This is a genomic window from Streptomyces sp. NPDC047000, assembly GCF_040644295.1.
Classification (GTDB): Bacteria; Actinomycetota; Actinomycetes; order Streptomycetales; family Streptomycetaceae; genus Streptomyces.
Genome location: NZ_JBEYWE010000006.1, coordinates 113,487 through 327,664 on the forward strand (window position 1 = coordinate 113,487; position 214,178 = coordinate 327,664).

Annotated in this window: 189 protein-coding genes, 1 tRNA gene, 1 other RNA gene, 6 pseudogenes and 4 riboswitches (1 of these 201 only partly in view); of the genes and pseudogenes, 100 read left to right on the forward strand and 97 right to left on the reverse strand. The window is 71.7% G+C overall.

What is annotated here, in order from left to right:
* Together ABZ862_RS12680 and ABZ862_RS12685 are read left to right on the forward strand one after the other, a co-directional pair.
* Nucleotides 1-1,358: the 3' portion of an MFS transporter gene (locus ABZ862_RS12680; RefSeq protein WP_360956307.1), read on the forward strand. 262 nt of this gene lie to the left of the window's left edge; 1,358 of the gene's 1,620 nt are visible here — the last part of the coding sequence; the start codon falls outside the window, past its left edge; it ends in the stop codon at nucleotides 1,356-1,358.
* A gap of 291 nt (nucleotides 1,359-1,649) precedes the next feature.
* A complete protein-coding gene (locus tag ABZ862_RS12685) occupies nucleotides 1,650-1,994 on the forward strand; it encodes a small hydrophobic protein (RefSeq protein ID WP_360956309.1) in 345 nt (114 codons plus the stop codon).
* A gap of 131 nt (nucleotides 1,995-2,125) precedes the next feature.
* On the opposite strand, the gene ABZ862_RS12690 is transcribed toward ABZ862_RS12685, so the two are convergent.
* The gene (locus ABZ862_RS12690; RefSeq protein ID WP_360956311.1) at nucleotides 2,126-2,887 is read right to left on the reverse strand and encodes a potassium channel family protein; all 762 of its coding nucleotides are present in this window, start codon (nucleotides 2,885-2,887) and stop codon (nucleotides 2,126-2,128) included.
* A 110-nt stretch (nucleotides 2,888-2,997) separates the two neighbouring features.
* A complete protein-coding gene (gene aceE, locus ABZ862_RS12695; RefSeq protein WP_360956313.1) occupies nucleotides 2,998-5,745 on the reverse strand; it encodes a pyruvate dehydrogenase (acetyl-transferring), homodimeric type in 2,748 nt (915 codons plus the stop codon).
* Between the two features lie 483 nt (nucleotides 5,746-6,228).
* Here aceE and ABZ862_RS12700 point away from each other — a divergent pair, with 483 nt between their 5' ends.
* The 6 genes from ABZ862_RS12700 to ABZ862_RS12725 all read left to right on the forward strand — a co-directional run bounded on the left by ABZ862_RS12700 (nucleotide 6,229) and on the right by ABZ862_RS12725 (nucleotide 10,790).
* Complete coding sequence (locus tag ABZ862_RS12700) at nucleotides 6,229-6,666, forward strand: DUF3052 domain-containing protein (RefSeq protein WP_360956315.1); 438 nt, start codon at nucleotides 6,229-6,231, stop codon at nucleotides 6,664-6,666.
* 153 nt (nucleotides 6,667-6,819) lie between these two features.
* On the forward strand, nucleotides 6,820-7,287 hold the full coding sequence (locus ABZ862_RS12705; RefSeq protein ID WP_360956317.1) for a peroxiredoxin: 468 nt from the start codon (nucleotides 6,820-6,822) through the stop codon (nucleotides 7,285-7,287).
* Between the two features lie 113 nt (nucleotides 7,288-7,400).
* Nucleotides 7,401-7,976, forward strand: a complete 576-nt coding sequence (locus tag ABZ862_RS12710) for a TerD family protein (protein WP_360956319.1) — start codon at nucleotides 7,401-7,403, stop codon at nucleotides 7,974-7,976.
* Between the two features lie 146 nt (nucleotides 7,977-8,122).
* Complete coding sequence (locus tag ABZ862_RS12715; RefSeq protein ID WP_360956321.1) at nucleotides 8,123-8,698, forward strand: TerD family protein; 576 nt, start codon at nucleotides 8,123-8,125, stop codon at nucleotides 8,696-8,698.
* Nucleotides 8,699-8,785: 87 nt separating this feature from the next.
* Nucleotides 8,786-9,934 carry a DUF475 domain-containing protein gene (locus ABZ862_RS12720; RefSeq protein ID WP_360956323.1) on the forward strand — a complete coding sequence of 383 codons (1,149 nt, stop codon included), beginning with the start codon at nucleotides 8,786-8,788 and terminating at the stop codon, nucleotides 9,932-9,934.
* 112 nt (nucleotides 9,935-10,046) lie between these two features.
* Nucleotides 10,047-10,790: a Tellurium resistance gene (locus tag ABZ862_RS12725; RefSeq protein ID WP_360956325.1), complete on the forward strand. Its 744-nt coding sequence runs from the start codon at nucleotides 10,047-10,049 to the stop codon at nucleotides 10,788-10,790.
* A gap of 94 nt (nucleotides 10,791-10,884) precedes the next feature.
* Here the strand turns inward: ABZ862_RS12725 and ABZ862_RS12730 are convergent, their stop codons facing one another.
* The gene (locus ABZ862_RS12730; protein ID WP_360956327.1) at nucleotides 10,885-11,748 is read right to left on the reverse strand and encodes a TerD family protein; all 864 of its coding nucleotides are present in this window, start codon (nucleotides 11,746-11,748) and stop codon (nucleotides 10,885-10,887) included.
* Nucleotides 11,749-11,948: 200 nt separating this feature from the next.
* On the opposite strand from ABZ862_RS12730, the gene ABZ862_RS12735 reads away from it, so the two are divergent.
* The 3 genes from ABZ862_RS12735 to ABZ862_RS12745 are packed head-to-tail and all read left to right on the forward strand — an operon-like array spanning nucleotide 11,949 to nucleotide 16,562.
* Entirely contained in the window at nucleotides 11,949-13,115 is a 1,167-nt protein-coding gene (locus ABZ862_RS12735; protein WP_360956329.1) for an HpcH/HpaI aldolase/citrate lyase family protein, read from the forward strand.
* 13 nt (nucleotides 13,116-13,128) lie between these two features.
* Complete coding sequence (locus ABZ862_RS12740; RefSeq protein ID WP_360956331.1) at nucleotides 13,129-15,747, forward strand: phosphoribosyltransferase; 2,619 nt, start codon at nucleotides 13,129-13,131, stop codon at nucleotides 15,745-15,747.
* Nucleotides 15,747-16,562 carry an HAD family hydrolase gene (locus ABZ862_RS12745; protein WP_360956333.1) on the forward strand — a complete coding sequence of 272 codons (816 nt, stop codon included), beginning with the start codon at nucleotides 15,747-15,749 and terminating at the stop codon, nucleotides 16,560-16,562. Before ABZ862_RS12740 ends, ABZ862_RS12745 begins: the two co-directional genes overlap by 1 nt.
* A 74-nt stretch (nucleotides 16,563-16,636) precedes the next feature.
* Here ABZ862_RS12745 and ABZ862_RS12750 read toward each other — a convergent pair whose 3' ends face one another.
* On the reverse strand, nucleotides 16,637-16,864 hold the full coding sequence (locus ABZ862_RS12750) for a zinc ribbon domain-containing protein (RefSeq protein ID WP_360956335.1): 228 nt from the start codon (nucleotides 16,862-16,864) through the stop codon (nucleotides 16,637-16,639).
* Between the two features lie 719 nt (nucleotides 16,865-17,583).
* Here ABZ862_RS12750 and ABZ862_RS12755 point away from each other — a divergent pair.
* Nucleotides 17,584-19,893, forward strand: a complete 2,310-nt coding sequence (locus tag ABZ862_RS12755; protein WP_360956666.1) for a transglycosylase domain-containing protein — start codon at nucleotides 17,584-17,586, stop codon at nucleotides 19,891-19,893.
* Nucleotides 19,894-19,953: 60 nt separating this feature from the next.
* Entirely contained in the window at nucleotides 19,954-21,228 is a 1,275-nt protein-coding gene (locus ABZ862_RS12760) for a hypothetical protein (RefSeq protein ID WP_360956337.1), read from the forward strand.
* On the opposite strand, the gene ABZ862_RS12765 is transcribed toward ABZ862_RS12760, so the two are convergent.
* Nucleotides 21,221-21,802, reverse strand: coding sequence for a DUF4383 domain-containing protein (locus ABZ862_RS12765; protein WP_360956339.1), 582 nt, complete (start codon nucleotides 21,800-21,802; stop codon nucleotides 21,221-21,223). The two genes, ABZ862_RS12760 and ABZ862_RS12765, sit on opposite strands and share 8 nt — an antisense overlap.
* A 139-nt stretch (nucleotides 21,803-21,941) precedes the next feature.
* Entirely contained in the window at nucleotides 21,942-23,312 is a 1,371-nt protein-coding gene (locus ABZ862_RS12770; RefSeq protein ID WP_360956341.1) for a hypothetical protein, read from the reverse strand.
* A gap of 188 nt (nucleotides 23,313-23,500) precedes the next feature.
* Here ABZ862_RS12770 and ABZ862_RS12775 point away from each other — a divergent pair.
* Nucleotides 23,501-23,572 (forward strand) — tRNA-Val (locus ABZ862_RS12775).
* A 73-nt stretch (nucleotides 23,573-23,645) separates the two neighbouring features.
* Here the strand turns inward: ABZ862_RS12775 and ABZ862_RS12780 are convergent.
* Nucleotides 23,646-23,996, reverse strand: coding sequence for a hypothetical protein (locus ABZ862_RS12780; RefSeq protein WP_360956343.1), 351 nt, complete (start codon nucleotides 23,994-23,996; stop codon nucleotides 23,646-23,648).
* A gap of 115 nt (nucleotides 23,997-24,111) precedes the next feature.
* On the opposite strand from ABZ862_RS12780, the gene ABZ862_RS12785 reads away from it, so the two are divergent.
* Nucleotides 24,112-24,342, forward strand: coding sequence for a DUF2277 domain-containing protein (locus tag ABZ862_RS12785; protein WP_360956345.1), 231 nt, complete (start codon nucleotides 24,112-24,114; stop codon nucleotides 24,340-24,342).
* 18 nt (nucleotides 24,343-24,360) lie between these two features.
* Here the strand turns inward: ABZ862_RS12785 and ABZ862_RS12790 are convergent, their stop codons facing one another.
* Nucleotides 24,361-24,957 carry a VTT domain-containing protein gene (locus ABZ862_RS12790; protein WP_360956347.1) on the reverse strand — a complete coding sequence of 199 codons (597 nt, stop codon included), beginning with the start codon at nucleotides 24,955-24,957 and terminating at the stop codon, nucleotides 24,361-24,363.
* Nucleotides 24,958-25,183: 226 nt separating this feature from the next.
* Nucleotides 25,184-25,828: an HNH endonuclease family protein gene (locus ABZ862_RS12795; protein ID WP_360956349.1), complete on the reverse strand. Its 645-nt coding sequence runs from the start codon at nucleotides 25,826-25,828 to the stop codon at nucleotides 25,184-25,186.
* Between the two features lie 483 nt (nucleotides 25,829-26,311).
* On the opposite strand from ABZ862_RS12795, the gene ABZ862_RS12800 reads away from it, so the two are divergent.
* Together ABZ862_RS12800 and ABZ862_RS12805 are read left to right on the forward strand one after the other, a co-directional pair.
* Nucleotides 26,312-26,893, forward strand: coding sequence for a TMEM165/GDT1 family protein (locus ABZ862_RS12800; protein ID WP_360956351.1), 582 nt, complete (start codon nucleotides 26,312-26,314; stop codon nucleotides 26,891-26,893).
* A 232-nt stretch (nucleotides 26,894-27,125) separates the two neighbouring features.
* Nucleotides 27,126-27,797, forward strand: a complete 672-nt coding sequence (locus ABZ862_RS12805; protein ID WP_360956353.1) for an HAD-IA family hydrolase — start codon at nucleotides 27,126-27,128, stop codon at nucleotides 27,795-27,797.
* A gap of 410 nt (nucleotides 27,798-28,207) precedes the next feature.
* Here ABZ862_RS12805 and ABZ862_RS12810 read toward each other — a convergent pair whose 3' ends face one another.
* A complete protein-coding gene (locus ABZ862_RS12810) occupies nucleotides 28,208-29,260 on the reverse strand; it encodes a peptidoglycan-binding domain-containing protein (RefSeq protein WP_360956355.1) in 1,053 nt (350 codons plus the stop codon).
* A 225-nt stretch (nucleotides 29,261-29,485) separates the two neighbouring features.
* On the opposite strand from ABZ862_RS12810, the gene ABZ862_RS12815 reads away from it, so the two are divergent.
* On the forward strand, nucleotides 29,486-31,588 hold the full coding sequence (locus ABZ862_RS12815; protein ID WP_360956357.1) for an MFS transporter: 2,103 nt from the start codon (nucleotides 29,486-29,488) through the stop codon (nucleotides 31,586-31,588).
* 11 nt (nucleotides 31,589-31,599) lie between these two features.
* Here the strand turns inward: ABZ862_RS12815 and ABZ862_RS12820 are convergent, their stop codons facing one another.
* Entirely contained in the window at nucleotides 31,600-32,103 is a 504-nt protein-coding gene (locus tag ABZ862_RS12820) for a GNAT family N-acetyltransferase (RefSeq protein ID WP_360956359.1), read from the reverse strand.
* Between the two features lie 110 nt (nucleotides 32,104-32,213).
* Here ABZ862_RS12820 and ABZ862_RS12825 point away from each other — a divergent pair, with 110 nt between their 5' ends.
* Both ABZ862_RS12825 and ABZ862_RS12830 read left to right on the forward strand, forming a co-directional pair.
* Nucleotides 32,214-32,930, forward strand: coding sequence for a hypothetical protein (locus ABZ862_RS12825; RefSeq protein WP_360956361.1), 717 nt, complete (start codon nucleotides 32,214-32,216; stop codon nucleotides 32,928-32,930).
* Entirely contained in the window at nucleotides 32,927-33,625 is a 699-nt protein-coding gene (locus tag ABZ862_RS12830; RefSeq protein ID WP_360956363.1) for a hypothetical protein, read from the forward strand. The genes ABZ862_RS12825 and ABZ862_RS12830 overlap by 4 nt, the downstream gene beginning before the upstream one ends.
* 115 nt (nucleotides 33,626-33,740) lie before the next feature.
* Here the strand turns inward: ABZ862_RS12830 and ABZ862_RS12835 are convergent, their stop codons facing one another.
* Nucleotides 33,741-34,157, reverse strand: a complete 417-nt coding sequence (locus ABZ862_RS12835) for a DUF1992 domain-containing protein (protein ID WP_360956365.1) — start codon at nucleotides 34,155-34,157, stop codon at nucleotides 33,741-33,743.
* 99 nt (nucleotides 34,158-34,256) lie between these two features.
* On the opposite strand from ABZ862_RS12835, the gene ABZ862_RS12840 reads away from it, so the two are divergent.
* On the forward strand, nucleotides 34,257-34,649 hold the full coding sequence (locus ABZ862_RS12840) for a hypothetical protein (protein ID WP_360956367.1): 393 nt from the start codon (nucleotides 34,257-34,259) through the stop codon (nucleotides 34,647-34,649).
* 72 nt (nucleotides 34,650-34,721) lie between these two features.
* Here the strand turns inward: ABZ862_RS12840 and ABZ862_RS12845 are convergent, their stop codons facing one another.
* Nucleotides 34,722-35,393, reverse strand: coding sequence for an O-methyltransferase (locus tag ABZ862_RS12845; protein WP_360956369.1), 672 nt, complete (start codon nucleotides 35,391-35,393; stop codon nucleotides 34,722-34,724).
* A gap of 275 nt (nucleotides 35,394-35,668) precedes the next feature.
* Between ABZ862_RS12845 and ABZ862_RS12850 the strand changes: the two genes are divergently transcribed.
* The gene (locus ABZ862_RS12850; RefSeq protein WP_360956371.1) at nucleotides 35,669-37,750 is read left to right on the forward strand and encodes a bifunctional glycosyltransferase 87/phosphatase PAP2 family protein; all 2,082 of its coding nucleotides are present in this window, start codon (nucleotides 35,669-35,671) and stop codon (nucleotides 37,748-37,750) included.
* Between the two features lie 180 nt (nucleotides 37,751-37,930).
* Here the strand turns inward: ABZ862_RS12850 and ABZ862_RS12855 are convergent, their stop codons facing one another.
* The gene (locus ABZ862_RS12855) at nucleotides 37,931-38,425 is read right to left on the reverse strand and encodes a MarR family transcriptional regulator (RefSeq protein ID WP_360956373.1); all 495 of its coding nucleotides are present in this window, start codon (nucleotides 38,423-38,425) and stop codon (nucleotides 37,931-37,933) included.
* 68 nt (nucleotides 38,426-38,493) lie between these two features.
* On the opposite strand from ABZ862_RS12855, the gene ABZ862_RS12860 reads away from it, so the two are divergent.
* Both ABZ862_RS12860 and ABZ862_RS12865 read left to right on the forward strand, forming a co-directional pair.
* The gene (locus ABZ862_RS12860; RefSeq protein WP_360956375.1) at nucleotides 38,494-39,843 is read left to right on the forward strand and encodes a multidrug effflux MFS transporter; all 1,350 of its coding nucleotides are present in this window, start codon (nucleotides 38,494-38,496) and stop codon (nucleotides 39,841-39,843) included.
* A gap of 24 nt (nucleotides 39,844-39,867) precedes the next feature.
* Nucleotides 39,868-40,014, forward strand: a complete 147-nt coding sequence (locus ABZ862_RS12865) for a DUF397 domain-containing protein (RefSeq protein ID WP_360956668.1) — start codon at nucleotides 39,868-39,870, stop codon at nucleotides 40,012-40,014.
* Here ABZ862_RS12865 and ABZ862_RS12870 read toward each other — a convergent pair.
* Nucleotides 39,998-41,167 carry a steroid 3-ketoacyl-CoA thiolase gene (locus ABZ862_RS12870; protein WP_360956377.1) on the reverse strand — a complete coding sequence of 390 codons (1,170 nt, stop codon included), beginning with the start codon at nucleotides 41,165-41,167 and terminating at the stop codon, nucleotides 39,998-40,000. The two genes, ABZ862_RS12865 and ABZ862_RS12870, sit on opposite strands and share 17 nt — an antisense overlap.
* Nucleotides 41,168-41,459: 292 nt before the next feature.
* Here ABZ862_RS12870 and ABZ862_RS12875 point away from each other — a divergent pair, with 292 nt between their 5' ends.
* Nucleotides 41,460-42,698, forward strand: coding sequence for a cytochrome P450 (locus ABZ862_RS12875; protein WP_360956670.1), 1,239 nt, complete (start codon nucleotides 41,460-41,462; stop codon nucleotides 42,696-42,698).
* A 269-nt stretch (nucleotides 42,699-42,967) separates the two neighbouring features.
* Here the strand turns inward: ABZ862_RS12875 and ABZ862_RS12880 are convergent, their stop codons facing one another.
* The 7 genes from ABZ862_RS12880 to ABZ862_RS12910 all read right to left on the reverse strand — a co-directional run bounded on the left by ABZ862_RS12880 (nucleotide 42,968) and on the right by ABZ862_RS12910 (nucleotide 50,767).
* The gene (locus tag ABZ862_RS12880; protein ID WP_360956379.1) at nucleotides 42,968-43,384 is read right to left on the reverse strand and encodes a transglycosylase SLT domain-containing protein; all 417 of its coding nucleotides are present in this window, start codon (nucleotides 43,382-43,384) and stop codon (nucleotides 42,968-42,970) included.
* Between the two features lie 338 nt (nucleotides 43,385-43,722).
* Nucleotides 43,723-44,565, reverse strand: a complete 843-nt coding sequence (locus ABZ862_RS12885; protein ID WP_360956672.1) for an ECF transporter S component — start codon at nucleotides 44,563-44,565, stop codon at nucleotides 43,723-43,725.
* A 62-nt stretch (nucleotides 44,566-44,627) separates the two neighbouring features.
* On the reverse strand, nucleotides 44,628-46,331 hold the full coding sequence (locus ABZ862_RS12890) for an ATP-binding cassette domain-containing protein (RefSeq protein WP_360956381.1): 1,704 nt from the start codon (nucleotides 46,329-46,331) through the stop codon (nucleotides 44,628-44,630).
* Entirely contained in the window at nucleotides 46,328-47,440 is a 1,113-nt protein-coding gene (locus ABZ862_RS12895; protein ID WP_360956383.1) for a CbiQ family ECF transporter T component, read from the reverse strand. Before ABZ862_RS12895 ends, ABZ862_RS12890 begins: the two co-directional genes overlap by 4 nt.
* Nucleotides 47,433-48,134, reverse strand: coding sequence for an SCO2322 family protein (locus tag ABZ862_RS12900; protein ID WP_360956385.1), 702 nt, complete (start codon nucleotides 48,132-48,134; stop codon nucleotides 47,433-47,435). The genes ABZ862_RS12895 and ABZ862_RS12900 overlap by 8 nt, the downstream gene beginning before the upstream one ends.
* A complete protein-coding gene (locus tag ABZ862_RS12905) occupies nucleotides 48,131-49,399 on the reverse strand; it encodes a prenyltransferase/squalene oxidase repeat-containing protein (protein WP_360956387.1) in 1,269 nt (422 codons plus the stop codon). Before ABZ862_RS12905 ends, ABZ862_RS12900 begins: the two co-directional genes overlap by 4 nt.
* A 125-nt stretch (nucleotides 49,400-49,524) precedes the next feature.
* A riboswitch (cobalamin riboswitch) is annotated at nucleotides 49,525-49,654 on the reverse strand.
* An 81-nt stretch (nucleotides 49,655-49,735) separates the two neighbouring features.
* Entirely contained in the window at nucleotides 49,736-50,767 is a 1,032-nt protein-coding gene (locus ABZ862_RS12910) for an MBL fold metallo-hydrolase (RefSeq protein WP_360956389.1), read from the reverse strand.
* Nucleotides 50,768-50,948: 181 nt separating this feature from the next.
* Here ABZ862_RS12910 and ABZ862_RS12915 point away from each other — a divergent pair, with 181 nt between their 5' ends.
* Together ABZ862_RS12915 and ABZ862_RS12920 are read left to right on the forward strand one after the other, a co-directional pair.
* Nucleotides 50,949-52,406, forward strand: a complete 1,458-nt coding sequence (locus tag ABZ862_RS12915) for an aldehyde dehydrogenase (RefSeq protein ID WP_360956391.1) — start codon at nucleotides 50,949-50,951, stop codon at nucleotides 52,404-52,406.
* Nucleotides 52,407-52,412: 6 nt separating this feature from the next.
* Nucleotides 52,413-52,646: a ferredoxin gene (locus ABZ862_RS12920; RefSeq protein WP_360956393.1), complete on the forward strand. Its 234-nt coding sequence runs from the start codon at nucleotides 52,413-52,415 to the stop codon at nucleotides 52,644-52,646.
* A gap of 60 nt (nucleotides 52,647-52,706) precedes the next feature.
* Nucleotides 52,707-52,887, forward strand: a riboswitch (TPP riboswitch).
* A 145-nt stretch (nucleotides 52,888-53,032) separates the two neighbouring features.
* On the opposite strand, the gene ABZ862_RS12925 is transcribed toward ABZ862_RS12920, so the two are convergent.
* Nucleotides 53,033-53,740, reverse strand: a complete 708-nt coding sequence (locus ABZ862_RS12925; RefSeq protein WP_360956395.1) for a TetR family transcriptional regulator — start codon at nucleotides 53,738-53,740, stop codon at nucleotides 53,033-53,035.
* 208 nt (nucleotides 53,741-53,948) lie between these two features.
* Here ABZ862_RS12925 and ABZ862_RS12930 point away from each other — a divergent pair, with 208 nt between their 5' ends.
* The 3 genes from ABZ862_RS12930 to ABZ862_RS12940 are packed head-to-tail and all read left to right on the forward strand — an operon-like array spanning nucleotide 53,949 to nucleotide 57,240.
* Nucleotides 53,949-55,421 (forward strand): glycosyltransferase family 4 protein, encoded by a 1,473-nt coding sequence (locus ABZ862_RS12930; RefSeq protein WP_360956397.1) that lies wholly within the window; start codon nucleotides 53,949-53,951, stop codon nucleotides 55,419-55,421.
* The gene (locus ABZ862_RS12935) at nucleotides 55,415-56,173 is read left to right on the forward strand and encodes a class I SAM-dependent methyltransferase (protein ID WP_360956399.1); all 759 of its coding nucleotides are present in this window, start codon (nucleotides 55,415-55,417) and stop codon (nucleotides 56,171-56,173) included. The genes ABZ862_RS12930 and ABZ862_RS12935 overlap by 7 nt, the downstream gene beginning before the upstream one ends.
* Complete coding sequence (locus ABZ862_RS12940; RefSeq protein WP_360956401.1) at nucleotides 56,170-57,240, forward strand: prenyltransferase; 1,071 nt, start codon at nucleotides 56,170-56,172, stop codon at nucleotides 57,238-57,240. Before ABZ862_RS12935 ends, ABZ862_RS12940 begins: the two co-directional genes overlap by 4 nt.
* A 77-nt stretch (nucleotides 57,241-57,317) precedes the next feature.
* Here the strand turns inward: ABZ862_RS12940 and ABZ862_RS12945 are convergent, their stop codons facing one another.
* The 7 genes from ABZ862_RS12945 to ABZ862_RS12975 all read right to left on the reverse strand — a co-directional run bounded on the left by ABZ862_RS12945 (nucleotide 57,318) and on the right by ABZ862_RS12975 (nucleotide 64,091).
* Nucleotides 57,318-57,611: a hypothetical protein gene (locus ABZ862_RS12945; RefSeq protein ID WP_360956403.1), complete on the reverse strand. Its 294-nt coding sequence runs from the start codon at nucleotides 57,609-57,611 to the stop codon at nucleotides 57,318-57,320.
* 51 nt (nucleotides 57,612-57,662) lie between these two features.
* Nucleotides 57,663-58,682, reverse strand: a complete 1,020-nt coding sequence (locus ABZ862_RS12950) for an LLM class F420-dependent oxidoreductase (protein ID WP_360956405.1) — start codon at nucleotides 58,680-58,682, stop codon at nucleotides 57,663-57,665.
* 121 nt (nucleotides 58,683-58,803) lie between these two features.
* Entirely contained in the window at nucleotides 58,804-59,565 is a 762-nt protein-coding gene (locus tag ABZ862_RS12955; protein WP_360956407.1) for a hypothetical protein, read from the reverse strand.
* A gap of 214 nt (nucleotides 59,566-59,779) precedes the next feature.
* Nucleotides 59,780-60,796, reverse strand: a complete 1,017-nt coding sequence (locus tag ABZ862_RS12960; RefSeq protein ID WP_360956409.1) for an N-acetylmuramoyl-L-alanine amidase — start codon at nucleotides 60,794-60,796, stop codon at nucleotides 59,780-59,782.
* Between the two features lie 10 nt (nucleotides 60,797-60,806).
* Nucleotides 60,807-61,472: a class I SAM-dependent methyltransferase gene (locus ABZ862_RS12965; protein WP_360956674.1), complete on the reverse strand. Its 666-nt coding sequence runs from the start codon at nucleotides 61,470-61,472 to the stop codon at nucleotides 60,807-60,809.
* 230 nt (nucleotides 61,473-61,702) lie between these two features.
* A complete protein-coding gene (locus ABZ862_RS12970) occupies nucleotides 61,703-63,220 on the reverse strand; it encodes an MFS transporter (protein ID WP_360956411.1) in 1,518 nt (505 codons plus the stop codon).
* Between the two features lie 238 nt (nucleotides 63,221-63,458).
* On the reverse strand, nucleotides 63,459-64,091 hold the full coding sequence (locus ABZ862_RS12975; RefSeq protein ID WP_360956676.1) for a response regulator transcription factor: 633 nt from the start codon (nucleotides 64,089-64,091) through the stop codon (nucleotides 63,459-63,461).
* Between the two features lie 384 nt (nucleotides 64,092-64,475).
* Here ABZ862_RS12975 and ABZ862_RS12980 point away from each other — a divergent pair, with 384 nt between their 5' ends.
* Entirely contained in the window at nucleotides 64,476-66,002 is a 1,527-nt protein-coding gene (locus tag ABZ862_RS12980) for an alpha-L-arabinofuranosidase B (RefSeq protein ID WP_360956678.1), read from the forward strand.
* On the opposite strand, the gene ABZ862_RS12985 is transcribed toward ABZ862_RS12980, so the two are convergent.
* Nucleotides 65,980-67,314 carry a sensor histidine kinase gene (locus tag ABZ862_RS12985; protein WP_360956413.1) on the reverse strand — a complete coding sequence of 445 codons (1,335 nt, stop codon included), beginning with the start codon at nucleotides 67,312-67,314 and terminating at the stop codon, nucleotides 65,980-65,982. The two genes, ABZ862_RS12980 and ABZ862_RS12985, sit on opposite strands and share 23 nt — an antisense overlap.
* Before the next feature lie 356 nt (nucleotides 67,315-67,670).
* On the opposite strand from ABZ862_RS12985, the gene ABZ862_RS12990 reads away from it, so the two are divergent.
* From ABZ862_RS12990 to ABZ862_RS13000, 3 genes are all read left to right on the forward strand, one after another.
* Complete coding sequence (locus ABZ862_RS12990) at nucleotides 67,671-68,567, forward strand: MaoC/PaaZ C-terminal domain-containing protein (protein WP_360956415.1); 897 nt, start codon at nucleotides 67,671-67,673, stop codon at nucleotides 68,565-68,567.
* A 92-nt stretch (nucleotides 68,568-68,659) separates the two neighbouring features.
* Nucleotides 68,660-69,742 (forward strand): Zn-dependent alcohol dehydrogenase, encoded by a 1,083-nt coding sequence (locus tag ABZ862_RS12995; RefSeq protein ID WP_360956417.1) that lies wholly within the window; start codon nucleotides 68,660-68,662, stop codon nucleotides 69,740-69,742.
* Nucleotides 69,743-69,755: 13 nt separating this feature from the next.
* On the forward strand, nucleotides 69,756-70,727 hold the full coding sequence (locus ABZ862_RS13000) for a 3-oxoacyl-ACP reductase (protein WP_360956419.1): 972 nt from the start codon (nucleotides 69,756-69,758) through the stop codon (nucleotides 70,725-70,727).
* 115 nt (nucleotides 70,728-70,842) lie between these two features.
* Here the strand turns inward: ABZ862_RS13000 and ABZ862_RS13005 are convergent, their stop codons facing one another.
* Both ABZ862_RS13005 and ABZ862_RS13010 read right to left on the reverse strand, forming a co-directional pair.
* Complete coding sequence (locus tag ABZ862_RS13005; protein WP_360956421.1) at nucleotides 70,843-71,001, reverse strand: hypothetical protein; 159 nt, start codon at nucleotides 70,999-71,001, stop codon at nucleotides 70,843-70,845.
* Between the two features lie 106 nt (nucleotides 71,002-71,107).
* A complete protein-coding gene (locus ABZ862_RS13010; protein ID WP_360956680.1) occupies nucleotides 71,108-72,328 on the reverse strand; it encodes a hypothetical protein in 1,221 nt (406 codons plus the stop codon).
* Between the two features lie 515 nt (nucleotides 72,329-72,843).
* Between ABZ862_RS13010 and ABZ862_RS13015 the strand changes: the two genes are divergently transcribed.
* The 3 genes from ABZ862_RS13015 to ABZ862_RS13025 are packed head-to-tail and all read left to right on the forward strand — an operon-like array spanning nucleotide 72,844 to nucleotide 75,707.
* Nucleotides 72,844-73,764: a Nif3-like dinuclear metal center hexameric protein gene (locus ABZ862_RS13015; protein ID WP_360956423.1), complete on the forward strand. Its 921-nt coding sequence runs from the start codon at nucleotides 72,844-72,846 to the stop codon at nucleotides 73,762-73,764.
* Nucleotides 73,761-74,504 carry a C4-type zinc ribbon domain-containing protein gene (locus ABZ862_RS13020; RefSeq protein WP_360956682.1) on the forward strand — a complete coding sequence of 248 codons (744 nt, stop codon included), beginning with the start codon at nucleotides 73,761-73,763 and terminating at the stop codon, nucleotides 74,502-74,504. The genes ABZ862_RS13015 and ABZ862_RS13020 overlap by 4 nt, the downstream gene beginning before the upstream one ends.
* Nucleotides 74,505-74,519: 15 nt before the next feature.
* Nucleotides 74,520-75,707: a bifunctional RNase H/acid phosphatase gene (locus ABZ862_RS13025; protein WP_360956425.1), complete on the forward strand. Its 1,188-nt coding sequence runs from the start codon at nucleotides 74,520-74,522 to the stop codon at nucleotides 75,705-75,707.
* A gap of 16 nt (nucleotides 75,708-75,723) precedes the next feature.
* On the opposite strand, the gene yaaA is transcribed toward ABZ862_RS13025, so the two are convergent.
* Nucleotides 75,724-76,506: a peroxide stress protein YaaA gene (yaaA, locus tag ABZ862_RS13030; protein ID WP_360956427.1), complete on the reverse strand. Its 783-nt coding sequence runs from the start codon at nucleotides 76,504-76,506 to the stop codon at nucleotides 75,724-75,726.
* A gap of 110 nt (nucleotides 76,507-76,616) precedes the next feature.
* On the opposite strand from yaaA, the gene rnpB reads away from it, so the two are divergent.
* Together rnpB and ABZ862_RS13040 are read left to right on the forward strand one after the other, a co-directional pair.
* An RNA gene (rnpB, locus tag ABZ862_RS13035) (RNase P RNA component class A) lies at nucleotides 76,617-77,021 on the forward strand.
* A 582-nt stretch (nucleotides 77,022-77,603) separates the two neighbouring features.
* Nucleotides 77,604-77,759, forward strand: coding sequence for a hypothetical protein (locus tag ABZ862_RS13040; protein ID WP_360956429.1), 156 nt, complete (start codon nucleotides 77,604-77,606; stop codon nucleotides 77,757-77,759).
* 269 nt (nucleotides 77,760-78,028) lie between these two features.
* Here ABZ862_RS13040 and ABZ862_RS13045 read toward each other — a convergent pair whose 3' ends face one another.
* Nucleotides 78,029-78,370: a three-helix bundle dimerization domain-containing protein gene (locus ABZ862_RS13045; protein WP_360956431.1), complete on the reverse strand. Its 342-nt coding sequence runs from the start codon at nucleotides 78,368-78,370 to the stop codon at nucleotides 78,029-78,031.
* Nucleotides 78,316-78,654 (reverse strand): luciferase family protein, encoded by a 339-nt coding sequence (locus ABZ862_RS13050; RefSeq protein WP_360956433.1) that lies wholly within the window; start codon nucleotides 78,652-78,654, stop codon nucleotides 78,316-78,318. Before ABZ862_RS13050 ends, ABZ862_RS13045 begins: the two co-directional genes overlap by 55 nt.
* A gap of 459 nt (nucleotides 78,655-79,113) precedes the next feature.
* Between ABZ862_RS13050 and ABZ862_RS13055 the strand changes: the two are divergent.
* A pseudogene (locus ABZ862_RS13055) lies at nucleotides 79,114-79,229 on the forward strand (IS5/IS1182 family transposase); the annotation flags it as partial.
* Between the two features lie 22 nt (nucleotides 79,230-79,251).
* Here the strand turns inward: ABZ862_RS13055 and ABZ862_RS13060 are convergent.
* The 6 genes from ABZ862_RS13060 to ABZ862_RS13085 are packed head-to-tail and all read right to left on the reverse strand — an operon-like array spanning nucleotide 79,252 to nucleotide 85,996.
* A complete protein-coding gene (locus tag ABZ862_RS13060; protein WP_360956435.1) occupies nucleotides 79,252-79,947 on the reverse strand; it encodes a 4Fe-4S single cluster domain-containing protein in 696 nt (231 codons plus the stop codon).
* Nucleotides 79,902-80,603: a hypothetical protein gene (locus ABZ862_RS13065; protein WP_360956437.1), complete on the reverse strand. Its 702-nt coding sequence runs from the start codon at nucleotides 80,601-80,603 to the stop codon at nucleotides 79,902-79,904. The genes ABZ862_RS13060 and ABZ862_RS13065 overlap by 46 nt, the downstream gene beginning before the upstream one ends.
* Nucleotides 80,604-80,632: 29 nt before the next feature.
* Nucleotides 80,633-82,279 (reverse strand): AAA family ATPase, encoded by a 1,647-nt coding sequence (locus ABZ862_RS13070; RefSeq protein WP_360956439.1) that lies wholly within the window; start codon nucleotides 82,277-82,279, stop codon nucleotides 80,633-80,635.
* Nucleotides 82,276-82,917, reverse strand: a complete 642-nt coding sequence (locus tag ABZ862_RS13075; protein ID WP_360956441.1) for a hypothetical protein — start codon at nucleotides 82,915-82,917, stop codon at nucleotides 82,276-82,278. Before ABZ862_RS13075 ends, ABZ862_RS13070 begins: the two co-directional genes overlap by 4 nt.
* Nucleotides 82,918-82,965: 48 nt before the next feature.
* Nucleotides 82,966-83,313, reverse strand: a complete 348-nt coding sequence (locus ABZ862_RS13080; RefSeq protein ID WP_360956443.1) for a hypothetical protein — start codon at nucleotides 83,311-83,313, stop codon at nucleotides 82,966-82,968.
* Nucleotides 83,306-85,996: a CHAT domain-containing protein gene (locus ABZ862_RS13085; protein WP_360956445.1), complete on the reverse strand. Its 2,691-nt coding sequence runs from the start codon at nucleotides 85,994-85,996 to the stop codon at nucleotides 83,306-83,308. The genes ABZ862_RS13080 and ABZ862_RS13085 overlap by 8 nt, the downstream gene beginning before the upstream one ends.
* 281 nt (nucleotides 85,997-86,277) lie before the next feature.
* Between ABZ862_RS13085 and ABZ862_RS13090 the strand changes: the two are divergent.
* Nucleotides 86,278-86,888: pseudogene (locus tag ABZ862_RS13090) on the forward strand (transposase); the annotation flags it as partial.
* A gap of 113 nt (nucleotides 86,889-87,001) precedes the next feature.
* Here ABZ862_RS13090 and ABZ862_RS13095 read toward each other — a convergent pair.
* Nucleotides 87,002-87,262, reverse strand: a pseudogene (locus ABZ862_RS13095) (IS110 family transposase); the annotation flags it as partial.
* A 132-nt stretch (nucleotides 87,263-87,394) separates the two neighbouring features.
* On the opposite strand from ABZ862_RS13095, the gene ABZ862_RS13100 reads away from it, so the two are divergent.
* Nucleotides 87,395-88,579: an ISAs1 family transposase gene (locus ABZ862_RS13100; protein ID WP_360956447.1), complete on the forward strand. Its 1,185-nt coding sequence runs from the start codon at nucleotides 87,395-87,397 to the stop codon at nucleotides 88,577-88,579.
* Between the two features lie 22 nt (nucleotides 88,580-88,601).
* Here the strand turns inward: ABZ862_RS13100 and ABZ862_RS13105 are convergent, their stop codons facing one another.
* The 6 genes and pseudogenes from ABZ862_RS13105 to ABZ862_RS13130 all read right to left on the reverse strand — a co-directional run bounded on the left by ABZ862_RS13105 (nucleotide 88,602) and on the right by ABZ862_RS13130 (nucleotide 93,465).
* Nucleotides 88,602-88,838, reverse strand: coding sequence for a hypothetical protein (locus tag ABZ862_RS13105; protein WP_360956449.1), 237 nt, complete (start codon nucleotides 88,836-88,838; stop codon nucleotides 88,602-88,604).
* A pseudogene (locus ABZ862_RS13110) lies at nucleotides 88,730-89,092 on the reverse strand (RHS repeat-associated core domain-containing protein); the annotation flags it as partial. The gene ABZ862_RS13105 and the pseudogene ABZ862_RS13110, both read right to left, overlap by 109 nt.
* A 24-nt stretch (nucleotides 89,093-89,116) precedes the next feature.
* Complete coding sequence (locus tag ABZ862_RS13115; protein WP_360956451.1) at nucleotides 89,117-89,269, reverse strand: hypothetical protein; 153 nt, start codon at nucleotides 89,267-89,269, stop codon at nucleotides 89,117-89,119.
* Nucleotides 89,270-89,781: 512 nt separating this feature from the next.
* Nucleotides 89,782-92,319, reverse strand: coding sequence for an NACHT domain-containing protein (locus ABZ862_RS13120; protein ID WP_360956453.1), 2,538 nt, complete (start codon nucleotides 92,317-92,319; stop codon nucleotides 89,782-89,784).
* A 229-nt stretch (nucleotides 92,320-92,548) separates the two neighbouring features.
* On the reverse strand, nucleotides 92,549-93,118 hold the full coding sequence (locus ABZ862_RS13125) for a Fic family protein (protein ID WP_360956455.1): 570 nt from the start codon (nucleotides 93,116-93,118) through the stop codon (nucleotides 92,549-92,551).
* A complete protein-coding gene (locus tag ABZ862_RS13130; RefSeq protein ID WP_360956457.1) occupies nucleotides 93,115-93,465 on the reverse strand; it encodes a type II toxin-antitoxin system Phd/YefM family antitoxin in 351 nt (116 codons plus the stop codon). The genes ABZ862_RS13125 and ABZ862_RS13130 overlap by 4 nt, the downstream gene beginning before the upstream one ends.
* Nucleotides 93,466-94,068: 603 nt before the next feature.
* Here ABZ862_RS13130 and ABZ862_RS13135 point away from each other — a divergent pair.
* The 12 genes from ABZ862_RS13135 to ABZ862_RS13190 all read left to right on the forward strand — a co-directional run bounded on the left by ABZ862_RS13135 (nucleotide 94,069) and on the right by ABZ862_RS13190 (nucleotide 105,315).
* The gene (locus ABZ862_RS13135) at nucleotides 94,069-94,179 is read left to right on the forward strand and encodes a putative leader peptide (RefSeq protein WP_360956459.1); all 111 of its coding nucleotides are present in this window, start codon (nucleotides 94,069-94,071) and stop codon (nucleotides 94,177-94,179) included.
* A 112-nt stretch (nucleotides 94,180-94,291) separates the two neighbouring features.
* A riboswitch (SAM riboswitch) is annotated at nucleotides 94,292-94,401 on the forward strand.
* 339 nt (nucleotides 94,402-94,740) lie between these two features.
* A complete protein-coding gene (locus tag ABZ862_RS13140; protein ID WP_360956460.1) occupies nucleotides 94,741-95,721 on the forward strand; it encodes an amino acid ABC transporter permease in 981 nt (326 codons plus the stop codon).
* Nucleotides 95,718-96,512, forward strand: coding sequence for an amino acid ABC transporter ATP-binding protein (locus ABZ862_RS13145; RefSeq protein WP_360956462.1), 795 nt, complete (start codon nucleotides 95,718-95,720; stop codon nucleotides 96,510-96,512). The genes ABZ862_RS13140 and ABZ862_RS13145 overlap by 4 nt, the downstream gene beginning before the upstream one ends.
* Nucleotides 96,513-96,608: 96 nt before the next feature.
* On the forward strand, nucleotides 96,609-97,640 hold the full coding sequence (locus tag ABZ862_RS13150) for an ABC transporter substrate-binding protein (RefSeq protein ID WP_360956464.1): 1,032 nt from the start codon (nucleotides 96,609-96,611) through the stop codon (nucleotides 97,638-97,640).
* An 80-nt stretch (nucleotides 97,641-97,720) separates the two neighbouring features.
* On the forward strand, nucleotides 97,721-98,446 hold the full coding sequence (locus ABZ862_RS13155; RefSeq protein WP_360956466.1) for a GNAT family N-acetyltransferase: 726 nt from the start codon (nucleotides 97,721-97,723) through the stop codon (nucleotides 98,444-98,446).
* Between the two features lie 272 nt (nucleotides 98,447-98,718).
* Complete coding sequence (locus tag ABZ862_RS13160; RefSeq protein WP_360956468.1) at nucleotides 98,719-99,918, forward strand: LLM class flavin-dependent oxidoreductase; 1,200 nt, start codon at nucleotides 98,719-98,721, stop codon at nucleotides 99,916-99,918.
* Between the two features lie 20 nt (nucleotides 99,919-99,938).
* Complete coding sequence (locus ABZ862_RS13165) at nucleotides 99,939-101,318, forward strand: NtaA/DmoA family FMN-dependent monooxygenase (protein WP_360956470.1); 1,380 nt, start codon at nucleotides 99,939-99,941, stop codon at nucleotides 101,316-101,318.
* Entirely contained in the window at nucleotides 101,315-101,506 is a 192-nt protein-coding gene (locus tag ABZ862_RS13170) for a hypothetical protein (protein WP_360956696.1), read from the forward strand. Before ABZ862_RS13165 ends, ABZ862_RS13170 begins: the two co-directional genes overlap by 4 nt.
* On the forward strand, nucleotides 101,499-102,647 hold the full coding sequence (locus ABZ862_RS13175) for an LLM class flavin-dependent oxidoreductase (protein ID WP_360956472.1): 1,149 nt from the start codon (nucleotides 101,499-101,501) through the stop codon (nucleotides 102,645-102,647). Before ABZ862_RS13170 ends, ABZ862_RS13175 begins: the two co-directional genes overlap by 8 nt.
* Nucleotides 102,648-102,947: 300 nt before the next feature.
* Entirely contained in the window at nucleotides 102,948-104,171 is a 1,224-nt protein-coding gene (locus tag ABZ862_RS13180; protein ID WP_360956474.1) for an acyl-CoA dehydrogenase family protein, read from the forward strand.
* A gap of 48 nt (nucleotides 104,172-104,219) precedes the next feature.
* Nucleotides 104,220-104,678 carry an Rrf2 family transcriptional regulator gene (locus tag ABZ862_RS13185; protein ID WP_360956476.1) on the forward strand — a complete coding sequence of 153 codons (459 nt, stop codon included), beginning with the start codon at nucleotides 104,220-104,222 and terminating at the stop codon, nucleotides 104,676-104,678.
* Between the two features lie 415 nt (nucleotides 104,679-105,093).
* Nucleotides 105,094-105,315, forward strand: coding sequence for a hypothetical protein (locus tag ABZ862_RS13190; protein ID WP_360956478.1), 222 nt, complete (start codon nucleotides 105,094-105,096; stop codon nucleotides 105,313-105,315).
* Here the strand turns inward: ABZ862_RS13190 and ABZ862_RS13195 are convergent.
* From ABZ862_RS13195 to ABZ862_RS13205, 3 genes are all read right to left on the reverse strand, one after another.
* Nucleotides 105,297-108,401, reverse strand: a complete 3,105-nt coding sequence (locus ABZ862_RS13195; protein WP_360956480.1) for a BTAD domain-containing putative transcriptional regulator — start codon at nucleotides 108,399-108,401, stop codon at nucleotides 105,297-105,299. The genes ABZ862_RS13190 and ABZ862_RS13195 overlap by 19 nt on opposite strands.
* Before the next feature lie 94 nt (nucleotides 108,402-108,495).
* A complete protein-coding gene (locus tag ABZ862_RS13200; protein ID WP_360956482.1) occupies nucleotides 108,496-108,699 on the reverse strand; it encodes a hypothetical protein in 204 nt (67 codons plus the stop codon).
* A gap of 30 nt (nucleotides 108,700-108,729) precedes the next feature.
* Nucleotides 108,730-109,188, reverse strand: a complete 459-nt coding sequence (locus ABZ862_RS13205) for a DUF4913 domain-containing protein (RefSeq protein WP_360956484.1) — start codon at nucleotides 109,186-109,188, stop codon at nucleotides 108,730-108,732.
* Between the two features lie 249 nt (nucleotides 109,189-109,437).
* Between ABZ862_RS13205 and ABZ862_RS13210 the strand changes: the two genes are divergently transcribed.
* Nucleotides 109,438-110,991: a hypothetical protein gene (locus tag ABZ862_RS13210; RefSeq protein WP_360956486.1), complete on the forward strand. Its 1,554-nt coding sequence runs from the start codon at nucleotides 109,438-109,440 to the stop codon at nucleotides 110,989-110,991.
* An 86-nt stretch (nucleotides 110,992-111,077) separates the two neighbouring features.
* Here the strand turns inward: ABZ862_RS13210 and ABZ862_RS13215 are convergent, their stop codons facing one another.
* A complete protein-coding gene (locus tag ABZ862_RS13215) occupies nucleotides 111,078-112,127 on the reverse strand; it encodes an NlpC/P60 family protein (RefSeq protein ID WP_360956488.1) in 1,050 nt (349 codons plus the stop codon).
* 193 nt (nucleotides 112,128-112,320) lie between these two features.
* Here ABZ862_RS13215 and ABZ862_RS13220 point away from each other — a divergent pair, with 193 nt between their 5' ends.
* A complete protein-coding gene (locus tag ABZ862_RS13220) occupies nucleotides 112,321-112,713 on the forward strand; it encodes a hypothetical protein (protein ID WP_360956490.1) in 393 nt (130 codons plus the stop codon).
* Nucleotides 112,714-112,773: 60 nt separating this feature from the next.
* On the opposite strand, the gene ABZ862_RS13225 is transcribed toward ABZ862_RS13220, so the two are convergent.
* The 8 genes from ABZ862_RS13225 to ABZ862_RS13260 all read right to left on the reverse strand — a co-directional run bounded on the left by ABZ862_RS13225 (nucleotide 112,774) and on the right by ABZ862_RS13260 (nucleotide 121,316).
* Nucleotides 112,774-114,594, reverse strand: coding sequence for a TraM recognition domain-containing protein (locus ABZ862_RS13225; protein WP_360956492.1), 1,821 nt, complete (start codon nucleotides 114,592-114,594; stop codon nucleotides 112,774-112,776).
* Entirely contained in the window at nucleotides 114,591-116,318 is a 1,728-nt protein-coding gene (locus ABZ862_RS13230) for an ATP/GTP-binding protein (RefSeq protein ID WP_360956494.1), read from the reverse strand. Before ABZ862_RS13230 ends, ABZ862_RS13225 begins: the two co-directional genes overlap by 4 nt.
* On the reverse strand, nucleotides 116,315-117,808 hold the full coding sequence (locus tag ABZ862_RS13235) for an SCO6880 family protein (protein ID WP_360956496.1): 1,494 nt from the start codon (nucleotides 117,806-117,808) through the stop codon (nucleotides 116,315-116,317). The genes ABZ862_RS13230 and ABZ862_RS13235 overlap by 4 nt, the downstream gene beginning before the upstream one ends.
* Nucleotides 117,809-117,998: 190 nt before the next feature.
* Complete coding sequence (locus tag ABZ862_RS13240) at nucleotides 117,999-119,264, reverse strand: hypothetical protein (protein ID WP_360956498.1); 1,266 nt, start codon at nucleotides 119,262-119,264, stop codon at nucleotides 117,999-118,001.
* A 1-nt stretch (nucleotide 119,265) separates the two neighbouring features.
* Complete coding sequence (locus ABZ862_RS13245; protein ID WP_360956500.1) at nucleotides 119,266-120,027, reverse strand: hypothetical protein; 762 nt, start codon at nucleotides 120,025-120,027, stop codon at nucleotides 119,266-119,268.
* A gap of 17 nt (nucleotides 120,028-120,044) precedes the next feature.
* The gene (locus ABZ862_RS13250; protein WP_360956502.1) at nucleotides 120,045-120,329 is read right to left on the reverse strand and encodes a hypothetical protein; all 285 of its coding nucleotides are present in this window, start codon (nucleotides 120,327-120,329) and stop codon (nucleotides 120,045-120,047) included.
* An 82-nt stretch (nucleotides 120,330-120,411) separates the two neighbouring features.
* A complete protein-coding gene (locus tag ABZ862_RS13255; protein WP_360956504.1) occupies nucleotides 120,412-120,696 on the reverse strand; it encodes a hypothetical protein in 285 nt (94 codons plus the stop codon).
* Nucleotides 120,693-121,316, reverse strand: a complete 624-nt coding sequence (locus ABZ862_RS13260; RefSeq protein WP_360956506.1) for a DUF6668 family protein — start codon at nucleotides 121,314-121,316, stop codon at nucleotides 120,693-120,695. The genes ABZ862_RS13255 and ABZ862_RS13260 overlap by 4 nt, the downstream gene beginning before the upstream one ends.
* 354 nt (nucleotides 121,317-121,670) lie before the next feature.
* Here ABZ862_RS13260 and ABZ862_RS13265 point away from each other — a divergent pair, with 354 nt between their 5' ends.
* The 3 genes from ABZ862_RS13265 to ABZ862_RS13275 all read left to right on the forward strand — a co-directional run bounded on the left by ABZ862_RS13265 (nucleotide 121,671) and on the right by ABZ862_RS13275 (nucleotide 124,059).
* A complete protein-coding gene (locus tag ABZ862_RS13265) occupies nucleotides 121,671-122,549 on the forward strand; it encodes a lytic transglycosylase domain-containing protein (protein ID WP_360956508.1) in 879 nt (292 codons plus the stop codon).
* Nucleotides 122,550-122,560: 11 nt separating this feature from the next.
* Complete coding sequence (locus tag ABZ862_RS13270; protein WP_360956510.1) at nucleotides 122,561-123,325, forward strand: hypothetical protein; 765 nt, start codon at nucleotides 122,561-122,563, stop codon at nucleotides 123,323-123,325.
* Nucleotides 123,326-123,513: 188 nt separating this feature from the next.
* Nucleotides 123,514-124,059, forward strand: coding sequence for a sigma-70 family RNA polymerase sigma factor (locus ABZ862_RS13275; RefSeq protein WP_360956511.1), 546 nt, complete (start codon nucleotides 123,514-123,516; stop codon nucleotides 124,057-124,059).
* A 26-nt stretch (nucleotides 124,060-124,085) separates the two neighbouring features.
* On the opposite strand, the gene ABZ862_RS13280 is transcribed toward ABZ862_RS13275, so the two are convergent.
* Together ABZ862_RS13280 and ABZ862_RS13285 are read right to left on the reverse strand one after the other, a co-directional pair.
* Nucleotides 124,086-127,049, reverse strand: a complete 2,964-nt coding sequence (locus ABZ862_RS13280; RefSeq protein ID WP_360956513.1) for a BTAD domain-containing putative transcriptional regulator — start codon at nucleotides 127,047-127,049, stop codon at nucleotides 124,086-124,088.
* 145 nt (nucleotides 127,050-127,194) lie between these two features.
* Nucleotides 127,195-127,554, reverse strand: a complete 360-nt coding sequence (locus ABZ862_RS13285) for a metalloregulator ArsR/SmtB family transcription factor (RefSeq protein ID WP_360956515.1) — start codon at nucleotides 127,552-127,554, stop codon at nucleotides 127,195-127,197.
* Between the two features lie 78 nt (nucleotides 127,555-127,632).
* Nucleotides 127,633-128,036: riboswitch (cobalamin riboswitch) on the forward strand.
* A gap of 27 nt (nucleotides 128,037-128,063) precedes the next feature.
* Here ABZ862_RS13285 and ABZ862_RS13290 point away from each other — a divergent pair.
* The 6 genes from ABZ862_RS13290 (at nucleotide 128,064) to ABZ862_RS13315 (ending at nucleotide 135,688) form a co-directional block, all read left to right on the forward strand.
* Complete coding sequence (locus ABZ862_RS13290) at nucleotides 128,064-129,155, forward strand: HoxN/HupN/NixA family nickel/cobalt transporter (RefSeq protein ID WP_360956517.1); 1,092 nt, start codon at nucleotides 128,064-128,066, stop codon at nucleotides 129,153-129,155.
* Between the two features lie 216 nt (nucleotides 129,156-129,371).
* Nucleotides 129,372-130,331, forward strand: a complete 960-nt coding sequence (locus ABZ862_RS13295) for a LysR family transcriptional regulator (RefSeq protein WP_360956519.1) — start codon at nucleotides 129,372-129,374, stop codon at nucleotides 130,329-130,331.
* 100 nt (nucleotides 130,332-130,431) lie between these two features.
* On the forward strand, nucleotides 130,432-131,784 hold the full coding sequence (locus tag ABZ862_RS13300; RefSeq protein ID WP_360956521.1) for an MFS transporter: 1,353 nt from the start codon (nucleotides 130,432-130,434) through the stop codon (nucleotides 131,782-131,784).
* Complete coding sequence (locus tag ABZ862_RS13305) at nucleotides 131,781-133,076, forward strand: amidohydrolase family protein (RefSeq protein WP_360956523.1); 1,296 nt, start codon at nucleotides 131,781-131,783, stop codon at nucleotides 133,074-133,076. The genes ABZ862_RS13300 and ABZ862_RS13305 overlap by 4 nt, the downstream gene beginning before the upstream one ends.
* Nucleotides 133,073-134,002, forward strand: coding sequence for an alpha/beta hydrolase (locus ABZ862_RS13310; protein WP_360956524.1), 930 nt, complete (start codon nucleotides 133,073-133,075; stop codon nucleotides 134,000-134,002). The genes ABZ862_RS13305 and ABZ862_RS13310 overlap by 4 nt, the downstream gene beginning before the upstream one ends.
* 183 nt (nucleotides 134,003-134,185) lie before the next feature.
* The gene (locus ABZ862_RS13315) at nucleotides 134,186-135,688 is read left to right on the forward strand and encodes a hypothetical protein (protein WP_360956526.1); all 1,503 of its coding nucleotides are present in this window, start codon (nucleotides 134,186-134,188) and stop codon (nucleotides 135,686-135,688) included.
* Between the two features lie 104 nt (nucleotides 135,689-135,792).
* Here ABZ862_RS13315 and ABZ862_RS13320 read toward each other — a convergent pair whose 3' ends face one another.
* The 4 genes from ABZ862_RS13320 to ABZ862_RS13335 all read right to left on the reverse strand — a co-directional run bounded on the left by ABZ862_RS13320 (nucleotide 135,793) and on the right by ABZ862_RS13335 (nucleotide 139,123).
* Nucleotides 135,793-136,584 carry an SDR family oxidoreductase gene (locus tag ABZ862_RS13320; RefSeq protein WP_360956528.1) on the reverse strand — a complete coding sequence of 264 codons (792 nt, stop codon included), beginning with the start codon at nucleotides 136,582-136,584 and terminating at the stop codon, nucleotides 135,793-135,795.
* A 113-nt stretch (nucleotides 136,585-136,697) separates the two neighbouring features.
* A complete protein-coding gene (locus tag ABZ862_RS13325) occupies nucleotides 136,698-137,600 on the reverse strand; it encodes a fumarylacetoacetate hydrolase family protein (protein ID WP_360956530.1) in 903 nt (300 codons plus the stop codon).
* Nucleotides 137,597-138,469, reverse strand: a complete 873-nt coding sequence (locus ABZ862_RS13330; RefSeq protein ID WP_360956532.1) for a fumarylacetoacetate hydrolase family protein — start codon at nucleotides 138,467-138,469, stop codon at nucleotides 137,597-137,599. Before ABZ862_RS13330 ends, ABZ862_RS13325 begins: the two co-directional genes overlap by 4 nt.
* Nucleotides 138,470-138,550: 81 nt before the next feature.
* On the reverse strand, nucleotides 138,551-139,123 hold the full coding sequence (locus tag ABZ862_RS13335) for a carboxymuconolactone decarboxylase family protein (protein ID WP_360956534.1): 573 nt from the start codon (nucleotides 139,121-139,123) through the stop codon (nucleotides 138,551-138,553).
* Nucleotides 139,124-139,363: 240 nt separating this feature from the next.
* On the opposite strand from ABZ862_RS13335, the gene ABZ862_RS13340 reads away from it, so the two are divergent.
* Nucleotides 139,364-140,179 (forward strand): IclR family transcriptional regulator, encoded by an 816-nt coding sequence (locus tag ABZ862_RS13340; RefSeq protein WP_360956536.1) that lies wholly within the window; start codon nucleotides 139,364-139,366, stop codon nucleotides 140,177-140,179.
* 11 nt (nucleotides 140,180-140,190) lie between these two features.
* Here ABZ862_RS13340 and ABZ862_RS13345 read toward each other — a convergent pair whose 3' ends face one another.
* Complete coding sequence (locus ABZ862_RS13345; protein ID WP_360956538.1) at nucleotides 140,191-140,946, reverse strand: SDR family oxidoreductase; 756 nt, start codon at nucleotides 140,944-140,946, stop codon at nucleotides 140,191-140,193.
* 299 nt (nucleotides 140,947-141,245) lie between these two features.
* Between ABZ862_RS13345 and ABZ862_RS13350 the strand changes: the two genes are divergently transcribed.
* Nucleotides 141,246-142,679 carry an MFS transporter gene (locus tag ABZ862_RS13350; protein WP_360956540.1) on the forward strand — a complete coding sequence of 478 codons (1,434 nt, stop codon included), beginning with the start codon at nucleotides 141,246-141,248 and terminating at the stop codon, nucleotides 142,677-142,679.
* A gap of 44 nt (nucleotides 142,680-142,723) precedes the next feature.
* On the opposite strand, the pseudogene ABZ862_RS13355 reads toward ABZ862_RS13350, so the two are convergent.
* The 7 genes and pseudogenes from ABZ862_RS13355 to ABZ862_RS13385 form a co-directional block, all read right to left on the reverse strand.
* A pseudogene (locus ABZ862_RS13355) lies at nucleotides 142,724-143,152 on the reverse strand (cytochrome P450); the annotation flags it as partial.
* 110 nt (nucleotides 143,153-143,262) lie between these two features.
* Nucleotides 143,263-144,129, reverse strand: a complete 867-nt coding sequence (locus ABZ862_RS13360; RefSeq protein ID WP_360956684.1) for a UvrD-helicase domain-containing protein — start codon at nucleotides 144,127-144,129, stop codon at nucleotides 143,263-143,265.
* Entirely contained in the window at nucleotides 144,014-144,631 is a 618-nt protein-coding gene (locus tag ABZ862_RS13365) for a hypothetical protein (RefSeq protein WP_360956542.1), read from the reverse strand. Before ABZ862_RS13365 ends, ABZ862_RS13360 begins: the two co-directional genes overlap by 116 nt.
* On the reverse strand, nucleotides 144,628-147,573 hold the full coding sequence (locus ABZ862_RS13370) for a Zn-binding domain-containing protein (RefSeq protein ID WP_360956544.1): 2,946 nt from the start codon (nucleotides 147,571-147,573) through the stop codon (nucleotides 144,628-144,630). Before ABZ862_RS13370 ends, ABZ862_RS13365 begins: the two co-directional genes overlap by 4 nt.
* Before the next feature lie 346 nt (nucleotides 147,574-147,919).
* On the reverse strand, nucleotides 147,920-150,670 hold the full coding sequence (locus tag ABZ862_RS13375) for a helicase-related protein (RefSeq protein WP_360956546.1): 2,751 nt from the start codon (nucleotides 150,668-150,670) through the stop codon (nucleotides 147,920-147,922).
* Nucleotides 150,671-150,751: 81 nt separating this feature from the next.
* Nucleotides 150,752-151,672, reverse strand: a complete 921-nt coding sequence (locus tag ABZ862_RS13380; protein ID WP_360956548.1) for a DEAD/DEAH box helicase — start codon at nucleotides 151,670-151,672, stop codon at nucleotides 150,752-150,754.
* Nucleotides 151,673-151,890: 218 nt separating this feature from the next.
* On the reverse strand, nucleotides 151,891-152,364 hold the full coding sequence (locus ABZ862_RS13385) for an ATP-binding protein (RefSeq protein WP_360956550.1): 474 nt from the start codon (nucleotides 152,362-152,364) through the stop codon (nucleotides 151,891-151,893).
* A gap of 463 nt (nucleotides 152,365-152,827) precedes the next feature.
* Between ABZ862_RS13385 and ABZ862_RS13390 the strand changes: the two genes are divergently transcribed.
* A complete protein-coding gene (locus ABZ862_RS13390) occupies nucleotides 152,828-153,448 on the forward strand; it encodes an SMI1/KNR4 family protein (RefSeq protein ID WP_360956552.1) in 621 nt (206 codons plus the stop codon).
* A 111-nt stretch (nucleotides 153,449-153,559) separates the two neighbouring features.
* On the opposite strand, the gene ABZ862_RS13395 is transcribed toward ABZ862_RS13390, so the two are convergent.
* The 4 genes from ABZ862_RS13395 to ABZ862_RS13410 form a co-directional block, all read right to left on the reverse strand.
* A complete protein-coding gene (locus tag ABZ862_RS13395; protein ID WP_360956554.1) occupies nucleotides 153,560-157,900 on the reverse strand; it encodes a Tat pathway signal protein in 4,341 nt (1,446 codons plus the stop codon).
* A 415-nt stretch (nucleotides 157,901-158,315) separates the two neighbouring features.
* Nucleotides 158,316-158,834 (reverse strand): hypothetical protein, encoded by a 519-nt coding sequence (locus tag ABZ862_RS13400; protein WP_360956556.1) that lies wholly within the window; start codon nucleotides 158,832-158,834, stop codon nucleotides 158,316-158,318.
* Nucleotides 158,825-159,391, reverse strand: coding sequence for a hypothetical protein (locus ABZ862_RS13405; RefSeq protein ID WP_360956558.1), 567 nt, complete (start codon nucleotides 159,389-159,391; stop codon nucleotides 158,825-158,827). Before ABZ862_RS13405 ends, ABZ862_RS13400 begins: the two co-directional genes overlap by 10 nt.
* A gap of 255 nt (nucleotides 159,392-159,646) precedes the next feature.
* Nucleotides 159,647-160,438 (reverse strand): hypothetical protein, encoded by a 792-nt coding sequence (locus tag ABZ862_RS13410; protein WP_360956560.1) that lies wholly within the window; start codon nucleotides 160,436-160,438, stop codon nucleotides 159,647-159,649.
* 136 nt (nucleotides 160,439-160,574) lie between these two features.
* Here ABZ862_RS13410 and ABZ862_RS13415 point away from each other — a divergent pair, with 136 nt between their 5' ends.
* Entirely contained in the window at nucleotides 160,575-161,048 is a 474-nt protein-coding gene (locus ABZ862_RS13415) for a GNAT family N-acetyltransferase (protein WP_360956562.1), read from the forward strand.
* Nucleotides 161,049-161,163: 115 nt separating this feature from the next.
* Here ABZ862_RS13415 and ABZ862_RS13420 read toward each other — a convergent pair.
* Together ABZ862_RS13420 and ABZ862_RS13425 are read right to left on the reverse strand one after the other, a co-directional pair.
* Nucleotides 161,164-161,430: pseudogene (locus ABZ862_RS13420) on the reverse strand (helix-turn-helix domain-containing protein); the annotation flags it as partial.
* A gap of 249 nt (nucleotides 161,431-161,679) precedes the next feature.
* Entirely contained in the window at nucleotides 161,680-162,135 is a 456-nt protein-coding gene (locus tag ABZ862_RS13425; protein ID WP_360956564.1) for a hypothetical protein, read from the reverse strand.
* Between the two features lie 407 nt (nucleotides 162,136-162,542).
* On the opposite strand from ABZ862_RS13425, the gene ABZ862_RS13430 reads away from it, so the two are divergent.
* Nucleotides 162,543-163,241, forward strand: coding sequence for a hypothetical protein (locus tag ABZ862_RS13430; RefSeq protein WP_360956566.1), 699 nt, complete (start codon nucleotides 162,543-162,545; stop codon nucleotides 163,239-163,241).
* Between the two features lie 82 nt (nucleotides 163,242-163,323).
* On the opposite strand, the gene ABZ862_RS13435 is transcribed toward ABZ862_RS13430, so the two are convergent.
* The 3 genes from ABZ862_RS13435 to ABZ862_RS13445 form a co-directional block, all read right to left on the reverse strand.
* On the reverse strand, nucleotides 163,324-164,418 hold the full coding sequence (locus tag ABZ862_RS13435) for a hypothetical protein (RefSeq protein WP_360956568.1): 1,095 nt from the start codon (nucleotides 164,416-164,418) through the stop codon (nucleotides 163,324-163,326).
* A gap of 72 nt (nucleotides 164,419-164,490) precedes the next feature.
* Complete coding sequence (locus ABZ862_RS13440) at nucleotides 164,491-165,018, reverse strand: TIGR03086 family metal-binding protein (RefSeq protein WP_360956570.1); 528 nt, start codon at nucleotides 165,016-165,018, stop codon at nucleotides 164,491-164,493.
* A gap of 81 nt (nucleotides 165,019-165,099) precedes the next feature.
* On the reverse strand, nucleotides 165,100-165,978 hold the full coding sequence (locus ABZ862_RS13445; protein ID WP_360956572.1) for a helix-turn-helix domain-containing protein: 879 nt from the start codon (nucleotides 165,976-165,978) through the stop codon (nucleotides 165,100-165,102).
* A gap of 658 nt (nucleotides 165,979-166,636) precedes the next feature.
* Between ABZ862_RS13445 and ABZ862_RS13450 the strand changes: the two genes are divergently transcribed.
* The 4 genes from ABZ862_RS13450 to ABZ862_RS13465 all read left to right on the forward strand — a co-directional run bounded on the left by ABZ862_RS13450 (nucleotide 166,637) and on the right by ABZ862_RS13465 (nucleotide 170,367).
* On the forward strand, nucleotides 166,637-167,086 hold the full coding sequence (locus tag ABZ862_RS13450; protein ID WP_360956574.1) for an amino acid ABC transporter permease: 450 nt from the start codon (nucleotides 166,637-166,639) through the stop codon (nucleotides 167,084-167,086).
* Nucleotides 167,087-167,093: 7 nt separating this feature from the next.
* Complete coding sequence (locus tag ABZ862_RS13455; RefSeq protein ID WP_360956576.1) at nucleotides 167,094-168,884, forward strand: alpha/beta hydrolase; 1,791 nt, start codon at nucleotides 167,094-167,096, stop codon at nucleotides 168,882-168,884.
* 106 nt (nucleotides 168,885-168,990) lie between these two features.
* A complete protein-coding gene (locus ABZ862_RS13460; protein WP_360956578.1) occupies nucleotides 168,991-169,506 on the forward strand; it encodes a hypothetical protein in 516 nt (171 codons plus the stop codon).
* 135 nt (nucleotides 169,507-169,641) lie between these two features.
* Nucleotides 169,642-170,367, forward strand: coding sequence for a hypothetical protein (locus ABZ862_RS13465; RefSeq protein WP_360956580.1), 726 nt, complete (start codon nucleotides 169,642-169,644; stop codon nucleotides 170,365-170,367).
* Between the two features lie 10 nt (nucleotides 170,368-170,377).
* On the opposite strand, the gene ABZ862_RS13470 is transcribed toward ABZ862_RS13465, so the two are convergent.
* Nucleotides 170,378-171,799, reverse strand: coding sequence for a hypothetical protein (locus tag ABZ862_RS13470; protein WP_360956582.1), 1,422 nt, complete (start codon nucleotides 171,797-171,799; stop codon nucleotides 170,378-170,380).
* A 364-nt stretch (nucleotides 171,800-172,163) separates the two neighbouring features.
* On the opposite strand from ABZ862_RS13470, the gene ABZ862_RS13475 reads away from it, so the two are divergent.
* Together ABZ862_RS13475 and ABZ862_RS13480 are read left to right on the forward strand one after the other, a co-directional pair.
* A complete protein-coding gene (locus ABZ862_RS13475; RefSeq protein ID WP_360956686.1) occupies nucleotides 172,164-173,624 on the forward strand; it encodes a PepSY-associated TM helix domain-containing protein in 1,461 nt (486 codons plus the stop codon).
* A 148-nt stretch (nucleotides 173,625-173,772) separates the two neighbouring features.
* A complete protein-coding gene (locus ABZ862_RS13480; RefSeq protein WP_360956584.1) occupies nucleotides 173,773-173,988 on the forward strand; it encodes a heavy-metal-associated domain-containing protein in 216 nt (71 codons plus the stop codon).
* Nucleotides 173,989-174,207: 219 nt separating this feature from the next.
* On the opposite strand, the gene ABZ862_RS13485 is transcribed toward ABZ862_RS13480, so the two are convergent.
* The 3 genes from ABZ862_RS13485 to ABZ862_RS13495 all read right to left on the reverse strand — a co-directional run bounded on the left by ABZ862_RS13485 (nucleotide 174,208) and on the right by ABZ862_RS13495 (nucleotide 176,215).
* Complete coding sequence (locus ABZ862_RS13485; RefSeq protein ID WP_360956586.1) at nucleotides 174,208-174,888, reverse strand: DUF5134 domain-containing protein; 681 nt, start codon at nucleotides 174,886-174,888, stop codon at nucleotides 174,208-174,210.
* Between the two features lie 152 nt (nucleotides 174,889-175,040).
* Complete coding sequence (locus tag ABZ862_RS13490) at nucleotides 175,041-175,469, reverse strand: ATP-binding protein (RefSeq protein WP_360956688.1); 429 nt, start codon at nucleotides 175,467-175,469, stop codon at nucleotides 175,041-175,043.
* 125 nt (nucleotides 175,470-175,594) lie between these two features.
* Nucleotides 175,595-176,215 carry a hypothetical protein gene (locus ABZ862_RS13495; protein WP_360956588.1) on the reverse strand — a complete coding sequence of 207 codons (621 nt, stop codon included), beginning with the start codon at nucleotides 176,213-176,215 and terminating at the stop codon, nucleotides 175,595-175,597.
* Nucleotides 176,216-176,895: 680 nt separating this feature from the next.
* On the opposite strand from ABZ862_RS13495, the gene ABZ862_RS13500 reads away from it, so the two are divergent.
* Nucleotides 176,896-178,182, forward strand: coding sequence for a hypothetical protein (locus tag ABZ862_RS13500; RefSeq protein ID WP_360956590.1), 1,287 nt, complete (start codon nucleotides 176,896-176,898; stop codon nucleotides 178,180-178,182).
* Between the two features lie 236 nt (nucleotides 178,183-178,418).
* Here ABZ862_RS13500 and ABZ862_RS13505 read toward each other — a convergent pair whose 3' ends face one another.
* A complete protein-coding gene (locus ABZ862_RS13505; protein ID WP_360956592.1) occupies nucleotides 178,419-178,850 on the reverse strand; it encodes a hypothetical protein in 432 nt (143 codons plus the stop codon).
* A gap of 624 nt (nucleotides 178,851-179,474) precedes the next feature.
* Here ABZ862_RS13505 and ABZ862_RS13510 point away from each other — a divergent pair.
* Both ABZ862_RS13510 and ABZ862_RS13515 read left to right on the forward strand, forming a co-directional pair.
* Nucleotides 179,475-180,392, forward strand: a complete 918-nt coding sequence (locus ABZ862_RS13510) for a helix-turn-helix transcriptional regulator (RefSeq protein WP_360956594.1) — start codon at nucleotides 179,475-179,477, stop codon at nucleotides 180,390-180,392.
* Nucleotides 180,389-180,583 (forward strand): DUF397 domain-containing protein, encoded by a 195-nt coding sequence (locus ABZ862_RS13515; protein WP_360956596.1) that lies wholly within the window; start codon nucleotides 180,389-180,391, stop codon nucleotides 180,581-180,583. The genes ABZ862_RS13510 and ABZ862_RS13515 overlap by 4 nt, the downstream gene beginning before the upstream one ends.
* 97 nt (nucleotides 180,584-180,680) lie before the next feature.
* Here ABZ862_RS13515 and ABZ862_RS13520 read toward each other — a convergent pair whose 3' ends face one another.
* From ABZ862_RS13520 to ABZ862_RS13535, 4 genes are all read right to left on the reverse strand, one after another.
* Nucleotides 180,681-182,045, reverse strand: a complete 1,365-nt coding sequence (locus ABZ862_RS13520) for a hypothetical protein (protein WP_360956598.1) — start codon at nucleotides 182,043-182,045, stop codon at nucleotides 180,681-180,683.
* Nucleotides 182,046-182,258: 213 nt separating this feature from the next.
* Nucleotides 182,259-183,401: an acetamidase/formamidase family protein gene (locus tag ABZ862_RS13525; protein WP_360956600.1), complete on the reverse strand. Its 1,143-nt coding sequence runs from the start codon at nucleotides 183,399-183,401 to the stop codon at nucleotides 182,259-182,261.
* A gap of 217 nt (nucleotides 183,402-183,618) precedes the next feature.
* On the reverse strand, nucleotides 183,619-185,880 hold the full coding sequence (locus tag ABZ862_RS13530) for a cytochrome P450 (RefSeq protein WP_360956602.1): 2,262 nt from the start codon (nucleotides 185,878-185,880) through the stop codon (nucleotides 183,619-183,621).
* 175 nt (nucleotides 185,881-186,055) lie between these two features.
* The gene (locus ABZ862_RS13535; protein ID WP_360956604.1) at nucleotides 186,056-187,138 is read right to left on the reverse strand and encodes an NAD(P)-dependent alcohol dehydrogenase; all 1,083 of its coding nucleotides are present in this window, start codon (nucleotides 187,136-187,138) and stop codon (nucleotides 186,056-186,058) included.
* 185 nt (nucleotides 187,139-187,323) lie between these two features.
* On the opposite strand from ABZ862_RS13535, the gene ABZ862_RS13540 reads away from it, so the two are divergent.
* The 8 genes from ABZ862_RS13540 (at nucleotide 187,324) to ABZ862_RS13575 (ending at nucleotide 198,814) form a co-directional block, all read left to right on the forward strand.
* Nucleotides 187,324-188,772, forward strand: coding sequence for an aldehyde dehydrogenase family protein (locus tag ABZ862_RS13540; protein WP_360956606.1), 1,449 nt, complete (start codon nucleotides 187,324-187,326; stop codon nucleotides 188,770-188,772).
* 10 nt (nucleotides 188,773-188,782) lie between these two features.
* Entirely contained in the window at nucleotides 188,783-190,054 is a 1,272-nt protein-coding gene (locus tag ABZ862_RS13545; RefSeq protein ID WP_360956608.1) for a helix-turn-helix domain-containing protein, read from the forward strand.
* A 694-nt stretch (nucleotides 190,055-190,748) separates the two neighbouring features.
* Nucleotides 190,749-191,771, forward strand: a complete 1,023-nt coding sequence (locus tag ABZ862_RS13550; RefSeq protein WP_360956610.1) for a zinc-binding dehydrogenase — start codon at nucleotides 190,749-190,751, stop codon at nucleotides 191,769-191,771.
* The gene (locus ABZ862_RS13555) at nucleotides 191,768-193,144 is read left to right on the forward strand and encodes an amidohydrolase family protein (protein WP_360956612.1); all 1,377 of its coding nucleotides are present in this window, start codon (nucleotides 191,768-191,770) and stop codon (nucleotides 193,142-193,144) included. Before ABZ862_RS13550 ends, ABZ862_RS13555 begins: the two co-directional genes overlap by 4 nt.
* Nucleotides 193,145-194,028: 884 nt before the next feature.
* Nucleotides 194,029-195,123 carry a BMP family ABC transporter substrate-binding protein gene (locus ABZ862_RS13560; RefSeq protein ID WP_360956614.1) on the forward strand — a complete coding sequence of 365 codons (1,095 nt, stop codon included), beginning with the start codon at nucleotides 194,029-194,031 and terminating at the stop codon, nucleotides 195,121-195,123.
* Between the two features lie 30 nt (nucleotides 195,124-195,153).
* A complete protein-coding gene (locus ABZ862_RS13565) occupies nucleotides 195,154-196,710 on the forward strand; it encodes an ABC transporter ATP-binding protein (RefSeq protein ID WP_360956616.1) in 1,557 nt (518 codons plus the stop codon).
* Nucleotides 196,707-197,903, forward strand: a complete 1,197-nt coding sequence (locus ABZ862_RS13570; RefSeq protein ID WP_360956618.1) for an ABC transporter permease — start codon at nucleotides 196,707-196,709, stop codon at nucleotides 197,901-197,903. The genes ABZ862_RS13565 and ABZ862_RS13570 overlap by 4 nt, the downstream gene beginning before the upstream one ends.
* On the forward strand, nucleotides 197,900-198,814 hold the full coding sequence (locus ABZ862_RS13575) for an ABC transporter permease (protein WP_360956620.1): 915 nt from the start codon (nucleotides 197,900-197,902) through the stop codon (nucleotides 198,812-198,814). Before ABZ862_RS13570 ends, ABZ862_RS13575 begins: the two co-directional genes overlap by 4 nt.
* 96 nt (nucleotides 198,815-198,910) lie before the next feature.
* Here ABZ862_RS13575 and ABZ862_RS13580 read toward each other — a convergent pair whose 3' ends face one another.
* Nucleotides 198,911-199,945 (reverse strand): aldo/keto reductase, encoded by a 1,035-nt coding sequence (locus tag ABZ862_RS13580; protein ID WP_360956622.1) that lies wholly within the window; start codon nucleotides 199,943-199,945, stop codon nucleotides 198,911-198,913.
* Nucleotides 199,946-200,145: 200 nt separating this feature from the next.
* Here ABZ862_RS13580 and ABZ862_RS13585 point away from each other — a divergent pair, with 200 nt between their 5' ends.
* The 6 genes from ABZ862_RS13585 (at nucleotide 200,146) to ABZ862_RS13610 (ending at nucleotide 204,546) form a co-directional block, all read left to right on the forward strand.
* Complete coding sequence (locus ABZ862_RS13585; protein WP_360956624.1) at nucleotides 200,146-200,598, forward strand: VOC family protein; 453 nt, start codon at nucleotides 200,146-200,148, stop codon at nucleotides 200,596-200,598.
* Nucleotides 200,583-201,038 carry a nuclear transport factor 2 family protein gene (locus ABZ862_RS13590; RefSeq protein WP_360956626.1) on the forward strand — a complete coding sequence of 152 codons (456 nt, stop codon included), beginning with the start codon at nucleotides 200,583-200,585 and terminating at the stop codon, nucleotides 201,036-201,038. The genes ABZ862_RS13585 and ABZ862_RS13590 overlap by 16 nt, the downstream gene beginning before the upstream one ends.
* 272 nt (nucleotides 201,039-201,310) lie before the next feature.
* Nucleotides 201,311-202,171 carry a fumarylacetoacetate hydrolase family protein gene (locus ABZ862_RS13595; protein WP_360956628.1) on the forward strand — a complete coding sequence of 287 codons (861 nt, stop codon included), beginning with the start codon at nucleotides 201,311-201,313 and terminating at the stop codon, nucleotides 202,169-202,171.
* A 26-nt stretch (nucleotides 202,172-202,197) separates the two neighbouring features.
* Nucleotides 202,198-203,361, forward strand: coding sequence for an amidohydrolase family protein (locus ABZ862_RS13600; RefSeq protein ID WP_360956630.1), 1,164 nt, complete (start codon nucleotides 202,198-202,200; stop codon nucleotides 203,359-203,361).
* A 58-nt stretch (nucleotides 203,362-203,419) separates the two neighbouring features.
* Complete coding sequence (locus ABZ862_RS13605) at nucleotides 203,420-204,193, forward strand: aldolase/citrate lyase family protein (protein ID WP_360956632.1); 774 nt, start codon at nucleotides 203,420-203,422, stop codon at nucleotides 204,191-204,193.
* On the forward strand, nucleotides 204,190-204,546 hold the full coding sequence (locus ABZ862_RS13610; protein ID WP_360956634.1) for a cupin domain-containing protein: 357 nt from the start codon (nucleotides 204,190-204,192) through the stop codon (nucleotides 204,544-204,546). The genes ABZ862_RS13605 and ABZ862_RS13610 overlap by 4 nt, the downstream gene beginning before the upstream one ends.
* A gap of 108 nt (nucleotides 204,547-204,654) precedes the next feature.
* Here the strand turns inward: ABZ862_RS13610 and ABZ862_RS13615 are convergent, their stop codons facing one another.
* From ABZ862_RS13615 to fdxA, 3 genes are all read right to left on the reverse strand, one after another.
* Nucleotides 204,655-205,452, reverse strand: coding sequence for an IclR family transcriptional regulator (locus ABZ862_RS13615; protein ID WP_360956636.1), 798 nt, complete (start codon nucleotides 205,450-205,452; stop codon nucleotides 204,655-204,657).
* A gap of 191 nt (nucleotides 205,453-205,643) precedes the next feature.
* Nucleotides 205,644-206,711: an NAD(P)/FAD-dependent oxidoreductase gene (locus ABZ862_RS13620; protein WP_360956638.1), complete on the reverse strand. Its 1,068-nt coding sequence runs from the start codon at nucleotides 206,709-206,711 to the stop codon at nucleotides 205,644-205,646.
* Complete coding sequence (gene fdxA / locus ABZ862_RS13625) at nucleotides 206,708-207,028, reverse strand: ferredoxin (RefSeq protein ID WP_360956690.1); 321 nt, start codon at nucleotides 207,026-207,028, stop codon at nucleotides 206,708-206,710. The genes ABZ862_RS13620 and fdxA overlap by 4 nt, the downstream gene beginning before the upstream one ends.
* A gap of 206 nt (nucleotides 207,029-207,234) precedes the next feature.
* On the opposite strand from fdxA, the gene ABZ862_RS13630 reads away from it, so the two are divergent.
* From ABZ862_RS13630 to rbsK, 7 genes are all read left to right on the forward strand, one after another.
* Entirely contained in the window at nucleotides 207,235-208,587 is a 1,353-nt protein-coding gene (locus ABZ862_RS13630) for an aromatic ring-hydroxylating dioxygenase subunit alpha (RefSeq protein ID WP_360956640.1), read from the forward strand.
* Nucleotides 208,584-209,153 carry an aromatic-ring-hydroxylating dioxygenase subunit beta gene (locus ABZ862_RS13635; protein ID WP_360956642.1) on the forward strand — a complete coding sequence of 190 codons (570 nt, stop codon included), beginning with the start codon at nucleotides 208,584-208,586 and terminating at the stop codon, nucleotides 209,151-209,153. The genes ABZ862_RS13630 and ABZ862_RS13635 overlap by 4 nt, the downstream gene beginning before the upstream one ends.
* A 21-nt stretch (nucleotides 209,154-209,174) precedes the next feature.
* Nucleotides 209,175-210,386, forward strand: coding sequence for a VOC family protein (locus tag ABZ862_RS13640; RefSeq protein ID WP_360956644.1), 1,212 nt, complete (start codon nucleotides 209,175-209,177; stop codon nucleotides 210,384-210,386).
* The gene (locus ABZ862_RS13645; protein ID WP_360956646.1) at nucleotides 210,383-211,627 is read left to right on the forward strand and encodes a hypothetical protein; all 1,245 of its coding nucleotides are present in this window, start codon (nucleotides 210,383-210,385) and stop codon (nucleotides 211,625-211,627) included. The genes ABZ862_RS13640 and ABZ862_RS13645 overlap by 4 nt, the downstream gene beginning before the upstream one ends.
* Before the next feature lie 141 nt (nucleotides 211,628-211,768).
* A complete protein-coding gene (locus ABZ862_RS13650) occupies nucleotides 211,769-212,551 on the forward strand; it encodes a CoA transferase subunit A (RefSeq protein WP_360956648.1) in 783 nt (260 codons plus the stop codon).
* Nucleotides 212,551-213,207: a CoA transferase subunit B gene (locus ABZ862_RS13655; RefSeq protein WP_360956650.1), complete on the forward strand. Its 657-nt coding sequence runs from the start codon at nucleotides 212,551-212,553 to the stop codon at nucleotides 213,205-213,207. The genes ABZ862_RS13650 and ABZ862_RS13655 overlap by 1 nt, the downstream gene beginning before the upstream one ends.
* Nucleotides 213,204-214,103, forward strand: a complete 900-nt coding sequence (gene rbsK / locus ABZ862_RS13660) for a ribokinase (protein WP_360956652.1) — start codon at nucleotides 213,204-213,206, stop codon at nucleotides 214,101-214,103. Before ABZ862_RS13655 ends, rbsK begins: the two co-directional genes overlap by 4 nt.
* Nucleotides 214,104-214,178: the final 75 nt, after the last annotated feature.

Sequence of the window (214,178 nt, forward strand, 5' to 3'; positions counted from 1 at the left end):
TCACCGCGGGCAAGCTCGGTGACCGCTTCGGGCACCGCCAGACCTTCCTCATCGGCGTCACCGGCTTCGCCGCCGCCTCCGGGGCCATCGGGCTGTCGCACAGCATCGCCTTCGTGGTCACCTTCCGGGTGTTCCAGGGCCTGTTCGGCGCGCTGCTGATGCCGGCCGCGCTCGGCCTGCTGCGGGCCACCTTCCCCGCCGAGCGGCTCAACATGGCCATCGGCATCTGGGGCATGGTCATCGGCGCGTCCACCGCGGGCGGCCCGATCCTCGGCGGGCTGCTCGTCCAGCACGTCAGCTGGCAGTCGGTGTTCTTCATCAACGTGCCGGTCGGCGCGCTGGCGCTGCTGCTGGGCCTGCTGATCCTGCTCGACCACCGCGCTCAGAACGCGCCGCGCTCCTTCGACCTGCTGGGCATCGGGCTGCTCTCCGGTGCGATGTTCTGCCTGGTGTGGGCGCTGATCAAGGCCCCGAGCTGGGGCTGGGGCGACGGCAAGACGTGGCTGTTCATCGGCGCGTCCGCCCTCGGGTTCGCCCTCTTCTCCTTCTGGGAGACCCGGGTCAAGGAGCCGCTGATCCCGCTCGCGCTGTTCCGCTCGGTGCCGCTGTCCGCCGGTGTCGTGCTGATGGTGCTGATGGCGATCGCCTTCATGGGCGGGCTGTTCTTCGTCACCTTCTACCTCCAGAACGTGCACGGCATGAGCCCCGTCGACGCGGGCACGCACCTGCTGCCGCTCACCGGCATGATGATCGTCGGCTCGCCGATCGCCGGCGTGGCGATCACCAAGCTCGGTCCGCGCATCCCGCTCGCGGGCGGCATGGCCGCCACGGCGATCGCCATGTACGGCATGTCCACGCTCAAGGCGGACACGGGCAGCGCGGTGATGTCCCTGTGGTTCGCCCTGCTGGGCTTCGGGCTCGCGCCGGTGATGGTCGGCGCGACGGAGGTCATCGTGGGCAACGCGCCCATGGAGCTGTCCGGCGTCGCCGGCGGCCTCCAGCAGGCGGCCATGCAGATCGGCGGCAGCCTGGGCACCGCCGTGCTGGGTGCGGTGATGGCGTCCAAGGTCGACCACGCCCTGGCCGGCAACTGGGCGAAGGCGGGGCTGCCCCCGCTGACGCCCGTGCAGGAGGCCGCCGCGTCGCAGGCGGTGCAGACGGGGGCCGCTCCGGTCGCCCCGGGCACGCCCGCGGAGATCGCCGCGAAGATCTCCTCCGTCGCGCACGACACGTTCATCTCCGGGATGAGCCTCGCCTCGCTGGTCGCCGCGGGGGTCGCGGCGGTGGCGGTGTTCGTGGCGCTGCTGACCAAGCGGGGCGCCAACGCGGAGGCGGGCGCGGGGGTGGGGCACATCTAGGTCCCCTCGGCGGGGCCGGCGGTGGATGGTGGGGACCCACCGGCCCCTTTCTCGCACCTGTGCGGTGTCCCTGCGGGGCTCGGGGTGGTTCTTCGTCCGCGGGGCGTGGGGGCCGGTCGCGCAGTTCCCCGCGCCCCTGGGGGAGTTGGCCGTGGCCGGAGCTCGGAAGTGCGGCCCGGCCAGGCCCGCCCCACCCGGACGGCCTCGCCCGCCCGGAGCCGGGTGTCTGTTCGTGGGGAACCGGGGTACCCGGTGTTCGAACCCGAACAGTCCATGTGAGGCAGGGAGTTGATGATGGCGGGATTCGGGCAGGGAACGCGAGGGTACCCCCGTTCACGTGGCCGGACCAGGTCCTGGTGGGGGTCCCCCCGGGCGAGCCTGGTCGAGGCTGGGGGAGGGCCGGATCGTGCGACGCTCGGAATCATCGGGACCATCTGCGCCATCGCCGGTTTCTTCGTGCTGGGGATCGTCCTCGGGCCGGTGGCCGTGGTCTGCGGCCGGCTGGCGATGGGGCGGACCTGGTCCGGCGACCGCCAACTCTCCGCGCTGGTCGCGGTGGTGCTGGGTGCCATGGACACCCTGCTGGCCGTCGTGTGGCTCGCGGGGACGGCGACTCCCGGCAGCGGGTTGTTCTGAGGTTCCGTCAAGAAGGCAGGCAGGCGCGAGAGCCTGCGGGCGGCCCCGGTGGCTTCGGCCCCGGGGCTTCGCCGTGCCCCGCCGCGTGCCGCCCGCCGTGCCCCGGCGCCCACCGGCGGCCCCGCCGCCGTCTAACGAGGCTCCCCGTCGCCGACCCGCTCCCGGGCCGCGAGGGCCGACACCTCCGTGCGCAGGGCGCGCACCTCCTCCGTCAGGGTCTCCAGGGCGCGTGTCTGCCGGCGTTCCTCCGCGTCGTCGCGTTCGAAACGGGCGATGAACCAGGCGGCGATGTTCGCCGTGACGACGCCGAGCAGGGCGATGCCGGACAGCATCAGGCCCACCGCGATCATCCGGCCCAGGCCGGTGGTGGGGGCGTGGTCGCCGTAGCCGACCGTCGTCATCGTCGTGAAGGACCACCACACCGCGTCCCCCAGCGTGCGGATGTTTCCCTCCGGTGAGTCCCGTTCCACGGACAGCACCGCCAGCGAGCCGAACATCAGCAGGCCGACCACGGAGCCGACCACGTACGTCGTCAGACGGATCCGGGGTGCCATCCGGGCCCGCCGCCCCACCAGCAGCAGGGTCGCCACCATCCGCAGCAGCCGTAACGGCTGGATGATCGGCAGGACCACGGCGCACAGGTCGAGCCAGTGGGTGCGCACGAACGCGCGGGGGCGCGCGGCGAGGGCCAGGCGCACCAGGTAGTCCGCGGCGAAGGCGCCCCACACCACCCACTCGGTGACCGTGCACAGGTGTATCAGGCGCCCGCTCGCCGAACTGTCCACGATCGGTACGGCGTAGGCGAGGGCGAAGGCCAGGGCGAGGGCCAGCAGGGGCCGTTCGGTGTGTCGTTCCCAACGTGTCTGTGCCGATGGCGCCGATCCGTCCCTCATGACCGCATCGTAGGGACGCCGTGCCGTACGACGGCTGAAGGGCGGCTGAGCCGTGGCCCAGCCGCCCTTCAGTCACCCTTCGGACCTCAGTCCAGAACCCGTCGTACGCCTTACGCGTCGCCGCCCGCGGCCCCCGGGTCCGCCGCCGTCACGTCGAGCAGCCGGTAGCGGTCGATCGCCTGCTTCAGCACCGACCGGTCCACCTTCCCCTCGCGCGCCAGCTCCGTGAGGACGGCCACCACGATCGACTCGGCGTCGATGTGGAAGAACCGCCGCGCCGCGCCCCGGGTGTCGGCGAAGCCGAAACCGTCCGCGCCGAGGGACTGGTACGTGCCCGGCACCCACCGCGCGATCTGGTCCGGCACCGACCGCATCCAGTCGGACACCGCCACGAACGGCCCCTCGGCCCCGCTGAGCTTGCGGGTCACCCACGGCACCCGCTGCTCCTCCTCGGGGTGCAGCAGGTTGTGCTGCTCGCACGCCACGGCCTCGCGGCGCAGCTCGTTCCAGGAGGTCGCCGACCACACGTCGGCCCGTACGCCCCAGTCCTCGGCGAGGACGCGCTGCGCCTCGAGGGCCCACGGCACCGCGACACCGGACGCCATGATCTGCGCCGGGACGGACCCGGCCGTGCCCGCGCTGATGCGGTGGACGCCCTTGAGGATGCCCTCGACGTCCACGTCGGCCGGTTCGGCGGGGTGCCGGATCGGCTCGTTGTAGACGGTGAGGTAGTAGAAGACGTCCTCGCCGTGCGGGTGCTCGGGCGAGGCGCCGTACATACGGCGCAGGCCGTCCTGGACGATGTGCGCGATCTCGTAGCCGTACGCCGGGTCGTAGGCCACGCACGCCGGGTTGGTGGACGCCAGCAGCTGCGAGTGGCCGTCCGCGTGCTGGAGGCCCTCACCGGTCAGCGTGGTACGGCCGGCGGTCGCGCCCAGGACGAAACCGCGTGCCATCTGGTCGGCCATCTGCCAGAACTGGTCACCCGTGCGCTGGAAACCGAACATCGAGTAGAAGACGTACACCGGGATCATCGGCTCGCCGTGCGTGGCGTAGGCCGAGCCCGCCGCGATCAGCGACGCCGTGCAGCCCGCCTCCGAGATGCCGTCGTGCAGCATCTGGCCGGTCGGGGACTCCTTGTACGCGAGCAGCAGCTCACGGTCCACCGACTCGTACTGCTGGCCCAGCGGGTTGTAGATCTTCGCGCTCGGGAAGAACGAGTCCATGCCGAAGGTGCGGTACTCGTCCGGCGCGATCAGCACGAACCGCTTGCCCAGCTCCTTGTCCCGCATCAGGTCCTTGAGGATGCGGACGAAGGCCATGGTGGTCGCGATGGACTGCTGACCCGTGCCCTTCTTCACCGTCGCGTACGTCTTGTCGCCCGGCAGCTGGAGCGGCTTGTGCCGTACGACACGCGTCGGGACGTAGCCGCCGAGGCTCCTGCGGCGGTCGTGCATGTACTGGATCTCGTCCGAGTCCCGGCCCGGGTGGTAGTACGGCGGCAGGCCGGACTCCAGCTGCTGGTCGGAGATCGGCAGGTGCAGCCGGTCGCGGAAGCCCTTGAGGTCGGCGACGGTCAGCTTCTTCATCTGGTGCGTCGCGTTGCGGCCCTCGAAGTTGGGGCCGAGGGTCCAGCCCTTGATCGTCTTGGCGAGGATCACCGTCGGCTGGCCGGTGTGCGCCTTGGCCGCCGAGAACGCCGCGAAGATCTTCTTGTGGTCGTGGCCGCCGCGCCCCAGGTGCAGGATCTGGTCGTCGGTCATGTTCTCGACCATCGCGCGCAGCCGGTGGTCGTCGCCGAAGAAGTGGTCACGGATGTACGCGCCCGACTCGGTGGCGTACGTCTGGTACTGGCCGTCCGGCGTGGTGTTCATCCTGTTGACGAGGGTGCCGTCACGGTCCTGGGCGAGCAGCGGGTCCCAGCTGCGGTCCCAGATGAGCTTGATCACGTTCCACCCGGCGCCGCGGAAGACCGACTCCAGCTCCTGGATGATCTTGCCGTTGCCGCGCACCGGGCCGTCGAGGCGCTGGAGGTTGCAGTTGACGACGAACGTCAGGTTGTCCAGGTTCTCGCGGGCCGCGATGGTCAGCTGGCCGAGCGACTCGACCTCGTCCATCTCACCGTCGCCGAGGAACGCCCACACGTGCGACTTCGACGTGTCGGCGATGCCGCGCGCCTCCATGTAGCGGTTCATCCGCGCCTGGTAGATCGCGCCCAGCGGACCGAGGCCCATGGAGACCGTCGGGAACTCCCAGAAGTCCGGCATGGAACGCGGGTGCGGGTAGCTGGACAGCGCGTTCGGCGCCTTGGACTTCTCCTGGCGGAAGCCGTCGAGCTGCGCCTCGGAGAGCCGGTCGAGCAGGTACGCGCGCGCGTAGATGCCGGGGGAGGCGTGGCCCTGGAAGAAGACCTGGTCGCCGCCGTCGCCCTCGTCCTTGCCGCGGAAGAAGTGGTTGAAGCCGACGTCGTAGAGGGAGGCGGAGGACGCGAAGGTGGCGATGTGACCGCCGACGCCGATGCCGGGGCGCTGGGCCCGGGAGACCATCACGGCCGCGTTCCACCGGGTGGCGTTGAGGATCCTGCGCTCGATCTCCTCGTTGCCCGGGAAGAACGGCTCGTCCTTGGTGGCGATGGTGTTGACGTAGTCGGAGCTGCGCATCTCCGGGACGGCGACGCGCCGGGCACGCGCCCGTTCGATCAGCCGCAGCATGAGGTAGCGGGCCCGCTCCCGGCCGCGTTCGTCGACCGCGGCGTCGAGGGAGTCCAGCCACTCCTGGGTCTCCTCGGGGTCGAAGTCAGGAACCTGACTCGGGAGGCCGCCAATGATGATCGGGTTGCGATCGGATGCGGAAGCCACGCTGTTCCTTACCTGTCAGAGGGCTGCTATGTCACTGTCTCCGCTGCTCGCAGCAGGGCCTGCGCAGCAGGTGTCTGCACCGTTCCCCATCGTGTACCTCACGGCGCGCCGCGTCATCTCTACCGCGGGGTAACCGAGGTGGCGGCGCGGCTGTCCGGCGGGTCGCGCCGAGGGCACTTCCGGGGCGCGGCGGATCAAAACGCAACGATACGCGCGGCCGCCGACATGATCGGAAAAGGGTTCGACTTCCGGACCCGGAGATGATTCCCTAAGGTACAAACCGGGCAGAAGGGTGTGGTGTGCATCACCCGGGACCGCGATACGGTGCCGTAAGTTGCGGCGACACGGCCAGGATCGTCACCGTTTCGACGGTCCGGACGGCCGGGTACTTGCGCGATCCGTCCCGCCCGTGTGGACTACGGCCAATGCTTCGCGCACGCGCGTGGCTGAGCCATTCACCAAGACATGATCAGGAGGCAACCCGTGAGCGCGACCGCGGACCACGCGGAGGAGCGGACCAACCCTGCCGCCAGGCTGGGTTTCCAGCCCGGGCAGGTGGTCCAGGAGATCGGCTACGACGACGACGCCGACCAGGAGCTCCGTGAGGCCATTGAGGAGACCATCGGCAGCGATCTGGTGGACGAGGACTACGACGACGTGGCCGACGCCGTGGTGCTGTGGTTCCGCGATGAGGACGGCGACCTGACGGATGTGCTGGTGGACGCCACCACGTACATCGAGGAGGGCGGCGCGATCCTGCTGCTCACGCCCAAGACCGGGCGTTCGGGCTACGTGGAGCCGAGCGACATCTCGGAAGCCTCGACGACGGCGGGCCTGTCGGCGAGCAAGAGCGTCAGCGTGGGCAAGGACTGGAGCGGCAGCCGCCTGGTCACGCCCAAGGCGGCGAAGTCCAGGAAGTAGCCTCCGCACGCCCCCGGCGGGCCGGGCCCCGGGCCCGGCCCGCCCGGTGTCGTGCGCCCGGGCGGGGCGGACCGCGCCCCGCCCGGGTCGCGCCCGGTGATCGCTCGTAGGGTGGGGTCACCCGAACAGCCCCCACCGAAGGGATGCATCACGATGGCGATCCAGGCCGGCGACAAGGCGCCCGATTTCGAGCTCAAGGACAACCACGGCAGGACCGTCCGGCTGTCCGACTTCCACGGCCGGCAGAACGTGGTGCTGCTCTTCTACCCCTTCGCCTTCACCGGCGTGTGCACCGGTGAGCTGTGCGAGGTGCGCGACAACCTGCCGCAGTTCTCCGACCGCGACACCCAGGTGCTCGCCGTCTCCAACGACTCCGTCCACACCCTGCGGGTCTTCGCCGAGCAGGAGGGCCTGGAGTACCCGCTGCTGAGCGACTTCTGGCCGCACGGCGAGGTCTCGCGCGCGTACGGCGTCTTCGCCGAGGACAAGGGCTGCGCGGTGCGCGGCACCTTCGTCATCGACAAGCAGGGCGTGGTGCGCTGGACCGTCGTCAACGCGCTGCCCGACGCCCGTGACCTGAACGCGTACGTGACGGCGCTCGACGCGCTCGACACCCCGTGATTCGTCCCGTTCAGGGTCTGCGAGGGGCGGGAACCCGTCACTAGGATCGAATCGTTGATCCGGTATCCGACGCACGACGGGGCATCCCGCCCCTGGACACACATGGAGGACTCGTGGGAGTCAGCCTCAGCAAGGGCGGCAACGTTTCTCTGACCAAGGAGGCGCCCGGCATGACCGCCGTCCTCGTCGGTCTGGGCTGGGACGTCCGCACCACGACCGGGACCGACTTCGACCTCGACGCCAGCGCTCTGCTGCTGAACGCGACGGGCAAGGTCGGCAGCGACAGCAACTTCGTCTTCTTCAACAACCTCAAGTCCCCCGACGGCTCCGTGGAGCACACCGGTGACAACCTCACAGGCGAGGGCGAGGGCGACGACGAGGCCATCAAGGTCAACCTCGCGGGCGTCCCCGCGGACGTGGAGAAGATCGTCTTCCCGGTCTCCATCTACGACGCCGAGAACCGCCAGCAGTCCTTCGGTCAGGTGCGCAACGCGTTCATCCGCGTCGTCAACCAGGCCAACAACCAGGAGATCGCCCGCTACGACCTGAGCGAGGACGCCTCCACCGAGACCGCCATGGTCTTCGGCGAGCTGTACCGGCACGGTGCCGAGTGGAAGTTCCGCGCCATCGGCCAGGGCTACGCCTCGGGACTGCGCGGCATCGCGCAGGACTTCGGTGTCAACGTGTGACGTACGGCCCTGGCGGGCGCGGCGGGGCGTCGGTTTGAATCTCCGTCGGCCCTTGTCGCCGTCTTCTCCGGCGCCGCACGGTTTGTGTGCGGCGCCGGAGGCGCAGGACAACCGAAGAAGCACCACCTAGGGGAGGACCAGCAATCATGGGCGTCACGCTCGCCAAGGGAGGGAACGTCTCCCTTTCCAAGGCCGCACCCAATCTGACGAACATCCTGATCGGGCTCGGCTGGGACGCGCGCTCCACCACCGGCGCCGACTTCGACCTCGACGCCAGCGCGCTGCTGTGCAGCGGCGGACGAGTGCTGGGCGACGAGTGGTTCGTGTTCTACAACCAGCTCACCAGCCCGGACGGCTCGGTCGAGCACACCGGTGACAACCTCACCGGTGAGGGCGAGGGCGACGACGAATCGATCCTGGTGGACCTCGCCAAGGTGCCGCCCCAGTGCGACAAGATCGTCTTTCCGGTGTCGATCCATCTCGCCGACGAACGCGGCCAGACCTTCGGACAGGTCAGCAACGCGTTCATCCGCGTCGTCAACCAGGCCGACGGCCAGGAACTCGCGCGCTACGACCTCAGCGAGGACGCCTCCACCGAAACGGCGATGATCTTCGGAGAGGTCTACCGCTACCAGACCGAGTGGAAGTTCCGCGCCGTGGGACAGGGGTACGCGTCGGGACTTCGGGGAATCGCTCTAGACTTCGGAGTCAACGTTTCGTAAAGCCGGGTACGGCGCGGGGGAAAGCCCTCCGGAACCTGTCGGGAGGACAGAGTCCGGGCGGTCCCCTCACACACTTTGGGGTAGCCAGTGCTTCTGAAAACCTTCGGCTGGTCGTTCGCGATTACCGTGATCGGCCTGGCGGCGGCGGTCCTCTACGGGGGGTGGGAGGCATTCGGCATCGTGGCGATCCTCTCCGTCCTAGAGATCTCGCTGTCGTTCGACAACGCGGTGGTCAACGCCGGAATCCTGAAGAAGATGAATGCCTTCTGGCAGAAGATCTTCCTCACCGTCGGTGTGCTCATCGCCGTCTTCGGCATGCGGCTGATCTTCCCGGTGGTGATCGTCGCGATCAGCGCCAAGATGGGGCCCGTCCAGGCCGTCGACCTCGCGCTGAACAACAAGGACCGTTACCAGCAGCTGGTCACGGACGCCCACCCGGCGATCGCGGCCTTCGGCGGCATGTTCCTTCTGATGATCTTCCTCGACTTCATCTTCGAGGACCGGGACATCCAGTGGCTGCGCTGGATAGAGCGTCCGCTGGCCAAGCTCGGCAAGGTCGACATGCTGTCGGTCTGCATCTCGCTGATCGTCCTGCTGGTCACCTCCTTCACCTTCGCCACCCACGCCCACCAGCACGGCGGCGCGCACGTCGACAAGGCGCAGACCGTACTGATCGCCGGGATCGCCGGCCTGATCACCTACATGGTCGTCGGCGGGCTGTCCGGATACTTCGAGGACCGTCTCGAGGAGGACGAGGAACGCGAGCACGAGGAAGAGGAGGAGGCCGCCCGCAGCGGGAAACAGCGCTCGGCGGTCGTCCTGGCCGGACAGGCCGCGTTCTTCATGTTCCTCTACCTGGAGGTCCTCGACGCGTCGTTCTCCTTCGACGGCGTGATCGGCGCGTTCGCCATCACCAACGACATCGTCCTGATGGCCCTCGGCCTCGGCATCGGCGCCATGTACGTCCGGTCGCTCACCGTGTACCTGGTCCGCCAGGGCACCCTCGACGACTACGTCTACCTGGAGCACGGCGCCCACTACGCGATCGGCGCGCTCGCCGTCATCCTCATGGTCACCATCCAGTACCAGATCAACGAGGTCATCACCGGACTCGTCGGCGTCGTCCTGATCGGCTGGTCCTTCTGGTCCTCCGTGCAGCGCAACAAGGCACTGGCGGCCGAGGAGGGAAAAGCCGAGGGGACGGACGCCAAGACTGAGGTGCCGTCCGGAGTGTGACGGCCCTGGGGACAAGGGAACGCTCTGTGCGGGGCGGCCACCGAGGACGCGTCCTCCTCCGGCCGCCCCGCCGGGTTTTTCACAGGGTTTTCACGGGGACGTGGGGGCGGGAATGGGATTCTTCGACGGGCTCCTGGGCAGCAGGGCCGCCGACTTCGACTCGGGCAGCGCGGCCAGCAACGCCATCGAGCTGACCAAACGGCACGCGCAGGTCTCGCTGACCAAGCAGGGCGCGGCCACCGGGCATCTGCGCATCAACCTGACCTGGCAGATGCGGACCTCCGACTTCGGCGGCCCGTACCGGGAGAGCGTGCTGCGCCACCCCTTGAGGGCGCTCAAGCCGCCGGAGGTCATCGGGCACAGCCAGAGCATGGTCAACGTCGACCTCGACCTCGGCTGCCTCTACGAGCTCGCCGACGGCTCCAAGGGCGTCGTCCAGCCGCTCGGCGGCTATCTCGGCGACGTCAACGCGGCGCCGTACGTCAAGCTCGACGGCGACGACCGGTTCGGCTCGGCGTCCGGCGAGACGATGTACATCAACCTCGACCACCGCGACGAGATCAAGCGGCTGCTGGTGTTCGTCTACATCTACGACCAGACGCCGGCCTTCGACCGCACCCAGGCCATGGTCACCCTCTACCCGAGCAACGGCCCCCGCGTACAGATCGCCCTGGACGAACGCCACCCCCAGGCCCGTTCCTGCGCGGTGGTCCTCATAGAGAACGTCAAGGGCGAACTCGTCGTCCGCCGGGAGGTCAAGTTCGTCTACGGCTTCCAGGCGGAACTCGACCGTCTCTACGGGTGGGGACTTCAGTGGGGGCGGGGCTACAAGACGAAGCAGGAACAGCTGCCGTGAGGCGGTCCGCCGGGTCCGCGCCGTGGCCGGTCGCGCGGTTCCCCGCGCCCCCGGGGAAGCCGGCCCACCGTTCCTGACGGGTGGGAGCGCGGCACTACCGTCCTATGAACTGCGGCCCCTGCGGCGGCAGCCGGAAGTCGGGGTCGAGGGCGGCGGCCGCCGGCACCGGCGCCGGCGGCGGGTAGCCGTACCCCGAGGGAGCCGCCGCGGCCGGCGGATAGCCGTAGCCCGACGGACTCCCCGCCTGCGGATACCCGTACGCCGCCGTGGTGGGAGGCGCGGCCTGCGGATACCCGTACGTCGGCGGCTGCTCCGGAGGCAACGGCTGCGCGGGCACCGTGGGCCCGGTCACCGCGGGCACCGGCTCCGCGGGCGCGGCCACCGCCGGTACCGGCTCGGCCAGGGCGTCCGCGTCCGTCTCGTCCACCGAGATCCCGAAGTCCGTGGCCAGCCCCCGCAGCCCGTCGGAGTACCCCTCCCCGAGCGCCCGGAACTTCCACCCGTCCCCCCGCCGGTACAGCTCTCCGCAGATCAGAGCCGTCTCCCGGCCCGTCTCCGGGGTGATGTCGAAGTACGCCAGCGGCTCCCCGTCGGCGACCGCGGCATCGTGGAGCAGGATGCGCAGCGCCCGCACCTGCTCGAAGGGGTAGCCGTCCGCGGAGGCGATCAGCAGGACCCGGCCGACCGCGTCCTCCACCCCCGCCAGGTCCGTCTGGATCGTGTCGGTCAGCGCCTCGGCGACCCGCTTCTTGCCGAGCCGCCAGACCTTCCCGGAGGGGTGCCGGGGCTGGTTGTAGAAGACGAAGTCCTCGTCGGACCGCACACGGCCCTCGGGGCCGAGCAGCAGCGCCGAGGCGTCGACATCCGGAACCCCCTGGCCCGGCGTCCAGCGCAGCACGGCGCGCACCGTCGTGGCCTCCAGCGGGATGTTCGACCCCTTCAGCATCGCGTGCGTCATACGGACATCCTGCCCTCTCGGTCCTGGTCACGACAAAACGGAGCCCCAGGGGCCGGTCGCCGTCGAATCGTTGCCGACATGGCCGGGTTACCAGAAGTTCATGCCTGGCGGGAACCCCATACTTAGGTTTCTACGTACTATTACCGGCCACCCTTACAAAATCCACAGGTCCAGCCCACCATGTACCACCGGGGAGTCCTATGCGTCACTTCGGGCACATCGCCCCAGAACAGCGACGGCGCCTCTTCCACCAGGAACCGTGCGAGTTCACCGCCGACTCCCCTGCCCGGCTGCTCTCCGCGGCCCTGGGCGCCACGCTCTACAGTCCGGCCACCCGGCCGCAGCTGGCCGACGACATCGTCAAGCAGGCGGCGCTCGGCGTGGTGTCCATGGTGCTGTGCCTGGAGGACTCCATCGGCGACGAGGACGTGCAGGCCGGTGAGGAGAACCTGGTGCGCCAGTTCGCCGACCTCGCCGCCCGCCCCGCCGCGGACCTGCCGCTGCTGTTCATCCGCGTCCGTACCCCCGGCCAGATCCCCGACCTGGCCGCACGGCTCGGCGCGTCGGTGCGGCTGCTGTCCGGGTTCGTGATGCCGAAGTTCACGGAGGAGCGCGGCATGCTCTTCCTGGAGGCCCTCACCGAGGCCGAGGCGGCCAGCGGGCGCCGGCTGTTCGCGATGCCGGTGCTGGAGTCGCCCGAGCTGCTGTACCGCGAGACACGGGTGGAGGCGCTCGAGGGTGTCTTCCGCGCCGTCGACAAGTACCGCGACCGCGTCCTCGCACTGCGCCTCGGCGTCACCGACTTCTGCTCCTCCTACGGACTGCGCCGGGCGCCCGACATGACGGCGTACGACGTCCAGATCGTCGCCTCCGTGATCTCCGACGTGGTCAACATGCTCGGCCGGGCCGACGGCACCGGATTCACCGTCACCGGCCCGGTGTGGGAGTACTTCCGCGTCCCGGAGCGGGTGTTCAAGCCGATGCTGCGCTCCAGCCCCTTCCTGGAGGGACAGGCCGTCGAACTGCGCGAACGGCTGATCGCGCACGCGATGGACGGACTGCTGCGGGAGATCTCCCTCGACCAGGCCAACGGCCTCACCGGCAAGACCTGCATCCACCCCGCCCATGTGCTGCCCGTGCACGCCCTGTCCGTCGTCAGCCACGAGGAGTTCAGCGACGCGGCGGACATCCTGCGGCCCGAGCGGGGCGGCGGGGGAGTGCTGCGCTCGCAGTACACGAACAAGATGAACGAAGTGAAGCCGCACCGCGCCTGGGCCGAGCGGACCATGCTGCGCGCGGAGGTCTTCGGCGTGGCCAACGAGGACGTCGGCTTCGTCGACCTGCTCGCCGCCGGGATACCCGGCTGATCCGATGGGACTCATGAACAACGCCGGGAACCACGCGGTCTGGTCCGGGAGCTGGGTCGCCGAGCGGCTCGGCATCGGACTCCGGGGCGACGCCGAACTGACCGACCTGCTCGGACTCGCCCTGCGCCGCAATCCCAAGCGGGCCCACCTGCTGGTGTCGAACGTGCTGGGCAAGCACGTGCCCCAGTCGCCGTCCGTCGTCTACGGCTACGGGGTCGCCCTCGGCCGCCGGGTGCGCGAGCTGCTCGGCCCGGAGCACGAGCGGGCCGTGGTCCTCGGCTACGCGGAGACCGCCACCGGCCTCGGCCACTCGGTCGCCGACGGACTGGGCGGCGCCCCGTACCTGCACTCCACCCGGCGCCCGGTCGAGGGGGTGGCGCGGGCGGGCGGCTTCGAGGAGTCCCACTCGCACGCGACCTCGCATCTGCTGCTGCCGCAGGACCCGGCCCTGCTGGCCGGTGACGGTCCGCTGGTGCTCGTCGACGACGAGTTCTCCACCGGCAACACCGTCCTCAACACCATCCGCGACCTCCACGACCGCTACCCGAGGAAGCGGTACGTGGTCGTCGCCCTGGTCGACATGCGCTCCCCGGCCGACCTGGGCCGTCTGACCGCCTTCGCCGGGGAGATCGGCGCCCGCGTCGACCTGGTGGCCGCCGCCTCCGGCACGGTCACCCTCCCGGAGGGGGTCCTGGAGAAGGGCCGCCGCCTGGTGGCGCAACACGAGAAGCCGATCCCCCCGGCCCCTGCCACAGCCCCGGCCACCGTCCGGAGCAGCCCCGGGACCGCGGTCCCGGACCGGACGGCCGGGCAGGACCGGAACGCCGCGAGCGGCCCGCAGGCCGGTTCCTGGTCCGACTCGCAGGCCGCGAGCGGCCCGCGGCCCGGTTCCGGGCCCGGCCGGCCGGACGCCGCCCCCGGCCGGATCCGGCGGGTCGCGCTCGGCTGGCCGCGCGGGCTGCCGGACGGCGGACGCCACGGGTTCACGCCCCGGCACCGGATCCGGCTGGAGAACGCGCTGCCCGCCATGGCCGCCCGGCTCGCCGAGGAACTCCCGGCGGACGCCCGGCGGGTCCTGGTGCTCGGCTTCGAGGAGCTGATGTACGCGCCGCTGCGGCTGGCCCGCGAGCTGGAACACGTGGTGGGCGCCGAGGTGCGGTACTCCACCACCACCCGCTCGCCCGTCCTCGCCGTCGACGACCCCGGCTACGCGATACGCAGCCGCATCGTCTTCCCCGCCCACGACGACCCCGCCGACGGCCCCGGCGAGCGCTACGCCTACAACGTCGCCGGAGCCGGTTTCGACGCCGTCGTCGCCGTCGTCGACTCGGTCGCCGACACACCCGCCCTGCACGCGCCCGGCGGCCTGCTGGCCGGGCTCGCCGAACACATCCCGCACGTCGTCCTCACGGTCGTACCGTCGTACGTCCCCGAGCCGCCGCGACCCGCCGCCCCCACCGCAGAAAGAACCCCCATGCTGCCCGAGCCCCTCCGCGGACCGGCCTTCTCCTCGTACCCGCCCGAAGAGGTCGGCTGGCTGCTCCAGGACCTCTCGGACGTCACGCTCGAGGCGCCCACCGAGGAGCGCGAGGAGGCGATCCAGAGCGGCGGCGCGCACTACGCGGAGTCGCTGCCGGTGGAGTACCAGCCCAGCGAGCAGTACCAGGCGCTGTTCCACACCGCCCTGGAGGAGTCCGCCGACCGGCTCGCCCACGCCGTCGGCGTCGTCACCGAGACCGTCCTCGCCGAACGGTCGCCCCGCCCGGTGCTGGTCTCGCTGGCCCGCGCCGGAACGCCCGTCGGGGTGCTGATGCGGCGCTGGGCGCAGTACCGGCACGGCCTCGACCTGCCGCACTACGCCGTGTCCATCGTGCGCGGCCGCGGCATCGACGCCAACGCGCTGCGCTGGCTCGCCGCCCACCACGACCCCCGGGACGTGGTGTTCGTCGACGGCTGGACCGGCAAGGGCGCCATCACCCGCGAACTCGCCCAGGCGATAGAGGAGTTCGAGGCGGCGGAAGGCATCAGCGGGTTCGACCCGGAGATCGCCGTGCTCGCCGACCCCGGCTCCTGCGTACGGACCTACGGAACCCGGGAGGACTACCTCATCCCCTCCGCCTGCCTCAACTCCACCGTCTCCGGCCTGATCTCCCGCACCGTGCTGCGCGCCGACCTCGTCGGTCCCGACGACTTCCACGGCGCGAAGTTCTACCGCGAACTCGCCGGGGCGGACGTCTCCACCGCCTTCCTCGACGCCGTCGCCGCCCGCTTCCCCGAGGCCGACGCCACCGTCGACGCGGCGGTCAAGGACCTCCTCGCCGCCGACCGCACCCCCACCTGGGAGGGCTGGGCGGCGGTCGAGCGCATCAGCGAGGAGTACGGCATCCACGACGTCAACCTGGTCAAGCCGGGCGTCGGCGAGACCACCCGGGTGCTGCTGCGCCGGGTGCCGTGGAAGATCCTCGCGCGGGCCGGGGCGGGCGCCGACCTGGCCCATGTCCGGCTGCTCGCCGAGCAGCGCGGCGTGCCCGTCGAGGAGGTCGGCGACCTGCCGTACACCTGCGTCGGACTGATCCACCCCAAGTACACGCGCGGCGCGACCGGCGCCGACGGCCGGGCGGTGAACCTCTGATGCCGGTGCTGGTGGCCAGCGACCTCGACCGCACGCTGATCTACTCCGCGGCGGCCCTCGCCCTGACCATGCCCGACCCGCGGGCGCCCCGGCTGCTGTGCGTGGAGGTCCACGAGAGCCGGCCGCTGTCCTTCATGACGGAGACCGCGGCCCAGCTGCTCACCGACCTCGGCGACGCCGCGGTGTTCGTGCCGACGACCACCCGCACCCGCAAGCAGTACCAGCGCATCAACCTGCCGGGCCCGGCACCGGCGTACGCGATCTGCGCGAACGGCGGTCATCTGCTCGTCGACGGGGTCACCGACGCGGACTGGCACCGGCAGGTCACCGGGCGGCTGGCGGACGAGTGCGCGCCGCTGGAGGAGGTACGGGCCCACCTGGAGACGTCCGCCGACCCGCTGTGGGTGCGCAAGCACCGCGTCGCCGAGGACCTGTTCGCCTACCTCGTGGTGGAGCGGGAGCTGCTGCCCGAGGAGTGGGTGAAGGAACTGGCCGGGTGGGCGGAACGGCGCGGCTGGACCGTCTCCCTCCAGGGCCGCAAGATCTACGCCGTCCCCAAGCCGCTCACCAAGAGCGCGGCCGTCCGTGAGGTCGCCCGCCGCACCGGCGCCGGACTCACCCTCGCCGCGGGCGACTCCCTCCTCGACGCCGACCTGCTGCTCGCCGCCGACCGAGGCTGGCGGCCGGGGCACGGGGAGCTGGCCGACGACGAGTGGACGGCACCGGCGATCACCGCCCTGCCGGAGCGGGGCGTGCTCGCGGGCGAGCGGATCCTGCGCGAGTTCCTCAAGGCCGCCCGGGCACCGAGGGCGTAGGACGGTGACGGCCGCGGAACCTGTCGGAGTCCTGTGGCCCCGGTCCGCCGGGGTCCTACGGCCCGGATCGTGCGTCAGCCGCCGCAGCACCCGCCGCCGCAGCAGCCGCCTCCGCCACCCGAAGGACGTACGGAAGCACCCGCGGTTGACGCGCCCCCGACGGATACCGATACCGTCGACAGAAGTCTCACCGTGTTCTCATGTCCGGCCGGGCAGTCGGCCGGAGCGGCGGACTCGGCCATGGGACGGCTCAGTTCGAACGTGTTGTCGCAGGTCCGGCAGCGATACTCATAGCGAGGCATGCGCTCAGGTTAACGGGCGTGACGATACTCACGGCCCCCTGCGTTTCTCATGTGTTCGTTTCTGTCCAGTTCCCATGAGGAGGAATTGAAAAGATCGCTGATAATTTTGTAACGCCGCGAGGGCCGCGAGGCGGCTGAGAAACGAGGGGGCTCGCAGCCGTTGACCACGGCAGCTGCGTCTACCCGCGCGAGCAACAGGAGTGCGGAGGGAGAACGCAGTCGTGAGCGAGACAGGACAGGGGGCGGGCGAGGACCGCCGCCGGTCCCGCGGTCGCCGTGCGGCGCCGAAGAGGTCCTGGTCCTGGTTCGACCGCCAGGAGACGGGCGCCGAGGGGAACGCGCCCGGAGCCGAGGCGGCTGCGGACGGCGAGACACCGGACACCCCCGGGGCGTCGGACACCCCCGGGACGGCCGACATACCGGGGACACCGGGCATACCCGAGGCGTCCGAGCCGCCCCAGCCGCCGGACGCCACCATGCAGTTGAAGGTGGACGACCTCCGCCGCTCGGTGGCCGCCACCGGCGGCGTGTCCGGCGACGGCGTGTCCGGCGACGGCGTGTCCGGCGGTACGGAAAACCCGGACATCACCTCCCAGGGGCCCGGAAAGGCCGCAGGAAAGAAAAAAGCCGGAAATCCGAAAACGCCGCAGACATCGCAGAAGCCGAAAACGCCGCAGACGCCCCGAGAGCCGGAATCGTCCGGTGCTCCCGACGCCACGATGCAGCTGAAGGTGGACGACCTCCGCCGCGCCGTGGACGCGCTGCGGCAGTCGAACGCCGGTGCGCGCCCCGACGAGACCATGCAGCTGCGCGCTCTCCCCCCGGAGGCGGCCGGCGGCAGGAACCGGAAGACGCCGCCCGGCGACGCGGACCCGAAGACACCCGGCGACCCGAACCGGCAGACGTCCGGAGCAACGGACGAAGAGGCCAAAACTCCCGCCGCCCCCGGCCGTCTCACCACCGCCGTCCGCGCCCGCCTCGCCCCCCTCACCGCGGCCCTCGCCCCGCTGGGCGCCCGCCTCGCGCCCCTCGGCGCCCGCCTCGCCCCGCTGACCGCGCGCCTGGCGCCGTACACGGCACGGGTCACCCCGTACCTGCGGCGCATGAAGCCGCAGTACCCGCGTCCCGGCCGTACCGGCTGGCAGCGCTGGATACCGTCCTGGCGGCAGTGGCTGGGCGGCGCGTTCTCCGGGTTCGGCCTGATCTTCCTGTTCCTGTTCGCCGCCTACGCCGCCACCGACATCCCGCAGAACCTCAACTCGTACGCCACACAGCAGGACAACGTCTTCTTCTGGTCCGACGGCACGCCCATGGCCCGCACCGGCTGGGTGCAGCGGCAGGCGATGCCGCTGAAGGACATCCCCGAGGACGTCCGCTGGGCGGTGCTCGCCGCCGAGAACGAGAGCTTCTACTCCGACCCCGGCATCTCCGTGAAGGGCCTCACCCGCGCCGTCTACCGCACGATCGGCCAGGGCGACACCGAGGGCGGCTCCACCATCACCCAGCAGTACGTCAAGAACGTCTACCTCACCCAGAACCAGACCGTCAGCCGCAAGTTCACCGAGGCGATGATCGCCCTCAAGCTCGACAACCGGATGAGCAAGGACCAGATCCTCGAGGGCTACCTGAACACCAGCTGGTTCGGCCGGGGCACCTACGGCATCCAGCGCGCCTCCCAGGCGTACTACGGCAAGGACGTCAGCAAGCTCAACGCCAGCCAGGCCGCGATGCTCGCCTCCCTGCTCAAGGGCGCCGGCCTGTACGACCCCACCCTCGGCAAGGCCAACCACGCCCGCGCCGTGGCCCGCTGGAGCTGGATCCTCGACCGCATGGTCAAGATCGGCAAGCTCTCCCCGGCCGAGCGGGCCAAGTTCAAGACGTTCCCCGAGCCGTTGAGGACCAACCCGCTCTACGAGACCGGCCAGCAGAGCGACTACCTGGTCGAACTGGCCATGCAGTACGCCAAGAAGTCCGCGCACATCTCCGACCGCGACTTCGACCTCGGCGGCTACCAGATCTACACGACGTTCGACCGCAAACGGGAGTCCGCGCTCACCGCCGCCGTCACCAAGGCCCGCAAGCAGGCCAGGAAGGACGACGCGGCCGCCGCCGAGACCGCGCACTACGGCGCCGCCTCGGTCACCGCCGACGGCAAGATCCTCGCCGTCTACGGCGGTCCCGACCACCGCACCCAGGGCTACAACGAGTCCAACGCCACCACGGTGCCCGCCGGTTCGGCCTTCCAGCCGTTCGTGTACGCGGCCGGACTCCAGTACGGCGTCACCAAGCAGCGCGACGAGAGCCGTCAGCAGATCACGCCCGAGACCGTCTACAACGGGGACGACGGCGTACCCGTCACCACACCCGAGGGCCCCTACTGGGACCGCAGCGGCAAAAAGGTCGCCGCCCACAACGACGACGGCAGGAACTGGGGCCAGATCAGCCTGCGCAACGCCCTCGCCCAGTCCGTGAACACGCCCTTCATGCAGCTAGGCATGGACACCGGCCTGGACAAGGTGAAGAAGACCGCCATCGACTCCGGGCTGCTGTCCTCCAGCATGGGCCCGCAGGTGCCCGCCCTGACCCTCGGCACCGCCACGCCCAGCGCCATCCGCATGGCCAACGGCTACGGCACCTTCGCCGCCGAGGGCCTGCACACGGAGCCGTACTCGGTGAGCCGCATCACCCGCAACGGCGCCGGGGTGCCGCTGGACACGCCGAAACCGGAACGGGCGGTCAGCGCGAAGGTCGCCGAGGACGTGGAGGCGGCCCTCGCCGACTCCTTCCAGCTCGCCCACCCCACCGGTGCCCCCGCCTCGGGCACCGTGGCCGGCAAGGCGGGCACCACCGAGGACGACAAGGCCTCCTGGTACGTCGGCACCGCCGAGTCCGTGTCCACGGCCGTCGTGGTCTACCGCATCGACCTCGCCAAGAGCCTCGAACCGCTGGAACTCAAGGGGATCGCCGGTACCCCGCCGGACAGCGTGCCCTACGGCATCTGGTCCCAGGCGCTGAGCCCGCCCGGCTGACCGGAGGCCGAGGCATCCGCTCCCGACCCGCACCCCGCACCCTCTCGAAGTGAGCCGCGTATGAAGCCGACCTCCAGTCGCCGCCGCAGGGCCAAGCCGCGCAACCGCGCCGCGCGGCCGGGCTTCCTGACCCTGGCGCTCCTCCTCGTCCTCGCGTCGACGGCGACGGGCTACCTGGTGCTGACCCGCCAGGACAGCACCGCGCCGACCGCGTCCGCCGGCAAGGACAAGGCGGTGACCAAGTCGAGCGCGGAGCCCGCGTGGGACGGCAGGACGAAGGTGCTGGGGGACGGTTCCACCTCGTACACCGGACCCCAGAAGGGGGAGCTGAAGGCCGAGCCGCTCAAGCCGGGCGAGAAGCCGCCCCAGTTCGTGGTGTTCTCCTGGGACGGCGCCCTGGAGGGCAGCGACCATCTCTTCTCGCACTACCGGGAGCTGGCCAAGGAGTACAACGCCCACATGACCTTCTTCCTCACGGGCATCTATCTGCTGCCCAAGGACAAGAAGGACCTCTACACGGGCCCCCAGCACTCGCCGGGCGACGCCGCGATCGACTACGCCACCGACGAGCACATCCGCACCACCCTGGAGCAGCTGCGCGAGGCGTACGACCAGGGCAACGAGATCGGCACCCACTTCAACGGCCACTTCTGCGGCGCCAAGGGCGGCGGCGACTGGAGCGTCGACGAGTGGAAGAGCGAGATCGACCAGTTCTTCGACTTCGTGGAGAACTGGAAGACCAACACCGGTTTCACGGACATCCCGGCGCTGCCCTTCGACTTCAAGAAGGAGGTCACCGGCGGCCGGGCACCCTGCCTGGAGGGCCAGGCGAACCTGCTGAAGGCCATCAAGAGCTACGGCTGGCGCTACGACGCCAGCTCCGCCGGCGACTTCCAGATATGGCCCACGAAGAAGAACGGCATCTGGGACTTCCCGCTCGAGATGCTCCCGTACGAGGGCGGCAAGTACCAGGGCCTCTCGATGGACTTCAACTTCCTCTACAACCAGTCCGACGGCGAGACCGACGGCGACCCGGCCAAGTACACGGAGTGGGAGCAGCAGACCGTCGCCACGTACATGAACGGCTTCAACCGGGTCTACTACGGCAGCCGCGCCCCGCTGTTCATCGGCAACCACTTCGAGAACTGGAACGGCGGCATCTACATGAAGTCGATCGACCAGGTCATCAAGAACGTGTGCACCAAGAAGGGCGTCAAGTGCGTGTCCTTCAAGGAGCTGGCCGACTGGATGGACGTGCAGAAGCCGGAGACGCTCCAGCGGCTGCGGGGCCTGGACCCGGCGCAGTCGCCGGACTGGTCGACGGTCGTCAAGTGATCTCGCGGCGGTGGACGGCGTCCTCTGAACCGCCGGCACCGTCCGCGTCCGGATGGCGGTGCCGCCAGTAGGGGTTGTCGTGCGGCAGGGTCCCGCTGACCCTGCCGTACATCCCGAAGAACATCAGCAGGATGCCCACCACGAAGCTGAACAGCACGTTCTGGATCTTGAACGCCAGGACGTTGTTGTCGGTGTTCAGCAGCGCCAGGTTGAGGAAGCCGCTGGCGACGAACAGCACGCCGAGGCCCATGTTCAGCGTGGACGCGAAGTTCCCGCCCATCACCATGCCGACCAGGAGCAGCAGCCCCACGCCGATCGACAGCCAGCTCAGCGCGCCGTTGGTGTTCAGACCGGCGACGGTGTCCCCTCCGGTGTCGAAGAAGCCGACGTGGTCGATGACGCCGAGGATCCCGAAGACGATCAGCACCACGCCCATCAGACCGGCGCCGAACCGGTAGAACGTGCTGAGCCGGTGATCGACGGGGAGGTGCTCGTCGAGCCGGAGCCCGGAGGACGTGCCGTGCGGCGACCGGTCCGACCGGTGTGTCCGCCGCGGAGCCGCGTGCGAGGCCATGTCCGCCTCCCTGTGCCTGGTGTGTGGCGGAGGGTCTGCGTATGTCCCCAATATCCGCCTGCCGCACCCGCCGGGCAACACCGGCGGGCATGTCCGGACGGCCGGGAGGCACGGTGGCGGGTGCGGTGGGCCCGACGGCTCAGCGGCGGACCGCGGTGGTGCCGCCGCCGCGCTCCTCGCGGATCCGCGCGACCACTCCGGCCACCGTCCGCCGTACGTCCTCGGTCTCCGTGAGGAAGTGCCAGTAGTCGGGGTGGTGGCCGTGCAGCGCGGCGACGGCGCGGTCCAGCCGGGCCACCGACTCGTCCAGCGGGCGGGCGTGGCGCGGGTCGGGGGTGCTGCGGCCGGTCATCGCCAGCCGCTGGGCGTCCCGGATGGCGAAGCGGGTGCGGTCGATCTCCTGCTGCGGGTCCTTCTGGACTGCGTTCAGCCGCCGCAGCCGGTCACCGGCGGCCGACACGGCCTCGTCGGTGGTGTTGAGCAGCGCCCGCACGGTGGACAGCAGGGCGGTGGCGTCCGCCCAGCGCTGGGCGTCCCGGGCCGCCTGCGCCTCGGTGAGCTTCCGCTCGGCCTGCCGTACGTTCTCGGCGGCCAGCTCCGGGACCCGCTGGAGGTCCTGCCAACAGGCCGCCGTGAAGCGCCGCCGCAGCTCGCTGAGGACCGGGTCCACCTGCCCGGCGCGGGTCGTCAGCGCCTGGGCGCGGGTACGCAGCGACACCAGCCGGTGGTCGGTCTCGGCGGCCTTCTCCGGCAGCCGCTCCGCCTCGGCCCGGATCGCCTCGGCCTCCCGCGCCACCCGCTCGGCGCGCTCCAGGGTGGCCTGCACACCGTGCTGTCCCGCGCCCTGGTTCAGCCGGGTCAGCTCGGGGGCGAGGGCGGCCAGCCGGGCGGCGAGGCCGTCGGCCGTCAGCCCCGTCTGCCGTACGGCGTCCAGGGCGGTCGTGGCGCCCAGCAGGGACTGACGGGCCCGCTCGACGGCGGGCGCGACCCTGGCGAGCTGGGTCTCGGCCTTGCCGAGCAGCGGCCCCAGACCGCTGCCGAAACGGTCCAGCTCCGCCTTGACGCGGACCAGTTCCTCCTTGGCGGCGGTCAGCTCCGCCCTCGCACGGGAGGCGGCGGAGGCCTCCAGGTCGTCCCGGTCGAGGTCATGGGCGTCGATGGCCTCGATGTAGCGGTTGCTGACCTCGTCGATCCGGCGGCCCAGCGCGGCGAAGTCGGAGACGGCACGGCGGGCCGCCGGGGTGTCGTCGACGGCGGTGATCGTCTCTATCGAGATCCGCAGATCGCGCTGGGCGGTGTCGAGTTCGTAGAACGCGGCGGCCGCGGCGTCCTTCGCGGCCTGCGCCTCGGCCCGCTGGCTCTCCGCCCGGCCGCCGAACCAGCGCCGGGTGCCGCCGCCGGTGTACGCGGCGGGCGTGACGACGACGGCCAGGACGGCCACCGCGGGCAGGGTGAGCAGCGTGAGGAGGTCACGGACCGGGCCGGAGGTCCCTCGGGGCGTCGCCGTCACATCCCTCTCCCGTGCGTTGTCCGCTGTCCACTGGGTGTCATTCTCCCACCCGGGAAGGACGAACACATGGGCCGGTCGGTTCGCACGGAACGCATCCGGGGACATCCCGGGTCCGCCGGGTCACGGCGGCTCCGGACACGCGTTTGCCGAGCAGTGCCTTCGGCCATGTAGGCTGTCGATTCGTTCTGGGGTGCGTAGCTCAGGGGTAGAGCGCCTGCCTTACAAGCAGGATGTCGGCGGTTCGAAACCGTCCGCGCCCACTCGGACACCCAGGGACCCCGGCCGCTCAGCGGGCCGGGGTTCCGGCGTCCCCGCACCGTTTCCCCTCTTCTCCTACTCCTCCTCCGGCGCCGTCGGCGCCTCGTGGCGGACGTGCTTGAGGCCCGCGCGGGCGCTCACACGGTCGGCGCCGGTGAACTGCTCCCAGTGGCGGTGGGTGGTGACGAACACCGCCAACTCGTGTTCCCGCCGGCGCAGTTTCTCCACCTCGGCCTGCTCGTCCGGTGTCCAGCCCGGCGAGGCGGGGCGCTCCACCTTGCGCCAGCCGTGGTCGTCGCTGAAGCCGTCCAGCGGTTCCACCGACCAGGGCAGCCGCTTCAGCAGGACCGACAGCTCGGCCCTCACCTGATGCAACTCCTCCTGGGCGGTGAGCAGATCACTCGGGAAGTCATGGCTCGCACCCACAGTGCAATAGTACTCCTGTTCGATTTTGTGGGGCGAGCGACTTCGGGGAGCTTCACTCGAACGAGCGTACGAGAAACCCTGGCGGCCGGAGGCGGGGCGGGCGAGACTGGGGGGCATGTGCCGGAGCATCAAGACACTGCGCCCCCCTGTCATCGAGGACGAGGCCACGGAGGACGAGATCCGCGCGGCGGCCTTGCAGTACGTCCGCAAGATCTCGGGCTTCCGCGCCCCCGCCGCCCACAACCGTGAGGTGTTCGACGCGGCGGTGGACGCGGTGGCGGCGGCCACGGCGGCCCTGCTCGGCGGCCTGGAGATACGCGGCGGCGCGGCGCGCGGCGCCGGGTAGGGAACGGGGAGGGGCGGTCTACGCCGCCGGGTCCTTGCGCATGAGGTACGCCGCCCCGGCGCCCGCGCCGAACAGCGCCAGCAGGGACACGCCCGAGGCGAGCCACGAAGCGCCGAGCCACTGGGCGCCGAAGTAGCCGAGCGCCACGCTGTAGGCGGCCCAGGCGATCCCGGCGAGGGCGGACCAGGGCAGGAACTCCCGGACCCGCCGGTGGGCGGCGCCCGCGCCGAGGGACACGATCGAACGGCCGGCCGGGGCGAACCTGGCTATGACCACCAGGACACCGCCGCCGCCCGCCAGCGCGTGGCCGAGCCGCTCCTGCGCGGAACTCAGCCGCCGGGAGCGGGCTATCGCCCGGTCCAGTCGCTCGCCGCCCCGCCAGGCCACCCGGTAGGCGGCGAAGTCGCCCAGTACCGAGGCGGTGGCGGCGGAGAGGATCAGCACCAGGATGTCGGGCGCGTGGCCCGCCGCCGTGCCCGCGGCCGCCGCGGTGGCCGCCGCGATGACGAGCACACCGCTCGGCAGGACGGGAAGGAACACGTCGAGGAGCACGGACAGGGCCACCGTGGCATAGATCCAGGGACTGTCGGCCAATGCCCCGACACTTTCGAACAACACAACTCCCGTTTCCCCCGTGGACCGGCCGTGCCGCCGTGAAGGGGCGGCTGGTCGGGCCGGTAACAGCGACACAGCCTACGCCGTGGGTGTGACAGAAGGGTCACAAGAGGCTTGTGTGTTCGGCACTTTATCGACTTGTACACCAAAAGACTGCCCGGAGGGCGCCCCGGGCCGCCCTGCGGGCAGTCCGGAGCGCCCTCCGGGCGCGGTTCACGCGGCTGCGTCAGCAGCCGGCGAGGTAACCCTGCAACGCGGTCTTCTCGGCCGAGTCGACGGAGAGGTCGTAGTAGTACTTCACCTGCACCCAGGCGCGTACGTAGGTGCACCGGTACGAGGTGAGCGACGGCATCCACTCGGCCGGGTCCTTGTCGCCCTTGGACTGGTTCACGTTGTCCGTGACGGCGAGCAGTTGGGGCCGGGTGACGTCGTTGGCGAACGCCTGGCGCTGGGCGGTGGTCCAGCCGCTGGCGCCGGAGTCCCAGGCCTCGGCGAGCGGGACGAGGTGGTCGATGTCGACGTCGGAGGCGGCGGTCCAGGTGGCGCCGTCGTAGGGGGAGTACCAGCTGCCGCTGGTGGCGGCGCAGGCGGAGTCGGTGACGACGTTCGTGCCGTCCCGCTTGAGGATGTACTCACGGGTGTTGCAGGTGCCGCTGATGGTGATCCAGGTCGGGAACAGGTCGCGGCTGTACCCGGTGCGGTCCTCGGTCGCCACGGTGAGCGAGGCGAGGTAGGTGCGTGCGGTGGCGGCGCTGACCGGCGTGGGAAGGGCCGCGGAGGCGCTCGGGGAGTTGAAGAGTGCGGCGGAGGCAATGATTCCGGTGAGGGTCGCGACTATGCCGAGGCGTCGACGCGCGTAGAACTTGGCCATGCGGACTCCCTTGTGAAGTGGGGGTGTCGGAGTGCGGGCAGGGGAATGCTCGCGACTCCGTGTTGCCGGGAGGTGTGCGTTCGGTAAGACCGTAGTGACGCGTGCATGACACGACAAGGCGCACGGCGGTATACGTGGTGGGCTCCGGGCGGATCAGGGGCGACCGGTGCGCTTATGCGGCCTTTCGGGGGCATTCACGCACCCCGGGGTATTTTCGGACCGGAATTCTGCCTCGTGCGCCCGTCCCGTAGCATGGGGCGCGCAGAAGGGGAGTAGCCCTGTGCCGGACCGTCGACATACTGCTCAGCTCGCTGAGCCGGCGCCCGGAGGCGGACCACCGCGCGTGGTCGGCCGGCGAGACCTTCGGCAAGCAGTGCACGCCTGTGCCGTACGGCGCGGGCGACCCAGTGCGCTGCCGTGCCGAGGTGTCGCCTCACCGCGTACAGCACTCTCGGCGGGGCGGCCCCGACCGATTGAGGAATCTTGATCAGCATCACCATCGCGGCGGTCACCTTCGGCGTGATCTTCCTCGCCGAACTGCCGGACAAGACCGCGCTGGCCGGCCTCGTACTCGGCACGCGTTACCGGGCGTCGTACGTCTTCGCCGGCGTCGCCGCCGCGTTCGTTCTGCATGTCACGCTCGCCGTCGCGGCGGGCAGTGTGCTGACGCTGCTGCCCGGGCGGCTGGTGAGCGCCCTGACCGGGGTGCTCTTCCTGGGCGGCGCGGCGATGCTCCTGCTGAGCAAGGGCGACGACGACGAGGAGATCCGCAAGCCGGCGGACCAGTCGTTCTGGAAGGTCGCCGGGACGGGATTCATGCTCATCCTCGTCGCGGAGTTCGGTGACCTGACGCAGATCATGACGGCCAACCTGGCCGCGCACTACCACAACCCGCTCTCTGTGGGCCTCGGCGCGGTGCTGGCGCTGTGGGCGGTGGCGGCGCTCGGGATCGTCGGCGGCAGCGCGCTGATGCGGCGGGTGCCGCTGAAGCTGGTCACCCGGATCGCGGCGGTGGTCATGCTGGCCCTGGGCGTCTGGAGCCTCTGGGAGGCGGTGGCCGGCTGAGCCGGCGGGGCCGGCCGCGTCGGCCGCGTGCGGCTGGGCGTCCCGGGTGTCGAGCCGAACATCCGGTGAACGGGCGCCGGTCGCGGTGGCGATATCCCCGGCGATTTTGTATCGTAGAGAAACAAAGTGGCTCCCGCCCGCTTCCCCTGACCGGCGGGCGGGGCACTTTGCCCCTCCGGGGCACCACCGGCGCCCCGCGTCCGCCCGCTCCGCCTGCTCCCGGGAACTGCCGATGACGCCGCCGCACGCCACCCCTCTCGTCCTCACCGCCCGTGCCCTCCTGCTCGACATGGACGGCACGCTGGTGAACTCCGACGCCGTGGTGGAGCGCATCTGGCGGCAGTGGGCCGACCGGCACGGCCTGGACGGCGACGAGGTCATGAAGGTCGTGCACGGACGCCAGGGCCATGCCTCGATGGCACTCCTGCTGCCCGGCCGCCCCGTGGAGCAGAACCACGCCGACAACGCCCGGATGCTCGCGGCCGAGACCGCCGACACCGACGGCGTCGTCGCGATCAAGGGCGCACCGGAGTTCATGGCCGCCCTGCGGGATTTGCCGCACGCGCTGGTGACCTCGGCCGACGTCGCCCTCTCCGGCGCGCGGATGGCCGCCGCCGGGCTGCCCATGCCCGCGGTGCGCATCACCGCCGAATCCGTCGGCGCGAGCAAGCCCGACCCGGAGGGCTTCCTCAAGGGCGCCGCCGAACTGGGTGTCGCGCCGGGGGACTGCGTGGTCTTCGAGGACTCCGGCGCGGGCATCGCGGCGGGCCGCGCCGCCGGGATGCGCGTGATCGGCGTCGGCCCCAGGGCCGGCTTCCACCACCCGGACGCGGTGGTCCGCGACCTGCGCGAGGTCCGCGTGGAACCACTGACGGACGGGACGCTGCGCCTGCACATCGGCTGACGGGACGCCCCCGCCGGCCCGCTTGCCGCGCCCCCCGGGTCCGCCGCTGCCGGTCCCCCGCCGGGTCCCCTGTCGCCGGTCCCCCGCGGGGGCTGCTGCCACCGGTCCGTGGCCGCCGAACCTGTCCCTGCCGGACCCGTCGTCGCCGGGCCCGCACCCGCCGGGCCTGTCCCCGCCAAGCCTGTCCCTGCCGGGCCTGTCGTCGCCAAGCCTGTCTCTGCCGGGACCCGTCCTCGCCGGGTCCGCACCCGCCAAGCCTGTCTCTGCCGGACCCGCCCCGCCGAGCCCGTCCCCGCCAAGCCTGTCTCTGCCGGACCCGCCCCGCCGAGCCCGTCCCCGCCAAGCCCGTCCCCGCCGGGCCCGCCCGGAAGGGGCAGGGCCCAACGGCGGCCGAGCCCCCCCCGCAGGGGTTACGGCTGGGACGTCTCGCGTTCCAGGGCCGCTCGGGTCTCCGCGCCGTAGACGCCCTTCGGGTCCTTGCCGAGGCCGCGTGTCCACTGGTAGGCGCTGACCGAGTCCTCCAGCCGCCTGTCGAAGTCGCCGTCCGCGGTGCCCGCGAAGAGGTACAACTGCTTGAGGCGGAGCTGGAGTTCCACGACCTCGGAGCCGCTGTCGCCGCGCCGCAGCACCGGCCCGGTGGCGTCACCCGACGACGGCTGAGCGGACGCCGGGGCAGCCGTGGCCGAAGCCGACGGGCTCGGCGTGCCCGATGCCGGTGCCGAAGCCGACGCGGAGGCCGATTCCGACGCCGAGGCCGACGGCGACGCCGACTCCGACGCGCTCGGCGACGCACCGGCGCTCCGGCTCGCCGAGGCCGACGCGGACGCGTCCGGCGACACCGAGACCGGCCCCGACACGGACGCCGACGCCACCGGCACGCCCGCCCGTACGTCTCCGGCGTCCGATCCGTCCCGCGACGGCGAGTCGTAGGAGAACACCCCGCTCGCGAACGCCGCCCCGGCGATCACCACGACCACGGCCGCCGCCGAGCCCACCAGCAGCGCGGTACGGCGCGAGCGGCGCGGCGGCACACCGGTGTCGTCACCGGCGTCGGTGCCGGCTTCGGCCCGGGCCGGCAGGTCCTCGGGGGCGGGGCCGGTGGCGGGCCCGGCGGGGGCCTCCGCGTCGAACAGGCCCACGCTGTCCGCGTCCGGCGCGTCCGGCGCGTCCGGCGCGTCCGGCACGGGCGGCGCCACCCTGCGCAGCGTCATCGTCGCGTCCGGCGCGGGCGGTGCGGGCGGCGCCAGGGGTGCGGTCACCTCCGTGGCGGCCTCCGCCGTGCCCTCCAGCTCCACGTAGGGGCGGATCCGCAGCGGGTCGAAGTCCTCCGCCGCGGCGGCCTCAGCCGTACGCGTGTCCCGCAGGGTCTCGGCCGCCCGTTCGGCGCAGGAGCAGGAGGGGGAGTTGCCCGCTCCCCGGGGCGCACCGCATTCCGGGCACGGATGGCCCGTCGTTTCCGGCATGTGTTCGTCCATGTGTTCGTCGATCGCCTCGCGAACTCCAGAGATTATGCAGATCTCCTCCACATACGCTCGTCAGCCCCCGGAATCTCGCATTCCGCGGGGAGTCCGAGCCGTCACCAAGGGGACTCGGGAGGCCATAACCGCCTATAGCGATCACGATGGATTCGACGGATTCGACGCAGGCGACGGACGCGCCGGGTCGTCACGACATCGAGGGAGATCCTCATGGCCGACCACGCGCCACCCGCCGGTGCGGACAGTGCGGGCAGCGCCGGGAGCGGTGCCGGGAACAGCGGTGCGGTCATCCACCGCGCGTCCGCCCCCGAGCACGTCCCCGGGAACGTCCTCGTCCCGATCGGCGCCCTGCTGCTCGGGCTCCTGCTGGCGGCGCTGGACCAGACCATCGTGTCGACGGCCCTGCCCACCATCGTCAGCGACCTCGGCGGCCTGGAGCATCTGTCCTGGGTGGTGACGGCCTATCTGCTGGCCTCGACCGCCGCCACGCCCCTGTGGGGCAAACTGGGCGACCAGTACGGCCGCAAACGGCTGTTCCAGACCGCGATCGTGATCTTCCTCGCCGGTTCCGCGCTGTGCGGCGCCGCCCAGAACATGCCGCAGCTCATCGGCTTCCGCGCGCTGCAAGGGCTCGGCGGCGGCGGGCTGATGGTGCTGTCGATGGCGATCGTCGGCGACGTCGTACCGCCCCGCGAACGCGGCCGCTACCAGGGCCTGTTCGGCGCGGTCTTCGGCACGACCAGTGTGCTCGGACCGCTGCTGGGCGGTCTGTTCACCCAGCATCTGAGCTGGCGCTGGGTGTTCTACGTCAATCTGCCCGTCGGGGCCGTCGCGCTCGCCGTCATCGCCGCCGCCCTGCACATCCCGCGCCGGACGGCCGGACACGTCATCGACTACCTCGGCACCCTCCTCATCGCCTCCGTCGCCACCAGCCTCGTCCTGGTCGCCTCCCTCGGCGGCACCACCTGGGGCTGGGGCTCCGCGCAGATCGTCGGTCTGACCGCGCTCGCCGTCGTCCTCGGCGTCGCCTTCGTCCTCGTCGAGCGCCGCGCCGCCGAACCCGTCCTGCCGCTCAAGCTGTTCCGTATCCGCACCTTCGCGCTCTCCGCCGTCATCAGCTTCATCATCGGCTTCGCGATGTTCGGCGCGATGACCTATCTGCCGACCTTCCTCCAGGTCGTCCACGGCGTCACCCCGACCATGTCCGGCGTCCACATGCTGCCGATGGTGTTCGGCCTGCTGCTCTCCTCGACCGTCTCCGGGCAGATCGTCAGCCGCACCGGCCGCTGGAAGGTCTTCCCGGTCACCGGCACCGCCGTCACCACGATCGGCCTGCTCCTGCTGCACCGGCTCGACGAGACGAGCTCCACCGCCGAGATGAGCGGCTACTTCCTCGTGTTCGGCCTCGGCCTGGGCCTGGTCATGCAGGTCCTCGTACTGATCGTGCAGAACGCGGTGTCGTACGAGGATCTCGGCGTCGCCACCTCCGGCGCCACCTTCTTCCGCTCCATCGGCGCCTCCTTCGGCGTCGCGATCTTCGGCACGATCTTCGCGAGCCGTCTCGGTGACAAGCTCACCAGCGCGCTGAGCGGCGTGTCCCTGCCCGGGGGACTCTCGGCGGACACCCTAGAGGCCGATCCGCGCGGCATCGCCGCCCTGCCGCCCGCCGTCCGCCCGGCGGCCCTGCACGCCTACGCCTCCGCCATCACCGACGTCTTCCTCTACGCCGTCCCCGTCGCCCTGTTCGGTTTCCTGCTGGCCTGGTTCCTCAAGGAGGACAGGCTGCGCGGCTCGGTCACCGCGCCCGACGTCACCGAGACCCTCGCCAGCAACCCCGTCGAGCGCTCCTCCTACGACGAGGTGGCCCGCGCGCTGTCCCTGCTCGGCACCCGGGAGGGCCGCCGCGCGGTCTACGAGAAGATCACCGAACGGGCGGACCTCGACCTGCTTCCCGCGGCCAGCTGGCTGCTGCTGCGCATCAAGCGGTACGGCTGGGCCGAGCCCGGGGTGCTCGCCGAGCGCAGCATGGTCCCGCTGCGCGTCATCCTGGAGGCCGGCCGTCAGCTGGAGGAACGCCGGCTGGCCGACCGGGTGGGGCTCGACCTGGTGCCGACCGAACGGGGGCAGGCGGTCGCCGAGGAACTGGCGCGGGCCCGCGAGGAGTCGCTGGCCGAACTCCTCGGGGACTGGTGGGGGCCGGACCGGCCGACGGATCTCATCCAACTGGTGAAGGAACTGACCGACGAACTCTGCGGCTCGGACGCGGAACGCCCCCACGGCCCCGGCACGGCACCCGCGCCGCAGCCGGGGTGACTCCCGGGCCTCTAGTGCCGCGGCAGCGCCAGCTCCTTGCGGAACCAGTGCTCCGCGTACCGGTCGTCGTTGTGCGGCGCGGTCTCCTCGTACCCCAGCCGGGTGTACAGGGCGCGGGCCTCGACCAGGTCGTCGCGCGTGTCCAGCACCAGCGTCGTCGCGCCGAGATCCCGGGCCGTGTCCTCGGCCGCCGCGACCAGCAGCGCGGCGCCGCCCCGGCCGCGCATCCCGGCGTGCAGGAAGACCCGGGTCAGCTCGGCGGTCGACGCGTCGAGCAGCCGTACGCCCGCGCTCCCGGCGGGCCGGCCGCCGTACCGGGCGACCAGTAACCGGCCCCGGGGCGGCGCGAGTTCGGCCCCGGTGCGGGCGGTGATCTCCCGCTCCAGCTCCGCGGGAGCGGTACGGCGGCCCTCGTGCAGCAGGTACCAGCGGTCGCTGACCTCGGTGTAGTACGCCCGCCAGAGCGCGGCGGCGACGGGGGACCCGGGGGCTTCGGGGGTGATCGTCCAGACCATGGACGGCATTGTCCCCGCCGTGGCCGCCGCCGGGGGTTTGTTTATGGCGCCGGGGCGCGGCAACCCGGTTCGTGAACCGGCCCACCGGGCCGAGACACCGGAAGGCATCCATGTCCACAGTCATGATCATTGTGTTGATCGTGTGCGTGGTGGCCGTGCTCGCAGTCGCGGCCATCATGATGTCGAAGGCCCGCCGACCCCGCGGCGGACGCAGCCTCAAACGACGTTTCGGGCCGGAGTACGAGCGTACGGTCGCCCGGCACGACGGGAACACCCAGGCCGCCGAGCGGGAGCTCGCCGCGCGGGTCGAACGCCATGGCGACCTGCGGGAACGGCCGCTGGACCCGCAGCGGCGCGAGCGGTACGAGGCCCGCTGGACGGCCGCGCAGGAGCGGTTCGTCGACTCGCCGCGCGAGGCCGTGGCCGAGGCGGACCGCATCATCGCGGACGTCGCCGACGAGCGGGGCTTCCCGGGTGACGGCCGCTACGAGGAGCAGGTCGACGCGCTGTCCGTGCACCACGCGGAGCATGTGCACGGCTACCGGAGGGTGCACCGCGTCGCGAACCCGGACGGCACGGCCACCGGCACCGGCAGCACGACCGGCGGCGGCACCGCCACCGAGGAGATGCGCGAGTCCCTGCTGGAGGCCCGCGCCCTGTTCGACGAACTGGTCGGCACGAGCGCGGACACCCGCCGCGGCCCCGCCCACCGCCGCCAAGGCGGTCACGGGCACGGCGACACGACGTTCGGAGACGGCCGGGAGGGCCAGGACGCCCACGGTCCCGCCCGGCACAGGAAGTGGCACAAGGAGGAGCGAACGGCATGACCGACCCGACCCCCAGGACCACACCCGCCGGCACACCTGCCGACAGGGACGGACGCCCCGCCGGCGCCCGCACGGAGAGGTCCACCGGCACCCCCGGAGGCACGGTCTCCGGCACCCCGCCGACGAACCCCGCACGGAGCACGCGTACGGACACCGCGCCGGGCACCCGAGCGAGGCCGCTCGCGGAGAAGGCGGCCACCGGCGCACCGGACCAGGACCGGTTCGCGACCCCCCGCACCACCGAAAACCCCACCGCTCCAGCGACCACCCATGCGCCCACCACCGGCAGCGGCAGCCGCACGCCGGCCGACGACCGTCCCGGCACCGACCGCCACGGCATCGAAGGCACCGGCACCGACCGCTCCGGCACCGACCGGCGGGACGCCGACCGGCTCCTGCCCCGCGACGAGTCCGACCGTCTCGCCGAGCAGATGCGGCACGCGGTCGCCGGATTCGTGGACGGTCCCGGTACCGCCGTCGAGGAGGCCGACCGTGTCCTCGAGGAGGCCGCCGCCCGCTTCACCGACGCCGTCGCCCAGCGCCGCCGCTCGCTCCGCCGTGCCTGGCAGCCCCTCGGTGAGGGCGACGGCGACGGCCGCAACGGCAGGTCCGGCACCCCGAACGCCGACACCGAGGTGCTCCGCCTGGCGCTGCGCGACTACCGGGAGCTGACCGACCGGCTGCTGAGCCGCTGACCGGCCCACCGCCCGGCCCCCGACCGGCCGCCGATCCGTCGTGATCAGCGACCGGTCGGCCGCCGACCCGGCCTCCGCCGTCGCCGCCCCCCCGCGACGACGGAGGCCGCTCCCGCTATCCCTGCCCCCGCCGCTCGTGCCGTTCCCTCCACTGCCGTGCGACGTCCTCGACGTCGTACGGCTTCTTGCCGAGCGGAGGGCCCGGCGGGGGCCTGAACATGACCTCCCGGATCTTGGCGTTGACCGCCTCGACGATCTTCCGCGCACGGAGTTCCGACGGCGCGTCGAGGGCGGCCTCCAAGGCGTCCTCGGCCTCTTTCCGCAGCGCCAGCGTGGGCGGCAGGACTGCCAGCCCCTCGCGCGCCATCTTGCGCCGGACCCACCACAGTTCGTCGTACGACGACTCCAGCTCACGCGGCAGCGGACGCCCCGCACCGGCCAGCTGCTCGAACTCGCCGCGCGCCACCGCGTCACGGATCTGCTTGTCGACCCAGGACTCGAACGGGACAGCGGGTGGCTTTCGCTCGGTCATGCATTCAGTGTGCCGGACGAGACGGCTCCGGGCGTTTTATCATTCGGCGGCGGTGGCCGTTCCGGCTGTCGTACAGAACGTTTTTGGGGGAGAACGCACGTGCTCGAACTCACCATGGCCACCGTCTCGGCGGCGGAAGAGGGTGCCACTGCCGGCATGCTCATGGCCGAGGCGCCCAGTCAGCCGGGCGCCGTGCTGCGGGTCGGCCGGGACGGTTCCGTGTGCCGTCTGGCGACACCCGACGACTGGCTGTTCGTCTCCCGGGTCCATCTGGAGTTCGTGTGCGCTCCCGACGGGACCTGGCAGGTGACCTGGCTGCGCGGCTCGCAGTCGGACCCCTCCTCCGAGGTGCAGATGCTCGTCCAGGGCTACCCGAGACCCGTGGCCTACGGCGGGACCGTGCCGCTGCCGCCCGGCGGGAACGGCGAACTGGTCATCCAGGACCGCACCGGCCCGCGCAGCGTCAACGTCGGGTTCTTCCACGAGAGGTGACGCGGCGCCGGGCCGGCGACGGTTCGGGGCCGGCGGCGCCGCGGGTCTCCGCGGTCGCCGGAGCCGTCCCCGTCAGGGCAGCACGCGCGCCAGGGCGAACCCGTCGTAGCCCTTGCCGCCCACCGTCTGGATCGCCGTGCCGGACAGGCGGGGATGCGCGCCGATCAGCTCGATCGCGGCCCGGGTGCCCCGCACGTCCGGCGCGGTGCTGTCCGCGTCGGCCACCCGGCCGTCCCGCACCACGTTGTCGACGACGACGAGACCGCCCGGGCGCGTGAGTTTCAGGGCCCACTCCAGATAGTGCGGGTTGTTGCCCTTGTCGGCGTCGATGAAGACCAGGTCGAACGGTTCCGGGTCCTCCTCGGCCAGCTCGGGCAGCGACTCCAGCGCCGGTCCCACCCGCACCTCCACCCGCTCCGCCAGCCCCGCGCGCGTGATGTTGCGCACGGCGACCTCGGCGTGCCGCCCGCTGCACTCGAGGGAGACCAGCCGCCCGTCGTCCGGGAGGGCGCGGGCCAGCCATATGGTGCTGTAGCCGCCCAGGGTGCCGATCTCCAGGATGTTCCGCGCGCCCTGGATCTGCGCGAGCAGTTGCAGCAGCTTGCCCTGCGGCGCCGTCACCGCGGCCTGCGGGAGCCCGGCGGCGTCACTGTCCCGCACGGCGGCCGCGAGGGCCTCGTCGTCGGGGGAGAGATGAGCGGTGAAGTAGTCGTCGACGGTGTTCCAGAGGTCGGACCCGGCCATGTCGCTGCCCCTTCGTCTGCCTGTGCGGAGTCACGGCACTTGTGCTTAGAACGGCTAACTAGAATCCCTAACGAACGGGTTCTCCGTCCGGTTCCCGCCCCCACCGACGACCTCCGGACAAAAGAAGCGCGGCCGTCAGGTGAAGGCGCGGTAACCTGCGTCTCTTTCCCAGGGCGGGCGGACCCTCATAGGGTTCGCAGAGTGAATCCCACGCGCGGAGCTCAAGGAGATCCCTGGGACGGCGTGGACGCGACGGGGCGGGAGGCCTGCGAGGCGTGGCGAATGTGGAACACAGCGGGCGACGGCCGGAAGCCTTCGGCGCGACGGCGACGGCGACGGCCGGAGCCGGGCCCCGGCAGCGTGCGGCCCGGCTCGGCCTGTGGATGCTGGCCGCCGTCCTCGCCGTACGGCAGGTCGCCGTCGTCCTCGGCACCCCCCGCGGCAGCCGCCTGACAGCCCTGGAGACCTGGGTCGGCCAGGACGGCGTCCTGCATGTGAAGGGCTCGCTGTACGACTCGACGCAGTTCACCGGCACCCCGTTCGGCGGCCTGGTCCTCAAACCCCTCACCCGGGCGGCCGAACAGGCCCTCGGCTGGGGCTGGACCTTCGGCACCCTGCTGCTCGTCGTCGCCCTCGGCACGGTCGCCGCCCGCGCCCTGCCGCCGCCGGTCAGCCGCCGCACCGCACACGTCGCCGCGCCCGTCGCGATCAGCCTGCTGATGCTGTCCCTGCCGGTGCGCAACACCCTGTGGCTCGGCCAGACCAGCATCATCCCGGTCCTCCTCGTGCTCCTCGGCTGCTTCACCGTCCGCGGCGAGCGCGCCGGAGGCGTCCTGATCGGCCTCGCCGCCGCCCTCCAGCCGACCGTGCTGCTGTTCGCGCCGCTGCTCTGGTTCACCGGCCGCCGCCGCGCCGCCCTCACCACGGGGGCCACGTTCGCCGCGTCCACGGTGCTCGCCTGGGCCGCGATGCCGAACGACTCGTACACCTACTGGGTCCACCACATGGCCGGCGCCGGCCTCGGCGGCCGGGCCGACGGCCTCGGCAACCAGTCCCTGCACGGCGCCCTGCTGCGCCTGGGCCTCTCCGGCCCCCTGGAGATCGCCCTGTTCCTCGCCCTCGGCGCGGCCGTGGCCACTCTCGGCATCCGCCGCGCCGTGCGCTACGCGCGCGACGGCCAGCTGCTCCTCGCGGTCGCCGTCACCGGCTGCGCCGCGATCGCCGTGTCGCCGACCACCTGGCAGCACCAGCTCCTGTGGGTGCTCCTCGCGGTGGTCGGCCGGGTCGGCAGACGGGCCTCGGACCGCTACCTCTGGCCGGTCGCCGTGATCCTCCTGGTCACCCTCCCGGCCAAGATGCTGCTGCCGAACATGGCGGCCCTCTACCCGCTGCGCGACAACGTCGTCCTGCTGGCCGCTGCCGCCGCCGCGACGGTCGTACCGTTCCTGCCGCGCAGCTCGCCGTACTACGCCACACCGGTCCCCACGGACTACGCCGCCCCCGTCCCGGCACGCTTCCGGCACATCCCGCTGCTGCCGTTCCTGCGCCGCGTCCTCACCCGGCCCAACCTGCTCCTCGAACTGCTCCTCATCCGGGTCACCTACGCCGCGTACGCGAAGGTGCGGCTCGCCGCGACCGGTGGCTCCAACGCGGCCGGACGCGAGCGCGCCGAGGCGCACGGCCATCAGATCCTCGGCCTCGAACGCGCCCTCCACATCGACATCGAGCACTGGGCCAACCACGCCGTCGTGCACGTCACGTGGCTGCGGGACTTCTTCGACTTCTACTACGAGTCGTTCCACTTCGTGGTCCCGCTGACCATCCTGGGCGTTCTCTACTGGCGCCGCCCGGTCGACTACCGCTGGGCCCGCTCCTCCCTGGGCCTCGCCACGTTCCTGGCCCTGGTCGGTTTCTGGCTCTACCCGCTGGCCCCGCCCCGCCTGATGCCGACGCTGAACATGATCGACACGGTGCACGGCGTCCAGGACTTCTCCAAGCCGGACTACGGCACCCTGACCGCGCTCACCAACCAGTACGCGGCGATGCCGTCGCTGCACTTCGGCTGGGCCCTGTGGTGCGGCCTGGTCATCGCGATCATCGCGCCGAAGTGGTGGATGAAGGCCCTGGGCCTCCTGCACCCCCTGTTCACCGTGTCGGCCATCGTGGCGACGGGCAACCACTGGGTACTGGACGCGGTGGGCGGGGCGGTGGTCGTCACCGCCGGGTTCGCCCTGTCGTACGCGCTCCAGGGCCCGAGGGCCCGCTCCCTGACACCGGCCGTGATCGTCGTCCACGACGAGGAGCCGGTGAAGGCGAAGGACCCGGCGGCGGCCACCGGCGCCGCCGCGACCGGGTAGTGCTGTGACCGGAAAGGTTTGCCGAGAAGCTCGCGGCGTCCGGCGCGGTGCATCGCAAGGCGGAGCATTACCCGCGTACTGGATGTACTCGGGTGATGCGACAACGCGGCGAGGTGCCGTGCCGGACGCCGCGAACCGGTGAACCTTTCCGGTCACAGCACTAGGAGGACGGGCAGGCGGTCAGTCCCGCCGTACGGCGCTCTCCTCCATGGCCGCCACCAGCCGGGCGAGAGCCTTGAGCACCCACTCCCGGTCGTCGCCGAGGCCCGCGAACAGTTCGAGCTCGGTGGCGAGCTGGCGGGGGAAGAAGCCGTCGACCGCCTCGGCACCGGCCGGGGTGATCGTGACGAGCGCCGCGCGCCGGTCGGCGGGGTTGGGACAGCGGGAGACGAAGCCGCGCCGCTCCAGCTTGCCGAGGGTCTTGCTGACCCCGGCCCGGGACAGCCCCATCCGGTCGGCGAGACCGCTGGCGATCACGGGCTCGGTGGCATAGCGGAGCGGGATGAGCATGTCCACCTCGGGCGAGGTGAGCGGGGCGCCTTCGTAGAGGGGCTCCACGGCCTTGCCGAGCAGCCCGGTGGCGCGCTTGAGGAGCGACACCAGCTCCATGGGGGAGGTGTCGAGCCCGGGGTGGTCCGCGGCCCACTGGCCGCGGGCGGTGGTGGGGGAGGTCATACGGGACGCCTTCTCACTCCGTGGGCCATATTTGTTAACCGGTGAATCATAGGCTTACTGTTGATCCCATGATATCCCCGTCGCGCTCCCGTACCACCGATGGAGGAACCACCTCCGGCACCACCGGCCCTTCCGACGCCACCGGGCCCTCCGGCGCCGCCCGGCCCTCCTCCGCACCCGGTGCGGGCTCGGTCCTCGGCGCCCGCTCCGCGACGGCCCTGGTCGCCGTCCTGGCGGCCCTCACGGCGGTGGCACCCCTCGCGACCGACATGTACGTCCCGGGCTTCCCCGCGATGGGGGACACCCTGGGCGCGAGCAGCTCCGCGATCCAGCTGACGATGACCGGCTTCCTCGCCGGCCTGGTCGTGGGCCAGCTGCTGATCGGCCCGATCAGCGACGGCCTGGGCCGCCGGAGGCTGCTGCTCGGCGGCGCGGCGGGATTCGTGCTCTTCTCCCTCCTGTGCGCGCTCGCCCCCAACGCGCCCCTGCTGACCGGCGCGCGCTTCCTCCAGGGCGTCGCGGGCGCGGCGGGCATGGTCCTGGCCCGCGCGGTCCTGACCGACCTCTTCCACGGCCCCGACCTGCCCCGCCGTTTCGCCCTGCTCTCCCAGATCATGGGCGTGGCGCCGATCGCCGCCCCGGTCCTCGGCGGAGCCGTCCTGTCGGTCTCCACCTGGCGAGCGGTCTTCGCGGTCCTGACCGCGATGGGCGTCCTGCTCCTCCTGGCGGTACTGAGGACGGTCCCGGAGTCCCTCCCCCCGGAGCGCCGTCACCCCGGCGGAGTGACGAGCACGTTCCGTGCGATGGCGGCCCTGCTCGGCCGCCGGACCTTCATGGGCTACGTCCTTGTCGTGGCCTTCGCCGCGGCCGTGCTGTTCGCCTACATCAGCGGCTCCAGCTTCGTCTTCGAGAAGCTGCACGGGGTCAGCCCGACGGTGTACTCGCTCATCTTCGCGACGAACGCGGTCGGTTCGCTGCTCGGCGGCGCGGCCTTCGCGAGGCTGGCCGGACGCGTGGCGCTGAACACGCTGCTGACGACCGGCGTGGGCTTCCTGCTGCTGGGCGCGCTGGCACAGGTGCTGCTGGTGCTGACGGCGGGGGAGACCCTGGCGGGCACCTGGGCCACGCTGTTCACGGGCACGGTGGGCATCGGCATCGTGTTCCCGGCGGCGATCACCCTGAGCCAGAGCCTGGGCCGCGCGACCCCCGGCGCGGCCTCGGCCCTCCTGGGCGGCCTCCAGTTCCTCTTCGGCGCCCTGGCCGCACCGCTGGTGGGCCTGTTCGGCGACGACAGCTCCCTCCCGATGGCCCTGATCATGCTGACGGCGGCGCTCGGCGCCACCCTGGCGCTGGCTCTCCTGGCCCGCCCGTGGCAGCGACACGGCGAGCCGAACCCGACGGCCGCGGGCCGCCGTTGAGCGGGACCGGTTTCACCGAGGCCGATCGACGAAGCTGCCTCACCGGCCGCCACTCCCTGCGCCACCGTGGCCGTCCGAGGCTCCAAGACCCCGGCGGGGCCGCACCTCGCCCTTGGCCCCGCCGTGTTCGCGGACTTCGTCGGCCGGGCGGCGGCTACAGCCGCTGGATGATGGTCCCGGTGGCCAGTCCGCCGCCCGCGCACATCGTGATGAGGGCGAACTCCTTGTCCGTGCGCTCCAGTTCGTGAAGTGCCGTCGTGATGAGCCGGGCACCCGTCGCGCCGACCGGGTGTCCGAGCGCGATCGCGCCGCCGTTGACGTTGACCTTGGCCAGGTCCTGCTCGAAGACCTGCGCCCAGCTCAGCACCACCGACGCGAAAGCCTCGTTGATCTCGACGAGGTCGATGTCCTTCAACGTCATCCCCGCCTTGCCGAGGACGGTCTTCGTCGCGTCGATCGGCCCGTCGAGGTGGAAGTGCGGGTCGGAGCCGACGAGGGCCTGCGCGACGATGCGGGCCCGCGGCCGGAGCTTCAGCGCCCGCGCCATCCGCTTCGAGGCCCACATCAGGGCCGCCGAACCGTCGCTGATCTGCGACGAGTTGCCCGCCGTGTGGATCGCGGTCGGCATCACGGACTTCAGCCGCGCCAGCGCCTCCGCCGACGTGTCCCGCAGACCCTCGTCGCGGTCGACCAGGCGCCACATGCCCTGACCGGCCGCCTGTTCCTCCTCGGTCGTCGGGACCTGGACGGCGAACGTCTCCCGTTTGAAGCGTTCCTCCGACCAGGCGACGGCCGCGCGCTCCTGCGAGAGCAGACCGAGCCCGTCGACGTCCTCCCGTGTGAGGCCCCGGAGTTGCGCGATGCGCTCGGCGGCGTGGAACTGGTCGGGGAGGTCGACGTTCCACTCGTCGGGGAACGGCTTGCCCGGCCCGTGCTTGGACCCCGACCCGAGCGGTACCCGCGACATCGCCTCGACGCCGCACGAGATGCCGACGTCGATGACGCCCGCCGCGATCATGTTGGCGACCATGTGTGAGGCCTGCTGCGAGGAGCCGCACTGGCAGTCGACGGTCGTCGCGGCGGTCTCGTAGGGCAGGCCCATGGCCAGCCAGGCGGTGCGGGCGGGGTTCATGGACTGCTCGCCGGCATGGGTCACGGTGCCGCCGACGATCTGTTCCACGCAGTCGGCGGGGATGCCGGTGCGGCCCAGCAGTTCGCGGTAGGTCTCGCCCAGCAGATAGGCGGGATGGAGGTTGGCGAGCGCGCCGCCGCGCCTGCCGATGGGGGTGCGTACGGCTTCGACGATCACGGGTTCCGCGGCCATGGAAGATGCCGTCCTCTCCTCGGTTACCCGCGCGGCGCGAGCGTCCCAGCCCGCCCGCCACGCAGAACTAGTACGCGTTCTAGTTCTGTACGGCAGTCTGCTGACTCCGCGTATAGAACCGCAAGGGTCGTGCAGGCGTCGGGGTGGTGCGGACCGCCGCCCGGCCTTCGGGGCTCCGCCCGGTCAACTCGCCACGCCGTATGTCTTGCGACTTGCAGAACGCGTGATTACGGTCACCCCACCGCAGTATCTGATGGACCGTCAGAACGGTTCGGAAGGGTGGGAGGCGCTCATGCACTGCCCCGCGCTGCCCGACGGGTTCGACTTCACCGATCCCGATGTGCTGCTCCACCGCGTGCCCCTGCCCGAGTTCGCGGAGCTGCGCCGGGCCGAGCCGGTGCGCTGGATCCCGCAGGCGCGGGGGGTGGCCGGGTTCGCCGACGACGGGTACTGGGCCGTTACCCGGCACGCCGACGTCAAGTACGTGTCCACGCACCCGGAGATCTTCTCCTCCTGGGTCAACACCGCCATCATCCGCTTCGGCGAGCACATGGAGCGCGACGCCATCGACGCGCAGCGGATGATCATGCTCAACATGGATCCGCCCGAGCACACCCGGGTCCGGCAGATCGTGCAGCGCGGGTTCACGCCCCGGGCCATCCGGGCGCTGGAGAAGCGGCTGCGGGAGCGGGCCACCGCCATCGTCGCCGGGGCGGGCGGGAACAGCGGGGCGTTCGACTTCGTCACCGAGGTCGCCTGCGAGCTGCCGCTCCAGGCCATCGCCGAGCTCATCGGTGTGCCGCAGGACGACCGGGTCAAGATCTTCGACTGGTCCAACAAGATGGTCGGCTACGACGACCCCGAGTACGCCGTCACCGAGGAGACCGCCGCCGAGTCGGCCGTCGAGATCATCGCCTACGCCATGAACATGGCCGTCGAGCGCAAGCAGTGCCCGGCCAAGGACATCGTCTCCGCGCTCGTCGCCGCCGAGGACGAGGGCAACCTCAGCTACGACGAGTTCGGCTTCTTCGTGCTCATGCTCTCCGTCGCCGGCAACGAGACCACCCGCAACGCCATCACCCACGGCATGCACGCCTTCCTCACCCACCCCGACCAGTGGGGCCTCTACCGGCGTGAGCGCCCGGCGACCACCGCCGAGGAGATCGTCCGCTGGGCCACCCCCGTCAACGCCTTCCAGCGCACCGCCGCCCGGGACACCGAACTCGGCGGGCAGCGGATCAGGAAGGGCGACCGGGTGGGGCTGTTCTACTCCTCCGCCAATCATGATCCGGAGGTCTTCGAGGACCCCGGCGTGTTCGACATCACCCGTGATCCCAACCCTCACCTCGGGTTCGGCGGCGGCGGTCCGCACTACTGCCTCGGCAAGTCGCTCGCCGTCCTGGAGATCGACCTCATCTTCGGCGCCCTCGCCGACGCCATGCCGGGGCTGCGGCTCGTCGAGGATCCGCGGCGGCTGCGGTCCTCCTGGATCAACGGGATCAAGGAGTTGAGGGTCACCGCGGCCGGTTGAGCGTCTCCGCCGCGGGTCACCCCGCTGTGCCCGGGCCGACGGCATCCCGGCGCCGTCGGCCCGTCCCGGCCCTCGGGCGGCCTCTGAGGGAGCCTCCGAGCGGGCTTCCGGGGGCCTCCGGGGCGGTCCGCCGGGACGCGGACGGGCGGCAGCCCCCGGATGATGTCCGGGGGCTGCCGCCCGTGCTGCTGTACCGAATGTGCCGCAGGTCACCGGTGGTCTACTCGCGTAGCCACGGTCGCGCGGGTCTCCCGCGCGGTTCGGCCGGCTCAGTACCAGTGGTGGGTCTGCCAGAACTGCCAGGCGCCGACGGGGCTGCCGTAGCGGGAGTTCATGTAGTTGAGGCCCCACTTGATCTGGGTGGCGGCGCTGGTCTTCCAGTTGCCGCCGGCCGAGGCCATCTTGGAGCCCGGCAGGGCCTGGACCAGGCCGTAGGCGCCGGAGGAGGAGTTCACCGCGCCGACGTTCCAGTTGCTCTCGCGCTGCACGATGTGGCTGAACGCGTTGAACTGGGCCGAGTTGGGGATCATCCTGTGCGCGATCGCCTTCGCCTGTGCGGCCGAGTCCACGCTCGAGGCGTGGGCGGGCGCGGCGCTCAGCACCATGCCGGTCGTGGCGGCTGCCATGGCGGCGGCGGTCAGGGCCTTCTTGGGGGAAGCGATGCGGCGGATGAAGGAGATGGACACGGTGGAACCTTCTGGTCGGGGTCATGGGGTCACACACAGGCCGATGTGCGCTCTGCGCGGCGGGGGCCTGTGTCGGCGCCGTGGCCCCGAGGGGGTTCGGCGGTGCCTTGCGACGTGGTTCAGACAAGCAGGATCCAAACGCGTCCGCAATGACCCCTTTTACTAGTTGTGGTCGCATCGCGGCTGAGTGCCCGCTGTGTGACCTGGCTCTCAATCCCCAGGTCAGGGCCCCTTATGGTGAGGGCATGTCATGCCTTATCGGCTACTAAGCCGCTTCGTACGTGATAGGCGTCATGTGGGGTGGTTCACGGTTCACGTGACAGTCCGTACGGACGGTCTCACTCTGCGGGTGCGTCGAATGTGACCGCGGTCTCGAAAGCGGCCCTCCGCGTCGCCCTGCGCAGCGCCCGCAGCACCGCCGGACCGAGAACGGCGGTCAGGACGACCGTCACCAGCGCCCTCCCCAGGTCCCAGCCGAGCGAGGTGGCCAGGCAGTACGCGGCGAAACGGGCCAGGTTGGCCGGTACGGCGGCGTGCGGGTCGAAGGCGATGCCCGAGGCCAGCGCCCCCATGAACGGCCACCCGGCCAGGTTCATCACCGTGCCGTACGCGAACGCCGCGACGAAGCCGTAGCAGGCCAGCAGCACGATCTCGGTACGGCCGCGCAGCCGCTCCGGGCCCGGCAGCAGCCCCGCGCCCATCGTGAACCAGCCCATCGCCAGCATCTGGAACGGCAGCCAGGGGCCCACCCCGCCCGTCAGCAGCGCCGACGCGAACATCGTGAGCGAGCCGAGCACGAAGCCGAAGCCCGGACCGAGGACGCGCCCGCTGAGCACCATCAGGAAGAACATCGGCTCGACACCGGCCGTCCCCGCGCCGACCGGGCGCAGCGCCGCCCCGGTCGCCGCCAGTACGCCCAGCATCGCGACCGCCTTCGGACCGAGGCCCGACTCCGAGATCGTCGCCGCCACCACCGCCACCAGCAGTGCCAGCAGCCCCGCGAACAGCCACGGGGCGTCCTGCGCGTGCGCGCCGAGCTGCGAGGACGGCGGCGCGAGGAACGGCCAGCCGAACGCCACGACCCCCACCGCGCCGACGAGGACGAGGGCGGCGCGGGAGCGGGGGCCCAGGCGGACGGCGCGGATACGGCGCGGGCGCGTGCCGCTGTTCCTCGGACGGATGCGGGTGCGTGGGCGGGTGGCCGTGAGCCGGGTGGGGGCAGGCGTGCGGTCTGTGCGGTTCGTCATGCCAGGGCCTCGCGGATCTGGGTGACCGTGAGCCACGGCCGGGGCGCGAGGATCTTGGTGACCTGCGGGGCGTAGGAGGGGGAGGAGACCACCACGTCCGCCGTCGGCCCGTCCGCGATCACCTCGCCCTCCGCGAGCAGCACCACCCGGTGGGCCAGCTCGGCGGCCAGTTCCACGTCGTGGGTGGCCAGCACGACGGCGTGCCCGGTGTCCGCCAGGTCACGCAGTACCGCGACCAGGCGGGCCTTCGCCGCGTAGTCCAGGCCGCGGGTCGGCTCGTCGAGGAGCAGCAGCGGCGGCCGTGCGGTGAGGATCACGGCCAGGGCGAGCGTGAGCCGCTGCCCCTCGGAGAGGTCGCGGGGATGGGTGGCGTCGGCGATGCCGGGGAGCAGCTCCGCGACCAGCGCGCGGCAGGTGCCGGGGGCGGCGTGCGCGTCCCGGTCGGCGGCGGCGCACTCGGCGGCGACCGTGTCGGCGTACAGAAGGTCGCGCGGTTCCTGCGGCACGAGGCCGACGCGGCGTACGAGGTCGGGGGGCGCCGCGCGGTGCGGGGCGAGGCCGCCGACGGTGACCGTGCCGGTGTGCGGGGCGACCAGGCCGGCCAGGGCGCCGAGCAGCGTGGACTTCCCGGCGCCGTTGCGGCCCATCACGGCGACGCTCTCGCCGGGGGCGACGGTGAGGTCGACGCCGCGCAGTGCCTGGACGGGGCCGCGGCGGACGCCGAGGGCGCGGACCTCGGCGGCCAGGGGGGTGGGCGGGGCGGTCAGGGGAGTGCGGCGGAAGAGACGGGGGCGGCGGCGGGGCGGCGCCGCCGGCCCGGAGGCCGACGGCGGTTTCCCCTGCACATGGGCTGCCGGTGCCGGTGCCGGTTCCCGTCCCGCCAGCCGTTCCCGCAGGTCACCCGGTTCTGCCGCCCGGCGCCGGGCGTCCCGTACCGTCAGCGGGAGCGGGGACCAGCCCGCCAGCCGCCCCAGCTCCACCACCGGTGGGCACACCGGTGACACCGCCATCACCTCGGTGGGCACCCCCAGCACCGGCGGGGCGCCCGGCGCGGGCAGGAGCACGACCCGGTCGGCGTACTGGACGACGCGCTCCAGCCGGTGTTCGGCGAGCAGGACCGTCGTCCCGAGGTCGTGCACGAGCCGCTGGAGCACCGCGAGCACCTCCTCGGCCGCCGCGGGGTCGAGGGCGGACGTCGGCTCGTCGAGGACCAGCACCCGGGGATGCGGGGTGAGGACGGAACCGATCGCGACGCGCTGCTGCTGGCCGCCGGAGAGGGTGGCGATGGGCCGGTCACGGAGGGCGGCGAGGCCGAGCAGATCGAGGGTCTCCTCGACCCGGCGCCGCATGACGTCCGGGGCGATGCCCAGCGACTCCATGCCGTAGGCGAGTTCGTCCTCGACGGTGTCGGTCACGAAGTGGGACAGCGGGTCCTGGCCCACCGTCCCCACGACGTCGGCGAGTTCGCGCGGCCGGTGGGTGCGGGTGTCACGTCCGGCGACGGTGACCCGGCCGCGCAGGGTGCCGCCGGTGAAGTGCGGCACGAGCCCGCTGACCGCGCCCAGGACGGTGGACTTCCCGACCCCGGACGGCCCCGCGAGCAGCACGAGTTCGCCCTCCGGCACCTCGAACCCGATGTGCCGGACCGCCGGTTCGGCGGCACCGTCGTAGATCACGGAGACGTCCTCGAAGCGGATCACGACGGCTCCTTGCCGGAGGGGGGTACGAACGATTCAGCGGGTGCGGGGGCGACGAACGCCGGGAGCAGGCCCAGGAGTACGGCCGCCGCGGGCCACAGGGGGAGGACGGGGGAGACCAGCGGGACGACCCCGGGGCGCAGGGCGGCCGGGTCGGCGGACGCGGCGAGCGTGAGGAGGGCGGCGACGGCGGCGCCGGACGCGCCGACCAGCCAGGCCCGGCCGTCCCAGCGGTCCGGGCGGTAGCGGGTGCGCGGCGAGCGGCGTCCGCCGAGGTGCAGTCCGGCGAGGGCGGCGGCGACTCCGCCGAGCAGGAGCGGGAACGCGTACGTGCCGCCGTCCTCGGTGAGCAGCCCGTACGAGCCCGCGCAGACGCCCAGCAGCCCACCGAGGGTGAGCACGGCCGTCGTACGGCGCACCCGGTCGGGGACGTCGGCACTGCGGCCGTAGCCGCGCGCGTCCATCGCGGCGGCGAGCGCGACGGAACGCTCCAACGCGCCCTCCAGCACCGGCAGTCCGACATGCAGCAGCCCCCGCACCCCCCGGTCCGGACGGCCCCGCAGGCGCCGGGCGGCACGCAGCCGGCGGCCGTCCGCGATGAGGTTCGGGGCGAAGGTGAGTGCGACGACGACGGCGACACCGGCCTCGTAGAGCGCGCCGGGAAGGGACTTGAGGAGCCGGGAGGGGTTCGCGAGGGCGTTGGCGGCACCGACGCACACCAGCAGGGTGGCCAGCCGCAGCCCGTCGTAGAGCGCGAAGACGACGCCCTCGGCGGTGACCCGGCCGCCGATGCGGATGCCCTGCGCCCAGTGAGGGAGCGGGACTTCGGGGAGGGTGAGGAGGGTGTGGGTGCCCGGGACCGGGGAGCCGAGGGCCACGGCGAAGAACAGGCGCAGGAGGAGTACGGCGAGGGCGAGCCGTACGAACGCCGGGTAGGAGCGGGCCCACGGGGCGGCGGTACGGCAACTCGCCACGACGTAGGCCGAGACGGCGAGCAGCAGGGCGAGGAGGAGGGGGTTGGTGGTGCGGGTGGCGGCGGTGCCGAGAGCCAGCGCCCACAGCCACCAGGCGCCGGGATGGAGGGAGTTGTGGCGGCCAAGTCGTTCAGTCATGGAGCCGGTGCCGCCGCCGGGTGCGCCACACCGCTGCCGCGCCGAGCACGGCGACGGCGGTGCCGCCCGCGATCAGGCCGAGGGAGGGACCGGAGGACGCGGGGGTTTCCTCGGCGGTGGCGGTGCCCGCGGTGGCGGCCGCCCTGCCGCTGCCGTCGCTGCCGCTGACCTGCTCGCCGCAACCCCGTCGCGGATAGCCGGAGATGGCGCAGAGCAGCGCGTCGGTGTCGTAGCGCAGCGGTTTCGCCACGGCGGCGAGGGCGTCGGCGGCGGTGGCGTCGGGGGACACCCGGGCGCACGCCGTACGGGCGGCGGGCGGGGCCTCACCGGCGGGCGCGTCGGACGCCGTACCGAAGTCGATGACGAGCGCGACGCGTTTGGTGCCGTCGCGGGCCGGGGTGTGCGCGCAGACGGCGGTGAAACCGGCGGTGCCGCGGGGGCGGGAGGCGTCGGCGGAGTCCGCGCTGACGGCGAAGCGGAAGCCTTCCACGGCGCCGTCGGAGGGGCGGGCGGTCGCCGGGCCCTGGGTCGCGTAGACCCACGAGGCGCCGTTGCCGCCGTGGCCGTCCTCACGCTCCCAGAAGGACCAGTAACGGTAGCCGGTGGCGTGGGCCGCCTGCCCCGCCGCGAGCCCCGACAGCAGCACGGCGAGGACGAGGGCGGCGGCGGCCCGTATCCGGGAACGGGCACTCACGGCTTGCGCCGTCCGCGGCCCGAGAGGAGGAAACCGATACCGGCCCCGGCGACGAGACCGATCCCGACGATCCACCAGACGCCGAGGCCGCCACCGCCGTCCTGCTTCGCGGACTCCCGCTCGGCCCCCTGCGCCCCGGTGCCCTGTGCCCCGGTGGCCTTCTGCCGCGCGGCCGGGCCCAGGGCGCCGAGCCGCTGGACGAGGTCGGTGCCGCCGAAGTGGCGCGGGTCGGCGCCCATCGCGTGGGCGGTGAGGATCAGTGCGGCGTAGGCGGCGGGGCCGCTCTGCCCGGCCCACGGCGCGGCGTGCTTCTCCAGCCAGGCGTACGGCTTCTGCGCGGCGCCGGTCCAGCCCAGCGCGGCCAGCGAGACGACCGCGTCGGCGGTGTTGCCGTAGTCGGGCTGGTTCCCGGCACCGGGGAGCACGGACTTGAGGTAGCCGGTCGCGGAGGTCCGGTCCCGCAGATAACCGGCGCCGTTGCGGGCGATGTCGGCTGGCGTGAGCGGCGACGCGCCGCCGCAGGAGCCGTCGCCGGGGGAACTCTTCCCGGCCGCCGTCACGAAACCCTTGCCGAGCGCGGCCAGCACCCCGGCGGCGGTGGCGTCGGCGTTGGCGGCGAGTTCGCCCTTCTTGCCCGGCTGGTAGGCGAGCGCGCCGCCCCCGTCCTTCGCGCACGGGACGGACCACTCGGCCAGCAGGGTGTACGGCGACGCCGTGCCCTTCGCCGCGCGCACCCGGGCGGGGTCCGCGCCGGTCGCGGCGAGGGCGCCCACGACGACGGAGGTCGAGTTGGTGTCGCTGGCCCCGCCGGGGGCGTAGGGCCAGCCGCCGTCCTTGTTCTGGACCGACTTCAGCCAGCTGACGGCCCTGCCGGTGGCGGCCTCGTGCCCGCCGACGGCGGCGAGGGCCTGCACGGCGGCGGCGGTGGCGTTGGTGTCGCGGGGGAGCTCGGCGTCACAGGGCGTGCCGGTGCCCGGGGCGGCGCGGTACGCCGGGAAGGCGCCGTCGGCGCACTGCTGTCCGGCGAGCCAGTCGACCGCCTTCGCCGCGGGCGTGAGTCCCACGGTGTGCTGCGCGAGCAGGGCGAGGGACTGGCGCCAGACGCCGTCGTAGGCGGGGTCCGTTTTGCCGAACAGCCCGGAGGGCAGGGCGGCGGAGGGGGAGGGCGACGGTGACGCGGTCGCGGCGAAGGCGGCGGGGGCTGCGGTGCCGGCGAGGACGGCCGTGAGGGCGGCCAGTGTCCCGGCGGTGCGGCGGACGTTCATGGGCGGGTGGGTGCCTTCCCCTGCGGGAAGCCGTGACGCGGCACGGGGACACCCCCGGGCGGCGGCTCGGCTCCGCAGACCTCGACGGTGCCGTGCGCCGACGGGGCCCGCCGGTGCACCTGAGCCGGTCACGCGATGCCCGGGGCGGTCCGGCTCACCACCCTCGTGGGCGGCTCACGGTTGCGGGTCAGCGCCGGAATTGCACCGGCTTCCCCCTGAACGGGCGTGATGACGACCCCGCCACTGTACCCGGCCCCGGGGGACGGCTGAGAGAAGGCTGTGCGCGACCTCGCCGGAACACGGGCCTCACCCGGCCGCGAGGTGTGCCGACCGGTGTCACCCCGCCGCCACGTACGTCACCGGATCGCTCCCCGCCACCGCCTCCGCCCGCCCCAGCTTCACCAGCCGCCGCAGATGCGCCTCCGCCTCCGAGACGGCGATGTTGCGCGACCCGTAGGGGATCTGTTCCCACGGCCGGTTCCACTCCATCCGCTCGGCCAGCTGCCAGGTGGTGAGGGGCGTGGCGAGGAGGGTGAGCAGGCCGGTGAGGCGTTCCTCGTGGTGGGCGAGCAGCTCCCGGACGCGGGACGGGGCGTCGGTGAAGGGGTGCTGATGGGCGGGCAGCACCTCGGCGGGGCGGAGCCGGCCCACCCGTTCGAGGGAGTCGAGGTAGTCGCCGAGCGGGTCGGTCACGGTGGCGTCGTCGGGGTCCTCGTAGAGGCCGATGTGCGGGGTGATCTCGGGAAGCAGGTGATCGCCGGAGAACAACCGTCCGTGGCCGCCCGCCGGTTGCTGCGGATGCTGTTCCTCCAGGTGCAGGCAGACATGGCCCGGCGTGTGTCCCGGCGTCCAGATCGCGCGCAGCCGCCGCCCCGGCAGGTCGAGGAGTTCGCCGGGCACGATCTCACGGTCCGGCAGGGCGGGGGAGAGCCCGGCAGGGACACGGCGCGGGGCGGCGCGCAGCGGGGCGATGTGCTCCTCGGGAGCCCCGGCGGCGGTCAGCTTGGCCGCCATGTAGGCGAACCAGCTCTCCGGCCGGGTCTCCCGGGTGCGCCGTACGATCGCGGCGTCGGCGGCGTGCAGCGCGATCCAGGCGCCGGAGGCGTCCCGGACGCGGCCCACCAGGCCGTGGTGGTCGGGGTGATGGTGGGTGACGACGACGCCGTACACCTCGGCGACCGACGTGCCGCAGGCGGTGAGACCGGCGACGAGGGTGTCCCAGGAGGCGGGGTCGTCCCAGCCGGTGTCGATCAGCACCGGGCCGCGGTCGGTGTCGACGACGTAGACCAGGGTGTGGCCGAGCGGGTTGTCCGGGATGGGGACTTCGACGGACCGTACGCCGCCGCGGTGGTCGTGCACCTGCGTCATGGTTCCCCCTCGTGTGCTTCCCGCCCCCGATAACTGGAACAGGTTCCCATGAGTGCCCCCGGCGGCCAACGGCCCCGGCCGCATCCGTGGACTCCCCCGGACGGAGCTGGTATGAGTTCAGGTATCTGACGGCCCGTCAGGCAACGTTGGCCGGGCGGCGCTTCCCGGGAGGCATCAGGCCATGACCGAGCTCGTGGAACACGGACAGCTGTTCATCGGCGGCGAGTTGACCGACCCCCTCGGCACGGAGGTCATCGAGGTGATCTCCCCGCACACCGAGGAGGTCATCGGCCGGGTGCCGCACGCCTCGCGCGCGGACGTGGACCGGGCGGTCGCGACGGCCCGGCGGGCCTTCGACGAGGGACCGTGGCCGAGGACGACCCTGGAGGAGCGTATCGGGATCGTCACGCGCATCAAGGACGCCATCGCGGTGCGGCACGAGGAGATCGCGCGGGTGATCTCGTCGGAGAACGGGTCGCCGTACTCGTGGAGCGTCCTCGCGCAGGCGCTGGGCGCGATGATGGTGTGGGATTCGGCCATCAAGGTCGCGCGGGAGTTCTCCTACGAGGAGCGGCGCGACGGAGTCCTCGGCAAACTGCTCGTGCGACGCGAGCCGGTGGGCGTGGTCGCGGCCGTCGTCCCGTGGAACGTGCCGCAGTTCGTCGCCGCCGCCAAGCTCGCGCCCGCGCTGCTGACCGGCTGCTCGGTGATCCTCAAACCGTCGCCGGAGTCACCGCTGGACGCGTACATCCTGGCCGACATCACCCGCGAGGCCGGTCTTCCGGAGGGCGTCCTGTCCATCCTCCCGGCGGACCGGGAGGTCAGCGAGTACCTGGTCGGGCACCCGGGCGTCGACAAGGTGTCCTTCACGGGCTCGGTCGCGGCGGGCCGCCGGGTGATGGAGGTGGCGGCGCGCAACCTCACCCGTGTGACGCTCGAACTGGGCGGCAAGTCGGCGGCGGTCGTCCTGCCGGACGCCGATGTCGCACAGGCGGTGGCGGGCATCGTCCCGGCGGCGTGGATGAACAACGGGCAGGCGTGCGTCGCCCAGACCCGCATCCTCGTCCCGCGCTCGCGCTACGGCGACTACGCCGACGCCTTCGCGCAGGCGGCGTCCGCCCTCAAGGTCGGTGACCCGCTCGACCCGGCGACCCAGGTGGGCCCGCTGGTCGCCGAACGCCAGCAGCGGCGCAACCTCGACTACATCCGCATCGGGCAGGAGGAGGGCGCCAAGATCCTCACCGGGGGCGGCCGTCCGGCCGGCCTGGAGAAGGGCTGGTACGTCGAGCCGACCCTCTTCGGAGACGTGGACAACGGCATGCGGATCGCCCGGGAGGAGATCTTCGGCCCGGTCATCTGCCTGCTCCCCTACGGCGACGAGACCGAGGCGGTGAAGATCGCCAACGACTCGGAGTACGGGCTGTCCGGCAGCGTCTGGACGGCCGACGTCGAGCACGGCATCGAGGTCGCGTGCCAGGTCCGCACCGGCACCTACTCGGTGAACACCTTCAGCCTCGACATGCTGGGCCCGTTCGGCGGCTACAAGAACTCCGGCCTCGGACGCGAGTTCGGCCCGGAGGGCTTCGGCGAGTACCTCGAACACAAGATGATCCACCTCCCCGCCGGCTGGGAGGGCTGAGCGGCCATGGGCGACCGCTGGCACATCGAGGTGGACCGTTCGCTGTGCATCGGCTCCGCCCAGTGCGTCGACCGTGCGCCCCGCGCCTTCCGCCTGGACACCGCTCGCCAGTCCCGCCCCGTCGCACCGGACACGGACGCGGCGGAGCCGGTCCTGGCGGCGGCGGAGACCTGCCCGGTGGAGGCGATCACCCTCACCCTGCTGAGCAGCGGGGAGGTGGTGTTTCCACCGGAAGAGTGAAAAAAATCCCCTTGAGGGTGTTGCGCCGGGCCTTGCCCGTTGTACATTGGTATTGGCCTACGAGACGAGTGAGGGAGCCCGACCGGAGTAGCCGACTCTGGCGAGACGCAGCAGTTGGGCATCCGCCGTTGCCGACGTCGGCGGTAGGGCTGAGAGGCCGGAAGGCAGCATCCGGGCCGACCGGCGACCCCTGGAACCTGATCCGGACCATACCGGCGCAGGGAACCCGTCTCGTAGGTTTTTCGCGCGCACGATCCCCCGTCCGGGGCGTGCGCGCTTCCGCGTCCGGGGTGCGGGTCTCTCCTCTCGGGCCGACGCCTTCTCGGGTTCTCGGGCGGACACCTTCTCGGACCGACGCCTTCTCGGGCCCGACGGTCGCCGCCCGCTCAGCGCATGATCCCCGCCCCGTCCGCGCACGGCGGGACCCCGCCCGCACCCGGGTCCGTGAGGTCGATCAGGCGGCAGACCGTTTCGATGTCGATCTTCACCTGGGCGATCGAGGCGCGACCCGAGAGCCAGGTGATCAGGGCCGAGTGCCAGGTGTGCTCGATGACGCGGACCGCGGAGAGCTGGGCGGGCGTGGGGGCGGGGGCGGCCGAGGGGGCCATCGCGTCCAGGATGATCGCCGTCGTCTGACGGGAGACCTGGTCGACCTCGGGGGAGACGCTGCGGTCCGCGAAGGTGAGGGCCCGGACCATGGCGTCGGCCAGATGGGGCTCGCGCTGAAGGGCGCGGAAGGCGCGCATCAGGGTGTCCGCGACGCGCTCCGCGGCCGTGTCGCCCGTCGGGGGCTTCTTGCGCAGCGTGCCGTGCATGTGGTCCAGCTGGTCCTGCATCGTCGCGACCAGCAGGTGCACCTTGGACGGGAAGTAGCGGTAGAGGGTGCCCAGGGCCACCTGGGAGGACTCCGCGACCTCCCGCATCTGCACCGCGTCGAAGCCGCCCCGGCTGGCCAGCTGGGCGCTGGCGCGCAGGATGCGCCGGCGGCGGGCCTCCTGGCGTTCGGTCAGCGGAGGCATGCCGGGTGCCGACGCCGGTGCCGGCCGCGCGGTACCGGCCGTACCGCTGGTGTCCACCTTGGCTTGCGCAGACATGGGTCCTGTTCCGTGACAGTCGGTGAGGACGAGTGATCACACAGCATGGCAGGGGCCGCGCCGTGGCGCGAATCACCCGGCCCGCCGCTCACACTTCGACTACCTGCCGGTAGATTCGGATCCTCCCGAGCGATCAAGTCTGAAACTTGTTCTAGATTAGCGTCCCGTCGTACTGTCGCGGGACAGCGCAGGCAGAAGGGGGCCCGGAGTGACCGCTGAGGCCAGGGAGGCGGGTTCGCGACCGGATCCCGCCGCCGGTGGAGGCCCCTCCCGCGCGAGCGGATCCGAGCGCGGGGGAGAGCGACCGCTCGACATCGCGCTTCTCACCTACAAGGGGAACCCGTTCTGCGGCGGCCAGGGTGTCTACGTCCGCCATCTCTCCCGCGAACTGGCCCGCCTCGGCCACCGCGTCGAGGTCATCGGCTCCCAGCCCTACCCCGTCCTCGACGAGGGCTACGAGAACCTCACCCTCACCGAGCTGCCCAGTCTCGACCTCTACCGGCAGCCCGACCCCTTCCGCACCCCGGCCCGCGGCGAGTACCGCGACTGGGTCGACGCCCTCGAAGTCGCCACCATGTGGACCGGCGGGTTCCCCGAACCGCTGACCTTCTCGCTCCGGGCCGGTCGTCATCTGCGCTCCCGGCGCGGTGACTTCGATGTCATTCACGACAACCAGACGCTGGGATACGGGCTGCTGGGGGATCTGGGCGCGCCGCTCGTCACCACCGTCCACCACCCCATCACCGTGGACCGGCAGTTGGAGCTCGACGCCGCCGAGACCTGGCAGCGGCGCTACTCCGTGCGGCGGTGGTACGGCTTCACCCGGATGCAGAAGCGGGTCGCCCGCCGCCTGCCGTCCGTCCTCACCGTCTCCGGGTCCTCCCGGCAGGAGATCGTCGACCACCTCGGCGTCCGCGACGACCGCGTCCACGTCGTCCACATCGGCGCCGACACCGACCTCTTCGCGCCCGATCCGGCCGTACCGCAGATCCCCGGACGGATCGTCACCACCTCCAGCGCCGACGTCCCCCTCAAGGGGCTCGTCCACCTCGTCGAGGCCCTCGCCAAGGTCCGCACCGAGCACCCCGGCGCGCATCTCGTCGTCGTCGGCAAGCGGGCCGAGGACGGGCCGGTCGCCCAGGCCATCGAGCGCTACGGCCTGTCCCGCGCCGTCGAGTTCGTCAAGGGCATCTCCGACGCCGAGCTGGTCGACCTCGTCCGGTCCGCCGAGGTCGCCTGCGTGCCCTCCCTCTACGAGGGGTTCTCGCTGCCCGCCGCCGAGGCCATGGCCACCGGTACCCCGCTGGTCGCCACCACCGGCGGCGCCATACCCGAGGTCGCCGGACCCGACGGGGAGACCTGCCTCGCCGTCCCGCCCGGTGACGCCGGTGCCCTGGCGGCGGCGCTCGGCCGGCTCCTCGGCGACGCCCGCCTGCGGCAGCGGCTCGGGCGCGCGGGGCGGGAACGGGTGCTGCGGCACTTCACCTGGGCACGGGCGGCGGAAGGGACGGTGGCCCGTTACCGGGAGGCCATCGAGCGCCGGGGCGGCCCGCGGCCCGCCGCGGCGGCCACCCCGGCCGGCACCCCTGCCCTCGGTTCCCCGGCCCGCTCCGGTCCGCAGACCGACGCCCCCTCCGACACCGACCCCGCCGTCCATCCCGAAAGCAGGGCCACGTGCTGACCGTCGACTTCTCCCGGTTCCCGCTCGCCGCGGGCGACCGTGTGCTGGACCTCGGCTGCGGTGCCGGGCGGCACGCCTTCGAGTGCTACCGGCGCGGCGCCCGGGTGGTCGCGCTGGACCGCAACGGCGAGGAGATCCGCGAGGTCGCGAAGTGGTTCGCGGCGATGAAGGAGGCGGGCGAGGCCCCCGAGGGCGCCACCGCGACCGCCATGGAGGGCGACGCGCTCGCACTGCCCTTCCCCGACGAGTCCTTCGACGTCGTCATCATCTCCGAGGTGATGGAACACATACCCGACGACAAGGGCGTCCTCGCCGAGATGGTCCGCGTGCTCAGGCCGGGCGGCCGGATCGCCGTCACCGTCCCGCGCCACGGCCCCGAGAAGGTCTGCTGGGCCCTGTCCGACGCCTACCACCAGGTCGAGGGCGGCCACATCCGCATCTACCGGGCCGACGAACTGCTCGGCAAGATGAGGGAGGCCGGCCTCAAGCCCTACGGCACCCACCACGCCCACGCGCTGCACTCGCCGTACTGGTGGCTGAAGTGCGCGTTCGGCGTCGACAACGACCAGGCGCTGCCCGTGAAGGCGTACCACCGGCTGCTGGTCTGGGACATCATGAAGAAACCCCTGGTCACCCGGGTCGCCGAACAGGCGCTCAACCCGCTGATCGGCAAGAGCTTCGTGGCCTACGCGACCAAGCCGCACCTGCCGCACACCAAGGTGTCCGAGACCACCGAGGCGGCCGCCACGTGACCACCCCCCGGACAGAACACCTCGTCCTGCCCGGGGTCCTCACCGCCGAGCAGGCCGCCGCGACCGTCCGCGGCATCCTCGCCGTGCAGCGGGAGGACGGCGCCATCCCGTGGTTCCGCGGCCACCACCTCGACCCCTGGGACCACACCGAGGCCGCCATGGCCCTCGACGCGGCCGGTGAGCACGAGGCCGCCGCCCGCGCCTACGACTGGCTCGCCCGCCACCAGCTCGACGACGGCTCCTGGTACGCCGCCTACGCCGACGGCGACCCCCACGACGTCACCGACCGCGGCCGCGAGACCAACTTCGTCGCCTACGCCGCCGTAGGGGTCTGGCACCACTACCTCTCCACCGGCGACGACACCTTCCTCGACCGCATGTGGCCCACGGTCCACGCCGCCGTCGAGTACGTGCTGCGGCTCCAGCAGCCCGGCGGGCAGATCGGCTGGAAACGCGCGGACGACGGCACCGCGACCGCCGACGCCCTGCTGACCGGCTGCTCCTCCGTCCACCACGCGCTGCGCTGCGCCCTCGCCGTCGCCGAGCAGCTCGAAGAGCCCCAGCCCGACTGGGAATTGGCCCTCGGCGCGCTGCGCCACGCGATACGGCGCCACCCCGAGCGGTTCCTCGACAAGGACCGCTACTCGATGGACTGGTACTACCCCGTGCTGGGCGGCGCGTTGACCGGCGCCGAGGCCAAGTCCCGTATCGAGGAAGGCTGGGAGAGGTTCGTCGTGCCGGGGTTCGGGGTCCGCTGCGTGGTGCCCAACCCCTGGGTCACCGGCGGCGAGTCGGCCGAACTCGCCCTCACCCTCTGGGCGATGGGGGAGTCCGACCGCGCGCTGGAGATACTCCAGTCGATCCAGCATCTGCGGGACGAGGACAGCGGCCTGTACTGGACGGGCTACGTCTTCGAGGACGACGCCCGCTGGCCGGAGGAACTCACCACCTGGACGGCGGGCTCCCTGCTGCTCGCGGTGGCCGCGCTCGGCGGTCACGACGCCACCGGCGCGGTGTTCGGCGGCGACCGCCTGCCGCGCGGCCTGGACGCGGACTGCTGCGGCTGAACTCCGCCGCGGCAGCCGCCGGTCCTGTGCGTCGGTGGCGCCGGACCCGGGCCCGGACCCGGGTGCGGGTCCGGGTGTCAGTGGCGCTGGACGCGGCCCGCGATGGCGTGGCCGACGAAGAGGTACACGACCGCCGCCAGACCGTAGCCCGCCACGACCCGCGCCCAGGCCGCGTCGAAGGTGAACAGGTCGTGCGACCAGCCCGCCAGCCAGCGGGCGGTGTCATGGATGAACTGCACGAACGAATTGCCGGGGTTGGCGTCGAGCAGATACATCACGATCCACAGGCCCAGGATGAGGGCCATGACGTCGGCGACGACGGCGATGACCGTGCCGGCCTGATGCGCACCGTTCCGATATCGAAGAGACATGCACACCGGGTTGCCGCCCCGCCGCGGAACAAACCAGGAACCTTGCGGGCCCTACGTGTTCAGCTCCGCCAGCACCCGCAGCGAGACCGGGTCCGGTGCGAGCGCCAGCAGATCCGTCACCGGCCCCTTGCGCCACGACTCCAGCCGCTCGGCGATGCGTTCACGCGGGCCGACCAGCGAGATCTCGTCGGCGAACGCGTCCGGCACTGCCAGCACCGCCTCCTCGCGGCGCCCCTGAAGGAACAGCCGCTGGATACGCCGGGCCTCCTCCTCGTAGCCCATGCGGCCCATGAGGTCGGCGTGGAAGTTGCGGGCCGCGTGGCCCATGCCGCCGATGTAGAAACCGAGCATCGCCTTCACCGGGAGCAGCCCCTCGGCGACGTCGTCGCAGACCTTCACCCGGGCCATCGGCGCGACCATGAACCCCGGCGGGAGGGCCGACACCGCCGGGCCGTACACCTCGGGGCGGCCCGGCGCCCAGTACAGCGGCAGCCAGCCGTCGGCGATCCGGGTGGTCTGGGCGACGTTCTTCGGACCCTCCGCGCCCAGCAGGACCGGGAGACCGGCGCGCAGCGGGTGCGTGACGGGCTTGAGCGGCTTGCCGAGCCCGGTGGCGTCGGGGCCGTCGTAGGGCAGCGGATGGAAGCGCCCCGCCGGTCCCCTCAGCTCCACCGGCCCCTCGCGGCGCAGGACCTGCCGGACGATGTCCACGTACTCGCGGGTCGCGGTGAGCGGCGAGCGGGGGAACGGCCGCCCGTACCAGCCCTCGACGACCTGCGGTCCGGACAGCCCGAGCCCCAGCAGCATCCGCCCGCCGGAGAGATGGTCCAGGGTGAGCGCGTGCATCGCGGTCGTCGTCGGTGAGCGCGCCGCCATCTGCGCGACCGCCGTACCGAGCCTGATCCGTGACGTCCGCGCGGCGATCCAGGTCAGCGGCGTGAACGCGTCCGATCCCCATGACTCCGCCGTCCACACGGAGTCGTAGCCGAGCCGCTCCGCCTCCCGTGCCAGCGGCAGATGGTCCGGGGACGGCCCGCGTCCCCAGTACCCCAGTGCGAGCCCCAGCCGCATGGCGCCCCCGGTGTGTCCGCAAGAACTGACGAGGTGTCAGTCCGCTTCGGTTCCGCGACTGTACGGCAACGGCCCCCCGCCCGGAAGGGCGAGGGGCCGCACGATGCCGCCGGGCGGCGGGTCAGCCGCGCTGGATGCCGGAGGAGTCCTGGAGGACACCGCGGCGGCCGTCCTGGGTCTGGGCGACCAGACCGGGACCGCGCTGCTCGACCGCCAGGTACCAGGTGCCCGGCGCCAGTTCGGCGATCGGCGTCTGCGAGCCGTCCTCCGGGAACAGCGGCCGGGGCGCCGGCACGGCGAACCAGAACGGCGAGAAGTCCCCGCCGCCCTGGCCGGGCTGCGACGGCTGCGCGGGAGCGGACGGCTGCGGGCCGCCGAACGGCGACGGGCTCTGCTGCGCCGGGCCGCCGAACGACGGCTGCGGGGCGCCCGGGTAGCCGTAGCCGCCCTGGGGCTGCTGGCCGCCGTAGACGGGCGGGACCGGCGGGTGCGGGGTGGCGCTCAGCAGCGGGGCCTTGAGGGCCGGGACCAGCTCGGTGGCCACCGCGGCGCCCGCGAGGACGAGCGAGGCGATGAAGCCGAGGATCAGCCCGGCGGCGGCGTCGGCACCGGTCGGGACGTCCACCAGCGACCAGAACATGGTCCACGCGACCAGGACCGTGAACGCGACGCCGACCACGCCGAGATCGAGACCGGCGATCTTGCGGGGCTGCGGCAGGCAGCGGTTGACGACGATCAGGGCGGCCCCGATGACGCCGCCCATGTAGATGCCGAGACCGTTGCCGAGGTCGTCCCAGGCGTTCGTGTCCACATTGAAACCGGAGACCGAGTAGGTCTTCAGGAACGACGCGATGAACAGCAATACCGCTGCTCCGATCACCACGCCGTCGCCTCGAGTGAGGGAGCGGATATTCACTTCAGGTCCTTCGCAGGTCGTCTCGTCGTCGGTCGTTCGTCGTCGGCAGAGGCGGAGTCGCTGTCACCATCGCCGTACGGCCCCGGTGCGAAGCGCTGGGGGTGGCCCCGCGTCGTACGGACGACAGTATCGCCCGTTCGATCAGTATGTCCGCCCTGATCGGCGCCCGGACCGCCGCCGATCATTCGCCGTCGAGGAAACTCACGATTCCCTCAGAGATCCCCTGCGCCGCCTTCTGCCGCCAGGCACCGCTGGTCAGCCGTGCCGCGTCCTTGCTATCGCGCATGTTGCCGCACTCGATGAACACCTTGGGAACCGTTGACAGATTGAGACCACCCAGGTCCTGACGTGTGACAAGACCGGTACGAGCGCCCACATAGTTGGAGGGCGGTTCGCCCGTGACCCGCAGGAAATTGCCGGCCACGCGCTCCCCGAGATCCTTGGAGGACGCGACGATCGGCCGGGTGTCGGCGGAGCCCGCGTGCACCGAGCCCGGCAGGATCACATGGAAGCCGCGGTTGCCGTCCACCGAGCCGTCGGCGTGCAGGGAGATCGCGGCGTCGGCGTGGGCCGCGTTGCCGATGCGGGCGCGCTCGTCGACGCACGGGCCCCAGGCGGGCGAGTCACCGTCGTGGGTCAACTTCACCGTGGCGCCCTGCTCCTGGAGCAGCGTGCGCAACCGGTGGGCGAGGTCCATGGTGAACTCGGCCTCGGTGTAGCCGGAGTCGGTGGACGTGCCCGTGGTGTCGCACTCCTTGTGGTTCGTCCCGATGTCCACCTGGCGGGCGATCTGCGAAGTGTGCCGGAAATTGCCGGTGTTGTGGCCCGGGTCGATGACGACGACCTTGCCCTCCAGCGTGCCCGCCCCCGCCGCGGGCGGAGGCGATCCGGCAGGCGTGGTACGGGTCTTGCCGCCGCCCGGGGCGGTGGATCCGGGGGCGGTGGAGCCGGGCGGCGCGCTCCACGGGGACGCCGAGCCCGCCGGGGACGCGGAGTCCGCCGGCGAACCCGGCGCCGCCGGTGCCGTCGTCCGTGCCGACGCCGTGTCCGAGCCGTCGTGCGGCGCCCCCGACGCCTGGTACAGCACCCACCCGAGCAGTCCTCCCGACACCAGCGCGCCCAGCGCGATGGTCAGCGGGCGGCGCAGCGGCGAGCGGGGCGGCTGGTGCGGTTCGAATTCGGGGCCTGAGTACGACACGTCTGCGACTTTAACCGCGGCCCAGGGGTGCTGTGCCCGTTCGCCGCAGGACGCGCAGCGAGCCGGTCGCGGAGACCTCGGTGAACGCGCCGGAGTCCAAAGCCCGCAGCCACACGCGGTAGGGCGCCTGGCCGGTGAACTCGTCCACCGGGTCCGGGAAGACGTCGTGGATGACGAGGAGCCCGTCCTCGGCCACGTGGGGCGCCCAGCCGTCGTAGTCGGCGTTCGCGTGCTCGTCGGTGTGACCGCCGTCGACGAAGACCAGACCGAGGGGCGTGTTCCAGAGGGCCGCGATCTGCGGGGAGCGGCCGACCAGCGCCACCACGTGCTCCTCGAGACCGGCCCGGCGCAGGGTGCGGCGGAAGACGGGCAGCGTGTCCATCACGCCCAGCTCCGGGTCCACCGTCTCCGGGTCGTGGAAGTCCCACCCGGGCTGCTGCTCCTCGCTGCCCCGGTGGTGGTCGACGGTGAGCGCGGTCACCCCGGCCCGCCGCGCCGCGTCGGCCAGCAGGATCGTGGAACGGCCGCAGTACGTGCCCACTTCGAGGAGCGGGAGGCCGAGACCGGCCGCCTCGACGGCCGCCGCGTGGAGGGCCAGGCCCTCGTCGGCGGGCATGAAGCCCTTCGCCGCCTCGAAGGCGGCGAGGACGGCGGGCGCGGGCGTTGCGGCGGGTATGGCGGTAGGCGCGGTGGCGGGTGCGGCGGGTGCGGCGGGTGCGGCGGTGGGGCGGGGGGCCGGGGCCATGGGTGCGGGTCTTCCCTCCGGTGGGGGCAGGACGTGCGGGTGGTGCGCTGCGGGCGCTGCGGGCGTCCTATGCTGCCGCACCCCCTGCCGCCGGGGCGACAGGGGGTGCGGGCTGCGGGGATACGGGTGTGCGGGTTACGGAAGCGGGACGGGGCCGGACGTCAGGCGGTGATCCGCGCGGCGCGCTCGCGGCCGGTCTCGTCCGCGCCGTCGGTCCGGTCCGTGTCGCCGGTCTCCGCGCTGCTCGTCTCCGCGCTGCTGGCGAGGAGGTGGGAGCCGCGGTCCGGCTTCGGCAGGAACAGCGCCATCAGCAGCCCGACCGCGACGGCGCCGGTGGCGATCAGGAACGACAGCCGGAAGCCGTGCAGGGTCGGCACGGCGACCCCGCCCACGTCGTTCGCCGTGTTCGCCAGCACCATCCCGATGACGGCGCTCGACACCGACGTGCCGATGGACCGCATCAGGGTGTTGAGGCCGTTGGCCGCGCCGGTCTCGGAGGCCGGGACCGCGCCGACGATCAGCGCGGGCAGCGAGGAGTAGGCGAGGCCGATGCCCGCGCCGAGCAGCACCGCGATCACCAGGCTCTGCCAGGGCGCGCTCATCAGGCCGAGGCCGGAGCCGTAGCCGATCGCGATGATCAGCATGCCGAGGATGAGGGTGAACTTGGGCCCGTACTTCGCCGAGAGGCGGGCGTAGACGGGTGCCGTGAACATCATCGTCAGGCCGAGCGGCGCGACCAGCAGACCCGCGGCGACCATCGACTGGCCGAGACCGTAGCCGGTGGCCTTCGGCAGCTGGAGGAGCTGGGGGAGGACCAGGGAGACGACGTAGAAGGAGACGCCGACCATGATCGAGGCGAGGTTGGTGAACAGGACGGCGGGACGGGCGGTGGTGCGCAGGTCGACCAGCGGGGCCGCGCTGCGGAGCTCCATCAGGCCCCACAGCACGAGCACGACGGCCGCCGCGCCGAACAGGCCGAGCGTGCTGCCCGAGGTCCAGCCCCAGTCGCTGCCCTTGGTGATGGGCAGCAGGAAGAGCACCAGACCGGCGGACAGCCCGAGCGCGCCGAGCAGGTCGAAGGAGCCTTCCGCGCGCATCGGGGACTCCGGTACGACGAGGAGGGTCAGCGCGATCGAGACGACGCCGAGGCCCGCGGCGCCGTAGAAGAGGGCGTGCCAGTCGGCGTGCTGGGCGACCAGGGCGGCGGCGGGCAGGGCGAGGCCGCCGCCGACGCCTATCGAGGAGCTCATCAGGGCCATCGCCGAGCCGAGCCGTTCGCGCGGCAGCATGTCGCGCATCAGGCCGATGCCGAGCGGGATGGCGCCCATCGCGAAGCCCTGGAGCGTACGGCCGGCGATCATGGGGATCAGGGTGCTGGTGAGCGCGCTGACCAGGGCGCCGGCCACCATCACCGCCAGGCTGGCGATCAGCATGCGCCGCTTGCCGTACAGGTCGCCGAGGCGGCCCATGATCGGGGTGGCCACGGCGCCCGAGAGCAGGGTCGAGGTCAGGACCCAGGTGGCGTTGCTGGGCGCGGTGCCCAGCAGCTGGGGCAGGTCCTTGATGACCGGGACGAGCAGGGTCTGCATCACCGCGACCACGATGCCCGCGAAGGCGAGGACCGGGACCACGGCCCCGGTCGCTCGCCCGGCGGGCTGGCCGGTCGTCGTGTGCGTCATGAAGAGGGGCCTCCGGGCCTGTAGTTCAAGCGGATCAGGGCGATCCGTGCGGGTGCTGTGGGTGCTGTGGGTGCTGCGGGTGCAGTGGGTCTGGGGTGTACGGGGGCACTGCGGGGTACCTGCAGCTTGAACTACGTATGCACAGGCAACTATTCCGATGCTTCGGCGTACTAACGAATTCTTGACCTTCTCTTGGCGGACACGGGGATTCCGGATGCCGGTGCGGAGGCGTACCCGGTCACAGCCACCCCTGGCTGCGGGCCTCCCGCACCGCCTCCGTCCGGTTGCGGGTGCCGGTCTTGCCGATGGCCGAGGAGAGGTAGTTGCGGACCGTGGACTCCGACAGATGGAGCCTCGCCGCGACGTCGGCGACGGTCGCGCCGTCCGCGGACGCCTTCAGTACGTCGCACTCGCGCGCCGTCAGCGGACTGGGCCCCGCGCTCAGTGCCGCCGCGGCCAGCGCCGGGTCGACCACCGTCTCGCCGGTCAGTACCCGCCGGATCGCCGCGGCCAGCTCCTCCACGGGCCCGTCCTTGACCAGGAACCCCGCCGCGCCCGCCTCCATGGCCCGGCGCAGATAGCCGGGCCGCCCGAACGTGGTCAGGATCAGCACCCGGCAGTCCGGCGCCTCCTCGCGCAGCAGGGCCGCCGCGTCCAGACCGCTCATCCCGGGCAGTTCGATGTCGAGGAGGGCGACGTCGGGGCGGTGGACCAGCGCGGAGTCCACGATCACGTCGCCCGCGCCGACCTGGGCGACGACCTCGATGTCCGGTTCCATGCCCAGCAGTAACGCCAGCGCGCCCCGCATCATCCCCTGATCCTCCGCGAGCAGGACCCTGATGGACTTCGCCGGCCGGTGATCGCGGGGCATCTCGTTCACGGGCCAAGGGTAACGGGGCCCGGTCGAGGGCGCCGGGTGCCGGAGCCGGGGCGGCGGGTGCCCGGGCCCGGTGGGGCGGGGCGTGTTTCCCGTCATTCCGTCCGCACGTCTTGACGGCTCCCCGCGCCGGGAAAACAATCGCCTCTGCCTTCTCCGCATTCAAGGGAACACCTTCACAATTCCCGCGCGCCACCGAATTCCTGACCGTTCGACATTTCGACTCCGGTCGGGTTCGGGATTTCGACCGAACGGCATTCGGTATATCGAACGTCTGGCCCGCACCGCCTACCAGGAACGAAAGAGGTTGCCGTGTTACCCGGACTCCCCGGCGCACCCGCGCGCCGCACCGCCCGTCGCGCCCACCGCAGCAGACTCCTGGGCGCCCTGCTCGGCGCCCTGGCCCTCGTCCTCGGCCTCTCGATCGGCTTCGGCGCGCCCCCGGCCGCCGCCGCCGGCTCGCTGCCCTGCGACGTCTACGCCTCCGCGGGCACCCCCTGCGTCGCCGCGCACAGCCTCGCCCGGGCGCTCTACGCCTCGTACGGCGGCTCGCTCTACCAGGTGCAGCGCGCCTCGGACGGCGCGACCGCGAACATCGGCCTGCTGGCCACCGGCGGCTACGCCAACGCCGCCGCGCAGGACTCGTTCTGTTCCGGTACGACCTGCATCATCACCAAGATCTACGACCAGTCCGCGCGCCACAACGACCTCACCGTCGAGGGCGCGGGCGGCGCCGGAGCGGCCGACGTCGGGGCACCCGCGGACGCGCTGCCGGTGACCGTCGGCGGCCACCAGGTCTACGGCCTGGAGATCTCCGCCGGCATGGGCTACCGCGACAACTCCACCTCCGGCGTCGCCACCAACGGCGGGGCCGAGGGGATGTACATGGTGACCTCCGGCACCCACGTCAACGGCTCCTGCTGCTTCGACTACGGCAACGCCGAGACGAACAACAAGGACACCGGCAACGGCCACATGGACGCCATCAACTTCGGCACCGAGTGCTGGTTCGCACCCTGCTACGGCTCCGGCCCCTGGGTGCAGGCCGACCTGGAGAACGGCCTGTTCCAGTCGAACCTCGGCTACAGCACCAACACCTCGAACACCGGCACCGGAGCGCTGCCGTTCGTCACCGCGCTGCTGAAGAACAACGGGCAGAACCATTTCGCGCTGAAATACGGCAATGCGCAATCCGGCGGACTCACCACCACATATTCCGGCGGTGAGCCCAGCGTGAACGGCGGCGGTTACTCACCGATGCACCAGGAGGGCGCCATCGTCCTCGGCACCGGCGGCGACAACAGCAACGGCTCCATCGGATCCTTCTTCGAGGGCGTCATGACCTCGGGCATCCCGACCGACGCCGCCGACGACGCCGTACAGGCCGACATCGTCTCCGTCGGCTACGGCGGCGCGACCGGCAGCACCGGCACGCTGAACCCCGGCTCGGAGATCTCCCTGCGCGCCACGACCTCCTGCTGCACCACCGACTACATCCGGCACCAGTACAACGCCGCCGTGCTGTCCTCGGTGACCTCCGGCAGCTCCGGCCTCGACAAGAGCGACGCCACCTGGATCGTCCGCAGGGGCCTCGCCAGTGCCTCCTGCGTGTCCTTCGAGTCGCGCAACTACCCCGGCGACTTCCTGCGGCACTACAACTTCCAGCTGCTGCGCCAGCCGATGGACGGCACGGCCCAGTTCCGGGCCGACGCCACGTTCTGTCCGACGACCGGGAAGAGCGGCACGGGGACGTCGTTCGCGTCGTACAACTATCCGGCCAAATACCTGCGGCACTACAACTACAACGTCTACGTCGCGGGCAACGGCGGCTCGAACGCCTGGGACACCAGCACGTCGTGGACCGACGACGTGAGCTGGGCGGTCACCGCGCCCTGGGCGCCGTAGCCGTCCCGGGAACCGAACCGGCCTCCGGCGGCCGTTCGCCCGCCGCCGGAGGCTCCGCGGTGACCTCCGGCAGGCCGGTGAGGACCGCCGGCAGCTCGGCGGTGACCGTGAAGCCGCCGCGTGGCGCCGGGCCCGCCGTCAGCGAGCCGCCCGCCACCGCGAGGCGCTCGGTCAGTCCCACGAGCCCGGTGCCGCCGATGCCGTCCGCGGTGCCGGCGGCACCGGGCTGCTCGCCCCCGCCGTCGTCGGTGACCGTCAGCCGGACCCGCTCCGGGCCGGAGTCCACCGCGATCTCGCAGCGGGCGGCGCCGCTGTGCCGCAGGACGTTCGTCACCGCCTCGCGGACCACCCAGCCCAGCAGGGCCTCGGTCTGCGGGGTGAGCGGCGTGCCCGACCGCCGTACGACCGGGGTCACCCCCGCCGCCGACAGCGCCGACGACGCCCGGGACAGCTCACGGGCGAGACTCCCCTCGCGATAGCCGGTGACCGCCTCACGGATCTCGGTGAGCGCCTGCCGCCCGACCGATTCGATATCGCCGATCTGTGCCAGTGCCGCGTCGAGATCGCGGGGGGCGAGCCGGCGGGCCGCCTCCGACTTCACCACGATCACCGACAGCGTGTGCCCCAGCAGATCGTGCAGATCGCGGGAGAACCGCTGCCGCTCCTTCTCGACCGCGTTCCGGGCCAGTTCCTCGCGGGCGGCGCGCAGATCCCGTACGGCCTCGTTGAGCGACAGGATCGCCGCCGTGACCATGGTCGACATCAGCGTCCCGTACATGATGCTCACGGCGTTCGACCAGCCGTGCAGGCCGACGGCCAGGCATGTCAGCACCGCCAGCGTCAGTCCGGCCCGCCTCAGCCAGGGACCGCGCAGCGACGCGCCGATGGCGAGGCCGAGCAGCGGGAAGAACAGCAGCCAGGTGCCGCCGTAACCGACGGCGAGGGCGGTGGTCACCGCGGCGAGCAGCAGCAGCGCGACCCGCGTGGAGACGGCCTCGCGGCGCTCCCGGTCGAAGGAGCGGAAGGTGACGTAGATGTACAGGGAGTTGAAGGTCAGCAGGCCCAGGCCGCCGATCCAGGGGTTGGCCGTCTTGCCCTGGAGGATGTTGGAGAAGGAGCCGAGGCCCATCAGCAGCCAGGGGAGCAGCGTGAAGCCGGTGGGCGGGGGGCCGGTGTGTCCGGTCCTGCCCTCGGCCGTCCTGTCCGCGGTCGTCCCGTTGTCGGTCGTCCCGCTTCCGGCGGTCCGGCTGCCGGCCTTCCCCGTACCGTGCCGCCTGCCGAACCGGCACCGGAGCTCTTGCCACCACGACATGATTCCGTCTCCCTGATTCCCTCGTCCGTGTCCTGTCCACGACGCTACGGACCGGTGCCGCCGCCCGGCAGAGTCGCATGTACGGACCCGGACAGTACAAATGTCCCAGCGATCGGATCCCCGGAACTGACACATCGTCAGGAGTCTTCACAAGTGTCAGGGGCTCGGCTATACAGAGGGCGCCGGATCGGAACACGTTCCAGACAGGTCGGCCCGCCCGGCCGCCGGGTACGTTCCGGACCGGCCCGTGACGACCTCGGTACGGCCGACGGTGCGGACGGCCGTGCCGGGGTCTTGTCCCACGGCGGCCCGGCGAGCGGACCGCACCGCACCGCCCCGACCACCCCTGGAGCCCCATGCCCATCGACGCAGCCAAGGCCCTCGCGGCCGAGCCCCGGACCGGCGAGATCACCTGGGACCGCCGGGACGTGCAGCTCTACCACCTGGGCGTCGGCGCCGGAGTCCCGGCCACCGACCCCGACGAGCTGCGCTACACCCTGGAGTCCCGGCTGCATGTGCTGCCCAGTTTCGCCACCGTCGCGGGCAACGGCTCACCGGGCGTGATCAGCGGCCTGTCCGTGCCCGGCGTCGACGTCGACCTGGCCCGCGTCCTGCACGGCGGCCAGTCGCTCACCCTGCACCGCCCCATCCCGGCCGAGGGCCGGGCCACCGCCACGAGCAGGATCGCCGCCGTCCACGACAAGGGCAAGGCGGCCGTGCTCGTCATGCGCACCGAGGTCGCCGACCCCGACGGCCCGCTGTGGACCAACGACGCGCAGATCTTCGTCCGGGGCGAGGGCGGCTGGGGCGGCGACCGCGGGCCTTCCACCAGGCCCGACCCCCCGGCCGGGGAGCCCGACCGGACCGTGGAACGCCTGATCCGCGAGGACCAGGCCCTCCTCTACCGCCTCTCCGGCGACTACAACCCCCTGCACGCCGACCCGGAGTTCGCCAAGCTCGCCGGTTTCGAGCGGCCCATCCTGCACGGGCTGTGCACCTACGGCATGACGCTCAAGGCGGTCGTCGACACGCTGCTCGGCGGCGACGTGAGCCGGGTGCGCGGCTACGCGACACGGTTCGCCGGGGTGGTGTACCCGGGGGAGACACTGCGGATCCGGATGTGGCGGCGGGACGGCGGGACGGTACGGGTGGCCGTCGGCGCCGTCGAGCGGGACGACGCGCCGGTCCTGGCGGACACCGTGGTCGATGTGATCGAAGTGGCCGATGGGGCAGATGGGGTCGATCACCCCTGAGACCCGAGCACCCGAGCACCCGAGTCTTCGGAATCCCGCACATGTGAACACCCGCAAGTACCGCCGGCCGAGCCGTCGAGGGGAGCCGCACCATGCGCGCAGCCGTACTGCAGGAGACAGGCCAGGACAAGCTAGAGGTCCTCGACGACGTCGAGACGGCCGGTTTCGGGCCCGGCCGGGTACGGATCCGGGTGCGGGCCACGGGGCTGTGCCACTCGGACCTGTCCGCGATGAACGGAGTCCTGCCGCAGCCCGCGCCGTTCGTCCCCGGGCACGAGGGCGCGGGGGAGGTCGTCGAGGTCGGGGAGGGCGTGACGCGTCTGAAGCCCGGTGACCGGGTGGTCGTCTGCTGGCTTCCGGCGTGCGGTGCCTGCCCGGCCTGCAAACGCGGCCAGACCGAGCTGTGCCTGGCCGGGTTCATGAACGCCGGTACCCCCAACTTCAAGCGCCCCGGCGCCCATGCCGATGTATTCGGTTTCGCGGGCACCGGCACCTTCGCCGAGGAGGTCGTCGTGGACGCCGGCTGCGCGGTGCCGATCCCGGACGACGTGCCCTTCGACATCGCCGCGCTCATCGGCTGCGGCGTCACCACGGGACTCGGCGCGGCCCTCAACACCGCCGATGTGGAGGCCGGTTCGTCGGTCGCCGTGATCGGATGCGGGGGTGTCGGGATCTCCGCGATCCAGGGGGCGCGGCTCAAGGGAGCCGCCGAGATCGTCGCCGTCGACCCGGTCGCCTCCCGGCGCGAGGCGGCGCTCGGCTTCGGCGCCACGACCGCCGTGTCCCCGGACGAACTGCCGGACGCCAAGCAGCGGATCACCGCGGGCGAGGGCTTCGACTACGTCTTCGAGGTCGTAGGCCGCTCCGCCACCGCCCGCACGGCGTACGACAACACGCGGCGCGGCGGCACCCTCGTCGTGGTCGGCGCGGGCGCCATGGACGACTTCCTCCAGCTCAACATGTTCGAGCTGTTCTTCGACGAGAAGCGCATCCTGCCGTCGATGTACGGCGGCGGGGACGTGGTGCGCTCCTACGAGCGGACGGTCGCCCTGTGGCGGGCGGGCCGGATCGACCTGGCGGGCCTGATCACGCACCGGGTACCGCTGTCCGGGATCAACGAGGCACTGGACCAGATGCGTACGGGCACGGCCCTGCGCACCTGCATCGAGATCTGACGGGAGCCGTCCCATGGCTGAGTCGGCACCGCTCGCGGGCCTGTCGGCGATCGTCACCGGCGCGGGCCGGGGCCTCGGCCGGGCCGAGGCGCTCGAACTGGCCCGGCTGGGCGCGGCCGTCGTCGTCAACGACTACGGGCAGCCCGGCCGCGACGGCTCCGGCGCCGCCTCCGCGACCCCGGCGGAGGAGGTCGCCGCGGAGATCCGCGCGGCGGGCGGCACGGCGCTCGCCGCGACCGGCGACGTGTCCGACTTCCGGCAGGCGCGTCTGCTGGTGGAGTCGGCCGTCTCCGAGTTCGGAAAACTGGACATCCTGGTCAACAACGCGGGCATCCTGCGCGACCGGATGGTCTTCTCCATGACGGAGGACGAGTGGGACTCCGTGATCCGGGTCCATCTCAAGGGCCACTTCAACACGACCCGGTTCGCCGCCGCGCACTGGCGGGAGCGCTCGAAGGCGGCCGGTGGCGGACCCGTGTACGGGCGGATCGTGAACACGTCGTCGGAGGCGTTCCTCGCGGGCTCCGCCGGACAGCCCAACTACGCGGCGGCGAAGGGCGGGATCGTCGGCCTGACGACCTCCAGCGCCCTCGCCCTCGCCAAGTACGGGGTGACGGCCAACGTGATCTGCCCGCGCGCCCGTACCCGGATGACGGAGGACGTCTTCGCCGGCATCGGGCAACCGGCTGACGGAGAAGGGGGCCTGGACCCCTTGGCCCCCGAACACGTGGCGCCCCTGGTCGGTTACCTCGCCTCACCGGCCGCCGCGCGGCTCAACGGCCAACTGCTCGTCGTGCACGGCGGGATGGTCGCCGTCGTCGAACGGCCGCGGGTACGGGCACAGTTCGACAGCAAGCAGGACACCTTCAGCTACGACGAACTCGACGCCGTCCTCACCCCGCACTACGCGGACCGGCCGCGCGGCGAGACGTTCGCGGCGGCGGAGGTGCTGCGGCTGCGGCGAGGGGGCGCGGCACAGGGCTGACCGCGCGCCGCGTCCGGAGGCGTCCGGCCCCGCCCGGTACGGCAGCGGCCCCGCCCCTCCGTCATCCGGAGGAGCGGGGCCGGTCGTGCTCTGCCGCTGGCCGCCGACCTGGTCGTCAGGCAGCCATCTCGGTCGCCTCGGCGGGCTTGCGGTGCCGGCCCCGAGGGGTCTGCTCGGCCTCGTGGGCCGAGACCGGCCCCCGGTGCCTGCCGGCACTGTCGTCCCTGTCCTGAGAGCCGGCATGGAGCGGCTGAGTGGTGCTGGTGTCGCTCATCGGAAGAATTCACCCCGTCAACAACATGATCTTTCTGGCAACCGGGCGAGTTTAACCGGCGCACCAGGGGCCGAACGGGCCACACACGCCAACCGGCACGACTTCGTTACCGGGTTGCAGCACGAGCCCTCAGCGGGGCCTGCTGAAGCGGTACGGGACGGGGCGCGGCGAACTCCGCCGGACCGGCTCCCGGAGCCTCGGTGAGCCCGCCGACCTGCGTGGATACGGGCCCGGCGCCCTCCGGGCCGGCCCCGCCCGCCGGAACCGGTGCCTCCGGGGGCCGTACCGGCACGGTCAGCCGTGCCACCCCGCACGGCACCTCCCGGGTGGCGTACGGCAGCCGGAGCACCCCCTCCGGCGTCCACACCCCGGCGCCGGCGAGCCAGCCGTCGGGAGCGGCGAGATGGTGGACGTAGCGCTCCGCGGGCCGCCACACCCCGACCCAGCTGCCGAGCGCGCCGTCGATGCGCAGCGCCACCGCGCAGGCCTCCGGCTGGAGCATCTGCCCCGGCTGCACGGCGAACGGCGTGACCACGCAGTCCGGCAGCCGCAGGCACTCCGGGAAACGCACCGGGAGCGTGCTGCCCAGCACCCCCCAGCCGAGCCGGTCCCGGCCGGGGGAGGGTGCGTCGGAACGGACCAGGAGGAGCCCGCTGTCGGGATCGGCGAGCAGCACCCGGTCGGCGCTGCGGTCGGCGATCTGGAGCAGCGGGGACACCTCGCCGCCGCGCTCCAGGTCCACCGCGACCGTCTTGGTGAGCCCGGCGACCTCCCGGTCGAGCGCCAGCATGCGTCCGGTGCCGTCCAGCCAGACCCCGCCGGAGCAGCGGCCGGGGATCTCCGCGAGCAGCTCGGGTCCGCGCCCGCCGCCCGCCACCAGCCACAGATCGCTGGTGTACCGGCCGACGACGAGGGCGTACGCCCGCGCACCGCACGGCGCGGGCGGCAGCAGCCGCAGCCTGCTGCCGTCGTCGGGGCACTCGACGGTGCCCAACGGCACCTCGCCGGTGCCGGGGCCGGTGGGGTAGAGCAGGGCGAAGGCGTGCCGCCGCGGCGCGACCGTACGGCGGATCAGGACCCGGCCGTCACCCATCGGCTGCACCTCGGTGCCGGGTGCCTCGGGCCGGTCGCCGGGGAGGGGGACGGCGTAGGGCTCGGGGCCGTCGAGGGTCCAGCGCTCGGGGAACCAGCCGACGGGGCCGGGGCCCGTGCCGGTGCGGGGGCGGCCGTCGTCCACCGTGCCTCCCGCACCCCCTGTGCCTCCCGCGCCTCCCGTGCCTCCGGCCCGTGCCGGGCCCTTGCGGTCCGGCGGTCCGGCGGCCGGCAGCCGGACCGGTGCGAGGCGGGCCGCGTAGGCGCCGTCGGCCGTGACCGTGCACCCGGGGCGGGACGGGACCGGGGCGCAGGGGCCGCCCCCGCTTTGCCTGTCGGACCCCCTGCCGCCTCTGCTCCCGGGCTCGTCCTCCGATCCGCCCCCGGGTCCCCCCGCGGACCCCCCGCCGAGCCCGCCTCCGGGTCCTCCCCCGGGGCCGTCCCCGGGTTCGCCCCATACGTCCGTGCCGCTGCCCGCAGCGATGTCGATCGCAGACGTCGTCATGACGTGATCACCTCCGGTCGCCTCGGGTCACCTGTGGTCGCCTCCGGTGACGAAGCTAGTTTTCGTACGTGCGGGCGTGGGCCCGGTGAGCAGGGGCTTCACACATACGGGTGGTGAAGAAGCGTTTCTTCCGGGGGTGGCGGAACGTATGTGCTGACCTTGGGGCGGTTGACGGAGAGGTGCCCGTCATGCGAGGGCACGACGGAACCGGTGGGGACACCGGCCGGGCCAGGTAGCCTTGCCCCGTGCCCCGTCTGTCTGAAGTCATCGCCGCGCTGGAGAGCCTCTGGCCCACCGAACGGGCCGAGTCCTGGGACGCGGTCGGTACGGTCGCGGGAGACCCGGACCAGGAGGTCACCCGGGTCCTGTTCGCCGTGGACCCCGTCCGGGCGATCGTCGACGAAGCGGTGGAACTGGGCGCGGACCTGCTGGTCACGCACCACCCGCTCTATCTCCGCGGTACGACCACGGTGGCGGCCTCCACCTTCAAGGGCCGCGTGGTGCACACCCTGATCAAGAACGACGTGGCGCTGCACGTCGCCCACACCAACGCGGACACGGCCGACCCCGGCGTCTCCGACGCGCTCGCCGCCGTCCTGGACCTCCGTGTCGTACGCCCCCTCGTACCCGACCCCACCGACCCGGCGGGCCGCCGGGGCCTCGGCCGGATCTGCGAGCTGGACCACCCCCTGACCGTCCGCGAGTTCGCCGAGCGCGCCGCCGAACGCCTGCCCGCCACGGCGCAGGGCATCCGGGTGGCGGGCGACCTGTCGGCACGGGTCCGCACGGTCGCGGTGAGCGGCGGCTCCGGGGACAGCCTCTTCGACGCGGTGCGCGCGGCCGGGGTGGACGCGTACCTGACCGCCGACCTGCGCCACCACCCGGCCTCCGAGGCCGTGGAGCGCGGCACGGGGGAACACCGCCCGGTCGCGCTGCTCGACGCGGCGCACTGGGCCACCGAGTGGCCCTGGTGCGAGCAGGCCGCGAGCCAGCTCGACGAGATCTCCGACCGGCACGGCTGGGACCTGCGCGTCCATGTCTCGAAGACGGTCACCGACCCCTGGACCGCCCGGATGGCGCCGTCCGGCCCGACTGCGACCTCGCCCTCTGCTTCTTCTGCTTCGAACGTGACCCCGACCTCTAACGCCCTGGGAGCCCCCAACTGAACGCCGCGTCCGCCGACCAGATCAGACTCCTCGACGTCCAGGCCCTGGACGTACGCCTTCAGCAGCTGGCGCACAAGCGGCGGTCGCTGCCCGAGCACGCCGAGATCGAGTCGCTCACCAAGGACGTCGCGGGACTGCGCGACCTGCTGGTGGCCGCGCAGACCGAGGAGAGCGACTGCGCCCGCGAGCAGACCAAGGCCGAGCAGGACGTCGACCAGGTCCGTCAGCGTGCCGCCCGCGACCAGCAGCGCCTGGACTCCGGCGCGGTCACCTCGCCGAAGGACCTGGAGAACCTGCAGCGCGAGATCGTGTCGCTCGCCAAGCGGCAGGGCGACCTCGAGGACGTGGTCCTGGAGGTCATGGAGCGCCGGGAGTCCGCGCAGGAGCGGGTGGCCGAACTGACGGAGCGGGTCGGCTCGGTGCAGGCCAGGATCGACGACGCGACCGGGCGCCGGGACGCCGCGTACGAGGAGATCGACGGCGAGGCCGCCACGGTCACCAAGGAGCGCGAGGTCGTCGCGGCCTCGGTCCCGGCCGACCTGCTGAAGCTCTACGACAAGCTGCGCGAGCAGCAGGGCGGCATCGGCGCGGCCAAGCTCTACCAGCGCAGCTGCCAGGGCTGCCGCCAGGAGCTGGCGATCACCGAACTGAACGAGGTCCGCTCGGCGGCCCCCGACACGGTCGTCCGCTGCGAGAACTGCCGCCGCATCCTGGTGCGTACGTCGGAGTCGGGGCTGTAGAGAGGCGTGGGCTCGGTGCGGGAGTTGATCGTCGAGGCGGACGGCGGTTCCCGGGGAAACCCGGGCCCGGCCGGCTACGGCAGCGTGGTGATCGACGCGACGACGGGGGAGGCCCTGGCGGAGGCGGCGGAGTACATCGGCGTGGCCACGAACAACGTGGCGGAGTACCGGGGTCTGCTGGCGGGCCTGACGGCCGCCCGTACGGTGGACGCGACGGCCACCGTGCACGTCCGCATGGACTCCAAGCTGGTCGTCGAGCAGATGTCGGGCCGCTGGCAGATCAAGCACCCGGCGATGCGCCCGCTGGCGGCGGAGGCGGCCCGGATCTTCCCGCCCGACCGGGTGACGTACGAGTGGATCCCGCGCGAGCGCAACAAGCACGCGGACCGCTTGGCGAACGAGGCGATGGACGCGGGCGCGCGCGGCGAGCAGTGGACACCACCGCCCGACCGTACGGCGTCTGCCGTGCCGGACTGTACGGCGTCCGACGCGGCCGACGTCCGTGCGGCGCGCCAGGTGGCCAGGTCCACGGCCGCCCGTGACGCCGCCGCCCCCGGCTGGTCGTCGGCACCCGACCTCGGCACCCCCGCCACCTTCGTCCTCCTGCGCCACGGCGAGACCCCGCTGACGCCCCAGAAGCGCTTCTCGGGCAGCGGCGGCTCCGACCCGGCGTTGTCGGAGATCGGCAGGGAGCAGGCGGAACGCGCCGGGGCGGCCCTGTCCCGCAGGGGGACGATCGAGGCGATCGTGGCGTCCCCGCTGACCCGGACCCGGGAGACGGCGGCCGCGGTCGCCGCCCGTCTGGGTCTGGACGTGACGGTGGACGACGGCCTGCGCGAAACGGACTTCGGTGCCTGGGAGGGCCTGACGTTCGCCGAGGTACGCGACCGCTATCCCGACGACCTGAACACCTGGCTCGCCGACTCGGAGGCGGAGCCGACCGGCGGGGGCGAGAGCTTCACGGCGACGGCGGACCGCATAGCCGAGACCCGCGACCGCCTGCTGGCGGCGTACGCGGGCCGTACGGTCCTGCTGGTCACGCACGTGACCCCGATCAAGACGTTCGTCCGCCTGGCCCTGGGCGCCCCGCCGGAGTCCCTGTTCCGCATGGAGCTCTCGGCGGCGTCGCTGTCGGCGGTGGCGTACTACGGGGACGGGAACGCGAGCGTGCGGCTGGTGAACGACACGTCGCACCTGCGGTGAGCGGGGCGGTCCCGGCTCAGTGGACCTCGTCGACGAGAACGTCGACGGCCCAGGCCCTGCCCGTCACCGCACCGGCGGTCTCCACCACGTACCCGAGATCACGCAGCGCGGAGACGAGTTCGGCGGGCCCGCCCGGCTCGGCCCCCGCCGAGAGCAGACTGCGCACGATCCGCCCCTTGGTCGCCTTGTTGAAGTGGCTGACGACCTTCCGTGTCGGCGCGTGCAGCACCCGTACGCCCACGGTCCGCGAGGCGATGTCCCCGGAAGGCTTCCAGGCGGCGGCGTAGGCGGAGGACCGCAGGTCGAGCACGACCCCGCTCCCGGCGGCCACCTCGGACAGCACGGCCCCCATGGCCTTGCGCCAATGCGCCGCGAGCCCCCCGATGCCAGGCAGCCTGACCCCCATGGGACACCGGTAGGAAGGAATTCGGTCGGTGACCCGGACGGCCCCCCACAACCCGGAGAACACGAGCAGCGACCGCCCGGCGAGCCGGGAGGCGGTGGCGTCGAGCGTGCCGATGCCGAGGGCGTCGTAGAGCACCCCGGTGTAGACCTCCCCGGCGGGCCGGGCCGCGGAGCTGAGCAGCAGGGCGTTCTTGCCCACTTCCCCCCGCAGCCCCGCACTCAGCCCGAGCACCTCACGCGCCTTGTCCTCGTCCCCGGAACACAGCTCGACGAGCTCGCTCAGCACAGCCTGCCGGGCGTCGTTCAACCCGGGCAGCGACAGCGACTCCAGCCGCAGCGGCGCACCCCGCCCGGCAGGGGCCTTGCCTTCGGAGGGCGGCAGGAGGACGAGCAAGGGGGCTCCTCGGGGGGCGTCGGGGGAGTGTGAGCTCCGGGACAGGGTAACGGGGCCCGGGGACGGAACCGGCCGCGCCCGGCGCCCGGTACCATGGTCCACACGGCAGACGAGCCGGGCGGACGGCCGCGTGGATTCCCCTGACGGGGACTCCCCGAGGAACGTCCGGGCTCCACAGGGCAGGGTGATGGCTAACGGCCACCCGGGGTGACCCGCGGGACAGTGCCACAGAAAACAGACCGCCCGGTGCTTCGGCACCGGGTAAGGGTGAAACGGTGGTGTAAGAGACCACCAGTGCCCAGGGCGACCTGGGCAGCTAGGTAAACCCCACCCGGAGCAAGGTCAAAAGGAGCGCCGTGAAACGCGCTCTGCGCGGACGTCCGAGGGCTGCCCGCCCGAGTCCGCGGGTAGACCGCACGAGACCGGCGGCAACGCCGGCCCTAGATGGATGGCCGTCACCGGACGGTTCGCGAGAACCCCCGGCACAAAACCCGGCGTACAGCCCGACTCGTCTGCCGCTCTCTATTTGCCCAGGTCAGAGGCCATGTCTGAACCCTCGGGGTCGAATCCGGGTCGAATCCGGGCTGAGGGTATCGTCGTTTCTGTCCGCCGCCCATGCGACATATCCGGGCATTCTTGCTACCGCATGTGATCCACTGTCGTTCTTGAGGAGACATCTCGCTTCTGGTGCCCTCGGAAGTACATGTACGAGGTGTCTTCCTGCGGACTTGCTCCGGCTGAGCCTGAGCGCCGATGACGCTCCTCCAGCGAGCCGAGCCCGAGACCGGGCAGATAACATTTCTTGCGCGTGTCGAGGCAGCCGTCAATGGCGCCCTCGCACGTATCGCGGGACACGCTGGACTGAAGTCCTGTGGCTGACAGTTTGGTGCCGTGGAAGTGACAGTCCTCCGGCTGGAGAACTGGAATCGGATGTCCTCGGGGTCACACCCAGGAGCGACGAACGCTCTTCTCGCCGCCTTTCGGTGCGTCAGGCTGGAGGGCGGCGGCCGGTGCCGTCGCTCTCCAGCCTGACGCTGCCCTGTTGTGGGAGATCGCTGGTGCACACGCTTCCGCCAGATCCGGACACCGAGCGGCGCATGCGCGCCCGCCACGCGCATGCCGCCAGGGCCCTGCACGTCGGGCCGAATCCGTCGGGGAGCTGGGGGCGGGCCGGGCGCACCCTGGGCGCTCCGGCCCGCATCGCCGTCGGCCGCCCGGCGTGGCTGCGCCTGGTGTCAGCGTGGGAGGACTAGACGTCGGGGAAGCTGCGGGAAGGCGCTCTGGCCGCACAGTTCGCCTTCGATGACCTCGGCGGGCGCTGGCCCGTGCTGCTGGGCGTGCATGACGCCTTCGACGCCACCACCGCCTACCGGGCGGAACTGTCGGCGCACGTCGACCAACTACTTCTGTCCGACGATCCGGTCCTCCGCCACCACCTGCGGCTGCCGGGCTTCTGATGGGAAGACCTCGCCGGAACGCTGGAGAAGGCGGCGGCCGTCGACACCGAGTGCGTGGGAGTGTCTCAGGAGTACATGGACCGGGCCATCCCTGAATTCCCCAGGATTCCCGCTCCGGCCGTCACCTGCTGGACCACCGCCCACGCCGGCTTGCACTGGGCCAACCTCACCGCCCCCCTGCAGATCCTGGACGCAGGAGCCCGGCTGCCGTCCCGTTCAGGAGGGCCTGGGCTTTGCGTTCGACCAGCACGGGGGACGAACTCGTGTACGGGCCGGTTTGTGAAGGAGGCGTCTGCCCTGGCGACGGCCTGTTCGACCTCGGCCGCGGTGCGTGCCGTGTGGAAGGTGTTCTTCAGGCGTTCCGCGAGTGCGCGGATGGCCTCGTCCTCGCCTGTCGGGCTGGCCACAGTGTCACCTGCCTGGAGGAGTACCTCTCAGTCCCGTCCGAGAGACGCGGGCGGGACTGCCCCGCTGCGGTGATCGTTGCATGGGTACGTGGGTCGTCGTCGGGATTCGGCCATGCCTGATGAGCCTGCAGGGCGAGGCTGGCCAGGGTCATCAGCAGGTCGACGTCCGCTGCGACGTCCAGGCGTACCGTCACCCATGCCGAGCCGGGCATCGTGCGTACGGCGGTGGTCGCCTCAAGGTGTTCCCGGAACTGCCGAGGCCGCGTGTTGTTGTCCCACGTCATGGAGTGATCCTCCGTCGTTCACGTGTGGTCCGAGTCAACTCAGGATAGGAGGGACCACTGACAACGACCGGTACGCGCATGCGGGAGGAGATTGGAGGCAGGCACCTGACAGTCCACTCAGGAGTCAGCGGTTTGTCTTTGTCACGCTCGCCGGTCGGATGGCCAGGACAGCGTCGTCCTGGATGCTGACCGGGCCGCCCCGGTTGCTCTAGCCGGTGATCACCGCCCGGGTCGGCGTCTGGGCCGCTGTCGTCGAGGCCGAAGAAGCGCAGGTTGGCCATGACACCGAGTCCGGCCGTCCGCAGTTTCGCGGTGAGCTGGTCGTGACGGCAGGCGCTGATCCTTCTACGAGCGCCTCCCGCTCGACGTCCTGGAGACCACCGGCGACACCGAGCCGATGGAGCAGCTCGCAGAGAGGGTGGGACCCGAACGCGTAACCGCGCAGTTGTGACGCATGCGGCCGGCCGTCTGCGGCACGGAGCGCCGGTGGCCGGCCACCCGGCTTCGACACAGAGCGGTACGCCAAGCGCAACGCTGTCGAGCGGGCGATCAACAAGTTGACACAGTTCCGCGCGGCCGGAGGCTCAGAGGTCGAAATCATGGCCCTTTGCCGGAACCACCATTCGTGTGCCGCAGCCCAAGGTCTCGTCTCAGCTCGCCCAGCAGCCTGGTGTCGCTCATCCCGCTCATGCCTACTGTGCCGTCCTCGCGCAAGTGGATCTCCAGGCGGTCGTGCCACGAGCCTTGTTCGGTGTCCGGGTTCTCGATTTCCGCGACGAGTTGTGCGTAGCGGGGGGTGAGCGCGATGAACCGCTGGTTCGTCGAGCCCGCCCAGGGGCGGCGGCGATCTGGGAGCGTGCGTACGTAGGGGCCGTCGACGAGCAGGTCGGTCGCGGCCAGCAGGTCGGCGGCACCTGGAACGGGGTTCGTCTGGAGCTCTTCGTAGCGGTAGCCGGTGAACGCCATCACGGTCAGGTCCATGGCCCGAACGCCGGCGGCGAACTCGGCTAGGGCGGTGGCTTGTTCGAACGGCTCTCCGCCCAGCAGGGTGACGCCTTCTACAGGCGGGCCCTCGCGCAAGACGGTGACGAGGTCCGTAGCCTCGACCAGGCTGCCGCCCTGTGCTGGCCAGAAGTGCGGATTGACACAGCCAGGACAGCGGATGGCACACCCCTGCACCCAGAGGGCGGCTCGTGCTCCTGGCCCCTCGGCTTGTGTCCAGGCCACCCATCGGCCGAGTCGGACCTTCACATGCCCTCCCACTCGGTCTCCTGGGCCGAGGTGCCCTCCCATTCGTTCTCCGCATGCGAGGACCAGGCGTCCTCTGCTGATTCCACGGTGTAGTAGTCCTGGGTGTAGTGCGCGTGGAGGACCCGTCCCTCGGTCAGCTCCTCCGCGCGCGGGGCCCATGACAGGCAGGCGGTTCCGTGCACTCCGAAGGTCTTGGCCGACACCGTGCCCGTGTCCGCCAGCGTCAGTTCCACTCCGCTGCCGTCGTGCTCGGTGACGGTGACCAGATGACCGCCTTGTGGAGCCGGCCGAGGCGGGGACACGGCCAGTCCCTGGGCCCTGCAGCGGGCGACGATGGCTTCGGTGAGCCGGTCGCGCAGGGCCGCGCAGTACGCGGCGTCCAACTGCCGAACGAGGTGTGCCGCGGACTCGGCGTCTACTCCGGGATCGAAGAACGCGGTGAAGGTGGACTGGCCGGAGCGTGCGAAGGCGACGGCAGCGCCGCCGATCCTCCCGTAGTGGTAGCCGCCGTGCCCGCCCTCGTCCGCGCCGACGGCGGCCAGCGCCCTTCCGAGCAGGGCCTCGTCCCGGAGCCGGGTGTCGACGCAGACGATGGGGGCGGCGGCCTTGATGCCGCTGCGGGCTTCGTGATGACGGACCGCCGCCACGATGGCCCCGGCCGCCAGTGCCAGCGGCAGGAGCTCCAGCCCAGTGCTCATACGATCACGGTTCCTTCCGCCCGCCGGCGTCAGCCGAGTTGCCTCATGCCCAACAGGGCGCCGTCTCCCGTCACCGTGAGCGGCTTCTCCAGGTCCTTGCCCTCCGTCGCGAGCAGAACGCCGCTCGCGTGGGCCCACTGCTGCATCTCACGCACTCTTTCGGTCTGGATGCGGGCGAGCGGCGCTGTGGCTTCCACCGCTGCCGCCACATCCTCGAAGCGAATAGGCCGTTTGGCCTGAAAGGCCGCGAACGCGGCCGAGTTCACTGCGTCCAGAAGCTCGGCGCCGCTGAAGTCCGGCGACATCTCGGCGAGCCGGTTGAACGCTTCATCGCTATGCGGGAACTGACCTGCTGCGGCGGGGTGCTTGAGATAGCGCCCGATATGGATACGCAGGATCCTGCTGCGCTCCACTCGCGTGGGCAGGTCGACGAAGAAGATCTCGTCGAAGCGCCCTTTGCGGAGGAACTCGGCGGGCAACTGGGAGATGTCGTTCGCGGTGGCGATGACGAAGACGAAGGCGGTGTGTTCCTGCATCCAGGTGAGGAAGGTCCCGAAAACCCTGCTGCCGACTCCGCTGTCGAGACCTCCGGCACTTCTGGCGAACCCCTTTTCGAGCTCGTCGATCCACAGGATGGAGGGCGACATCGCCTCGGCCAGCGAGAGCGCTTCGCGCATGTTCGCCTCGCTGCTGCCGACGAGGCCCGCGAAGATCCGGCCCACGTCGAGACGGAGCAGCGGAAGGTTCCACGCCACGCTGGTGCACTTGGCCGTGAGGCTCTTCCCGCAGCCCGGGACTCCGGTGATGAGAATGCCTCGAGGCTGGCGGATCCCCCACTCACTGCCTCTGCCGAGCCAGCTGCCCTCACGCTGCTTCAACCAGTTCCGCAGCGTGCCCAGGCCGCCTATCTCAAGGTCCTCCTCGGACAGTGTGGAGACATACTCCAGGATCTCGGTCCGCCGCACGGCCTGCCGCTTTTCGTCCGCCACCAGGTCCGTGGCGCGCTTGTCGATACGGCCGTGCCGGCTGAATGCCCGGGCGAAGGCGTTCTCGGCCTCGTCGCAGGTGAGGCCATGGGCAGTGGTGACGAGAACACCGTTGGAGGAACGGTCGGCGATCCCGTTGTCCCGCAAGAACTTGGTCAGGACGTCGTCCAGTTCGGCCTTCGAGGGGGGATTCAGCTCGATCAGGTGGATGTCCTTGTCGAGATCCGGCGGGAGAGCCAACTCGGGGGAGACGATGATCAGCGTCTTTCTGTCCCGCCCGCGCTTGAGCGGCTCACGGAGGTCACGCAGCGTCCGGACGACCTTGGCCCGCGTGAGTGGGTTCACTCCGGTGGACTGGGTTCCCAGGAGGAAGTGATGCAGGTCGAGGAAGACGAACACCCCTGATCCCTGGAACTGCTGGACCGCCTCCAGTGCTCGCAGTGGCTCGGTGGTGTCGGCGACCACATGCCTCCCGGTCGTGTCACGAAGTCCCGTGGTGACCTTCCAGATGATGACGGGCCGGGGATGACGCACCAGTCGGGGATCGGCCCGCAGGCACAGGTTGAGCTGCTGCATCAGCCGGTCCTCTTCGTGCGTACGGACGTGCAGCAGGGGAAAGCGCGCGTGGATCAGGGTCGCCAGGGTGTCACGGAACTCCGCCGTCGGATCGGTACGGTCCGGAAAGGTCAATCCAATCGCCTCCCCGGGTGAGGTTCCTGACCCGGCGGTGGGGAGGCCGGGGGCGGCTCGGAGCGGGACGGTGGCGGTGCCGCATACGGGGGCGGGGGTTCGAAGCGGCGTGGTGGCGGTGTGTGGGGAGGCGGGAGCGGCATCCGTGGCGGCGCGACGTGCGGGGGCGGGGATGGTTCGACCGGAGGGTGCTGGGCCGGCAGGTAGTGGGGCAGCGTGGCCTTGAGGAAGTCGATCGTCTGCCCGGGCAGTCTGGCCTGGTTCGCCAGGCCCAGCACCGGGGCCACCATCAGCGGAGGAAGTGCGGCGGACCACATGACGGCGGCCGCGCTCTTGGCCATCCAGGGTGCCTTCCCGATCTCCACGACGAGGTCGACACCGTCCTGGCGCATGGTGACCGTCAGGGCCACCGCCATGCCCAGGGCCCGCTTCCACTGGCTGCTGGACCGGGCTTGGACGACGTGGGTGTTGCCGACGGGCATGATCTGCACCTTCATGTGCTGGCTCTCGTACCACCGGCCCAGGCCCTCGGCGGCTGCGAGGAGATCGACATTGGGTGCGCGCAGGCGTGTGGACTTGACCGATTCCACTGATGCCGCGGGCGAGGTGGGCTGCAGCGCATCGCGCAGACTCCGCATGCGACTGTCACCCGGGCCGTCGGGGTGGGTCACGCTCTGCTCCCAGGTTCAGGACTCGTCGTCGGAATCGTCGAAGGGGTGGTCGTCGAGGTACCGGAGCTCACCGTCGACCTCGCGACGGATTCGCCTCACCCCCCTTATCTCGCGGGCCAGTTCACGGACGTTGCCGATGAGGTTCCTGAGACTTCCCGAACCGTCGTCGGCCAGTTGGATCAACTGGACCGCAGCGGTGACACCGACCAGAACCTGTTCGGTGTCGATCAGGTAGTCGTCGACTTCAGCGTCCGCCTCTCCCACTTGAGGCAGGGAGGCGAGCTTGTCGCGGAGCAGGGCCGCGCCGGCGAGCGCGCTCTCATGGTCGGCGAAGTCCACGTGCAGATAGATGACGTCAGACATGCGAGCTCCCGGAAACGAGCGGCCTGGGACGACCGCGGGACACGAGGAACAGGGGCGCCCATACAGCGGTGGCCCGACCGAGCAGACCGGCGGTCCGCCGGAATCTCAGAACTGCGGTACGAAGAGCCTGATCCGGTGCCTGCCTGTCGTTGACGAGCGCCTCGTGCACGAAGGCGCTGATCTGGACGCACTGCTTGCTCTTGATCGGCCAGAGCGCGCCCAGCACCGCGGAAGCCCCCGCGGCGAAGCATGCCGCCTGCAGGCCGAACACCTCATCCCCCGGCAGGCCTGCCTCACCGCCCGCCATGGTGATCGCCCGCTGCCCCGAGCAGCAGGCGGTGAGCGTCACCAATGCCCCCGACAAAGGCCACATGGCCATCTCCAGCCCGTCCAGAGGCAGGTCGTGCAGCCACAGGATCGACTCCATAGGGGTGTCGGCGTCGACGCTGGCACCGTGGGTCAGAAGGCTCACACAACCGGCGGACTGGAGGACTCCGCCAGCTGCGTCGAGCAAGGCGCCCTTGGTGGCCTGGGCGTCGGTGAACTCCGTCACAGGCCGCCCGGCGCTACGGTGCATGGCCGCGATCTCGCGTGCCCCGGGAGCCAGCTCGTCGCGTCGCTTGAGGCCCGGCATGACGAACTCGCTGACACCGGCGACTACCGTACCCGGCCCGGGCTCCGGCACGTCCTCGAGCAGGCCGGCCAGGTTCGGCAGATAGACGACGGAGACGTCGTCGAGCAGGGTCCCGTTTCCCCAGGGTAGCGCGTGGATCGGAAGACTGTGCAGGAGGCCGTGCGGGCTGACGTAGAGCCGGGTACAGCCCGTCAGGGCTTTCCTGTCACTTGGCAGCAACCACGGCGCGGATTCGGCCAGTGGGCCGTCGATGTCCACAATGGCGCCGTCTGCGTTCTCCGGCCGTACGAGCTCGACCAGGCGGTCCAGCGCCTCGCGGGCTTTCGGGGGCAGCGTCCGCAGGCCGATGACCTTCCGCTCCCGTCTGACGAGTACGACGAGCAACCGGCTGTCGTCGAGCCAGTAGTGGTAGAGGACGGCTTCCTCCGGGAGCAGGGCCCGCTGGATGTCGCTCAGCGCCGGGACGGGTGCACCGTGCGTGTCACCCCCGGCCAGCAGGTGGTCCCACAGCAGGCGGCGACGCAAGCTGAGTTCGGCACGTTCGCGGGACCCGGCAGGGCTCTCGTCAATGCGCCGACTCAGCTCTGATATCTGCCCCATCTGCTCGGGACTGGGCCGTGTGGTGGCGTTCGCCAGTCGCCGCGCCTTCGAGAGCTCCATGACGTGGAAGAGGCGTTCGGCGTCCTTCGCGTAGTACGCGGCCTCCACCGCGAGTCGGTACAGGTCGATGCGGTCTTTGAGGTAGAAGTCCTTCATATAGGTGCCGCTGACGTCATAGCGGTGAGCCTCCACCAGCGCGATCCCCCGGGACGTCACCCTGGAGACCTCGCGCCAGTCGCCGATCGCCGCGTGGCAGGCCGCGAGCCGCGCCAGGAGTACCGGTTGGAAGTCGTGCCGGCTCGCGTCGCCGAGCAGGCCGAGCGCTTCTCGCAGCACCGCGATCGCGTCGAGGGGGCGGTCCGTACGCAGCAGCAGCTCGCCCCGACGTCTTGCCACCCCCGCCTGGAATCTCGTCACGCCGAGCCGGCAGGCATGCTCCCAGAGCTCGCTCAACCGGGCGAGCATCTCGTCCGTCGGCCGGGCTGACTGCTCAGCGTCGATCTCCGCGAGGGCAGCGGCGAAGTCACCGATGGGGCCGGAGGCAGCCTGCATGGCGTCGCTTGCGGACTTACCGAGGAAGGCCGTGGTGACGGCGGCGAAATCTGGCTGAGCACGGAACTCCTCGGTATACCTTCGTGCTTCTCGCGGGTCCTCCGCGATCTGGGCACGGGCCAGACCCAGCGTCTGCCGAAGACCGTGCATCGTGACAGCTCGCTGCACCGGCTCGACAAACTCCTTGACACCTTTCGGCGTCCAGGCCGTGCCGTTCCCCGACGCGTCCATGAGCCGCTCAAGCGCCTCCGGCAGGGGTGTGTTCCGAGGGGCAGCCGCTTCGAGTGCCTCCGCGGCGGCCTCGAAGAGCCGCCGCGCTTCGGCGAGATCACCCCCACGCGCATAGAGCTGCCCGGTCTCGATCTGCTTGCCGATGGCCTCCAGGTCGGTGGCGGGGCCGACTGATTCGGCGCCAGGAGCCAGCCGCCGGATCTCGGCGTCGACATTTCCGCTGCTGTAAAGCTGAGTATGAGCGGAGGCAACAGCGCAGCGCTGCGCTGACGTTTCGTTCCCGAGCCGCTGATGCAGTTCCATGGCTGTAGCGAAGCGCCGTACGGCCTCGGTCGCGTCGCCTAAGGCGTCGTAGGCGCGAGCGACCCATTCGCAGGCGTCGGCACGCCGCTGTGCGCATGTCGTGCGAACGGTCTCCCGCAGACCCTCCGCAACCTTGGAAGTGTCCCCGTCCAGTTCGTCCGCCACGAGCGCTTCGAACTCCCGGGTGGCCGTGTCGATGTCTGCGGCCAGTTCCTTCATCCTGGCGACGAACTCCGCGTCGACGCAGCCTTCGAGGCAGAAGCCCCCCATCAACAGCAGTTCTGCGGCGACGTCGTCCACGCGGGCTTCCGCCGCCATCACCCGCGCCCAACTCCCGTCGGATGATGACGAGTTGTCGTCCATGCGCTCCCACGCTCCCCCGAGTGCCGCTGCCCTCAGCGAGTGTAGGAGCCCCTCCTGTCGCACATCGGACCTCGCGGGGGGCCGGATACGAAAGCGCGGCTCGGTTCAGCTTTCTGTCGTAGCCTCGACCCATCGAATCGCCGAGGCGCGGGCGTAGTGGGGCGCACGCACAAGATCGACATGGCTGTCGCCCCCCCGGGGCGGCTAGGGCGCGTATCGAGTCGTGATCAATCTGCGGGATGTGCCTTCGTGGCACGGTCTGGTCCGGTAGACCGTCGTACGTGACGCGAGTGCAACTGACCGACCCGGAGTGGGAGTTCATCGAGCCGTACCTGCCGATCGGCGAGTACGGCCCGTACCCCGAGCGGCTGCGGCAGCAGTTCGAGGGCGTGATCTGGCGGTTCAAGACGGGTGGCCAGTGGCGGGAGATGCCGACAGAGTTCGGTGCCTGGTCGACCGTCCACAACCGCTTCCGGCAGTGGCGTGACGCCGGGGTCTTCGAGGCCCTGCTGGAGGGCCTGATCGCGGAAGCTGCGAAGCGCGGTGAGGTGGACCTGTCCCTGGTCAGCATCGACTCGACCACCGCCCGTGCCCACCACGACGCGGCCGGGATGCACCTGGACGAGGACGTCGTCACCGCTCTGGAGAAAGCCGCCGCCGAGGAGGAGAAGGCCAGGTCAAAGGGGGCAGCCTTGAAGAACAAAGAGGGCAGGAGACCGAAAGCGATCCCGCGCGGGAAGAACGACGACGCGTCCGGCGACGGCACAAGCTCCGGCTGAAGGCCGCCCTCCTCGGACGCTCCAGGGGCGGGCAGACCAGCAAGGTCCACCTCGCCGCCGACCGCAAGTGCCGCCCGCTGGCGTTCATCCTGACCGCGGGCCAGGCAGCGGACAGCCCACAGTTCATCCCCGTCCTGAAGAAGGTGCGGGTACGCGGGCCCGTCGGCCGCCCCCGCACCCGGCCGGACGCAGTCGCCGGGGACAAGACATCCCACGCGGATAAGCGTCAAGCTGCCGCTGGGGTATGTCCGGCTGACGGCTGAGGGAAGGCGATTGCTTCGTCGTAGGTGTGGCCGTTCTGGAGGCAGTGGAACAGCATGCCCATGAAGCGGTTGAAGAGGTTGCGTTGTGCGGCGACGTGGCGGTCGCCGGCTGCTCGTCGGCGGTCGTAGTGGGCTCTGGCGCCTGGCGACCGGGTGAGAGAGACGAAGGCCCAGACGTATCCCACGGCAGCCAGTCGCTGGTTCTTGACCTTCCGGCTCATGACCCAGGGCCTCGGCGTAGTCGCCGGGCATCCGGTTCATGACGGTCTGTCGGATTGGTCGGCCAGGGAGAGCGGTACAGGCACGGCTTCCAAGATCATGGAGTTCTCGACGCCCCGTGACCTGCCTGGAAGACCGTGCCTGCCGAAGCATCATCGCTGATCCCGCCTGCCCTTGACCAACTCCGAGAGCATCCAGAACTCGCGCCGGAAGAAGTGCCCGGACTGCTGGGCCGCCTCGCCCAGGTGCCCGATCCGCGTGATCCCCGTGGAGTGCGCCACGCCCTGGTCGGCGTCCTTGCCCTGGCCGCCTGCGCGGTGCTGGCGGGGGCAACGTCGCTGCTGGCGGTCGGCGAATGGATCACCGACGCGCCGCCCCACGTGCTGGAACACGTCGGCGTGCGACTCGACCCCCTGTTCCCCCAACGGTCCCTGCCTGCGGAAACGACGGTCCGACGGCTGCTGGCCCGGATCGACGGTGACGCATTGGACCTGGCAGTCGGCCGCTGGCTCGCCGACCGCCGCAATCGAACCCGGGGCCGGCTGCACGGCCTGGCGGTCGATGGCAAGAGCCTTCGCGGAGCGGCCAGGGCCAACGGCCGCAAGATCCACCTGCTCGCAGCCCTGGACCACACCACCGGCCTGGTCCTCGCCCAGTTGGACGTGCAGGAAAAGACGAACGAGATCACCTGCTTCCAGCCGTTGCCGGAGACGATGGCAGACCTGGCCGGGGCGGTCGTCACCAGCGACGCCATGCACACCCAACGCGAGCACGCCGACTACCTTCTCGGCCGCGAAGCCCACTACATCGTGATCGTCAAGGGCAACCAGAAGAAGCTCCGCAAGCAGCTCAAATCCCTTCCGTGGACACAGATCCCGCTGCAGGGCCGCGTGAGGGGCATCGGCCACGGACGCTCGGAGATCCGACGGATCAAGGTGGTCACGGTCAACGGCCTGCTCTTCCCCGGAGCCCGGCAGGCCGTGCAGATCAAGCGCCGCCGCACCGACCGCAAGACCGGCAGGACCACCATCAAGACCGTTTACGCCGTCACCAGCCTCACCGCCGAGCAAGCCGACCCCGCCCAGCTGGCGACCCTGATCCGTGATCACTGGCAGATCGAAGCCCTGCACCACGTCAGAGACACCACGTTCGCCGAAGACGCCTCACAGCTGCGAACCGGCAACACGCCCCGGGCGATGGCCACCTGGCGCAATCTCGCCATCGGCGCCCTGCGGCTGGCCGGCGCGACCAACATCGCCGCCGCTCTGCGACACAACGCCCGCAACGCGGACCGCCCGCTCGCCCTGCTCGGGCTCAAGTGATCACGAAACGGACGCCCGCCGACTACGCCGAAGCCCTGGAGTCGCCTCCGTCGCCATCACCGTTCTGCACGGCATAGGCGATATTCGGTGCGGCCACCGCGGACGCCACCGTGGCGGTGCCGGTGACGGCGAGTGCGGAGCTCGCGAGGGTCAGTGCCTCGCCCGGGCCGACCGCCCCGATTCCGGTCGCCATGAGCGCGCCGCCCAGGCCGTCCGCGGCTGCGCCGAGCAGCAGCTGCCCGAAGCCGAGTGCGGCCATGGGGCGTTGGTCCGGCCGATGACCTGCTGGGCGGTGTCCGCGAAGCCGGAGACCGCGTTGGACAGGGAGCTGAACCAGCTCTGACCGGTCGGGTCGCTGCCGGTTACCGGGTTGTTGGCGGCGTAGTCGTAGCCCGTCAGCTGCGAGGGGTCGGTGGCCTCCAGCTGCGGGTCGCGGCTGATGAAGCGGCCGGTCTGCGGGTCGTACTCGCGCAGACCGAGGTTGACCAGGCTGGTGGCGGTGTCGGTGGTGCCGCCGACGTAGCCCTTGTCGCCGGGTCAGGTGGCCGGGGCCGTGCCGCGGGTACCGCCGAAGGGCAGGTACTGACGCCGTGTCACCGCCTGGGTCTGGTGGTCGACGGACAGGTAGGCGGTGCCCTGCCGGTTGGGGATCAGGTGCTGGATGTTCCCGCTGCTGGAGCGGGCGGCCACGGTGGTGGGGTCTGTACGGTGAGTGGTGTAACTCCCGAGTAGGAAGCGGCAGTTGATGACTACTGACGTGAGCGTCTCCGAGAGTGAAGGCCGGGTCACCGGGCCGGCGGCCGGGGTGGATGACGACGAGGTCGTATGTCTGCCCGCTGTCGCTGAGCTGCTGGGCGGCTCGCAGTTTGCCTTCGACCCCGGAACCGGGCGTCGCGGTGGCTGGACATGTGGTGCGGCCACCTCTGGTCTGTACCTCTCAGATAGATCTGCTGAGTGGAAGGCGAGCCCCGTCCGGTCGGCAGTGGCCTGGCCGCGACACGGAGATCCACCGGTGAGCGACGGCAGTGGTGTTCGCGGCGGGGCCGAAGGGATACGGCAGCCGGGCTGAGGCCGGGTAAACGTGTCCCGCCACTTGAAACCGGATCCCGCTACGGCGTACCACCGCCCCGGTTCCCCGTCACGGCACCACCCCTGAGAGACGGCCCGTTCGCCGCCGGTGCCTCGCCAGCCTCCGTGCCCGGTCACCACCGAGACTGGCGGGCGAGGTGACGTTGCAGATCGATATGACGGAACTGGTGGACGGGTCCCACCTGGCGCAGGATGCCTCGGTCCCGGGCGTCGTCGAGGAAAGCCATGAGGTCGGGCGGGAATTCCTCATGGCGGGCCAGGTGGCGTTGTGTGAGGACGAAGAGGATGTACGAGGTCTGCCGGAGGGCACCCAGCATGGCCCCCAGCAGGGTGTAGAGCAAGGCGAACGTCGCGACGCCGAAGATGCCGGAGCCGCCGGTCAGGGTCAGGGGTGCGACTGACAGGCCGAAGACCACCAGGAAGACACCACCGGTCATCAGTGTCATCGTGGCGCTCGCTTCACGGTCCTGACGCAGGACGCTTTCGGGTCCCACCACTGTGGCCAGATCGGGCGTCTGGACGGACAGCCCGAAACCGATGCCCCCGGCAAGCCCGGTGACCAGGGCGATGGACAAGCCGACCGCGACGATCACCCTCCATGCGGAGGGGTCCGCTCCCCATTGCGACGGCATCGCCGCGCTCACGCACGCGGCGATGACCGTGAGCACCAGACTGAGCAGCAGCGCCGCCAGACAACCGGGCCGGCTCCACGCCCAGGCCAGCCGTCCACCGGGTGTCACGGCTGTTTCCCTCAGGCTGACACGGGCGGCGTAGGAGAGGCCCAGGAAGAGTCCCAGCCTGGCGCCGCCCTCAAGTGATTCGCCACTCATGGTGAGGGGGTTGCCCCCGTTCACCGGCTGGACCGATACGACGAGGTAGGTGATCACCCCCTGCGTCATCGCACCGATCAGTGTGCCGGTCAGCCCCAGGGCCAAAATCCGCGCGGACCCCAGGGACCGGAATCGTGCCGTTGCCCGGCGGAGGGCCGCGAAGCCCAGGAAGATGATGATCGCGATGCCTGCGAGGTCACCGCAGGTCCACAGGACCGGGGCGTCGCCAGAGGGCGCGACGAGCATCATCAGGCCGCACGCGATCGCCACCAGGGCCGGGTGGGCCCCGGCGACGGTCAGTGCGGTCAGGAGCCCGAGGTACAGGCCCAGACAGAGGCAGTAGAGGATGTCTCCCTGTGCCCCGTGAGTTAGCGACGCCGTCGCGCCGGTGGTGACCGTGGCCGTCACCAGGACGGCACCGCCCAGGACGGGGGCGACGAAGCGCGCCGCCCGGCGCGTCGGCAGGAGAGACCTCAGCCTCCACCAGGCGATGTCCGGAGCACCGCCCTGGTCGTGCTCCAGATGCCAGGCGATCCGGGTCAGGACTCGGTGTGCCTGCGGGGCATCGGTTCCGTACACGCCAGGGAGGAAACTCGCGAGCAGGTGCTCGTCCACCTCTTCCCTCGTGCGGAATTGGCCCTCCCGGCAAAGTCCCGCCGGGTCCGGCGGCAGGGTGCGACCTGGATAGCCCGGTTCCAGGGAGGAGCGGTAGAACCTGCGCGCGAGAAACAGGCCCAACGGAGTGCTCAGGGCCTGCCCGACGGGACTTGGCGTGCCGAGTTCGGCCACCACCGGCTCCCAGCGACGTGCCTCCGCGGTGCCGGGCCTCCCGCGGAGGTACCGGGCCGCGTCGGCGGCGTCCATGGGCAGGATGGTGATCCCCGCCGCTCCGTACACGCCGATGGCGAGGTCCGCGCCGTGGACGGCCTCGCGGAACTCCGCGAGGCGGCTGGAGAGCACCAGCGGGGCGGTGATCCATGGTTCGTCGTTGACGGCGGCCAGCACCTTGGCACGCAGGCCGACCGGCAGCTCGTCGAAGCCGTCGAGAATCGGCAGGATGCGCTGCCCCGTGAGCAGTGCCTCGGCCAGGTCGGCGGCGCCGTGCGTTGCGGGACCGGCCGGCGGGGGTGCGGCCAGTCCGGGATAGAGCTGGCGGAGCTGGCGGACCATCAATTCCGAGAGGGTGGTGTCATCCGGATGCCAGGAGCCGAGGTTGAAGAGCACCGGCACACGTTCCTCGGGGACCGTGGCTCTGCGTTCGAGCAGATGCAGCAGAAGGCGGTTCAGGAGCGTTGTCTTGCCCGCTCCGGGGTCCCCGAGGAGGAGCAGTCGCCGCGCCGGTGTCCTGACGCTGAACACGTCCCCGATGTCCCCGTCACGGCCGGCCAGGCCGACGGCCGTGGACGGCCAGTTGCCCGGGTTCCCGGGGCAGCCGCCGGGCCACTCGGCAGCGGTGGACCGCAGGTCCGACCAGTCGTGGACGAAATCGAAGTCCGCAGAGGCCCAGGTGACCGGCAGTGGAGCGAAGCTGTCCAGGCCACGGGCCTGCGGCTCGGCTTCCCACTGCCGTCGCACGAGGTCGGCCAGATCGCGGGCCGCGGACTCCATGTCGCTCGCGCGGCCGGCGTCGAGCCGGTCGTGCTGGAACGCCTTCCAGGACAGGTACAAGGGTGCCAGCGTGGGCAGTGTCACGCTCAGCACCGATATGACGCCCAGTTTCCCCACGTAGGCCATCAGCAACGCGGCGCATGCCCCGCCCATCGCCAACGCCCAGTACCACCGACCGACACGCCCCCGCCCGGACGCCCCCGCAACTGTCATGTCGCCATGGTGTCGGACCGTGCCCCGCGACGGCGGAATATCGGCGTTTTCCAGGAAGGTCCATCGGCTGCCGGAAGGACGCCGCCCAATGCCATCGGTGAGCAATAGTCCTCGGGTTCCGTGTTCGTCAGCAGCTCCCTGGCACGACTGAGAGCGGCTGGACCTGGGCCTGGTCGTTGAAGGGGTGGCGCCCTGTGCCGGGGATCCTTGCCGGCCGGAGTGGCGGGCGTCAGCTCGTGGTGACCAGCTCGTCGAGCAGCTGCTCCACCAGATGGTTGTCACCGAGGAAGCTCTTCACCGAGGCGTCCTCGTTGCGTCGAGGGTCCATGCCCGACCAGTTCACGTCGTATCCCGCGTCGGCGCCGAGTTGGGCGAGGAACGCTCGCTGGGCACGGCCGTTGCCCTCACGGAACGGGTGGAGGACGTTCAGGTCGCCGTACAACGTGGCCAGTTGGGTGACGAATTCCTGCCGGGGGAGATTCTGAAGCCGACCGGAGGAGGCGAGACGGCCGAAGACCTCTCCGGCGTAGGACACCAGGTTTCTCGCCGGGCAGAACGGTGTGCGCTTGGCGATGTTCACGGTGCGTAACTCGCCTGCCCACGGATAGATGTCCCCGAAGACCGCGGCATGGAACGCTTGGAGATGGCCGAGGTCGTACGCGCCGGGCAGAGGGCGTTCGGTGAGCAGGATGAGGCGCGCCCGAGTGATGTCCGCCTCCGCTGCCGCGAGCAGCTGGTGGTCGGTGATACCGAGCTTGTTGCGCAGCACGCCGTTGGGCAGGGCGTACGGATCGTTCACCCTGCCCGCCGCTCCGCGGTCTGCCGGTGGCGGGCGATCGCACGGGCGATGAGGGCGTCCGCGTCCAGGTCGCCCTTCACGTACGCCTCGGTGTCGCGGTCGGAGGCATAGGAGGCATGGAGCCCCTCGGCCTCGATGGAGCCGGTGGCCGAGGCGACGGCCGCACGTCGTGCCGCTCGGCCGCTCAGTGCCTCGAAGGCCTCGACGGACAGGAGGACACCCTGGGGCTTGCGGTGGGCGCCGATCAGGACCGGGTCGGCATCCGCGCCGGACTCCGACAGGTCGGTCAGGATCCGCGACAGTCTCGCGCGCGCGTCGCTGACGGTCACGACCTCAGGGATCTCCATGCTGTCACCCGTACCCCTATAGAGCCTTGATTCTGTACAGATTCTAGTACGGATTCCGGCAAGTGTCTCGCCCCCGGGGCGGCAGCGGGTGAGGGCGCGAAGGTAACGGAGAAGACCTTGTGGGCCCGGCTTGCCCGTGCAGGGTGTTGAACCGAGCCGAGACCGCGAGGTTCTCGCCGATGTCGGCGCGGGGGTGCCTCCTCAGTGGCCACCAAGGTAGCCAGGGAAACGCCCTCCCTATGAGTTTGCGCAGGTCATAGCGTTGCGGTGACTCTCCCCGGCGTACAGCCCGATTCGTCTGCCGCTCTTTGTCCCCGCAGTCCGGAGGTCGTGTCGGCTCGCTCGGACCGGGGTCGGGGTCGGCTCGGGAACCCGGGGGCGGCGGGCAGGAGAGCAGGTCCGTGCGGGCGCGCGGCAGTTCGTGGCGTGGTTGTCCGCGAAGGCGCGCGGCGTACCGGCGGCAGCGGCTGTGGTGACCGGTGCGAGGTCGTGGCCGACTCCGTGGTCCGGTGGGGGCGTCCGTGATGCGGGACGGCCCTCTTGACGTGGGTGTCGGTCGGATCGACACTCACTGGGGGAATCCTAGTGGATAGGTAGGGAAATATGAGGCGCCGTGCTCCGGTCACCGTCCGAGCGGGCCGTTCGCCTCTTCTGACCTCCCGACGTCACATCGATCTGCTCCGCGTCCGCAGCGCGATCGGCCACCGAGGCTGAACCAGCCACGAGGGCCGGACCGGGCGGCCCACCAGGATCCGCCCCGGCCGTTCCACCAGCTGGACCGGCGTTGACATTCGTTCGGGTGGTTGTCTTGACTACCGCCCAGAACGGTCATGAGCGTCAGCGACAAGCCCTGGCTTGCTGACCGGCAACCCTCGCACCGCGGTGGGGTGCCCCAGGTGACGACCGGACCGGACGACGTTTCGGTAAGCGCGAGGCCCCCCGGGGCCGGAACAGTGAGGGTGACGCCATGTACGCAGCTCCCAGAACGGCCGCACGCCGTTCCCAGGGCTCCGTACAGCCGTACCCGAACCCTCTCGTCGCCGATCGCGCCGTCGATCTGCTCCGCGTGAACAGCGCACTGTGTACCGCGCCGGGCCGCGCCCGCTGTCGGGGCTGACACCTCCCCGCAGCGCCCGCCCTCCTCCTGACGAACATGACGGACACCGCCCCCGCGCGGTGTGCCGTCGTCCGCCCAGCCCCCGGGTACCCCGCCGCCGTGTGCGCCGCCGCGCACCGCCGTGCTCCGGGGGTGTTCCGACCCAGCCGGAGCCCACCATGAGCGAACCCCCAGGCGCCACCGTCACCCTCACCGAGGCGCCGACAACCGACCCACCGTCAAAACCGTTCACCGCTCAGCGAGTTCTGCCGCTGCGCCGACCGGGGCGCTGGATCGCCACCGCCGTCGTCCTCGTTCTCGTGACCCAGTTCGTGCACGGACTGGTCTCCAACCCGTTCTACCAGTGGGACCGCTTCGGCTACTGGTTCCTGCGGCCCACCATCCTCGACGGACTGCTGATCACCCTCGAAGTGGCCGCCTACAGCGCGGTGCTGGGCCTGGCCGGCGGCATCCTGCTCGCGCTGGCCAGGCTCTCGAGGAGCCCCGTGCTGCGCGCGGTCAGCTGGACCTACGTCTGGGCGCTGCGCTCCGTCCCGCTCATCGTGGTGCTGCTCTTCCTCTACAACTTCAGTGCCCTGTACAAGACGTTGAGCGTCGGCGTGCCCTTCGGGCCGTCCTTCTTCTCCTTCGACGAGTCGAAGCTCGCCACCGACATGGCCGTCGCCGTCATCGGCCTCAGCCTCAACGAGGCGGCCTACGCGGCCGAGGTCGTCCGCGGCGGCATCCTCTCCGTCGACCAGGGCCAGCACGAGGCGGCCTCCGCACTCGGCCTGCCGAAGGGCTACCAGTTCCGGAAGATCGTCTTCCCGCAGGCGCTGCGCTCCATCACCCCCAACTACGTCAACCAGCTCATCGGTCTGATCAAGTCCACCTCGCTGGTCTTCTACGTCTCCCTGCTCGACCTGTTCGGCTCCGCGCAGACCATGGGTTCCACCTACCCCGGCGACATCGTGCCGCTGCTGCTGGTCGTCACCGTCTGGTACCTGATCCTGACCAGCGTCGTCTCCGTCGTCCAGTTCTACGTCGAGCGGCACTACGCCCGGGGCGCCACCCGCAGCCTGCCGCCGACGCCGTTGCAGAAGCTGCGGGCCGGCCTCGGCGACCTGCGCGACCGCGTCCGCCGGGAGGCCGCCGTATGAGCGCCGGCATCCTCGCGAGGCTCGAGACGGAGCCTGCCGCCGTCGAGGTCCACGACGTGCACAAGTGGTACGGCACCCACCGGGTGCTGGACGGCGTCGACCTGACCGTCCGGCCCGGCGAGGTCACCGTCGTCCTCGGCCCCTCCGGCTCCGGCAAGTCCACCCTGCTGCGGGTCATCAACCACCTGGAGAAACCCGAGATCGGCTACGTCAGCGTCAACGGCGAACTCATCGGTGTGAAGCGGCACGGTGAGCGGCTCAAGGAGCTGAGCGAGCGGGCGATCCTGACCCAGCGCGGGCGGATCGGGTTCGTCTTCCAGAACTTCAACCTCTTCCCGCATCTGACCGTCCTCGGCAACGTGGCCGCCGCCCCGGTCGCCACCGGCAGACTCGGCAAGACCGAAGCGCAGCAGCTGGCACGCGAGTTGCTCGGCCGGGTCGGTCTCGCCGACAGGACCGGCGCCTACCCGCGCCGGCTCTCCGGCGGCCAGCAGCAGCGCGTCGCCATCGCCCGCGCCCTCGCCCTGCGCCCCGGCGTCATCCTCTTCGACGAACCCACCTCCGCCCTCGACCCCGAACTCGTCGGCGAAGTCCTCGCCGTCATCAAGGACCTGGCGACCAGCGGCACCACCCTGGTCATCGTCACCCACGAGATCGGCTTCGCCCGCGAGATCGCCGACCGGGTCGTCTTCCTCGACGGCGGCCGGATCGTCGAGCAGGGCCCGCCCTCCGAGGTCCTCGACAGGCCCCGGCACGAGCGGACCAGGGAATTCCTCAGCAAGGTCCTCTGAAACAGAGCCCGTTGCGGCAGGACCCGCTGAGCCCGCCGCACCCCACGACCTCCCCACCCCCACCCACACCACGTCCCTGAGCGACAAGGAACGGCCATGTCTACGTCTGCCCACTTCACCCGACGCAGCCTGATACGCGGCATCACCGCGGCGACCGCGGTCGCCTCCCTGGCCACCGGGCTCGCCGCCTGCGGTGGCGACAGCGACGCGGCCGCCTCCACCGAGAACGTCACGTCCGGCGAGGTCGTCGTCGGACAGGTCTCCAACGGAGCCGCCCGGCAGACCTCCATCAAGGTCTCCGAGGTGAAGTCCATCAGCGCCGAACTGCCCGCCGCCGTCAGGAAGAGCGGCAAGCTGGAGATTGGCATCGGCGCCCTGCCGGCCGGCTTCGCCCCGCTGGCCTACGTGGGCAGCGACCAGAAGACTCTCACCGGTTCCGAGCCCGACCTCGGCCGCCTGGTCGCCGCGGTCCTCGGTCTCACGCCCGAGGTGAAGAACTCCACCTGGGAGAACCTCTTCGTCGGCATCGACAGCGGCAAGGTCGACGTGGCCTTCTCCAACGTCACCGACACCGAGGAACGCAAGAAGAAGTACGAGTTCGCCTCCTACCGGCAGGACAACCTCGCCTTCATCGTGCCCAAGAAGAGCACCTGGAACTTCGACGGCGACTACGAGAACCTCGCCGGCAGGACGATCGCCGTCGGTTCCGGCACCAACCAGGAGAAGATCCTCCTGGAGTGGAAGGCGAAGCTGGCCAAGGAGGGCAAGAAGCTCACCGTCAAGTACTTCCAGGACAGCAACAGCACCTACCTCGCCCTGTCCAGCGGCAAGGTCGACGCCTCCTTCGGCCCCAACCCGGGCTTCGCCTACCACAACCGCCAGACCGCGGGCACGCCCGCCGCCACCCGCACCGCGGGCACCTACTCCGGCGCCGGCGCCGCCCTACAGGGCCTGATCGCGGCCACCGCGAAGAAGGACAGCGGCCTCGCCGAACCGCTCGCCGACGCCATCAACCACCTGATCAAGAACGGTCAGTACGCCGAGTGGCTCAAGGCCTACAACCTCTCCGACGAGGCCGTCGCCAAGTCCGAGGTCAACCCGCCCGGCCTGCCCCTGGACAACTCCTGACCCGCCCCCCGGCCGGAAACCCCGCCGCCGCCGCGCGGCGGGGCCCGGCCCCGCGCCCCCAGCACCGGAGCCGTCACGCGATGTCCGTCGCCAGCCTCGAAGCCACCTCTTCCCACGTCCTCGACAACCCCGCCTGGGCCGCGCTCACCGGCCCGCACGCCCGCTTCGCCGAACGCGTCGGCCGCGCCGCCCGCTACCCGGCCGACGTGGCCCCCTTCCACGCCGTCACCGACGAGGACGACCCGCGCGCCTGGGCCGACCTGGCCGTGCTCGTCGGCCCCGGCGGCAGCGCCGCGGTACGCGGCGTGGCCGAACCGCCGGACGGCTGGGAGCTCGTCGAGACAGGCCAGGGCGTCCAGCTCGTGGACACCGCGCTGCGGGCGGAGCCGGACCCCGAAGCGGTACGGCTCGGTCCCGCCGACGTACCCGAGATCCTCGACCTGGTCGCCCGCACCCGACCGGGCCCCTATCTGCCCCGCACCGTCGAGCTGGGCACCTACCTGGGCATCCGTCACCGCGGCCGGCTGATCGCGATGGCCGGCGAACGCCTGCACCCGCCGGGCTGGACGGAGATCAGCGCCGTGTGCACCGACCCCGCCCACCGCGGCCGGGGCCTGGCCACGCGTCTGGTCCGCGCGGTCGCGGCCGGCATCAAGGAACGCGGGGAACACCCCTTCCTGCACGCCGCCGCCACCAACACCGACGCCGTCCGGCTGTACGAGTCGATCGGCTTCACCCTGCGCTGCCGCACGGTCTTCTCACTCGTACGGAACACCGGAGCCGCCGCTGCGGAAGACGCGGCATGACCGCGCCGTGGCCCCTGCGGACGGTCGCGGTCCGGACGGTCGCGGTTAGGACGACGGCGGTTAGGACGACGGCGCGTCACCCGACACGGGCGCCCCGTGCCGTCCGCCCGCACTCCCGGCCCCACGCCGGCCCTCGGAGCGTGGCCGACGGCCCCTGCCGCCCCTGACCCCGGCCTCCGGCCGGCGGACCCGACTCGCTCCTCGCCGACAGCCGTTCACCCCGTCCCATCGGGCCGGCTTCCTCGTACGGACCTCCAGGAAGGCATTCATCCGTGTCCCCTTCTCCGCTGCACCTTGCCGTGGCCCTCGACGGCACCGGCTGGCACCCGGCCTCCTGGCGGGAGCAAGTCGCCCGCCCCCGGGACCTGTTCACCGCCGGCTACTGGGCCGACCTGGTCGCCGAGGCCGAGCGCGGTCTGCTCGACTTCGTCACCTTCGAGGACGGACTCGGCCTGCAGTCCTCCCACTACGGCGAGCTCGACGGCCGCACCGACCAGGTCCGCGGCCGCCTCGACGCCGTACTCACCGCGTCCCGTATCGCACCCCTGACCCGGCACATCGGACTGGTGCCGACCGTGATCGCCACCCACACGGAGCCGTTCCACATCTCCAAGGCGATCGCCACCCTCGACCACGTCAGCACCGGACGGGCCGGCCTGCGGGTACAGATCAGCGCCCGCCCGCACGAGGCCGACCACTTCGGCCGCCGGACCTTCCCGCCGCTGGACCTGGACGAGCTCCGCACCCCGGCCGGACAGGAGCGGCTCACCGACCTCTTCGACGAGGCCGCCGATCACGTCGAGGTCGTGCGCCGGCTCTGGGACAGCTGGGAGGACGACGCGGAGATCCGGGACGTGGCCACCGGGCGCTTCGTCGACCGCGACAAGCTGCACCACATCGACTTCGAGGGCCGGTACTTCAGCGTCAGGGGCCCGTCCATCACGCCGCGCCCGCCGCAGGGCCAGCCGCTCGTCACCTCCCTCGCCCACCAGACCGTCCCGTACCGGCTGGTCGCCCGCCAGGCCGACGTCGGGTACGTCACCCCGCACGACGCCGGCCAGGCCCGCGCGATCGTCGCCGAGATCCGCGCCGAGCAGGAGGCGGCCGGGCGCGCCGGTGAACTCGTCCACGTCTTCGGGGACCTGGTGGTCTTCCTCGACGACGAGCAGGCCGCGGCGGAGGACCGCCGGGCACGTCTCGACGCGCTCGCGGGGGAGCCGTACACCGGCGACGCCCGCATCTTCGCCGGTACCCCCGGTCAACTCGCGGACCTGTTGCAGGAGTTCGCGGCAGAGGGGCTGAGCGGGTTCCGGTTGCGGCCCGCCGTCGCCGGGCACGACCTGCCCGCCGTCACCCGGGGCCTGGTGCCCGAACTCCAGCGCCGCGGCGCCTTCCGCACCGCCTACGAGGCCGACACCCTGCGCGGCCTGCTGGGCCTCGTCCGCCCCGCCAACCGCTACTCCGCCGCCTGAGCCGGAAGGACCGCACCGACATGAGCAGCAAGCCGCTGAAGCAGATCCATCTGGCCGCACACTTCCCGGGCGTCAACAACACCACCGTGTGGAGCGACCCGAAAGCCGGCAGCCACATCGAGTTCAGCTCCTTCGCCCACTTCGCACGGACCGCCGAACGCGCCAGGTTCGACTTCCTGTTCCTCGCCGAGGGACTCCGGCTGCGCGAACAGGGCGGCAAGATCTACGACCTGGACGTCGTCGGCCGCCCCGACACCTTCACCGTCCTCGCCGCCCTGGCCGCCGTCACCGAGCACCTCGGTCTGACCGGCACCATCAACTCCACCTTCAACGAGCCCTACGAGGTGGCCCGCCAGTTCGCCGGCCTCGACCACCTCTCCGGCGGACGCGCCGCCTGGAACGTCGTCACCTCCTGGGACGCCTTCACCGGCGAGAACTTCCGCCGCGGCGGTTTTCTCCCGCAGCACGAGCGCTACTCCCGCGCCAAGGAGTTCCTGGCCACCGCGAACGAGCTCTTCGACTCCTGGCACGGCGACGAGATCATCGCCGACCGGGAGACGGGCACCTTCCTGCGGGACGCGAAGGCCGGCTCCTTCGTCCACACCGGCCGACACTTCGACATCCACGGCCAGTTCGACGTCCCACGCTCTCCGCAGGGCCGCCCGGTCATCTTCCAGGCCGGCGACTCGGAGGAGGGCCGCGAGTTCGCCGCCTCCTCCGCCGACGCCATCTTCAGCCGGCACGCCACCCTCGACGCGGGCCGGACGTTCTACACGGACGTCAAGAACCGCCTCGCCAAGTACGGCCGCCGCCATGACCAGTTGCTCATCCTGCCCGCGGCCTCCTTCGCGCTCGCCGACACCGACGCCGAAGCCGAGGAACTCGCCCGCGAGGTGCGCCGCCTCCAGGTCAGCGGGGCCACCGCCCTCAGGCACCTGGAGTTCGTCTGGAACCGGGACCTGTCCTCCTACGACCCGGACGGCCCGCTGCCCGACATCGACCCGGACGTCAGCGACCACCACATCTCCAAGGGCCGCGCCCAGGTACGCATGTACCGCGACCCGCTGGCCACCGCCCGCGAGTGGCGCGAGCTGGCCGAGGCCAACAACTGGTCCATCCGCGACCTGGTCATCCACACCGGCAACCGCCAGACCTTCGTCGGCTCGCCGGGAACCATCGCCCGGACCATCAACGACTTCGTGCAGGCCGACGCCAGTGACGGCTTCATCCTCGTCCCGCACATCACCCCCGGCGGCCTCGACGACTTCGCCGACAAGGTCGTCCCGCTGCTCCAGGAACAGGGCGTCTTCCGCACCGACTACGAGGGCACCACCCTCCGCGACAACCTCGGCCTCGCCCACCCCGACCACGCGCGCGACGAGCGGCGGGCGGCGTCGTGAAGTCCCTCGCGATCACCCTGACCGTGCACCGGCCGGACCCCGTCACCGGGGTGCGGAAGCCGGCGCGCGAGCGCTTCCACGAGGTGGCCGGGAGCGCGCCGCCGACCGGGGACGTCACGGACCCGCCCCCGGACCGGAGCCCCGTGCTTCCGGCCTCACCGATCACCCAGGAGTCCACCCGTGTCTGACCTCTCCCTCGGCGTCCTCGACCTGGTCCCGATCCCGTCCGGCTCGACGGCGGCGGACGCCCTGCGCAACTCCATCGACCTCGCACGGCAGACCGAGCGCTTCGGGTACGCCCGTTACTGGTTCGCCGAGCACCACCTCAATCCCGGCGTGGCGGGCACGTCACCCGCCGTCGTCCTCGCCCTGACCGCATCCGCCACCTCCACCATCCGGCTCGGTTCCGGGGCCGTGCAGCTCGGGCACCGCACGGCGCTGTCCACCGTGGAGGAGTTCGGCCTGCTCGACGCGCTGCACCCGGGCCGCTTCGATCTGGGCCTGGGCCGCTCAGGAGGCCGCCCGCCCGGCCGGCCGGCCGCACCGTCACCGACGGCGACCCCGGTCGTCGACGGCCGCACCCCCAACGGCCTGCTGATCCCGCCCCGCTTCTCCTTCGAGCATCTGCTCGGCTCACCCCGCGTCGCCCTCCAGCGCAGGCTGCTCCTGCTGCCGGGCGCCGAGTCCCAGGACTACGCCGAGCAGATCGACGACATCCTCGCCCTGCTGGCGGGCACCTACCGCTCGCCGGAGGGCGTCGAGGCACACGTCGTGCCGGGGGAGGGCGCCGACGTCGAGGTGTGGATCCTGGGCAGCAGCGGCGGTCAGAGCGCCGAGACGGCCGGGGAGAGGGGGCTGCGGTTCGCGGCGAACTACCACGTCAGCCCGGCCACGGTCCTGGAGGCGGTGGACGGCTACCGGGCCTTCTTCCAACCCTCCGAGTTCCTCGACAAGCCCTACGTCAGCGTCTCGGCGGACGTCGTCGTCGCCGAGGACGACGCCACCGCCCGCGAACTCGCCACCGGCTACGGCCCGTGGGTCCACAGCATCCGCACCGCCGAGGGCGCCATACAGTTTCCGACGCCCCAGGAAGCACGCGCCCGCCCGTGGACCGACGAGGACCGGGCCCTCGTCCAGGACCGCCTCGACACCCGGTTCGTCGGCTCACCCGGCCGGGTCGCCGACCGGCTGGAACAACTGCGGGAGGCCACGGGCGCGGACGAGGTGCTCGTCACGACGATCACCCACGACCACCCGGACCGGGTCCGCTCCTACGAACTCCTCGCGGAGGAATGGCGCCGACGAGGGCACTCCCTCCGGTCGAACTGACCACGGAACGTTCGCGGTCCCCGGCTCGTACCCCGGCCGACGACCTGCCGCCCACCAGAATCCCTAGTTTTCCTATCGAGTTACTAGGAAAATGTTGACGCTGGTCGAAGAGGAGAGTGAGGATGATGAAGCCGACGCGTCACCGCGCACCGCCGCACCCCCACGCCGCCCGGCCGGGCACCGCGTCGTCCTCGGTCCCCTGGAGGAAGACGTCATGACCACAGCACCGGGCCGCAGCGACAACCGTGGCCGCAGCGGCGGTTGCCGCCGCGGCCGCAGTCGTACGAAGCGGGTACGGGCATGACGGTGACGGCGGACGAGGCGACCGGCGCGGGAGCCGCGCGGGCCGACTGGCTGCACATAGCCCGTGAGATGGCGGACGACCTGGCCACGGACGCGGCCGAGCGCGAACAGGCCGGCAAAGCCCCGCTCGACGAGGTCGCACGGCTGCGCGAGTCGGGACTGCTGACCCTGCTGGCGCCGGCCGAGCACGCGGGAGGGGGCGCGGACTGGCGCACGGCCTACGCGGTGGTCCGGACCGTCGCCGCCGCCGACGGGGCCGTCGGCCACCTGCTGGGCAACCACTATTTCCTGTCCCACAGCGCCCGGTTCTTCGCCGGCCCCGCCCGTGCCGCCCGTATCGAGCGGGATGCGGCGGCCGGGCGGTGGTGCTGGGGAGGCGGCATCGCCTCACACGAACCACCGCTCGTCCTGACCCCCACGTCGCGCGGGTATCTGCTGAACGGCCGTCAGAGGTACGCCACCGGGGCCGGGATCGCCGACCGGCTGGTGGTCCGGGCCGCCGAGTACGGCACCGGTGAGCCGTTGGCCGTCCTGGTCGACCCCGCCCGCCCGGGCGTCGTGAGCGGCAGCGGCGGGGACACCTTCGGCCTGCGGCCGGCGGCCGGCGGCGGCGTGGAGTTCGACTCCGCGCCGGTCGCGGCCGGCGATGTGCTCGGCTCCCTCTCACCGGACGAGTGCGTCCTGTCACCTTTCTCCTCCCTGGCAGCGCCGACCGCGCGGCTGGTCTCGGTCCAGTTCTGTCTCGGCGTGGCCGAGGGACTGCTGGCCGAGGTCCGCGAGCACGGAAGGGGCAAGAGGTCCTCCTGGCAGCCCTTCTCGCCCCAGCCCTGGCCCGACGGCCCGCCGCACGATCCGTACGCGCTGACCGCGTACGGCGAGCTCGCCGTTGTCGCACGTGCCGCGTCCGCCCTCGCCGAGCAGGCGGTGGACGCCCTGGTGCGCGGCCTCGCACGGGGCGAGGACGCCGACGACGAGGAGTGCGCGGAGATCGCCATCCTCGCGAGCGTGGCCGAGTCCGCCGCCTCCCGGGCCGCGCAGGAGATCACCACCCGCGCCCTGGACGTCATCGGCCCCGACGGCGCCTCCGCGCGGCACGGCTTCGACCGTTTCTGGCGCAACGCCCGGACCCACACCCTGCGTGAGCCGGTCGCCCACCGGCTGCGCGAGGTCGGGGACTACTTCCTCAACGGCGCGCACCCGCCGTTCACCCTTCCCGCCTGACGGCGAAACCGGTGACAGGCGGACACGGCAGTGAGCGATAATCGGGGCATGCGGATCTCGGCGCGGGCGGACTATGCGGTGCGGGCGGCACTGGAGCTCGCCGCGGCCGGTGACGAGGCCTCGCTCAAGGCCGAGGCGATCGCATCGGCGCAGGGCATCCCGCACAAGTTCCTGGAGGGCATCCTCGGTGACCTGCGCCGGGGCGGTCTCGTGCTGAGCCGGCGCGGCGGCAACGGCGGCTACCGGCTCGCCCGCCCGGCGGCCTCGATCGCCATCGCGGACGTCATCCGCGTGGTGGACGGCCCCCTGGTGTCGGTGCGGGGAGTGCGCCCGCCCGAGCTCGCCTACTGCGGTCCCGCGGAGTCGCTGCTGCCCCTGTGGATCGCGGTGCGCGTCAACGTCCGCAAGATCCTCGGCGAGGTCACCCTGGCCGAGGTGGCCGCGGCCAAGCTGCCCGACGAGGTCCTGAGCCTCGCCGAGAACCCCGAGGCCTGGACGAATCCCTGACGGCGCCGGCCTGAACACCTCCTTTCGCGGGTGACCGGCAGCCCGAGCGGCGCGCCGGTGCCACCCGTCGGCACGAAGCCGAGCCGACCGCGCGAGACGCCGGCCCGGACGCCGCCGGGCAAAGGGCGGCGCACCTACCGTCGGGCGCGTCCGGGCTGAACCCTCCGGTGCGCGGCGGCCGTTGTGCGGTCATGACCGGCACCGACGCCGGTCGTTCCCGAACCGGGGAGGCAGCCCGTGTCCACGCCGCCGAGCACATCACCCGAGGTGTCCGGGCGGTCCCGGCGGGCACGGTCCCGGTCCCGGTCCTGGTCCCGGTTACGTTCCCGGGCGCGGTTCCGTGGGTGCGGGCCGCCCGCTGGCGGCTGCCCTGCTGCCGTTGCCGGAGGGGTTCGAGCCGAACCGTCGTGCGGCCGTGTCCGTCGTGCGGCCGCGGGCGGCAATCGGTCGCCGGTCCGGCGCGCAGGAGGAGACCGACGTCATCAGGTCGTCGGCGCGGATGCCGGACGGCCTGGAGCACGTGGAGCGCCACGCCTGGTCCGCGCTGTCCGCGCTGTCCGCGCAGACTGGTCCGACCGGCCTGTACGACGGTACGACCGCGAACGCGGCGGGCCGGGCCTACCGGGAGGTGAGCTGAAGACGGGCCAGCCTCTCCTCGATCTTCGCGGCGTCCGGGTGACCGGACTCCGCGTAGATCGCCAGGGCCTGCCGCCAGCTGCCGGCGGCCGCCTCCGGTTCGCCGGCGGCCAGCTGCACGTCACCGAGGTGGCCCAGGGTGTGCCCTTCCCCCCACCGGTTGCCGATGTCCCGGTGGGTCGCGAGCGCCTGCCCGTAGCACTCCACCGCGCGGGCACGGTCGCCCCGCCGGTGGTGGACGGTGCCGAGCACGTCGAGTGCGACGCCCTCGACCCACCGGTGGCCGGTGGCGCGCAGGACGTCCAGGGCCTGTTCCAGGCAGCCGGCCGCCTCGTCGAACCGGCCGAGCCGCTGATAGGCGTCGCCCAGGTTGCTCAGGATGATTCCCTCGCTCCAGGTGTTGCCGACGGCCCGGGCGAGGGCCAGCCCACGGCGGCTGTACTCGACGGCCTTGCCGAGCTGTCCGGTATGGAGGTAGGCGTCGCCCAGGTTGGCGACGGCCCGCACCCTGCTGCCCGGTTCCCCGAGTTCCCGCGAGACGGCCAGCGCCTGGTGGAAGTGCTCGATGGCCTCGTCGTAGAGGCCCGCACAGCGCAGCGAGGCGGCCGTGTCCGCGAGGGCCTGCGCCTCGCCGCGGCGGTCGTGGGCGGCCCGGGCGGCGGACAGGCCCGTACGGGTGATGTCGAGCCAGTCCGCCCGGTGGCTGCGGAGGTAGAAGAACCCCCACAGGACGGCGGACAGCCGCCAGGCGATGCCCGGCAGCCCGCACGCGGCGGCCTGGCGGACCGCGCCGACCAGATGGGGCCGTTCGGTCTCGCACCAGTCCAGGGCCTGGTCGCGGGTGCCGAACTCCAGGGGCGCGGGGCAGGCGTCGGGGAGGGGTTCGAGGGCGATGCGGTAACGGTTCGGGGTGATGTACGGGTAGGCGGCGTCCGTGGTGTGCAGGTACCAGGACAGCAGCCGCTCCACCGCCCCCTTCCGGTCCTGCGGTGTCTCCTCGGCGTGGGCCCGTTCGGCGGCGTAGACGCGCAGCAGGTCGTGCAGCGTGTAGCGGCCGGGAAAATGCTCGGTGAGCAGGCGGGCGCGGCTCAGCTCGACCAGCAGGCCCCGGGTCTCCCGCGGGGCGAGCCCGGCGAGAGCGGCCGCGGCGGTCGCGGAGAGGTCCGGGCCGGAGTGCAGGCCCAGCAGCCGGAACAGCCGTGCGGCCGGTGCCGACAGGGCCTCGTACGACGAGGAGAAGACGGTCCGTACGTCGATGCTGGCGTCGTCCCCGACGAAGGCGTCGAGGTTGTCGTCGCTGTCCCGCAGTTCCTCGGCGAGGGCACCGAGCGGGAAGTCGGGGTGGGTGGCGGCACGGGCGGCCACCACGGCGAGGGCCAGCGGCAGCAGGGCGCACCGCGCGATGATCTCGGCCACCGCCTCCGGTTCCCCGGCCAGCCGTCCGGCGCCGAGCCGGCGTGCCAGGAACTCGTACGCCTCGGCGCGCGTCAGCTGGTCCAGGGTCAGCGGGTGCGCCCCCTCGCCGGCGACCAGGCCGGTGAGCTGGTTGCGGCTGGTGACGATGACGAGGCAGCCGGGGGAACCGGGCAGCAGCGGGCGGACCTGCTCGCTGTCGCGGGCGTTGTCCAGCAGGATCAGCACCCGCCGCTCGGTGAGCACGCTGCGGTACAGCGCCGTCTGGGCCTCCAGTCCGTCGGGGAGCCGCTGCGGCGGGACCCCGAGGGAGTCGAGCAGCACCCGGACGGCCTCCTCCGGGGACATGACCGAGCCGGTCGGATGGAAACCGCGCAGGTTGACGTAGAGCTGTCCGTCCGGGAAGCGGTCGGCGACCTGGTGGGCCAGGTGCACGGCGAGGGCGGTCTTGCCGACACCGGCCATACCGCCGATCGCGCTGATCATCAGCGTGGACGCGGCACTCCCGTCGAGGGGCAGCAGGGCCTGGGCCCGCTCCAGTTCGGCGTGCCGACCGCTGAAGGTGGGGAGGTCGGAGGGGAGTTGGGCGAGAGGCGGCAGATAACCGGAACGGCCGGTGGGGTGGCGGCCGGGCGGGTTGTCGGGCTGGGGGAGGTCAGGGGTCCTGCTGTCGGGCCGTGGGGCGGGATGGGCGGTGAGGGTGGGCCGGTCCGCGGGGTGTGAGGGCGCGGTGGTGGTGGGGGTACGGGCGGGCTCGTCGGCGGGATGCGGCGCGCGGCGGTCCGGCTGAGCGCTGTCCGGGACCGGTGGGACCGGCGGGACGGGCGACGGGTCCGGCTCCGGGCGCCGCCGGGGCCGGTGGTCAGGGGGCGGGGCGGGGGCCGACGGCGTGGTGTTCGCCAGGATCCGCGCATGCAGGTCCCGCAGGGCCGCGCCGGGTTCGATGCCCAGTTCCGTCACCAGGGTGACGCGGGTCCGGCGGTAGAGCGCCAGTGCCTCGGCCTGTCTTCCGGAGCGGTGGAGGGCCAGCATCAGCAGCCGGCACAGTTCCTCCCGCAGCGGGTGCTCACCGGTCAGCGACATCAGCTCCGGTATCACCCGGGCGTGCCGGCCGAGCCGGACATCGAGGTCGAGGAGCGTCTCCAGCGCGTTCAGCCGCTCCTCGGCCAGGCGGGAGCGCTGGGCTTCGGCCAGCGGGCCGGGCAGGCCCGCCAGCGCCACGCCCCGCCACTCGCCGAGCGCGTCACGGAGGAGTTCCGCGGCGGCGGACTCGTTCCCGGCGGCGGACGTCCTCGCCGCGTCCGCGACCCGTCGCTCGAACAGGGCGAGGTCCAGGGACTCCTCCGGTACCCGGGCCCGGTACCCGTCCTGCACCGAGACGATCGTCCGCGGCGGGTCCGCCGGGCCCCGGCCGGGCTCCAGCACCTTGCGCAGGCGCGAGACGTAGGTGCGCAGGACGGACACGGCGGCCGGCGGCGGCTCGACGCCCCATACGGCGTCGATGAGTTCCGCCACCGTGGCGGGGTGCCCCCGGCGCAGCAGCAGCACGGCGAGCACCGCCCGTTGCTGCGGCGGACCGAGGCCGAGCTCCCGGTCCGCGTGCCAGGCCCTGACCGGGCCCAGTACGGAGAAACGTACGTCGGTGATGTTCGCTGCCGAGCTCGCTGCGGTCACTCTGAGGACTGTAGTGACATTCTCTGTATCTATGTTGCTCCGGTATCGAACTGTTTCCTTCCGGCGACCGCTGAGGCACACGGGAACCCGCGGTTCATACCGCGAACTTGACGGCCTCCAGCCACAGGTCGTTGCTGAGGGTGCCGCCGGAGGTGTAGTCGGGGCGTGGATCGGCGCAGCCGAGCTGCTCCCAGCCGTCGCCGTGGACGTCGGCGAGCCGGCGAATCCGTTCGCGGCTGCCGATGTCGATGTCCTCACCGTCGACGGCTGCGGCTGTGGTTTTGGGCCCTTGCTCCACCAGCCCGCTCGAACCGTCGGGGGGACGTGTTCAGGCCGCGTCGGGCGGCGGGCCGAAGGGGTCCACGGAGTCGACGGGCGGGGGCTGCTTGCCCCGATGGGCGCCGGGCCTGCATCCCGCGAACGGACCCTGCGGGTCCCGGAGCGAGGTCATCACCGGCCCCAGGAAGTCCCGGTGCCAGGAGGCCGGCCCCGTCATCCCCCCTCCGGGGCCGGTCAGTTCACCCCAGGCCAGCCACAGGGCATGCAACTGGGCCACCGCCTCGTGGTGTTCCCACCACCGGGAGCACCAAGGGGCGCTGGAGGTGACCTCCCTGCCGTACACCGGCAGGAGCACCTTGTGCACCCACAGGGTCAACCGCCGCAGCGTCTGCCCGTATTCGGGTTCCTGGAGGTAGAGGATGAACCTTGGCGGGGCGGGGACCCGGGGCTCGGGGACCGCTTCGTTCTGATCATCCGTTGCGGTGGCCTCGGACGTCTTGGTGGTCATGGTGGGCCGTCCTTCCTCCGTCATCCGGTCACGGTGAAGACGAAACGCGCCGATGCCGGGAGCGGTTCAACTCCGTGCGCATGAATCGCCCCTCCAAGGTCGCCCGTGCCGCCGCCCGGACTCTGCCCGTGAGGACCGACAGGAGGCGCAGGCCCTGCGCGTGCCGCTCCGATCGGGTTGAACCGGAGGTATGCGCCAGCCGTTGTGGCTCCGTGGAACGCTCGCCGTCTTGAAGGGGAGGAACCGACTATGGCCGAATTCGACGAGGAAGGGTATCGCCGAGACAGGGCCGATGTAATTCGCAGGGCGAGGGATCGCGGTCTGTACGGAGATCCCGAGTTCAAGAATGTCCTCGATGCTGTCCTTCTCCATATTTGGCAGGAAGGGATGAGCGTCGCGAGGGGTGAGGTGCCCGGACCGGCGGCCACGGACGCCGTCAATGAACTCGTCGAGCAGTTCAAAAAGAGGAACGCTTTTCACGTAAAGCACGACTGGTGGGGGAGAAATCAGGGTCGCCGTGACTTCCGTGCGCTGCGTACCGCAGTCGCGCGACAAGCCAGAAAGAACCTCTACCTGTGGTCGAAGGTCGAGCCGGGGCCGGCGGCGAAGAAGGCCGGGGATCAGCCCATCCTGGAGACGACGGTGCCGGGATGGATGTTCAACGGGAAGAACTTCGGAAACGAGAAATGGTCGGACGCCCCCACGATGCAGGACATGTGGACGGGCTTCTCGAAGGCGTACGTGGAGGGTGCGGAGGGGCCGGTCACCGGCGTGGTGCTCGGTGGACTCGTGCCCAACAGTGTGCTGACCTCGGTCGAGTGGCCGCACCTCAGGCCGAAGATCGAGTCGGGTGAGGTCCCGTTCCTGCGCCTCCATATCGTGGACATCGAGGGTGTATCGAATGACTCGCGAACTTGGACGCTGAAGACGGACCGCTACGTCGAAATCCACTCGCAGAACTCGTTCGACAATGCCGCCCACGTGGGTGATGACCCGGAGTACTGGAGCGACCAGCAACGCTGGCACAATCGACAAGCCCTGGAGCGAAGTGTGACGGTCTCGTCTTCGGGTAACTGTACGCTCGAAGACCTCGAACGGGCCTTCACCAACCCCAACCAGCTGGTCCTCATGTCGAACGGCGGCCCGGGAATTCTCTCGGAGAGCCCCGACGAGCTCTCCAGGGTCACGACCGAGCTCTCCAAACTGGACAGCCAAGCTCTCCGAAACATGCGGCAATCCGTGGCGTTGTCCGCCCAACCCGGCAATGCCCAACCCAGCAACGCCGAGCAGTACGCGGCAGCCGCGACGCTGGATTACAAGCTCAGCCAACTCGCCGCGGAGCGTGCCCGCAAGGGCAGTGCCGCCACGGCACAGTCCCTCTCCCACGCCGATTCGCAAGGCGACGTCCGTGCGCTGGCCGCAGCCATGGCGAACACGACCATGTCGGATGCTTCCCCCTACGCCGGCTACTCCGCCGGGTCCTCCTATGCCGGGTACGCGGCGGGGTCTTCCTCTGCCGGGTACGCGGCGGGGTCCTCCTATGCCGGCTACTCCGCTGGGTCCTCCTATGCCGGGTACGCGGCGGGATCTTCCTCTGCCGACGCCACGACGGATGGGTACGCCTCGCCGGTCGACGCGGGGAACTACAGCCCCCCGGGGTACAACCAGTCCGCACCGAGGGCCGGTTCGGACGGATCGGGAGAATCGCAGTTCGGCTATGAGCTGGCTCGGGTCCCGCATGTCTCCAACCAGCCGGTCCGCCCCGAGGCGCCGTCGCGATCGGGCGGCAAGAAGAGGCGGTAGCGCTCCGCCCTCACCACCACGACGCTCCCGGCCGGACGCGGTACGTCCGGCCGGGAGCGTCGTGCCGCGTCGGCCACGCCGAGGGCTCAGCGGGTGTCCGGTCGTACCGCCCCCAGGATCTGCATCGATCCCGCGTCCGACACGTACACCCACCGGCCCGGACGCGGCGCCGAGATGATCTTGCCGTGGCCGATGTAGAGGGCGACATGGCTGGCGTCGGCGAAGTAGATGATCAGGTCGCCGGGGCGCATCCGGGAGACGGGGACGTGGGGGAGGCGGGCCCACTGCTCCTCCGAGGTGCGCGGGATGACGACGCCCGCGTGCAGCCAGGCCTGGGAGGTCAGGCCCGAGCAGTCGAAGGAGTCGGGACCCTCGGCGCCCCAGACATACGGCTTGCCGATCTGCCGGGTGGCGTACGCGATGGCCTTGCGGCCGGCCGCGCTCGCCCGGGTGCCGACCTGCTTGAGGATGCCGGTGCCCACCCAGGCGGCCTGGGCCTTGTTCTGGGCCTGCCGCTCCAGTTCGGCGAGGCGGCGGCGTTCCTTCGCCCGCAGCCGTGACTGCAGTGCGAGGGCGGCTGTGATGCGCTCCTCGATCTTGGTGCGGTTCCCGTCCATGGTGCGGCGGCTCGCCCGGAGGGCGCTGAGTTCGGTGGTGGCCTCGGCGGTGCGCGTGCGCAGGGCCTTGCGGGCCGTCTTCAGCGCCGTCAGCCGCTGCTGGGTGCCCCGCTGGGCCTGTCCGGCCAACGCGGCGTCGTCCAGGGCGTTCTCGGGTTCGGGGGAGAGCGCGAACTGGACCTCGGCCGGGAGTCCGCCGCTGCGGTACTGGGCGCGGGCCGTCGCGCCGAGGAGGTCCTTGAGCCGCGCTTCCCGCTGTTCGGCCCGTTTCACCTGGGCGTTCAGCGCGTCCACCCTCTTCTTCTGTGCTTTGGCCTTCTCGTCGGCGGCGTTGTACTTGCCGGTGGCCACCTCGGCCTGGTGGTAGAGGTCGTCCAGTTGTCTGCGCACCCCGTCGAGGGTGGTGGGGGCCGGGCCGGGGGCCGCGAGGGCGGGCGACTGGGTCGCCGCCGTGAGGGCGCACAGCAGGGTGAGGGCCGCCGCCGTCCGGTGGCGGGGTGCGCGTGAGATCCGTGTCATGCCGTCCGACGCTCCCTTCGCAGCCGGCCTGGTGACGGCTTCGCCCACACAACGGAGGTGCGGCACGCAGTGGTTCAACAGCGGGTGGGGGGTGAACCGGGGGTGGGCCGGTGGCCGTTGTGATTTGTCGCGGGACCCCCGCCGGTGACGGGCACCGTGAAAGGAACGGGAAAGAAGAGGACAAGGGGACGGGATGGAAGTCGAGTTGGTACTGCCGGCGCTGTGCACGGGGTTCGGTGCCGGCTGTCTGCTGCTGGCCGTCCGCGCGGTCCTGGCGGTCGTCCGGCTGTGGGTACGCGGCCTGCGCGTGACGGGCGTCGTCACCGAACGCACGCCGGCCGACCGGCGGCGCGGCGGGCTCGTGGTGTTCTCCGACCACCTCGGGCGTGACCTCGTCCTCGATCCCGGCGCCTACGCGACGCTGTGCGGGCTGCCGCCGGTCGGCCGTACCGTGCCCGTGGTCTACGCACAGGAGCGGCCCGCGGCGGCCCGGCTGTGGACCCTGCGGCATCTGCTCGCCCCGTCGTTCGGGTGGTTCCTGTCCTCGACCGTCGCGTTCGGTACGGCCGTGGTGGTGACGCCGTGACGCCGTGACACCGCCGTACGGTGGCCGCGGGTCGTCGGACCGGCGGCCACCGCGCGCCGTTCACGCCGGCGTGGCGTCCCGTTCCCAGCGGCCCCTCTTCTCCAGCGGAACACCAGGGGGCGGCGGAACACGACCGGTCAGCCGGGCCGTGGCCCGTGCCGTGATGGCCTCCGCCTCGGCCTTCGTCTGCGCCGAGATGACGGCGGCGCCGGGCTCCTTGTACCAGGGGCGCAGCCGGATCAGGGCCGGCCGGACGCCGGTGGCGAGCAGGAGGGCGGTGCCCTTGGGCAGGGCGCGGATCCTGTCGGGCGGCAGGATCGGCTCCTGTCGGTAGGAGTACGAGCGCTGCGTGCCGTCCTTGCTGCGCGAGAGGCTCGGCGTCCTCACGTCGTGCTGGCCGACCAGCGTCGAGACCTTCTGCACGAAGTCGGCGTCGTCCAGGCCCGCGCCCAGCAGTTTGACGGTCGCCGCGCTCCACAGCGCGTCCATCCCGACCTCGCCCCACACCCGGGCGCCCTGACGGTAACTCTGGAGGAGAGTCACGACGTTGATGCCACGGGAGCCGAAGTGCGAGTACAGGTCGGGCAGATCGGAGATGCGGCACACGTTGGCGGCCTCGTCCAGGACCGCGGTCAGGGGCGGGTCGAGGCGTCCGCCCATCCGCTCGGCGGCCACCACGCCCGCCCGCATCGTCGCGTCCGCGAGGCCCGCGATGACACCGGCCGCGGAGCCGCCGCCGTCCTTGGAGAGCAGGTAGAGCGTGTCCTTGCCGACGACGTGCAGGTCGGGGCGGAACTCGGGCAGATACGGATCCGGGGTGACCCAGCCCAGGATCTCCGGGTCCAGGAGGCAGGACACGGTCTGCCGGGCGGTCTCGTAGATGCCGTCCCTGGTCTCCACGGCGCCGCGCACCGTGCCCTGCACCTGCTCGGCCATCGCCGGCAGGCCGGCGTCACGGAGCAGGTCGATCGGGGTGCGGTCGGCGGGATCGGCGAGCCAGGCCAGCAGGTCCTTGACCGGGGCCCCGCCGCGGGCGGCGGCCAGGAACAGCGCGGTGAGGGTGTTCTGCGCGGCCGAGATCCAGAAGTCCTTCTTCGCGGTGTCGTCGTTGACGGAGGCGACGAAGTGCCCGGCCAGCCGGCGGGCGCCTTCGGTGGTGTGGCAGTCGCCGAGCAGGTTCCACCACATGGCGCGCTCGGTGTGGGCGATGCCCTGTGGGTCGAACGTCCACACCCGGCCCGTCTTCTCGCGTTCGGCGCGGGTGACGGCGTACACGTCGGACTTGTTGGAGGTGAGCAGCACGGCGCCCTGGGCGCGCAGTACGCGGGGGATCGCGATGCCGGTGGACTTGCCGGCGCGTGGGGCCATCAGGTCCAGCTCGACGTCCTCGTAACTGCTGCGCAGCTCGGGCCCCTTCGGGGCGAGGTCGCCGAGGAGGTTGCCGGTCTCGTCCGGGTGGAGCTTCTCGCGGCCCTTGAGACCGGGGCGCAGCTCGCGGGCACGTGTCTCGACGCCCTTGGGGCACATACCGGCCAACTGGCGCCTGCCCGCGAGACCCTTGGTGCGGCCCGCCCACGCCGACAGCAGCCGTGCGGCGATCACCGCGGGTACGGCGATCAGGGCCATGAGGCCGAGCATGCCGCCGTAGACCGCGGCCGGCGGGGTGCCCGGCCACAGGGTGCCCGCGCCGCCCGAGGTCAGGTGTGTGGCGGTGGACATGGCGAACGGCGGGGCCGTCCAGCCGTGGCCGGTGATCCCGGCCCCCAGCGTGCCGCCGGCCCAGCAGACGGTGAACATGATGAGGGAGGACGCGGCGACGGCCGTGACCGCCCAGGGGACGAGGTCGTGCATGCTTCCGGTCGCGGGCTGCCTGCCGGTCATGCGGTCCGCCTTCCGGGCAGGGACCGCGGTTCCTCCTGGGCGGCTCGCGCGACCTGTGCGGCGGCGTGCGTGACGGACCGTTCGAGGGCCCTCCCGCCGGCCGTCTCGTCGGGCGTCCAACGGGTGTTGGTGTTGTGCAAGTGGCGTTCGGCGTCGGTGATGGCCACCTTGATGGGGATGCCGGGCCGGCCGCCGACCTTGATGAGGAAGCGGCCCCGGCCGGGCGGCTCCTCGTGCTCGCCGGTGACACCCCAGCCGGGCGGCGAGGACCAGGACGAGACGAGCTCTATCTCGCGCCGGGACAGGCCCACCACCTTGCCGAGCTCCTCCATCTCGGCCTTCGGCAGCCCCGCGCACACCACCATCCCGGCCCGCTCGACGAAGCCGCGCGCCTTGGCCCGGTCGGCGTCGGTGCCGAGCGCCTCGGCGTCCTTGAGGGTGTGGGTGATCTTGGCGTCGCCGAGGCCGAGGGAGCGGTTGAGACGGGTCAGCGCGTCGATGCGGTCGACGATGCCGGATGCGGCGCGCAGGGGGCGCCACAGCTCGTCCAGCACGGTGAAGAACCAGCGCCGCGGCGCGAGTCCGGCGTCCGCCAGGGCGTGCGAGGCGGCCACCGTGCCCAGCCCGTCCGACCAGGCGGCCAGCATGGCGGCGGCGGTCAGCTGGGTGTCGGCCTCGCCGATGCCGGAGATGTCGATGCACACGGCGGGCGAGTCGGGGTCGATCCGGGTCGACGTCTCGGAGGCGAAGGTGTCGCCGAGCGGGCCGTCGAGGATGCCCAGCAGGGAGCGGTGCAGCGGGTCGACGGCGTCCCGGTAACGGGTGTCGTCACCCCGGTCGAGGGTGACCGCGCGCACCCGGTCCGGCCCTTCGGTGAGGACGCGCAGCAGGTCGGGCAGGAGCGCCGCCCGGCCCCCGGGGGTGCGCTCGCGCAGGTGGTGCAGGACGGCGGAGAGCACGGACTGCTCGTGGTCGTCCATCGGACGGCCGCGCACGATGGTGACCAGCGCGGCCACCATGTTCAGCACCCTGCCGTGGGTCTCGGCCCTCAGGATCTCGCCGGCCTCGCCGCCGATCCGCGCCGCCGCCGCGCCCATCGCGCCGGGGTCGAGGACGTTGATGCCGCCCCGCCCGCGGCCGATGGAGATCACCTGCCCGCCCAGCGCGCGCACGGTGTCGGCGTAGTCGGGCTTGAGGTCGCCGAGGACCAGCGGTACGACACCGGTCGCGCTCAGCCCGATCAGCATCCGGTTGACGAGCGTGGACTTGCCCAGGCCCGGCATACCGAGCATGAACAGGGACGGGTTGGAGATGTAGCGGGCGCGGGTGAACCAGTTCAGCGGGTCGCCGCAGACGGTGGCGCCGGTGAAGAGGTGCTGGCCGAGCGGCACCCCGGTCATCGGCGAGCCGGAACCGGCGGCGAACGGCCACATGCCGCAGGCCTGCACGGTGGTGGCCCGCCACATGGTCGGCGGATCCATGTAGCCGACGCGGCCGCCGCCCGGGCCGTACCAACCGCGCGGCGGGATGTAGAGCTCCTTGGGCCGGGCTGCCTTCTTCCCGCCCGCCCCGGCCTTCCCGCTTCGTGCCGTCTTCCCCGGCTTCTTCCGTGCCCGGGACGGGTCGGGCTCCGGCGGTCGTGCGCCGGGCCCCGCCCGCCACGCCGTCTCCTCGGCGAGCCGGTCCTCCCGCTCGGCCCTCTTCTCCTCGCTCCGCCGGCTCACAGCGCCTCCTGCAACTCGTGCGGGATCAGGGTCTGCTCCCACGGGAGGATCCCGGCGGGCAGCGTGCAGGTGAACGCCGCCGCCTGCATACGGTCCGCGGAGCGCATCAGCACCCGGGAGGCCGCGGTCAGGTTGCGCACGGCGACGCTCGCGTCGGCCAGCTGGTCCAGATCGTCGACGGTGACCGTCAGCATCAGCGAGAACTCCACCAGCCCGGCGCCCGACGCCTCCTCCGCCGCCGTCTGCTCGGCCGCCCGCATCTCGGAGGCGGCGCGCGCCTGCACCATGCCCCGGCCCGACGTGGCCATGAACTGGGCGGCACGCCGGTCCGCCTCGACGATCCGTGCCGAGGTGGCCGGGTCGATGGGACGGTAGACCAGCGCGACCCGCTTGCGACGGGTGCCGGGGGCCGCCTCCAGCAGGCCCCGGAGCACCGAGGACCGTACGGTGCCACGCGGCGCGAGTGTCAGCAGCCAGGTCCGGGACACCCCGGAGTCGTGCTGGTAGCTGCCCACCGTCTCCACGGCGGCGGCCGGTCCGGCGTCCTCCCACTCCAGGCCCGTGCCGCCGTACTGGGCGCGGGCGTCGAGGACGTCGGCGGCGACCGCGGGGTCGTAGGCGACCCGGACCACCTCGGCGATCCGCTCGGCCGACAGCGGGTACGCGGCCCCGCCGCCGGCCGCGACGAGCCCGCTGAGCAGGCCCGGGATGCGGATGGCGAGGTCGGTGATCACGTCCTCCTTGCCGCGTTTCTGGCCGGCGGCCATGCCGTAGGTGAGGGTGACGTAGGTGTGCATCTCGGAGGACGCGGTCGGATAGCGCTCGACCACCTCCTCCATCATCGCGCGGGCGGCGGGCGGCGCGTCCGGGCGGATCCGGGGCAGCACCTCGTGGGCGAGCGCGGTGCCGGGGTCAGGCGCGGTCTCCACGATCAACGAGGCTCCGCGCAGGCCGGGTTCGTGGGCCAGGCGGGCCAGCCACTCCCCCCACAGGGCGACCCATACGTCGACCTGGTCGGGGTCGACGAGGGAGCCGCCGTCGGGGTCGCAGCCCAGCACGATCGTGTACAGGTTGCGGACCGGGTGGTGCAGGACGCCGAAGGGCCGGTCGTAGGCGTCCCGGCCCTCGACGGCGCTCACCTTGTTGAGCAGGCCCGGCGGGCGGAACCGGCCGCCCGGCCGGGCGGACAGCGGGCCGGAGACGTACAGGTGCGCGCCCTTGGCCTTGCGGCTGCGCCAGCCGATGCGCAGGGCGAGCAGCTGGTAGACGTTGCGCCCGTCCTGGGTGCGGACGGCGAGCGGCGCCAGGAACAGCGCCACCGGGACGAACACGATCAGCGCCGCGTACAGGGAGATCAGGGACGCGAGCAGGGTGACGACGAGCCCGCCGAAGACACCGAACGTGCCGACGAGCCCGAGCGGTCCGAGCCCGGGCCGCCGTGGCCGGCGCCAGTTCCCGTAGGTCGGATGGGTGACGGCTTCCGTGGACATGAGGGTCCGATATCCCTTCGTGAGGTGATGGGGCCACAGCTGTGGGGCGGTGCGTCGACCGGGGCAGGGGAGCGGGAAACGGGGAGGACCGCCGGATTCCCCGGGGGAGCGGGAATCCGGCAGTCCGTCCAGCGGTCGGAAGGGGCGATATACGGCCGCGCCGGCAGTCGCCCCCGCCGCTCGGCTCGGGTCAGCGGTGCCCGCCGGAGTGGTGCCCCTGGTCGCCGTCGGCGCCGTCCAGGGCGCCGGAGGCGGCTCTGCCGACGACCTGCGCCACCGTCACCGCCGCTCCGACCGCCGCTCCGACCGGCCCGCCGGCGGCCGCCGCGGCCCGCCCGCCGCCCGCCGCGCCCGCGCCGGTACCGGCCGGACCGGTACGGCCGCCGCCCGGGGCTCCGTCGGCGCCCGACGAACCCGATGAACCCGGCGAACCGGAAGACCCTGATGAACCCGATGAACCGGAGTCGCCCGAGCCGCTCGCCGCGCCGGACGCACCGCTCGGCCCCGGCCGGCCCTGGCCGCCGGAACCGCCCCCGGCGCCGCCGAGCGACCGGGCACCGCTGGCCATGGCGCCGCCCACCGACTGCATCGCCCCGGAGTACGCGGAGGCCCCGCCGAGGGCGGCGGTCGCGGGCACCACGAGCTTCAGCAGCGCGGGCAGCGCGACCGCTGCCAGCAGCATCACGCCGATACCGGCGATGCGCTGGTTGACGGCCACGGCGTCGGCGGGGGCTCCGGGGGGAGCGGCGGTCCTGCCCTGGTCGATCATCTCCGCTCCGGCGTAGAGCACGAGCGCCGCCGCTGGTTTGTACAGGAGCCAGGCGGTCATCCAGCCGATGTGCTTGCGCCACCAGCCGCCGCCCCAGTCGGTCATCGAGGCCGCCGCGGCCAGCGGGAGGGTGCCGAGGAGCAGGATCATGACACCGAGCCTGATGTACATCAGGACCGTCTCGATGACCCCGGCGATCAGCAGCAGGAAGGCGAGGACCAGCAGCAGGAAGGGCTCGACCTTGTCCCTGTCGTCGCAGTAGCCGATGGAGTGCAGCGTGTCCATCGTGCCCTGCTTGAAGAGATAGCTGGTGTAGTTGTCCGCGACGGCGGCGGCGGCCGTGACGACGGTGGTGGCCGCGCCCGAGACCAGGACGACCCGAAGGACGCCCTTCAGGGCGGTCGTACCCGCGGTCCCCCGCCGCTCCACGGCCATCCGGGCGCAGGCGAAGAGCAGCGAGCCCACCGCGAGGTAGACCACCAGCCACTGCGTCTGGCCGCTCAGGTCCTTGGAGACGGTCGTTCCGGTCAGGGTGGGCACACGGGTGATCAGGGCCCCGTACACGGAGACCGCACCGGCGAGGACGGTCTTGGCGATCAGGGAGACGATGGTGCCGATGGGGTCGCCGAGGAAGTCGAAGAAGCTCTTGACCAGGTCGGTGACCGGGCTACCGGTGTCGCACTGCATCTCACACCCCCCACAGGACGAAGCCGCCGGTGTCGCCCTGGACGGCCGTCACCCGGGAGTGCAGGGAACCGTCGTCGTCCGGTACGACCTTCCAGTCCCCGCCGCTCCAGCGCACGAGGACGGCGGTCGCCGCATAGCCCTGCCCGGTCCTGAGCAGCAGCCTGACGTTCGCCGCGGCGCCGGTGTACGACGTCACGGAGAATCCGGCGTACGTGGCGACGGAGGTGTCCCCGGTCTGCTCGGGGCCGTCCATGTCCGCGACCGTTCCGCGCTGGACGGAGAACATGTCCCGGCCCTGCCCCGCCACCACCTGCTGCCGCGTGACGGCCCGCCAGCCGGACCCGCTCATCTGGGACGGGATGACGGTGGCGGCCAGTACGGCGCCGATGGGCGTGTGCGCGAAACACCAGAGCAGGGGCCCCGTCGTCCGGGTGGGACCGGCCGAGGCGGAGACGGGCACACGCGCGACGCCGAGCGTCTGCCAGCGGATGTCCTTGGGCGCCGATCGGGGCCGTGCGCCACCCGCGCTGTCGTCGGTACGGCAGCCCGGGGGCCGGCCGTTTTGCAGGGCGGTGGCGCCGGACAGCGGACCGTCGGGGACCGCGGTGCCGGTGCGGTCGTCCCCGGTGCCGTGACCCGAGGTCAGTGCGGTGAACCCGCCCGCCAGCAGCACGACCGCGAGGAACCCGGCCGACAACCGCCAGGTGCGCTGCTTCCAGTACGGACCCGGCTCCGCGGGCCGCCGCTGCCTGTGCAGGAGCATCTCGACCGTCCGCCGGCTCAGTTGAAGACGAAGCCGACGAGGGGCCCGGCGGTGGAGACCAGTACACAGCCGCCGAGCACCATGCCGAGGCGGCTCATGTGCTCCGAACTCTCGCCGCGCTTGAGGGAGACGGCCATCATCGCGCCGGTGATCAGGACGCCGAGCACGCCGGCCGCGGTACCCGCCCACGCGACGACGCCGAGGACCGTGTTGACCTTGTCGGCCAGCTCGGGGGGAGCGGTGCTCACCGGTTTGGGTACGTCGGCGAGGAAACGAGAGGCCTCGACGAGCAATGAGGACATGGGGATCTCCGTGAAGTCGGTGCCCCGCGTGAGCGATGGGCGAAGGGATGACGGTCGGTGGGCGGAGGAGGTCTGCGCGGGTCTACGGCCCCAGGAGGGACAGGTCGCCGAGGAGCGCGACGAGCGGATGGGCCGTCGAGGCGACCAGGCAGGCGAGGACGACGAAGACCGCGCCGCGGAAGTGCGCGCCGCCCTCGCCCGGTTCGCCGCGGTTGAGCTGGATCGCCATGTTGATGCCGACGACCGTCAGACCGAAGACGCCCGCGGCCGTGGCGCACCAGGAGAGCAGGTCGATGATGGTGTGCGCGCTGTCGGGCGGGGTGTAGGCGTCGGCCAGGAACCCGGCACCGGGCAGGGCGCGCGTCACGACACGGCTCCCTCGGCGAGGAGTTCGCTTCCCACCAGTTCCGCGAGGCCGGCGAACTGCCTGGGCAGGGCCTTGGGGCTGCCGCCGGTGCGCCAGGCCGGCACCCACGGCACCCGCTGCACCCGGGCGGCGGAACGCAGGACGCGGACCCTGCGCAGCAGCGCCAGCGGCAGCCGGCCGGGGGCGTCGGCGACGAGGACCACGGCGAGCAGGTCGAGCCCCTGCGGGGCGCGCCCGTCGTGCAGGGCGCCGAGCGCCTGGGACACGGACCGCAGTCCGCGTGCGCTGGTCCGCCCGACCAGGACGACGCGCCGCGGCTCGCCCCTGGACGGGTCCGGCCAGCGGGCCCCCACCTCCACCCCGCCGAGCAGCTCGACCAGCGAGGTCACCCCGGCACCACCGTGCGCCTTGACCCAGCCGACCTCGTCGCGCGACCTGCCGCGGGGCGTCCGGGCGGCCCGCGGCGGCCGGGGCTCGTTCCAGGCCGGTTCGGCGAGGGAGGCCGCGGAGGGGCGACGGGCCGGGACCCGGGGGGCGGGGCGTACGGCGGGCTGCGCGGCGGTCCGGCCGACGGGGTGCGCCGGTCCGGTGGCGCGGTCCCGTACGGCGGTGGCGGCCACGGGGTGGGCGGTCGTGGCCGGACCCGGCGCGAGCGGGGCCGTGTCCCGCGGCGGTGCGGCGGCCGTGTCGTCCTCGAAAGCCGCCCCCGGGCCCCGGGGCGGTGGCGGGGGAGCGGGAGGCGGAGTCCTCGGTCCCCGGACCCAGCCTCCCTGGCCCGGCGGCGTCGCCGACGGTGTGCCCATGAGCGCCCCGCCCCCCTCCTGCCTCGTACGTCCGCTGTTCTGGTTCATCTGATGTCCACCGGTTTGAACTGATTCGCTCCATGGCCCGTTTGGATCTGCCGAGCCCGTCGGACAGCACAACGGGCCGTCCCGGCAGGCCGGTTCAAGCTGAGGGGAAGAAGGCGGGCATCCATGGGCGTGGTGAGGGAAGTGAAGGGCGGCGCCGCGGGACAGGCGCCGGCCGGGCAGGACGAGGCGGGCGGATCGAAGGCCGTCAGGAACACGGCGCTCGCGGCGGGTGGCGCGGGCTGTCTGCTGTTTCCGCTCGGCGTGGCCGGCGGGACCGTCCTCGTCGTCGTCTTCTGCGGGTTCGGTGTCCTGCTGGCCCCGCTGATCGCGATCTACCTGCTGTTCCACAGCGTCTTCGGCGGCGGTGGCGGGAGCGGTCACCTCCCGGGCCCGGGCGACGCGAGTTCGGTGCTGGCCGTCTTCCAGGGCGACGGCCAGGGAGATCTGGACCCCTCCACGGTCCCCGAGGACCTGGTCGACCCCATCCGGAAGGCCGGTGCGTTGTGCGGCGCCGTCGGCCCGATCGTGATCGCCTCCCAGCTCGAGAAGGCGTCCGGCTTCAACGCGTCCCTGCTCGGCCCCGACGGCAGGCAGGGCATCTCGCAGCTGCCGCCCGACGTCTTCACGCGGTACGGCAAGGACGACGACGGCAACGGCAGGACCTCCGCGCTGGACGCGAAGGACTCGATCATGGCGCAGGGCCGCTTCATGTGCGATCTGGCCGGCCAGGCCCGGCAGATGATCGACGCCAACCAGGCCGCCGGCAGTGTCCTGGACCTCACGCTGGCCGCCTACGACGTAGGGACGGACGCCGTCCGCGCGGCCGGGGGCATCCCGCACACCGCCGAGGCGCAGGGCTATGTCGCCGCCGTCCGCGCCCAGTTCGCCAAGTACTCGGGACTCGCGGCCATACCGTCGGGCATCCCCACGCCCACCGGCGTACAGACCGCCCTCCCGGCCGCCACCCCCACCGAGTCCCTCGCCCCCACACCCACGTCCTGAGGAGGACGGCCATGGCTCGTTTCGAGGTCCACATCTCCGGCGAGGGGCTCGCCGCGATCGACGGGGAGCCCCTCGCCCTCACCCCGGACCAGTCGGTGCACGAGGCCGTGCTGGACCGGTTGCAGCGGTACGCCGTCGAACGCGCCGCGGTCGTCGAGGCCACGGTGCACGACCGGTTCGGCACCGGCCACTTCGTCCTGGCGGTGGCCCCGGACGGCTCCAGCCGACTCCTCCCACCCCTGGAGACCCCGGACGCGGACGCGGACCCGGACCTGGACCCTGACCCTGACCCTGACCCGGTTTCCCCTTCCGCCCCCGGTGGCGGCGCGGTGGTGCCTGCCGAACTTGCCGGGCAGGTCGGCCGTATCAACGCTCTCGCGGATGCCGGCCGACTGGACGAGGCGTACGCCCTCGCGGCCGACCTGCGCGAGAGCCTGACCGGTGAGGCGGGCGCCGAGGACCCGCGGGCGGTGGAGGCGCGGGCCGTGGAGGCGTACCTCGCCCACCTGCGCGGCGACCACCGTCAGGCGGTCATGCTGGCCCTGGCCGTGGCCCGGATCCGGTGCCGCGCCGGGGACCACCGTGCGTCCGACGACGTGACGCGGGCGGCAGCCGCCTGGCAGTGGCTCGACGACGACCGTGCGGCCGTGGTGCACGGTCTCGAACTGCTGCACATGTGGGAGCGGTTGGACCACCGCGGCCTGCTGCCGCCGGCCCACGCGCAGTTCGCCGGACAGGTCCGCAGACGGGTGGACGCGCTCCGGACCCCGGTCTGAGAGCCCGCCCGCGGGCCGTGCGGCCTGCGCGTATATCGCCGCGTGGACCGGTCGTCAATCGCCGCGTGGACCGGCCGTCAAACGAACATGCATCACGCCTCGTGACACTCCGGTCTCCAAGCGCCCCCGGCCCCCGGTCCACGGTTCACGGCCCACGGGCAGGGCGCCCCGAGGAGCAGGAGCACACCATGAACGTGACGGTCATCGGGTCGGCGGGCGCGGTCTCCCCCGAGGAGCGGGCGCTGCGGGACCTGTACGTGGAACACGGTCCGGCGCTCTACTCGTACGTGCTGCGCATGCTGGGCGGGGACACGCACCGCGCGGAGGACGTCCTCCAGGAGACGCTGCTGCGCTGCTGGACCAAGCGGAACGTGGCCGACCGCGAGGGCATGGCCGTACGCCCCTGGATGTTCCGGGTCGCCCGCAACCTCGTCATCGACGCGCACCGGACGCGGAAGGCACGCCCGTCGGAGATCAGCGGCAACTCCTGGCTGGCCGACATGTGCGCCGAGGCCGACGACATGGAACGGATGCTGTCGTCGATCGTCGTCCAGGAGGCCCTGCGGTCGCTGACCCCCGCGCACCGCGAGGCGCTGCGGGCGACGATCTTCGCGGACCGCACCACTCAGCAGGCGGCCGACGTCCTGGGCGTCCCGCAGGGCACCGTGAAGTCCCGGGTGTACTACGCCCTGCGCAGCCTGAAGTCGACGCTGGCGGAGAGCGGACCGAGGTGAGCGGAGCCCGGCGCCGGGCGGGCGGGTCACGGTTCGCCCGGCTCCAGCCCGCGCAGCGCGAGCCGTACCTCGTCCGCCTCCGGGTGGCAGAGCTCCGCGAGCAGGGCGTGCGCCGTCCGCAGCGCCGCGCGTGCGGCGGCGCGGTCGCCGGCGGCGAGACGGGTGTCGCCGAGGTGGCGCAGCACCTCGGACTCGAGGTAGCGGTCGCCGGTCCCGTGGAACAGCCGCGCCGCCCGCTCGAAGCGCTCGACGGCCTCCGGGTAGCGGGCCAGATGGTGCAGGGCGTAGCCGATGGTGTCCTGCGTCGACGCCTCGCCGTAGGGGTCGCCCAGGTCCCGGTGGAGCAGGACGGCCTCCTCGCAGTGCTCCAGGGCCTTCTCGTGCTCGCCGATCAGGATGTACGTCCAGGCGACCTCGTTGAGGACACCGGCCTCGCCGCCGAGGTGGCCCTCGGACCGGTAGAGCCCGACGGCCTCCGCGTAGTGGTCGAGCGCGGCGGGGTGGCGGTCCGTCCGGTTGCACAGGTAGGCGAGAGCGCGGTGGACCCGGGCCCGGCCGCTTTCGTGGCCCGCGGACCGGAACAGCTCCAGCGCGTCCTCCAGGTACTGCCGTGCCTGCGCCGCGTGGTCGAACTGGGAGTGCGCGACGCCCAGCCCGCACAGGGCGTAGGCCTGACCGGTCACGGAGCCGAGCGTTCGGGCCGAGGCCAGCGCCGCGCTGTTGATCTCGAGGAGGTCGTGCCAGTAGCCGAGCCGGTTGAAGTAGACGTCCAGGGCGGCGGCCGTCCGCCAGGCGTGGGTGTCGAAGCCGTTCGCGGCGGCGTGCCCGACGGCCGCGCGCAGGACGTAGCGCTCCGTGCGCAGCCAGGCGGTCGCCTGCGCGCGGTCCTCGAAGCGCGGCGGCGTGGCGTCGGCCGTGTCCGGCGGCAGGGGGATGGTCTCGCGGAACGGGTCGAGGACCAGGGCGGCGTGGTGCGCGCCGAGCAGGAAGTGATCGTGCAGCCGCAGCAGTGCCTGCCTGCGCACCGACGCGCTGTCCTCGGCCTGCGTCAGCTCCGTCGCGTAGGCGTGCAGCAGGTCGTGGAAGACGAACCGGCCCGGGAGCCGCTCGATCAGGAGACTCGCGCCGGTCAGCTCGGTGAGCAGGCTGCGTACCCGGCGTGGCGGCACGTCGGCCAGTGCGGCCGCCGCGGCGGCGGTGACGTCGGGGCCGGGGTGCAGGGCGAGCCTGCGGAAGAGAACGGCCGCCTGCGGGGACAGGGCCTGGTACGACCAGGAGAAGACGGCACGGATGTCGGTGCCGGGGTCGCCGCCGGTGAACGCGTCCAGACTGCCGTGGTCCGCCCGGAGCTCCGCGGCGATGTCGGCGAGCCGGAAGCCGTCGTGCAGGGCGGCCCGCGCCGCCACGACCGACAGGGCCAGCGGCAGCCGGGCGCACAGGCCGACGATGGTCCGGGCCGCTTCCGGTTCGGCGTCGACGCGGGCGCCGCCCAGCCGCAGGGCGAGCAGTTCGAGGGATTCCTCCGCGGTCAGCGGGCCCAGCGTGAGCGGCCGCGCGCCGTGCCGGGCGACCAGACCACTGAGCCGGCTGCGGCTGGTGACGATGACGAGACAGCCGGGGGTCGCGGGCAGCAGCGGGACCACCTGGTCGGTGTCGCCCGCGTTGTCCAGCACGATCAGCACGCGCCGGTCGGCGAGGACGCCGCGGTAGAGGGCGGTCCGCGCGTCGAGCCCCTCGGGGACCGCCTGCGGGGCGACGCCGAGCGCCGCCAGGAACGTCTCGATCACTTCGGCGGGCCGCGTCCGGGCGCCGGACGGATCGTGGCCGCGGAGGTTGACGTAGAGACTGCCGTCGGGGAAACGGTGGGCGATCCGGTGCGCCCAGTGCAGGGCGAGGGTCGTCTTGCCCACCCCGGCCATCCCGCTGATCAGGCCGATGACGGTGGTCGCGGGAGGCAGTTCGGGCACGGTGTCGGGCAGCAGTGCCGCGGCGTCGGCCAGTTCGGTCCGGCGGCCGGTGAACGTGGCCAGGTCGGTGAGCAGTTGGGCCGGCCGTACGGCGCCGACGGCGCCTTCGGCGGGGACGGGACCGGTGTGGCCGCCGGGGGAGCCGGTGTCGGCGTCGGCGCCGGGGGCCGCGTCGTCCGGTGTGCCGACTGCGGCCGGCGCTCCCGGGGGACCTCCGGTGCCGGTCGCCTCCCGTCCGGGCGGTGGCGCGGGACCGTCCGCGAGGAGGCCGGCGTGCAGGGCGCGCAGGGACCGGTCGGGTTCGATGCCGAGTTCGTCGAGCAGGGCGCGCCGCGTGCGGGCGTACACCCCGAGTGCCTCGGCCCGTCTTCCGCTGCGGCGCAGGGCGACGAGGAGGAGTTCGCACAACGGCTCGCGCAGGGGGTGCGCCTGGTGCAGGGCGGTCAGTTCGGGCAGTACCCGGATGTGCTGTCCGAGACCGAGTTCGATGTGCAGCCGTGTCTCCAGGGCGGTCAGCCGCCGTTCCTCCAGCCGCTTCCGCTCGGCCCGGACCCGCGGGCCGGGCAGCCCGGCGAGCGGGACGTCCTCCCATGACGCGAGTGCGTCGTACAGCAGACGCAGGGCGGTCCGGTCGTCGCCCCCGGCCCGCAGGGCCCCGGCACGGGTGACGAGGTCCTCGAAGCGGTCGAGGTCGCTGACAACGGCCTCGGGGCACAGCGCGTACCCGTCACCCGCGGACATCACGATCCGCGGCGGCCCGCCGGCGCCGCGGTCGGGTTCGAGGAGTGCGCGCAGCCGGGAGACGTAGGTCCGCAGCACGGAGACCGCGCTGGCCGGCGGGTCGGTGCCCCAGATGCCGCGCACGAGTTCCCCGGCGGAGGCCGTCCGGCCGGGGCGCAGCAGCAACAGGGCGAGGACAGCCCGCTGCTGGGGCGGTCCGAGCGCCAGCTCCGTGTTCTGCCGCCAGGCGCGCAGCGGCCCCAGCACGGAGAACCGGAGCGGTTCCTTTCCGGGTGCGTCCACGCGCGGGACAGTAGCGCCACCGGTCCCGGGACGTCAGAACGAACAGACATTCCCGGCCGGTGCGGGAGGCCGGGGCATCGCGGTCGAGGTGCTCAGGGTGATCGGGGCGATCGAGGCGACCGGGGCGAGAGGAGGCCGTCGTCGGTCAGCCGGTCTCGGCGATGCAGTGGGCGAGCAGGTCGGCGGCGACCGGGTCGACGATCCGGTAGCGCACCACCCGGCCCTCCTTCTCGCCCGCCACGATGCCGGCGGCGCGCAGCAGCCGCAGGGCCTGGGAGACGGCCGGGTCGTTCATACCGGTCGCGATCGCGAGGTCCGAGACGGCGAGGGGGCCCGTCTGGCGCAGGGCGATCAGGAGGGCGAGGCGCCCCGGGTCGGCGAGCAGGGAGAACCGCTCGGCCCAGGCGCGGACATGGCCGGGGTCGCCGATCGCGGCGATGGCGTCGCAGACCCGGTGGCCGTCGATGGCGCGGCGGTCGGCGCGCTCGGCGGGGACGAGATGCATGGGGGCATCCTCGCAGGTGCGGGTGTGATCTTGGATACCTGCGCGGCTGCGCAGCTATGCAGGCACCGGTGGCCGCCCGTACGGTGGGCGGGCCGTGGTGTTCGGGAAGACCGGTGAAAACTCCTTCATGTCGGGGGAGTTCAGGCCGGAGCGGCCCTCGCCACTGTGATCGGGGAGTTTCCGTCCCAGTTGTGCATGGTCACTGTCCGCCTAGTGCCGTGGCAGGCAATGTTTGCCCGTGAAGGAGCGGCGTCCGGTGCGTGCTCTCGGTGTGCCGGCCGGAAGTCCTCGTACTGGATGTACTCGGGCTTTCGGCCGGTGCGGCGAGTGGGGGTCCCCCCTGCTCGAAGAGCTTGGGGGAGTGCCGGGCGTCGCGACGGGGCGAACATTGCCTGCTGCGGCACTAGAGGCGGGCGGGAAGACCGGGACGGACACGTACGCACCCGTAAGCCAGGAGACCGGCCACGGCACTTCACGAACTGATCCACGAGGTGCTGGAGCGTGACCGTATGACCCTGCCCACCGGGCCCACCCATGTCCGCTGGCGGCGCGAGGACACCGTCCGTACCGCCGGCCTTCTGGGGGTGATCGCCGCACTGCACGTCGTGGCGTTCGGCATCCTGTTCCTGCTCGTCGTACCGGGGCACTACGAGGCCGGTTCCAAGGCGTTCGGCATCGGCCTCGGGGTGACCGCGTACACCCTGGGCATGCGGCACGCGTTCGACGCCGATCACATCGCGGCCATCGACAACACCACCCGCAAGCTGATGGCCGACGGCAAGCGGCCCGTGTCGGTCGGGTTCTGGTTCGCGCTCGGCCATTCCGGCGTGGTGGTCGTCCTGGCCGCCCTGGTCGCGGGAGGCACCCGGCTCGCCGGTGCGCTGCTCAACGACGGCTCCCGCACCCACCGGACCCTCGGTGTCGTCGGCACGACCCTCTCCGGGACCTTCCTCTACCTCATCGCGGCGCTCAACCTCGCGGCGCTCGCCGGCATCCTGCGGGTCTTCCGGGCGATGCGCTCCGGCACGTACGACGAGGCCGTGCTCGAACAGCACCTGGACTCACGGGGATTCATGAACCGTGTCCTGGGCCGCTTCACCAGGTCGATCACGCGGCCGGGGCAGATGTTCCCGCTGGGCTTCCTCTTCGGGCTCGGCTTCGACACCGCCAGCGAGGTCACCCTGATGGTCATGGCCGGCAACGGTGCCGCCGCCGGGCTGCCGTGGTACGCGATCCTGTGCCTGCCGCTGCTGTTCGCGGCCGGGATGAGCCTCTTCGACACGCTCGACGGCACCTTCATGAACTTCGCCTACCAGTGGGCGTTCTCCCACCCGGTGCGCAAGGTCTTCTACAACCTCACCATCACCGGACTGTCCATCGCCGTCGCCTTCCTGATCGGCACGATCGAACTGGTCGGGGTGCTGCACGAGAAGCTCGACCTGGACGACGCGGTGACCGGCTGGATCGCCGGCCTGGACCTGGGCAACGTCGGTTACCTCATCGTCGGCCTGTTCGTGGTCGTGTGGGCGGCGGCGCTGACGTACTGGCGGCTGGCCAGGGTGGAGCAGAGATGGGCCGCCCGCTTCGCCGAGGGCGGCTGACGCCGTACCGGCCCCGCGCCCTCAATCTCGCCCCTCACCTGTGTGTTGTCGCAGGTGAGGGGCATTGACATGGCATGCCGTCCCGCCAATACTCAAGAGGAATCCACGCAGTGAACTTCACTTTCACCGAATGAAAGTCCCTGCGGGCCTGTGCGTCCCCGGTCTGTGCCGTGCGGCGGGGTGGGGCCGCACGGCAGACGCGTCAGGGGTGTGCGCATGGCAGGCCCGGATCCGCGCAAACTCGACCTCAACCTGCTGCTGTCGCTCGACACCCTGCTGAAGGAACGCAACGTCACCCGGGCGGCACAGGTCCTCAGTCTCAGCCAGCCCGCCGTGTCCGCGGCGCTCGGCAAGCTGCGCAGACACTTCGGTGACGAACTGCTGCACCGCGTGGGCAACCACTTCGAGCTCACCCCGCTCGGCGAACAGCTGCTGGAACGCACCGACGGCGCACTCGACGGAGTGCAACGGGTGTTCGACACCGTGGCGCGCTTCGACCCGGCCGCGACCACGCGTGCCTTCACCGTGATGATGTCCGACTACGTCACCGCCGCCTTCGGCGCCCCGCTGGCGGAGGCCGTCGCCGAGCAGGCGCCCGGCGCCCGGCTGCGGTTCCAGAACAGCAACACGCAGGCGATCGACAACGCGACACGGACGCTGCGGGGCATCGACTGCATGGTCCTGCCCTACGGCTTCCTGTCCGACCTGCCCTCGGCGACGCTGTTCGAGGACACCTGGGTGTGCGTCGTGTGGCGCGGCAACACCGAGATCGGTGACCGGGCCACGGTGGACGACCTCAGACGGCTGCCCTGGGTGGTGACCACGGACCGGGCCGCCGCCTTCACACCGGCGGCCCGCCAGCTCCGCCTCATCGGCGTCGAACCCCGCGTCCAGCTCGTCGTGGAGAGCTTCCTGACCGTGCCGTTCATGGTCGCGGGCACCAACAGGGTGGCCCTCCTGCAGAAGAGGGCGGCGCTCATGACGGCCGGTACCGCCGGGCTCCGCGTGTTCCCGTGCCCGTGGGACACGGTGCCGCTCGTGGAAGCGCTCTGGTGGCATCCGGTGAACCGCGCCGATCCGGCCCACTGCTGGCTGCGCCGGACGATGACCGACGTCGCCGCGGCCCTGCCGTCCCCGGCCGGCGCGGGCGGGGCCGGTCATACATCTCGCGAATAGCGGAGGGCAAAAAGCATCTATTTCCGCTGATGTCCGCGGTCTGCCATCGTTCCGGTGACGTGCCACACCGTGGTGGCACGGGGAAGGACCGGCGGATCACATGGCCGATTTCGATGTGCGAGTCTCCGGCGCATCCGGCGCGGCGCGCGGTGCACCCGACGCGGCGTCGTCCCGGACGGCCGGCCGGCCCCAGGGCGTCCTGCTGGCACTGATCAGCTGTCTGCCCGTGCTGGGCGCGGTGCTGCTCGCACCGGTCCTGCCCCGGATGCAGGACCATTTCGCCGGCACCCCGGGCGCCGAGGTGCTGGTGCCCGTCGCCCTGACCGTGCCGGCGCTCGTGGTCGGAGTGCTCGCGCCGTTCGCGGGCTCCCTCGTCGACCGCTTCGGACGCAAGCGGCTGCTGGTCGGCGCGCTCGTCGTGTACGCCGTGTTCGGCACCGCGCCGCTCTGGCTGACCGGCCTCGTGCCGATCGTGATCAGCCGCGCCGGTGTCGGGATCACCGAGGCGGCCATCATGACGTGCTGCACGACTCTGATCGCCGACTACTTCACCGGGCCCGCCCGTGACCGCTGGCTCGGGTTGCAGACCCTGTCCGCAGCGGTCGCCGCCACGCTGTTCTTCGCCCTGGGCGGCGCGCTCGGCTCGGTGAGCTGGCGGGTCCCCACCGTGCTGTACGCGTCCGGGCTCGTCTTCGCCGTACTCGCCGCGAAGCTGCTGTGGCAGCCGCGGCCGGTGGGTGACACGCCGTCGGGCGACACGCCTGCGGGTGGCGTGCCGGTGGGCGGCACGCCGGCCGCCGTGCCGCCGGTCCCGTGGCGCACCCTCGCCACCCCGGTGCTGGTCACCCTGGTCGGCGGCGTCGTCTTCTACACCCCGATCGTCGAACTCGCCTACGTCCTCGACGGCATCGGCGTCACCTCGGTCGGCGTCATCGGCGCCGTGACGACCCTGGCCTCGGCGGCCACGGCGACCGGAGCGTTCGTCTTCGGCCGGGTGGCGGGCCGGGGCACCGGAACGCTGCTGCCCGTCGCGTTCGGCCTCGCGGGTGCCGGGCTCGTGGTCATCGGCACCGGCGGCGGCCCGGCGACCGTCACCGCGGGCGCCGTCATCGCGTGCGCCGGGACCGGTCTGCTGCTGCCCACCCTGCTGACCTGGGCGGTGGCACCGCTGGACTTCGCACAGCGCGGCCGCGGCACGGGACTGTGGACGGCGAGCCTGTTCCTCGGCGAGTTCCTCTGCCCGCTGCTCGTACTGGCGGTCAAGGGCGTCGCCGGCGGCCTGCCCACCTCCGTCGGCCTGGTCGGCGCCGTCGCGCTGCTGCTCGCGGCCGGTTCGGCCGCCGGATTCCGCCGTACGGCCGCGCGCCCCGCCTCCCTCCCCCTGAGCATCCCCCCGGGCATCCCCCCGACCCTCCCCCCGGGCATCCCGGCAGACAAGGAAGGAACATCGTGACGCGCACCCTGTTCACCGGCGGACTCGTCTTCGACGGCACCCCCACCGCGCCCGAGCCCGGCGAGGTCGTCATCGAGGGCGACCGGATCGTGGAGGTACGGCCGCGGGTCACCGGTTCCACCGACGCCGACCGGATCGTGGACGCGACCGGCTGCACGGTCATGCCCGGCCTCGTGGAGTCGCACGCGCACCTCACCTTCCCGTCGGCCGTGGGCCACATCGACCCGCGGTTCAACCCGCCGGTCGACGTCAGCTTCTTCCGCCACATCGAAGGCTTCGAGGCCGAACTCGCCAGGGCCGAGCGCAACGCGCGCATCCTGCTCGACGCCGGGTTCACCTCCGCCTACTCGGCCGGATCGCTGCTGCCCCTGCCCACCGAGGTCGCCCTGCGCGACCGGATCCGCGCGGGAGCCGTACCGGGGCCCCGCATGCTCGCCGCGTCGATGGAGCGGGACAACCACCCGGTGCGGCCCGACGGACACACCGAACCCGACTGGATGGGCCCCGAGGCGTGCGACGCGTTCGTGCGCGAGCAGGCCGCTCTCGGGTTCGACTCGGTGAAGTTCCTGCTGTCCAACGACGACGTGTTCACCGAGGGCGGCTCCCAGCTCACCCAGTACACCCAGGAGGAGGCCGACGCGGCGGGACGGGCCGCCCGCGAGACGGGCGTGTGGCTGAACTGCCACGCCCAGTCCGCGGAGTCCGTCAAGATCGCGGTCCGCGCCGGTTTCCGCTCCGTCTACCACTGCACCTACGCCGACGAGGAGGCGCTCGACCTCCTGGAGTCGGTGAAGGACGAGGTGTTCGTCTCCCCGGCACCCGGCATCCTCTACGCCAACGTCCACGAAGGGGCCGAGTTCGGCATCGACCGGGCCATGAGCGAGAAGATGGGCTCGGTGGCGGCGCTGGAGGCGATGGCGGAGGTCTACCCCGAGATCCGCAGGCGCGGCATCAAGGCGCTGCCCGGCGGGGACTACGGGTTCCCCAACAACCCGATCGGCCGCAACGCCCGCGACCTGGAACTGTTCGTCGACCTGCTCGGGTACACGCCGCTGGAAACCCTCTCGGCCGCGACCAGGACGGGCGGCGAGGTGATGGGCATGGGCGACCGGCTCGGCCTGCTCGCGCCCGGCCACCTGGCCGACCTGCTCGTGGTCGCCGGCAACCCCGCCGAGGACGTACGCGTCCTGCAGGACCGGGACAACCTGCGCTGCATCGTCCAGGACGGACGGTTCCACAAGCAGCCCGCGGGCGCGCCCGCGACCGGTGCCTCCACGGATCCGCTGCGATGAGCACCACCGATGCCGCCGCCGTGCACGTCGCCACCCCCGCCGAGCCCGTACACGCCGGAGCCGTCACCGTGCACCGGGACGTGGAGTTCGCGGTGTACGAGGGACACCGCCCTCTCGCCCTGGACCTCTACGTCCCGCGCGACCCCCGCGCCCTGGTCGTCTACCTGCACGGCGGGGGCTGGCTGAGAGGCAGCCGCCGGATCACCCCGGCCCCTCATGTCTGGCGCCGGGGCGAGCCGTTCGAACGGCTCGCGGCGCACGGCATCGCCGTGGCCTGCTGCGACTACCGGCTCAGCGGCGAAGCCGTGTTCCCCGCGCAGCTCGACGACGTACGCGCCGCGCTGCGCTGGCTCGCGGAGCACCGGGCGGCGTACGGGGTCCGCACCGGGCGCACCTCGCTCTGGGGCTGCTCGGCCGGAGGCCACCTGGCCGCTCTCGCCGCCCTCACCGGCCTCACCGGCCTCACCGCCGACGGGGACGACCCCGGCGGCTCGGCGTCCGGCGTGCCCCGGCCGGACTCCGTGGTCTGCTGGTACCCACCCACCGACCTCACCGCGCTGGCCGCCGACCTGGCCGAGGCCGGCGGGACACCGGACGAGGGTCCCGGATCCCGGGAGAGCCGCCTGCTCGGCGCCCCGGTGAGCACCGTCCCGGAGCTGGCGCGCGCCGCCAGCCCGGTCGCGCGGGTCCGTCCCGGCGCACCCCCGTTCCTGTTCCTGCACGGCACCGCGGACGTCGACGTGCCGCTCCGCCAGAGCACACGGCTCGCCGACGCGCTCACCGCGGCCGGGACACCGGCCGCCGTCGAGCCCGTCCCGGGCGCCGGGCACATGTTCCGCGAACTGGACGAGAACGCCCTCACCCCCCTCGTCGACCGGACCGCGGACTTCCTGCTCGGCGGGTTCGGGCCGGAGCCGATGAAGTAGACCCGCCGCACCGGGTGCCGCCGCGTCGCCCGGTGCGTGGCCGGTGTGTGGCCGGCAGAGCGTGTGGGCCGCCGCGCGCTCTGCCGGTGCGAGTCAATTCCGGTTGACTGGATCACGGGCGGGAGTGATCATTGCGTGCCGCGCCGGATCCGGTGACCGGCATGCGGAGCAGGGGGCAGAACCATGCAGGCCGAAGGCCGGGAAGACCGATCCGCTCACGACGCGGCGCACGCCTATCTGCTGGCGGGCCAGTTGTCGCAGGCGCGGCGCATCGCCACGGAGGCGCTGAAGACGAACGGCCCCGATGCGCGGCTCTTCCTGGTGCTGGGGCGGGCGCACGCGGCCGAGGACGACGACGATCACGACGACCTGGCCGAACGGACCTACCAGGACGGGCTGGAGGCGTTCCCCGACGACCTCGAACTGCTCGCCGCGTACGCCGAACTGTGTCTGCGCAGCGACTACCTGGACCACCCGGCCAGGTACCGGCGGGGCCCCGAACTCGCCGCACGGCTGCGGGAACTGGCACCCGATTCCGAACACGCTCTGCGAGCCGAGCAGTTGACGGCGGGCAAGGTGGAGAGAGGTCCTCGGCCGCCCTCACCCGTGCGGACCCAGATGTACGACGCGCGCCTGGTGCTCGTGGCCGTGGGGGATCCCGCCTCGGCCGCCGCGCAGGCCCGCGCCCACGCTCAGGAACGGCCCGACGACCAACGCCTGGCCACCCTCGCCGAAACCCTCACCGCGCTCGCCGGCCCCGGCCGCGCACCACTGCGCTGGATGGTGCGCTTCCCTGAGCGGACGCTTCTGATCCGTGCGGCCCTGTGCGTCGCGGTGCTCCTCGCCGTCCCCGCGTTCCGGTGGGACGGCTGGTCGAGCCTGGTGGTCCTGGCCTTCCTCGTCCCTTCCGCTCCGCTCCGGACCGTACTGCGCCGGGCACGTGACCGGGCCGCCTCCCTGCCGTACACGGCACAGGCCGAACCCGTCGCCGTCGCCGCTGACACCGCTGACGCCGAGGGGGATGCGGACACCGCCGCAGACGCCGCCCCGGCCCTTCCCGTACTGCCGCCGGTTCCGGCGCCCACCCGTCGTGAGACAACGATGTCGTTCCTCGTGCTCGCCGTGGTCCTGGCGGCCGTGGTGGCCTCGGGCACCTGGAGCTACCAGCGGTACACCGCCTATCCGCGCTACACCGTCGCGGCACCGGACCGCCTCCGGGGTTACGAGCGGCTGGAGGACACGCCGATCCAGCAGGTCCTGAAAGCCAACGTGGACAATTCCGTGGTGGACGACGATGCCGAGTCCTTCAGCTACGTGTACGGGAACAAGGCGAAGCAGCTGCCCGTGATCATGGTGTTCGGCGCGGTCGGCGACTTCCACGACATGACCCCGGACGTGCTCGGATCCTTCCAGGACGGCCTCGAGTCGGGCCTGGGCCGTGCGGGACTGAGCGCGGACATGACGTGGTCCGCCGCACTCGACCGCCCCGGCGGCGGCATCCGCTGCGCCTCGTTCCTGACGACGGGCACCCAGCGGCTCGACGCCTGTTTCTGGGGCGACAAGGGCAGCATGGGCACCGTTCTGACGGTCGACACGGGCCGGAGCGGCCGGGACGCCATGGCGGACCTCACCAGGGAAGTACGCGGGGCACTCCTGCACGACGGCGCCCCGGCCGACTCCGTGTGAACCGTTCCGGAGCCGTTCCGGAGCCGTCCCGGAGCCGTCCCGGAGCCGTTCCGGAAGCGGAACGGCTCCGCGGGGCACCCCGGCCGGTCCGCCGGAGGACCTTCTCAGGCGCCGATCATGTTGAAGCCGCCGTCGGCGTTGAGGTAGACGCCGGTCATGTGGGCGGCGTCGTCGGTGGCGAGGAAGAGGGCGGTGCCCGCGAGTTCGGCCGGGCCGGGGATGCGGCCCATCGGCGTCTTGGCGACCATGTCCTCACGGCGGCCGGACTTCCAGTCCGCGCGGTTCAGGAGGGTGTCGGTCTCGATGAAGCCCGGTGCGAAGGTGTTGACCCGCACATACGGCGCGAACGCCTGGGCGTAGGACTTGGTGATGCCGAGGATGCCGTACTTCGCGGCGGCGTACTGCGGGGCCCGCGCGCTGCCGCGCACGATCACCGTGGAGCCGATGTTGACGATCGCGCCGTGGCCCTGCTCCAGCATCCGGGAGCCGAACTCGTGCACGCACAGCATGGTGCCCTTGATGTCCACGGCGAGGACGTGGTCGAGGGACTCCTCGGTGAGGTCGCGCCAGGACATCTGGTCGCCGGCGACGTCACCGACGTTGTTGACCAGCACGTCGAGGCCACCGAAGCGCTCGAAGACCTCCTCGGCCATCCGGATGACGTCCGCGTGGACGGAGATGTCGGCCTGCACGGTGAACGCCTCGCCGCCCACGTCCTTGATGCGGGCGACGGTCCTGTCGGCGCCGGCGGCGGAGCTGCGGTAGTGGACGGCGACCCTGGCGCCCTCCTGGGCGGCGCGGACGGCGATCTCGGCGCCGTAACCGGTGCCGGCACCGGTGACCAGGACGGTGCGGCCCTCGAAACGGCGGGGGAGGGGAGCTGTGTGCTGGGACATGCGGGTCCTTGTCTGAGCAGGTCTTCGGAGGGGTGCCGGGCGGGCTTCGCAGGGGCCGCCCGAGGGGGCGGTGGTGGCCGCCCGGGGACGTCAGTGGTGGCCGCCGGAGGGGGTCAGCGGTCGTCGTCGGGGGCGGTGAAGCGCTGGCGGATCTCGCCGATGCCCTCGACACGGCTGACGAGTTCGTCGGCGGCGGTGAGGTAGCGCGGCGGGTTCATGCGGTTGCCGACGCCGGCCGGGGTGCCGGTGAAGACCAGGTCGCCGGGGAGGAGGGGGAGCACGGCGGACAGGCGGGCGATGAGCTCCGGTACCGGGAAGATCATCGATCCGGTGCGGTCGTGCTGGACCACCTCGCCGTTCAGCAGCCCGGTGATCTCCAGGTCGTCAGGGTCGTCGAACTCGTCGGGAGTGACCAGGACGGGACCGATGGGGCCGAAGCCGGGGAAGGACTTCCCGAGGCTGAACTGGGCCGGTTTCCCGCGTAGTTGGGAGACGCGTTCGGACAGGTCCTGGCCCACCGTCAGTCCGGCCACCGACTGCCAGGCGCGGTCCTCGCTCACCCGGTACGTCTCGCGGCCGATCACGGCGACGAGTTCGACCTCCCAGTCGACCTTGCCCGGCGGGAGCGCGACGGTGGTCTCGGGGCCGGTGATACAGGTGGGGAACTTGGTGAAGACCAGCGGTTCCTCCGGCGGGGTGTAGCCGGCTTCCGCCGCGTGCGGCGGGTAGTTGAGGGCGACGGCGAAGACCTGGCGGGGGTGCGGCACGGGGGCGCCGAGGGCGGCGGGGTCCACCGGGATGTCGTACGCCTCGTCGGGCAGCCCGGCCGCCCAGTCGCGCAGCCGGGGCCAGTCCGCGAGCAGGACCGCCGGGTCGCCGGACAGCGGCCCCTGCGACGGGCGGGCGCTGCCCGCGGCCCGGTCACCGCCGATGCCTGCGGTCCGGTCACCGCTGACGGCGGCGGCCCGGTCGCCCTTGATGACGACGGCCCGGCCGTCCAGTACGCCGAACCTCACCAGTCCACCTTCGCCGGTACGGGGGTGCCGTGCCCTTCCTGCCAGCTGACGATCGGGGAGCGCAGGACACCGAGGCGCTCGACCTCGGCCTCCACGACGTCGCCCGGCTTGAGGTACATCTCCGGGTCGCCGCTGAAGCCGGCCACGCCCTGGACGGTGCCGGTGGTGATCAGGTCGCCCGCGCTGTAGCCCTGCGGGGAGTGGTAGGCGACGATGTGCGGGATGGAGACCGACATGCGGTTGGTGTTGGACTTCTGCCGGACCACGCCGTTGACCCGCAGCTCCATGTCGAGGTTCTGCGCGTCGGGGATCTCGTCGGCCGTCACGATGTACGGGCCGACCGGGCAGAAGGTGTCGATGGCCTTGCAGAAGGAGAAGACCCCCGACTCCATCTCGCGGCGCTGGATGTCGCGGGCGGTGATGTCGTTGAAGACGACGTATCCGGCGATGTGGTCGGGAGCGTCGTCCACGCCGAAGAACTTGCCCGGCTTGCCGATGACGACGGCGATCTCCAGCTCGTAGTCCAGCTCGCTGGTCAGGTGCTCCGGGTAGATCACGGGCTCGTCCGGGCCGACGATCGCGTCGACGTTCTGGAAGAAGACGATGCCCTTGTGCATGGGGTGGGACCAGTCGACGTTCTTCGACTCGTCCTCGTGCTCGCGGAAGTTGCCGGAGGTGTGGAAGAACTTCTTCGGCACGATCGGCGCACGGAGCTTCACGTCGTCGAGCCGGAGGCGCTCGCCGGTCTCCCGGACCTGGCCGTCACGCGCGAAGTACTCCCGGGTGCTGGGCACTTCGAGCGGGAGGACCAGCCGTTCCTCCAGCTCCAGCCTGCCGACCCGTCCGTCGTCGAAGGTGATCAGCTTCACGGATCCCTACCTCTTTCGTCAGGTGAAAGTTAGATTCGCTGTGTGAACGTGATTCGAGTATTGATGGGCCGCTATGCCCTGTCAAGGCCCCTCACCTGCGAAAACGCGCAACTGGAGGGCGAGGGCGGAGTAGTAGCCGACCAGGGTCGTCAGTTCGAACAGGCCGCGCTCGCCCACCGCGGACACGGCTTCGGCGTACTCCTCGTCGCTCAGCGCGCCGTGCCGCAGCAGCCGGCCGGTCGTCTCCAGTACGGCCCGCTCGCCGGGATCGGCGAGGCCGGGCGCCGCGCCGGTGCGCAGCGCGGCCATCTCCGGCCCGGTCAGGCCGGCGAGGCGGCCCACGGCCTCGTGGGCCTCGCGCTCGAAGGCGCTGTTCCAGTGGGCGGCCACGGCGAGGATCGCCAGCTCACGCGCCCGGCCGCCCAGGACGGAGCCGTAGCGCACGGCCGAGCCGAGCGCCTGGACGGCGAGACCCACCGGCGGGCTGAGCAGCATGGCGTTGAACGGGCCCCGCAGCCGCCCCTCCCCGTCCGTCAGCGCGAACGCCTGCGGACCGGCCGCGCGGGGACCGCCGGTGATGGCCCGGTAGACCTTCGTCTGCTCGTCGTCCAGCTCCCCGGGCGGCAGCCCCGCCAGTCGGGCTCGCGCTCCCATGCGTCCTCCTCCTCGGCCCTCCTTGTCGCACAAAGGGGCACATCTGTGATATCGACTTCCGTAGAATGAAAGTCCCCCGGTCGGCGTACCTCACGACGCACACCTCGTACGCTCTGCGGACCCCCGCCTCCGCGGGTCCCGCGGGTCCAGCGGGTCCAGCGGGCCGCCCGGGCCCCGTACGCCCCTTACGTCCCGTGCGTTCCGTATGCCCCGTACGCCCGTGCAGAAAGCGAGCCCCGAGTGCCGCCGCGTGACGAACCGACCCCCTCTCCCGCCGAGGGCTCCGCGTCCAAGCGCAGCTATCACGTCGAGGCCCTGGCCAAGGGCCTGCGGATACTCGCGCTGTTCACCGAGCAGCGTCCGGCGATGAAACTGACCGACATGGCCGCCGAGACCGGCGTACCGCTGCCGACCGCGTTCCGGATGGCCGCGACCCTGGTCACCGAGGGCTTCCTCGAGCAACTGCCCGACGGCGCCTACCGTCCGGCCCCCAAGGTGCTCACACTCGGCTTCTCCGCTCTGCGCGGCATGACGCTGGTGGAGCTCGCCGACGGGCCGCTGCGCCGGCTCGCCACCGTCACCGGCCAGACGGTGAACCTCGGCACCCTCTCCGACGACCGCGTGCTCTACCTGATCCGGCTGCGCAACAACGACCTGGTCACCGCGAACATCCAGGTCGGCTCCCGGCTTCCGGCGGTCCGCACCTCCATCGGCAAGGTGCTGCTGGCCGACCTCGACGCCGCGGAGCTCGAACAGTGCCTGAGTGACGTCTCGTTCTCCGGTGCCGGAGGCCCCAACGCCATCCGCGTGCCCGCCCGGCTGGCGGAGACCCTGGCCGAGATCCGTGACCAGGGCTGGGCGATCCAGGACGAGGAGCTCGCCTACGGGCTGCGTTCCGTCGCCGCGCCCGTGCGCGACGCGTCCGGCGTGGTGGTGGCCGCCGTCAACGTGGCCGTCCCCGCGATGGAGTTCCCCGTCGGCCGCCTGCACGACGAGCTGCGCCCGCCGCTGCTGGACGCCTGCCGGGAGATCACGCGGCTGCTCGGCGGCAGCTGAGGTCCGCCGGTTCATACGAGCGTGCGGCCGCCGTCGACGTAGAGCACCTGACCGGTGACGAACGACGCGCGCCGCGAGGCGAGGAACAGCACCGCCCCGACCACGTCCTCCGGTGTGCCCAGGCGCCCGGCCGGGACCAGGCCGACCATCTCCTCACGCATCCCCGGCTTGTCCAGGTACTCCCTGGTCAGCTCGGTCTCGGTATAGCCCGGCGCGACCGCGTTGACGGTCACGCCGTCGGCGGCCCACTCCCGCGCCATCACCTTCACCAGCTGGTCGAGGCCGCCCTTGGTCGCCGCGTACGGGGCGTGGTGCCTGTGCGCGAGACGTGAGGAGACGGACGAGAAGAACACCATGCTCCCGCCTCCCTCCTCGCGCATGAGGCGCCCGGCGGCCCGGCCGGCGTAGAACGCGCTGGACAGGTTCAGCAGGAGGATCCGGTCCCAGACCTCGTCCGGGGTGTCCACCACCGGGCGGCGGTCGTTCGTGCCCACCGCGTGCACCAGCACATCCAGGCCGCCCAGCGTGCCGACCGCCGCGGCGATGACCTCCTCGCACGCCTCGGAGCTGGTCACATCGGCCGGGAACACCCGCACCTCGGCGTCCGCGAGCGACGGCTCGTCCCGCAGCGCCTTCAGCTTCGCCTCGTCCACGTCGACCACGGCCACCCGCGCCCCGGCCTCCGCCAGGCTCCGGGCGCAGGCCGCGCCGAGTCCGCCGGCTCCCATGACCAGTGCGCGGCGGCCGTCCAGTCCCAACCATCCCATGGCGCCCCTCGACTTTCACTGAGTAAAAGCAGCTTTCAATCTTCTCCGGGACCATAACGCCCACGTCGCGGTGATGTCCATGCTCGCCCGTGCCCGCCCGTGCCCGTCAGTGCCCGCCCGTGCCTGTCCGTGCCTGTCCGTGCCTGTCCGTGCTCCCCGGCCTCTTGACGCCCTTCCGGTCGCGATGCTTTGGTTCCTCCACCTTGCTTCCGGATGAAACAAGCTGCTTTCGCTCGATGAAAGTGACCGTCTCTCCATCGACATCGCACCCCCTGCACGCTCGACGAGGAGCTGCCGCCATGGCTGTGACAGATGCGCAGAACGCCCGACAAACGGCGCAAGCGGACCAGTTGGTCAAGCGGCTGGACCAGGTACCGGTCTCCCGGTTCCACGCCCGCGTGGTCGGCACGCTCGGGGCGGGAACCTTCTTCGACGCCTTCGACATCGTCTCCATCGCCACCGTCCTCAGCGCCATATCCGCCACCTACGGGCTCAGCCCCAGTCGGGCCGGCCTGCTGGTCAGCGCGGGCTTCCTCGGGCAGGCGCTGGGCGCGATCGGATTCGGCCTGGTCAGCGAGCGGCTGGGACGGCGGCGCGTGTTCATCGTCGCCCTGGTCGTGATGGGGGTCTTCGCCCTGATCTCGGCCGCCTCCTGGAACAGCACCAGCCTGGGCGCCCTCCGGCTCGTCCAGGGCTTCGGCCTGGGCGCCGAGGTGCCCGTCGCGTCGGCCCTGCTCGGCGAGTTCGTCGCGGCCCGGCAGCGGGGCCGGGTCACCGTGCTCTACAAGCTGGCCTCACCGCTCGGCAACCTGGCCACATCACTGACCGCGGCCGCCCTGCTCGCCTCCACCAGCCCCGAGAACGCCTGGCGGCTGCTGTTCGCCATCGGCGGCGCTCCCCTGCTGATCGCCCTGGTCGCCTGGCGCCTGCTGCCGGAGTCGCCGCGCGTCCTGATCCGGCAGGGACGCTTCGCCGAGGCGGAGCGGATCGTGACGGCCATGGAAGCCGCCGCCGACTCCGCGGGAGCCCCGGACAGCGCCTCGGACAGCGCCCCGGACAACACCCCGGCCGGCGCTTCTGACAGCACACCGAGCGCCGACCTGGCGTCCACCCGGCACGCGGAGCTGCTGTCACCCCGGTACCGCAGGCGGACGCTCACGGCCTGGGTGCTGTGGTTCACCGTCTTCTTCACCCTGCTCGGCGGCACCGCCTGGATGCCCAGCCTCTACGTCAAGCGGGTCGGCGTCTCCCCCTCGACCGCCGCCCTGCTCAGCGGCGCGGTCACCCTCGCGGCCATCGCGCTGATCATCGTCGTGGGAGCCACCGTCGACCGCGTGGGCCGACGCCGCTGGTTCCTCACGGGGTACGCGATCTCCCTCGCCGGCGCGCTGCTCGCCGTCGTACTGGCGGTCACCGGCAACCTCCACACCTGGCCCGCGCTGCTGGCCGGCGGTGGCCTGATGCTCCTCGGCGTGAGCAGCGTCGACCCGCTCGTGTACGCCTACACCGCCGAGATCTACCCCACCCGTATGCGCTCCTGGGGCACCCTCAGCGCCAGTTCGTGGCGCGGGTTCGCCGCCGTCCTCGCGCCCACGGTCATCGGCACGCTCGTCGACCACGGCATCGCCACCGTGTTCGCCCTCTTCGCGGCCGTACTGGTCATCGGCCTCGTCGTCACCACCGTCTTCGGCATCGAGACCAAGCAGGCCTCACTGGAGGAACTCTCCAGCTAGGCCCTGCGGCCGCCGACCTGCGGGACATGGAGGCCCTGTTCCGGTCAGCCGCCCACGGGGGTGAACCGCACCGGCAGGCTCTGCGGCCCGCGGGTGAACACCCCCTGCTCGGCCGGTTCGAACCCGTCGGCGAGACGTACGTCGGGCATGGCGTCGAGAAGCTGCCCGACGCCGATCTCCACCTCCGCCCTGGCCAGCAGCGCGCCGACGCAGAAGTGCCGGCCGAGCGCGAAGGCGAGATGGTCGGCGGCGGCGGAGAAGGCGGTCGCGGTGGTGAGGTCGTCGCGGAAGATGTCGAAACGGTCGGGATCGCGGTAGCGGCTCCCGTCGCGGTTGGCCGCGCCTATCAGACAGGTGACGGTGGCGCCCGCCGGTACGGTGCCGCCGCTGAGCGTCACCTCCGCCGCGGACTGCCGCATGATCATGTGGACGGGCGGGGTGAACCGCAGGGTCTCGGCGAAGGCGCGCGGGAGTTCTCCCAGCACCGCCCGGAAGCCGGGTGTTCACGGGACTCGGGGGCGTCCGGTGGGCGGCTCCTCTTCGACGGTGGTGGCGAGCAGGTCGGCTGCCGAGGGCCAGATGCTCAGGGCCAGGGAGGCCAGGTGACTTCCGCCTGGTCCCAGGTCTGGCGGCCGAGCCGGTCCAGGCGCTGGGTGAAGCGCTCGGCGAGCTGCCAGACGGCGGCGCGTTCCGCCCGCCCGAGGTTCTTGCCACGGCCCGCCCTGCGGGCCCGGAAGTAGTCGGTGCGCGTGCCGACGGCCTGGCCGAGGACGACCTGGGTCCACTCGTCGTGGAGGAACTCCGGGTCCCAGCCGTTCTCACCGAGCTCGTCCAGCATCTCCCGCCACTCCCGGACGGCCCGGCTGTCGTCGATGGTCTGCCTGTGGTTGCCGGGTTCGGCCTCCCGTACGACACGCAGGGCGAGCTGGTCGACATGGCTGACGTCGACCCTGGACAGGAGCTGCTCACCGCCCAGTTCCAGGAGCCGTGAGCGCAGGTCGGCGGCGAGATTCTTGTTGTAGGTCGTCAGGAGGACGGGTTTGGTGTGCCCCGGGGGCAGCTGTGACACCAGGTGGCGGACCCGGTGGAGGGCGACGATGGTCTTCCCGGTGCCGGGGCCACCGCCGACCCGCGCGGGACCGGAGTAACGGCGCTCGACCAGCTTCGCCTGGGTGGGGTGCAGGAACACCTTCCAGCGGCCGAAGTCCCCGGCCTCCAGAGCCTCGCGCAGTGCGTCGTCGGAGGTGGTGACGAGGGTGGCGGGCCGTTCGGCGGCGGCCTGGAAGTCCTCCGTGTCGACCGGCTCCGGCGCGGTGAGCGGGGCGGTGACCTCGTCACGGACCGTCTCGAAGGACTTGCCGTCGAAGAGCGCGACCAGCACCTCGCCGGTGAGCTGAGGGGCGTACTCGATCAGCCCGAGGAGCTGTTCCTCGGTGGTGAGGCTGCGGATGACCGGCACCAGCGGTTCGGCGACGCCGAGTTCCGTCAGCTGCTCGTCCGACCAGGCGGCGAACAGCGGTGCCGGGGGGACGGCATGGGCGGGCGGGGGGGGCGACCGGCTCGGCCGGCGCCGCGGCCGGCGGCCCGGGCCGCGCAACGCGCCGCAGCACGCTGTCCTCCACCACCTGGAGATCGACGTACTCGATGCCGCCGGTGATCTGGTTGATGCCGTACGACAGACGGTCGTAGACGTCCTTGCGGTGCTTGACCGAGACGATGAGCCAGTCGTCGTCCGAGAGCCGGAGCAGGATCGCCCGGTACTCGTCGCTGACCCGCGCGGACCACAGCCTGCTGTCGCCCTTGAGCTGCTTCAGCCGCAGGCCCGGAGTCCGGGGGTTCTCCTTGAACTTGTGCTGGAAGTCGAACAGCGCGCCCTTGACCGTCCGGGGGAGCCGGAGGATCTCCTTGTCGGCCTTGTCCAGCAGCCGCAGCATCACTTTCGCCCCGCTCATCGTCCCGGCTCCCCGTTCTCTTCCCGCTCGTCCTTCTTGTTCTCTTCACTCCGGATCCGGGCGGCCAGTTCCCCGGCGTCCCACTCGGCCGCGGGGCGGACCTCCCACCCGGCGGCGGCGAAGGCGCGGTCACGGTCACGCGCCTCGTGATCCGGCTCGTCCGGCCCCTCGTCCACGGCGTGCGGCGCGAGGACCACGCCGATCCGGGCGTCCGGCCAGGCCAGTTCGGCCAGCCAGCCGTGGTCGTCGAGCTCGAAGCCGTCCTCCGGAGCGGGCACCCCGGCGTCGGCGAGCGCCTGGGCCAGCTCGGCGAGCCCCGGCTCGTCGGGGTCCAGGTACCGGAGCACCGCGTCCCAGGCGCCGTCCCGCTCCGGTACGGCAGTCCCTGGACGCGGTGCCTCCTCGGAAGCCCCCGCAGGAACGGCGGGGAGGGCTGTGGCCGCGGGGGACACCGGGCCGGGCTCCGACGCGGGCACCGGGGCGGTGCGCGACGCCGCGGCGAGGCCGGTGGACGACAGCCATCCGGCCCCTCCGGTCACCGTCAGGACGTCCGCCGTGAAGCCGTCCAGCAGCGTGGTGGTGAGCTGCGCGCCGTCGCCTCCGCCGTGTTCGAGGAACTGGATCAGATTGCTCCAGTACAGCCAGGCCCGCCAGCGCCGCTGGTGGCGCTTCTCGTCCGCCACGGCCGATGCGCGGTCGTCGAGGACGGTCAGCGCGGTCCAGACGGGCGGCCGGCGACGGACATCGGCGGCGAGTACCAGCCGGCAGCCCGACGCGTCCGTCACCGCCAGCACCCGCAGCGGCCCCTTCGGCCCGCCGGACGGGTCCCCGCGCAGTGCCGCCTCCACGGCGGGGCCCACGGCACCGGGCGCGACCGCCGTGTCCCGCGCGCCCGGCGTCCCCACCAGACCGGCCACGGCTGCCTCCGCCCGGTGGTGCCACACCCGCGCGTCGGGAGCCCGGAGGTACGCGAGCAGCAGCTCGGCCGGATTCACCCACACGGTCTCCGGCAGCTCGCCGGGCAGCCCGCCGCGGGTGGCGGCGTAGTACGCCCGGGCGCGGTCCTGCGCCGTCCGGTCGTACGGCACCCACACCGGGTCGGCGGGCCCGGCCCCCGCGTAACCGGTGTCGTCCACCCGGCGGCGCCACTCCTTGACGTCGGGGTACGTCACCTGGAACACCCGCAGCCCGTCGGCCCGCAGACGGGTCCGCTTGCCGGCGTCGTCGGCCAGCCGGTTGTGCTCGGGGCTCGCGTGGTACGCGTATCCGTCCAGGTACAGGGCGAGCCGGGGCCCGGGAGCGTCGAGGCGCTCGAAGAGGACGTCGGGCCGGGTGCCGTCCAGGACCCGCTGCTGCGAGACCCGCCAGCTCACCGTGGCGCCGTCCCCCGTGGACAGCCGCAGCTCCAGTGCCCGGGTGCCCGCCGAGGTGGTGTACGCGTCCGCCGTGGCCCGGGACTCGGGCAGGCCGGCCCACTTCTGGAGCGTCTCGAGGTACATCACCTCCAGGTCGCTCTCCGCCTGCCGTTCCAGCGGGATGTGACCGGTGGTGGCGACCGGCACGGTGCGCCAGCGCCCGCCGTCGGCGCCCAGCAGATCGTCCAGCATGGAGAGCACCTCCACGCGGGAGACCCGGTCGTAGTCCGACGGGGGGACCCGGCGCAGCAGGCACTGGTGGCAGCCGTCCAGCTCCTTCGCCCGGCACGGGCAGTTCTGTATGACGTCCCGCGCCATCAGCAGGACGTCGCGGAAGCCGTCCGGGGAGGCCAGACGGTGCAGATAGCCGGTGCCGCCGGGCAGCCGGTCGTAGACGACGAGGAACCGGCGAGGGAAGTCCGAGCCAGGCCCGCCCTGGTCGTCCAGGCCGTCCGGCATGCTCGCCGCCGCGATGTCGATGTGGTCGGGGTCGCCGCCGTAGCGGGCCGCTATCCCGGTGAACAGGGCCGCGGTGAAGGAGGCCAGCCGTTCCCGGGCCCGGGTGACCGAGGCGGGCAGCAGGATGCGCACGGCCTCCGTGGTCAGTTCGTGGGCGAGCAGCAGCGGCACGTCCCGACCGGGACCCTGCCCGTCCCCGCCCCCGCCGCCGGTGTCGGCGACCCGGGTACGGCGCCTCGGGCACCACAACTGGTGGTGGGCGCTCGCCCTGGTGCTCGCGGCGCCCGACTCGGTCAGCGCGTGCTGGGCCTGGTCCACGACGGGACGGCCGTCCGCGGTGGCGCCACCACAACTGGTGCACACGTAGAACGGGTTGATCCGCGCCTCCTCACCGGCGAGCGGCACGGTGGAACCGCCGTCCTGCCGGTCGAGGCCCAGGTTCAGTGTCCGGATGACGGCCCGCCGGGAGAAGTCCACCCCGAAGACGGCCGTCTCGTGCCGCCATGACCCGCCCGCGAGCTGGTGCGGGTCGATGTCGACCACGGTGAGCGTCGCGTACGACCGGCGGTCGCGTTCGTCGCGGTCGTCCCGGACCCGGGCGTCGTCCCGCTTGTCGCGCGCCATGACCCGGTGCGGCTGGAGCACGTACTGGACACAGCCGGCGTCGGCGATCTCCCTGCTGCCGCAGCGCGGACAGGGCGAGGTGTCCGTCTGGGCGTTCCCGGTCCTCACGTAGCCGCAGGCCGGACACAGCCGCCACACCGACCAGCCGCGCCGCTCCGCGCTGCCGATGTCCAGGGCGCGCACGACGTGCCGGTAGCCGTTGACGTAGAAGCTGTTGCCGGGCGCGAGTTCGGTGAGGGCGAGTTTGCGGGACCGCTCGTAGTCGCGGGTCTCGCTGCGGTACACCCGGTCCGGGCCGGGGGAGTCCGCGCGCTCCTTCCGCTCGCCCTCCGCCCCTGCCCCGTCGGCTTCGGTGTCCGAGGGGGACTCGGACCAGTAGAGCGTGGCCTCGAGCCGGGTGATGGTGTCGGTGAGACTGTAGTTCGGCAGCAGCCCCAGTTCCACGAGGGTGCCGTGCGCGCTCGTCCGGCTCAGGTCGCGCAGCAGGTCACCGGTGCTGCGGCGCTCCGCGAGCAGCTCGCGGCGGTCCCGGTTCTGCGCCTCGTCGGACCGGGCCAGCGAGTCGACGGCCGCGTCTATCGCGGCGATCCGCCGCCGCAGTTCCTCCCGACGCCCGGTCCAGTCCTCCTCGGCCTCCTGGAGTGCGCGGACGATGCCCCCGGCCGCGTAGGCCCGCAGTTCACCGGCCGCGTGCTCGGACGCGCCCGCGTCGTCGCCGTGCGCGCCCTCACCGGGGGCGAAGAGGGCCAGGAACTCCTCGACGAGCCGGGCCCCGTGGGTCTGTGCGGCGTCAGCCAGGTCCTGGCACCAGCCCGTCGTGCCGAAACAGGGCGGACGACAGCCGGGGGACGGGCTGGAGCCGCTCGCCGTCCGCGGTGGTGAGCACGCCCCGGGCCGCCAGGTCGATCAGCCACGCCGTGTACTGGCGGCGCAGGATCTCCACCGCCGACAGATGACAGCCGGGCGGCACGATCTGACCGGCAATCATCTCCCGTGGCTGGTCGAGGTAGTAGAGGTCTCTCGCCCGGCGTCCGCCGAAGGCGACGACCAGCGCATTGCCGGTCCGGCGCCCGGCCCGTCCGGACTGCTGCACGTAGTTCGCGGGCCCCTTGGGCAGCGAACCGATCAGTACGGCGGACAGGTCGCCGATGTCGATGCCGAGTTCCAGGGTGGGGGTGCAGGACAGCACGTTGGGGTCGGTGTAGTGCGTGCCCGCCTTGAAGGACCGCTCGACCCGCTCGCGTTCGGCGCGGGTCAGCATGCCGGTGTGCTCGGCGGTCACGACGCGGAAGGTGCCGCCCGTCAGATACAGCCGCCGGTAGTAGTCGTCGGTGTAGTCGCGCTCGTGGGGTCCGCCGGGGCCGCCGGGCCAGGAAGCCGAGGACCGGAAGAGCCGGGCATCGGGTGAGCCGGACCCGTCGGCGCCGGGCCGCGGGGAGGACAGGTCCGGCCCGCAGGAGAGGTCCGGCTGCGGCGCCGTCAGACGGCCCTTGCAGCGGTAGCGCGGACAGGGGTGCCCGTACCAGCGGGTGCGCCGCTCCGGGGGCACGACCTGCTGCCAGCCGCAGTCCTCGCAGGACACGAACGCCTTGTTCACGATCGCGTCGTCCAGCAGCCGCACCTCGATGTGGCCGGGCTGGAGGCCGTACACACGGGTCGTGCGGTCCTTCGCGGTCCGTACGCTCACCACGTGCTCGTCGGCGAGGGCGGGCAGCAGTCTGCGCAGGTACTCGGTGGCGCCGGTCGCGTCCAGGCCCAGGCAGCGCCGGGTCCAGTCCTGGTACCAGCCGAGCCGGCCGGTCACCGCGTCGAACTCGGACCCGTCCTTCTGCCCGTCCAGCAGGAACCGCGGCGGGGCGACCCCCTCGGGAAAGGCCGGCATGCCCTCCGGGCGGCGCCCGCTGATCAGGAACCGGTTGGTGCCGGCCTCCCGGATCCACTGTTCCAGCCATCGGTGCCGCACCGCGCCCCGCAGCCGGAGCCGCTCCAGAACGCCCCGCACATAGGCCGGATAGCGGTCGGGCGTCGGCAGCCCGCTGCTCATCACCAGCTGTCCCGGCAGCGCGAGATGCAGGTCCCGCGCGAGGTCGGTCACCCGCCCCGGATCGGCGACGACGACCTCGGCGGCGGCGGTCCGGGTCAGCTCCAGCGTGCGCCCCAGTCGCGAACGCAGCCCGAACTCCATCACCGCGGCGAACGCGAGCCGTTCGCCGATCAGCCGCCAGGTGCGCGCGTCACCCGTGCCCCGCCCGGACAGCACCCGGTCCACGCCGGGCTCGTCGTGCAGGTCCGGCGGTACGACGGCGGCCAGCGCCTCCGGGTCCTCCACCGAGTCGAGGACGTCGCCGATCAGCTCGTTGAGCGTCGTCGGGGTGCCCGACTCGTCGAGATTGTGCGCGAGCAGCGAGCGCAGCGAGAACCGGTACGAGGCGTTGGCGACGTATCCGGCGCGGTGGGCGGCGTCCTGCGTGGAGTCGTTGAACAGCAGCGTCTTGCGTTCCTCCGGCACCAGCGCGATGTCCCCGCCGGTGAAGAGCTGGGTGACCGTCGCCGAGGCGAGCGCCGCGCGGGCCGTGCCGAGGAAGCGGATGCTGTTGTCGGTGTTGCAGGCGGGGCAGCGGTCGTCCTTCGCCGCCCGGTCGGCCGTCTTCTTGTCGAGCAGAGCGAGGGCGAACCACGCGTCGACGAGTTCCGCGTCGTCGTGCGCCGTGGGCAGCCGGTACGTGCCCTGCGCGCCGTCGAGCACGACGACGGTCAGCGGATCGACGCCGCCGTCCGCGGCGGCCCGCCGACCGGTGAGGGCGTCGAGCGCCTGCTGCCGCTCCGCCTCCGTCGCGGCGACGAAGTAGCGGATGCGCCGCTTGTCCCGGCCCACACCGGCCCGCCAGATCCGGTCCTGCGCCATGACGGGCCGCTGCGGATCGGCCTCTGGGGACAGCGCCGCCCAGCCGGATCGTCCGCAGGCCCGGCAGTAGACGGCCGGCAGATGCACTTCGGCGGGCCGCACCGCGCTGTCCGCGCCGGGCAGCGGCCGGGGCCTGCTCGCGTCGCCGGAGGGCCACCCGCCCGTCCCGCCGCCGTCCTCCTCGTCCGGCGGTGGCCCCGCGGTGAGGGCGGCGCGCCGGGCCTGCGCCCGGTCGTCCTCGTACCAGCGGAACTTCGGCGTCCTGCCGACCCCGCGCAGCACCCGTGTCACCGGCCGCACCCACAGGTGCGCCTCGATGTGCAGCAGCGGGCGCGGGCGGCGCTCGTCGGAGTCCGGGTCGCGGGCCGCGGACAGCAGCGCGACGAAACGGGAGAGGGCCTGGAGCACCAGGCGCGGGTTGTCGCGCGCGGTGCGGCCCCACGCGTATCCGAACCGGGCCATCCGGTCCCGCAGTTCCCACTCGGCCAGCGGCTCCCCGTGCAGCAGGGCCAGTACGCCGTGCGTGAAGTCGTGCCGCTTCAGCATGCGCCCGACACGGAAGGCGTCGAGCCCCCGTTGCCCCAGCAGGCGCGCGGCCAGCCCGTCCAGGTCGAGCGACCGGGGGTCGGCCTCCACCCCCGGTCCGCCGGAGGCGGTGATGACCTCCTGCGGAGTGGGCGGCTCGGGCAGGCTGTAGTCGACGGCGCCGGTGAACTCCTAGGCGGACATGCGTTCCGCGCCGATGACGGCGTCCGCGGGGAACGGCATCCCGAACACCTGCCGGGCCACGTCCAGGATGCCCTGCGACGGTGCCCCCGACCGCCCCTCGCCGAGGGGCGCGGAGGTGGCCACCGGGCAGATCCGCCCCAGCGGCCGCCCCGGCCGCGCGGCGCCCACCGCGGTGGCGAGCCGCCGCAGCAGCATCGCCACGTCGGTGCCCTGCGCGCCGTCGTACGTGTGGAACTCGTCCAGCACGACGTACGTGACGTCGGCGTCCCGCCACAGGTCACGGTCCTCGCCGCGCTGCAGCAGCAGGTCCAGCATCTTGTAGTTGGTGATCAGTACGTCCGGCGGGGTGGCGCGGATGTCCTCGCGCCGGGTCATCACCCGCCGGAAGTCCGTGTCGGGCCGGTCACCGATGTAGAGGCCCGCGGTCACCTGGGCGAGGTCGGGCAGGGCGAGGAAGTCGCTGATGCGGCCGGCCTGGTCGGTGGCCAGCGCGTTCATCGGGTAGAGCAGGACGGCCTTCACCCCGCGCCGCCCGAGCGCCTTCTGCCGCCGGCAGTGGTCGAGCACCGGCACCAGGAACGACTCGGTCTTCCCGGAACCCGTACCGGTCGTGACGAGCGTCGGCTCGGCGTCCCGGCCGCCCAGCGTGCTCAGCCGCTGCCAGGCCCGCGCCTGATGCCGCCACGGCGTGAACCCCGGCCGCCACTCCAGACACCGCTCCCACCCGGCCCCGGCCTGATGGAAGGGCGTCCGGATACGCAGATACGGCCCGCGGAAGATCCCTGACTCCGGATCGCCCAGGAACCGCTCCAGGGCGCGCCGGGTGTCGTCGTCGGCGAGGGCGTAGGTCGTCGTGAGGTACTGCGTGAGACTGCCCCGCAACTGCGCGGCGGCCAGGGTCGGCTTCACGACGCTCCCCTCGTCGGCGGATCCGGGGACGTGCGTGTGCGGCGGCCCCCGGATGGTGTGGATCAACCGTATAGGGCGGGACCGACAGTGTGTGACGGGACGGGTGCGGCCGGTGGTCCCGGATGCCCTGGTGGTCCGCGCGCGGGCCCTGGGCGTCCGGGGCCGTGAGGGTTCCTACGGCCCCGGACCCCTGAGGGCCGGGGTCACCACGCTCGGTGTCATACGACCCCGGGTGGGCAGTCGACCTCCGCCCATACCGTCTTGCCCGGCGCGGGATGCCGGGTGCCTACGTCCCAGCGCGACGCGAGCGCCTCCACCAGCAGCAGCCCGCGGCCCGACTCCGCGTCGGCCGGCGAGTCGTCCCGCGTGAGCAGCGGCTGCCGTTCCGTGCGGGCGTCCGACACCTCGACCCGGATCACCTCCGGCGCGAGCGACAGCCGCAGGTGGAAGTCCCGCCCCGGCACGCGCCCGTGGGTCACGGCGTTGGCGCAGAGCTCGGCGGTGATGAGGGTGACGGTCTCGTTGACGGCCGAGTCGTAGAGGTGCCCCCACGCGTCCAGCCGGTGGGAGACCAGCCGCCGCGCGAGCCGCGCGCCTCCGGGACTTGAGGTGAAACGCATCTCGAACTCGTGCGCTGCGGCGGGCGGGCCGGCGGGGACGGCCGTCGGCGTGGGGGTGGGTGCGCTGTGCATGGCTTCACGGTGACGCCGCCGAACCCCGGTTGCCATATGTGACGCACTTACGACGGAGGGTGGTCGGCGGTGGGGCGGGGGCTGTAGGCGGTACGCGGTGCTGCCGGCCCATTGGCCACCGCCGTTGCGGCAGTGGCGACGCCGGGCGTGGCGGCGATGGACGTGCTGCCGTCTATGACGTTGTCCCACCCCGCCGATCATGGACCGAACACCCCGTAGGGCAGCCGACCCGCTACGGACCGTACCGGTCAGATGCCCCGCCGACCCGCCCCCGGCCTCCGTCGAGGATCTGTTGCACCGGCGACTCCGCTGGCTCGGCGGGGTGGTGACTGAGAACCCCTGACGCGCCCTCACCCGGCCCCCGCCCGCGTCAGAGGCCGGGGGCCGACCCTCGGGCACAGCCGGTAACGTACGCCGAGGGCTCTGGAGAACGCGGTGCCGCGCAGCCGTGTACGGAAGAAAGGTGACGGAATTGAGCAACGTAGGGGAAGAATGGTCACGCATTGTGCGTTGGCTTGTCGAGAGTGCCCCGGCTCACGCTGATGCCTTGAACCCGCCTGCCTCCGAAGGACAGATTGCGCGGGCCGAATCGGTGATGGGTGTCAGTCTGCCTGCAGAGTTGCGGCAGATCCTCAAGGTTAATAATGGCAGCACGGCCAGAAGTCGCTCGTTGACCGGGAATGCACTGCATGATGGGCGGGGTGGAGGCGGCTATTCTCCTTTCCCTTCGAACTTCTTATTCTGTGATGTGGAACTGATCTGCTCTCTCTATGTGGGCAACAGGAAAGCGAGCATGGCCATGCAGGAGCCAGGTTCTCGCTATGAGTACTGGAAAGAGGGATGGATTCCAGTATTCCGACAGAAGGAAGTGCACTGCGGACTGTTCCTTGATGTGTCCGGAGGGAAGACTCCTGCGCCAGTCTACGAGTACGAGGAAGAAAGCTTTCCCGATCTCGCATTTCCATCTCTGGCCGCATATCTGAGCGCGGTGGCAGACGCCTTGGAGGGAGTTCGCCCGTTCGCGGTCGGCGGCCGTCGGATGCCACATCTGCCTACAGTGCGCAATGGGCTGATCTGTTGGTAGGTGTACCCTGTAAAGCTGTCCAGGTTCTGTGAATTTCCACCGTTCTCTCGGTGGGGCCGTGGCCCGGAAGCGAGAGACTGCCGGGCCACAGTGTTGTTCAGCGGTCTGCGACTAGGGAGTGAAACCGTCGAGGTCGAGCCAGTATTTATCCTTGTCCGTCAGCCTGTTGCGGACGATGAACTGACCGAAAGGCCGCATTGACTGGGTGTTTTGGTTGTTTGACATGGTGGCACGTCCGCACTTCTCGCTCCAGGTGGGCAGGGGGTAGCGCAGATCAGGCAGAAGATGCCAAACTCCATCACTTCCCCTCTTGGCGTAAGTTTGCAGGCATTCGTCGCCGGAGTTCACCGGATTGAACCCGTTGGGCATTCCGGCACTGTCGTAACTGGCGGCGAATGCGAATTCGTCGCAGGACCATGTATCGTCCTGCAAGCCTTCATTGAGTTCTGGTGAGAGGGTGGCGTCCTGATTGCGGTCCCAAGAAGAAGGGCATATCACCTCGCGGTTGGCGGTGCTTTGCTTCTTGCTGGGATCACTTGCCGACATCACGTTGCTGCCCAGATAGGTGAGCGGGGCGCCGTAGGCTTTGCTGCCATAATGGCCGGGCAGTTTGTTCTGGACGAGCCAGGCGTGGGCAGCCGCAGCCGGGAATTTCTTCGAATTCATGACGTAGGTCGGCTTGTACTGATCGAAGACGCAGCCCGGGTACGACTGTGGAACCACGGAGTCGCAGCGGATCTGTGCCTTGCCGCCGCCGGTGTCGACCTCAGGGGCGTTGACGCTCCACATGTCGCCCATTTCTGCCTTCGTCGACCACTTGGGAAGGAGCAGGTCGGACGGTCGGGACTCGCCCCAGTTCCATACCTGTGACATGGAATATGTGTGCTCGTCGCCCAGTCCGTACTCCCACCAAAGGTTTCCGGATTCGAAACGAGGTCCGTTCTTCTTGCAGTCGATGGAGCACGTTTCCTCGACGGAGAGATAGAGGGGCTCAGTCGTCGCTTCGCCCGTTGCGTCGATCAGCTTGAACTTGAACGCGGTGTTCCAGCCGGTTTCATCTGGGTACAGCTTGATCTCGGCCTGGAAGTTGAACGTGGCTGTGCCGGTGACTGTCCCGTTGATCGTCTTGATGAATCCGAATTGACCCTTGATGCAGCCTTCGGTGCGGTTGATCCAGATTTTTCGGCCGGTACCGAACCCGAAGGGCTTTGCCGCGCACCAGGGAACGTAGGTGTTCTTGGGGTCGGAGAATTCCTTTTGGATGGAGTCGATCGGCGGCCCGCCATCGAGCACGCCGTCGGGGGTCATGTCCTGAGGAGTGGTCAGATCGTCGGGCTGGGCGGCGCTTACGTCCGGATCGCCGAAGGCGATGCTCGGCATACCGGAGTAGTCGCCGGGGACGAACGCGACAGCGTCGTAGGCCACGTCCTTGTCGGCGGCGCCGTCCGAGGTGGAGTTGGTCAACTGCACCTCGGGGGCTTGGTCCCTGAAGTTATAGGCGCCGAGCGAGACCCACTTGTTGTTCTGGGAGTTCTGGTCGACGGTCTTGGTCACCGCGCCGAAGGGAGTGATGACCTTGTAGGTGGCGTCGGAGACCTGGGCGCCGGTGTCGGGGATGTGCACGTAGACCTTGGCCTGGCTGCCGGAGATGGCAGAGTCCAGCTTCCAGTCGCCGAGGATCGTCATGCGGCCGCCGTCACCGCCGAGATGGTCGGCGTCGCGTGTGTGCGTGTACCAGAAGTGGCCGCCGTAGCCGCCGCCGATCTGGTGCAGGTCGGCCTTGGCGTCGTATTGGCCCAGGCCGGGTCCGGTCGCGGCCGGATCCGGATAGAAGGTGAACCGGAACGATCCGTCGGTCGTGGTGGTGCCGCAGTCGCTCCAGGTGTCGGTGCCTGCCGGTACGGACTCGACGACCTTCGCGCCCGACGGGGCGCCGGAGCAGACGGGCGTGCCGTACTGGAGGCGGTAACCGCGCCCGGGTTCACTGACCAGGCTCTGGTATTTGATGTTCTCGAAGCCGCAACTGGCGGAACAGTCGGACTTCCAGGTGGCGTTGGACTCGTGCCACCAGTACTGGGCGTAGCAGGCGGCGTCCGGGCAGTCCGGCGGGCTGGCCGAGTTGCAGCCGTTCTTGGTGTTGCAGAACGTGTCGAGCGGTGGCGAGACGTGCGCCCGGCGGTATTTCGCGCTGGCCGGGTCGATGACGGTTCCGGTGGTGCCGTTCCAGTAGGCGGGGCGGAAGCCGGCGGAGGAGAAGCCGGACTCGCCGGGCCAGTCCTGCCGGCCGGAGGTGGCGTAGGAGTGGCCGGTGTCCTGGGACCAGGCGGCCCAGCCCATCACCTTCTCCTCGTACGGCCACTGCTGGGGCTTTGCGGCGTCCTTCGCGGCCAGTGGGTCGAGGTCGGTGTTCATGAAGGCCAGCCGGGAGGCGGGATACACGGGGTTGGCGGGGTTGTTGTACCAGCCGAGGCCCCAGTTGCCGTTCTTGGCCTCGTCCGCTTTCTTGTTGAAGCCGAGGTTGTAGTTCCACACGGCGGTGAACCAGTTCTCGGGCTTCGCCGAGTCGTCGTTGTTGACGGTGATCGTCTGGTCGCTCTGATGGACCTCGTTCCACTTGGCGGCGAGGATGTAGAGCGACGCGGCGATGTTGGTGGTGTAGTCGAGGGCGATGGCGCGCTGGGTGCTGACCGGGAGGGAGGTCTCGCCTTCCTTCTCGTATCCGGCCTTGCGCATGCCGTCGGTGACTTGTCCGACGCCGTAGCCGCAGTCGGACTTGTCCCAGTGGATCGTCCAGAAGTCGGTGAGGGTGCCTCCGGTCTGGTGGCCGTAGTAGCCGTCGACGGCCGCGAGCGGGCTGCCCGTCTGGCCGGGTATGGCTCCGGATTCGGCCTGCCAGAGGTTGGACTCCTGGGCGAGGATGCCCAGTTCGACCTGTGCGGGAATGCGTCCGCCACCGTTGAGCTGCGGGACACCGAGCATGCCCTGCGGGTCGATGGTGCTGAGCCCGGTCTGTGCGCGCCAGCCGCCCTGGGTCAGGTAGTTGGAGCGCAGATTGCCACGGACGGCCATGTCGACGGCCCACTCGACCTGGTTGGGGGTGGGCTGGAGGGCCTGGGTGCCGACATCGTTGCGGGGCACGGAGCACCACGCGTCGCTGTCGACCGGGTCGTGCGCCCTGGGGTCGTCGTCAGCCGTGGTCAGTGTGCTCATCGTGGACAGCTGAGGCTTCGGGGAACCGGTCAGTGCCGGTGACGGTCTGCCGCCCGCGGTGGCGCCGGGTTCGGCGGTCTGCTGCTTCGTGTGCCGACCCGTGCCCGGGACCGTGCCCGTCACGGTCAGGACATGGCTGGTGTGGCCCGTCGTCGTCTCGGCCACGGGTTCCTTGGCCGCGGTCTTGGTGAAGCCGCGCCCCGCGTTGGCGACGTTGCCGACGCCGGCAAGGACGGCCGGGGAAAGGACCGGGTCGACCGCCAGACGGCCGCGGGTGGAGAGCTCCGCGTCGGGTGAGACGTTCAGGGGCTTGATACCGCTGGCCGCGAAGCCTCTGCGATGTGTGGCTTTGCCGGTGAGGTAGACCGTGCCGTCCGTGCCCTGACGCAGGTTCAAGGCGGTGAGCTTGCCGCTGGCGACGGTCGTCTTCTTGCCCTGCGCGTATGTCTGCACGTCGGCGTCGGTGTTCCCCGTGCGGTCGATGTAGCTGATGGTGCCGTCACCAGTCACACGGATGCCGTACGGAGCGTGTGTAGTTGCGGTGAGCTCGTTCGTCTTGCCTTTGCGGTCGATACGGACGAGTCGGTTTCCGGCGGCGGCTATCGCACCGTCCCTGGTGGGGACGGCGGAGGTTATCTCGCCCTTCGCGGTGGTGTCCGCGACCGTGGTGCCCTTGGTGTCCACCGTGACCAGGCGCGTCCTGGTGTCGCGGAGTGCGGTGAACACGGCGGTGTGCGTTGCCGGGCTGCACGTGGGGTCGAAGTACGCGAGCGACGCCGTGAAAGGCAGTTTGGTGACGCTGCCGTCGTCGAGGTTCACGATCGCAGTGAAGGCGCCGCCCATCATCAGGTCCGGCTTGTTGGTGAAGGTGCGGGGGGCGTAGACGACGGCCGCATGGTGGTCGTCCATGACGCACTCGTTGCCGATCCAGGTGTCGGCAGGAAGCCGGGACTCGCTCAGCACCGTCACGGTTCTCCACGCATAACCGGTTGTGCTGTCTGCGATCAGAAGATGGAGCCCGTCACTGTCGGCAGCCGCGGTCACGGCCCGGTCGGAGGAGTTCTTCCAGCCCTGTCCGAGAACGGTTTCACGGTCCTTCAAAGGGACCGCCGACGACGCGGGCCCCTTCTTCGGCGTGGCGGCTTTCTGCACCGGGTTCTTGAGCGGTTTCGGTGCTGCCGCCTGTGCTGTGTTCGATGCGAACGCGGAAGCGATCAATGCGGCCGCCGCGGTGATGATCACCGCGGACGACCGTCCTCTTCGTGTCTTCCGTAAGCGATAGTGCTTCATCGTCTTTCGGTCTGTCCTTTCGGTGGTTTCCGGTCGGCCGAGGTCGGCAGGTGGTCCTGTCGGATCGGCCGCGGAGGTGAAGGACGCCGCAGCACGTGCTGTGCCTGCCATGGGCAGGCGGTGCCGTGAGTGCCTCAGCAGGGCTGCGCCGCGTGTCGGCTGGGGCCGGGGAGAGAGGTGGATGTGCCGACCGGGTGCGCCGGTTGAGGACCTGACAGCTTCCGGCGAGTCGACGGATCGTCTGTCGTGTCCGGTAGGCCGCGGTGCGTGAGGACAGTGAACTTCGGGAGCCGGACACATCTGCGCGGCCTCATGAGCGGTAACTGAAGACGGAGCCGCCGGGCCCCGTGACTGCTCCGGGCTTTGCTCAGTACGTCGCCACGGTGTCGACGTAGATCTTCGGCTCGGTGGGGATCGGTCCCAGATGCGGGCCGCCGACGGTGTCCGTGCTGGACCTGACCGCGCCGGCGGCCACCCCGTCCAGGCGGAAGGTGGATGAGGCCAGCCAGTCTCCGGGGCCACCGATGCTGATGGTGATCTGGTAGCCGTTGGTGTGGTCGGTTCGGTTGTGAACGGTGACCTTGGTGAGAACGCCGTCGTCCTCCGGGGTGGCGTCCACTTCCACGTCTCCGTAGTGCAGGATGCGTGTCCGGCCCGACTGCTCGATCACGGCGGTGGGCTCGACCGCTGGATCTTCGGAGGCTTCGGTCGCTGTGGCCGTCGGCGTGGAGGCCGGTGGTTCGGTGGCGGTGACGGGGTGCGTGACACCGGGAATCGCGGAGTCGTCGGTGTCGGCGGAGCACCCGGCCACGAGGACAGCCAGAGCGAGTACGGCGCTCGCCCGAACCCAGAGCGGGTTCGGGTGAGCGGGGTACGTCAGTTGCATGTGCCGACGCTGGTGTAATTGTCCACGACGGCGTTGCCGGCGGCGTCCTCCATGTAGGAATAGAGTGAGCCGCAGTATCCCTTGTCCTGGTACACGGGGCCGGCGTAGGTGGAATAGGAACCGAAGTCCTGGGTGTCCGCGGTCGCCGTGTAGTTGTCCTTCAGCCGCACGCCCATGTAGTGCTTGGCACCGGTGTCGTTGAAGAAGACGCCGCAGATCGGTCGGTCGTAGAGGGTGTTGCTGCCGCTGTACTCGCCGTTCCACCAGGCGTAAGCGGTGCCGTAGGTACCGTAGCGCGCGGCGCCGACGGAGATGGTGTATCCCGAGCCGCATACGTTGGCTGCGGCAACTGCGGCGGCGCTGTCGGATTCGAGGACCGTCTTGGTGCCCTCGGCGGCATCCGTCGCCATGCTGAGGCCGGTGACTGAGCTGTCTGCGAACCCGACGGAGACCGGAGCCGCCGGGCCGGACCCCGTGGCCGATGCCGTCCCCGTCGGGACGACAGCCGCGCCGACAAACGCAGCGGTGACGACGACAGAACGTAAGACGCTGTGCACTCGGCTACCCCCTGTGAGGGATGTGTTGCGTGGGCTGTGCACTTTACGTGAAGGGATGATCGATTCAGAAGGGGGCCATGACAGCTGCTGCACAGTTTTGAGCCGCGATTCCGAAGGCCGACGGGGTTGTTTCTCCGTATCGATCACGGCTCCGGTTCGTGGCCCGGACTGCTCTGGTTCCACCACCGGCCGGAGTCGGAGGCCCTGTCACGACTGATCGACTTCGGCGCGAAACCGACCTCGCGAGTCTGCTGCCTACTTCCCGATCTTCGGCCCGACGTAGGCGATCCGCAGTGCCTTGTCCTCCGGCACGAGCCGGAAGTGCAGGCGCCCCGCGCCGGGCGTGAAGCGTCCGTGCCAGTCGAAGCAGCGTGTCTCTCCGTCGGAGTCCTTGAAGAGACACAGCCGTTTGCGCTGCTCGTGCTCCGGTGTGATCTTGGCGCCCTGCCAGTCGGGCACGCCGGTGCCGTCCCACAGGGCCGCGGACGCCTGGAGGCGGGCGAGAAGCCCGCGCACCTGGATGAACCACCGCACCTCCAGACCGGAGAGCTGGTCTCGGACCTGGGGCAGGACCTGGAGCCGCGGAAAGAAGTCGGCCCACTCGTCCCAGAGCTGGGTGGGGGAGTCGACGGCGTCGAGCCCGGCCGCGCATCCCCACTTCTCGTGGACGGACAGGTCGGCGCGGCGTGCGCTGTGCCGGGCCTGCTCCGGGGCGTCCTCCACGGCGAGCTCACCGGAATCGGTCTCCACGAGTCTGCGGACCCGCAGATCGAGCCAGGAGCCGGACCAGGTGGTCGCGAGGGGCAGGCTGACGGCGAGACCGTCCATCAGATACGCCCAGCCGATGCCTTCGACCAGTTCTCCGGAGCAGGTGTACTCGATCTCGCCGATGCTGTCGGGCTCGGGGTGCGCCGTCAGGAAGGGGGCCTTGGCGCTGAGCCCTTTGAGGAACTGCCGTTCATTGCGGTTGCGGTTGTCCGCAGCCCACTGGTTGAAGTAGTAGCCGCGGGCCAGGACGACGCGTAACAGCGCGATGAGTTCTGTCATCGCCTCGCCGACATCGGCCGGGGAAGCGGTGGATTCGCAGGACTTCTCGTTGAGGAACAGCAGTAGTGCTGTGACCGGGAAGGTTCGCCAGGTTATCCGTTGGCCTGCGTTTCGGCTGGCCCTGTAGGTTCCTGCCGTGAGTGATGTCGGTAGGACAGAGGTCAGACTCGCGGACGCGGCAGACGCGGCGGTGATCGCCCGCATCCACATGATTTCCCGGGTGGCGACCATGCCGTATCTGCCTCCGCAGAAACGCAGTCACGACCAGGTCACCCGGTGGGTCGAGGACGTGCTGCTCAAGTCGTGCCGGACGTGGGCGGCGGTGTGCGATGGAGAGATCCTCGGCTATGCCGCCCTTGAGGGCGACATGCTCGAACACCTCTATCTGCGACCGGAGGTCCGCCGCCGGGGCATCGGCACACTCCTGCTCGACCAGGTCAGACGGCACAGCCCTGCCGGGGTGTCCCTGCACGTCTTCCGGCAGAACACCGATGCCCGCGCGTTCTACGAGCTCCACGGCTTCACGGTCCTCGACACCAGCGACGGTCACCGGAACATGGAGAGGCTGCCCGACATGACCTTGCGCTGGACACCGGAGGGTGCACGGTGAACCGCTTCCTGGCGGGCCGCAGACTCCACTGATCCGGTCACGCCGCGTTGGCCAGGGGGCGTCCGCCCCAGCGGATGCCTTTCTCGCTGCGGATGCGGGCGCGCTCTTTGTCATCGCTGAGCAGGCGGGGACGGCCTCCCGCCCACCGAGGGTCCAGGCAGGCCAGGCCGATCTCGTTGAACCGGTGGATCACGTCGCGGACGGTGTCCTCGTCGGCCTGGACCAGCTGGGCGATCACCGGCACGCGGTTCCCGCCGGCCGAGGCCAGCAGCATTATCGCCCGCCGGTATCGCACCGAACTGGTACTGCCCCGGCGCACGATCTGCTGCAGCCGCCGCCCCTCCTGATCGGTCAGCCTGCGGACCCGAACGGGCTCTGCCACCACGCGCCTCCACCTGTCGGACGGCCTGTCGGCTCACATCCAACCGGTCCGGCACCCACCACCGCGACCCCCAACCCGGCGAACCTTCCCGGTCACAGCACTAGCGGATCGGTCCTGCGGCGCGCGGTGCAGCCGATCCAGTGGCCGTCGTCCAGTACGTGAACGATCACCACACGGCGATGGATCCCGTCGCGCTCCCGTTCTCCGGCCGTGGCGGAGCCTTTCGCCAGGTGCGGGGAACGGAGTGCTTCACCGTGGGGAGGGGCGCCGGCGCAGTGCCGCGAGGGTTCCCGCCACGAGGGCGAGGACGAGCAGCGCCAGTCCCAGGAAGATCACCGGATTCACCCAGGCCGGCACCAGTTCCGTTCCCACGCCGTCCGATGTGACGCACTGAGCGCTGACCGGCAGCGTCTCCCGTGTCACGATGCGATCACCCGCCACGCCTTGCGCCGCGCACATCTGATCCGGGTCGAGGAGGTAGAACCCGGACATCACGCCCCAGGCGTACGCTCCGAAGGCCGCCGTACCTCCTATGACCGCGATCAGCGTGTACGTCGAGGGGTCGAGCAGGCGTCGTCCGCCGCCCGGCAGCTCTTCGCGGCACTGCCCGACCAGGCGCCGGGCAAGAGCCACGGCCGCGAACAGGACGACCCACGGGGTCAGGAACGGAGCAGGGACCAGGGCCGGGAAGAGGAGTTCCGCCATGCCTGACGGGACATCCCAGGGAAATGATCAGTTCCTCCCGGCTTCGCACGCCGGTATGCGCCGGCGGAAACACGTCAAGCCGGCTCTCTGCGAGTACGGATACTCAGTCACTCGGCTTCTGTACTCAAGCGCTCCCGTTGCCACGTCAATAAGCTGACGCACCGCGGCAACACAACGCTTCACAGCACACACCACATCGCCGCCACGAGGAGGGGAGGACGACACCGATGGCGTGGGACGAGTGGGAGCGGCTCAAAGCGGGCGCGGCCGGACGCATGCGGATCGATCATGTGGCCGATCCGGGAGACGGACGAGGCGGAAGCACGAGCCGATCCTCCGGAGGGTCGGTTCCTGACCCGAAGGCGTCGAGGGGAGCCTGGACGAAGGGCTCTGGCGTAGCGCAGGGCTTGCAGTCCGCCACCGATCCGGATCGCATCGAGCTCAAGACGGCTCGTGAGGGCGTCGGCGGCGCCGTCGGCTGGGGCGAGGCCAGCGACCGTGCCGATGCCGCGCGGATCCGGTACCGGAGGGCCGTCACCTGCCTCACCACCGCCACAGCCGTGGTGTCCCTTCTCACTGCGGGCTGTTCGAAGACTGTGGACGACAATGGACACTCGCCCTCGCCGCAGCGGTCCACCTCGGAAGCGGCCTCCAGGCATCCCACGCTGGACGTGGACAAGGCCCGTGACAAGGCGAAGGCCGCCTCCAGCGCGATCTACGAGATGATCGACATGCGTACGGCCGAGGTCACAGAGCCGGGTCCCAGTGTCTCGACCTGTGACGAGGACCCCGGACACCTCTACAAGACCATTCACCCCTGGTCGGTCTACGGCGTCTCCGAGGACGAGCTGAAGGCGGGGTTCCAGCGGCTGCGGGAGGAACTGCGGAAGAAGGGCTGGAAGATCGTCGACTACGGCCCCAACAAGAGCCAGGCCAAGTCGCTGTCCCTCACCGCGGATTCTGAGACGGACCGCTTCTCGGTGAACGCGGTGCTCATCGTGTCCACCCCGACCAACCCGCATGAGAAGAAGCCGTTGATCATGGTGAACCTCGTCTCCGGCTGCTGGCGCGCTCCCAAGGGTACGGATCTCAACACGGTGTACTGATCGCCGTCGCTGCTGCCTGCCCGCGGCCATGCGGCGCACCGCGGTGGCGATGTGCCGCATGACCGGTGTCCCCTGTGCCGGGTCAGCCGGTCTTGACGGGGGTCAGGGTGAAGCCGGTGTTGGGCTTGCCGGCGAGGAGGTCGGCCAGGCCGCCGCTGAGGGCGTAGACCGTTCCGGCCGGTCCCGCGGTCACGTCGCTGGTGGCGGGGTCGTTGACGCTGTCGGTCACCTTCACGGTGGCTTCCTTCCAGCCGTCGCGGGGCTGGATGTGCTGAATCTGCGCGGGCTTGCCGGACAGCAGGCCGCTGCTGACCGCCGCGATCGAGCCGTCCTTGAGCAGCTGCATACCGGCCGCGGGGGAGGCGAGCGGCGCGGAGAGCTTCACCGGCTCGGCCTGGCCGGGATGCCGGACGGGCACCCGTACCATCGAGCCGTCGGCCATGGCGATGACCAGCTGGTTTCCCTTCACCCACTCCACCGCGCTCATCCCGACGTCGTTCAGGAGGTTCGGGATGTCCAGCGTGCCCTGGAGCAGGGGGCTGCGCAGGAGGACCGAGGCGTGGCCCGTGCGGTCGATGCGGAACACCGTCGGGGTCAGCTCGTCGACGGCGTAGGCGGTGCCGTCGGGCGCCACCGTCACGTCGGAGATCAGGTGCTTCTTGCCGTCCAGGAGGACTGCGGTCAGATCGACGCACCAGTTCTGCTTACCGCTCTTCATGTCGTAGCTGCCGACACCGGCGACGCGGAAGGGGGCGTCCTGGTGGGAGTGGTCGGCGAGTCCGTAGTCCACGTTGCTGACCAGGACGCGGCCCCGCTTGCTGTCGGCGAGTACGGCCTGCGCCGACACCAGTTGCGGGTCGTCGACGACGGTGCGCACCTTTCCGTCCGGTCCGGTGGCGTAGACCTTGCCGTGCTTCAGTGAGCCGGCGAAGAACGTCTTCGACGCCGCGTCGAAGCCCAGCGAGTGGGGGAACACGTTCGCGCCGTCGGCCTTGATGACACCGGACGTCTGCTGCTTGACCTGCCGGCCCGGCTTGCTCGGGGACCGCTCGGCTGCGGAGCTGGAGTTGGAACCGGAGCCGGTGGAGGAGCCGGTCGCGGCCAGTGCCGTTCCGGTGGCCGCGAGAGCGACAAACGCCGAGCCGGCGAGGGCGATCTTCAGCTTCGTGTTCTTCATGGTGGGTGTTCCTCGGATGTGCTCGGAAGGGCTGGGGCCGGTGTGGAGGGCGGGCGGTGGGCCGCCCGGAGCTCAGGCGCTGACGGTGCGGCCGAGCAGGGCGGCGAGCCGGTCGATGGCGGGGGCGTCCTCCGGGGCGGGCCGTGAGGGGGCGAACGGGCTGGGGGCGTTGGCCGGCAGCCCGGCGAGCAGGCCGGTGGCGAACTCGATCTCGATCTCGACCGACGCGTCCTCGAACAGCGTCTTCTGACCGAGTGCTTGGGCCAGGTCCCAGCCGTGGACCAGGTGCTCCAGCGTCTGCAGGTGCAGGGCCACCGCGCCGGGGACCTCACCGATCGGCGCCCGCACCACGCGCTCCAGCGCGCCCTCCGCACCGAAGGCGGCGGCCAGCGCCTCGCCGTTCTGGCGGAAAGTCCCGGACGCGGGGCCGGACTTACCGGTCAGGGCGATACGGAAGGCGTCCTGACCGGCCCGGAGGTGGTCGACCAGTTCCCGGACGGTCCAGTCGGTGCAGGGGGTCGGGGCGGCCCACTGTTCGTCGCCGACGGACTCGACGAGGGTGGCGACGGTGTCCACGACGGCGTCAAAGGTGAGGGACATGGAACGGCCTCCTGAGGGCGTGCGGCATCGGCCGGCGAACAGGCCGGCTGCGTAAGGGGTGTGGTGTGGTGAGGGGGTGGGTCAGTGGGGGAGGGGCGCGTCGGCGCGGAGTCGCGCGACGGTGTCGTTGGTGTGCGGCAGCAGGCGCAGCGCCGCCTCGGACGCCGAGTCGCGTGGCGCGGTGACCACGACCAGCCGCAGGCCCGGGTCGTGCGGTACGGCGATGGAGTGCTGCAGGACGCGCAGTTCGCCCACGAGCGGGTGCGTCATCCGGTACTCGGCGACGTCCCAGGCACGGACCCGGTGCTCGGCCCACAGGGTGGCGAACTGCGGGCTGTGCATGGACAGATCGCCGATGAGTGTCGCGAGTTGGGGGTCGTCGGGGTATTCACCGGCCAGCCTGCGCAGTCGGCCGACCACGTCGCGGGCCTTGTTCCGCCAGTCGGCGCCGTACAAGTCACGGGTGTGCGGATTGGTGAACACCATGCGGATGGTGTTGGGGCGGGTGTCCGCGCGGTCCGGGGCCGACGGGTCGAGGTGACCGGCGATCAGCGCGTGCCCGGCGGAGTTCCACGCCAGCACGTCACTGCGACGGCCGAGCAGGATGACGGGCGCGGTGCCGAACGCGTCGACCAGTTGCCGTACCGGCGGCGTGACGCGGTCGGCGGGCAGCCGGCGCTTCCGGGTCCTCGGGCTGTCCTGGACGAGCGTGTGCAGGTGGGCGCGTTCGGCGTCGGTCAGCCGGAGGGCACCGGCCAGGGCGTCGACCACCTGCGGCGACGCCTTCGAGGAACCCTGCTCCAGCCGGATCAGGTAGGCCACACTGATCCCGGCCAACTGGGCGACCTCCTCCCGGCGCAGCCCCGGCACCCGGCGCCGGTCACCGAAGTCCGGCAGACCCAGGTCCGCCGGCTTCAGCTGCCCACGTCGTACGGCGATGAACCGCCCCAGTTCGCTCATGCCGACGATTCTGCACGGGCCGCCCGCGATCAGCCTGCTACAGATCGGGTTACCCGACGGAGCCCGGTGATCCTTCCAGCAACGCGCCGTAGGCGCCTTCGGCCGCCCGCTCGGCGGGTATGTCCGGTGGAGAGTGGTTTCCGGCGGCCTACCGACACCGAGTACTACGACGGGATCACGCGGGTTGACCAACACGACTTGGCGGCACGGGGATTCCGTATCTACTTCGACCAGTTGCGGCAGACGACCTCCGACATGGAGGAGCTGTGGCTCGGGCTAGAACAGTACGTGGTGGGCAACGCGCGGGTCACCCACCACGCCACCTGGGCGGGAGACGCCGGCGCGGGGCCGTCCGGGTTCGCGCGGAAGGCAGTACCTGACCGGGGAACTTCGCAGAGATCACCTGTCGGGCCGGTGCGATGCCCACGCCTGCTATCGCGGCCCTCCGGTCAGCCGCCGCATTCCTCGAGCGGCCGGGCCTTCACCGTGCCGGCGGAGACACGCCGAGCCCGCTCCAAGTGAGTACGGATACTCAGCCACTCAGCCCCTTTGTGCTCAGGCGCTCCCGGAACCACATCAATAAACTGGCGCAGCGCGGCAACACAACACGTCACAGCACACACCGCAGCGCCGCCACGAGGAGGGGGAGACGACGCCGATGGCGTGGGACGAGTGGGAGCAGCTCAAGGCGGGCGCGGCCGGGCGGACGCAGATCGATCACGTGGCCGATCCGGGCGAGGAGGCGGGAGGCGGAGGACCGAGCGGTTCCTCCGGAGGTCCGGCTCCTGACCTGAAGGCGTCGAAGGGGCCCTGGACGAAGGCCTCCGGCGTGGCCCAGGACTTGCGGACCGGCACCGACTCGGGTCTCACCGAACTGAAGACGGCTCATGAGGGCGTCAGCGGCGGCACGGACGGCTTCTCCAGCACGGCCGCCCTGAACGGGATCCTGCCCACTTGGGAGAAACGGCTGACCTCGGTACGCGACGAGTGCGACCGGCTGCACGGCGCACTTGCCGGGACCGGCCGCGACTTCGGTGAACTCGACCCCGCCGTCGCCGACAAGGTCGATCGTGTGAAGACCGGCAGCACGCCCGACTGGGCGCGGTGAGACGGGAATGCCCACCTGGCAGCAGCTGCGCGACGCGAGGTTCGCCGAGTACGAGGAGGCCGCAGACGGCTGGGGCAAGGTCAGCAACCGGGCCGACGCCGCACGGATCCGGGTCGACCAGGAGATGTCGGCACCGATCCGCGCCACACAGAAAGGCGAGGCACAGACGTCGGCGGAGCGGGACCTGACCCGGTTGGGTCGCAACTACCAGTACCTGCACGGCGAATGCGGCCTCGTCCGCGTCACGCTGAACAGCCTGGCCGCAGAACTGACCGCTGCTCAGAAGAAGTTGAAGCAAGCCCTCGACGACGCGGCTGACCTCAGGTTCACCGTCCGCGAGGACGGCTCGGTCGAGTACCCGAAGAGCACCGGGCTGCCCCTGTCCCCAGGTACGTCCGCGGGCACCGGTGCCGCCCGGCCCGGAGCTTTGGTGCCCCTGCTGCCGGGCGCGGGCGAGGCGAACGGTGACCCGAACAGGGGCAAGGCCGAGGACATCGCCGAGCGCATCTCGCAGGCGGTGACCAGCGCCGGCGAGATCGACAACCGGTACGCGAAGGTGCTGCGCGAACTGACCGCGCCGGACGGCCTGGCCGTCACCGACGACATGCTCATGGACGAGGCCCACGACACGGGGGACGTCCAGAAGACGGTCGGTTCCCGTCTCGGCAAGGACGGTATTCCTCAGGGAGAGTCCCCGGCCGACAACAAGAAGTGGTGGGACGGTCTGACGCAGGAGCAGCGCGAGGAGTACCAGACGCTGTACCCGGCCGAGATCGGCGCGCTCGACGGCATCCCGAGCGCGGTCCGCGACTCCTCCAACCGGATCGTGTTCGACGAGACCCACGCCCAGGTCAGGAGCCAGGTCGACGCGCTGGGTCCGGAGCCGACCAAGACGGTCGTCACCGCCGCCGGGGTGATCCGTAATCCGGCGTGGACCGTATGGGACGCCATGGGCGGCACACGCCTGAGGGGTCAGCTCGACGGCATGAACGCCGTCCAGGGCCGCTTCGACCGGACCGGCACCGACGGACTGCCCCCGGCCTATCTGCTCGGCTTCGACCTCAAGGGCAACGGTCACGCCATCGTGGCGAACGGCAACCCGGACACGGCGGACAACACAGTGGTGTACGTCCCGGGTACGACATCGAAGCTGGCGGGCGCCAAAGGCGACATCCAGCGTATGCAGGATGTGTGGGACGCCAGTCACCAGTTGTCACCCGCCAGGACGACCTCGACGATCACCTGGATCGGGTACGACGCCCCGCAGAACATCGCCCCCGAGGCCATGGAGAAACACTGGGCCTACGAAGGCGCTCCCAGACTGAACAATTTCCTCGACGGTCTGCAGACGGTCCAGGGCGGTCCGGAGACCAGCCACACCACCGTCATCGGCCACAGCTACGGTTCCACCACCGTGGGCGCCGCGTCGAAGGCGCCGGGACACTTCGCGGCGGACGACATCGTCGTGGCGGGCAGCCCAGGCATGCTGGTCGGTGACGCGAGCGACCTGGACGTCGGAAAGGACCACGTGTGGTCCGAGGCGGCACACGACGACCCCGTTCCGCTGGGCGGCAAGATCGCGCACCTCGGCGGGTACAAGTGGGGCGTCCAGACCTTTCACGGACTGCCGTACGACGCCGGTTACATCCAGACCGTCCCGTCCGACGAAGCGTTCGGCGCGCATCGTATGGCCGTCGACACGAGCGGCCACAGCGGCTACTGGAACAAAGATTCGTCCAGCCTCTGGAACCAGGCAGCCGTAGCTACCGGACGGTACAACCAAGTGGTCTACCCATAAGGCGATCCTGATGCGCAGCCCAGCAAGGAAGCGGTACCGAGGGACCTCCGTCGGTCTTGCCGCCGCAGTCGTAATTTCCCTTCTCACGGCAGGATGTGCGAAGACCGTGGACGACAACGGATCCTCCTCCTCGACACCGCAGTCATCCGGCTCGGAGGCGGCTTCCGGGCACCCCACGCTGGAGGTGGACGAAGCCCGTGCCAAGGCGAAGGGCGTCTCCAGCGCGATCTACGAGATGATCGGGGCCCACCAAGGCAAGGTCACCGAGCGCGGTCCCGCCGTCTCGACCTGCGAAGGGCAAGATTCCCGGCACTTCTACCTGACGCGGCACCCCTGGTCGGTCTACGACGCCTCCGAGGACGAGCTGAAGGCGGGCTTCCAGCGGCTGCGGGAGGAACTGCCGAAGAAGGGCTGGAAGATCGTCGACTACGGTCCCAACAACAGCGAGGCCAAGTCGCTTTCCCTCACGGCGGATTCGGAGAAGGACCGCTTCTCGGTGAACGCCGTGCTCATCGTGTCCACGCCGACCAATCCGCACGAGAAGGACCCGCTGCTCGCGGTCACCGTCGTCTCCGGCTGCTGGCGCGCCCCCGAGGGCACGGATCTGAACACGCAGTACTGAGCGCAACGAGGCGACTCCGCCACGCGCATGGATCTGCTTCTCCCCGCTTCCTCAGCAGCGGGTCTTTACGGTGACAGGTGTGATGACGGCCTCCTGCGAGGGGGCCGACAAGTGCCCTGACGCGTTGAACCAGGTGTGACGGGTCGATCGATGATGTGGGACGAGGCAGGTCTGTCCGGTCTGCAGGCGCAGTTGGCGGGCGAGATGCTGGGCATGGTCACCGTGTTCGCGTTCGGGCGGGGAGTCCGGGTGGTGCGGGGGGTCGTGCAGGCCCCGGAGCGGCGTGGTGTCGGCCGTGTCGTGCTGTGGGACGGACAGCGACTGGAGACGTCGGTCGGCTTCGACGTGCCGCTCACGGACACCCACGGAGCGAGCATCCCCGCGGGGGACCTCGTGGCTGCTCTGCGCAGCGCATGGGCCGACTGCTCCGGGGAGGAGGTCGAGGAGGCGCCGCGCGATGCCTTCGGAATTCCGGTGGTCGACGCCACCGCCGCCGTTCGCGGCTTCGTCGACCGCCCGCGGTTCCTTCTCCCGGACGCGCTGCGGGCCGCGGTAGCGGCCTTCTCCGGTCCGGCAGAGCCTGACGAGCCCGCGGAGTTGCGCCTGCGCGGCTTCCTGCTGCTCGACCAGGGAACGTGTCGTCTCTACCTGGACACCCCCACATCTCAGGACGTTCCGCCCTTCGGCGTCGACCTGCCCCTCCGGGCCGAGGACGGCTCTGTCGCCGTCGGCGTGACAGGAGCACACGCCGTGCTTCCGGTCCTCCTGGAAACGGGGGAGCTCGAGCGCCTGCGGAAGGACGCCCATGACCCCTACTGCCGCGCCGTCTACGACTTGGTGGGCTGGCTCACGGGGCGCTGACCGTGGGCCCTCAGTCGTCCACCCCGGCTTCCCGCTTGCGCCGGCGCAGGACATAGTCGCTGAAGAGGTGCCGGCTCCGGTCGAGGAGCTCGCCCACCTCCGGGTCGCCGCGTCGCACGTCCGCCGACGGATGCCAGCGCTGCACGGATTGCCCGGCCCAGGTGCGCAGTTTCGGATCGGGGTCCTCCAGCAGACCGACCGCCGCCCGGAGCGCCACGATGCCGCCGTGTGCGTCGAGCAGCCGGAACGCACCGAGGCGGACGTGCCGGGGCTGCTCGGAGCCGGTGCGCTTCAGCAGCCGTTCGGCGGGCAGTTCCTTCACCGAGGGCAGCAGGGCGGTGACAGCCTCGCGTACGACGGCGGCGGCAGGGTCGTCGAGGAACGGCCACAAGCGAGGCGCGTCGACGCAGTCCAGTACCCGCAGCCCTGCCACCGCCCGCGCCCGTACCCCGGCGACCGGGTGCGCGAGCAAAGGCCACAGCAGATCGGCGTCCGCGCGGTTGCCGCATTCGGCCAGCCCGATGACCGCACCGGGCGGCAACCCCGGATCGTCCGGTGCCACGCACCGTTCCCGGTACGAGGCCACCGGGTCACCTCCCTGCTGTCGTACGACATACCGGGCGCAGGCGCGTACGAGTGCGGACCGGTCGTCGAGAAACGGCTCCGCCTGTTCGGGGCGTCCCGCCCGTCGCAGTCCGGTGACGCCGGCCGAACGGGTACGCGGGTTGCGTGCGGACAGCAGGGGAAGCAGTACGTCCTCGTACGTCTTCTCGTCCCCTGGAGCGGTGAGCGCCGCCGTGGCGCACAGGTCCTGGACCACGGTGTCCTCGTCCTGGGCGGCAGCGCGGGCCAGTTCGGCGGGACGCAGGATCTGGCCCGCGACGGCCAGCCGGTACGCGAACCGCCGGACGACGCGGTCGGGATCGGTGAAGAGTGCGGTGAGCTGACCGGGGGACGCCCGGCGCAGGACCTGACCGAGCAGATCGACGCCGAATCCGCCTCTGTCGCGGCGGCCGACGCGGAGGACGAGCGGCGCGAGGTCGAGGGCGGTGCCCATGTTCATTGCGTCGCTCAGCAGTTGCCGGGCAGGCTCCCGCACGGGGGTGGCCCAGTCGGCGCAGCGGATCACGACCAGCGGCAGCAGACCGGGATGGCGGGCCACATGGCCCAGCGCTTCCTGACGGACACGCCCGTGGCGATGGCAGAGGGCGAGTGCGAGCCGGGACTCGCCGAGCGGAGTCAGGTCGGCGGGCAGCGGGGCGGAATGCTCCCACTCCGGCATGAACCGCTGGTGAAACCAGGCCGGTTCGCGGACTCCTGCGTCCAGCGCGAGCCAGTCACCGGGATCGGTGACGTCGAGGGTGCTCGGTAACGGCGCATCTCCCGCGAGCCGCATCGCCGCCGCTGCGCCGTCCGTGACGCCCTCAAGCATTCCCGCGTCCTCCAACATCCCATTGACTACTGCCACCAGGGTTCCGAGTGGTGATTATCCCGTTCCCTTCCCAGGCGAGGTGGCGGGCGGCCACCGTACGTGGACTTCGTCATCGGAGTACCGCTCTTCGCCACACCGGCCGCCGTCGATGTGCGCAGGCGGGTGGAGTGTCGGTCACTTCAGGAGACGGGGGCGCTGAAAAGGCGCGGTTGTGCGGGAACTGGGAGGGCCGTCTGTCCGACTAGTGCAGGACAGCGGCTGATCGCGGCCTCTGGAGCGGTGTCGCGGCGGTTCGCCGGCCGGGTGCCGCGTTTCCTGCTCGGACCGCGGTGCCCCGGGCACCGGTTACCCCCACGAGGTGAAGATGACGTCCGTCGACTCCGAAGAATCCGGCCGGTCCGGAGGGTTCGGCGCGTCCGGCGAGGTCGGTCAGGCCGGTCAGGTCGGTTCGGGGGGTGAGGCCGCCGTGCGGCCGGTGGTGCCCGTGGCGGTCCGGCGGGCGGAGGGGATCGGTCCGCTGCTCGCGCGGCTGCACTTCTACGCCGGGATCCTGGTGGCGCCGTTCCTGCTCGTCGCCGCCGTCACCGGGCTGCTCTACACCTTCACGCCGCAACTCGACTCCCTCGTCTACGGGGAGCAACTCCACGTCTCCCGCACCGGTGGGGCCGTCGTGGCGTTGTCCGAGCAGGTCGCCGCCGCGCGTGCCGAGCACCCGCAGGGCACGCTGACCGCCGTACGTCCGGGAAGCGGTGACGACACGACACAGGTGGACTTCGCCCTGCCCGAACTCGGCGAGAAGACGCACACCGTCTACGTCGACCCCTACACCGGCCGGACCACGGGACAGCTGACCACCTGGTACGCCGAGACCCCGCTCACCACCTGGCTGGACGCCCTGCACCGCAACCTCGACCTCGGCACCGTCGGCCGCTACTACTCGGAGACCGCCGCCAGTTGGCTGTGGGTGCTCGTCCTCGGCGGACTGGTCCTCTGGACGCGCCGTCGGCACGGCCGGCGTACCGCGCGGCGTCTGCTGCTGCCGGACCGCGCCGCGAAGAAGGGCGTACGGCGCACCCGCAGCCGGCATGCCGTCATTGGGCTCTGGCTCGCCGTCGGACTGCTCGGCCTGTCGGCCACCGGCCTGACCTGGTCGCGCTACGCCGGTGCCCACTTCGGCGAGGCCCTCGACGCGCTGCACTCCCACACCCCCTCGGTGACCACCTCCCTGACGGCCGGTACGGCAGGCTCCGGCGGCGCCGCGAAGGACGCCGACCCGGCCGCGGTGGACGGGGTCCTGAGGGCCGCCCGTGCCGAGGGCGTGGGCGGGCCGGTGGAGATCGCCGTACCCGAGGACGGCGGCACCGCCTGGACCGTCACACAGACCCGCAACCTCTGGCCGGTCGGACGCGACAGCGTCGCCGTCGACGCCGCCACCGGCCGTGTGACCGACCGGGTCGACTTCGCCGACTGGCCGGTGATGGCCAAGCTCACCCGCTGGGGCATCAACGCCCACATGGGCACGCTGTTCGGCCTGGTCAACCAGCTCCTCCTGGCCCTCCTCGCCCTCGGTCTGATCTGCGTGACCGTCTGGGGCTACCGCATGTGGTGGCAGCGCCGTCCCACCCGTACCGACCGCCGTGCCGTCCTGGGTGCTCCGCCCGTCCGCGGCGCCTGGCGCGCCCTGCCGTCCCCGGCCGTCGCCGTCGGTATCGTCGCGGTCGCCGTGGTCGGCTGGATCATTCCCCTGTTCGGCATACCGCTGGCGGTGTTCCTCGCCGTCGACCTCTGCGTGGGCGTACTCCGCCGTCGCCACGCGGCCGGCTGATGCTCCGGAAGGGTGATGCCTGCCACGCCCGGGAACTCGCCCCGGGAACCCCCCGACTCACTGGTGGACGGCACCGGATGAGCATGCGAACCGGTGCACCCGTATCGCGCGGCGTACCAACGCCGTGCCGAACCAAAGGAGTTGCGCCATGACACGGAAGCAGTACCTCGTCACCGGCATGAGCTGCGGCCACTGCGCCGCGGGCATCACCGAGGAGGTCTCCCAGGTCCCCGGTGTCACCGAGGTGGACATCGACGTCGCGGCGGGGACGGTCTTTGTCGGCGGCACGGAACTGGACGACGTGCTGCTGCGCGCGGCGATCGTGGAGGCGGGGTACGAGGTCACGGAGCCGGTCTCGGCCTGACGGATCTGTTAGATCCGGGGATCCGGGGATCTGTGGGATCTGTGGGATCTGTGGGATCCGGGAGATCCGTTCCGCTCCCGGCCGCCGGGCGGTTCCGGTCCGGCGGCCGGGCGGTTCCGGCCTCAGCGGGCGGCAGGGGAGCGGGGCCCCCGACGGCCGTGGCCCCGACGGTCACCACCGTGGCCGTACGGACAGGGGCCACGTCACGGCCTGCTCACCTCACGCGAGCACGGCGAACATGACGGCCATCCCCAGAGCCATCGCCGCATGACATGCGTGGGCCAGGGCACCGACGGCATCCGACTCCGACACCCCGCCGTCCCCCGTGCCCCGGCCGTCTCCCTGCCCGGCCCTGGCCCGGTCGAGCGCACGCGTCAGCCAGACAAGTCCCAGCCCACCCAGGACGATCGCGAGCAGCACAGCCGTTGCGACGGGCCCGGTCCCGGTCAGCCGCATGGCGGCGAGACCCGAGCCGCCCGACATGTCCATCCCGGCCATGTCGTGGGCTCCGCCGGAGCCACCGCCGTCGGGCATCGCCCCAAAGGAGTCCATCGCCGACACCATCCACGCCATGGCCCCCATCATCACGACGTGCGGCAGGGCGGCCACCACGGCCCGGCCCCGGGACCCGCCCCGCGCGCGGAACGGAGCGGCGGCCACGAACCACAGGGCGCCCACGGAGAAGAGCGCGACCTGGGGAACGACGGGCAGATCCATGCCCCACGGCCAGGCCATCGCGATCATCAGCACCCCCATGGCCGCGTGCAGCGCGTGATCCACCCGCTCCCCGACGCCCCTTCCGGGCAGAACCAGTCTCCACGCGCCGTACGCGACAGACGCGGCGAACATCAGACCGAGAATCCAGCGCAGCCCACTCGCGGCGATCACCGGGACACCCACCCCCACTCCAGGACGCCGCAAGGCGCCGACGAACAGATCCAGGGCCGCACGCACGGGCACCGGGTCGCGAACGGAGAGGGAAGCGGTGGGACAGGTGCCTTCCCCGAGCCACCACGGCGGCAGGGGATTCCGGGCACCTGATCCGTCCCCGGTCAGAACACGGACCCGGCGAGCGGCCACACCAGGAGTCGGCGCGCCACCTGCACGAGTTCCGGGCACTGGGTATGACCGCGGTCACACCCACCCTGCGGCACGACACGCGACTCCCTGTCGGAGCCTGCCCTGATCGACGGCGGGGCCGGGCATGCCTTCGGTAGACGGCCAGGGGTGAGGAGCGGTTGTCGTTCCGAGTGGGCGTCCGACACCTCGACACGGATCACCGTCGGCCCGAGCGGCAGCCGGAGGTGGAAGTCCCGTCCTGGCACTCGTCCGTGGGTCACGGCGTTCGCGCAGAGTTCGGCGGTGATGAGGGTGACGGTCTCGTTGGCGGCGGAGTCGTAGGGGTGTCCCCAGGCGTCCAGCCGGTGGGAGACCAGCCGCCGTGCGAGGCGTGCGCCGCCGGGGCTGGAGGTGAAGTGCATCTGGAACTCGTACGGGGGAGCGGGCGGGTCGGGGTCGGCGGGGACCGGCGCGGTGGTGGGGGTGGGTGCGCTGTGCATGGCCCTACCGTGGTGCCGCCGGGCCCTGGTTGTCAGGTGTGACGTACTTACGGCGCGGAGCGGTCGGCGGGCGGACGGGGGCTGTCGGCGGTGCGCGGCGCCGTCGGCCCATGGTTCACAGAGGCCGACGCTCCTCGGCCGCAGCCGCCCACGCTCCCACCGTCACCCTGGTCCAGCGGGAGGCGGGGGAGATGACCGACGAGACGGCTGCCTCCCGACCGCTGCCGGAACCACCTTCCGGGCAAGCCGGTGAGATGGGTGATGCCGAACCGCAGGAGGACGGCGACCGCGGCCACGACGACGACGGTGCACACCACGAGGAACGGGTTGACCCATGGAGGAACCAGATCGAAGTGCGCGTTGCACTTGTTGTGCAGCGGGAAGAGCTTCCGGAACTCCGCGGCGTGTGCGCCCGTGTACGTACTGTCGTAGTACTCGTGATGGACGAACTGGCATGTGTCGCTGACGTCGAGCCCGGTGCTGAACAGTGCCCATGTCCACGTCGTGAGGCCCGCGAAGAGCGCGACGGAGCCCACCCGGGTCCACCACAGGGGGCGTTGCCATGATCGGTCCCGGAGGCCGGTGGCGATGCGGAAGAGGCTCCACAGGTTCCACATCGCCCAGCCGATGAAGACCACTGCGGTGCCAAGGGCTCCTACTTCCTTCATCCCGATGTTCTACCCGTCGTCACCGGGCGGCGTGTGCGCGGGCCGTGCAACGGCCGAGGGCCCGGGATCAGATGGCCGACCCGATCCCGTGCCCTCGGCTTCCTACCGCGGCGTGCTCCGCTGTCGCCCCGTCAGGGGCCGACCGTGCATGCCGTGTCCGGATCACGGACGTCTCCCAGGGACAAGTACGCCTGGGACTGCACGAGATCACGTCGAGTGCCGTCGACGACGGCGGAGAAGGCCAGGGCTGGGACAGCGCTGGTGTGTCGGCGGCACCGGCTTCTCGGCGGTCGGCCACCTCCACCGACTCGTCGACCTCACGGAACTGCTGAACCGAGCCGTCCGCGGGGCCGTCCGGCGTGGAGGTGCGGGCCGGTACCGTTCCGTGTCGCCGTTCGTGATCAGCGCGCGGAGTCGGAGGACGGCTTCGGCCTGTCGGGCCATGTGCTGCCCATCGGTGTGCTGGTCGCGGGCTCGGCGGCCACGTGGATCATGTCGGTGGTCTCGCCTCGCCGGGCACGGCAGGCGGCCCTTCATGCGGTCTGGCTGGTGACAGTGGTCATCACCGTCGTGCCGGCCCTGGCACCGCAACTTCGCGCGGCCCGGACCTGCGGCTCGGAGGCGGGTGCCCGAGGAATATCCGGTAATGCTGCGGGGAAACAGCCGTGGTGACCTTTTTTATGGCATTCGCCTTCGGCCCGTTGCTGTACGCAGCCGCGGTGTACGGCGTACGCAGACGTGAGACTCTGCCACCCCTGCCCAGCCCCCCGCCCTCTCGCGAGCTGGCCGCGCCTGTGGTGAACCTGCTGTTCGGGCGAGGGGAGGTCACGCCCAAGGCGATCGAGACGACCAGCCTCGAACTCGTTGCAGCGGGCCGGCTGCGGCTCGAGCGCAAAGCAGACGGCACGCCGACCGTGCGCCTCACACCCGCCGCCGAGGACGACCGACACCTGCGCCCCTTCGAGCAATTGCTCCTCGAACGGATCCGCCACCGCTGCGGCGACACGGTCGACCGGGTGCCCACGGAGGCGCTGGGGCCCGGGGACGGCGACGAGTACTGGATATGGTGGCGGGCCTTTCAACGGAGCGTTCAGGACGAGGCGACGGCCCTCGGTCTGATCCGTCCGGCCCGCGAGAAGTACCTGACATGGACGCTGCGGATCATCGGGTGTCTTGCGTGGGCGGGCCTGCTGTACGGCTGCGCCGAGTTGGGCGGCGACGTCTTCGACAGGGCCTTCCAAGCGACTGCCGTCGTCGCGGTCCTGCTGGGCTTCTGGTACCAGCGTTTTCCGCGCAGGTCCGGTCCCCGCCTGACTCCCGCCGGCCGCCGGGCCGCGGCCTGGTGGCGCAACAGCGCGGATGCCGCCGCACATCGCCCTCCGAAACGGCAGGTGGGAGTGAACGGCCCCGAGTCGGCACTCCCCGTTCGCGAGTCCCGCCGTATCTGGTCCTCGTACAACAAGTCGTGGCACGTCGTCGACACGGCCCCGCTGGACCCACCGCGCTGGGGCCGTATGTGGCAACTCGTCGTCCTGGCCCTCACCGCCTGCACCACGACAGCGGCACTGGTCATGACCGCACGCACCGCCTACGACGCGGTTGCCGGCGCCGTCCCGGTTCTGATCGGCGTGGTCCTGGCGGGTCTCTGGCTGCCGGCGCATCGCCGGATCCACAGTCTCCCGGCCGAGTCGACCTTCCGTGGTGCGGTCGTCTGCCGTTGGGACTTCACCACTCACTACGACGATCCGCCGGCCTTCATCACGCACTACTGCTGCTCGATCGAGCACCCCGAATCCCGCCAGGCGTGGTCCTTCGAAGTGGACCAATGGCACCGGCCGATGTTCTCCATGAAGTCCGACCCCCCGTCGAAGGACCGCTTCACGGTGGGCGACGTGGTCGACGTGCACTGCAGTCCCCGCCGACGCGTGATCCATCAGATCACCATGGTCGAGGCCGTACCACGCTGAGCGACGAAAGACGGGGGAACGGAGCACACGTGCGCGTCCTGTCACCGAACCGCGGCCTCCCGCGCCTGAAGCCCTTCCGGCAACGACACCATGGCGCCCCACCTCCACCTCGCCACGGAGAAGTACGACGGCACCGCCCGCACGCCGATCTGGGTCGCGCCTTTGCTGATGAGGTGAGCCGCTGTCGGTGATGCGGCAGCGCGGATTCCGGCCGACGGCTGAGGAGCGCACCGGCGCTATTCCTGTTCCTCGTGGGTTCCGCCCCGCAGTGACGACAGGACCAGGCGGCCGTACCGCGTGGTGAGGATGGCGCCGGTGGCGGCGACCGAGAGAGCGAGGGCGATGAGGAGGTCGGTCAAAGAGGCGTCGCCGAGGACCTGGAGGATGCCGAGGGCGGTGCCGACGGGGAGGCCGAGGACGGTGAGGACGCCGAGGGCGCCGCTGATCTGCTGGCTCTCCTGGGTCTGTACGAGTCTGCTGTAGTCGGCGGCCTCGGCGAGGATCTCGGTGAAACGGGCCGGGAGGCGGTGCTGGTCCTGGAAGGCGAGGAGCAGGTCGTTGGCGGGGCCGTGGGCGGTGAGGTGCTGGCGCCAGTAGGTGCTGCGGAAGACGGCGATGCTGCGTTCCAAGGCGGCCACCCGGCGGGCCAGGCGGGCGGAGCTGAACACTTCGGAGAGTTCGTCCGTGAGTTCGTCGATGTGGTCGCGCTGGAGTTTCCGCGACGGCTGAGCAGGTCACCCGTACCCTCACGGCGGGCCTTCCGCCGCAGGGCGATTCCATCCACCATCCGGCCCGCCTCCTCGAACACCGCCTGACGGCCTTGCTGCCGCCCCCGCTGCCGGCGGCACCCGCCGACACGGCCACGGTGCCATCACGACCGCGGGCGCTGCCGCTGGTGAGCTGCGACGACTGCGAACGCGCCGTCCGTACCCACGATCCGGTCCCCTTGTGCCGGAAATGCCGGGAGCGCCGTGCCGGCGGGGCGGTAGCTATTCGCCCGGCAGCCTGAATGGACGTTGAGGCCGGTGGTGGCGGTGAGTTGCCCTGGTGCGGCATCACCGCCTGGGAACAGGCTGCCGAGCGGGTTTCCTTCGGGTGTACCGGATGGGGGGAATCCTGCGGGTTCGCCGGATCTGGGGCGTGGATGTTCTTAGCGTCGGTGGTGCGTGGCGTGCCGACAGGGGAGCGCGGTAGGCGTTTGGGGGTGGGTGTGGTGCCGGTGAGGCGTGTCGGTGGGGTGGGGCTTTGCGTTGGTGGATTCATGAGCGACGGGTGGAGGTGGGCAGGGCGTCATGAGTGAACTGGCGGGGCGAGTGGACGGTGCCGACGGGGCCGGGGTGCCGGGGCCGGAGGTGGCTGCGGGGCCCGGTGCGGACGGTGAGGGTGAGGTCGGGGCTTCGGGTGCGGCTGAGTCGGGGGTCGGGATTCTCCGGGTGTTCGGGCGGCAGTTGAAGCGTTTCCGGTTGCGGGCGGGGTTCGACCGGGTGGAGTTCGGGCGCAGTACCGGGTACTCGACGGCGACCATCGCGGCGTACGAGCAGGGCAGGCGGGTGCCGTCCGGCAGGTTCATCGACCAGGCGGACCAGTTGCTGGACGCGGGCGGGGTCCTCCAGGAGATGAAGGACGAGGTGGCTCGGGCGCAGTATCCGGCATTCTTTCGCGACGCGGCGCGGTTGGAAGCGGAGGCCGTTGAGCTGCATGCTTATGACACGCATGTGGTGAAGGGGCTGTTGCAGACGGAGGAGTACGCGCGGGCTGTCTTCACCATGCGACGCCCGCTTCTTGACGAGGGGACGATCGAGCAGCGAGTGGCAGCTCGGCTGCTGCGGCAGGAGATCTTTTCAAGATGGCCTGCGCCATTGATGAGTTTCGTCATCGAAGAAGCCGCGCTCCGACGGCCTGTTGGCGGTGCCGAAGTCCTGCGTGGCCAACTGGAACAGATCTTGCTGATCGGGCAGAAGCGCAACGTCGAGATCCAGGTCATGCCCACACTGCGGGAGGACCACGCGGGGCTTGCGGGGCCCTTCACCCTGATCGAGACCAAGAGCGGGCAGCGCATCGCTTACGCAGAGGTCCAGAAGAGCAGCCACCTCTACACGGAGCGGACACCAGTTCGGGAGCTGGAGGCGCAGTATGGGATTATCCGGGCTCAGGCTCTCACCCCGAGGGAGTCGGTGGCCTTCGTCGAGGGGTTGCTGGGAGAATCATGAAGGTCGCAACGGAACTGGCTTGGTCCAAGAGCACTCACAGCAGTGGTGAGGGCGGTGACTGCGTAGAGGTGGCCACTTGCCGGCACACCGTGCATGTGCGGGACTCGAAGGACACGAACCGCCCCAGCCTGACTGTCGGTTCGGAGACATGGAGCACGTTCCTCGGCTTCGCTGCTGACCAGAGCGCCTGAGCCTCTGCCGTACTGCTGCGCCCTGTGGTTCCGAGGGTGGCCACCGCGGGCGGGTTCGGAGCAGTCGGCCGGGTGGGCTGCTCCGAACCCGGGGTGGTCAGTTGACGGTCAGGGACGCCGTGTTGTTCGTGAGGTCCGGGTCGAAGGTGTAGGGGTACTGGCCGAACTCGCCGTACGAGGGGTGGATGCTCACGGCACCGGTCGCGCCGGGGACCACGGTGTCGACGCGTACGGAGAACGCGTAGGTGCGCCGGGTGTCCGAGAGGACCCAGTACCGCAGGTCGCAGTCGTAGCGCGGGGCGCCCGTCTGCTTCGGGTAGTAGCCGCCGGTGAGGGTGTGCGGCTCGCAGCCGGACGGCACGCCGGTGACCGTGGTGCCCTGGGGCACGACCAGCCGGACCTCGGCGACCGGGTCACCGGAGCCGAGGTTGCCGAACCAGGCCGGACCGTTGTTCTGGAACGTCAGCTCGGCGGTGGCCGTCTCGCCCGCCGCGCCGGAGACGGCGTCGCCGGTCACGGAGAAGTCCGCGGTGTTCTCCGCGCTGATCTGGAGGACCGTGTAGTCGTTGCCGGAGTCGAGGTCCTGGGCGCCGTCACCCGGCTCGACGTCGATGTCGAGCCGCTCGTTCATCGCCTGCGGGGCGAGTCGCAGCGTCAGCGGCTCGGGCAGTTCGAAGGAGTCGCCCGGCGCCAGCACCTGGTCGAACGTGCAGACCGCCTTGTTCGACGGCGCGTAGTCGGTGCCGTCCGTCGTGGTGTAGGTGCAGGCGTCGTACCGGGTCAGATCCGTCAGGCCGTACGAGGCGTACAGCTTGACGGTGATCCCGTGCGCGCTCTCGTTGCCGTTGTTGGTGACCTTCAACGGGATCGTCCGCTCGTCACCGGGCTGACCGTCCTCGACGGGGGCGATGGGCGCGATGGCCAGGTCGGGCCCGGAGCCGACGGTGAGCGTGGTGTCGAAGCTCTCGTGCGGTGCGGTGAGCGTGCCGTTGGGTCCACCGGTGGCCGTCGCCTCGTAGGTGATCCTGCCCTGCGCGCTGGCTTGGGCGCCGTCGGCCGCACGCACCGTCAGGACCACCTGATCCTCGATGTTCCCGATCGCGGGCACCACGGGGATGTCGCAGACCGCGCTCGTGCCGCTCGGTGTGCAGTTGTCGGGCCAGGTCACCTCGGCGACCCCGGCGAGGCCGGAGACGTCGACGGTGAGCCTGCCGTCGGTCACCGTGAAGTTCTCGTTGTCGTGGTACAGGCCGACGCCGAGGGTGCGGGACTGCGGCCGGCCGCCGTCGGTGCCGAGCGGCAGCGTCTGCTCGTACGCCTCGTGGATCCACAACTGGTCGCTCTGCTCCTGGCCGGCGGCGAACGCGGGTGCGGTGAGGCCGGCGGTCAGCAGACCGGCCGCCGTCACCGCGGCGGCGCCGGACGTGAGACGTACCAGGCGCTCGGCTAAGAACGATCTCATGGCTACCCCCAAGGGTGTGATGACGCGACTGACGCACCGGCAGCCCCGGCGTGTCGAAATGATCATCACATGACAAGGGATTCCGTCGCCCTGGATTTCCGGCCCTGCCGGAGAAGAAAGCCCGTCGCCCTGGGGGAACCGCCGGGGCGAGCCGGCAGGGCGAGTTCCCCGTCCGGCCGCACCGCCTCGGCGGATTCCGGGCCGCCCCGCCGATCAGTCCGGGCGGACGACCTCGCGGAAGTCCGCCTTGCGGATCTTGCCGTGGATGCCCTTCACGCTGTCGACGACCTGGGAGACCGCGAAGTCGCCTGCCGCGCTGAGGTAGGCCATCGCCAGGTGGCGGTCGATGCCGTAGTCGGTGGTCAGGAGGTCCAGGGCGCAGCGGACGCAGTCGCGCATGGCCTCGTTCAGGTCCTCGTCCAGGCCGATCGGGATGAGGAGGTCGTCCGTCTCGGCGAACGGGGTGATGCGGCCGTTGCCGGGGCGCAGGGCCGCGCCGCCGGGGATGACCTCCAACTTGACCGTGGCGCGCAGTGACGCCTCGAAGGCGGTGAGGGCTATCTCGCCATCGCCTTGGGCGAAGTGCGGGTCGCCGAAGTAGACCAGAGCGTCGGCCACCTGGACGGGGAGGTAGAGGGTGGCGCCCACGCCGAGCAGGGACACGTCGATGTTGCCGCCGTGCCGGCCCGGCGGGACGGAGTGGGGGCGCTCGTCGCCGGGGACCGCCACGCCCATCACGCCGAGGAAGGGGCGGAGGGGGAAGCGGAGGGCGCCGCGGGCGGGGTCTGCGGGGTCGACCGCCATGCGGCCCCAGGTGCCGTCGCGGTCCGCGTGGGCGGTGGCGAAGGTCATCTGCGGGCCGGGGAGGGAGGGCATCTCGCCGGGGAGCGCGCCGAAGCCGTGGCGGGCCGACACCAGGCCGTACGGGACGCGCGGGGTCAGGCCGAGGACGGTCACCGCGAGCAGGTCGCCGGGGCGGGCACCGGTCACGGCGATCGGGCCCGTGACGAGGTGGGGGCCGTCGTCGTCGAAGTCGTGGGCCGTGCCGGAGTCCGCGATCTGCTGCGCGTCGTCCAGGACGTGGGCGGCGCCGACGCCGTGACGGGCGAAGTAGCCGCGTGGGTCGCGGCCCTGGTCCTCCAAAACTCCCTCGTGGCTGAGGGTGTCGACGGTGACGACGGAGCCGGACCCGACGGCGGCGACCGGTGCGTCCGCTTCGCAGGGGAGGCGGCCCCACAGGGTGTTGTCCGGCGTGGCCGGGACGTAGGTCGGCGCCGCGATCGCTCCGTGGCCGGGCTGGAGGATCGGGAAGCCGGTCGCGGCGATGTCGAGGAGGGGCGAGTCGGTCGCTGTCATGGCCCACCTTTCGTGGAAGGGATGGCCAGACGCTATGAACGACCCGTTGCGATGGTGTTTCACGGGAGGGTCCGCGTCGTAACTGTGTCGCGTAATGCGATATGCCGTCTCGTATCAAGTCGGAGGTGGGGGTGTGTGCGGACATGACTGGGCGCGGTCCGGCGGTGGGCGGTGAGCCCGGTGCCGGACCGCGCCGAAGGGGTTGGGACGGTCGGGGCTAGAGGTCCAGGACGAGGCGGTCGCCCTTGCAGCGGCCGACGCAGATCATCATCGTCCGCCCCGCTTCGCGTTCCTCGTCGCTGAGTACGGAGTCGCGGTGCTCGGGGGTTCCGGCGAGGACCCGGGTCTCGCAGGCGCCGCAGTAGCCCTTCTCGCAGTCGTAGGACAGGCCGCTGACCGCGTCGCGCACGACCTCGATGAGGCGGCGGTCGGCCGGTACGGTCAACGTGCCGCCGGTGCGGGCGAGCTGGACCTCGAAGGGGCGGTTCGCCGCCGCGTCGAACGCCGTCTCCAGGTCGTCGCCCGCCGTGAAGCGCTCCAGGTGCAGCCGGTCGGTGAGGCCGGGGCCGATCCGGGCGCACTCCTGCTCGATCGCCGCCAGCATCGGGCCGGGACCGCAGGCGTAGACCGCCGTGTCCTCGTCCAGGTCGCCCAGCAGGCGGGGGAGGTCCGGCAGCCCGGCCTCGTCCTGGGGGAGGAGCGTGAGGGCGTCGCCCGCGACGGCGGCGAGGTCGTCGGTGAACGCCATCGTCGCGCGGGTGCGTCCGCCGTATACGACGGAGAAGGGGACACCGCGGCGCGCGGCCTCGCGGGCCATCGCGAGGATCGGGGTGACACCGATGCCGCCCGCGACGAAGAGGTACGACGGCGCGTCCACCAGCGGGAAGTGGTTGCGCGGGCCGCGTACCGCGAACGTCGCTCCGGGGCGGGTGAGTTCGTGGAGTTCCTCCGACCCGCCCCGCCCGGCGGGCTCGCGCAGCACGCCGATGCGCCAGGTCCCGGCGTCGGCCGGATCGCCGCACAGCGAGTACTGGCGCAGCCTCCCCGACGGCAGCCGCAGCTCGATGTGCGCGCCGGGGCGCCAGGCGGGCAGGTCGGCACCGTCCGGCAGGGCCAGGTCCACGGCGACGACGCCCTCGGACGCCGTGCGCACCGACGTCACCCGCAGCGGGGTGGGCGTGGTGAGCGCGCGGACCGCGCCCGCCGTCCCGGTCGCCCGGGGGCCGGGGGTGAAGACCGCCGGGACCGCGTCCCAGCCGGACTGGTTGCCGCGCGTCGGATAGGGCACGAGCCCTTCCTCGATCACCCGGTAGTCGGGCAGCCGGGTCAGGACCTGCGCCATCATCGCCCGGAACATGGCCCGGGCGAGGTGGGCGCCCGCGCAGCGGTGCGAGCCGATGCCGAAGCTGAGGTGCCGGCTGGCGTCGCGGTCCAGCCGTACCTGCTCGGGGTCGGGGAAGACGGCCGGATCGTGGTTCGCGGCGACCCACGGGATCAGCACCCGGTCGCCCGCGTGCATCGGGCAGCCGCCGACCTCGGTGTCCCGGGTGACCGTACGCGCCATCGACTGCGACGGCGCGAACGCGCGCAGGAACTCGTCCGTCGCGCCGTCCAGCAGGTCGGGGGAGTCGATCAGGCGCTTGCGCTGCTCGGGGTGACGGGCCAGGTGGACGAGGGTCGATCCGGTCAGGGACGTGGTGGTGTCGACGCCGCCCGCGATGAGCAGGCCGATCACCGACACCAGCTCGTCCTCGCCGAACTCGGCGCCGTCGGCCGTCCGGCCGACCACCACCGCGCTGACCGCGTCGTCCCGCGGCGCCGAGCGGCGGTCGGCGATCAGCTCGCGGATACGCCGGTCCATGTAGGCCAGTCCGGCGGCACCGCGCGCGGCGCGCTCGCTGCCGGCCGGGGCGGCGAAGATGTCGTGGACCGGACCGGCCAGCTTCGCCCAGTCCTCCTCGGGGAAACCGAGCCAGTCCAGGGTGACGGCGGCCGGCAGCGGGTTGGTGAGGTCGCGCACCAGGTCGCAGGAGCCGTGCTCGATGAACTCGTCCACGACACGGGCGGCGTGCCGCTCGATCATGGGGACGAGCCGCTCGACGGCCTCGGGGGTCAGCAGCGGGTTGATCAGCTTCCGGTACTCGGTCGCGCGCGGCGGGTCGAGCTCGATCGGGTACTGCTCGAGCCCCGGACCCTTGGGGATGACGATGCCGACGCCCTGGCCGCCGTGCTCGCTGCGGGCCGAGGAGAACGCCTCGTCGTCGCGGGCGATACGGGCCACGTCGGCGTAGCGCGTCGTGTAGTGGAAGCCGCCGTGCGCGGCCGACCGGCCCACCGGGCAGCTCTCGCGGAACCGCGCGTAGTAGGAGACCGGGTCGGCGTTGGCCTCGTCGGAGTGGTGGTCGAAGTCGGGGCCCCGCTCGGGGTCGAGGTGGTGCTCGGGGTCGACGCGGTGGTCGAAGTCGATGTCGGCGGACATGGTGGGCACGCTCCACGTGCTCGGACCTGTGCGCGGTGTTGTCCGGCCGCGCCACCGGATGTCTGCTGCCTCATCGGCGGTGCGGTCACCTTAAGGTGTCGCCGCCCGTGTGACAACGTCTCTCTGCCGACGTACAGCAGACCGTATGCAGGTCAGCGCCCGGCCAGGCGCCCGGTCAGAAGGTCAGTACGGCCTTGCCGACCGCGCCGGACCGGACGGCCGCGACGGCCTCGTTGATCTGCTCGAACGGGAAGTACGTGATCATCTTCTCGACGGGGAACCGGCCCTGGGCGTTGAGGTCGAGCAGCCTCGGCAGGAACAGCTGCGGCAGACTGGAGCCGGCGATGATGCCGGTGACGGAGCGGCCGTTGAGGATGCTGCGCCACTCGAAGCTCATCGACTCGCTCGGGCCGATGCCGATGACCCCGGCGCGGCCGAGCGGGCCGAGGGCCTCCACGGCGGTACGCAGGACGTCCTCGCGCCCCGTGGTGTCGATGACGAAGTCGAACCCCTCCGGGACGAGCGCGGCCAGCTGCTCGGCGGCGCCCCCGGTCGAGGAGTCGACGGCGTGCGTGGCGCCGAAGCCGCGTGCCGCCTCCAGCTTGGCCGGGTTCACATCCACGGCGGCGACCACCTCGCAGCCGCTCAGCGCGGCGGCGATGACGGCGGACACACCGACGGCCCCCGCCCCGAAGACGGCGATCGACGAGCCGGGACGCGGTTGCAGGACGTTGAGCACACCGCCGGCGCCGGTCTGGAAGCCGCAGCCGAAGGGGCCGGCGCGCAGCAGGTCCAGCGACGGGTCGATGCGGACGACCGCCCGCTCCGGTGCGACGACATGGCCGGCGAACGACGACTGGCCCAGGAAGTGCGCGTTGACCTCACGCCCCTCGTGGGTCACCGCGGTGGAGCCGTCGGGACGGCGGCCGGAGAAGTTCACCGCGTCGAAGCCGCGGCAGTAGGCGGGGGAGCCGGTACGGCACAGCGAGCACGTGCCGCAGGACGTGAAGGACATCGCCACGTGGTCACCCGGGCGGACCGAGGTGACGTGCGCCCCGACCTTCTCCACGACACCCGACCCCTCGTGCCCGAGCAGCGCGGGCGTGGCGAAGAAGGAGGCGAACTCGAGGTCGGTCCCGCAGATGCCGACGGCGGCGACGCGGACGAGCACCTCGTCGGGGCGGGGTTCCTCCAGATCCACCTCGGTCAGGACGAACGGCTGACCGGCTTGCTCCAGCAGAGCGGCGGTGGCGCGCACAGGGCCTCCTCAGTGACGTGCCTTGTCGTGGACTTGTCTGGTCGTGGACTTGCCTGGCCGTGCGATGACCCGCGACGTCTCACAACGACTCGCGACGTCTCGCGACGTTTCGCTACGACTCACAACGACTCGCAATGCGAGACCGCATATTGACATGCGCGATATGACGGGTCAAGGTTCCCCCTATGGCGGCTGTTGACTTCCCTTCTTCCCAGCACTTCATCGACGGCGAGTGGGTCGCGGCCCGCGACGGCGGCACGCTGGACGTCCTCGATCCGGCGACCCGGCAGGTGATCACCCGGACGGCTCAGGCGGGCGGCGGCGACGTCGACGACGCGGTGGCCGCGGCGCGACGCGCCTTCCCCTCCTGGGCGGCGACCAACCCGAGCGAACGCGGGGCCCTGCTCCGGCGCTGGGCCGACCTGATCATCGCCGAGGTCGAGGCCCTCGCGGCCACCGAGGCCCAGGACGTGGGCAAGCCCCTGTCCGGCGGCCGCATGAACATCTACATCGCCCACGGCATCATCGACTACTTCGCCGGCGCGGCCGACAAGCTCACCGGAGTGACGCTGCCGACCCGCAGCCCCGACTACCTGGGCTACACGGTCCCCGAGCCGTACGGCGTGTGCGCCGTCGTCCTCCCGTGGAACGTGCCCGCCGTGCTCACCGCCGCGAACGTCGCACCGGCGCTCGCCGCGGGCAACACGGTCGTCCTCAAACCGTCCGAGATCGCGCCGCTGGCCCCGTTCGCCCTCGCCGAACTCGCCCGCCGCGCCGGTTTCCCGCCGGGCGTGATCAACGTCGTCACGGGCCTCGGCCCCGAGGCGGGCGTCGCGCTCACCTCGCACCCGGACGTCGACCACATCAGCTTCGTCGGCTCCACCGGCACCGGCCGGGCCATCATGGCGGCCGCCGCGCAGAACCTCGTCCCGGTCAAACTGGAACTCGGCGGCAAGTCGCCCAACGTGCTCTTCGCCGACGCCGACCTCGACGTCGCCATCCCGGCGATCGTCGCCTCGATCACCGAGAACGCGGGCCAGAACTGCTACGCCGGCTCCCGGCTGCTCGTCGAGGCGTCGGTGCACGACGAGGTCGTGGAACGGGTCGCCGCCGCCATGGCCGCGGTCAAGACCGGGGCCTGGGACGCCGACCTCGACATGGGGCCCCTGGTCAGCGGTACGCAGTTCGACCGCGTCAGCGGCTTCCTCGCGGACACCCCCCGGGAAGGGGCACGGCTGGTCACCGGCGGCACGCCCACCGGGGACGGGTGGTTCGTCCGGCCCACCGTGTACGACCAGGTGGACGCGGGCATGCGCATCGCCCGCGAGGAGGTCTTCGGCCCCGTCCTCGCCGTCCAGTCCTTCCGCGACGCCGCCGAGGCGACCGCACTGATGAACGCGACCGACTTCGGCCTGCTGGCCTGCCTCTGGACCAACGACATCTCCCGGGCCCTGCGGCTCGCGAAGGACGTCCGCTCCGGGCAGGTCGCGGTCAACCAGTTCCACGACGCCGGAGTCATCGGCTTCCCCTTCAACATGCAGAAGGACAGCGGCTTCAGCCGGGGCGGCGGATACGCCGCGCTGCGCGAGTACACCCAGGAGAAGGGTGTGGCCGTCCGGCTGCTGGACCGCTGAGAGCGACACCATGGGTATCACCACCGCCGTACCGTGGTCCGGACCGGCCCGGGAAGGGCCGGGACCGGACGCCGGCCCCGCCGACCCCGCCGCCCTGGAGCGGGAACTGACCGAGGCCGTGCTCGCCGGAGCCGCACGGTCGGACGTCCTGTGCGCCCTGCGCGCGGCGACCGGCCGGCACGCGCGCCTGCTGTCCGCGCACGGCGTGCCGCTCGCCGCCACCGACGGCGGCGCGGGACTGCCGTCCGTGGTGGCGCACCACGTCCTCGCCGGTACGGCCGGACCGGTGGTCGACACGCTCGACGGGGTACGGGCCACGGCGCTGCCCGTACGGGCCGGGACGACCGTCGCCGGTGTGCTGCTGACCGCCGGTCCCTGCGATCCACGCGTACGGGCGCTGGCGGGTGCCGCCGTCACCGCGCTGCTCATCGACGCCGTACGCGGGGGTGAGGAACCGGCCGAGGCCGTCCCGAACCGGCACACGGCCGCCGACGTCGTCGCCGCGCTGCGGTCCGGGACGGTGAGCCCCTCCGAACGCGCGGCGGCCACGGCCCTGGGGATCGATCTGCAGCGGCCGCCCGCCGGCGCCGTGCTGCACTACGGGGGTTCCCGGCTGCGCGCCTGGTCCACCGCGCTGTCCTGGCTGGAGCACCCCGTGCAGCAGGAGGGACGGGAGGGGCGTACGGCGTGGACGGTGGTGCCCGGCGAGGACGCGCTCGCCCGGCTGCGCAACCGGCTGCGCCTGACGACCGGCGACGAGTCCGCGGACCACGTCGTCGCGGCCAGCGGCTCCCACCCCGACTCCGCCGACGGCCTGGCCCGGTCCTTCACCGAGGCCGAACGGCTGCTCGGCCTGGCCCGGACCCGGCACGTCCCGCTGCTCACCTTCGGCGGCTGCGGGGTCGTCCAGATGCTGCTGCCCCTGCCCCGCGCCCGGCTCGAGACGTACGCCGAGGCGCACCTCGGGCCGATCCTGCACCGTCCCGAACTGATGACCACCCTGCGGGCCTGGCTGGCCGAGCGGGGCAGCCGGCAGAGCGTCTCCGAACAGCTCCATCTGCACCGCAACTCCGTGGGCTACCGGGTGCGGCAGATCAAGAACCTCCTCGGCACCGACCCCCTGCTGCCCGCCGCCTCCGCCGAACTCCACCTGGCGCTCGCGGCCCTCGACCTCCTCACCTCCGACGACGGCCGCCTGCACGGCAGCGACGGCCGCCTGCGCGGCAGCGACGACGATCCGGTGCCGGCGGGCGGCGGGATCGCCGAGCCGCGGGGCCGCTGAGCCGCGGGGCTGCTGGGCCGTCGTGTCGATGGTCGACCGCTGGCTGCTGGTCGTGCGGGTGATGCCGCAGGTGGCGGACCGCGAGCCGGTCGACGGAGCTGCCGGGCGGCGTGCCGCCGCCCGGCAGCCGGCCCCGGCGTGACCTGACGTCGCCTGGCTGCTTGCTCAGGTGTGTGCTGTCGCCGCCCGGCTGCTGACCTGGGCGTGCGCTGTCGTCGTCCGGTGTCCGGGTCCGGGTGTGAAGTGCCGGCGCTCGGCGTCCGGATCCGGGTGTGAAGTGCCGTTGTCCGGCTTCCGGGGCCGGGGTGGCCTGGCGTTGCCCGGGGTGGCCGGTCCGGGGGTGGCCTGGTGGCCGTCGGGTTCCGGGGTCGGGGGTGTTCTGTCGCCCGGGGGTCGGGTGGCCGGGAGTCCGGGGGTGGGGCCCTTGGGTGACCTGGGTCTTTCGGGTGGTGGACCACCGGGGGCCGGGCCGTCCCGCGGCCTGCCGTCACCCGCCTGCGGGTCCGTTCCGCACCCGCTCCCGCCTGCACCGTGAGCGGTACGGAGTCTTGCGCTCACACGAAAGACCGACGAAACCAAGATGTTCCACAGGAGCGTTGACACGGCCGTTCGGCGGAGGCAGAGTACCTCGCAATACGTTCCACCGACTCGCAATGCGAGATGGGTAAGGGGAGGAGGGCAGCCGGTGCGAGCCATGGTGCAGACCGATTTCGGAGGGCCCGAGGCCGTGTCCCCGAGAGAGGTCCCGGAACCCGTGTGCGGGCCGCGCGACGTCGTCGTCGAGGTCGAGTACTGCGGGCTGAACCGCCTGGACCTGCTGCAGCTCAAGGGCCCCGGCCTGATCCCCGGCTTCCGCCTCCCCCACGTGCCCGGCATGGACTTCGCCGGCACCGTGGTGGAGACCGGTACCGCCGTCGGCTCGGTCGTCCCCGGCGACCGGGTCATCGCCGACCCTACCCAGGGCTGCGGCAGCTGCCCGCGCTGCGCGGTGGGCGACCGGGCCTACTGCGTCCGGCCCCGCATCCTCGGCGGCAACGCCCCGGGCGCGCTGGCCGAGTACGTACGGGCGTCCGCCGAGTCCATCGTCCGCGTCCCCGACTGCCTGCCGCTCGCCGCGGCCGTCACCCTGCCCACCGCCTACGCCACCGCCTGGCACGCGGTCCACACCCTCGGGGCGATCGCGGCCGGTGAGACCTTCGTGGTCCACGCGGGAGCGAGTGCCGTCAGCCTGGCGGCCATCGGTCTCGCCAAGCGGGCCGGTGCCAGCGTCGTCGCGTTCGCCGGCGGCGACGCCAAACGGGCCGCCGCCGACGAGGCCGGCGCGGACCTGGTGCTGCGCAACGAGGACCCCGACGCCGTGAAGACGGTGTCGGTCTTCACCGACGGCGCCGGGGCGGACCTGGTCCTGGACCATGTCGGCACCGACACCTGGCGCACCTCGCTGGACTGCCTCGGCGTCCGCGGGCGGCTGCTGCTGATGGGCAACACCAGCGGCGACCAGGTGTCGTTCTCGCTCCAGGAGGTCTTCCACCGGGGCCTGAAACTGCTCGGCACCGGCGGCTACACCTCGGCGGACTTCGTCGCCGCCACCTCGGCCTGTTTCACCGACGGCCTGCACCTGCCCACCGCCGCCCGGTTCCCGCTGGAGGACCTGGTCGAGGCGTGGGACGTGCTCGCCGCCCGCGACACCATCGGAAAGGTGGTGATCGAGCCGTGACCGATCTGCTGATCACGGGCGGCGACGTCGTCACCATGGACCCCGCCCGGCGCGTCCTCACCGACACCACGATCGCCGTCTCCGGCGACAGCATCGCCGCCCTCGGCACGGCCGAGGAGCTCCGGGCCCTCTTCCGGGGGGCGCGGGAGATCGACGCGACGGGCTGCGTGGTGATCCCGGGCCTCGTCGACGCCCACCAGCACACCACCGTCGACCCCCTCGTACGGAGCATGATCCCCGACGACATCGGCTCCCAGGAGTCGATCTTCGACTGGATCGTCCCGCTGCACGCCGCGGCCGACGGCGACGACGACGAACTCGCCGCCACCATCACGGCCGTCGAATGCCTGTCCCGGGGCATCACCACGGTGCTGGAGCCCGGCACCGTGGCCTTCCCGGAACGGGCCGCCGCGGGCCTCGGCGCCGCGGGCGTCCGCGCCCGGGTCGGCGGCTGGGGCTGGGACGCCGAGGGCGTGCCGCTCGGCGCGCCCGCCGACGAGGTGCTCGCCCGGCAGGAGGACATCGTCCGCTCCCTGCCGGCCACCGGTCCGGTCACCGGCTGGGTGACGCTCGTCGGGCACGACCTGGTGAGCGACGAACTCCTCACCGGGGCGGCGGCCCTGGCCGAGCGGCTCGACACCGGACTGACCTGGCACATCTCGCCCGGACCCGCCGACATCGAGGCGTACGCGCTGCGCTGCGGGCGCCGACCGGTGGTTCACTTCCGTGAACTCGGAGTCCTCGGACCGCGCCTGCTGCTGGGGCACGCCGTATGGCTCGACGACGCCGAGGTCGAGGCGGTCCTGGAGACCCGGACCGCGGTGGCCGCCTGTCCCGGCGCCTACCTGCGGCTGGCCCAGGGGTACACGCGAGCCTCGCGCCACGCCGAACTGGTGCGGCGGGGCGGCCGGGTGGCCCTGGGCTGCGACGCGCACAACGCCGGTGACGCCCCGGACGTCCTGCTGTCCGCCTACCTCTTCTCCGCCCTCGAACGCGACCGTGACCTGCCCGACCCGATCCGTGCCGAGCAAGCGTTCGCGCTCGCGACGATCGACGGGGCGGAAGCGATCGGGCTCGGCGACCGGATCGGCTCCCTCGAGGTCGGCAAGGCCGCCGACCTCGTCGTACTCGACACCACCGACCCGGCCTGGATGCCCAGAGGCGACCTGGCCCGCCAGCTCGTCTGGGGGCACGTCTCGCGCACCGTGCGCGACGTCCTGGTCGACGGCCGTGTGGTCGTCCGCGACCGCAGGCCGACCGGCGTCGACCTCGCGGCCGTGGCCGAGGCCGCCGCCGAACGGTCCGCCGCCCTCCTGCGACGGGCCGGCATCACCCCCCGTCCGGCCTGGCCCGAACCGGTGGCCGTCCGGTGAGCCGGACCCGGACCGGTGGGCTCCCCATGGAACCCGGCCCGTACCGGAGATCCGGTGGGCTTCCCCCGAACCCGGCCCACACGGCCACGGGACCACACCAGGCCGCGGGACCGGCACCCGCCGCAAGACCACCCCGGACCGCAAGACCGTCGCACACCGCAAGGCCGGTACCCGCCGCAAGACCACCCGGGCCGTAAGGCCGCCCCGGCCCCGTCCGTCAGACCGGCGGCCACCCACCAAGCCCGTGTCCCGAACCCGGCCCGGCCCAGCGGACCGGCGGCCACCCAGCGAGGGGAGACCAACCGTTGAACGTCGTCGACATGGCCGGGTCCGCGCAGGCGAGGACCGCCGGCCACCCCCGTACAGCGGCCGTCCGCCGCCCCCGTACAGCGGTCACCCGCCACCCCCGTACAGCCACAGCGGTCGCCCGGCCCACCGGACCGGCGACCCGCCGCCGTCCCCGCGGCGCGGGCGGCGCGGGCTGCGCGGGCGACGCGGACGGCGCCTGCCGCCGATTACCCCGCCGGTCCACCACCAGGCGTACCCGTCGTGCTCACCGCGGCCGTCGGCATCACCGCTGACGGTCCGCCGTCCCCGCCCCCCCATGCCGTATCGACCCCACCCGGGTCCGAGCGGCCGGGCGGATCCGTTCCCCGTGGTCCGTCGCCGCGGGTGAGGAGACCCTCCGGCACCAGGACGGTCTCTCCGACGCCGAGGTCAACCAGGACCCCGGCCCTGCCGAGCGATCACCCCCCTCGACCTCACCACCGCCCCGCCGGGGCGGCACCACCCGGCGCCACCTCGAACGACACCTCGAGCCGCACCTCGAACGACGTCCCGAGCGCCACCCCGAGCGATTCCACTGAGCGAATGGAACCACGCACATGACCACCAGAAGCACCCTCCGCCGCCCCCGAGCCGCGGTCGGCCTCGCCCTCGTGGGAGCCCTCGCGCTCGCCGGCTGCGCCAGCAACGACGCGACCGCCGCCAAGACGACGGCCTCGTCGACCGGCGGCGGCGACAGCGCCTCCGGCCTCAAGCAGCCCGACCTCAACGGCGACGGCAAGGTCGTCATCGGTGTCCTCAGCCCCGGTGACATCAACGACCACGGCTACTACCAGAGCTTCGTCGACGGCGCGGACGCCTACGCCAAGCAGAAGGGCTGGACGGTCATCAAGCGCGGCAGCGTCCCCGTGAACGACGCGCTCACCGCGGCCCGCGCGCTGTGCCAGCAGCACGTCGACATGGTCGCGCTCGGCGCCAGCGAGCTGAAGAACGCCATCCCCGCCTCCGAAGAGGCGGTCTGCTCCAAGACCGCCTGGTACGTGCCCTCCTCGGCCAACATCGACCAGACCCCCAAGATCCTGCTGTCCGCCGACGACCCGAACCAGTCCATGCTGGTCGCCGGCTACGCCGCGGGCCTGAAGATGAAGACGGCCGGCGACACCAAGGCCGGGTTCATCACCGGCGCCAAGGCCGACTTCAGCGTCGCCGCCGCCAAGGCGTTCCTGGCCGGTATCCGTGAGGTCGTCCCGAAGGCCAGTCTGGCCACCACCTACACCGGTGACTTCAACGACTCCGCCAAGGCCAAGGAGGCCACGCAGGCCCAGATCAGCCAGGGCGCCAAGGTCATCTACCCCTACCTCGGCGGCGCCACCGACGCCTCGGCCGCGCTCGCGAACGGCAGCAAGGCGCTGACCCTCACCCCGGGCACCGACCGGTGCGACTCCACCAGCCCGAAGTACGACATCTCGGTTATCTTCAGCCCGGGCGACTACTTCCAGGCCGCGCTGAAGGAGTTCGCCAAGAACAACCTGAAGATGGGCACCACGCGCACCTGGCAGCTCGGTGTCGACCCGTACCCGACCGTCAAGATCTGTGACCCCCAGGGCGACGAGGCCCAGCAGCTCACCGACTTCATCAAGAAGATCGGCACCAAGGAGATCGACCCGGCCGCCGAGGTCAAGCGCCTCGGCTGACCCGCCGACACCGACGAGGAAGATGTAGCGATGACACCGACGGCCTCAGCGGTTCCGATTCTCGAGCTGCGCGGCATCACGAAGTCCTACGGACCGGTCAAGGCCTGCGACGCGGTGGACCTCAGGGTCGACGCGGGCGAGATCCACGGACTCCTGGGTGAGAACGGGGCGGGCAAGTCCAGCCTCATGAAGGTCCTGCTGGGGCTGGTCCGGCGCGACGCCGGCACCGTGCTGGTGCGCGGTGAGGAGGTCGCGCTCGACAGCCCGCAGGAGGCCGCCGAGCTCGGCATCGGCATGGTCCACCAGCACTTCAGTCTCATCGACGCGCTGACCGTGTGGGAGAACGTGGCGCTCGGCGACAGCGGCAAGGTCGACAGACAGGCCGTCTGCGCCGACATCACCGAGGTCTCCGCACGGTACGGGCTCCCGATCGACCCCGAGGCCCGCGTCGGCACCCTCTCGGCGGGCGAACGGCAGCGGGTCGAGGTGGTGAAGTGCCTGCGGCGCAACCCGCGGATCCTGATCCTGGACGAACCGACCTCGGTGCTCACCCAGGCCGAGTCGGAGGAACTGTTCGCCGTCCTCGGCCGGGTGGTGCAGGAGGAGGGGCGCGCTGTCATCCTCATCAGTCACAAGCTCGCGGAGATCGCCCGGGCCACGGACCGGGTCACGGTCCTGCGCAAGGGAGGCGTCGCCTTCCGGGCGGTCACCGCCGAGACCACCCCGCAGCTGCTGGCCCAGCAGATGGTGGGCCGCGAGGTGTCGCTCGGCGAGGAGGGCGCCGCCCTCGGCCTGCTGCCGGTGCAGCACACGGGCACGGCGGACGACGAGGGCCACGACCGCGAGGCGCACGTGCTGCGCCTCGCGGGGCTCACCGTGGAGCACAACGGCGTCAAGGTGCTCGACGGCGTCGACCTCACCGTCGGCGTGGGCGAGATCGTCGCCCTCTACGGCGTCGAGGGCAACGGCCAGGCGATGCTCGGCGACGTCCTCTCCGGACTCGTCGTCCCGGCGGCCGGCACCGTCGAGGTCGCCGGGCACGAGATCGACCTGACCCGGCCCGGCGCCCTCTCGAAGGCCGGCCTCGGCATCGTGCCCGAGGACCGGCACCAGAGCGGCGTCGTCCTCGACATGAGCGTCGCCGAGAACCTGACCATGAAATCGCTCGACAAGGTGAGCGGGCTGTTCCTGCTGCGGCGGCGGACGATGCTCGCCGAGGCCCGCCGCCTCGCCGACGAGTTCAACATCGTCACCCCCTCGCTCGACGCACCCGTGCGCAGCCTCTCCGGCGGCAACCAGCAACGGGTCGTCCTCGCCAGGGAACTGTCCGGCCGCACCTGCGTCCTGGTGGCCGCGCAGCCCACCCACGGGCTGGACGTCGGCGCCATCGAGGACATGTACGCACGACTGCGCGCGGCCGCCGCCGAGGGCGTGGGCGTGCTGCTCATCTCCACCGAACTGGAGGAAGTCATGGCCCTGGCCACCTGGATCGCGGTGATCTCCTCCGGGCGGATCACCGGAGCGCTGTCCGTCTCCGAGGCGACCCCCGAACGGCTCGGCATGCTGGTGGGAGGCGAGGCCGCATGACCGCCACCGCCTCCGGGCCGGACACGACGCGGACCTCCGGCGACCTCGGCCGGATCCTCCTGGCCCGGCTGCGCCCCGGGCCGGGCGGCTGGCTGACGGCGGGCTTCACCGTCGTCCTCGTCGCCGTCGCCCTCGGCGTGTCCGCCGTGCTGCTCATGACGACCGGCGCCTCGCCCGGCGCGTCGATGTCCGCGATCTGGACCGGCAGCCTCGCCAACAGCACCGGCTGGACGACGACCCTGCTCAACGCGGCGCCGCTGCTGCTCGTCGCCGTCGGCACCTGTATCTGCGCCGCCGCCGGCACGTTCAACATCGGTCAGGAGGGCCAGGTGCTCATCGGCGGCCTGGCCGGCGCCTGGGTCGGACTGCGCCTGGCCGTGCCCGGCCCGATGATGGTCGTCGTGGTGATGGCCGCCGCGGCCGTCGGCGGCGGCGCCTGGGCCGCGCTCAGCGCCCTGATGTACCGCTTCCGCGGCGTCAACGTCGCGGTGAGCACCATGCTGATGACGTTCCTCGCCCTCCAGCTCGTCACGTTCGCGGTCAGCACCCGCTGGTTCCTGCAGGAGAGCGCGCAGGGCTCCTCCGGCATCGCCGACGCGCAGTCCAACCCGCTGCCGGCGAACGCCCTGCTCGGCGGCTTCGGGCAGTACCCCTCGCTCCAGGTCAACCTGGGCCTGTTCGTCGCGCTCGCCGCGGCGGTCGGTGCCGCCGTCGTCCTGACCCGCAGCCGGTGGGGCTTCCGGGTGCGCATGGTCGGACTGAACCCCCGCACCGCCCAGCACGCCGGCGTCCGGGTGGCCGCGCTCGGCGGTCTCACCCTGACCCTGTCGGGTGCCTTCGCGGGCATGGCCGGCGGGCTGCTGCTCGCCACCCCGGTCAGCACCAACCGGCTCCAGGCCGGGCTCTCCGACAACGTCGGCTGGGACGGACTGCTCGTCGCGCTCGTCGCCCGCAACCGGCCCCTGGTCGCGATCCCGGTGTCGTTCGTGTTCGCCGTGCTGCGGTCGGGCGGCGACTTCCTCTCCGCCACCGGCGTGCCGTACTACCTGGTCGACATCGTCAAGGCGCTCCTCGTCCTCGCGTTCGTCGTGCCGCCCCTCCTCGTCAACCTCCTCAACGGGCGCCGCGGCGCCAGGCCGACGGCCGCGCCCGCCGCGTCCGTCGTCCCGACCAAAGTGAAGGCGGCGGCGTGAGCGCTCTGGACAACACCTCCACCATCCTCGCCAGCGGTGTCCGGCTGACCGTGCCGCTCGCCCTCGCCGCCTGCGGCGAGTACCTGGCCGAGCGGGCCGGCACGATGAACATCTCCATCGAGGCGATGATGCTCGGCTCCGCGTTCACCTCGGTCGCCGCCGCGAGCGCCACCGGCAGCGCCACCACCGGCCTTCTCGTCGGCGTGCTGACCGGCCTCGTCATCGGCCTCGTGCACGGCAACCTCTCCCACCGGGCACAGATCAACACCTTCGTCGTCGGCCTGGTGCTGAACGCGCTGGTGCTCGGTCTGACCAGCTTCCTGATCGCCACCCAGCGGTTCTCCTCGCACCAGGTCGGGCTGCTGTCCATCCCGCTGCTGCGGGACATCCCGGTCATCGGCGCACCCCTGTTCTCCGTACGCTGGCCCGCCTACCTCCTGCTCCCCCTGATCGGGCTCACCTGGTGGCTGGTCGAGCGCAGCCGCTGGGGCCTGGAACTGCGCGCCGTGGGGGAGAACCCGCAGGCCGCCGACGTCACCGGCATCAAGGTCAACCTGCGGCGCCGGCAGGCCCTGCTGTGGTGCGGCGCGATGGCCGGACTCGGCGGCGCGTACCTGGCGGTCGGCGAGGTCGGCTCGTTCAACCAGAACATGACCGCCGGGCGCGGCTACATCGTCATCGCCGCGGTCATCTTCGGGGCGTGGCGGCTGGGCCGCACCCTGCTCGGCTGCCTGGTGTTCGGGCTGTCCGACGCGCTGCGCCTGGCGCTGCCGCCGCTCGGTGTCACCCTCAACCCCCAGCTGCTCGTCGCCGCCCCCTACGTGCTGGCGCTCCTGGCCATGCTGCTGTTCACCACACAGCACCGGGAACCGGCCGCCCTCGGACGGCCCTTCGAGCGCGGCTCGGCCTGACGGCGGCGCCGCTCCGGCGCCTCGGCGAGAACCGATGCCGGCCCCGCGTACACGCGGGGCCGGCATCGGCTGTTGCAGGGGAACGGCCGTACGGAGTCAGCGGCGGCGCAGGGCCGCGCTCTCCAGTGCCGGCGGCGTGTAGCCGACGTCGCGCGGGTTGAGCACACTGCCCGGCGCGACGAGTTCGTCGATCCGGTCCAGCGCCGCGGCGGACAGCGGCCGGTCCACCGCCGTGAGCTGCGTCAGGAGCTGAGCGTGGGTGCGCGGGCCCATGACGGCCGAGGTGACGCCGGCGTGGGCGAGCACGAACCGCAGGGCCAGCTCCACGAGCGTGCAGCCCTCGTCGTCGGCGAGGCGTACGAGTTCCTCGACGACCGCCAGCTTGCGCTCGCGCACCTGCGCGTCGGCATAGTCGAAGTGGTCGCCGTTGGTCCGCGCGCGCGAGTCTCCCGCCGGTTCCGCGCCCGCCCGGTACTTGCCGGTCAGCCAGCCGCCGTTCAGCGGGCTCCAGACCATCACACCCATCCGGTGCCGCTGCGCGGTGGGCAGTACGGCGGCCTCCGCGTGCCGGGCCAGGACCGAGTACGACAGCTGCTCCACCGTGAACCGCTCACGGCCGCCGCGTCGCGCCGCCCACTGCGCCTCGACGATCTCCTCGGCCGGGAAGCTGGAGGTGCCGATCGCCCGTACCTTGCCCGCCCGCACCAGGTCACCGAGCGCGCCGAGCGTCTCCTCGATGTCGGTACGGGGGTCGGGACGGTGCACGAGGTACACGTCGAGGTGGTCCGTGCCCAGCCGGCGCAGGCTGTCCTCCACGGCCCGCGTGATCCACAGCCGGGAGTTGCCGCGCCGGTTGCGGTCGAGCGGGCCTCCCGGCATCTCGTTGTGGAACTTCGACACCAGGACGACGTCGTCGCGCCGCCCCTTCAGCGCCCGGCCGAGGATCTCCTCCGACTCGCCGGAGGCGTACACGTCGGCGGTGTCGACGAAGTTGACGCCGGCGTCCAGCGCCGTCGCCACCATGCGGTGGCACTCCGCCTCGTCCGTGTTGCCCCAGGCACCGAACATCATCGTCCCGAGGCACAGCTCGCTCACCTCGATGCCCGTCCCACCCAGAATCCGGTACTGCACGCTTCGCCCTCGTCTTTCCTGCGTCTTCCCTGCCGACGACCGTCGCTGTCATCCCGCAGACTCCCACGGGGGCGGGCCCGGAACCGATGTCGCGCGGGGTCAGCGTTCCCGCCGCACGCCTTGTGTCCGCAGCACATCGACGCGCGCCCGCGCGCGTGTCTAACCTCGGGGAAATTCGTACCCCTCACGATGGAGGCACTGTGGCCACCGGTCTCACCTCGGCCCGCTGGACGCACGTCGCGCTGCCCACCGGGGACCTCGACAAGGCGATCGGGTTCTACACCTCGCTCACCCCCCTGGTCGTGGTCGAGCGGTTCAAGGACGCCGACGGCGAGAGCGTCTGGCTCTCCAACGACAAGCAGGTGGAGACGCCGTTCGTGCTCGTCCTGGTGTCCTTCGACAAGGACAAGGGCAACCAGCTGGGGCTGCTGCACCCGTTCGCGCACATCGGCATCGAGGTGCCGGAGCGCGCGGACGTCGACGCCCTCGCGGACCGGGCCCGCGAACTGGGCTGCCTGCACTGGGAGCCCCGGCAGATGCCCGACCCCGTGGGCTACATCTGCGCCCTGAAGGACCCCGACGGCAACGTCGTCGAGATCTCCCACGACCAGCGGGTGTTCGACACGGTCCGCCAGAAGTGGGGGTCGGCCTGAGCACCGGGGACCACCCCACGGACGGCGCGGGCGGCGCGGACACCGGCGACGGTGACGGTGACGGCACCCGCGCCGCCGTGGAGGCGTACCTCGCGGCGCTGAACGCGCACGACGCCGACGCCGTGGCCGCCCGCGTGGCCGAGGACTTCGTCAACGACCACACGTCGTCGATGGGGCACAGCCGCAGGGGCCGTGCCGCGTACCGCGCGGCGCTGACCGGGTTCCTCGCGGACTTCGGGGACCTGCGCTACGAACCCGAGCGCGTCCTCGTCGACGGCGCCTCGGCCGCCGTGCCGTACGTCATGACGTTCCGGATGCGGTCGGCGGGCGACCGCCCGGTGCGCATCCGCGGGGTCTTCCTGTTCACCGTCGCCGGCGGTCTCGTCACGCACCGCACGGACTACTGGGACAGCGGCGAGGTACGGCGCCAGCTCGCCTGAGGTGTCGGCCGGCCTCGGCCCGTTGTCCCGCCCGACGCCCGGCCGTTGTCCCGCCCGACGCCGCCCGGCGTCCCGTCCGATGTCCTGCCCGACGCCGTCCGGCATCCCGCCCGGCGTCCCGTCGCCGACTCCGCGAACAGCCTTGCCGACCAGCGGAGATCAGCCCGCCGACACCCCGTCCGTCTGCTGCGCGGACGGGGTGTCGGTGTGTCCCGAAGCAGTCATTGCGTATCGCTTGACATGATGGCGTCTCGCAATAAAAGATGCTCGCCATGCGAGTAGTCACGACGCAGACCGGCCTGGGCCGGATCGAAGACGGGGCTGTCGCCCTGTTGGCCACTGCTTTTCCGCACCTCGGCGCGGTCCTCGAACAAGAGGGCTCGCTACAGTGCCTGGCGTCGTGCGCGGTGCGCCGGCGCGTTCCTCTCGACGAGGCCGTCCTCACGGCGCCGCTGGGCCGTCCCGGCGCGGTGTGGGGCGTCGGCCTCAACTACGTGTCGAAGGCGGAGCGGACCGGCAGGGGGCTGCCCGAGCAGCCGATCCTGTACCTGGCCGCGTCGTCAGGCGTCCTTCCCCCCGGTGCGCAGGCGGTGATCCCGCCGGGCGCGGCCGAACCCGACTACGAGGGCGAGATCGCGATCGTCGTCGGGCGCCGGCTCTACCAGGCCGCCGAGTCGGAGGTCTGGCCCGCCGTCGCCGGCATCACCGCCGCCAACGACATGACGGCCCGGGATGTCATGCGCACCACCGGCACACCCGCCCTCTCCAAGAGCTACCCGGGCTTCACCCCCCTCGGCCCGTCCGTCTGCACGCCCGGCGACCTCGCCGACCGCGAGGCCATCGGCGTACGGACCCGGGTCAACGGACAGCTCGTCCAGGACGACACCAGCGCCGGGATGATCTTCCCGGTCGCCGACCTGCTCAGCAGGCTGTCCTGGTACGCCGCCCTCGAACCCGGCGACGTCGTCCTCACCGGGACCCCGGCCGGCACCGGCCAGGACCGCGCCTGCTTCCTCGCCGACGGCGACGAGGTGAGCGTCGAGGTGGACGGCGTCCTTCCCCTCGTCACCCGCATCGTGCGTCCCGCGGACGCCGCACCGCGCGAGACCCGGCTGGCCGAACCGGTCAGCTGACCGTCCCCTCACCCTGGAGCCAAGCGATGTCCCACTCCTCCAAGCCGTCCTACGACCTCGTCCTGGCCGGGGGCACCGTCATCGACCCGGCGTCGGGCACCAACGCCCGGCTCGACGTGGCGGTCACCGGCGACCGCATCGCCGCGATCGGCGAGAACCTCGCCGCGGACGCGGCCCGTACGATCGACGTCGCCGGCTCCACCGTGCTCCCGGGCCTCGTCGAGGGCCACACCCACATCTTCCAGTACGTCTCCGCCGTCGGCGCCCCCGCCGAGGAGGCCCATCTGCGCCGCGGCGTGGTCGCCGCGGCGGACGCCGGCACGGCCGGCGCCTCGACCTTCGCGGCCTTCCGCAAGCTGGTCGTCGAGGCGAACCCGATGCGCATCGTCAACTTCCTCAACGTCTCGGTGCTCGGCCTGATCGACTTCAGATTCGGCGAGCTGCTCAACCCCGACACCCTGGTCGCCGACGACGCCCTCGCCACCGCCGAGGCCCACCCCGACATCGTGCGCGGCTTCAAGATCCGGCTCTCCGAGGACGTCGTCGGCGAGCACTGGGAGTCGCTGCTGAAGAAGTCCGTGGCGCTGGCCGAGCAGGCCGGGCTCCCGCTGATGCTGCACATCGGCGAGACCTCCGAGCCGCTGCCCGTCGTCCTCGACCACCTGCGCCCCGGCGACATCGTGGCGCACTGCTACACCGGCAAGCCGTACGGCATCCTCGACGGCGACCACGTGCAGCCCGCGGTGAACGCGGCCCGTGAGCGCGGCGTCCTGTTCGACTCCGCCCACGGCAAGAGCAACCTCAGCTTCGAGGTGGCCCGCCGGGCCATCGCCGACGGCTTCCTGCCCGACATCCTCAGCTCCGACACCAGCGCCCGCAACTGGCGCGGCCCGGTGTTCGACCTGCTCACCAGCATCTCCAAGCTGGTCGCCCTCGGCGCGCCGCTGGAGGAGTGCGTCCGCCGCGCGACCGTCGCCCCGGCCCGGCTGCTCGGCCTCGACACCGAGGGCTACGGACGCCTGGAGGTCGGCGGACGGGCCGACGTCACGGTCATCACCGAGACCGAGGAGTGCACGCTGCCCGACGCTGCCGGCAACACCATCGTCGCGCCGCGTTTCGAGCCGACCGTGGTGCTGCACGAGGGCGCCGAGATCGACATCGTGCCGTGGCGCGGTCTGCCGACGGCCTGACCGCACGGCACCCGTACAGCCCGTACACCACACGCCCGTAGACACCGTGGAGACCCCGATGACCGCCGGTGACGTCCATCCGCTGCGGCGGCGGCTGCGCGCCGCACTGACGGCGGAGGGACCCGCCGTCGGCACCTTCGTCAAGCTGGCGACGCCCGACGCGGTGGAACTCGCCGCGGCGGCCGGCTTCGGGTTCGTGGTCGTCGACCTCGAACACTCCACCCTCACCGAGCGGGACGCCGTGGACCTGGTGCGCCACGCCGCCGTCTGCGGTCTGCCCGCCCTGGTCCGGGTGCCCGACGTGGACGCCGCCGCCGTCAACCGGCTCCTGGAGGCCGGGGCGGCGGGCATCCAGCTGTCCATGCTCACCCGCACCGCCCAGGCCGAGGCACTCGTGGCGGCGACCCGGTTCGCCCCCGCCGGGCGTCGCTCGGTCAGCCTGGCCAACCGGGCCGCCCGGTTCGGCGCGCTCCCGCTGGCCGGGTTCCTCCGTGCCGAGCAGGACGATCCGCCGGTGCTGGTGGGCCAGATCGAGACCGCGCACACCGACCCGCTGCCGGAGCTGGTCGCCGCGCTCGACGTGTGCTTCGTCGGCAGTACCGACCTCGCCGTCGACCTGGGCCTGCCCGCGGACCCGGCGGTGCTGCGGTCCGCCGTGGACCGGGTGAGGGCCGCGGCCCGGTCCGCCGGAGTGGCGTTCGGCGGCTGGGCACCGGCCCGGAACGCCGCGGCGGACCTGGGCCTCGCCGCCGCCGACTATCTGATCGTCGGCTCGGACCTGCAGATGTTGGCGGCCGGCCTGCGCGCCGCCGCCGGAGAGGAAAAGCAGTGAGCACACGCAACGCGGCCCTGTTCGGCGCCGTCGTCAACTGGGACGAACTGCCGGTCACCCAGGTGCGGCCGGGAGTCCGCCGACGCGTCTACTCCACCGACGAGGTGATGATCTGTCACCACGAGCTGGAGGTCGGCATGACGCTCAACCCGCACCGGCACGAGGACTTCGACCAGCTGGTCCACATCTCCGAGGGACGCGCCAACTACTACGTCGACGGGGTCGCGCACGACATGCGCGCGGGCTCGTTCCTGCTGGTCCGGCGCGGCAGCGAGCACTACGTGGAGCCGACCGAGGCCCCGTGCGTGAACATCGACTTCTTCGTCCCGCCGCGGGCCGACCTGCTCCCCTGACCGGGCGGCATCCGGCCCGCGCCCGTGCCGACATGGCTGTGGCCCACCGCGGAAAGCGGTGGGCCACAGCCATGTCCGGTGTTCTGCGAACGGCGTCCGGTGAACGGCTCAGCCGCCGTTGGGCCCGTCCTCCGAGGTGCCCAGCCGCTGCGACAGCGCCCGGGCGGTCTCCAGCAGCGCCTGGGCCATCGGCGTCGAGACGTCGTCGGGCACCGTCGCCGTCGTGCCGACGATCGCCAGCGTCCCGCTGATCTTGTCACCCTCGAAGATCGGCGCCGCGATGGTGCGGACCCCGTTCACTATCGGGGAGTTGACCGACAGACCGTGCTTCCGGATGGCTTCGAGCTCCTCGTTGAACTCGGCCGACCTGCGCACCGCGCGCGGCAGCGCCGGCACCTGCTCCGGGGCCAGGAACGCGAGGAAGACCCGCCCCTGCGCCGAGGACGTGAGGTTCAGCCGCGAACCGACCCGGACGCTGATGCGCACCATGTGGTCGGTGTTGTCCACCGAGCGCACCACGGTCGCCGACTCGCCGTCCCAGACCGACAGCACGATCGTCTCGTCGATCCGCCGGACCAGGTCCTCCATGTACGGCTCGGCGGCGGCCACGATCGGCAGGCCGGCCCGCGCGGCGGCGGCGAGGGTGAGCACCTGCGGGCCCAGGGAGTACAGCGAGGTGCGCTCGTCGTACCGCAGCAGGTTCGCCGCCCGCAGCGCCTTCGTGTAGCGGTGCGCGGTCGCCTTGCTCGCCCCGAGCCGTGCGGTGATCTCGTTCAGGCTCATGTGCGGCTTGCCGACCGTGAACGAGCCGAGGATCAGCGCGGCACGCTCGACCGTCTGGATGGTCGGTGCGGTCCTGTCGGGACCGTCCTGCTCACCGGTGCCGCGCTGCACCTTCGTGACCATGGTCGTATCGCTCCTGTCCGGGCTCAGTCGGAGGGGATGGGATGCCAGACGAGACGCCGTATCGGATGAAGAAAGGGTACGGCGGCTCGAAGCTGTGCGGGAAAGCGTACTCAGGTTCTCGTCCTCGGCAGACCGTCGTGGCGGACCGGTACCGGGAGGGGGTGCCGACGGCCCCTCCCGGTACGGCGGGTTCACGCGTCGGAGGAGTGCCCCGGTGTGACGGAGCGCGCCGGGTCCAGCAGGGCGGCCACGTGGTTGACGGCGAGGGCGGCCTCACCGAAACCGATCGAGATGAGGCCGACCCGTCCGTCGTAGTCGGCGATGTCACCGGCCGCGAAGACGCGCTCCCGGCTGGTGCGCATCGTGCGGTCGACGAGGATGCGCCGGCGGCGCAGCTCGAGACCCCAGCGCTCGATCGGTCCGAGGTCGGCGATGAAGCCGAGCGCGGCCACGACGGTCTGGGCCGGCAGGGTGATCCGGTCGCCGCCGGAGCTCGCGACGACGACCTCCGACACCACCCCGTCCGCCTCGCCCGCTCCGCCTGCCCCGTCTACCCCGTCCGTCCCGTCGGCTCCGCTGCCGGAGACCTTCTCGACCTCGTACGGCGTCAGGATCCTTACGGAGGACGCCTCGACCTGCTCGACGGTGCGTTCGTGGGCCCGGAACCGGGTGCGACGGTGCACCAGCGTCACCGACGCGGCGATCGGCTCCAGGGACAGCGCCCAGTCGAGCGCGGAGTCCCCGCCGCCGACCACCACGACGTCCTGGCCCGCGAGTTCGTCGAGCCGCGGCACGAAGTACCGCAGTCCCCGGCCCAGGTACTCGGAACCCACCGGGAGTTCGCGGGGGATGAAGTTGCCGATCCCGCCGCAGACGAGCACCGCGCCCGCGTTGATCCGCGCGCCCGCGTCGGTGGTGGCGACGATGCCCTCACCGGTGTCGTCGAGGTCGGTGACCCCGTGGCCGAGCAGATAGACCGGGTTCCACCGCCCGGCCTGCTCGGCCAGCCGGTCCACCAGCTCCTGGCCGCGGACGGCGGGGAAGCCGGCCACGTCGAAGACGAGCTTCTCCGGGTACAGCGCGGCGATCTGGCCGCCCACCTCGGGCAGCGCGTCGGCGACCGCGACGCTCATCCCGCGGAAGCCGGCGTAGTACGCGGCGTAGAGCCCGGTCGGTCCGGCGCCGATGACCAGCAGGTCGACGGACACCTCGGTCGCGGCGCCCGGCGCCGTGGCGTCCGCCGCCGCGGGGGCACTCACGCGCCCACCTCGGGGTGGTCGTCGCCGACCCGGCCGACCTTGCGCGCCCCGCCGGGCGAGCCGAGCGGTCCGGTGCCGATCTGGAGGGTGAAGAACTCGGCGTTGATGCGCTCGAACTTCTTGGCCTCCTCCGGCAGGTCCTCGTGGTGGAAGATCGAGATCTGCGGGCACACCGGTTCACAGCGCCCGCACTCGACACATTCGTCGGGCTGGATGTAGAGCATCCGGTCGCCCTCGTAGATGCAGTCGGCCGGGCACTCCTCCATGCACGACTTGTCCTTGACGTCGACGCAGGCCTGAGTGATGACATACGGCACGAGCTTTTTGCCCTTCACACGGTCGCACGGAATGCGAGACGGTGTCTTTCAATGTGAAATTGGATGATGACGACACCGGCCAGGTGTGTCAACCGTCGGATGAATGCTTGACAGTCTTCCGTGTGCTAGGGGACGCTACTGCGACATACGAGATGGCGTCTCACAGCACGCCACTCGGGTCGGGACTTGTGAGAGGCAAACTCCCCATGGGAAGCAATCCCCGGACCGTCCCAGCGCCGATGATCGTCGAGGACTGGGACCAGCTCACCTTCCGGGTCAACCGAGAGGCCTACCGCAGCGCGGAGATCTTCGCCCGGGAACGCGGCTGGGTGTGGATGCACACCTGGCTCTACCTCGGGCACGAGACCGAGATCCCCAACCCCAACGACTTCAAGGTCCGCACCCTCGGCGGCCGCCCGCTGATCTTCTGCCGGGACAGCGCCGGCGAGGTGCACGCGTTCCTGAACTCCTGCCCGCACCGCGGCACGGTGCTGTGCCGCGAGACCGAGGGCTCGGCCCGGCTCTTCCAGTGCTTCTACCACGCCTGGACGTTCCGCAACAACGGCGAGGTCGCCGCGATCCCCGACGCCGACGCGTACGAGTCGAGCGACGAGTTCCGGGAGTCGATGGGGCTGCGCGGCGTACCGCGCCTGGAGATCCACGAGGGCTACGTCTTCGTCTCCTTCGACCCCGACGTCCCGCCGCTGCTCGAGCACCTCGGCGACGCCGCCGACTACATGACGATGATCGAGCAGCAGCACGTCGGCGGCATGACCACGCTGCCCGGCACCCAGCTCTACAGCGTCCGCGGCAACTGGAAGCTCGCCGTCGAGAACGCGATGGACGGCTACCACTTCGCGCCGACCCACAACACCTTCGTCGGCTACCTGCGCGAGAGCGGCTACGCCGTCACCGACGACAACCAGTACGCCTACGACCTCGGCAACGGCCACGGCCTGCTGGTCCTGACCGGTCACGGCGGACGCATCAGCATGGTCTGGGAACCGCGCTTCGGCGAGGACGAGAAGGTCCGCACCGAGCGGCACCGCGCCGAGATGACCGAGCGGCTGGGGGAGAAGCGGGCGCACCACGTCGCCGACGAGAGCCACATCCTCTTCGTGTTCCCGAACCTGCTGCTCTTCGACATCGAGGGCCTCTCCATCCGGCAGCTCGAACCGGTGGCCCCCGACCAGACCGACGTCCGCGCCTGGCAGCTCGTCCCCCGCGAGGAGGACCCGGCCACCCGCGCCCTGCGCATGAAGACCGTCGTCAGCTTCGTCGGCCCGGGCGGCCTCGCCACCCCGGACGACATCGAGGCGTACGAGGCGGTCCAGCGCGGCATCCAGGCCACGGCCGGCACCACCGCGCCCGAGCTGGACTACAGCGACATGTCCCGCGGCATGGCCGACGAGGTCAAGGGCGTGCAGGGCAGATCGACCGACGAAGGCGCGATGCGCGGCTTCTGGCGGCACTGGACCGGCGCCATGGGCATCGACGACGGCATCGAGGTCCACGGCGACCGTCCGGCGTCCTTCCTGGCCGGGAGGGACGTGCGATGACCACCGTCAGCAACCTGGGCTCCGGACCCGGTTCCCACTCCGTGACGTGCGCGGGGCGCACCGTCACCCGCCCCGAGGTGGAGGACTTCCTCTACGCCGAGGCCGACATCCTCGACCGCTGGGACTACGACAGCTGGCTCGCCCTCTTCGAGCCCGGCGCCCGCTACGAGATCCCGACCACCGACCACCGGGCCGGCTGGTCGCCGCACGAGACCGGATCGTTCGTCGACGACGACTGGGACCTGCTGCGCGCCCGCGTCAAGCGCCTGAAGTCGCGCAAGGCCCACGCCGAGAACCCGCACTCGCGCACCCACCGGCTGATCTCCAACGTGCGTCTCTCCGAGAACGTCGAGAACGCCGGGGACGCCGAGGGCACCGAGGGCTCCTTCCGGGTGTCGGCGTCGTTCATCGTGCACCGCGCCCGCGACGGCCACTTCGACGCCTACGTCGGCTGGTACGAGCACCTGCTGGTGCCCACCGACGACGGACTCCGGTTCCGGCTGCGGCGCTCGCTCCTCGGCCACGAGTCGCTCGCCGCGGGCGCCCGGCTCAGCTTCATCCTCTAGCCGGCCACGGAAGGCGACCCGATGATCCGACACACCCTGTCCTTCCGTTTCGCCGACGGGACCGACCAGGCCACCCGGGAGTCCGTACTGGCCGAGCTGCGGACCTTCCCGGACCGCTACCCGGCCATGCGCGGCTTCCTCCTCGGCGACAACATCAGCACCCGCGACCAGACCTTCACCCACACGATGGCCGTCGACTTCGACAGCCAGGACGACCTGCTCGGCTACCTCGGCAGCGAGTTCCACGAGACCTTCGTGCGCACCCGCTGGCGGCCGGTCATCGGACAGCAGGCCATCACCTCGTTCGAGTTCGCCGAGCGTCCCTCGCTCGCTGCAGGAAGGACACCGCCGGTGAGCACCCGCCCCCACGGCCCGTACGGCATGGAGTACGCCCGCATCGAGGTCCCCGACCTGCAGGCCACGATCGACTTCCTCGAGTACCACGTCGGCCTCCAGCTCGAGCAGCGCACGGACGACTACGCCTACCTGCGCGCCGACATCGAGCACCACGCCATCGAGCTGATCCATGCCCCCGAGCGCACCGACGGATGGACCACCGCCGTCGGCTACAGCGTGGAGAGCGAGGAAGTCCTGGAGCAGCTCCACAAGAGCGTCCTCGACGCGGGCCTGGAGGTCCTCGAACTCCAGGAGCGGCAGAAGGCGCTGTGCGACAACGGCTTCGCGGTGAAGGACCCCAACGGCCTGATCATCGAGCTGTTCACCGAGTTCCAGGAGTACGCCGAGCCGCCGCACCTCGAGATCCGGCCGCTCGACCTCGTCCACCCCTTCATCGCCACCGCCAAGTACGAGGAGACGCTGGACTTCTACCAGAACGTCCTGAAGTTCCTGCCCTCCGACTACGTCGTCGGCTCCACCACGTTCTTCCGCTGCGAGGACCGCTACCACCACAGCCTCGCCGTGCAGAACAACACGGAGCACTACGTCGCGCACCTGTGCTTCGCGATGAAGAGCCTCGACCACGTCATGCGGATGCGCGCCCGCGCCCTCTACAAGGGCGCGCCGATCGCCTCCGACATCGTCAACCACTCGGCGTCGACGTCGATCGCGTTCTACATGCACGACACGCGCTTCGGCCCCCGGTTCGAACTGTGCGACGCACACCGGGTGTTCACGCCGGAGGAGCACGAGACGCACCGGCCCCGCAGGATGCCGGCCGACCCCCGCAACATCGATGTGTGGCGTCCGGCCTCCGACGACTGGGGACGTTTTTGAGGCAGCCGCTGCTCGACGTCCTGCGGCTGCTCGACACCGTTCCCGCCCCGCGCGGACGGGAACGGACGGCGGCGCACCGGCTGCGGGCCTGGTGCGCCGACCGGTGGCCGCACATCGACTGGCAGGTGCTGGAGCACGGCCCCGAGGGCGGCAGCCTCTTCGCCGCCCGCGGGGCCGGGCCGCTGCTCTACTCCCACCTCGACACCTCGCTGGACGACGGCGCGGCCACGGTCAACCGCCTCGTCACCGGTGACGCGGCGCCGGTCGGCCCGCTCGCCGTGGGCGGCGACACCGTGAGCGGCTTCGGTATCGGGGTCGCCCGCGGCCCGGCCGCCGCCGCGCTGGTCGCCTTCGCGGAGGCGGAGTCGGAGTCGGCGGCGGAGACCGGGGCGGACACGGCGCGGGGGCCGGTGCGGGGTTCTGTGCGGGGGCAGTTGCTGCTCGCCGGTTCCGGCACGCACCGCTGCGGCGGCGGAGCCGGCGGGACCACCGCCGTCACCGGCCTGGAGGCCTACGCCGACACCCACCCGCTGCCGCGCTCGGCGATCGTGGCGAAATGCGGCCCGCCGACGCTGCTGTGGCACGAACCGGGCGCGTTCTACCTGACGGTGAAGGTGACCGGCCGCTCCGGCGCCGCGATGCTGGCGGAGTCCGCCGCACCGCCCGGAGGAGTCGTCGCCCACGCGGGCGTCGTCCTGGACGAACTGGCCCGCTGGCGCGAGGCCTACCTGGCCGCCGACCCGCGGCAGGGACAGACCGGCCGGGCGTGCGGCATCGGCGCCATCAGCGGGGGATGGCCCGGCAAACCGGACCTGCTGCCCGCCCAGTTGCGGATCGGCCTGTACGTCGTCGCCGGAGACCCGGTGCAACCGGCTTCGCTGGGAGCCGAGTTGGCGGGACGGCTGCGGGCGCGGTGCGCTCGGTCGGCGCTGCGGGACTGCGCGGTGGACGTGGCGGTGGAACCGGTCGCGGCAGCCGCGGCCACCCCGCCGGACGCCCCGGTGGTGACCGCCGCCAGGGCGGCCTGGAGCGACGAGTTCGGTGCCCAGCCGCCGCCGATCACCGGCTGGACGGGCTCCACCGACGGCGTCGAACTGCGCGCCCGGGGCGTCGACACCGTACGCCTCGGCCCCCAGGCCAGGCCGGCCGACGGCGATCCGCGCCGCGACGCACTGTCGTTGACGCAGCTCGAGTCCTACGCGCGCATCTACCGGCGGCTGTTGACCGAACTCCCGGCATAGCCGGAACGGCGGCTCGCAACGGCAGGTCGCAACGGCAGTTCTCAGTACCGGATTTCACTACCGGTGTCAGTACCGGGTCTTCGACGAACGATTCTCAGCGAAGGGCGTCCCGTGCGCCCTGACAAGGAAGTGGGCGGGCGGATGGACAAAGTGGTCGCTTCCGCGGCCGAGGCGGTGGCGGACATCCCCGACGGGGCGTCCCTCGCGGTCGGCGGCTTCGGGCTCGGCGGGATCCCCGGGATCCTGATCCAGGCCCTGTACGACGCCGGTGTCACCGGACTCGACGTGGTCTCCAACAACTGCGGGGCGCTGGACTCCGGCCTCGCCGTACTGCTCTCGGCGGGCCGGATCGCCCGGGTCACCGGCAGCTACATCGGCGGCAACAAGGAGTTCGCCCGCCAGTACCTGGGCGGCGAGATCGAGCTGGAGCTGATCCCGCAGGGCACCCTCGCCGAGCGGCTGCGGGCCGGAGGCTCGGGCATCCCCGCCTTCTACACCCCGGCCGGCGTCGGCACCCAGGTCGCCGAGGGCGGCCTGCCCTGGCGCTACGACGGCAGGGGCGGCGTGGCCGTCGCCTCACCCGCCAAGGAGGTCCGCGAGTTCGGCGGCACCGCCTACGTCCTGGAACACGGGATCACCACCGACTTCGCCCTGGTGCGCGCGGCGAAGGGCGACCGGCACGGCAACCTGGTGTTCAACAAGTCCGCCCGCAACTTCAACCCGGTGGCGGCCATGGCGGGCCGTATCACGATCGCCGAGGTGGAGGAGCTGATCGAGCCGGGCGGGATCGACCCCGACCAGGTGCATCTGCCGGGCGTCTTCGTCCAGCGCGTGGTGGCCCTCAGCCCCGAGCAGGCCGCCGACAAGAAGATCGAGAACGTCACGGTGACGCCGGGGCCGCGTCCCGGGAAGGCGGGAGCCTGATGGCCTGGACACGCGACGAGGTGGCCGCCCGCGCCGCCCGCGAACTGCGCGACGGCGAGTACGTCAACCTCGGCATCGGACTGCCGACACTGATCCCCAACCACCTGCCCGACGGCGTCCACGTCGTCCTGGAGTCGGAGAACGGCATCCTCGGCACCGGCCGCTTCCCCTACGAGGACGAGGTCGACCCGGACCTCATCAACGCGGGCAAGGAGACCGTCACCGTCCTGCCCGGCGCCGCGTTCTTCGACTCGGCCCTGTCGTTCGCCATGATCCGCGGCGGCCACATCGACACGGCCGTGCTCGGCGCCATGCAGGTCTCCGAGCGGGGCGACCTCGCCAACTGGGCCATCCCGGGGCAGATGGTGACCGGTATCGGCGGGGCCATGGACCTCGTGCACGGCGCCCGCCGGGTGATCGTCACCATGACCCACACCGCCAAGGACGGAACCCCGAAGATCGTGGCGGACTGCGACCTGCCCCTCACCGGGAAGCGCTGCGTGGACCGGATCATCACCGACCTCGGCGTCCTCGACGTCACCGACGACGGCCTGGTCCTCGTCGAGACGGCCCCCGGAGTCACCGCCGAGGACATCACTGCGGCGACCGCGGCGAAGGTGCGCGTGCCCGAGGGCATCACGGGGGGCAGGACATGACGTCCGTCGCTGTGCTCGGCAGCACCAACATGGACCTCGTCGCGTACGTCGCGAAGGCCCCGGCGCGCGGGGAGACGGTGACGGGACGCGAGTTCCGCACCGTCCCCGGCGGCAAGGGAGCCAACCAGGCCGTGGCGGCGGCCCGCGCCGGCGGCTCGGTGTCGATGATCGGCGCGGTCGGCGGCGACGCCTTCGGCGACCGCCTGCGGGCCGCGCTGGAGGAGTCCGGCGTGGACACGGGCGCGTTGCGCACGGTCGACGGCGCCTCCGGGACGGCGCACATCGTCGTCGACGACGAGGGCGGCAACGCGATCGTCGTCATCCCCGGCGCCAACGCCACCGTCACGGCCCTCACCCCGCACGACGAGGCCGTCATCGCCCGCGCCGACGCGCTGCTCCTCCAGCTGGAGACCCCGCTGGAGGGCGTCCTGGCCGCGGCCGAGGCGGCCCGCCGGCACGGCGTACGCACCGTCCTCACCCCGGCCCCCGCCCGGCCCCTGCCCCCCGGACTCCTAGCGGTGACCGACCTCCTGGTCCCGAACGAGCACGAGGCGGCCGCGCTCACCGGCAGGACGGACCCGTACGAGGCGGCCGACGCCCTGCTGGAACAGGTCCCGGAGGTGGTCGTCACCCTGGGCTCGGCGGGCAGCCTCCACGCCTCCCGCGAGGCCGGAAAGCTGCTGGTCCCCGCGTTGCGCGTGACGGCCGTGGACTCGACCGGGGCGGGGGACACGTTCGTGGGCGCCCTGTCGGTCGCGCTGGGCGAGGGCCGGCCGATGCCGGAGGCGCTCGCCTGGGCGTCGGCGGCGGCGGCACTCTCCGTCCAGCGCTCCGGAGCGTCGACGGCGATGCCGTACCGGGCGGAGATCGACGAGCTGGCGGCCCGCGGCGTCTGACGCCGCGGGGCCCCCCCCAGTCAATAGTACCGCCGCCGCCCCCCCCCCCCGGGGGGGGGGGGGGCGGTGGTTTTT

Coding starts and splice junctions, on each gene's coding strand:
- ABZ862_RS13630 (WP_360956640.1), top strand. CDS start 207,235: ATGGGAAGCAATCCCCGGACCGTCCCAGCGCCGATGATCGTCGAGGAC.
- ABZ862_RS13215 (WP_360956488.1), bottom strand. CDS start 112,127: ATGACACGGATCTCACGCGCACCCCGCCACCGGACGGCGGCGGCCCTC.
- ABZ862_RS13165 (WP_360956470.1), top strand. CDS start 99,939: ATGAGCAGCAAGCCGCTGAAGCAGATCCATCTGGCCGCACACTTCCCG.
- ABZ862_RS13480 (WP_360956584.1), top strand. CDS start 173,773: ATGACACGGAAGCAGTACCTCGTCACCGGCATGAGCTGCGGCCACTGC.
- ABZ862_RS12715 (WP_360956321.1), top strand. CDS start 8,123: ATGGGCGTCACGCTCGCCAAGGGAGGGAACGTCTCCCTTTCCAAGGCC.
- ABZ862_RS13520 (WP_360956598.1), bottom strand. CDS start 182,045: ATGAGATCGTTCTTAGCCGAGCGCCTGGTACGTCTCACGTCCGGCGCC.
- ABZ862_RS12920 (WP_360956393.1), top strand. CDS start 52,413: ATGGGCGACCGCTGGCACATCGAGGTGGACCGTTCGCTGTGCATCGGC.
- ABZ862_RS13310 (WP_360956524.1), top strand. CDS start 133,073: ATGAGCACCACCGATGCCGCCGCCGTGCACGTCGCCACCCCCGCCGAG.
- ABZ862_RS13080 (WP_360956443.1), bottom strand. CDS start 83,313: ATGTCTGACGTCATCTATCTGCACGTGGACTTCGCCGACCATGAGAGC.
- ABZ862_RS13065 (WP_360956437.1), bottom strand. CDS start 80,603: ATGAGCACTGGGCTGGAGCTCCTGCCGCTGGCACTGGCGGCCGGGGCC.
- ABZ862_RS13450 (WP_360956574.1), top strand. CDS start 166,637: ATGGCGTGGGACGAGTGGGAGCAGCTCAAGGCGGGCGCGGCCGGGCGG.
- ABZ862_RS12815 (WP_360956357.1), top strand. CDS start 29,486: ATGGCCGACCACGCGCCACCCGCCGGTGCGGACAGTGCGGGCAGCGCC.
- ABZ862_RS13490 (WP_360956688.1), bottom strand. CDS start 175,469: ATGCACTTCACCTCCAGCCCCGGCGGCGCACGCCTCGCACGGCGGCTG.
- ABZ862_RS12970 (WP_360956411.1), bottom strand. CDS start 63,220: ATGACGCACACGACGACCGGCCAGCCCGCCGGGCGAGCGACCGGGGCC.
- ABZ862_RS13425 (WP_360956564.1), bottom strand. CDS start 162,135: ATGGCGGAACTCCTCTTCCCGGCCCTGGTCCCTGCTCCGTTCCTGACC.
- ABZ862_RS13410 (WP_360956560.1), bottom strand. CDS start 160,438: ATGACAGAACTCATCGCGCTGTTACGCGTCGTCCTGGCCCGCGGCTAC.
- ABZ862_RS13320 (WP_360956528.1), bottom strand. CDS start 136,584: ATGTCCCAGCACACAGCTCCCCTCCCCCGCCGTTTCGAGGGCCGCACC.
- ABZ862_RS13560 (WP_360956614.1), top strand. CDS start 194,029: ATGACCACCAGAAGCACCCTCCGCCGCCCCCGAGCCGCGGTCGGCCTC.
- ABZ862_RS13130 (WP_360956457.1), bottom strand. CDS start 93,465: ATGGAGATCCCTGAGGTCGTGACCGTCAGCGACGCGCGCGCGAGACTG.
- ABZ862_RS12760 (WP_360956337.1), top strand. CDS start 19,954: ATGAAGCCGACCTCCAGTCGCCGCCGCAGGGCCAAGCCGCGCAACCGC.
- ABZ862_RS13595 (WP_360956628.1), top strand. CDS start 201,311: ATGCGAGTAGTCACGACGCAGACCGGCCTGGGCCGGATCGAAGACGGG.
- ABZ862_RS13655 (WP_360956650.1), top strand. CDS start 212,551: ATGGCCTGGACACGCGACGAGGTGGCCGCCCGCGCCGCCCGCGAACTG.
- ABZ862_RS13435 (WP_360956568.1), bottom strand. CDS start 164,418: ATGAAGAACACGAAGCTGAAGATCGCCCTCGCCGGCTCGGCGTTTGTC.
- ABZ862_RS12945 (WP_360956403.1), bottom strand. CDS start 57,611: ATGTCTCTTCGATATCGGAACGGTGCGCATCAGGCCGGCACGGTCATC.
- ABZ862_RS12785 (WP_360956345.1), top strand. CDS start 24,112: ATGTGCCGGAGCATCAAGACACTGCGCCCCCCTGTCATCGAGGACGAG.
- ABZ862_RS13185 (WP_360956476.1), top strand. CDS start 104,220: ATGCGGATCTCGGCGCGGGCGGACTATGCGGTGCGGGCGGCACTGGAG.
- ABZ862_RS13235 (WP_360956496.1), bottom strand. CDS start 117,808: ATGTCCACGGAAGCCGTCACCCATCCGACCTACGGGAACTGGCGCCGG.
- ABZ862_RS13000 (WP_360956419.1), top strand. CDS start 69,756: ATGGCTGAGTCGGCACCGCTCGCGGGCCTGTCGGCGATCGTCACCGGC.
- ABZ862_RS13295 (WP_360956519.1), top strand. CDS start 129,372: ATGGCAGGCCCGGATCCGCGCAAACTCGACCTCAACCTGCTGCTGTCG.
- ABZ862_RS12990 (WP_360956415.1), top strand. CDS start 67,671: ATGCCCATCGACGCAGCCAAGGCCCTCGCGGCCGAGCCCCGGACCGGC.
- ABZ862_RS13545 (WP_360956608.1), top strand. CDS start 188,783: ATGGGTATCACCACCGCCGTACCGTGGTCCGGACCGGCCCGGGAAGGG.
- ABZ862_RS12845 (WP_360956369.1), bottom strand. CDS start 35,393: ATGGCCGGGTCCGACCTCTGGAACACCGTCGACGACTACTTCACCGCT.
- ABZ862_RS12875 (WP_360956670.1), top strand. CDS start 41,460: ATGCACTGCCCCGCGCTGCCCGACGGGTTCGACTTCACCGATCCCGAT.
- ABZ862_RS12810 (WP_360956355.1), bottom strand. CDS start 29,260: ATGCCGGAAACGACGGGCCATCCGTGCCCGGAATGCGGTGCGCCCCGG.
- rbsK (WP_360956652.1), top strand. CDS start 213,204: ATGACGTCCGTCGCTGTGCTCGGCAGCACCAACATGGACCTCGTCGCG.
- ABZ862_RS13495 (WP_360956588.1), bottom strand. CDS start 176,215: ATGAAGGAAGTAGGAGCCCTTGGCACCGCAGTGGTCTTCATCGGCTGG.
- ABZ862_RS13635 (WP_360956642.1), top strand. CDS start 208,584: ATGACCACCGTCAGCAACCTGGGCTCCGGACCCGGTTCCCACTCCGTG.
- ABZ862_RS12925 (WP_360956395.1), bottom strand. CDS start 53,740: ATGTCTGCGCAAGCCAAGGTGGACACCAGCGGTACGGCCGGTACCGCG.
- ABZ862_RS13565 (WP_360956616.1), top strand. CDS start 195,154: ATGACACCGACGGCCTCAGCGGTTCCGATTCTCGAGCTGCGCGGCATC.
- ABZ862_RS13060 (WP_360956435.1), bottom strand. CDS start 79,947: ATGGGAGGGCACCTCGGCCCAGGAGACCGAGTGGGAGGGCATGTGAAG.
- ABZ862_RS13150 (WP_360956464.1), top strand. CDS start 96,609: ATGTCTACGTCTGCCCACTTCACCCGACGCAGCCTGATACGCGGCATC.
- ABZ862_RS13105 (WP_360956449.1), bottom strand. CDS start 88,838: ATGGCCGCACTCGGCTTCGGGCAGCTGCTGCTCGGCGCAGCCGCGGAC.
- ABZ862_RS13250 (WP_360956502.1), bottom strand. CDS start 120,329: ATGTCCTCATTGCTCGTCGAGGCCTCTCGTTTCCTCGCCGACGTACCC.
- ABZ862_RS12755 (WP_360956666.1), top strand. CDS start 17,584: ATGCAGCTGAAGGTGGACGACCTCCGCCGCGCCGTGGACGCGCTGCGG.
- ABZ862_RS13205 (WP_360956484.1), bottom strand. CDS start 109,188: ATGACCACCAAGACGTCCGAGGCCACCGCAACGGATGATCAGAACGAA.
- ABZ862_RS13245 (WP_360956500.1), bottom strand. CDS start 120,027: ATGCTCCTGCACAGGCAGCGGCGGCCCGCGGAGCCGGGTCCGTACTGG.
- ABZ862_RS13290 (WP_360956517.1), top strand. CDS start 128,064: ATGACCCTGCCCACCGGGCCCACCCATGTCCGCTGGCGGCGCGAGGAC.
- ABZ862_RS12725 (WP_360956325.1), top strand. CDS start 10,047: ATGGGATTCTTCGACGGGCTCCTGGGCAGCAGGGCCGCCGACTTCGAC.
- ABZ862_RS13615 (WP_360956636.1), bottom strand. CDS start 205,452: ATGGTCACGAAGGTGCAGCGCGGCACCGGTGAGCAGGACGGTCCCGAC.
- ABZ862_RS12975 (WP_360956676.1), bottom strand. CDS start 64,091: ATGCCCCGCGATCACCGGCCGGCGAAGTCCATCAGGGTCCTGCTCGCG.
- ABZ862_RS13445 (WP_360956572.1), bottom strand. CDS start 165,978: ATGAGCGAACTGGGGCGGTTCATCGCCGTACGACGTGGGCAGCTGAAG.
- ABZ862_RS12735 (WP_360956329.1), top strand. CDS start 11,949: ATGCGTCACTTCGGGCACATCGCCCCAGAACAGCGACGGCGCCTCTTC.
- ABZ862_RS13135 (WP_360956459.1), top strand. CDS start 94,069: ATGAGGCGCCGTGCTCCGGTCACCGTCCGAGCGGGCCGTTCGCCTCTT.
- ABZ862_RS12690 (WP_360956311.1), bottom strand. CDS start 2,887: ATGAGGGACGGATCGGCGCCATCGGCACAGACACGTTGGGAACGACAC.
- ABZ862_RS13515 (WP_360956596.1), top strand. CDS start 180,389: ATGAAGGTCGCAACGGAACTGGCTTGGTCCAAGAGCACTCACAGCAGT.
- ABZ862_RS12740 (WP_360956331.1), top strand. CDS start 13,129: ATGAACAACGCCGGGAACCACGCGGTCTGGTCCGGGAGCTGGGTCGCC.
- ABZ862_RS12830 (WP_360956363.1), top strand. CDS start 32,927: ATGACCGACCCGACCCCCAGGACCACACCCGCCGGCACACCTGCCGAC.
- ABZ862_RS13640 (WP_360956644.1), top strand. CDS start 209,175: ATGATCCGACACACCCTGTCCTTCCGTTTCGCCGACGGGACCGACCAG.
- ABZ862_RS13075 (WP_360956441.1), bottom strand. CDS start 82,917: ATGCGGAGTCTGCGCGATGCGCTGCAGCCCACCTCGCCCGCGGCATCA.
- ABZ862_RS12750 (WP_360956335.1), bottom strand. CDS start 16,864: ATGCCTCGCTATGAGTATCGCTGCCGGACCTGCGACAACACGTTCGAA.
- ABZ862_RS13180 (WP_360956474.1), top strand. CDS start 102,948: ATGACGGTGACGGCGGACGAGGCGACCGGCGCGGGAGCCGCGCGGGCC.
- ABZ862_RS13365 (WP_360956542.1), bottom strand. CDS start 144,631: ATGAGCGGGGCGAAAGTGATGCTGCGGCTGCTGGACAAGGCCGACAAG.
- ABZ862_RS12895 (WP_360956383.1), bottom strand. CDS start 47,440: ATGACTGAACGACTTGGCCGCCACAACTCCCTCCATCCCGGCGCCTGG.
- ABZ862_RS13525 (WP_360956600.1), bottom strand. CDS start 183,401: ATGACAGCGACCGACTCGCCCCTCCTCGACATCGCCGCGACCGGCTTC.
- ABZ862_RS13650 (WP_360956648.1), top strand. CDS start 211,769: ATGGACAAAGTGGTCGCTTCCGCGGCCGAGGCGGTGGCGGACATCCCC.
- ABZ862_RS13270 (WP_360956510.1), top strand. CDS start 122,561: ATGGCTCGTTTCGAGGTCCACATCTCCGGCGAGGGGCTCGCCGCGATC.
- ABZ862_RS12825 (WP_360956361.1), top strand. CDS start 32,214: ATGTCCACAGTCATGATCATTGTGTTGATCGTGTGCGTGGTGGCCGTG.
- ABZ862_RS12985 (WP_360956413.1), bottom strand. CDS start 67,314: ATGTCGTGGTGGCAAGAGCTCCGGTGCCGGTTCGGCAGGCGGCACGGT.
- ABZ862_RS13145 (WP_360956462.1), top strand. CDS start 95,718: ATGAGCGCCGGCATCCTCGCGAGGCTCGAGACGGAGCCTGCCGCCGTC.
- ABZ862_RS13225 (WP_360956492.1), bottom strand. CDS start 114,594: ATGACCGGCAGGCAGCCCGCGACCGGAAGCATGCACGACCTCGTCCCC.
- ABZ862_RS13265 (WP_360956508.1), top strand. CDS start 121,671: ATGGGCGTGGTGAGGGAAGTGAAGGGCGGCGCCGCGGGACAGGCGCCG.
- ABZ862_RS13500 (WP_360956590.1), top strand. CDS start 176,896: ATGGCATTCGCCTTCGGCCCGTTGCTGTACGCAGCCGCGGTGTACGGC.
- ABZ862_RS12995 (WP_360956417.1), top strand. CDS start 68,660: ATGCGCGCAGCCGTACTGCAGGAGACAGGCCAGGACAAGCTAGAGGTC.
- ABZ862_RS12950 (WP_360956405.1), bottom strand. CDS start 58,682: ATGCGGCTGGGGCTCGCACTGGGGTACTGGGGACGCGGGCCGTCCCCG.
- ABZ862_RS13475 (WP_360956686.1), top strand. CDS start 172,164: ATGACGTCCGTCGACTCCGAAGAATCCGGCCGGTCCGGAGGGTTCGGC.
- ABZ862_RS12805 (WP_360956353.1), top strand. CDS start 27,126: ATGACGCCGCCGCACGCCACCCCTCTCGTCCTCACCGCCCGTGCCCTC.
- ABZ862_RS12820 (WP_360956359.1), bottom strand. CDS start 32,103: ATGGTCTGGACGATCACCCCCGAAGCCCCCGGGTCCCCCGTCGCCGCC.
- ABZ862_RS13440 (WP_360956570.1), bottom strand. CDS start 165,018: ATGTCCCTCACCTTTGACGCCGTCGTGGACACCGTCGCCACCCTCGTC.
- ABZ862_RS12910 (WP_360956389.1), bottom strand. CDS start 50,767: ATGACGCAGGTGCACGACCACCGCGGCGGCGTACGGTCCGTCGAAGTC.
- ABZ862_RS13155 (WP_360956466.1), top strand. CDS start 97,721: ATGTCCGTCGCCAGCCTCGAAGCCACCTCTTCCCACGTCCTCGACAAC.
- ABZ862_RS13550 (WP_360956610.1), top strand. CDS start 190,749: ATGGTGCAGACCGATTTCGGAGGGCCCGAGGCCGTGTCCCCGAGAGAG.
- ABZ862_RS13285 (WP_360956515.1), bottom strand. CDS start 127,554: ATGCATCTCGTCCCCGCCGAGCGCGCCGACCGCCGCGCCATCGACGGC.
- ABZ862_RS13385 (WP_360956550.1), bottom strand. CDS start 152,364: ATGCACAGCGCACCCACCCCCACGCCGACGGCCGTCCCCGCCGGCCCG.
- ABZ862_RS13300 (WP_360956521.1), top strand. CDS start 130,432: ATGGCCGATTTCGATGTGCGAGTCTCCGGCGCATCCGGCGCGGCGCGC.
- ABZ862_RS13040 (WP_360956429.1), top strand. CDS start 77,604: ATGCGCGCCCGCCACGCGCATGCCGCCAGGGCCCTGCACGTCGGGCCG.
- ABZ862_RS13315 (WP_360956526.1), top strand. CDS start 134,186: ATGCAGGCCGAAGGCCGGGAAGACCGATCCGCTCACGACGCGGCGCAC.
- ABZ862_RS13140 (WP_360956460.1), top strand. CDS start 94,741: ATGAGCGAACCCCCAGGCGCCACCGTCACCCTCACCGAGGCGCCGACA.
- ABZ862_RS13510 (WP_360956594.1), top strand. CDS start 179,475: ATGAGTGAACTGGCGGGGCGAGTGGACGGTGCCGACGGGGCCGGGGTG.
- ABZ862_RS12765 (WP_360956339.1), bottom strand. CDS start 21,802: ATGGCCTCGCACGCGGCTCCGCGGCGGACACACCGGTCGGACCGGTCG.
- ABZ862_RS13275 (WP_360956511.1), top strand. CDS start 123,514: ATGAACGTGACGGTCATCGGGTCGGCGGGCGCGGTCTCCCCCGAGGAG.
- ABZ862_RS13240 (WP_360956498.1), bottom strand. CDS start 119,264: ATGCAGTGCGACACCGGTAGCCCGGTCACCGACCTGGTCAAGAGCTTC.
- ABZ862_RS12705 (WP_360956317.1), top strand. CDS start 6,820: ATGGCGATCCAGGCCGGCGACAAGGCGCCCGATTTCGAGCTCAAGGAC.
- ABZ862_RS12905 (WP_360956387.1), bottom strand. CDS start 49,399: ATGAACGTCCGCCGCACCGCCGGGACACTGGCCGCCCTCACGGCCGTC.
- ABZ862_RS13540 (WP_360956606.1), top strand. CDS start 187,324: ATGGCGGCTGTTGACTTCCCTTCTTCCCAGCACTTCATCGACGGCGAG.
- ABZ862_RS12915 (WP_360956391.1), top strand. CDS start 50,949: ATGACCGAGCTCGTGGAACACGGACAGCTGTTCATCGGCGGCGAGTTG.
- ABZ862_RS12730 (WP_360956327.1), bottom strand. CDS start 11,748: ATGACGCACGCGATGCTGAAGGGGTCGAACATCCCGCTGGAGGCCACG.
- ABZ862_RS12870 (WP_360956377.1), bottom strand. CDS start 41,167: ATGGCCGCGGAACCCGTGATCGTCGAAGCCGTACGCACCCCCATCGGC.
- ABZ862_RS13350 (WP_360956540.1), top strand. CDS start 141,246: ATGGCTGTGACAGATGCGCAGAACGCCCGACAAACGGCGCAAGCGGAC.
- ABZ862_RS12685 (WP_360956309.1), top strand. CDS start 1,650: ATGATGGCGGGATTCGGGCAGGGAACGCGAGGGTACCCCCGTTCACGT.
- ABZ862_RS13605 (WP_360956632.1), top strand. CDS start 203,420: ATGACCGCCGGTGACGTCCATCCGCTGCGGCGGCGGCTGCGCGCCGCA.
- ABZ862_RS13220 (WP_360956490.1), top strand. CDS start 112,321: ATGGAAGTCGAGTTGGTACTGCCGGCGCTGTGCACGGGGTTCGGTGCC.
- ABZ862_RS13050 (WP_360956433.1), bottom strand. CDS start 78,654: ATGACGTGGGACAACAACACGCGGCCTCGGCAGTTCCGGGAACACCTT.
- ABZ862_RS13085 (WP_360956445.1), bottom strand. CDS start 85,996: ATGGACGACAACTCGTCATCATCCGACGGGAGTTGGGCGCGGGTGATG.
- ABZ862_RS13120 (WP_360956453.1), bottom strand. CDS start 92,319: ATGACAGTTGCGGGGGCGTCCGGGCGGGGGCGTGTCGGTCGGTGGTAC.
- ABZ862_RS13210 (WP_360956486.1), top strand. CDS start 109,438: ATGGCCGAATTCGACGAGGAAGGGTATCGCCGAGACAGGGCCGATGTA.
- ABZ862_RS13345 (WP_360956538.1), bottom strand. CDS start 140,946: ATGGGATGGTTGGGACTGGACGGCCGCCGCGCACTGGTCATGGGAGCC.
- ABZ862_RS12855 (WP_360956373.1), bottom strand. CDS start 38,425: ATGACCTCCCCCACCACCGCCCGCGGCCAGTGGGCCGCGGACCACCCC.
- ABZ862_RS13470 (WP_360956582.1), bottom strand. CDS start 171,799: ATGCTTGAGGGCGTCACGGACGGCGCAGCGGCGGCGATGCGGCTCGCG.
- ABZ862_RS13400 (WP_360956556.1), bottom strand. CDS start 158,834: ATGCAACTGACGTACCCCGCTCACCCGAACCCGCTCTGGGTTCGGGCG.
- ABZ862_RS12835 (WP_360956365.1), bottom strand. CDS start 34,157: ATGACCGAGCGAAAGCCACCCGCTGTCCCGTTCGAGTCCTGGGTCGAC.
- ABZ862_RS13530 (WP_360956602.1), bottom strand. CDS start 185,880: ATGTCCGCCGACATCGACTTCGACCACCGCGTCGACCCCGAGCACCAC.
- ABZ862_RS13335 (WP_360956534.1), bottom strand. CDS start 139,123: ATGGGAGCGCGAGCCCGACTGGCGGGGCTGCCGCCCGGGGAGCTGGAC.
- ABZ862_RS13455 (WP_360956576.1), top strand. CDS start 167,094: ATGCCCACCTGGCAGCAGCTGCGCGACGCGAGGTTCGCCGAGTACGAG.
- ABZ862_RS12860 (WP_360956375.1), top strand. CDS start 38,494: ATGATATCCCCGTCGCGCTCCCGTACCACCGATGGAGGAACCACCTCC.
- ABZ862_RS13600 (WP_360956630.1), top strand. CDS start 202,198: ATGTCCCACTCCTCCAAGCCGTCCTACGACCTCGTCCTGGCCGGGGGC.
- ABZ862_RS13570 (WP_360956618.1), top strand. CDS start 196,707: ATGACCGCCACCGCCTCCGGGCCGGACACGACGCGGACCTCCGGCGAC.
- ABZ862_RS12745 (WP_360956333.1), top strand. CDS start 15,747: ATGCCGGTGCTGGTGGCCAGCGACCTCGACCGCACGCTGATCTACTCC.
- ABZ862_RS13005 (WP_360956421.1), bottom strand. CDS start 71,001: ATGAGCGACACCAGCACCACTCAGCCGCTCCATGCCGGCTCTCAGGAC.
- ABZ862_RS12795 (WP_360956349.1), bottom strand. CDS start 25,828: ATGGCCAAGTTCTACGCGCGTCGACGCCTCGGCATAGTCGCGACCCTC.